General features: G+C 48.2%; 215 protein-coding genes, 1 tRNA gene, 2 rRNA genes and 2 riboswitches (2 of these 220 running past the window's edge). Of the genes, 98 read left to right on the top strand and 120 right to left on the bottom strand.

Translation table 11 applies throughout. The annotated features are described in order from the left end of the window. The 6 genes from KFF03_RS03130 to KFF03_RS03105 all read left to right on the top strand — a co-directional run. Window positions 1-488: the 3' end of a GlxA family transcriptional regulator gene (locus KFF03_RS03130; protein WP_255858841.1), read on the top strand. The gene continues 493 nt to the left of window position 1, outside the view; the window shows 488 of its 981 coding nt (coding positions 494-981); its start codon lies off the left edge, out of view; it ends in the stop codon at window positions 486-488. A 112-nt stretch (window positions 489-600) separates the two neighbouring features. Next, a complete protein-coding gene (locus tag KFF03_RS03125) occupies window positions 601-2,928 on the top strand; it encodes a CCXG family PEP-CTERM protein (RefSeq protein WP_255858839.1) in 2,328 nt (775 codons plus the stop codon). After that, window positions 2,925-3,389, top strand: a complete 465-nt coding sequence (locus KFF03_RS03120) for a YbaN family protein (RefSeq protein WP_255858838.1) — start codon at window positions 2,925-2,927, stop codon at window positions 3,387-3,389. The genes KFF03_RS03125 and KFF03_RS03120 overlap by 4 nt, the downstream gene beginning before the upstream one ends. A 14-nt stretch (window positions 3,390-3,403) precedes the next feature. Then, window positions 3,404-4,309 (top strand): alpha/beta fold hydrolase, encoded by a 906-nt coding sequence (locus tag KFF03_RS03115; protein ID WP_255858837.1) that lies wholly within the window; start codon window positions 3,404-3,406, stop codon window positions 4,307-4,309. A gap of 65 nt (window positions 4,310-4,374) precedes the next feature. Continuing rightward, entirely contained in the window at window positions 4,375-5,058 is a 684-nt protein-coding gene (locus tag KFF03_RS03110; protein WP_255858835.1) for a phosphatase PAP2 family protein, read from the top strand. An 80-nt stretch (window positions 5,059-5,138) separates the two neighbouring features. Further along, on the top strand, window positions 5,139-5,438 hold the full coding sequence (locus tag KFF03_RS03105) for a hypothetical protein (RefSeq protein ID WP_255858834.1): 300 nt from the start codon (window positions 5,139-5,141) through the stop codon (window positions 5,436-5,438). A 510-nt stretch (window positions 5,439-5,948) separates the two neighbouring features. Here the strand turns inward: KFF03_RS03105 and pnp are convergent. From pnp to rlmE, 14 genes are all read right to left on the bottom strand, one after another. Further along, window positions 5,949-8,051 (bottom strand): polyribonucleotide nucleotidyltransferase, encoded by a 2,103-nt coding sequence (gene pnp / locus KFF03_RS03100; RefSeq protein ID WP_255858833.1) that lies wholly within the window; start codon window positions 8,049-8,051, stop codon window positions 5,949-5,951. 372 nt (window positions 8,052-8,423) lie between these two features. Beyond that, entirely contained in the window at window positions 8,424-8,693 is a 270-nt protein-coding gene (gene rpsO, locus KFF03_RS03095; RefSeq protein ID WP_068653922.1) for a 30S ribosomal protein S15, read from the bottom strand. A gap of 111 nt (window positions 8,694-8,804) precedes the next feature. Further along, a complete protein-coding gene (gene truB / locus KFF03_RS03090) occupies window positions 8,805-9,761 on the bottom strand; it encodes a tRNA pseudouridine(55) synthase TruB (protein WP_255858830.1) in 957 nt (318 codons plus the stop codon). Window positions 9,762-9,783: 22 nt separating this feature from the next. Next, window positions 9,784-10,182 carry a 30S ribosome-binding factor RbfA gene (gene rbfA, locus KFF03_RS03085; protein ID WP_255858829.1) on the bottom strand — a complete coding sequence of 133 codons (399 nt, stop codon included), beginning with the start codon at window positions 10,180-10,182 and terminating at the stop codon, window positions 9,784-9,786. A 92-nt stretch (window positions 10,183-10,274) separates the two neighbouring features. Continuing rightward, complete coding sequence (gene infB, locus KFF03_RS03080; RefSeq protein WP_255858828.1) at window positions 10,275-13,019, bottom strand: translation initiation factor IF-2; 2,745 nt, start codon at window positions 13,017-13,019, stop codon at window positions 10,275-10,277. A 25-nt stretch (window positions 13,020-13,044) separates the two neighbouring features. Then, window positions 13,045-14,541, bottom strand: a complete 1,497-nt coding sequence (gene nusA, locus KFF03_RS03075) for a transcription termination factor NusA (protein ID WP_255858827.1) — start codon at window positions 14,539-14,541, stop codon at window positions 13,045-13,047. Between the two features lie 21 nt (window positions 14,542-14,562). Beyond that, window positions 14,563-15,021: a ribosome maturation factor RimP gene (gene rimP / locus KFF03_RS03070; protein WP_255858825.1), complete on the bottom strand. Its 459-nt coding sequence runs from the start codon at window positions 15,019-15,021 to the stop codon at window positions 14,563-14,565. A 325-nt stretch (window positions 15,022-15,346) separates the two neighbouring features. Continuing rightward, window positions 15,347-15,432: transfer RNA gene (locus KFF03_RS03065), tRNA-Leu, on the bottom strand. Window positions 15,433-15,449: 17 nt separating this feature from the next. Next, window positions 15,450-15,854 (bottom strand): preprotein translocase subunit SecG, encoded by a 405-nt coding sequence (secG, locus tag KFF03_RS03060; protein WP_255858823.1) that lies wholly within the window; start codon window positions 15,852-15,854, stop codon window positions 15,450-15,452. A gap of 7 nt (window positions 15,855-15,861) precedes the next feature. Next, entirely contained in the window at window positions 15,862-16,602 is a 741-nt protein-coding gene (gene tpiA, locus KFF03_RS03055) for a triose-phosphate isomerase (protein ID WP_255858821.1), read from the bottom strand. Window positions 16,603-16,713: 111 nt separating this feature from the next. Beyond that, complete coding sequence (glmM, locus tag KFF03_RS03050; RefSeq protein WP_255858820.1) at window positions 16,714-18,048, bottom strand: phosphoglucosamine mutase; 1,335 nt, start codon at window positions 18,046-18,048, stop codon at window positions 16,714-16,716. 35 nt (window positions 18,049-18,083) lie between these two features. After that, window positions 18,084-18,866: a dihydropteroate synthase gene (gene folP, locus KFF03_RS03045; RefSeq protein WP_370647472.1), complete on the bottom strand. Its 783-nt coding sequence runs from the start codon at window positions 18,864-18,866 to the stop codon at window positions 18,084-18,086. 248 nt (window positions 18,867-19,114) lie between these two features. Further along, entirely contained in the window at window positions 19,115-21,040 is a 1,926-nt protein-coding gene (gene ftsH, locus KFF03_RS03040) for an ATP-dependent zinc metalloprotease FtsH (RefSeq protein WP_304941519.1), read from the bottom strand. 105 nt (window positions 21,041-21,145) lie between these two features. Next, window positions 21,146-21,775, bottom strand: coding sequence for a 23S rRNA (uridine(2552)-2'-O)-methyltransferase RlmE (gene rlmE / locus KFF03_RS03035; RefSeq protein ID WP_255858817.1), 630 nt, complete (start codon window positions 21,773-21,775; stop codon window positions 21,146-21,148). A 98-nt stretch (window positions 21,776-21,873) separates the two neighbouring features. Between rlmE and yhbY the strand changes: the two genes are divergently transcribed. Next, on the top strand, window positions 21,874-22,179 hold the full coding sequence (yhbY, locus tag KFF03_RS03030) for a ribosome assembly RNA-binding protein YhbY (RefSeq protein WP_255858815.1): 306 nt from the start codon (window positions 21,874-21,876) through the stop codon (window positions 22,177-22,179). Between the two features lie 26 nt (window positions 22,180-22,205). Here yhbY and KFF03_RS03025 read toward each other — a convergent pair whose 3' ends face one another. Then, window positions 22,206-22,736, bottom strand: a complete 531-nt coding sequence (locus tag KFF03_RS03025; RefSeq protein WP_255858814.1) for a hypothetical protein — start codon at window positions 22,734-22,736, stop codon at window positions 22,206-22,208. 46 nt (window positions 22,737-22,782) lie between these two features. Here KFF03_RS03025 and KFF03_RS03020 point away from each other — a divergent pair, with 46 nt between their 5' ends. Together KFF03_RS03020 and fabA are read left to right on the top strand one after the other, a co-directional pair. Further along, complete coding sequence (locus KFF03_RS03020) at window positions 22,783-23,901, top strand: beta-ketoacyl-ACP synthase III (RefSeq protein WP_255858813.1); 1,119 nt, start codon at window positions 22,783-22,785, stop codon at window positions 23,899-23,901. Window positions 23,902-24,072: 171 nt separating this feature from the next. Beyond that, entirely contained in the window at window positions 24,073-24,588 is a 516-nt protein-coding gene (gene fabA / locus KFF03_RS03015; protein ID WP_255858811.1) for a 3-hydroxyacyl-[acyl-carrier-protein] dehydratase FabA, read from the top strand. A 147-nt stretch (window positions 24,589-24,735) separates the two neighbouring features. Here the strand turns inward: fabA and KFF03_RS03010 are convergent, their stop codons facing one another. Further along, window positions 24,736-25,479, bottom strand: coding sequence for a cysteine hydrolase (locus KFF03_RS03010; protein WP_255858810.1), 744 nt, complete (start codon window positions 25,477-25,479; stop codon window positions 24,736-24,738). Window positions 25,480-25,596: 117 nt separating this feature from the next. Between KFF03_RS03010 and KFF03_RS03005 the strand changes: the two genes are divergently transcribed. Both KFF03_RS03005 and KFF03_RS03000 read left to right on the top strand, forming a co-directional pair. After that, complete coding sequence (locus KFF03_RS03005; protein WP_255858809.1) at window positions 25,597-26,529, top strand: AraC family transcriptional regulator; 933 nt, start codon at window positions 25,597-25,599, stop codon at window positions 26,527-26,529. A 107-nt stretch (window positions 26,530-26,636) separates the two neighbouring features. Beyond that, complete coding sequence (locus KFF03_RS03000) at window positions 26,637-27,158, top strand: acyl-CoA thioesterase (RefSeq protein ID WP_255858808.1); 522 nt, start codon at window positions 26,637-26,639, stop codon at window positions 27,156-27,158. Window positions 27,159-27,197: 39 nt separating this feature from the next. On the opposite strand, the gene KFF03_RS02995 is transcribed toward KFF03_RS03000, so the two are convergent. The 4 genes from KFF03_RS02995 to carA all read right to left on the bottom strand — a co-directional run bounded on the left by KFF03_RS02995 (window position 27,198) and on the right by carA (window position 33,400). Then, entirely contained in the window at window positions 27,198-28,415 is a 1,218-nt protein-coding gene (locus KFF03_RS02995) for a Bcr/CflA family multidrug efflux MFS transporter (RefSeq protein WP_255858807.1), read from the bottom strand. Window positions 28,416-28,527: 112 nt separating this feature from the next. After that, complete coding sequence (gene greA / locus KFF03_RS02990) at window positions 28,528-29,004, bottom strand: transcription elongation factor GreA (RefSeq protein ID WP_255858805.1); 477 nt, start codon at window positions 29,002-29,004, stop codon at window positions 28,528-28,530. Between the two features lie 21 nt (window positions 29,005-29,025). Further along, window positions 29,026-32,244 (bottom strand): carbamoyl-phosphate synthase large subunit, encoded by a 3,219-nt coding sequence (carB, locus tag KFF03_RS02985; RefSeq protein ID WP_255858803.1) that lies wholly within the window; start codon window positions 32,242-32,244, stop codon window positions 29,026-29,028. A 13-nt stretch (window positions 32,245-32,257) separates the two neighbouring features. Further along, window positions 32,258-33,400, bottom strand: a complete 1,143-nt coding sequence (gene carA / locus KFF03_RS02980; RefSeq protein ID WP_255858802.1) for a glutamine-hydrolyzing carbamoyl-phosphate synthase small subunit — start codon at window positions 33,398-33,400, stop codon at window positions 32,258-32,260. A gap of 803 nt (window positions 33,401-34,203) precedes the next feature. Between carA and KFF03_RS02975 the strand changes: the two genes are divergently transcribed. Further along, a complete protein-coding gene (locus tag KFF03_RS02975; RefSeq protein WP_255858800.1) occupies window positions 34,204-34,812 on the top strand; it encodes a TetR/AcrR family transcriptional regulator in 609 nt (202 codons plus the stop codon). Between the two features lie 84 nt (window positions 34,813-34,896). Here KFF03_RS02975 and dapB read toward each other — a convergent pair whose 3' ends face one another. From dapB to grpE, 4 genes are all read right to left on the bottom strand, one after another. Then, a complete protein-coding gene (gene dapB, locus KFF03_RS02970) occupies window positions 34,897-35,700 on the bottom strand; it encodes a 4-hydroxy-tetrahydrodipicolinate reductase (RefSeq protein WP_255858799.1) in 804 nt (267 codons plus the stop codon). A gap of 187 nt (window positions 35,701-35,887) precedes the next feature. After that, on the bottom strand, window positions 35,888-37,027 hold the full coding sequence (gene dnaJ, locus KFF03_RS02965) for a molecular chaperone DnaJ (protein ID WP_255858797.1): 1,140 nt from the start codon (window positions 37,025-37,027) through the stop codon (window positions 35,888-35,890). A gap of 352 nt (window positions 37,028-37,379) precedes the next feature. Then, window positions 37,380-39,302, bottom strand: coding sequence for a molecular chaperone DnaK (dnaK, locus tag KFF03_RS02960; protein ID WP_255858795.1), 1,923 nt, complete (start codon window positions 39,300-39,302; stop codon window positions 37,380-37,382). Window positions 39,303-39,421: 119 nt separating this feature from the next. Then, window positions 39,422-40,024: a nucleotide exchange factor GrpE gene (gene grpE / locus KFF03_RS02955; protein ID WP_255858794.1), complete on the bottom strand. Its 603-nt coding sequence runs from the start codon at window positions 40,022-40,024 to the stop codon at window positions 39,422-39,424. Between the two features lie 177 nt (window positions 40,025-40,201). Between grpE and recN the strand changes: the two genes are divergently transcribed. Further along, on the top strand, window positions 40,202-41,878 hold the full coding sequence (gene recN / locus KFF03_RS02950; RefSeq protein ID WP_255858793.1) for a DNA repair protein RecN: 1,677 nt from the start codon (window positions 40,202-40,204) through the stop codon (window positions 41,876-41,878). Window positions 41,879-41,973: 95 nt separating this feature from the next. Here recN and KFF03_RS02945 read toward each other — a convergent pair whose 3' ends face one another. The 5 genes from KFF03_RS02945 to KFF03_RS02925 all read right to left on the bottom strand — a co-directional run bounded on the left by KFF03_RS02945 (window position 41,974) and on the right by KFF03_RS02925 (window position 46,793). Continuing rightward, complete coding sequence (locus KFF03_RS02945; RefSeq protein WP_255858792.1) at window positions 41,974-42,534, bottom strand: DUF4136 domain-containing protein; 561 nt, start codon at window positions 42,532-42,534, stop codon at window positions 41,974-41,976. A gap of 124 nt (window positions 42,535-42,658) precedes the next feature. Further along, entirely contained in the window at window positions 42,659-43,600 is a 942-nt protein-coding gene (locus KFF03_RS02940; protein ID WP_255858791.1) for an alpha-L-glutamate ligase-like protein, read from the bottom strand. After that, a complete protein-coding gene (locus tag KFF03_RS02935; protein ID WP_255858790.1) occupies window positions 43,600-45,180 on the bottom strand; it encodes an inactive transglutaminase family protein in 1,581 nt (526 codons plus the stop codon). Before KFF03_RS02935 ends, KFF03_RS02940 begins: the two co-directional genes overlap by 1 nt. 24 nt (window positions 45,181-45,204) lie before the next feature. Beyond that, a complete protein-coding gene (locus KFF03_RS02930; protein ID WP_255858789.1) occupies window positions 45,205-45,723 on the bottom strand; it encodes an ATP-dependent zinc protease in 519 nt (172 codons plus the stop codon). A gap of 80 nt (window positions 45,724-45,803) precedes the next feature. Beyond that, window positions 45,804-46,793: a DUF481 domain-containing protein gene (locus KFF03_RS02925; RefSeq protein ID WP_255858787.1), complete on the bottom strand. Its 990-nt coding sequence runs from the start codon at window positions 46,791-46,793 to the stop codon at window positions 45,804-45,806. A 352-nt stretch (window positions 46,794-47,145) separates the two neighbouring features. On the opposite strand from KFF03_RS02925, the gene KFF03_RS02920 reads away from it, so the two are divergent. Both KFF03_RS02920 and KFF03_RS02915 read left to right on the top strand, forming a co-directional pair. After that, complete coding sequence (locus KFF03_RS02920) at window positions 47,146-48,114, top strand: nitronate monooxygenase family protein (protein WP_255858785.1); 969 nt, start codon at window positions 47,146-47,148, stop codon at window positions 48,112-48,114. A 205-nt stretch (window positions 48,115-48,319) separates the two neighbouring features. Further along, window positions 48,320-49,246 carry an alpha/beta hydrolase gene (locus KFF03_RS02915; protein WP_255858784.1) on the top strand — a complete coding sequence of 309 codons (927 nt, stop codon included), beginning with the start codon at window positions 48,320-48,322 and terminating at the stop codon, window positions 49,244-49,246. A 149-nt stretch (window positions 49,247-49,395) separates the two neighbouring features. On the opposite strand, the gene KFF03_RS02910 is transcribed toward KFF03_RS02915, so the two are convergent. The 4 genes from KFF03_RS02910 to alr all read right to left on the bottom strand — a co-directional run bounded on the left by KFF03_RS02910 (window position 49,396) and on the right by alr (window position 52,999). Then, window positions 49,396-50,367 (bottom strand): nitronate monooxygenase family protein, encoded by a 972-nt coding sequence (locus tag KFF03_RS02910; RefSeq protein ID WP_255858782.1) that lies wholly within the window; start codon window positions 50,365-50,367, stop codon window positions 49,396-49,398. Between the two features lie 94 nt (window positions 50,368-50,461). Beyond that, the gene (locus tag KFF03_RS02905) at window positions 50,462-51,250 is read right to left on the bottom strand and encodes an enoyl-CoA hydratase/isomerase family protein (protein WP_255858780.1); all 789 of its coding nucleotides are present in this window, start codon (window positions 51,248-51,250) and stop codon (window positions 50,462-50,464) included. A 111-nt stretch (window positions 51,251-51,361) separates the two neighbouring features. Further along, window positions 51,362-51,769, bottom strand: coding sequence for an MmcQ/YjbR family DNA-binding protein (locus KFF03_RS02900; protein WP_255858779.1), 408 nt, complete (start codon window positions 51,767-51,769; stop codon window positions 51,362-51,364). A 147-nt stretch (window positions 51,770-51,916) separates the two neighbouring features. After that, complete coding sequence (alr, locus tag KFF03_RS02895) at window positions 51,917-52,999, bottom strand: alanine racemase (protein ID WP_255858778.1); 1,083 nt, start codon at window positions 52,997-52,999, stop codon at window positions 51,917-51,919. 93 nt (window positions 53,000-53,092) lie between these two features. Here alr and KFF03_RS02890 point away from each other — a divergent pair, with 93 nt between their 5' ends. Both KFF03_RS02890 and KFF03_RS02885 read left to right on the top strand, forming a co-directional pair. Beyond that, on the top strand, window positions 53,093-54,316 hold the full coding sequence (locus KFF03_RS02890; protein ID WP_255858777.1) for a DnaT-like ssDNA-binding domain-containing protein: 1,224 nt from the start codon (window positions 53,093-53,095) through the stop codon (window positions 54,314-54,316). Continuing rightward, window positions 54,228-54,887 carry a replication protein P gene (locus KFF03_RS02885; protein ID WP_255858776.1) on the top strand — a complete coding sequence of 220 codons (660 nt, stop codon included), beginning with the start codon at window positions 54,228-54,230 and terminating at the stop codon, window positions 54,885-54,887. The genes KFF03_RS02890 and KFF03_RS02885 overlap by 89 nt, the downstream gene beginning before the upstream one ends. A gap of 9 nt (window positions 54,888-54,896) precedes the next feature. Here the strand turns inward: KFF03_RS02885 and KFF03_RS02880 are convergent, their stop codons facing one another. Together KFF03_RS02880 and KFF03_RS02875 are read right to left on the bottom strand one after the other, a co-directional pair. Beyond that, the gene (locus tag KFF03_RS02880) at window positions 54,897-55,574 is read right to left on the bottom strand and encodes a response regulator (RefSeq protein WP_255858775.1); all 678 of its coding nucleotides are present in this window, start codon (window positions 55,572-55,574) and stop codon (window positions 54,897-54,899) included. After that, on the bottom strand, window positions 55,571-56,977 hold the full coding sequence (locus KFF03_RS02875) for an ATP-binding protein (protein ID WP_255858774.1): 1,407 nt from the start codon (window positions 56,975-56,977) through the stop codon (window positions 55,571-55,573). Before KFF03_RS02875 ends, KFF03_RS02880 begins: the two co-directional genes overlap by 4 nt. Window positions 56,978-57,141: 164 nt before the next feature. Here KFF03_RS02875 and KFF03_RS02870 point away from each other — a divergent pair, with 164 nt between their 5' ends. Further along, window positions 57,142-58,767 carry a cytochrome-c peroxidase gene (locus KFF03_RS02870; protein WP_255858773.1) on the top strand — a complete coding sequence of 542 codons (1,626 nt, stop codon included), beginning with the start codon at window positions 57,142-57,144 and terminating at the stop codon, window positions 58,765-58,767. A gap of 13 nt (window positions 58,768-58,780) precedes the next feature. On the opposite strand, the gene KFF03_RS02865 is transcribed toward KFF03_RS02870, so the two are convergent. Next, window positions 58,781-59,767: an ABC transporter substrate-binding protein gene (locus KFF03_RS02865; protein WP_255858772.1), complete on the bottom strand. Its 987-nt coding sequence runs from the start codon at window positions 59,765-59,767 to the stop codon at window positions 58,781-58,783. 456 nt (window positions 59,768-60,223) lie between these two features. Between KFF03_RS02865 and KFF03_RS02860 the strand changes: the two genes are divergently transcribed. Further along, window positions 60,224-60,967 carry a hypothetical protein gene (locus tag KFF03_RS02860; protein ID WP_255858771.1) on the top strand — a complete coding sequence of 248 codons (744 nt, stop codon included), beginning with the start codon at window positions 60,224-60,226 and terminating at the stop codon, window positions 60,965-60,967. A 104-nt stretch (window positions 60,968-61,071) separates the two neighbouring features. Continuing rightward, entirely contained in the window at window positions 61,072-61,551 is a 480-nt protein-coding gene (locus tag KFF03_RS02855) for a hypothetical protein (RefSeq protein WP_255858770.1), read from the top strand. Between the two features lie 94 nt (window positions 61,552-61,645). Here KFF03_RS02855 and KFF03_RS02850 read toward each other — a convergent pair whose 3' ends face one another. Then, window positions 61,646-62,239 (bottom strand): 2-hydroxychromene-2-carboxylate isomerase, encoded by a 594-nt coding sequence (locus KFF03_RS02850; protein ID WP_255858769.1) that lies wholly within the window; start codon window positions 62,237-62,239, stop codon window positions 61,646-61,648. 64 nt (window positions 62,240-62,303) lie between these two features. After that, a complete protein-coding gene (locus tag KFF03_RS02845) occupies window positions 62,304-63,035 on the bottom strand; it encodes an SDR family oxidoreductase (RefSeq protein WP_255858768.1) in 732 nt (243 codons plus the stop codon). A gap of 130 nt (window positions 63,036-63,165) precedes the next feature. On the opposite strand from KFF03_RS02845, the gene KFF03_RS02840 reads away from it, so the two are divergent. The 4 genes from KFF03_RS02840 (at window position 63,166) to KFF03_RS02825 (ending at window position 68,002) form a co-directional block, all read left to right on the top strand. Next, entirely contained in the window at window positions 63,166-64,083 is a 918-nt protein-coding gene (locus KFF03_RS02840; RefSeq protein ID WP_255858767.1) for a LysR substrate-binding domain-containing protein, read from the top strand. A gap of 178 nt (window positions 64,084-64,261) precedes the next feature. Next, window positions 64,262-66,496: a molybdopterin cofactor-binding domain-containing protein gene (locus KFF03_RS02835; protein WP_255858766.1), complete on the top strand. Its 2,235-nt coding sequence runs from the start codon at window positions 64,262-64,264 to the stop codon at window positions 66,494-66,496. Between the two features lie 2 nt (window positions 66,497-66,498). Further along, window positions 66,499-66,978 carry a (2Fe-2S)-binding protein gene (locus KFF03_RS02830; RefSeq protein WP_255858765.1) on the top strand — a complete coding sequence of 160 codons (480 nt, stop codon included), beginning with the start codon at window positions 66,499-66,501 and terminating at the stop codon, window positions 66,976-66,978. Window positions 66,979-67,072: 94 nt separating this feature from the next. Continuing rightward, window positions 67,073-68,002, top strand: coding sequence for a patatin family protein (locus KFF03_RS02825; RefSeq protein WP_255858764.1), 930 nt, complete (start codon window positions 67,073-67,075; stop codon window positions 68,000-68,002). On the opposite strand, the gene KFF03_RS02820 is transcribed toward KFF03_RS02825, so the two are convergent. After that, the gene (locus tag KFF03_RS02820) at window positions 67,994-68,947 is read right to left on the bottom strand and encodes a GlxA family transcriptional regulator (protein ID WP_255858763.1); all 954 of its coding nucleotides are present in this window, start codon (window positions 68,945-68,947) and stop codon (window positions 67,994-67,996) included. The two genes, KFF03_RS02825 and KFF03_RS02820, sit on opposite strands and share 9 nt — an antisense overlap. A 145-nt stretch (window positions 68,948-69,092) precedes the next feature. On the opposite strand from KFF03_RS02820, the gene KFF03_RS02815 reads away from it, so the two are divergent. Together KFF03_RS02815 and KFF03_RS02810 are read left to right on the top strand one after the other, a co-directional pair. Then, window positions 69,093-69,557 carry a nuclear transport factor 2 family protein gene (locus KFF03_RS02815; RefSeq protein WP_255858762.1) on the top strand — a complete coding sequence of 155 codons (465 nt, stop codon included), beginning with the start codon at window positions 69,093-69,095 and terminating at the stop codon, window positions 69,555-69,557. 211 nt (window positions 69,558-69,768) lie between these two features. Then, window positions 69,769-70,350, top strand: a complete 582-nt coding sequence (locus KFF03_RS02810; protein WP_255858761.1) for a hypothetical protein — start codon at window positions 69,769-69,771, stop codon at window positions 70,348-70,350. Window positions 70,351-70,406: 56 nt separating this feature from the next. Here KFF03_RS02810 and KFF03_RS02805 read toward each other — a convergent pair whose 3' ends face one another. From KFF03_RS02805 to rpsF, 10 genes are all read right to left on the bottom strand, one after another. After that, complete coding sequence (locus KFF03_RS02805) at window positions 70,407-70,865, bottom strand: NfeD family protein (RefSeq protein WP_255858760.1); 459 nt, start codon at window positions 70,863-70,865, stop codon at window positions 70,407-70,409. Window positions 70,866-70,888: 23 nt separating this feature from the next. After that, window positions 70,889-71,830, bottom strand: coding sequence for a slipin family protein (locus KFF03_RS02800; RefSeq protein ID WP_255858759.1), 942 nt, complete (start codon window positions 71,828-71,830; stop codon window positions 70,889-70,891). A 41-nt stretch (window positions 71,831-71,871) separates the two neighbouring features. Further along, entirely contained in the window at window positions 71,872-72,720 is an 849-nt protein-coding gene (locus KFF03_RS02795) for a hypothetical protein (protein ID WP_255858758.1), read from the bottom strand. 16 nt (window positions 72,721-72,736) lie between these two features. Beyond that, a complete protein-coding gene (locus KFF03_RS02790; protein WP_255858757.1) occupies window positions 72,737-73,273 on the bottom strand; it encodes a GNAT family N-acetyltransferase in 537 nt (178 codons plus the stop codon). Continuing rightward, entirely contained in the window at window positions 73,270-73,866 is a 597-nt protein-coding gene (locus KFF03_RS02785; RefSeq protein WP_255858756.1) for a hypothetical protein, read from the bottom strand. Before KFF03_RS02785 ends, KFF03_RS02790 begins: the two co-directional genes overlap by 4 nt. Window positions 73,867-74,127: 261 nt before the next feature. Beyond that, the gene (gene dnaB, locus KFF03_RS02780) at window positions 74,128-75,531 is read right to left on the bottom strand and encodes a replicative DNA helicase (RefSeq protein WP_370647471.1); all 1,404 of its coding nucleotides are present in this window, start codon (window positions 75,529-75,531) and stop codon (window positions 74,128-74,130) included. A gap of 146 nt (window positions 75,532-75,677) precedes the next feature. Beyond that, a complete protein-coding gene (gene rplI, locus KFF03_RS02775) occupies window positions 75,678-76,124 on the bottom strand; it encodes a 50S ribosomal protein L9 (RefSeq protein ID WP_255858754.1) in 447 nt (148 codons plus the stop codon). A 39-nt stretch (window positions 76,125-76,163) separates the two neighbouring features. Beyond that, window positions 76,164-77,021, bottom strand: a complete 858-nt coding sequence (locus tag KFF03_RS02770; protein WP_255858753.1) for a hypothetical protein — start codon at window positions 77,019-77,021, stop codon at window positions 76,164-76,166. Window positions 77,022-77,189: 168 nt separating this feature from the next. After that, window positions 77,190-77,420 carry a 30S ribosomal protein S18 gene (rpsR, locus tag KFF03_RS02765; RefSeq protein WP_068659206.1) on the bottom strand — a complete coding sequence of 77 codons (231 nt, stop codon included), beginning with the start codon at window positions 77,418-77,420 and terminating at the stop codon, window positions 77,190-77,192. A 14-nt stretch (window positions 77,421-77,434) separates the two neighbouring features. Further along, window positions 77,435-77,869 carry a 30S ribosomal protein S6 gene (rpsF, locus tag KFF03_RS02760; RefSeq protein WP_255858752.1) on the bottom strand — a complete coding sequence of 145 codons (435 nt, stop codon included), beginning with the start codon at window positions 77,867-77,869 and terminating at the stop codon, window positions 77,435-77,437. A gap of 301 nt (window positions 77,870-78,170) precedes the next feature. On the opposite strand from rpsF, the gene KFF03_RS02755 reads away from it, so the two are divergent. Continuing rightward, a complete protein-coding gene (locus KFF03_RS02755) occupies window positions 78,171-81,158 on the top strand; it encodes a Calx-beta domain-containing protein (RefSeq protein WP_255858751.1) in 2,988 nt (995 codons plus the stop codon). A gap of 191 nt (window positions 81,159-81,349) precedes the next feature. Here KFF03_RS02755 and KFF03_RS02750 read toward each other — a convergent pair whose 3' ends face one another. The 7 genes from KFF03_RS02750 to KFF03_RS02720 all read right to left on the bottom strand — a co-directional run bounded on the left by KFF03_RS02750 (window position 81,350) and on the right by KFF03_RS02720 (window position 90,876). Then, the gene (locus KFF03_RS02750; protein WP_255858750.1) at window positions 81,350-82,072 is read right to left on the bottom strand and encodes an MORN repeat-containing protein; all 723 of its coding nucleotides are present in this window, start codon (window positions 82,070-82,072) and stop codon (window positions 81,350-81,352) included. 674 nt (window positions 82,073-82,746) lie between these two features. Next, window positions 82,747-84,927, bottom strand: a complete 2,181-nt coding sequence (locus KFF03_RS02745; protein WP_255858749.1) for a TonB-dependent siderophore receptor — start codon at window positions 84,925-84,927, stop codon at window positions 82,747-82,749. Window positions 84,928-85,117: 190 nt separating this feature from the next. After that, window positions 85,118-87,163: a TonB-dependent receptor gene (locus tag KFF03_RS02740; RefSeq protein WP_255858748.1), complete on the bottom strand. Its 2,046-nt coding sequence runs from the start codon at window positions 87,161-87,163 to the stop codon at window positions 85,118-85,120. A 30-nt stretch (window positions 87,164-87,193) separates the two neighbouring features. Continuing rightward, window positions 87,194-87,505 carry a DUF2149 domain-containing protein gene (locus KFF03_RS02735; protein WP_255858747.1) on the bottom strand — a complete coding sequence of 104 codons (312 nt, stop codon included), beginning with the start codon at window positions 87,503-87,505 and terminating at the stop codon, window positions 87,194-87,196. Further along, on the bottom strand, window positions 87,498-87,947 hold the full coding sequence (locus KFF03_RS02730; RefSeq protein WP_255858746.1) for a MotA/TolQ/ExbB proton channel family protein: 450 nt from the start codon (window positions 87,945-87,947) through the stop codon (window positions 87,498-87,500). Before KFF03_RS02730 ends, KFF03_RS02735 begins: the two co-directional genes overlap by 8 nt. Window positions 87,948-88,053: 106 nt before the next feature. Further along, window positions 88,054-88,330: riboswitch (cobalamin riboswitch) on the bottom strand. A 190-nt stretch (window positions 88,331-88,520) separates the two neighbouring features. Further along, window positions 88,521-90,206 carry an alkaline phosphatase gene (locus tag KFF03_RS02725; protein ID WP_255858745.1) on the bottom strand — a complete coding sequence of 562 codons (1,686 nt, stop codon included), beginning with the start codon at window positions 90,204-90,206 and terminating at the stop codon, window positions 88,521-88,523. A 265-nt stretch (window positions 90,207-90,471) separates the two neighbouring features. After that, on the bottom strand, window positions 90,472-90,876 hold the full coding sequence (locus KFF03_RS02720) for an NUDIX domain-containing protein (protein ID WP_255858744.1): 405 nt from the start codon (window positions 90,874-90,876) through the stop codon (window positions 90,472-90,474). 127 nt (window positions 90,877-91,003) lie between these two features. Here KFF03_RS02720 and KFF03_RS02715 point away from each other — a divergent pair, with 127 nt between their 5' ends. The 9 genes from KFF03_RS02715 to KFF03_RS02675 all read left to right on the top strand — a co-directional run bounded on the left by KFF03_RS02715 (window position 91,004) and on the right by KFF03_RS02675 (window position 105,239). Beyond that, window positions 91,004-93,241, top strand: coding sequence for a TonB-dependent receptor (locus KFF03_RS02715; protein ID WP_255858743.1), 2,238 nt, complete (start codon window positions 91,004-91,006; stop codon window positions 93,239-93,241). Window positions 93,242-93,281: 40 nt separating this feature from the next. Next, a complete protein-coding gene (locus KFF03_RS02710) occupies window positions 93,282-94,751 on the top strand; it encodes a PepSY domain-containing protein (RefSeq protein ID WP_255858742.1) in 1,470 nt (489 codons plus the stop codon). A 32-nt stretch (window positions 94,752-94,783) separates the two neighbouring features. After that, window positions 94,784-94,927: riboswitch (cobalamin riboswitch) on the top strand. Between the two features lie 116 nt (window positions 94,928-95,043). Continuing rightward, complete coding sequence (locus tag KFF03_RS02705; RefSeq protein WP_255858741.1) at window positions 95,044-99,447, top strand: cobaltochelatase subunit CobN; 4,404 nt, start codon at window positions 95,044-95,046, stop codon at window positions 99,445-99,447. A gap of 354 nt (window positions 99,448-99,801) precedes the next feature. Next, window positions 99,802-100,101: a hypothetical protein gene (locus KFF03_RS02700; protein ID WP_255858740.1), complete on the top strand. Its 300-nt coding sequence runs from the start codon at window positions 99,802-99,804 to the stop codon at window positions 100,099-100,101. Window positions 100,102-100,195: 94 nt separating this feature from the next. Beyond that, the gene (locus tag KFF03_RS02695; protein ID WP_255858739.1) at window positions 100,196-100,525 is read left to right on the top strand and encodes a DUF2834 domain-containing protein; all 330 of its coding nucleotides are present in this window, start codon (window positions 100,196-100,198) and stop codon (window positions 100,523-100,525) included. Between the two features lie 149 nt (window positions 100,526-100,674). Beyond that, a complete protein-coding gene (locus KFF03_RS02690) occupies window positions 100,675-101,262 on the top strand; it encodes a chalcone isomerase family protein (RefSeq protein WP_255858738.1) in 588 nt (195 codons plus the stop codon). Beyond that, a complete protein-coding gene (locus tag KFF03_RS02685; RefSeq protein ID WP_255858737.1) occupies window positions 101,262-103,478 on the top strand; it encodes an adenosylcobinamide amidohydrolase in 2,217 nt (738 codons plus the stop codon). Before KFF03_RS02690 ends, KFF03_RS02685 begins: the two co-directional genes overlap by 1 nt. Before the next feature lie 93 nt (window positions 103,479-103,571). Next, window positions 103,572-103,973, top strand: a complete 402-nt coding sequence (locus KFF03_RS02680; protein WP_255858736.1) for a hypothetical protein — start codon at window positions 103,572-103,574, stop codon at window positions 103,971-103,973. Between the two features lie 156 nt (window positions 103,974-104,129). Continuing rightward, a complete protein-coding gene (locus tag KFF03_RS02675; RefSeq protein ID WP_255858735.1) occupies window positions 104,130-105,239 on the top strand; it encodes an acyltransferase in 1,110 nt (369 codons plus the stop codon). Window positions 105,240-105,314: 75 nt separating this feature from the next. Here KFF03_RS02675 and KFF03_RS02670 read toward each other — a convergent pair whose 3' ends face one another. After that, window positions 105,315-107,183 carry an MFS transporter gene (locus tag KFF03_RS02670; protein ID WP_255858734.1) on the bottom strand — a complete coding sequence of 623 codons (1,869 nt, stop codon included), beginning with the start codon at window positions 107,181-107,183 and terminating at the stop codon, window positions 105,315-105,317. A 35-nt stretch (window positions 107,184-107,218) separates the two neighbouring features. Next, window positions 107,219-107,812: a TetR/AcrR family transcriptional regulator gene (locus KFF03_RS02665; protein WP_255858733.1), complete on the bottom strand. Its 594-nt coding sequence runs from the start codon at window positions 107,810-107,812 to the stop codon at window positions 107,219-107,221. A gap of 413 nt (window positions 107,813-108,225) precedes the next feature. Here KFF03_RS02665 and KFF03_RS02660 point away from each other — a divergent pair, with 413 nt between their 5' ends. The 7 genes from KFF03_RS02660 to KFF03_RS02630 all read left to right on the top strand — a co-directional run bounded on the left by KFF03_RS02660 (window position 108,226) and on the right by KFF03_RS02630 (window position 112,991). Further along, a complete protein-coding gene (locus tag KFF03_RS02660; protein ID WP_255858732.1) occupies window positions 108,226-109,497 on the top strand; it encodes a hypothetical protein in 1,272 nt (423 codons plus the stop codon). Between the two features lie 123 nt (window positions 109,498-109,620). After that, window positions 109,621-109,974, top strand: coding sequence for a HopJ type III effector protein (locus KFF03_RS02655; RefSeq protein WP_255858731.1), 354 nt, complete (start codon window positions 109,621-109,623; stop codon window positions 109,972-109,974). Between the two features lie 5 nt (window positions 109,975-109,979). Further along, on the top strand, window positions 109,980-110,690 hold the full coding sequence (minC, locus tag KFF03_RS02650) for a septum site-determining protein MinC (protein WP_255858730.1): 711 nt from the start codon (window positions 109,980-109,982) through the stop codon (window positions 110,688-110,690). 186 nt (window positions 110,691-110,876) lie between these two features. Further along, complete coding sequence (minD, locus tag KFF03_RS02645) at window positions 110,877-111,683, top strand: septum site-determining protein MinD (protein ID WP_255858729.1); 807 nt, start codon at window positions 110,877-110,879, stop codon at window positions 111,681-111,683. A 10-nt stretch (window positions 111,684-111,693) separates the two neighbouring features. After that, window positions 111,694-111,948: a cell division topological specificity factor MinE gene (minE, locus tag KFF03_RS02640; protein ID WP_255858728.1), complete on the top strand. Its 255-nt coding sequence runs from the start codon at window positions 111,694-111,696 to the stop codon at window positions 111,946-111,948. A gap of 22 nt (window positions 111,949-111,970) precedes the next feature. Continuing rightward, a complete protein-coding gene (locus KFF03_RS02635) occupies window positions 111,971-112,495 on the top strand; it encodes a paraquat-inducible protein A (RefSeq protein WP_255858727.1) in 525 nt (174 codons plus the stop codon). 172 nt (window positions 112,496-112,667) lie between these two features. After that, a complete protein-coding gene (locus KFF03_RS02630; protein WP_255858726.1) occupies window positions 112,668-112,991 on the top strand; it encodes a peptidylprolyl isomerase in 324 nt (107 codons plus the stop codon). 32 nt (window positions 112,992-113,023) lie between these two features. Here the strand turns inward: KFF03_RS02630 and KFF03_RS02625 are convergent, their stop codons facing one another. Both KFF03_RS02625 and KFF03_RS02620 read right to left on the bottom strand, forming a co-directional pair. Beyond that, window positions 113,024-113,470 (bottom strand): hypothetical protein, encoded by a 447-nt coding sequence (locus KFF03_RS02625; protein ID WP_255858725.1) that lies wholly within the window; start codon window positions 113,468-113,470, stop codon window positions 113,024-113,026. 11 nt (window positions 113,471-113,481) lie between these two features. Next, window positions 113,482-114,432, bottom strand: a complete 951-nt coding sequence (locus KFF03_RS02620) for an AraC family transcriptional regulator (RefSeq protein WP_255858724.1) — start codon at window positions 114,430-114,432, stop codon at window positions 113,482-113,484. 123 nt (window positions 114,433-114,555) lie between these two features. On the opposite strand from KFF03_RS02620, the gene KFF03_RS02615 reads away from it, so the two are divergent. From KFF03_RS02615 to ybaK, 5 genes are all read left to right on the top strand, one after another. Beyond that, window positions 114,556-114,939, top strand: coding sequence for a hypothetical protein (locus tag KFF03_RS02615; protein WP_255858723.1), 384 nt, complete (start codon window positions 114,556-114,558; stop codon window positions 114,937-114,939). 123 nt (window positions 114,940-115,062) lie between these two features. Further along, the gene (locus tag KFF03_RS02610) at window positions 115,063-115,389 is read left to right on the top strand and encodes a DUF1244 domain-containing protein (RefSeq protein ID WP_255858722.1); all 327 of its coding nucleotides are present in this window, start codon (window positions 115,063-115,065) and stop codon (window positions 115,387-115,389) included. Window positions 115,390-115,413: 24 nt separating this feature from the next. Then, entirely contained in the window at window positions 115,414-116,109 is a 696-nt protein-coding gene (locus KFF03_RS02605; RefSeq protein WP_255858721.1) for an SIMPL domain-containing protein, read from the top strand. A 12-nt stretch (window positions 116,110-116,121) separates the two neighbouring features. After that, entirely contained in the window at window positions 116,122-116,364 is a 243-nt protein-coding gene (locus KFF03_RS02600) for a DUF1653 domain-containing protein (RefSeq protein WP_255858720.1), read from the top strand. Then, window positions 116,361-116,834: a Cys-tRNA(Pro) deacylase gene (gene ybaK, locus KFF03_RS02595; protein ID WP_255858719.1), complete on the top strand. Its 474-nt coding sequence runs from the start codon at window positions 116,361-116,363 to the stop codon at window positions 116,832-116,834. Before KFF03_RS02600 ends, ybaK begins: the two co-directional genes overlap by 4 nt. 22 nt (window positions 116,835-116,856) lie before the next feature. On the opposite strand, the gene KFF03_RS02590 is transcribed toward ybaK, so the two are convergent. After that, on the bottom strand, window positions 116,857-117,645 hold the full coding sequence (locus KFF03_RS02590; protein ID WP_255858718.1) for a TIGR01458 family HAD-type hydrolase: 789 nt from the start codon (window positions 117,643-117,645) through the stop codon (window positions 116,857-116,859). Window positions 117,646-117,768: 123 nt separating this feature from the next. Continuing rightward, entirely contained in the window at window positions 117,769-118,965 is a 1,197-nt protein-coding gene (locus tag KFF03_RS02585) for a cytochrome-c peroxidase (RefSeq protein WP_255858717.1), read from the bottom strand. A 309-nt stretch (window positions 118,966-119,274) separates the two neighbouring features. On the opposite strand from KFF03_RS02585, the gene KFF03_RS02580 reads away from it, so the two are divergent. The 4 genes from KFF03_RS02580 (at window position 119,275) to KFF03_RS02565 (ending at window position 124,568) form a co-directional block, all read left to right on the top strand. After that, a complete protein-coding gene (locus KFF03_RS02580; protein ID WP_255858716.1) occupies window positions 119,275-120,702 on the top strand; it encodes an imelysin family protein in 1,428 nt (475 codons plus the stop codon). A 117-nt stretch (window positions 120,703-120,819) separates the two neighbouring features. After that, complete coding sequence (locus KFF03_RS02575) at window positions 120,820-122,298, top strand: di-heme oxidoredictase family protein (RefSeq protein WP_255858715.1); 1,479 nt, start codon at window positions 120,820-120,822, stop codon at window positions 122,296-122,298. Further along, the gene (locus KFF03_RS02570; RefSeq protein WP_255858714.1) at window positions 122,295-123,449 is read left to right on the top strand and encodes a DUF1513 domain-containing protein; all 1,155 of its coding nucleotides are present in this window, start codon (window positions 122,295-122,297) and stop codon (window positions 123,447-123,449) included. Before KFF03_RS02575 ends, KFF03_RS02570 begins: the two co-directional genes overlap by 4 nt. Window positions 123,450-123,464: 15 nt before the next feature. Then, a complete protein-coding gene (locus KFF03_RS02565; protein ID WP_255858713.1) occupies window positions 123,465-124,568 on the top strand; it encodes an imelysin family protein in 1,104 nt (367 codons plus the stop codon). A gap of 68 nt (window positions 124,569-124,636) precedes the next feature. Here KFF03_RS02565 and KFF03_RS02560 read toward each other — a convergent pair whose 3' ends face one another. After that, window positions 124,637-127,048 (bottom strand): DNA polymerase II, encoded by a 2,412-nt coding sequence (locus KFF03_RS02560; RefSeq protein WP_255858712.1) that lies wholly within the window; start codon window positions 127,046-127,048, stop codon window positions 124,637-124,639. A gap of 58 nt (window positions 127,049-127,106) precedes the next feature. Here KFF03_RS02560 and KFF03_RS02555 point away from each other — a divergent pair, with 58 nt between their 5' ends. Next, entirely contained in the window at window positions 127,107-127,502 is a 396-nt protein-coding gene (locus tag KFF03_RS02555) for a pentapeptide repeat-containing protein (RefSeq protein WP_255858711.1), read from the top strand. 154 nt (window positions 127,503-127,656) lie between these two features. Further along, window positions 127,657-128,445 (top strand): cyclic nucleotide-binding domain-containing protein, encoded by a 789-nt coding sequence (locus tag KFF03_RS02550; protein ID WP_255858710.1) that lies wholly within the window; start codon window positions 127,657-127,659, stop codon window positions 128,443-128,445. Window positions 128,446-128,975: 530 nt separating this feature from the next. Here KFF03_RS02550 and KFF03_RS02545 read toward each other — a convergent pair. Both KFF03_RS02545 and KFF03_RS02540 read right to left on the bottom strand, forming a co-directional pair. Continuing rightward, a complete protein-coding gene (locus tag KFF03_RS02545; RefSeq protein ID WP_255858709.1) occupies window positions 128,976-129,737 on the bottom strand; it encodes an ATP-binding cassette domain-containing protein in 762 nt (253 codons plus the stop codon). Continuing rightward, window positions 129,734-130,729, bottom strand: a complete 996-nt coding sequence (locus KFF03_RS02540) for an iron ABC transporter permease (RefSeq protein ID WP_255858708.1) — start codon at window positions 130,727-130,729, stop codon at window positions 129,734-129,736. Before KFF03_RS02540 ends, KFF03_RS02545 begins: the two co-directional genes overlap by 4 nt. A 30-nt stretch (window positions 130,730-130,759) precedes the next feature. Between KFF03_RS02540 and KFF03_RS02535 the strand changes: the two genes are divergently transcribed. Beyond that, complete coding sequence (locus KFF03_RS02535) at window positions 130,760-131,098, top strand: Rieske (2Fe-2S) protein (RefSeq protein ID WP_255858707.1); 339 nt, start codon at window positions 130,760-130,762, stop codon at window positions 131,096-131,098. 11 nt (window positions 131,099-131,109) lie between these two features. On the opposite strand, the gene KFF03_RS02530 is transcribed toward KFF03_RS02535, so the two are convergent. The 3 genes from KFF03_RS02530 to KFF03_RS02520 all read right to left on the bottom strand — a co-directional run bounded on the left by KFF03_RS02530 (window position 131,110) and on the right by KFF03_RS02520 (window position 133,279). Next, window positions 131,110-131,310: a hypothetical protein gene (locus KFF03_RS02530; protein ID WP_255858706.1), complete on the bottom strand. Its 201-nt coding sequence runs from the start codon at window positions 131,308-131,310 to the stop codon at window positions 131,110-131,112. Window positions 131,311-131,381: 71 nt separating this feature from the next. Beyond that, complete coding sequence (gene sfsA / locus KFF03_RS02525) at window positions 131,382-132,098, bottom strand: DNA/RNA nuclease SfsA (protein ID WP_255858705.1); 717 nt, start codon at window positions 132,096-132,098, stop codon at window positions 131,382-131,384. Then, the gene (locus KFF03_RS02520) at window positions 132,098-133,279 is read right to left on the bottom strand and encodes a pyridoxal phosphate-dependent aminotransferase (protein WP_255858704.1); all 1,182 of its coding nucleotides are present in this window, start codon (window positions 133,277-133,279) and stop codon (window positions 132,098-132,100) included. Before KFF03_RS02520 ends, sfsA begins: the two co-directional genes overlap by 1 nt. A 249-nt stretch (window positions 133,280-133,528) precedes the next feature. Between KFF03_RS02520 and dksA the strand changes: the two genes are divergently transcribed. The 11 genes from dksA (at window position 133,529) to pgi (ending at window position 147,630) form a co-directional block, all read left to right on the top strand. Further along, entirely contained in the window at window positions 133,529-133,960 is a 432-nt protein-coding gene (gene dksA, locus KFF03_RS02515) for an RNA polymerase-binding protein DksA (protein WP_255858703.1), read from the top strand. A 29-nt stretch (window positions 133,961-133,989) separates the two neighbouring features. Continuing rightward, on the top strand, window positions 133,990-134,934 hold the full coding sequence (gene gluQRS / locus KFF03_RS02510) for a tRNA glutamyl-Q(34) synthetase GluQRS (protein ID WP_255858702.1): 945 nt from the start codon (window positions 133,990-133,992) through the stop codon (window positions 134,932-134,934). Window positions 134,935-135,038: 104 nt separating this feature from the next. Continuing rightward, the gene (locus KFF03_RS02505) at window positions 135,039-135,215 is read left to right on the top strand and encodes a hypothetical protein (protein WP_255858701.1); all 177 of its coding nucleotides are present in this window, start codon (window positions 135,039-135,041) and stop codon (window positions 135,213-135,215) included. Next, a complete protein-coding gene (locus KFF03_RS02500; protein WP_370647432.1) occupies window positions 135,202-138,132 on the top strand; it encodes an ATP-binding protein in 2,931 nt (976 codons plus the stop codon). The genes KFF03_RS02505 and KFF03_RS02500 overlap by 14 nt, the downstream gene beginning before the upstream one ends. Further along, window positions 138,129-139,532, top strand: coding sequence for a sigma-54 dependent transcriptional regulator (locus KFF03_RS02495; protein ID WP_255858699.1), 1,404 nt, complete (start codon window positions 138,129-138,131; stop codon window positions 139,530-139,532). Before KFF03_RS02500 ends, KFF03_RS02495 begins: the two co-directional genes overlap by 4 nt. Before the next feature lie 1,828 nt (window positions 139,533-141,360). Then, a complete protein-coding gene (gene pcnB, locus KFF03_RS02490; RefSeq protein WP_255858698.1) occupies window positions 141,361-142,779 on the top strand; it encodes a polynucleotide adenylyltransferase PcnB in 1,419 nt (472 codons plus the stop codon). Window positions 142,780-142,798: 19 nt separating this feature from the next. Further along, window positions 142,799-143,293, top strand: coding sequence for a 2-amino-4-hydroxy-6-hydroxymethyldihydropteridine diphosphokinase (gene folK / locus KFF03_RS02485; RefSeq protein WP_255858697.1), 495 nt, complete (start codon window positions 142,799-142,801; stop codon window positions 143,291-143,293). 105 nt (window positions 143,294-143,398) lie between these two features. Beyond that, entirely contained in the window at window positions 143,399-144,205 is an 807-nt protein-coding gene (panB, locus tag KFF03_RS02480; RefSeq protein WP_255858696.1) for a 3-methyl-2-oxobutanoate hydroxymethyltransferase, read from the top strand. Window positions 144,206-144,358: 153 nt separating this feature from the next. Beyond that, window positions 144,359-145,249 carry a pantoate--beta-alanine ligase gene (gene panC / locus KFF03_RS02475; protein WP_255858695.1) on the top strand — a complete coding sequence of 297 codons (891 nt, stop codon included), beginning with the start codon at window positions 144,359-144,361 and terminating at the stop codon, window positions 145,247-145,249. A gap of 140 nt (window positions 145,250-145,389) precedes the next feature. Further along, a complete protein-coding gene (gene panD, locus KFF03_RS02470; RefSeq protein ID WP_255858694.1) occupies window positions 145,390-145,770 on the top strand; it encodes an aspartate 1-decarboxylase in 381 nt (126 codons plus the stop codon). A gap of 204 nt (window positions 145,771-145,974) precedes the next feature. Continuing rightward, on the top strand, window positions 145,975-147,630 hold the full coding sequence (gene pgi / locus KFF03_RS02465) for a glucose-6-phosphate isomerase (protein ID WP_255858693.1): 1,656 nt from the start codon (window positions 145,975-145,977) through the stop codon (window positions 147,628-147,630). A 2-nt stretch (window positions 147,631-147,632) separates the two neighbouring features. Here pgi and bluB read toward each other — a convergent pair whose 3' ends face one another. Further along, window positions 147,633-148,304, bottom strand: coding sequence for a 5,6-dimethylbenzimidazole synthase (gene bluB / locus KFF03_RS02460; protein WP_255858692.1), 672 nt, complete (start codon window positions 148,302-148,304; stop codon window positions 147,633-147,635). Between the two features lie 177 nt (window positions 148,305-148,481). Between bluB and mtnA the strand changes: the two genes are divergently transcribed. From mtnA to KFF03_RS02425, 7 genes are all read left to right on the top strand, one after another. Then, complete coding sequence (mtnA, locus tag KFF03_RS02455) at window positions 148,482-149,483, top strand: S-methyl-5-thioribose-1-phosphate isomerase (protein WP_255858691.1); 1,002 nt, start codon at window positions 148,482-148,484, stop codon at window positions 149,481-149,483. A gap of 28 nt (window positions 149,484-149,511) precedes the next feature. Continuing rightward, window positions 149,512-150,195, top strand: coding sequence for a methylthioribulose 1-phosphate dehydratase (locus KFF03_RS02450; protein WP_255858690.1), 684 nt, complete (start codon window positions 149,512-149,514; stop codon window positions 150,193-150,195). A 10-nt stretch (window positions 150,196-150,205) separates the two neighbouring features. Further along, window positions 150,206-150,751 (top strand): acireductone dioxygenase, encoded by a 546-nt coding sequence (locus KFF03_RS02445; RefSeq protein ID WP_255858689.1) that lies wholly within the window; start codon window positions 150,206-150,208, stop codon window positions 150,749-150,751. A gap of 13 nt (window positions 150,752-150,764) precedes the next feature. Next, window positions 150,765-151,484: an acireductone synthase gene (mtnC, locus tag KFF03_RS02440; RefSeq protein ID WP_255858688.1), complete on the top strand. Its 720-nt coding sequence runs from the start codon at window positions 150,765-150,767 to the stop codon at window positions 151,482-151,484. A gap of 145 nt (window positions 151,485-151,629) precedes the next feature. Further along, entirely contained in the window at window positions 151,630-152,562 is a 933-nt protein-coding gene (puuE, locus tag KFF03_RS02435; protein WP_255858687.1) for an allantoinase PuuE, read from the top strand. A 212-nt stretch (window positions 152,563-152,774) separates the two neighbouring features. After that, a complete protein-coding gene (locus KFF03_RS02430; RefSeq protein WP_255858686.1) occupies window positions 152,775-153,707 on the top strand; it encodes a S9 family peptidase in 933 nt (310 codons plus the stop codon). Between the two features lie 11 nt (window positions 153,708-153,718). Beyond that, window positions 153,719-154,723, top strand: a complete 1,005-nt coding sequence (locus KFF03_RS02425) for an AraC family transcriptional regulator (RefSeq protein ID WP_255858685.1) — start codon at window positions 153,719-153,721, stop codon at window positions 154,721-154,723. On the opposite strand, the gene KFF03_RS02420 is transcribed toward KFF03_RS02425, so the two are convergent. The 3 genes from KFF03_RS02420 to KFF03_RS02410 all read right to left on the bottom strand — a co-directional run bounded on the left by KFF03_RS02420 (window position 154,720) and on the right by KFF03_RS02410 (window position 157,690). Further along, window positions 154,720-155,454, bottom strand: a complete 735-nt coding sequence (locus KFF03_RS02420) for an enoyl-CoA hydratase/isomerase family protein (RefSeq protein ID WP_255858684.1) — start codon at window positions 155,452-155,454, stop codon at window positions 154,720-154,722. The genes KFF03_RS02425 and KFF03_RS02420 overlap by 4 nt on opposite strands. A 6-nt stretch (window positions 155,455-155,460) precedes the next feature. After that, on the bottom strand, window positions 155,461-156,552 hold the full coding sequence (locus KFF03_RS02415) for a YheT family hydrolase (protein ID WP_255858683.1): 1,092 nt from the start codon (window positions 156,550-156,552) through the stop codon (window positions 155,461-155,463). Window positions 156,553-156,673: 121 nt separating this feature from the next. Further along, window positions 156,674-157,690, bottom strand: a complete 1,017-nt coding sequence (locus KFF03_RS02410) for an AraC family transcriptional regulator (RefSeq protein WP_255858682.1) — start codon at window positions 157,688-157,690, stop codon at window positions 156,674-156,676. A gap of 169 nt (window positions 157,691-157,859) precedes the next feature. On the opposite strand from KFF03_RS02410, the gene KFF03_RS02405 reads away from it, so the two are divergent. Continuing rightward, a complete protein-coding gene (locus KFF03_RS02405) occupies window positions 157,860-158,837 on the top strand; it encodes a nitronate monooxygenase family protein (RefSeq protein WP_255858681.1) in 978 nt (325 codons plus the stop codon). A gap of 166 nt (window positions 158,838-159,003) precedes the next feature. Further along, a complete protein-coding gene (locus KFF03_RS02400) occupies window positions 159,004-159,174 on the top strand; it encodes a DUF6435 family protein (protein ID WP_255858680.1) in 171 nt (56 codons plus the stop codon). Window positions 159,175-159,259: 85 nt separating this feature from the next. Here KFF03_RS02400 and KFF03_RS02395 read toward each other — a convergent pair whose 3' ends face one another. Next, window positions 159,260-159,637: a VOC family protein gene (locus KFF03_RS02395; protein ID WP_255858679.1), complete on the bottom strand. Its 378-nt coding sequence runs from the start codon at window positions 159,635-159,637 to the stop codon at window positions 159,260-159,262. Between the two features lie 174 nt (window positions 159,638-159,811). Here KFF03_RS02395 and KFF03_RS02390 point away from each other — a divergent pair, with 174 nt between their 5' ends. From KFF03_RS02390 to KFF03_RS02365, 6 genes are all read left to right on the top strand, one after another. Further along, window positions 159,812-160,510 carry a YafY family protein gene (locus KFF03_RS02390; RefSeq protein WP_255858678.1) on the top strand — a complete coding sequence of 233 codons (699 nt, stop codon included), beginning with the start codon at window positions 159,812-159,814 and terminating at the stop codon, window positions 160,508-160,510. Between the two features lie 288 nt (window positions 160,511-160,798). After that, on the top strand, window positions 160,799-161,041 hold the full coding sequence (locus tag KFF03_RS02385) for a hypothetical protein (RefSeq protein ID WP_255858677.1): 243 nt from the start codon (window positions 160,799-160,801) through the stop codon (window positions 161,039-161,041). Between the two features lie 86 nt (window positions 161,042-161,127). Then, window positions 161,128-161,451 carry a hypothetical protein gene (locus tag KFF03_RS02380; RefSeq protein ID WP_255858676.1) on the top strand — a complete coding sequence of 108 codons (324 nt, stop codon included), beginning with the start codon at window positions 161,128-161,130 and terminating at the stop codon, window positions 161,449-161,451. Window positions 161,452-161,524: 73 nt separating this feature from the next. Beyond that, the gene (locus KFF03_RS02375; protein WP_255858675.1) at window positions 161,525-162,385 is read left to right on the top strand and encodes a PhzF family phenazine biosynthesis protein; all 861 of its coding nucleotides are present in this window, start codon (window positions 161,525-161,527) and stop codon (window positions 162,383-162,385) included. A gap of 108 nt (window positions 162,386-162,493) precedes the next feature. Then, complete coding sequence (locus KFF03_RS02370) at window positions 162,494-163,477, top strand: hypothetical protein (RefSeq protein WP_255858674.1); 984 nt, start codon at window positions 162,494-162,496, stop codon at window positions 163,475-163,477. Beyond that, window positions 163,458-163,805 (top strand): hypothetical protein, encoded by a 348-nt coding sequence (locus tag KFF03_RS02365; RefSeq protein ID WP_255858673.1) that lies wholly within the window; start codon window positions 163,458-163,460, stop codon window positions 163,803-163,805. Before KFF03_RS02370 ends, KFF03_RS02365 begins: the two co-directional genes overlap by 20 nt. Window positions 163,806-164,013: 208 nt before the next feature. Here the strand turns inward: KFF03_RS02365 and KFF03_RS02360 are convergent, their stop codons facing one another. The 9 genes from KFF03_RS02360 to xdhA all read right to left on the bottom strand — a co-directional run bounded on the left by KFF03_RS02360 (window position 164,014) and on the right by xdhA (window position 174,401). Continuing rightward, window positions 164,014-165,189: a urate hydroxylase PuuD gene (locus tag KFF03_RS02360; RefSeq protein ID WP_255858672.1), complete on the bottom strand. Its 1,176-nt coding sequence runs from the start codon at window positions 165,187-165,189 to the stop codon at window positions 164,014-164,016. Continuing rightward, window positions 165,189-166,505 (bottom strand): guanine deaminase, encoded by a 1,317-nt coding sequence (gene guaD / locus KFF03_RS02355; RefSeq protein ID WP_255858671.1) that lies wholly within the window; start codon window positions 166,503-166,505, stop codon window positions 165,189-165,191. Before guaD ends, KFF03_RS02360 begins: the two co-directional genes overlap by 1 nt. 15 nt (window positions 166,506-166,520) lie before the next feature. Further along, window positions 166,521-167,066: an ureidoglycolate lyase gene (locus KFF03_RS02350; RefSeq protein ID WP_255858670.1), complete on the bottom strand. Its 546-nt coding sequence runs from the start codon at window positions 167,064-167,066 to the stop codon at window positions 166,521-166,523. 1 nt (window position 167,067) lies between these two features. Next, a complete protein-coding gene (gene uraH / locus KFF03_RS02345) occupies window positions 167,068-167,418 on the bottom strand; it encodes a hydroxyisourate hydrolase (protein WP_255858669.1) in 351 nt (116 codons plus the stop codon). A gap of 169 nt (window positions 167,419-167,587) precedes the next feature. Then, window positions 167,588-168,112 (bottom strand): 2-oxo-4-hydroxy-4-carboxy-5-ureidoimidazoline decarboxylase, encoded by a 525-nt coding sequence (gene uraD, locus KFF03_RS02340; RefSeq protein WP_255858668.1) that lies wholly within the window; start codon window positions 168,110-168,112, stop codon window positions 167,588-167,590. 1 nt (window position 168,113) lies between these two features. Then, window positions 168,114-169,226, bottom strand: a complete 1,113-nt coding sequence (gene alc, locus KFF03_RS02335; RefSeq protein ID WP_255858667.1) for an allantoicase — start codon at window positions 169,224-169,226, stop codon at window positions 168,114-168,116. Between the two features lie 50 nt (window positions 169,227-169,276). Next, a complete protein-coding gene (gene xdhC, locus KFF03_RS02330) occupies window positions 169,277-170,185 on the bottom strand; it encodes a xanthine dehydrogenase accessory protein XdhC (RefSeq protein WP_255858666.1) in 909 nt (302 codons plus the stop codon). A gap of 234 nt (window positions 170,186-170,419) precedes the next feature. Next, complete coding sequence (gene xdhB / locus KFF03_RS02325; RefSeq protein ID WP_255858665.1) at window positions 170,420-172,816, bottom strand: xanthine dehydrogenase molybdopterin binding subunit; 2,397 nt, start codon at window positions 172,814-172,816, stop codon at window positions 170,420-170,422. After that, the gene (xdhA, locus tag KFF03_RS02320) at window positions 172,809-174,401 is read right to left on the bottom strand and encodes a xanthine dehydrogenase small subunit (protein ID WP_255858664.1); all 1,593 of its coding nucleotides are present in this window, start codon (window positions 174,399-174,401) and stop codon (window positions 172,809-172,811) included. The genes xdhB and xdhA overlap by 8 nt, the downstream gene beginning before the upstream one ends. 468 nt (window positions 174,402-174,869) lie before the next feature. On the opposite strand from xdhA, the gene KFF03_RS02315 reads away from it, so the two are divergent. The 6 genes from KFF03_RS02315 to KFF03_RS02290 all read left to right on the top strand — a co-directional run bounded on the left by KFF03_RS02315 (window position 174,870) and on the right by KFF03_RS02290 (window position 181,229). Then, entirely contained in the window at window positions 174,870-176,390 is a 1,521-nt protein-coding gene (locus KFF03_RS02315; RefSeq protein ID WP_255858663.1) for an ABC transporter ATP-binding protein, read from the top strand. Between the two features lie 5 nt (window positions 176,391-176,395). Continuing rightward, window positions 176,396-177,472 (top strand): ABC transporter permease, encoded by a 1,077-nt coding sequence (locus KFF03_RS02310; RefSeq protein WP_255858662.1) that lies wholly within the window; start codon window positions 176,396-176,398, stop codon window positions 177,470-177,472. A gap of 17 nt (window positions 177,473-177,489) precedes the next feature. Continuing rightward, a complete protein-coding gene (locus tag KFF03_RS02305) occupies window positions 177,490-178,416 on the top strand; it encodes an ABC transporter permease (RefSeq protein ID WP_255858661.1) in 927 nt (308 codons plus the stop codon). 54 nt (window positions 178,417-178,470) lie between these two features. Further along, window positions 178,471-179,550, top strand: a complete 1,080-nt coding sequence (locus KFF03_RS02300; protein ID WP_255858660.1) for a BMP family ABC transporter substrate-binding protein — start codon at window positions 178,471-178,473, stop codon at window positions 179,548-179,550. Between the two features lie 106 nt (window positions 179,551-179,656). After that, entirely contained in the window at window positions 179,657-180,397 is a 741-nt protein-coding gene (locus KFF03_RS02295; protein ID WP_255858659.1) for a hypothetical protein, read from the top strand. Window positions 180,398-180,527: 130 nt separating this feature from the next. Then, window positions 180,528-181,229: a TetR/AcrR family transcriptional regulator gene (locus KFF03_RS02290; RefSeq protein WP_255858658.1), complete on the top strand. Its 702-nt coding sequence runs from the start codon at window positions 180,528-180,530 to the stop codon at window positions 181,227-181,229. A gap of 86 nt (window positions 181,230-181,315) precedes the next feature. Here KFF03_RS02290 and KFF03_RS02285 read toward each other — a convergent pair whose 3' ends face one another. The 14 genes from KFF03_RS02285 to KFF03_RS02220 form a co-directional block, all read right to left on the bottom strand. Beyond that, a complete protein-coding gene (locus KFF03_RS02285) occupies window positions 181,316-181,984 on the bottom strand; it encodes a DsbA family oxidoreductase (RefSeq protein ID WP_255858657.1) in 669 nt (222 codons plus the stop codon). Window positions 181,985-182,086: 102 nt separating this feature from the next. Then, window positions 182,087-183,703 (bottom strand): long-chain-fatty-acid--CoA ligase, encoded by a 1,617-nt coding sequence (locus KFF03_RS02280; protein WP_255858656.1) that lies wholly within the window; start codon window positions 183,701-183,703, stop codon window positions 182,087-182,089. Window positions 183,704-183,807: 104 nt separating this feature from the next. Continuing rightward, window positions 183,808-184,296, bottom strand: coding sequence for a MarR family winged helix-turn-helix transcriptional regulator (locus KFF03_RS02275; protein ID WP_255858655.1), 489 nt, complete (start codon window positions 184,294-184,296; stop codon window positions 183,808-183,810). Window positions 184,297-184,461: 165 nt separating this feature from the next. Beyond that, window positions 184,462-185,526, bottom strand: a complete 1,065-nt coding sequence (locus KFF03_RS02270; protein WP_255858654.1) for a porin — start codon at window positions 185,524-185,526, stop codon at window positions 184,462-184,464. A 33-nt stretch (window positions 185,527-185,559) separates the two neighbouring features. Beyond that, a complete protein-coding gene (gene choV / locus KFF03_RS02265; RefSeq protein WP_255858653.1) occupies window positions 185,560-186,726 on the bottom strand; it encodes a choline ABC transporter ATP-binding protein in 1,167 nt (388 codons plus the stop codon). Next, entirely contained in the window at window positions 186,723-187,571 is an 849-nt protein-coding gene (choW, locus tag KFF03_RS02260; RefSeq protein WP_255858652.1) for a choline ABC transporter permease subunit, read from the bottom strand. The genes choV and choW overlap by 4 nt, the downstream gene beginning before the upstream one ends. Before the next feature lie 91 nt (window positions 187,572-187,662). Then, on the bottom strand, window positions 187,663-188,607 hold the full coding sequence (locus KFF03_RS02255; protein WP_255858651.1) for a choline ABC transporter substrate-binding protein: 945 nt from the start codon (window positions 188,605-188,607) through the stop codon (window positions 187,663-187,665). Window positions 188,608-188,676: 69 nt separating this feature from the next. Beyond that, a complete protein-coding gene (gene betA / locus KFF03_RS02250) occupies window positions 188,677-190,410 on the bottom strand; it encodes a choline dehydrogenase (RefSeq protein ID WP_255858650.1) in 1,734 nt (577 codons plus the stop codon). Between the two features lie 12 nt (window positions 190,411-190,422). Further along, entirely contained in the window at window positions 190,423-191,877 is a 1,455-nt protein-coding gene (gene betB, locus KFF03_RS02245) for a betaine-aldehyde dehydrogenase (protein WP_255858649.1), read from the bottom strand. 15 nt (window positions 191,878-191,892) lie between these two features. Then, entirely contained in the window at window positions 191,893-192,483 is a 591-nt protein-coding gene (gene betI, locus KFF03_RS02240) for a transcriptional regulator BetI (RefSeq protein WP_255858648.1), read from the bottom strand. A 192-nt stretch (window positions 192,484-192,675) separates the two neighbouring features. Next, on the bottom strand, window positions 192,676-193,962 hold the full coding sequence (locus tag KFF03_RS02235; RefSeq protein ID WP_255858647.1) for an HD-GYP domain-containing protein: 1,287 nt from the start codon (window positions 193,960-193,962) through the stop codon (window positions 192,676-192,678). An 81-nt stretch (window positions 193,963-194,043) separates the two neighbouring features. Next, complete coding sequence (gene modF, locus KFF03_RS02230) at window positions 194,044-195,474, bottom strand: molybdate ABC transporter ATP-binding protein ModF (protein WP_255858646.1); 1,431 nt, start codon at window positions 195,472-195,474, stop codon at window positions 194,044-194,046. Between the two features lie 18 nt (window positions 195,475-195,492). After that, on the bottom strand, window positions 195,493-195,837 hold the full coding sequence (locus tag KFF03_RS02225) for a histidine triad nucleotide-binding protein (RefSeq protein WP_255858645.1): 345 nt from the start codon (window positions 195,835-195,837) through the stop codon (window positions 195,493-195,495). A gap of 74 nt (window positions 195,838-195,911) precedes the next feature. Further along, window positions 195,912-197,165 (bottom strand): diguanylate cyclase, encoded by a 1,254-nt coding sequence (locus KFF03_RS02220; protein ID WP_255858644.1) that lies wholly within the window; start codon window positions 197,163-197,165, stop codon window positions 195,912-195,914. 237 nt (window positions 197,166-197,402) lie between these two features. Between KFF03_RS02220 and coaD the strand changes: the two genes are divergently transcribed. The 3 genes from coaD to ggt all read left to right on the top strand — a co-directional run bounded on the left by coaD (window position 197,403) and on the right by ggt (window position 200,085). Then, window positions 197,403-197,885 (top strand): pantetheine-phosphate adenylyltransferase, encoded by a 483-nt coding sequence (gene coaD, locus KFF03_RS02215; RefSeq protein ID WP_255858643.1) that lies wholly within the window; start codon window positions 197,403-197,405, stop codon window positions 197,883-197,885. Between the two features lie 42 nt (window positions 197,886-197,927). Beyond that, on the top strand, window positions 197,928-198,185 hold the full coding sequence (locus KFF03_RS02210; protein WP_255858642.1) for a YfhL family 4Fe-4S dicluster ferredoxin: 258 nt from the start codon (window positions 197,928-197,930) through the stop codon (window positions 198,183-198,185). 190 nt (window positions 198,186-198,375) lie between these two features. Next, complete coding sequence (ggt, locus tag KFF03_RS02205) at window positions 198,376-200,085, top strand: gamma-glutamyltransferase (protein WP_255858641.1); 1,710 nt, start codon at window positions 198,376-198,378, stop codon at window positions 200,083-200,085. Window positions 200,086-200,215: 130 nt separating this feature from the next. On the opposite strand, the gene KFF03_RS02200 is transcribed toward ggt, so the two are convergent. The 5 genes from KFF03_RS02200 to radC form a co-directional block, all read right to left on the bottom strand. Then, window positions 200,216-201,034 carry an outer membrane beta-barrel protein gene (locus tag KFF03_RS02200; RefSeq protein ID WP_255858640.1) on the bottom strand — a complete coding sequence of 273 codons (819 nt, stop codon included), beginning with the start codon at window positions 201,032-201,034 and terminating at the stop codon, window positions 200,216-200,218. Between the two features lie 208 nt (window positions 201,035-201,242). Next, the gene (gene mutM / locus KFF03_RS02195) at window positions 201,243-202,055 is read right to left on the bottom strand and encodes a bifunctional DNA-formamidopyrimidine glycosylase/DNA-(apurinic or apyrimidinic site) lyase (protein ID WP_255858639.1); all 813 of its coding nucleotides are present in this window, start codon (window positions 202,053-202,055) and stop codon (window positions 201,243-201,245) included. A gap of 75 nt (window positions 202,056-202,130) precedes the next feature. Next, window positions 202,131-202,289 (bottom strand): 50S ribosomal protein L33, encoded by a 159-nt coding sequence (gene rpmG, locus KFF03_RS02190; protein WP_068658359.1) that lies wholly within the window; start codon window positions 202,287-202,289, stop codon window positions 202,131-202,133. Window positions 202,290-202,300: 11 nt separating this feature from the next. Next, window positions 202,301-202,537 carry a 50S ribosomal protein L28 gene (gene rpmB, locus KFF03_RS02185; RefSeq protein ID WP_068658357.1) on the bottom strand — a complete coding sequence of 79 codons (237 nt, stop codon included), beginning with the start codon at window positions 202,535-202,537 and terminating at the stop codon, window positions 202,301-202,303. Between the two features lie 201 nt (window positions 202,538-202,738). Then, window positions 202,739-203,413 (bottom strand): DNA repair protein RadC, encoded by a 675-nt coding sequence (gene radC / locus KFF03_RS02180; RefSeq protein WP_255858638.1) that lies wholly within the window; start codon window positions 203,411-203,413, stop codon window positions 202,739-202,741. Between the two features lie 67 nt (window positions 203,414-203,480). Here radC and coaBC point away from each other — a divergent pair, with 67 nt between their 5' ends. The 5 genes from coaBC to slmA all read left to right on the top strand — a co-directional run bounded on the left by coaBC (window position 203,481) and on the right by slmA (window position 209,448). Continuing rightward, window positions 203,481-204,707 (top strand): bifunctional phosphopantothenoylcysteine decarboxylase/phosphopantothenate--cysteine ligase CoaBC, encoded by a 1,227-nt coding sequence (gene coaBC / locus KFF03_RS02175; protein WP_255860820.1) that lies wholly within the window; start codon window positions 203,481-203,483, stop codon window positions 204,705-204,707. A gap of 49 nt (window positions 204,708-204,756) precedes the next feature. Further along, entirely contained in the window at window positions 204,757-205,212 is a 456-nt protein-coding gene (gene dut / locus KFF03_RS02170; protein ID WP_255858637.1) for a dUTP diphosphatase, read from the top strand. 68 nt (window positions 205,213-205,280) lie between these two features. Next, a complete protein-coding gene (locus KFF03_RS02165) occupies window positions 205,281-207,794 on the top strand; it encodes a phosphomannomutase/phosphoglucomutase (protein ID WP_255858636.1) in 2,514 nt (837 codons plus the stop codon). Between the two features lie 130 nt (window positions 207,795-207,924). Further along, the gene (gene argB, locus KFF03_RS02160) at window positions 207,925-208,827 is read left to right on the top strand and encodes an acetylglutamate kinase (RefSeq protein WP_255858635.1); all 903 of its coding nucleotides are present in this window, start codon (window positions 207,925-207,927) and stop codon (window positions 208,825-208,827) included. 15 nt (window positions 208,828-208,842) lie between these two features. Further along, a complete protein-coding gene (gene slmA, locus KFF03_RS02155; protein WP_255858634.1) occupies window positions 208,843-209,448 on the top strand; it encodes a nucleoid occlusion factor SlmA in 606 nt (201 codons plus the stop codon). Between the two features lie 96 nt (window positions 209,449-209,544). On the opposite strand, the gene KFF03_RS02150 is transcribed toward slmA, so the two are convergent. The 9 genes from KFF03_RS02150 to KFF03_RS02110 all read right to left on the bottom strand — a co-directional run bounded on the left by KFF03_RS02150 (window position 209,545) and on the right by KFF03_RS02110 (window position 216,654). Further along, complete coding sequence (locus KFF03_RS02150) at window positions 209,545-209,970, bottom strand: ClpXP protease specificity-enhancing factor (RefSeq protein WP_255858633.1); 426 nt, start codon at window positions 209,968-209,970, stop codon at window positions 209,545-209,547. 11 nt (window positions 209,971-209,981) lie between these two features. Then, complete coding sequence (gene sspA, locus KFF03_RS02145) at window positions 209,982-210,608, bottom strand: stringent starvation protein SspA (protein WP_255858632.1); 627 nt, start codon at window positions 210,606-210,608, stop codon at window positions 209,982-209,984. 103 nt (window positions 210,609-210,711) lie between these two features. Next, window positions 210,712-211,470 (bottom strand): cytochrome c1, encoded by a 759-nt coding sequence (locus KFF03_RS02140; protein WP_255858631.1) that lies wholly within the window; start codon window positions 211,468-211,470, stop codon window positions 210,712-210,714. 2 nt (window positions 211,471-211,472) lie between these two features. Beyond that, on the bottom strand, window positions 211,473-212,705 hold the full coding sequence (locus tag KFF03_RS02135; protein WP_255858630.1) for a cytochrome bc complex cytochrome b subunit: 1,233 nt from the start codon (window positions 212,703-212,705) through the stop codon (window positions 211,473-211,475). Next, window positions 212,705-213,301: a ubiquinol-cytochrome c reductase iron-sulfur subunit gene (gene petA, locus KFF03_RS02130; RefSeq protein ID WP_255858629.1), complete on the bottom strand. Its 597-nt coding sequence runs from the start codon at window positions 213,299-213,301 to the stop codon at window positions 212,705-212,707. The genes KFF03_RS02135 and petA overlap by 1 nt, the downstream gene beginning before the upstream one ends. Window positions 213,302-213,542: 241 nt before the next feature. Beyond that, window positions 213,543-213,935, bottom strand: a complete 393-nt coding sequence (gene rpsI, locus KFF03_RS02125) for a 30S ribosomal protein S9 (RefSeq protein ID WP_255860818.1) — start codon at window positions 213,933-213,935, stop codon at window positions 213,543-213,545. Window position 213,936: 1 nt separating this feature from the next. Continuing rightward, window positions 213,937-214,368, bottom strand: a complete 432-nt coding sequence (gene rplM, locus KFF03_RS02120) for a 50S ribosomal protein L13 (protein WP_255858628.1) — start codon at window positions 214,366-214,368, stop codon at window positions 213,937-213,939. Window positions 214,369-214,544: 176 nt separating this feature from the next. After that, window positions 214,545-214,856, bottom strand: a complete 312-nt coding sequence (locus KFF03_RS02115; protein ID WP_255858627.1) for a hypothetical protein — start codon at window positions 214,854-214,856, stop codon at window positions 214,545-214,547. A 208-nt stretch (window positions 214,857-215,064) separates the two neighbouring features. Beyond that, the gene (locus KFF03_RS02110) at window positions 215,065-216,654 is read right to left on the bottom strand and encodes a peptide chain release factor 3 (protein ID WP_255858626.1); all 1,590 of its coding nucleotides are present in this window, start codon (window positions 216,652-216,654) and stop codon (window positions 215,065-215,067) included. A gap of 327 nt (window positions 216,655-216,981) precedes the next feature. Here KFF03_RS02110 and KFF03_RS02105 point away from each other — a divergent pair, with 327 nt between their 5' ends. From KFF03_RS02105 to KFF03_RS02095, 3 genes are all read left to right on the top strand, one after another. Beyond that, window positions 216,982-218,397, top strand: a complete 1,416-nt coding sequence (locus KFF03_RS02105) for a sodium:alanine symporter family protein (protein WP_255858625.1) — start codon at window positions 216,982-216,984, stop codon at window positions 218,395-218,397. 86 nt (window positions 218,398-218,483) lie between these two features. Next, entirely contained in the window at window positions 218,484-219,743 is a 1,260-nt protein-coding gene (locus tag KFF03_RS02100; RefSeq protein WP_255858624.1) for an ATP-binding protein, read from the top strand. A 22-nt stretch (window positions 219,744-219,765) separates the two neighbouring features. Then, complete coding sequence (locus KFF03_RS02095) at window positions 219,766-220,296, top strand: response regulator transcription factor (RefSeq protein ID WP_255858623.1); 531 nt, start codon at window positions 219,766-219,768, stop codon at window positions 220,294-220,296. 12 nt (window positions 220,297-220,308) lie between these two features. Here KFF03_RS02095 and KFF03_RS02090 read toward each other — a convergent pair whose 3' ends face one another. From KFF03_RS02090 to KFF03_RS02045, 10 genes are all read right to left on the bottom strand, one after another. Further along, window positions 220,309-220,980, bottom strand: coding sequence for an energy-coupling factor ABC transporter permease (locus KFF03_RS02090; RefSeq protein ID WP_255858622.1), 672 nt, complete (start codon window positions 220,978-220,980; stop codon window positions 220,309-220,311). 29 nt (window positions 220,981-221,009) lie between these two features. Then, window positions 221,010-221,447, bottom strand: a complete 438-nt coding sequence (gene rimI, locus KFF03_RS02085) for a ribosomal protein S18-alanine N-acetyltransferase (RefSeq protein ID WP_255858621.1) — start codon at window positions 221,445-221,447, stop codon at window positions 221,010-221,012. Between the two features lie 47 nt (window positions 221,448-221,494). Then, complete coding sequence (locus KFF03_RS02080) at window positions 221,495-222,256, bottom strand: hypothetical protein (RefSeq protein WP_255858620.1); 762 nt, start codon at window positions 222,254-222,256, stop codon at window positions 221,495-221,497. Between the two features lie 8 nt (window positions 222,257-222,264). Then, entirely contained in the window at window positions 222,265-223,815 is a 1,551-nt protein-coding gene (locus tag KFF03_RS02075; RefSeq protein WP_255858619.1) for a 2-isopropylmalate synthase, read from the bottom strand. Window positions 223,816-223,912: 97 nt separating this feature from the next. After that, window positions 223,913-226,258, bottom strand: coding sequence for a DUF6160 family protein (locus KFF03_RS02070; protein WP_255858618.1), 2,346 nt, complete (start codon window positions 226,256-226,258; stop codon window positions 223,913-223,915). Then, entirely contained in the window at window positions 226,258-226,821 is a 564-nt protein-coding gene (locus KFF03_RS02065; protein WP_255858617.1) for a hypothetical protein, read from the bottom strand. The genes KFF03_RS02070 and KFF03_RS02065 overlap by 1 nt, the downstream gene beginning before the upstream one ends. Further along, on the bottom strand, window positions 226,821-227,891 hold the full coding sequence (locus KFF03_RS02060) for a hypothetical protein (RefSeq protein WP_255858616.1): 1,071 nt from the start codon (window positions 227,889-227,891) through the stop codon (window positions 226,821-226,823). Before KFF03_RS02060 ends, KFF03_RS02065 begins: the two co-directional genes overlap by 1 nt. After that, a complete protein-coding gene (locus KFF03_RS02055; RefSeq protein ID WP_255858615.1) occupies window positions 227,884-228,783 on the bottom strand; it encodes a hypothetical protein in 900 nt (299 codons plus the stop codon). Before KFF03_RS02055 ends, KFF03_RS02060 begins: the two co-directional genes overlap by 8 nt. Before the next feature lie 588 nt (window positions 228,784-229,371). Beyond that, window positions 229,372-229,487 (bottom strand): 5S ribosomal RNA (gene rrf, locus KFF03_RS02050). A 165-nt stretch (window positions 229,488-229,652) separates the two neighbouring features. After that, window positions 229,653-230,686 (bottom strand): 23S ribosomal RNA (locus KFF03_RS02045); it runs 1,854 nt beyond the window's last position.

Genomic DNA, 230,686 nt, shown 5'->3' with positions numbered 1-230,686 from the left:
GTGCCGGTGGTGGCCTGGCATGGTTCGATCTCGGATTACATATTATCGAGCGTCATATGGGTTTCGAAGCTGCGATTCAAACGGCCAAAGCGTTTGTGATCGATTATCGCCGTGATACCCAGCTGTCGTATTCTCTGATGCGTCTGGCGAAGCCTCACAAAGACGACCTGGTACGCGAAGCTCAGACCTGGCTGGAACAACATTATTCACAACAATTTACCGTCGAAGATCTGGCCGAACGTTTCAGCATTTCTAAACGCACCTTGATTCGCCGCTTTAATGCCGCCTTAGATATGCCACCCAATACCTATGTGCAAAGCCTGCGTATCGAAGCCGCACAGAAACTATTGGAAGAAACCGAACGTACCGTTGATGTCGTAATGAATGATGTAGGCTACGAAGATGCCAGCTCTTTTCGTCGCCTGTTCCGTAAAAAAACCGGCCTGACCCCTACCGAATATCGCCGGCGCTTTGCCAAACGTTTGTAAAATCTGATGAAAATCATCCGCCTGAGAGCTTTTTGATGATGCTCATAATAGGCCAGCTGAAGTGAATTAGGTAAACTAACACCGCTGTTGTAAACCTGTCTGGAAAGCTGTTATGCGCTGGTTGTTATTGTTGTTAATTATCTTGAGCCCATCGGCCTTTTCTTATTGGGATTGCCACTGGCCATTCCGAACCGAAGTCACCATTAACAACTCTAATGCCACTCCGACCGACTACCAGGTTTTGGTCGATATTCAGGGGGCGAATCTTCACCCGGGTTACAACTGGAGTAATGCAGGCGAGGATTTGCGGGTACTCGATGCCGACGACAACACCGAACTTAAATTCTGGATTGATAATTGGAACCAGGCAACACGCACTGCCAGTGTCTGGGTACGCTTTCCATCATTAAGTGCAGGAAGCCGTAATATCTATTTTTATTATGGCAATCAAAATGCCTCCCCTATCACTCAGGTTCCGCCGGTATTTACTTACCCAGGCATTCGTTTTCATACACGCAGAACACCGGCTCCGGCAAATTACTCTCAGGCTGTAACTAATTTTGATTCTGCTGCCGACAGCAGTGGTTATGGTTGTAAATTCATCGAAAACTTCACCGAGATTTCAAACCAGAGTGAGTTCTCCAGCTCCGGTCGTAACTTTATGGCCCGCTCCGAAAGTTTTTTTGAAGTAAAACCCGGAGAGTCTGGAAATTGGGAGTTTCGCTATGGTGCAGACTTTGGCGGCGGTGGTGCCCTATTGATTAACAACTCCCCCTTAGAAGAACAGTGGGGCGAAGATTTATGGTGGGCACGTGACTGGCGAAGAACGGGTCCGCCACTGAATCCCGGATTTCCTGATGATATCTTAATAGGCTCGGTGAACTTAACTGCGGGTTATCACAAACTGGAAGTCATTGGCTGGGAAGGTTGCTGTGATGGCGGCATTACTGTGCAATTCAAAAAGCCTGGTGGCAACTGGCAAACCTTTACCACCAGTAATATTGATATTCGCTCAGCTGCCTGTCCGATTCAGACCACAATTACCTTTGGTGCTCACGAAGTATGCGAGGCGGATCTGGAAGTAATAGGCTTTGGTTCTGCTAATACCAACAGCCAAGCGCCGGATTTATGGGTTCAGGGCAGCCCACGGGAGGTTATTATTCGCAGCCGTAATAATGGTGCAGATCCGAGCTTACCCAATACTAGGATGGACATTACCCTGGCCAGTAGCCTGAGCCTGGACAGCTACAATGGCAATGGCTGGAGCTGCAGTGGCTCTATAGGAACAATCAATTGTACTTACTCAACGGCTATCAGCTCTGGAAACAGCTTTCCGGAACTCTCACTACAGGTGGAGCCAAGATCATCGTCTCCCAATCCTGCATCCATCACAGCAGAAATTAAAGGTCAGCAGTACGACGCGACGGCAAATAATATTAGAAATATCAGTTTACCCATCCGCAGTTTATTATTTCCGGCGAACCTACCTTCCGGCTGTAGTGCAAAACCCGGTTTAGTGGCTGGATTCTTTAATACAACGGGCAGTAAAAACTTTGCGACCTCATCCTCGGATTTTCAATCATCCTTTGTAACGCCCTATGAAAACGGAAGCGCTTTATTCGGCTATACCGTTCGTCCTAATGTTTCATCAGCAAACGGATCAAATAACAATCCGTTTGGCAGTGGCGACAAATATTTAACGATATTTGAAGGTTATATCTATCTTGATCGGGACGGTGATTACCGCTTTGCCGTGGATGGTGATGATGCGGTTGAATTGTCGCTATTCGAATCGACCAGCACGCCACAGGTTGCGGCCTGGTATGGTGCCCACAGCGCGATAAATAATCCAAATACCAGCGCTGCAGCCAGCATAATCGATAGGGGCTTTGCCCGTGGTTATTACCGCTTCCGTTATTTACATCAGGAAAATTCAGGGGGAGACGGCTACCGTGCTTATTGGCAGAAACCAGGGGATACAACTTACAGCATTATTCCTGCCAGCCAATTTGTAAATTGTACGGTACAACAGAATATACAGTTGGAATCAACTTCAAGTGTTATCAGTGATCCGATAAACAGTGCTAACTTTAAGGCTATCCCGGGCGCTGAGGTTCAGTACACCGTCACCGCTAAAAACCTGGGGAACATCAATACTGACCAAAATACGACAATTCTCGAACAAACGATTAATACGGACAGTGAGTTCCTGGTCGGATCGCTGCAGTTTATCGATGGTTCCGGCAATCAATCCAGTGGCCTGAATATGGGTAATGTTACCGTCACCTATATGGATGCATCGGGGACAAGCATCACACCAGCCAATGGCTATACCACCACGGTGAGACGCATCCGGATGCAGTTTAATGGGACATTTAAGGCGAAGTTCGATACGCTGGAGCCTGAATTCAGCTATCAGTATCAGGTTCGTTTACAGTGAGTGAACAAAAACCAGAACACCATCCTGAAACACCAACATCAAAGAATATTAATCAGCCGCTGCTACGCGCTTTGGTATTTGCAGCAGGCTGGCTGAGCGTTGCGCTGGGCGTGATTGGTATTTTTCTACCGGTACTGCCCACTACCCCCTTTTTATTATTAGCCGCTGCCTGTTTCTTACGTACCTCCCCACGTTTTTATCACTGGCTGATTTCACATCCGAAGCTGGGAAAATATTTACTGTATTATCTGGATGGCAAAGGCATCCCTAAAAAAGCCAAAGTGTATACCTTATTGCTGATGTGGTTTTCGCTGATTTCTACCGCCTTTATTTTTGTGCCTCGTTTAACGGTACAAATTATTCTGCCGTTGGTTGGCATAGGTGTGAGTATTTATATCCTGCGTTTACCAACGTTGGAGCTGCCCCCAAAGCAAACTCTCCAAAAAAATAATCCAAAATAACAACGATAAAAATCATGATGAAAGCAATCCAACTGGAACAATGGAAAGATCTGTCCCAGGCGTTTCACTTTCAGGACGAAGCATTTTGTTACTGGGACTCTCGCGACTCTGATGACAGTAGTGAACCGAATGACGGTGATGCATCTGAAAAACCTGCGTTATTGCTGATTCATGGTTTCCCAAGTGCGTCCTGGGACTGGTCTCCGATGTGGCAATCACTGAGTGAACAGTACCGCCTTATTGCTGTTGATATGCTGGGCTTTGGTTTATCGTCTAAAAGCCCCAAAGCAAACTACAGCATCTTTTTTCAGGCCGACTTACAACAAGCCCTGCTTCAGCATCTGAATATTGGCGCATACAGTATTCTGGCTCACGACTACGGTGATACGGTGGCTCAGGAGTTATTGGCCCGGGATCTTGAATCACAACAGATTCAACAGGCTTTTTTACTCAATGGAGGTCTTTTTCCGGAAACACACCGGGCACTGCCGATTCAGAAACTGATGTTATCTCCTCTGGGATTTCTTTTACCCCATGTGATTAACCCTAAAGCGTTCGCTCGATCCTTTGAACGGATTTGTGCCAAACCGCTTGCTCAGCAAGAGCTCGATACCTTGTGGCAATTACTCAGCCATAACCATGGCCAAAAAGTGATGCCTAAGCTGATTCGCTATATCACCGAGCGCCGCCAGAATCGAAAACGCTGGGTCACCGCGTTACAGAATACACAGGCGCAACTGGCATTGATTAACGGCTCTCTGGATCCAATTTCTGGCAGCCATATGGTAGAGCGCTTTCGTGAGCTTGTGCAGGAACAGGATATCTTTGAACTGCCTCAGCTGGGCCATTATCCACAACTGGAAGATCCACAGCAGGTGTGTCAAGTTATCCTGAACGCCTCAACATCCATTAGCAGATGACTCAGGGGCAGCACCACGGTAAGCTGCCCACTTTCCTCAACGCTGAAATGCGGCACCAATATTTTATGAATGCGCTTCCATTGCTTAAACGTCACGCTGATTGGCTGAGCCTGATTATTCTGGCCGCTGTTTTTGTCCTCTGGCCACAAATTGATCTTACCGTCAGCGACTATTTTTACGATCATGCTTCGCAGAGCTGGACGTTCAAAGATCATCCGATTAACGCATCCATCTATGCTTTGTTCCGCTATATGCCACACTTCCTGCTTCCCCTGATGTTTATCATTATTGGTCTGAGCTTCTGGCGTAACGGCATCAGCAAACAACACCGTAAACCCTGGCTGTTTCTCTTGTTAGTATTACTGATGGGGCCAGGGCTGATTGTGCATGGTATTTTCAAAGAAGGATTTGAACGCCCTCGCCCACGCCAGGTACAGGAGTTTAATGGCAGCAGTGGCTTTACTCCGGCGTTTGTGGTGTCTGACAGCTGTGCCAAACGCTGTAAATCCTTTGTTAGTGGCCATGCCGCCATGGGATTCTTTTTTATGGCGCTGGGGTGGGTATTTCGATCCAGAAAATGGTTTTGGGTTGGTATTGGCGTAGGCATTATCAGCAGTGCCAGCCGTATTATTCAAGGTGGCCATTTCCTCAGTGATACTTTGTTTGCCGGATTTGTGGTGTATTTCACCTGCCGGATCATGGGGTATTGGTTATTAGGCCACAGCCGCGTACAACCACAATCAGAGTAATGAGATTGCACGAAGTTGCTGCATGAAAATGCGGCTAAAACTGCTATAGTTTTCAGACCTCACATTGCTTCTGTAATGCCATGAATATTCAGTCGTTTTCAAACAGCTTACTTAATCCACAGCGTGGCGACCCGGTTCGCGAGCTGCGCAATGATGCGCGTCCAGTTAATACGCAAAACGACAAGACAGAAGTTGTTCGTCAGGTGAGCGCGATTGAAGTGGTCCCGGCCGATGTATCAGACGCTGAGTTTCAGGCACAGCAATTAGCTGATGAGCGCCAGCAGCGACAAGGACAAACGACCGAATCTCAGCAATTTCTGAATACCCAGCAGTTAGATGGCGAGCAACGTTTGGGTCGTTTTATTAATATTGAGGTTTGACCTCAGCCGCAACCTGCATGACCTCCCTGGTGTCGGTACCTGACGAGATTTCCACTTCCGTTATTACTACTTCCGTAATGACCACATCCGGCACAGAAAAACGGACGCAATAAATCAAAGCAGCCACTGAAATACAAAATAACGTCAGAATAAATCGAAGCATAGTGGTGAATATTTTTTATTGTTGTTAGACAAAAGACTAACTCGGACAAATCAGACAAACAACGCCAGTGCGAAGTACAATCGTCCCAATAAAGAACATTGGCTCGATATCATGCATAAAAAAACGCCGCTGTTGTTAACAACAGCGGCGTTTTTTCTTCTAAAGCTTTGACTAAAAAACGTTAGCGAGGCCGACAATGCAAGGCAAAAACAGACGAAATAGCGCAGTTTATAACTAATAAATATTCGCGTTGCTCACCCTTCGGGCCGAACTAAAGTTCGTTCTGGCATAGCCAGTGAGCATATTGAGTCTGTTTTTAACGCTGCAGTGGCAACGCAGGTAGTTTTTTACTGTTCAACGCCTTTCATAGTCAGCTTAACACGACCTTTCGGATCAACGTCCATCACGTGAACTTTAACCATCTGGCCTTCAGTCAGGTGGTCAGCTACGTTTTCAACACGCTCTTCGCTGATCTGAGAGATGTGCAGCAGGCCATCTTTGCCTGGCAGTACGGTGATGAAAGCACCGAAGTCTACGATCTTGCTGACTTTACCTTCGTAAGTAACACCTACTTCGATTTCAGCAGTGATCTCTTCGATCATCTTCTGTGCTGCATCAGCACCGGCTTTATCAGCTGCGAAGATCTTGATGTTGCCGTTGTCGTCGATATCAACAGAAGCACCCGTCTTCTCGGTGATATCACGGATGGTTGCACCACCTTTACCGATTACGTCACGAATCTTGTCAGAATCGATCTTCATGCTGGTCATGGTTGGCGCGTTTTCAGACAGCTCAGTACGTGGCTCAGAGATAACCGCGTTCATTTGTTCAAGGATAGTGAAACGAGCTTTTTTAGCCTGAGTCAGAGCGATTTCCATGATCTCTTCGGTGATACCTTCGATCTTGATATCCATCTGCAGTGCAGTGATACCTTCGTCAGTACCGGCTACTTTAAAGTCCATGTCGCCCAGGTGATCTTCGTCGCCCAGGATGTCGGTCAGAACCGCGAATTTCTCGCCTTCTTTAACCAGACCCATAGCGATACCAGCCACTGGCGCTTTCAGTGGAACACCCGCATCCATCAGAGACAGAGACGCGCCACATACGGAAGCCATAGAAGAAGAACCATTCGATTCTGTGATCTCAGATACCACACGGATGGTGTATGGGAACTCTTCCTGATCCGGCATCATCGCCTGAACACCACGACGAGCCAGACGACCGTGACCAATTTCACGACGGCCAACACCGCCCATACGGCCAGCTTCACCAACAGAGTATGGAGGGAAGTTGTAGTGGAACAGGAATGGATCAGTGGTCATACCGTGCAGGAAATCAACCATCTGTGCGTCACGTGCGCTACCCAGAGTCGTTGCAACGATCGCCTGAGTTTCACCACGGGTGAAGATTGCAGAACCATGAGCGGTATTCAGACAACCGGTTTCAATGGTCAGAGGACGTACGGTTTCGTTGTCACGACCGTCGATACGAGGCTGACCGTCGATAACACGCTGACGTACCACTTCGTACTTCAGTTCGCCAACCATGCCGGCGATATCGTCGGCGCTGTAGCCTTCTTCGCCTTCTGCTGCGGCCAGTTTTTCAACGGCTGCGGCTTTAACTTCGTCGATACGACCGTAACGAGCCAGCTTATCAGAGATGGTGTACGCTTCGCTGATGCCAGCAGCCGCTTCTGCTTTAACGGCGTTGTACAGCTCTTCGTCACGCGCTTCAGCCTGCCAATCCCACTGTTCAACTTTCAGCTCTTCAGCCCATTCGCTGATCGCTGTGATCGCAGACTGGAAACCTTTGTGTGCGAACAGTACCGCACCCAACATTTCGTCTTCGGTCAGTTCGTCAGCTTCAGATTCAACCATCAGAACTGCGTCTTTGGTACCTGCTACAACCATGTCCAGCAGAGAATCTTCCAGCTGGCTGTAAGTTGGGTTCAGGGTGTAGCCGTTGTCATCAGTGAAAGCAACACGTGCTGCACCGATAGGACCGTTAAACGGAATACCAGAAATGCTCAATGCCGCAGACGTTGCGATCATGGCACAGATGTCCGGATCAACGTCTTTTTCTGCTGCAACAACAGTCTGGATAACCTGAACTTCGTTCATGAAGCCGTTCGGGAACAGCGGACGAATCGGACGGTCGATCAGACGAGAAGTCAGAGTTTCTTTTTCAGAAGGACGACCTTCACGCTTCAGGTAACCACCAGGGATACGGCCAGCGGCGTACATTTTTTCCTGATAGTGAACAGACAGCGGGAAGAAGTCCTGACCCGGCTTAGTGCTTTTAGCCGCTACAACAGTAGCCAGCACCTGAGTTTTACCGATAGTAGCCAGTACAGCGCCGTCAGCCTGACGAGCGATACGGCCGGTTTCTAACGTGACGGTTTCGCCGCCGAATTCGAAGGTTTTGGTTAAAGCAACTGGTTTAGTGCTCATTCAAAATTTCCTTTAATAAAAAATATTCACCAGTTCCGACTGCCGGTGCTTCTAAGCATTAACCCTTCGGTACTTCGTTCTTTGGAACAAAGCGGAAAGGTGAATGGTTAGAAGCACCACCACTGATCGCCAAAATGATCAAATGGGGTTGGCACCACAGTTTTTCTTGAAACTGAAATTAATCCATCGTGAGAAATATTGATGCTATTGGCAAAGGGGTAAATCACAAGGATGTGATTTATTAGCCTTCAGGGACGAACTTGTAGCGCCCCGGCTGCCAATATCTCAATGTTTCAGCATTGAATCATTCAATAAAACAACACTAGCTAAAACAACAAAAGCCCCGGAGGGCTTTTGTTGTAAAGCGAGATCTTAGCGACGCAGACCCAGACGCTTGATCAGCTCTAAGTAACGGTTTGCATCTTTACGCTTCAGGTAGTCCAGCAGCTTACGACGCTGGTTAACCATACGGATCAGACCACGACGAGAGTGGTGATCTTTAGCGTGTGCTTTGAAGTGACCTTGCAGATCGTTGATGTTGAAGGTCAGCAGAGCAACTTGTACTTCAGGAGAACCAGTGTCGCCTTCAGCAGTTTTGTACTCGTTTACAATCTCAGCTTTCTTTTCAGCAGATAATGCCATCTGTATATACTCCAATGAATGTGCATTTAAAGACATCACCACCGTGCACATTAACAGTGGGATGCTGCCACTTATGTGGCGTATCCGTCGACACCTTTTGAGTGCCTCAAATCAGTCAGCTAACAGGCTTACCTGCAACAAACGCTGTGGTCGAATACCACCTCGTTCAATGCGGCCAATACCGATCAACTGCTTTCGCCCGGATTCAGCGGCCCATAATTGTACAGAAGGTGCTTCGGTTAAGCCAGTACTGACAGCCTGCCCTTGCAGGATCTTTTCGGCTTCGACACGACTCAGCTCAATAACCGGCCAACTATCCGGTAAAGCGGTTTCAGGCGGCAGCAATAATTTATCTAACTCCTCGGTTCCGCCCTCTTCTGCCAGGGTTTCCAGCTCCTCCAGCGTGATCATCTGGCCAGAGTGATACGGCCCGGAATGAGTACGATGCAGCATAGAGACATAAGCACCCGAGCCAATCTCATTACCGATGTCTTCCACCAGAGTACGAATATAGGTGCCTTTCGAGCAACGTACCGACAGATCAAGCTCATCAGAGCGTTGATCGTTCAACGTCAACTCATGAATCTGAATGGTACGGCGTTTTTTCTCAGCAATGGCCTGAGCTTCTTCCGCCGTCATACCGTTACGGGCCAGTTCGTATAAAGGTTTACCATCAAGCTTCAATGCGGAAAACATCGGTGGCACCTGAACCACATCACCACGAAAGTTTTTCAGCACCGCTTCGACCTGCGCGCCTGATAACTCAGGCACATCCGCGGTTTTGATCACTTCGCCTTCAGCATCACCAGTCGAACGAATTTCGCCCAGCTTGGCCGTGGTGTCATAACCCTTATCGGAGTCCAGTAATAACTGAGAAAACTTGGTTGCTTCACCCAGGCAAATCGGCAGAACACCACTGGCTTGTGGATCTAACGCTCCGGTATGACCGGCTTTTTGCGCCTGGAACAACCACTTCACTTTTTGCAAAACCTGATTTGAACTTAACCCCAGCGGTTTGTTCAACACCAGAATGCCGCTGACTGGGCGGCCTTTTTTCTTACGTCCCACGCTACTTATGACCTGCTAGCAATTAGTCTTCAGAATCATCACTCTGATGAGCATCATCTTCCTGGCGAGCCTTTTTAATCAGGCCAGTCAGATGATGACCACGCTCTAACGTTTCGTCATAGTGAAAACGTAACTGCGGCGTCACGCGAGTCGTCATGTTACGCGCCAGCTCAGAACGCAGGTAACCGGCAGCATCATTCAGGATACTTTCGGTTTGTTCACGGATTTGCTCATCCGTTTCACCTTTAGCACCCATCACGGTGAAGTAGATATCGGCATAACCTAAATCTTTAGCCACCTTCACTTGGTTTAACGTCACCATACCCAAACGTGGGTCTTTCATTTCAAACTGAATCATTTGTGCCAGATCACGCTGGATTTGCTCGCCCAGTCGTGATGTACGGCTGTAATCTTTTGGCATGTTTATTCTCTTTCAAAAGCAGCAAAGCCCAGTCTGAAAACAGACCGGGCTTTGAGTCGTGCGATTAAGCACTGATAGGCTTGGAAGCCGGTTTACAGTGTACGTGCAATTTCACGCACATCGAACACTTCGATCTGATCGCCAGGGCGAACATCCTGATAGTTCTTAACACCGATACCACATTCCATCGCCTGGCGAACTTCCTGTACGTCATCTTTAAAGCGACGCAGAGATTCAAGTTCACCTTCGTAGATCACTACGTTCTCACGCAGTACACGGATCTTCTTGTTACGGTAGATAGTACCGTCAACCACCATACAACCAGCAATCTGGCCAAATTTCGGTGAGTTGAACACGTCACGCACTTCCGCGATACCAACGATTTCTTCGCGCAGCTCAGGTGCCAGCAGGCCACCCATCGCTTGCTTAACGTCATCCAGCAGATCGTAGATCACGCTGTAGTAACGCATATCGACTTCGTTAGCTTCGACAACCTTCTTCGCAGCGTTATCCGCACGAACGTTGAAGCCAAACATTACTGCACCAGAAGCAACAGCCAGGGTTGCGTCAGTTTCAGTAATACCACCAACACCAGAAGATACGATGGTTACTTTCACTTCATCAGTTGCCAGTTTCTCCAGAGAAGCGGCAATGGCTTCCAGAGAACCACGAACGTCGGTCTTCAGAATGATGTTCAGGTTCGCCTGCTCACCTTCCTGCATGCCTGCAAACAGCGCATCCAGTTTGGCTTTCTGTTGACGCTGCTGAATTTGTTCTTTCAGCTTGGCTTCACGGAATTCAGCCACTTCACGTGCCTTCTTCTCGCTTTCAACAACCATGAATACGTCACCAGCGTCAGGCGTACCACCCAGACCCAGAATTTCTACCGGGATAGACGGGCCAGCTTCGTCCGTTGGCTTACCGTTCTCATCCAGCAGTGCACGGGCACGACCGTAATAAGTACCTGCCAGTACGATATCGCCTTTCTTCAGGGTACCGTTCTGAACCAGCAGCGTAGCAACCGGACCACGACCTTTATCCAGGCGTGACTCAACCACAACACCCTGACCCGGGCCGTCGAAGTGAGCTTTCAGCTCCAGCAGTTCTGCTTGCAGGATAACGGCTTCTAACAGCTCATCGATGCCCTGACCTGTGTGTGCAGATACCGGTACAAACGGTACATCACCACCCCAGTCTTCAGGGATTACGTCGCGAGCCGCCAGTTCGTTTTTAGCACGATCCGGATCCGCCGCTTCTTTATCCATCTTGTTGATTGCAACAACAATTGGAACACCCGCCGCTTTAGCGTGTTGTACCGCTTCTTCGGTCTGTGGCATCACACCATCGTCTGCTGCAACCACCAGAATGACAACGTCAGTCGACTGAGCACCACGAGCACGCATCGAAGTAAACGCCGCGTGTCCAGGGGTATCCAGGAAGGACACCATACCGTGGTCGGTATCTACGTGGTAAGCACCAATGTGCTGGGTAATACCACCGGCTTCGCCTGATACAACGCGTGATTTACGGATGTAATCCAGCAGCGAGGTTTTACCGTGGTCAACGTGACCCATTACGGTCACAACCGGCGCACGAGTCGTTTGCTCACCTTCGTAAGAAACCGATTCTGTTACCGCTTCTTCCAACTCATTGTCAGAGATCAGCTTAGAAACTTTGTGGCCCATTTCTTCAACCACCAGAGTGGCCGTGTCCTGATCCAGCGTTTGGTTGATGGTCGCCATCACACCCAGCTTCATCAGCTCTTTGATCACTTCACCAGCTTTAACCGCCAGCTTCTGTGCCAGTTCACCAACAGAAATCGCTTCTGGTAATTCAACTTCTTTAATTACCGGAGCAGTTGGTTTGCTGAAGCCGTGTTCGTTATTCGCATTCGCCGCCTGGTTTTGTTGACGACGCGCAGCGCCTTTCAGCTTAACCTTACCGCGACCTTTACGGGCACCGTTGCGATTTTGTTCGGAACCATCAACAAAACGCTTATCACGATCACCATCATTACGACGATCACCGCCTTTACCACGCTTACGACCGCTATCATCCTGACGAGCCTGAACCGCTTCTGCCTCTGCACGCTTCTGAGCAGCTTCATCTTCAGTTGGCTTCTGACGAACTTTAGCAACTGGCTTGCTTGGCTTAGCACGACGTTCGTCGTTCTGAGTCACTTTAACTTTTGGCTTAGCGGTCGCTTTTGGCTTAGCTTCTGCCTTTGGCTTCAGAGTCGCCGTTGGCTTCTTCTCTTCTACCTTCTTCGCAACAACGCGAGCGGTTGGCTTAGCGGTAGCAGTCGCTTTAGGCATCTGAGGCGCTTTGGGCGCTTCTTTCTTAACCTTAGGCTCCGGCTTTTTAGCAGCTTTCACTTCAGCGGCGGCTTTCTCAGCCTGAGCTTTATCTGCAGCCGCTTGCTCCGCATCGGCAGCAGCTTTTGCCTGAGCCGCTTGCGCTGAACGCTCAGCATCTTCTGCCGCCGCTTTTTCCGCTTCCGCTTTTGCTTCTAAACGGGCTTTTTCGGCCGCCAGCTCAGACTCATCGCGTTTTACATAGGTGCGCTTTTTACGCACCTCAACATTCACCTGCTTTTTACCGCCCGCACCTGCGCTCAGTGTCGTGGTTGCTTTACGCTTCAGAGTGATCTTTTTCGGCGCTTCCGCGGATTCACCGTGACTGGTCTTTAAAAAGGCCAGCAGTGTTTGCTTTTGTTCATCAGACACTGCATCAGCCGAAGCGGTTTGTGGCAAACCGGCTTCTTTCATTTGAGACAGCAGTCGATCAACGTCGGTATTAACCACGTCGGCGAGTTCTTTAACTGTTACATCTGCCATACGTTTCTCCTGTGCCGAGCGTTAATTAATCGTTAGCCTCAAACCAGGGCTTACGGGCCGTCATAATGAGTTCGGCCGCTTTCTCTTCGGTCATGTCTTCGATGTCCAGCAGGTCATCAATGGATTGCTCGGCGAGATCCTCCATCGTACAAATACCTTTACTGGCCAGCACCAATGCCAGGTGCTTATCCATACCGTCCATTGCCAGCAGATCTTCCGCCGGCTGTGCTGCTTCCAGCTGTTCTTCAGAAGCAATGGCCTGAGTCAGCAGCACGTCTTTGGCGCGATTACGCAGCTCGTTAACGACTTCTTCGTCCAGACCTTCAATCGCCAGCATTTCTTCCATTGGCACGTAGGCGATTTCTTCCAGAGAGGTGAAGCCTTCTTCTACCAACAGCAGGGCGAAGTCTTCATCAATATCCAGAGAATCCATAAAGGTGGTGATGTAAGCAGAGGCTTCTTCGTCCTGCTTCTCAGCGGCTTCCTGCTCGGTCATCACGTTGATTTCCCAGCCGGTCAGCTCAGACGCTAAGCGAACATTCTGACCACCACGACCAATGGCTTGCGCCAGGTTATCTTCCAGTACGGCAACATCCATGGAGTTGGTTTCTTCATCCATAATGATGGAAGCCACTTCCGCTGGTGCCATGGCATTGATAACCAGCTGTGCTGGGTTGTCATCCCACAACACAATATCAATGCGCTCATTACCGCCCAGTTCATTGGTCACTGCCTGAACACGCGCGCCGCGCATGCCCACACAAGCACCAACCGGGTCGATACGCTTATCGTTGGTTTTTACCGCAATTTTTGCACGAGAACCCGGATCACGGGCAGCACCCTTGATCTCAATCACTTCTTCAGCAATTTCAGGTACCTCGATACGGAACAGCTCCACCATCATGTCGGAAGTGGTACGGCTCAGCATCAGCTGTGGACCACGGTTTTCCGGGCGGATATCAAACAGAATGGCACGTACACGATCACCCATACGCAGGATCTCACGACCAATCAGCTGATCTTTTGGCATCAGGCCTTCCGCGTTGTTACCCAGATCAACAATGACGTTGTCACGGGTCACTTTTTTCACGGTTCCGCTGATCAGTTCACCAACACGGTCTTCGTATTGTTCAACAATCTGAGCACGCTCAGCTTCGCGTACTTTCTGAACAATGATCTGTTTTGCCGCCTGAGCTGCAATGCGACCAAAATCCGGGTTTTCAACCTGAGTTTCGTAGGTGTCACCCGGTTGCAGATTGGTATCAATCTCGTGGGCTTCTTCCAGCGTCAGTTCGTCACCCAAACCAGGTACAACATCGTTGCTGACAACTAACCAGCTGCGGAAAGTTTCGTAATCGCCGGTTCTGCGGTCGATATCTACGCGAATGGTGGCTTCTTCGTCTTCGTAACGCTTTTTAGCAGCTGCTGCCAGCGCAGACTCGATGGCTTCAAAAATAATTTCTTTTGAAACGCCTTTTTCGTTGGATACCGCTTCCGCGACCAGGAGAATTTCTTTGCTCATCTTCTAGCCTCGCTCTGTACCTTAGTCCTTGAATTGTGGAACAACATTCGCCTTCTCAATCAGCTCAATCGGCAGTAGATATTCGTGGCCGTCGACAAACAGCACAATATCTTCCTGCTCAACACCAATCAGTTGGCCCTTAAATTTACGACGCCCGTCAAACGGCATGCGTAAGCGCAATTCAATAATATGATTGGCGTAACGCTGAAACTGTTCGAGGGTGAACAATGGTCGATCCATTCCCGGTGATGACACTTCTAGGGTGTAATCCTGAGAAATCGGATCTTCTACGTCCAGCACACTGCTGAGCTGGCGGCTGACCGCAGCACAGTGATCCACTGTGATGCCGTCATCATGATCAATAAAAATACGCAGCAGGGTATGTTTACCCTGAGCAGAGTATTCCAGCCCCCAGAAGATGAACCCCATGGATTCAACAATGGGTGCCAGCATTTCGGTTAACTGAGTGTCTTTAGCCAAACAATCACCTATGTAAACGTTATTCCGCCGCTTAATTGCCGGAATACAAACAAAAACTGGGCATCAATGCCCAGTCCATAAAAGCCAGGTCACAAACGTTTCGATCAACTGATCACGTTCGACCCGACGAGAACTTACCGTTTCACACTCGTATTTTGCCGCGATCTGGCGCCAAAAACCTGAGCATCAAGTACGAAAAAGCCCCTGACGTGAGGGGCTTTTAGGCAAGTATCTGTAAAAAGCACGCGCATTATAGGTGCTTCAAACAGAAAAAGCGAACTCTGTTCGCCTTTTCTCACTTCGCCTTAAATAAGGCAAATTAGGTTGGTGCGGATAGCGAGACTTGAACTCGCACGAGCATAGCTCACCACCCCCTCAAGATGGCGTGTCTACCAATTCCACCATATCCGCACTGCAATCATCGGAGCTTATTGATCAGCCTGATCAACAACGGGCTCGTCAGATACGGATGCATCTAATTCTGAACCATCCAGAACCGGCGCATCAGAAATCGGCGCGTATTCTTCCACAACCGGGGTATCATTCTCAAGCTTTTCGATCACTTCCTGGCTAGGAATACCCAAATCAGTGGCACCAACCGCTTTTTGCTTAGCAACAACGGCCAAACCCAGACTGGTGATAAAGAACAGGGTTGCCAGAATTGCCGTTGAACGACTCAGGAAGTTACCAGAACCCTGACTACCAAATACTGTTTGTGAGGCACCGCTACCAAACGATGCACCCGCATCCGCACCTTTACCCTGTTGCATCATCACAAAGCCAATAATGCCTAACGCAAACAGAATGTGAGCGATTAAAATAATTTGTTCCATATTCAACCTATGAACGACAGATTCCTAAAAACTCTTCAGCCGTCAGCGATGCACCGCCAATCAGACCACCATCAATATCCGCCTGAGCAAATAACTCCGCGGCATTTGCAGCTTTAACACTGCCACCGTATAAAACCCGGGTTTCATCCGCTACTTTCTGACTGACACCAGCCAGCAATGAACGAATAAAAGCATGCATCTGTTGAGCTTGCTCTGGTGTTGCCGTTTCACCAGTGCCAATCGCCCAAACGGGTTCGTAGGCGATTACAACCTGCGACCACTGCGGCTCAGTCAACTGGTGCAACAACGCCGAGAGTTGCTGCTTAACGATCAGTTCAGCATAACCAGACTGGCGCTGATCAAGCGTTTCACCGACACACACAACCGCCGTCATACCGGCAGCCAGTACACGCTCGGTTTTTGCCAATACAGCAGCATCAGTCTCATGGAACAAGCTGCGACGTTCTGAATGACCAATTAATACCATGCCACAGCCGATATCCTGCAGCATGCCAACTGAAACCTCGCCGGTATAGGCGCCTGCTTCAGCCGTTGAACAATTCTGTGCACCAAACTGAATAGCCGAATCCGCCAACGTATCGGCAGCTAATGACAGATACGGGAACGGAGGAAAGACGGCAACATCACAATGCTGTACATCAGCAGCCAAGATATCGGATAACAAAGCTTTCGCCATGTCAGTGGAAGCATTCATCTTCCAGTTTCCGGCGACTAACAATCGACGCATGAGACTTCTCAAAATTCAAAGAGCGCAGATACTATCTAAGAAGGGAGAATGAAACAAGAGAAGCGGCCGAAACAGCGACTCCTGATTCATTTATAGAAGCCTGACCGGCGACTAAGAGAGTGCTTTTTCTACTACATCCGCCAGTTGCTGCGTTAACTCCGCGACCAGTGATGCATTTTCACCTTCCACCATCACGCGAACAACCGGCTCCGTACCCGATGGACGCAACAATACACGACCACGACCAGCCAATGTTGCTTCCACATCCGACACAGCGGCTTGTACCGTTTCATCAGCATTCACATCAATGTCTTTATTACGGCGCACATTAATCATGGTTTGCGGACATTTCACCATACCACGCTTCAGCTCATGTAATGGCTGCCCGAAGTCCTGCAACGCCATCATCACCTGCAAAGCCGACACAATGCCATCACCAGTGGAGGTGGAGTCAAGACATAACAAATGCCCGGATGATTCACCACCAAAACGCCAACCATGCTCTTTCAATTGCTGCATCACATAGCGGTCGCCAACCTTCGCCCGTGAAAAACCAATGCCTTTTTCCTTCAAGGCCAATTCCAGCCCTAGGTTTGACATCAGCGTGCCGACAACGCCACCACCTAAACGACCACGCTGCTGAGCGTGAATGGCCATAATAAATAACAGCTCATCACCATCAACGACATCGCCGTTTTTATCCACCATGGCAACACGGTCACCATCGCCATCAAATGCGATACCCAGGTCAGCACGCGTCTCGATCACTTTTTTCTGCAGCGCTTTTGGTGACGTAGAGCCAACGTCTTTATTGATGTTTAAGCCATCCGGTTCAGCACCAATAACCACCACTTCAGCGCCCAACTCACGGAATACGGCAGGGGCAATCTGATAGGTAGCGCCATGGGCACAATCCAACACAATGCGCAGCCCTTTTAAGCGCAAGCGTCGCACGGTACTTTTACAGAACTCAATATAGCGGCCCGCCGCATCACCAATCCGGAATGCCTTACCCAACTGATCTGAAGATACCGTTGTCATTGGCAAGTCGAGGTGAGCTTCGATTGCCTGCTCAATTTCGTCATCCAGCTTGGTACCCTGACCAGAGAAAAACTTAATACCATTATCATGGTAAGGGTTATGCGACGCACTGATCACAATGCCAGCATCGGCATAAAAGGTACGGGTCAGATAAGCAATGCCCGGCGTTGGCATCGGGCCCAATAAACCACTGTCCACGCCTGCCGCTGACAAACCGGCCTCCAGCGCAGACTCAAACATATAACCTGAAATACGCGTGTCTTTACCAATCAGAATGGTTTTTTTGCCTTGCTCGGCAAACACTTTACCGGCTGCCCAACCAAGCTTCATCACAAATTCTGGGGTAATCGGGAACTGACCGACCTCACCACGAATACCATCGGTTCCGAAATATTTTCTCGACATCCGTCTTCCTTCTTTATTTTTTAAACCGCTATTTTTCAACCCGCTGCTAAACAGGCATTAACGACCGCCAATGCTTCAGCCGTTGCTTTTACATCATGTACACGCAAAATTCGCGCGCCTTTCATCGCACTGATCACCGCCCCGGAAACACTGCCGGATACACGCTGATCCGCTTGTTCACAACCGGTTGCGGTACCAATCATACGCTTTCGCGACAATCCCACCAGCAAAGGTAAACCCAGCGATTCGAGTGCATCCAGACGATTTAACAGCTGAAAATTATGCTCATAGGTTTTACCAAAGCCAAAACCCGGATCCAGCAAAATAGAGTTTCTCTGAATACCGGCGTTTTCGCACGCTTGGATACGATCAGCAAGGAAGCTTTTCACATCCTCAACCACATCATCATAATCTGGATCATTCTGCATGGTTTTCGGATCACCCTGCATATGCATCAGGCACACAGGCAATCCGGATTCAGCCGCTGCCTGCAATGCCCCGTCGCGTTGCAGCGCACGTACGTCATTAATTAAATGCGCTCCCGCCGTACTAGCCTGTCGAATGACTTCTGCGGTACTGGTGTCCACCGAGATCACGACATCCAGCTCAGTTGCGATGGCCTCCACCACCGGAATCACACGATCCAGCTCTTGTTGCAGAGTCACCGGTTCCGCACCCGGGCGAGTTGATTCACCACCAATATCAATAATGGCGGCACCGTCCCGCATCATTTGCTCAGCCTTCCTTAACGCCGCATCTAACGAATTAAAACGACCGCCATCCGAAAAGGAATCCGGAGTCACATTCAGAATGCCCATCACCTGGGCTTGAGATAAATCCAGCGAACGCTGGCCGCATTGTAAAATCAAGCTATTCACTTCCGCTTGTAAATTAACGATCTGACTATGATGTGCTTTTCGAAGCAGCGACAGGATGTCGCGGTAGCTCGGCAGGGCCATGGATGGCCCTTCGGAGCGGCGTGAGAAAAACACATCATAGTTGTGATCGTGTGCAACACATAACAAAAAAGGCGGCCAAGCCGCCTTTTTATAAGTGATGATGAGAATCAGGTATTTTGCTCACCTGCCGCATCACCAACAGAGTCATCACCATCGTCTTTTGCCATATCGTGGCTTTCTGCCGCCGGCGCCGCTGGCCCTGAACCATTATTATCCCAGGACTTAGGTGGGCGTGGCTTTTTCCCCGCCATAATGTCGTCGATCTGATCGGTATCAATGGTTTCATACTCCATCAATGCGTCTTTCATCAACTCCAGTTTATCGCGATTGTCTTCCAGAATCTGAGTGGCACGATCGTAACAACGATCCAAAAGATCTTTCACTTCGGCATCAATGGTACGGGCGGTTTCGTCCGACAGGTGGGACAACTGACCACCACCAGAACTGCCAAGGTAGCTTTGCTGCTCTTCTTCAGAATACAACTGCGCACCTAACTTATCGGATAAACCCCATTTAGTAACGTAGTTACGGGCGTATTTGGTGGCACGCTCGATATCGTTCGATGCCCCGGTTGTGACACCGTCTTTGCCCAACGTCATCTCTTCAGCGATACGACCGCCGTACAGCGAGCAAATATTACTTTCAATACCACGCTTACTAATGGAGTGACGATCTTCTTCCGGCAAGAACATAGTCACACCCAGTGCACGGCCACGCGGAATAATAGACACTTTATAAACCGGGTCGTGCTCTGGAACGATACGACCAACAATCGCATGACCAGCTTCGTGGTAAGCGGTGTTGGTTTTTTCTGCTTCCGACATCACCATGGTCTTACGTTCGGCACCCATCAGGATCTTATCCTTGGCTTTCTCGAACTCTTCCATGGTGACCAGATTGCGGTTGGCACGCGCTGCAAACAAAGAGGCTTCGTTCACCAGATTAGCCAGGTCGGCACCGGAGAAACCCGGTGTACCACGGGCGATCAGTGATGCATTCACATCATCTGCCAGTGGCACTTTTTTCATATGAACTTGCAGAATTTGCTCACGACCACGAATATCCGGCAGGCCTACCGTTACCTGACGGTCAAAACGACCCGGACGTAATAACGCAGGATCTAATACGTCTGGGCGGTTAGTTGCGGCAATCACAATAATGCCGTCATTACCTTCAAAGCCATCCATCTCGACCAGCAGCTGGTTCAAGGTTTGTTCACGTTCATCATTACCGCCACCAATGCCAACACCACGAGAACGACCAACGGCATCAATTTCGTCGATAAAAATAATACAAGGTGCTTGTTTTTTGGCTTGCTCGAACATGTCACGCACACGGGATGCACCAACACCCACAAACATTTCAACAAAGTCAGAACCGGAAATAGAGAAAAAAGGTACTCGTGCTTCACCGGCAATGGCTTTAGCTAACAGAGTTTTACCCGTACCCGGCTGACCCACCATCAGAACACCACGGGGGATATTGCCGCCCAGGCGCTGATATTTGCCCGGGTCACTCAGAAAGTCGACCAGCTCTTTTACGTCTTCTTTGGCTTCATCGCAGCCTGCAACGTCCTCAAAGGTCGTCTTAATCTGATCTTCACTCAGCAACTTGGCTTTACTTTTGCCAAATGCCATCGGGCCACCCTTACCGCCAGCGCCACCCTGCATTTGACGCATAAACAGCATGAAGACGGCGATAATGATCAGAATCGGCAAAGAAGCTAACAATAACTGCGCAAAGAACCCCTGCTTTTCAGGTTTCTCACCGACCACCTCAACACGATGATCCAGCAGTGTATCAATCAACTTTTCATCATAGGTTGGCAATACAGACTCAAAGGTTTCACCAGAGGTGGTGCGCCCTGTGATGCTCTGACCTGAGATCGTCACTTTCTCGACCTGACCATTCTGAACCGCGGTCATAAACTGAGAATAAGAATATTCCTGGCCACGACCCACGTTCTGAAAGTTGTTAAACACCATCATCAGAACAGCGGCGATAACGGCCCACAATACGAAATTTTTTGCCATGAGTGGCATACCTCTTAACTCAGCAGAACCACGTGTTCCTTACTTTCTGTACGCAGATCTGAGTGTGTTGAATTTTGATCCTGTTCCTAGCTTAGCAAGCAATTACTAAGCACGAAAACCTTTGCCAACGATATAAACTTCCCGGGAACGCGCCCGCGAGGCTTTAGGCTTGCGAATCAGCACCTTACTGAAGGACTGACGCACGTCGGCCAGGTATTCATCAAATCCTTCGCCCTGAAACACCTTGGCGACAAAGTTGCCATTAGCTTTCAGAGTCTGACGCGCCATATCCAGCGCCAGTTCAACCAGATACATGGCACCTGGCTGATCGATAGAAGACATACCAGACATATTGGGGGCCATATCTGAAATTACAAGGTCTACCGGACGACCATCAACCACGGCCATGATTTCTTCAAAAACAGAGTCTTCAGTGAAGTCCCCCTGAATAAAGGTGACATCAGCAATATTGTCCATCGGCAGGATATCGGAAGCGATCACCACACCGTTACCATTCAGCTTGTTTGCCACCACCTGCGACCAGCCACCCGGAGCTGAGCCCAGATCCAGCACCGTACTGCCCGGCTTTAATAACTGGTCTTTCTCATCCAGCTCCAGCAGTTTGTAACTGGCGCGGGTTCGATAGCCATCCTGCTGTGCCATCTGCACATACATATCGTCTACATGTTCTTTCAGCCAGTTAGCACTGGTTTTTGAACGCGTCGAACGTGACATAGGGGGTTTTACTCCAAGGTCAGGTATACTAAGCGTTAATCACGCCTTATTTTGGTTTAAATAAGGCGATTCTAACATCGCACTGAAACAGAAGCTTTATGGCATTATCAAACGAACAGAAAAAAGCATACCGCTCTATTGGTCATAACCTGAACCCGGTTGTCACCGTGGCTGGCAATGGCATCACCGAAGGCGTGATGGAAGAGCTGAACCGCGCTCTAGACGATCACGAGCTGATTAAAGTCAAAATCGCCGTGGCCGACCGCGAAGTGAAACACGCGGTGATTGCTGAACTGGTCAAGCTGAGTGGTGCTGAACTGGTGCAGCAAATTGGTAAGGTTGCGTTATTGCTGCGTAAGAATCCAAAGGCGAATCCTAAACTGTCTAATCTTCAGCGACCATAATGGCTCGCTGATCATCTAGCTCGCCTTTAACCTTGCTCATTTCTGGAACCTTGCTCATTTCTGGCTTCATGGTTAGTAAAAATCACCTTACCCGGAGCCAGCAATACCCAAATCAGCCCTAAGACGGCTAATGCATGCAATAACATCATTTGCAGTTTCCACCAAGGCATCAAGGCAAAATACATCAGCGACATCAATAGCATAATCAAGATCAACTGTTGCGGCAGTTGCCGCCAGTTAAATGCTTTTTGTACCAACACCATGAGCAGCATCAGAGCACCACAGACGGCTCCGATTCCAACACTTGCGTGCACAACATCTATTCCGTGATGTGGAAAATACCCCTTTTGCTCCAGCACAGGCCTCACAATATAGGCACAAGACCAGATAATTCCGAGCCATAGCGTTCTGAACAGCATTAAATATTGTCGTAACATAACCCATCCTGAAAATTGCAAGACAGAAACCCCAGCATATACCAATTCAGCGGTTGGAAGGCTGAGCCGTTCCGGTGATAATGGGTCAAAATTTGGCTTGCCACCATAGTTATATGACAATCATGTGGCGTTCATAATAAAAGTTTTAACAAAGGTTTCATCAGATATGTCGAATGTTGTTATCTCCGGCACCGGGCTGTTTGTCCCACCACACGTGATCACCAATGAAGAGCTGGTTAACGCTTTTAACCAATACGTCGACAACTTTAATGCACAAAATGCTGCATCGATCGAAGCTGGAGAAACAGAAGCCTTGTCTCACTCCAGTCCGGAATTTATTGAGAAGGCATCCGGTATTAAGTCGCGCTACGCCATGTATAAAGATGGCATCGTTGATCCAGAAATCATGCACCCGGTTTTTCCAATGACTCAGGAAGGCCAGACACCTGAAATTGTGAGCATGGGCATCGCTGCCGCCAAAGGCGCCATGGAACAAGCTGGCAAAACCGCCGCAGACATCGATATGGTCATTGTTTCAAGCACCTTCCGTCAGCGCGACTACCCGGGCATGTCGGTTGAAATTCAGCGCGACCTGGGCATCAAAGGCTTTGCTTACGATATGGGTATTGCTTGCTCATCCGCCACATTCGGCATGATCAACGCATTCACCGCTTTGAAAGCAGGCACAGCAAAGTGTGTGTTGTTTGTTAATCCGGAATTCACGACACCGGGCCTGGATTTTAAAGACCGCGACAGCCACTTTATCTTTGGTGATGTGGCCACGGCGGCCATCATGGAACTGGAAGAAAATGCAAACCCGGAACATGCTTTCCGGGTTCTTAATACCAAGCAATTTACCGAGTTCTCCGATAACATCCGTACCGATGCGTCGTATGCAGACTATTGTTTCGACAATCTACCAGCCAATCGATACGCATTTAAACAGCGCGGCCGAAAAGTCTTCAAAGAACTGTTACCACTGGTGACCAACTTCATTGGTGAGCAACTGGAAGAAAATCAGATTAATGCCGAAGATATGAAACGTATGTGGTTGCATCAGGCTAACATCAACATGAACAATTTTGCCGTGAAAAAACTGTTGGGACGTATGCCGACCGCAGACGAAGCACCGGTTGTACTGGATGAATTTGCCAATACTGCGTCTTCAGGTTCTGTCATTGCTTTCCACAAATACAAAGACGATTTCCAGAGTGGTGATCGTGGCCTGATCTGCTCATTTGGCGCAGGCTATTCGATTGGTTCACTACTGGTTGAAAAAGTCTGATTCTGACATCTCACTGGAATCACCCTGATGTTTGAATCAAGGTGATTCCTCGCCACACTCCTGCCGTCTGCTTTATTTGTTCCTTTTTTTCAAAAAACCTTCATTAGCTAATTTGATTCCTCTGTGTCAGTGTTGCTCTCAATCTGTTTTATCGATGATGAGGAACACCCGATGTCTCAACCTAACTCCTTCGAGCGCGACCAATTATTAGCTTGTGGCCATGGAGAAATGTTTGGCGAAGGCAATGCCCGCCTACCATTACCTAACATGTTAATGATGGATCGTATTGTTCATATCAGCTCTGAAGGTGGTGCTTATGGCAAAGGAGAAATTGTTGCCGAATTGGATATCGACCCATCCCTGTGGTTCTTCGACTGTCACTTCGAAGGTGATCCGGTAATGCCGGGCTGCCTAGGACTGGACGCTATGTGGCAACTGGTTGGTTTCTTCCTTGGCTGGCGCGGCAATCCGGGTCGTGGTCGTGCGCTGGGCTGTGGTGAAGTGAAATTTCGTGGTCAGGTACTGCCTACCGCTGAAAAAGTGACCTACCGTATCGACGTGAAGCGTGTAATGGAACAAAAACTGGTGATGGGTATTGCCGATGCCCGCATGGAAGTGGATGGCCGCGAGATTTACCAGGCAAAAGATTTGCGTGTTGGTTTATTTACCTCAACCGCGGATTTCTGAGCGACAATAAAAAAGCCGCAATAAAAAAGGCGCATTTCGATGAAATGCGCCAAACTCATATCAAAGCAGGTATCAGTTGAATACCGCCCTGACATCAGGGAAGGTAAGAAACCACCTGTTATGCAGCAACTCAAACTGCATCAGGTATTACAGATCCTTGATCTGTTTAACAGTGGTCTTGGTATCACGTACCGCATTAGCAATCATGCGGAAGTTCACCAGAGACGCTTCATACGCGTTCAGTCCTGGTAAAATAGCACCGGCCGTTGCATCGGAAACAACCTGCACTTCAAAACCCTGCTCCATCAGCTCACGCAGGTGAGATTCAGTACACAGGTTAGAAGACATACCCGCCAGAATCACCTTATCAATATTGCGCTTACGCAGCTGTAGCACCAGATCGTTAGTTTCTGGGCCATAAACCTTATGAGGGTTGGTTACGATGGTTTTGCCGTCGTTAATCAGTGGTTTATAACGCTCCAGCCAGTCAGCACCCGATTTGGTAAAACCCGCTAACGACAGTGGATCTTTACGATCAAACATCTTGATGCTGTGCATTAACACTTCCAGAGAACCTTCATGCTCCCATTCGTGATCATGTGGATAGTAATAGTGAGGTGAAACAAAGACTGGCACCCCCTCGGCTTTTGCCGCTTTCATCAGGCTTTCGATGTTTTCAACCGTGTTATTCTCGGTCACGCTTTTACCAACCACACCCCAAGTCACACCATCCGGACTCAGAAAGTCATTTTGTGGGTCAGTAATCACCACCGCCGTATTGCCCTTGCTGAACTCAACACCCGGATCTGGCAGACCATCCGCTACGGCATTACCGGCAACGGCAGCAACCATCCCCAGAGACAAGCATAATTTTTTGATAGAAAACTTCATGGGTTAAACCTCGCTATGAATAGTTCTGTACTACGAGGTTAATTATCGTCACCAGCATGAAACTTTCAGTGCTTAAAAGTCTCAAATAAATGCTTCAGAGTCTTTTATAGGAATAAAATGGATATCCTGAGTTCAATATTGCGTCACATTCACTTGCGTGGCAGCGTTTACTTTAACTCCTGCTTCTGCTCACCCTGGGGGCTGGATATTGATCGAGACCAGCGCGCTTCATTTCATATCATAGAGCGAGGGCAATGCTGGCTGCAGCTGAATGACGAGGATCCTGTTCCTTTGGTTACCGGGGATATTGTGATTCTTCCACACGGCAGCAAGCATCAGATCTTTGACCAACGCAGCAGTACGCTCATCCCTGGAGCCACAGCGGTAGAACAAATTATCAGCGGCAACAACCCGTTCTCTGGCGAGCATGAGCATTTTAATATTGTGTGTGGTTACTTTGAATACGATCGCAATATTCAAAACCAGTTTATTGATTCGCTGCCCGAAGTTATTCACATCACTCAGCAGCAACGACTGCAGTTTCGTTTTTTACACAGCGCACTGGAAATGATTGCCACTGAAAGCGCGTCACAAAAACCCGGCAGCGAACTGTTAAAAGACAAAATCACCGAGTTATTATTTATTCAGGTAATGCGCACCTTTATTCAGCTCAACCCGCAAAAAAATAACTTTATCGCGGCATTGAACGATCGGCACATATCCGTTGCGCTGGGATTAATGCACACACAACCAGAAACTCACTGGACGCTACATGAGTTGGCAAAACATTCTGGCATGTCACGCTCCCGGTTTGCCCAGCACTTTCATGACCTGGTCGGAACTACCGCTATGCGTTATCTGTTGTCTTGCCGTATGCAACGAGCGAAACAATACATTGAAGAAACCAGTACTCCGGTTAACAACCTGGCAGAACTGGTTGGGTATTCATCAGACAGCGCCTTTAAAAAAGCATTTAAACAATTTTTTGGCCACACACCGGCACACTTCAGGAAACAAACGGCATCAAAGCCCCCTGAACTCACCTCATAAGTGCAACAGACCATACAATGGCCACTTCGACTGAGCTTTTAGCTAAAACCATAGTCTTATTGCATCAGTCGGATTAAAATCGCCGCGCTCAATAAGCAGAGGCGAATATGGCACAAATCATTCAAACTGAAATGACCGAACTGGTTACTCCGGATCTGGCAAATTTTTCCGGAAAAATGCATGGCGGTGAACTGCTCAAACTGCTCGATAAAGTGGCTTACACCTGTGCTATGCGTTACGCCGGCCACTACGCCGTCACCCTGTCGGTTGATAACGTTTTCTTTAAAGAGCCAATTTATATTGGTGAACTGGTTACTTGCCTGGCAACCATTAATTACACCGGCCGCACGTCAATGGAAATTGGTATTAAAGTGATTTCCGAAAACATACAAGAAAAAACAGTGCGTCATACACATACCTGTTATTTCACCATGGTGGCGATGGGAGAAAACAACAGACCGACACCTGTACCGCAGCTGGAGCTAACCGATGAAGTTCAACAGCGCCGCTGGAATAAGGCATTAAAACGCCGCCAGGCACGCTTCAAGCTGCAGGAAATGATGAAACAAATTGAACAAGAAGACAGCGACGAAGATCTGCAGGACCTACCGGCTATTGCCTGCCCTTAGCAAAAACACAGGCCTACACAGATACACCCGGAGCAACCTTCAAGGCGCTCCGGTACGTTCTGGCTTACATACACATAATAATGCAACAGCAGAACAGCCAAGCATCACAACAGCGACCGGCCCAAGTGTTCCATCATGCAATATTGACCAAACAACTCCCACAGCAGCACCCATGGCGAACTCAGTGACACCAATGACAGCCGTCGCCGTGCCGGAACGGTGCGGAAAAAAATTCAGAGCCGCGGAGGTTCCGTTCGCTGCAATCAAGCCTAAAGCGCCAACAAACACCATATTCAGAAAAACGACCCAATACAGCTCTGCTGTCATTAAAGCCGCAACCAGTAGACCACAACCAGCCATAAACTGGATTAACAAACCAACCTGCAGAATACTCACAGCATGAAAGCGCTCTAACGCCAGGATGTTAATGCGATTCATCAACATCATCACGATAATATTGGCACCAAATAAAAATGGAAATTGCCTTTCCGTTGCACCATAAAGTTCCATATAGACAAACGGAGCAGCAGTAATAAAGGCAAACATACCGCTAAAAGCAAAAGCCACTGCACCGACAAATCCAAATGCCTGGCGGTGACTTAATACTTCCCAATAACCCAACAACACGCCACGTATTCCCGTCGATGTACGCTCCGTCGACTTTACACTATGGGTTTCCGGTAGCTTACGGATAACCAGAATCATCACCAGCACAGCATAGACAGCCAAAGCAGTGAAAATGCTTTGCCATCCGAAATAATAAACCACCTGGGAACCCAACAAAGGTGCCAGCAAAGGAGCACTCATCATTACCATGGCGACCATAGACATTACTTTGGCGGCTTCATCACCAGAGAATAAATCCCGGATCATGGCTGAAGAATTTACAATCGCTATACCGCCACCAATCGCTTGTACGACACGCATAACCAACAACCATTGCAGGCTGTCTGCGAAGCTGAGTAGCAAGCTCGTAAGTGCAAAAATGATTAATCCGGCAAAAATGACCGGCTTTCGCCCAAAGCGATCCGACATTGGCCCGCCAACCAATTGTCCGATCGCATAACCGATTAAAAATGCACTGATGCTCAGCTCAACCTGATGAATATCGACACGCAAATCCCCCGCCATGACTTTCATCGCCGGCAAGTACATATCAATGGCTAAAGGCGCAACAGCCGTCAGCATCGCAAGCAAAACAGCCAATAACTTTGCTGTAGGTTGTTTTGCTGTAGGTTGTTGAGTCGCTGACATCATTTTCCTATGCATTAAATTTAAGATTGAAATAACAACGGCTTTCGCCAGCCGAAAAAAATCCCGTTATACCTAAAGGCATAACGGGATTTTTATGTCGCGGGACAGGTATCAATTACAGATGTTTTACCTGATCGATCTCGTATTCAACGGCGCCGGCAGGAACCTGAACCACAGCCACATCACCTTCTTCTTTACCAATTAACGCACGCGCAATCGGTGAAGACACAGAGATTTTGTTCTGCTTAATATCCGCTTCATCATCACCCACAATCTGGTAGGTCACTTCTTCATCGGTATCCAGGTTGATCAGGCTCACAGTGGTACCAAACAATACTTTGCCCGAGTGCGGGATATTTTTAATGTCGATAACCTGTGAATTTGACAGCTTACCTTCAATATCCTGAATACGGCCTTCAATAAAACCCTGCTGTTCACGCGCAGCGTGATATTCAGCGTTTTCTTTCAGGTCACCATGCTCACGCGCCTCTGCGATATCCGCAATCACCTTAGGGCGAGCAACCGTTTTTAATTCGGTTAACTCTGCTTGCAAAGCCGCTTCACCTTCAACGGTCATCGGGTACTTTTGCATTGTTTTCTCCTTGCAACGCGACTATTTAATAGTCGCGTGTAACTCTTGTAAACGATGAACGTCTTTCAGACCTTCAGAGCGCAGACCTTCAACAACGGCTTCTGCACCCGCCAATGTGGTGGTGTAATAAACCTTATGCTGCAGCGCACTGCGACGAATATCAGCAGAATCCGCAATGGCCTGAGCACCTTCAGTAGTGTTCACGATCAACGCGATTTCATCGTTCTTAATCATATCAACGATATGTGGACGACCTTCAGTCACTTTGTTCACACGCTCAACTTCGATACCGGAGTCTTGCAGTAACTGACAGGTTCCCGAAGTTGAAACCAGCTTAAAGCCACATTCAACCAGACCTTTGGCCACTTCAACCACACCTTCTTTATCGGCATCACGCACCGAAACAAAAGCAGTGCCAGAATCCGGAATCTGCGCACTGGCACCCAGCTGAGCTTTAAAGAAAGCTTCGCCGAAGGTTTTACCTGCGCCCATCACTTCACCGGTAGACTTCATTTCAGGGCCTAAGATCGGATCAACACCCTGGAACTTGTTGAACGGGAAGACCGCTTCTTTCACCGAATAATACGGTGGAATAATTTCGGCGGTGAAGCCCAATTCAGCCAGTGTTTTACCGGACATTACCTTAGCCGCAATCGCCGCCAGAGAGGTACCGATACACTTAGATACGAATGGAACCGTACGGGATGCGCGAGGGTTCACCTCGATCACGTAAATTTCACCATCCTGCCATGCCAGCTGAGTATTCATTAAGCCAACAACGCCCAGTTCCAGCGCCATTTTCTTAACCTGCTCACGCATCTCGTTCTGAACATCTTCAGGCAAGCTGTACGGAGGCAGAGAACAGGCCGAGTCACCGGAATGAATACCGGCTTGTTCGATGTGCTGCATGATCGCGCCGATCACCACTTGTTCGCCGTCACAGACTGCGTCGATGTCCACTTCAACCGCACGGTTCAGGAAGTAGTCCAGCAGTACCGGAGAATCGTTAGAAACCTGTACCGCTTCACGCATGTAGCGACGCAGGGATTCTTCGTTGTTAACGATTTCCATCGCACGACCACCCAATACATAGGAAGGACGTACCACCAGCGGGTAACCAATTTCGTTGGCCTTGATGACGGCTTCTTCAGCCGAGGTTACGGTCGCGTTAACCGGCTGCTTCAGACCCAGACGCTGGATCATTTGTTGGAAGCGCTCACGGTCTTCCGCACGGTCGATGGCTTCTGGCGAGGTACCAATAATGGGGACACCAGCGGCTTCTAATTCATTCGCCAGCTTCAGTGGCGTTTGACCACCGTACTGAACGATCACACCTTTTGGCTGCTCTTTGTCACAAATCTCTAATACATCTTCCAGTGTCAGAGGCTCAAAGAACAGACGGTCGGAGGTATCGTAGTCGGTCGAAACGGTTTCAGGGTTACAGTTCACCATAATGGCTTCGTAACCTTCTTCTTTCGCCGCCAGTGCTGCGTGTACACAGCAGTAATCGAACTCAATACCCTGGCCAATACGGTTAGGACCACCACCCAGAACGATGATTTTTTCACGATCGGTTGGGTTCGCTTCACACTCTTCTTCGTACGTGGAGTACATGTACGCAGTGTCGGTGGCAAATTCGGCGGCACAGGTATCAACACGCTTGTAGACTGGACGAATATTCAGCTTCTGACGGTGCTTACGGAACGCTTTTTCAGACACACCCAGCAATTCAGCCAGACGCGCATCGGAGAAACCTTTACGCTTCAGACGGAAAATCGCGTCAGCATCCAGTGCACTCAGGCTGCTTTCAGCGACATTGGCTTCGTCTTTAATGATGTCTTCGATCTGTACCAGGAACCATGGATCAATACCGGAGTATTGGTAAATCTCGTCCACACTCAGGCCAATACGGAACGCATCACCCACGTACCAGATGCGATCCGCTCCTGGGGTGTTCAGTTCGGCAATGATCTTCTCACGCGAACCTTCGGCTTGCAGATCCACTTTCGGATCGAAACCCGTCGCGCCAACTTCTAAGCCACGCAGCGCTTTCTGCATGGATTCCTGTTGCGTACGACCAATGGCCATCACCTCACCCACAGACTTCATTTGTGTGGTCAGACGACCATCCGCTTGTGGGAATTTTTCGAAGGTGAAACGAGGAATCTTAGTAACAACATAATCGATGGATGGCTCGAAAGAAGCCGGAGTCGCACCACCGGTGATGTCGTTTTGCAATTCGTCCAGGGTGTAACCAATCGCCAGCTTGGCGGCTACTTTCGCAATCGGGAAACCGGTGGCTTTAGAAGCCAGTGCCGAAGAACGAGATACACGAGGGTTCATCTCGATCACAACCATACGGCCGGTTTTTGGATCCAGGCCAAACTGAACGTTAGAACCACCGGTTTCTACGCCGATTTCACGCAGTACAGCCAAAGAGGCATCACGCATGATTTGGTATTCTTTATCGGTCAGAGTCTGAGCTGGCGCCACTGTGATGGAGTCACCCGTGTGAACACCCATGGCGTCAAAGTTTTCGATCGAACAGATGATGATGCAGTTGTCGTTCTTATCACGAACCACTTCCATCTCGTATTCTTTCCAGCCGATCAGGGATTCGTCGATCAGCAGCTCGCTGGTTGGCGACAGGTCCAGGCCACGAGTACAGATTTCTTCGAACTCTTCTTTGTTATACGCAATGCCACCACCGGTACCACCCATGGTGAAAGAAGGACGAATAATACATGGGAAGCCTAAGTCCTTCTGAACTTCGCGCGCTTCTTCCATGCTGTGAGCGATACCCGCTTTCGGACATTCCAGGCCGATTTTTTTCATTGCCTGGTCGAAACGGTTACGGTCTTCGGCTTTATCGATGACGTCGGCTTTTGCACCAATCATTTCAACGTCGTACTTTTCCAGTACGCCAGCCGATTCAAGACCCAATGCACAGTTCAGTGCAGTCTGACCACCCATGGTCGGCAGCAGCGCATCCGGACGTTCTTTTTCGATGATTTTGGTAACCGCTTCTACCGTGATTGGCTCGATGTAAGTGGCATCTGCCATGGACGGGTCGGTCATAATGGTGGCTGGGTTAGAGTTCACCAGAATGACACGGTAACCCTCTTCACGCAGGGCTTTACAAGCCTGTGCGCCAGAGTAGTCAAATTCACAGGCCTGACCGATCACGATCGGACCAGCACCAATAATTAAGATACTTTTAAGGTCGGTACGTTTTGGCATGTCTCAGGCTCTCTTAAGCGTTGGCTTTTTCAATCAGTTCAATGAAGTGGTCGAACAGAGGCGCAACATCGCGCGGACCAGGACTTGCTTCAGGGTGACCCTGGAAGCTGAACGCAGGCTTGTCAGTACGAGCAATACCTTGCAGAGTGCCGTCGAACAGGGACTTGTGAGTCGCTTTTAAGTTGGCAGGCAGAGTGGCTTCATCAACGGCAAAACCATGGTTTTGGGAAGTGATCATCACAACCTTGCTATCCAGATCCTGTACCGGGTGGTTACCACCGTGATGACCGTGAGGCATTTTCACGGTTTGTGCGCCCGATGCCAGAGCCAGTAATTGGTGACCTAAACAGATACCAAACACAGGAATGTCGGTTTCTAAAATTTCTTTAATCGCTTCGATGGCGTAAGTACATGGCTCAGGGTCACCCGGGCCATTCGACAGGAAGATACCGTCTGGATTCATCGCCAACACTTCAGATGCAGGAGTCTGAGCCGGAACAACCGTCAGTTCACAACCACGTTCGGCTAACAGGCGCAGGATGTTGCGTTTCACACCGAAGTCATAAGCAACCACTTTGTACTTCGCATCTTTCAGCTCGCCGAAGCCTTTACCCAGCGTCCAGTCTTGCTGAGTCCAGCTGTAAGCTTCAGTAGTGGTTACTTCTTTCGCCAGATCCATGCCTTTCAGGCCAGGGAACCCTTTAGCCGCCTCAATGGCTTTGGCGATGCCTTCTTCTGATTTGGCGTCAGCGCCGGCCATGATACAGCCGTTCAGAGACCCTTTTTCTCGCAAGATACGCGTCAGACGACGAGTATCGATATCGGCAATACCCAGAATGTTGTGTTCTTTCAGGTACTCGTCCAGCGCTTTTTCACTGCGGAAGTTAGAAGCGATCAGAGGCAGATCGCGAATCACCAGTCCTTTGGCAAAAATACCGCGAGACTCTTCGTCTTCGCTATTCACACCGTAGTTGCCGATGTGTGGGTAAGTCAGTGTAACAATCTGGTTGGCATAGGATGGGTCAGTCAGGATCTCCTGATAACCGGTCATGGAGGTGTTAAATACCACCTCTCCCACAGACAGACCTTCGGCACCAATAGCGGTACCTTTGAAGATGCTGCCGTCCTCAAGAGCTAGAATGGCTGGCGTAGACAAGGCTCAAATCCCCGAAGTAAGAACAATCTGGCGACACGGGTAACGCAAAAACTGCAGGCTCAAGTCGCAAAAAAGCGGGATGGAACCCAGAAGGTTTCATCCCGCTTTTTTGACTAAATTCTGATCTGCACGGCTACTCTTTCAGTGGCTGTTGCGTTACATGCTTAAACTAACACTAAAGGATACTAAAAACAGATACTTATGTCCACATGCAAAGCCGGGCCAGTAGCTTAAGAAAGTTCTTCTCTACCCTACCTTAAAACATCACCTCAATACCGTATTCCGACATACAAGCAGGAATACAATCTGAGATTTTCCGATATATCAGAAAATCCTTTCAAACGTTATTCATAAGAGAGTAACCAATGCACCCTGCTCACTAATTGAATATATATTCAATATTTAAGCGGTTATCAGTGTCGCTATGGATAAACCATTAAATCATTTATATAGATAAATAATATATTGATATTCCATAAGAGGATATTTGGCCACACAGTCAATTAATATACTTAATGTTAACGATACAAATGTGCCAAAAAAGCCAGAAAAAATAAGCGTTTCCGGACATACCCGGTTTTTATGAAAAAAGGCCTAGTTACACCAATTTACATAATGTAACATACAATTTGATACCTGAAAGTGCTTCACTCGCACGGCTGTAACGTTTTTCATTACAGTGGTATTGAGAGGTTAAACAGTGTGTTCGTTAAATACAGTCAAATCTCTCAATAAAACGAGAATTTAAATAATAAACATTCCGTTTAAGAAATTAAAAATATAACCAAAACAGAGGTCTAATCATGCCAGTAGCCGTTGATGGTCGTCGTCGTCTGCAGCCAGAAGAACGTAGACGCTTGCTATTAACCTATGCCGTCGAAGTGTTCGCACGTCGTGGTATTGGCCGCGGTGGGCATACGGAAATTGCCGAAATGGGCGGAGTATCCGTCGCAACCGTTTTTAATTATTTCAAAACTCGCGAAGCATTAGTTGAAGCAGTATTGGAAGATGTCGAAAACTATTTAGTTTCATTAGCTGAGTCAGTTTACGCCGAAGAAACCGACCCGGTTCAGGCTATTCGCACTCATATCAAGGCATTCCTTAATGCCTGTGAGGAAAACCCTTCTTATATTAAAGTCTGGCTGGAGTGGAGTGCTTCAGTACGTGAAGAGACCTGGCCATCTTATCTGGAGTTCCAGAACCGATTACTGGACATGATCGCCAAGCAAGTCGATAAAGGCGTCAAACAAGGTTTAATGGAATCAGGCCTGGCTCCGAAAGAACGCGCACGTTGGGCATTAGGTAATGCTCAAATGCTGGTGTCGATGGTATTTGATCCAAACGGCAAACCACGCGGCATGGAAAAAATGGTTGAGCGTGGCTTTGATCACATGCTGGGCGTCAAAGGCTAAACCTTCTATTCCGCTTGTGATGAGAAATAAAAAAAACCGCTTCTTTGCAGAAGCGGTTTTTTTATTGTTTGATCAGACTCAGAGTTAAAAACCCAACACATCCTGCATATCGTACAAGCCATGTGTTTGTTCGCTAATCCATTTTGCACTGCGCACGGCGCCTTTTGCGAAAGTCATCCGACTTTGAGCTTTGTGAGTCACTTCAACACGTTCACCATCAGCAGCAAACATCACAGTATGATCACCCACTACGTCACCACCACGAATGGTTTCAAAGCCAATTTGTTTGTGCGGGCGAGCACCGGTCTGACCTTCACGGCCGTAACACGCTACTTCGTTTAAATCCCAGCCCATGGTTTCGGCAACGACTTCACCCATGCGCAGCGCCGTACCAGATGGTGCATCTACTTTATGCTTGTGGTGCATTTCAATCACTTCGATATCACTGTCATCGCCCATCACTTTGGCCGCCATGCGTAACAGGTTCAGACACAGGTTAACGCCTACGGAGTAGTTCGGAGCAAATACAATCCCCATGTCGTTCGACGCTTGCTGCAGACGTACTTTCTGCTCATCGGTCAAACCGGTAGTGCCAATCACGATGCTTTTGCCGTGGGTACGGCACAGCTCAACATTAGCCATGGTGGATTCAGGAGAAGTGAAATCGATCAGGACATCAAAGTCGTTAATCACCGCGTCCAGACTGGTTGCTGTTTTAACACCCATTTCCTTCCCAAGACCCGCCAGACTGCCTGCATCAATGCCCGCCATCGGATCATCAGCCAATACAACAGTGGCACCCAGTTGTGCGTTTTCATCGTTAGCAACCGCTTCAATTAAGACACGGCCCATACGGCCAGCAGCTCCGGTAATAGCAATGCGAGTCATGGTGTTTCCTGAGAGTTCGATAGAGAAAATTGAAAGGATTATATAGAGAAAACAGTGGCTGAACAGCCGGGATATTTTTAGCCGCCGCGCCGAAGGGCCATCCATGGCCCTCCCGCGCTAGCGCGACATCCTGTCGCTGCTATAAAAACATCCCGACTCTTCAGCGTTATACAGAAGAGAGAGGTAATTACATTTCTTCGAAGAAACGCTTCGCTCGCTCAAAGAAACTCTTATTTTGTGGTGAATGTTTTTCGCCCGCTTTTTCACCATTCAAAGATGCCTGGAATTGTTGTAACAATTCTTTCTGCTCTTTGGTCAGATTCACCGGCGTTTCTACCTGCACACGACACAGCAAGTCGCCCGGAGCACCACCGCGCACAGGAACTACACCTTTACCACGCAAGCGGAATAATTTACCGCTTTGTGTTTCGGCAGGAATCTTCAGCTTAACGCGGCCATCCAGCGTTGGCACTTCCAGTTCACCGCCTAAGGCTGCATCCACGATGCTGATAGGCACATCGCAATAGAGGTTACGGCCATCGCGATGGAATAACTCGTGCTCACGTACGCTCACCTGTACATACAAGTCGCCCGCTGGACCACCCATGGCACCCGCTTCACCTTCGCCGGATAAGCGAACGCGATCGCCGGTATCAACACCCGGTGGAATTTTCACCGACAGTGTTTTGGTTTCTTCTTTAACACCACGACCATGACAGCTGTTACATGGGTCATCAATGATAGTGCCCTGACCACGACACGTTGGGCAGGTTTGCTGAACAGAGAAAAAACCCTGCTGCATACGCACCTGGCCCTGACCATGACAGGTGCTACAGGTTTTAGGCTTAGAGCCATCTTTAGCGCCAGAACCATCACAAGTATCACAGGTCGTCAGAGTAGGAACGCGAATTTTCTTTTCGACACCGCGTACCGCTTCTTCAAGTGTCAGCTCCATGGTGTAACGTAAGTCGGAACCACGTTGTGGGCCACCACGACCGCCGCGACCACCACCGCCTCCGCCGCCAAAAATATCGCCGAAGACATCGCCGAAAATATCACTGAAGCCACCAGCACCGCCGCCACCAAAGCCGCCAGCCTGACCATCCACACCCGCATGACCATACTGGTCGTACGCAGCACGCTTCTGCTCATCGCCTAAGATTTCGTAAGCTTCTGTCGCTTCTTTGAACTTGGCTTCGGCATCAGCATCATCCGGGTTACGGTCCGGGTGATATTTCATCGCAATTTTACGATACGCTTTTTTCAGCTCTTTTTTATCGACGCCTTTGGCTACACCAAGTACTTCGTAATAATCTCGTTTCGACATGATTTTGCTCGTTTTAATGGCAAAAAAACGCGGGTAGTTTTCTAACCGCGTTTTGTTTGAAGATCAGTCACATTATTTTTCTGTCACACCCATCTCAAGGAGCGTCCCTGAATCCTGAGATGGGAACGCCCGAGTCCATCGGGCTGTTTTCGAAAAACAATCTGACTAATCTTCTTTATCCGAAACCGCTACTTTAACAAACAGCGATTGAGGAGTTATCAAGAAATGGTCGGAGGTGTTTTCATAAAGCAGTGACAGGATGTCACGGTAGCGCGGCAGGGCCAGGGATGGCCCTTCGGCGCGGCGGCTTGAAAACACCGCCGACTATTTCTCAGTATTAAGCGTTAAACGCTTACTTATCTTTTACTTCTTCAAACTCAGCGTCTACAACGTCGTCGTCCTGACCACCTTGCTGTGCACCGGCATCCGCAGCGCCTTCCGCACCTTGCTGTGCCTGAGCCTGCTCAGCGTACATCTTCTGTGCCAGAGAGCTGGATGCTTCGGTCAGCGCGTTAGTCTTCGCTTCGATGTCAGCTTTGTCGTCAGTTTTGATTGCTTCTTCTAAATCAGCAACAGCTTTTTCGATCGCAGTTTTCTCTTCTTCAGTCGCCTTATCACCGGCTTCTTCCAGAGTTTTCTTAGTCGCGTGGATCAGGCCATCGGCTGTGTTACGAACCTGAATCAGCTCTTCGAACTGCTTATCCGCTTCAGCATTCGCTTCTGCGTCAGCAACCATCTTCTCGATCTCGTCATCGCTCAGGCCAGAAGAGGCTTTAATCACGATGGACTGCTCTTTACCAGTCGCCTTGTCTTTCGCGCTTACGTTCAGAATACCGTTCGCATCGATGTCGAAGGTCACTTCAATCTGAGGTACACCACGTGGAGCCGGTGGAATATCAGACAGATCGAAGCGACCCAGAGATTTGTTTTGTGCCGCTTGCTTACGCTCACCCTGTACCACATGGATGGTTACTGCTGGCTGGTTGTCATCAGCGGTTGAGAACACCTGAGATTTCTTCGAAGGAATCGTGGTGTTTTTCTCGATAACCGCAGTTGCAACGCCACCCATGGTTTCGATACCCAGAGTCAGAGGCGTCACGTCCAGCAGCAGTACGTCTTTCACGTCACCAGCCAGTACCGCACCCTGAATCGATGCACCAACAGCAACCGCTTCATCCGGGTTAACGTCTTTACGAGGCTCTTTACCGAAGAACTCAGCGACTTTTTCCTGAACCATTGGCATACGGGTCTGACCGCCCACCAGGATCACTTCGTCAATTTCGCTGGAAGACAGGTCCGCGTCTTGCAGAGCAATACGACATGGCTCCAGAGAGCGAGCAACCAGATCTTCAACCAGAGATTCCAGCTTGGCACGAGTCACTTTTACGTTTAAGTGCTTAGGACCGGTCGCATCCGCCGTGATGTACGGCAGGTTCACGTCAGTTTGTTGTGCAGAAGAAAGCTCAACTTTTGCTTTCTCAGCCGCTTCTTTCAGACGCTGCAGAGCCAGTGGGTCATTGTGCAGATCGATGCCGCTTTCTTTCTTAAATTCGTCAGCCAGATATTCAATCATGGCCATATCGAAGTCTTCACCACCCAGGAAGGTATCACCATTGGTTGCCAGTACTTCGAACTGCTTCTCGCCATCAACGTCAGCAACTTCAATAATGGAGATATCGAACGTACCACCACCTAAGTCATATACCGCGATGGTGCGGTCGCCGCCTTCTTTATCGATGCCGTAAGCCAGTGCCGCAGCGGTTGGCTCGTTGATGATACGCTTAACTTCTAAACCCGCGATTTTACCGGCATCTTTGGTTGCCTGACGCTGAGAGTCATTGAAGTAAGCCGGAACAGTAATAACCGCTTCAGTCACTTCTTCACCCAGGAAATCTTCTGCGGTTTTCTTCATCTTTTTCAGAACTTCAGCAGAAACCTGTGGTGGTGCAAACTTGTCGTCTTTTACCGATACCCAAGCATCGCCATTGTCCGCTTCGATGATTTTGTACGGAACCATAGAGATGTCTTTCTGAACCACGTCATCTTTAAAACGACGACCAATCAGACGCTTAATCGCGAACAGGGTGTTGTCCGGGTTAGTTACTGCCTGACGCTTAGCTGGCTGGCCTACTAAGGTTTCGCCATCGGTGTAAGCAATGATGGAAGGGGTAGTACGATCGCCTTCTGCGTTCTCAACAACTTTTGACTTTTCGCCATCCAGAACGGCCACACAAGAGTTGGTGGTGCCCAGGTCGATACCAATAATTTTACCCATAATCGTGATCTCCAACGTTGGGCGGCGCTGGCCGCCTCAAAAAATTATTAACAATAGATTTTGTATTGATTTCTATATAAGTCCGCTCGCTCGCCTTTCAAGGCTGGGCGGATAAAAAATTATGCGTTTTCGTCGATTTGCGGAGCACCCTTGCTCACCATCACCATGGCGGGACGCAACAGACGACCTTGCAAGGTATAACCCTTCTGCATTACAGCAATCACGGTGTTAGGCGCTGCTTCTGCGCTCTCAATCATCGACATTGCCTGGTGCAATTCCGGGTTAAAGGTTTCACCCATCGGATCAACGGTTTCTACTTTGAATTTCGCAAGACCAGCCGCAAAACCCGTCAGTGTCATTTCCACACCTTCACGCAGAGGTTTGGTCGCTTCGTCATCACCGGCAGCGGCCAGTGCACGATCCAGGTTGTCTGCCACGCTTAACATTTCGTTAGCGAACTTTTCTACGCCAAACTTATGCGCTTTTTCGACATCCGCTTCGGCACGGCGACGTACGTTCTGCATCTCTGCCTGAACCCGTAACATCTGATCTTTCAGATCAGCGATTTCCTGTTGAGCGGCTTCCAGCAGAGAAGTCAGTGCTTCGTCACCGGTTTGCTCATTTGCGCCTTCAACTGCTTCTTCTGCAGTCGCTTCGGTTGCTTCAACCTGCTCTTCAGCTGGCTTCTGGATTTCGTCCTGAATGTTCTGCTCTTCAGACATCAACTTTTCCTCAATCAGGGATCGTTCAATTTGTTTCGATGAGAGGTATATGGGAGCGCCAGAACCGTTTTCAAGGGCTGAAACTCACACAACTTGACGGAAAGTCGATTAAATTCTTGACAGCCAGAGACACTGTACATATAAACACTGTATGCATGATCAGTATAGGAGCTGGGTATGTTGTTACATTTATCTATCCATCAGTTTGCGTTAGTGGATGAACTGGAGCTGGAATTTAAACCCGGCATGGCGGTGATTACCGGCGAAACCGGTGCAGGCAAGTCGATTCTGCTGGATGCTCTCGGCATCGCACTCGGACAAAGAGCGGAAGCCGATAGCGTGCGCTTTGGTGCCAATAAAGCCGAAGTCAGTGCCAGTTTCACCCCAAACGACAATGCCAGAAGCTGGTTAGAGCAACGTGACCTGCCCACGGACGATGATCAGATTATCCTGCGTCGGGTGGTTTCCAGCGAAGGCCGCTCCCGTGGTTATATCAATGGCCGCCCGGCCTCTGCCAATGATCTCAAAGATCTGGCTCAATGCCTGATTGATGTTCACTCGCAACATGCTCACCAACGCCTGCTGCAAAAAGATACACCACGACAACTGGTGGATGCTTTTGGCAATTTACAACAGGATGCTCGTGCGGTTTCACAAGCCTTTAAACACTGGCAGAAGAATGCCCAACGGTTAAAAACCCTTAGCGAAGAAAGCAGCGAAATACAGGCACAGCGTCAGCTACTCAGCTATCAGGTTGAAGAATTACGTGAGTTAAACCTGAGTGAAAACGAATTGGATGAGTTAGAAGCCGAACATAAACGGTTAGCCAACGCTGAAACCATGTTGCTCAGCGGCCAGCAAGCTCTGGCTTCCTGCCTGGGTAACGAGAGCGCTGAAATGGCCGCAACTCAACTGGCCTACCAGGCGATGAATCTACTGAATCAACTGGATGACAATCACCCAACTCTGCTGGAAGCCAAAGAGTTGTTACAGCAAGCGCATATCCAGCTGGAAGAAGCTGGCTTATCGCTGCAGCGCTATCTGGAACAAGTCGATATAAATCCGCATCGGTTACAGCAAGTAGAGAGTCGTTTAGGTGAAATCTTTTCGGTGGCCCGCAAGCATCAGATTCAACCACAGCGCCTATATCCATACTGGCAGGAACAGGAAGATCAGTTAGCTCAGTTAAATCTCAGCGACGATGATTTATTAGAACTGGAACAGGAAGTGGAACGTCTGCGCGAACACTTCCAACAGCTGGCACAAAAGCTATCAAAAAAACGTCAGAAAGCAGCCGCGAAACTTGATAAAGAAGTGGAAGCACACTTTGACTCACTGGCATTAGGTCGTGCGCGTTTTATGACTCAATTAGAGGCGCTCGAGTCTCAACAAGCCAATCAACACGGTATCGACAACATCAGCTTCCACGTACAAACCAACCCGGGTATGCCTTCCGGGCCGTTGGCCAAAGTGCTTTCTGGTGGTGAGCTCTCTCGTATCAGCTTGGCGATTCAGGTAGTGACTGCAGCTACCAGCCAGATTCCAAGTTTGATTTTTGATGAAGTGGATGTCGGCATTGGTGGCGGTACCGCCGAGCGCGTAGGTCGTTTAATGCGATCTTTAGGCAAAGAGGACGGCCAGGTTATGTGTGTGACCCACCAGCCACAGGTTGCTGCTCAGGCTCACCAACATTTTCAGGTGAGTAAAATCAGCGGCGATAATTCCACTCACACTCAGATTCGTGAACTCAACAACAAACAACGCTCGGAAGAGTTAGCACGCATGTTAGGTGGTGTGGATATTACTCAACAAACCCTGGCGCATGCTCAGGAGATGTTAGACCTGGTGCAATGATGTTGGCCTGATCTACTGCACCTTAGCAGAAACAAAAAAGCCGGATTCTGATGAATCCGGCTTTTTCAGTGATGCTGTACGATTTTATCAGGCGATTACTTCTTCTTGCCCGGAGGATAGGCTTCAAAGATGGTTTTTAAGGCTTCCTGAATCTGTTCAGTACGCTCGGCCGGAGTACGACCTTCTTTGATTGTGTCGGAGCCGGCACCACGCCACAGCAGATCTTTGCTTTTAGCATCAACGATATCAATGATCAGAGTCCCTTCTTTGTACTCATGCACGCGGGTGTCAGCCTGCAAACCTGCACCCAAACCACGATATGAATACGGGTAGTAACCAAAGCTGGTGTAGAAGGTATTCACATCCGTTTTGTTCTCTACCTTAGTCAGGTAATTCACCAGAATCTGAGCTTCTTCTGCTGGCACCTTGGTTAAACCTGCAGAGGTTAATTGCTGCTCTAACCCTTCACGGATACGGCGATCATTTAAACCATCCACATGATATTTATGAGAACCACTGTCTTTTGAGGTTTCCAGCCAGTTCCATTTTTTCAATTCAGCTAAGTTTACGTCTTCGTTGTAGTCGTAATCGGTACTGATTGAGCTACAGCCTGCCAGCAGCAAGATGCCAGCCCATGCCATGATTTGTTTTAACATAATACTGTCCTTTGTTGATTCATCTGAAGTCTTTCTGGCAAACACTTTATCAGGTTCTTATGACGGCGCAATTGAGATGTGTTAACAAACATCAAACTTCACAATTAAGCGCCGCTTTCACCTACTAGTGCTGCCATTGGTCAATAGACCACTGCACCCGCTCATCCACCGACAACTCAAAATGTTCGAGATTTTCAACCGCTTCCAGACGTTTCCCAAGGCCGACCTGATTAGCAATCTGAATCGCCAGCCCAGGACGAGCATTCACTTCCAGAATCAACGGCCCCAACTTTTCATCCAGTACAATATCGGCACCGAGGTAACCCAGATGAGTCATTTCAAAGCAGGCCGCCGATAACTGCAGGATGGTTTGCCAATGCGGAATATCAAGCTCATCGAAGCGTTTATCCGTATCCGGGTGGCGCTCTATTAACAAACCATTCTGAACCGCAAACAAACTTTTACCGGTTGCGATATCCAGACCAACCCCGACTGCCCCCTGGTGCAGATTAGCCTTGCCATCGGAGTCTTCGGTCGAGCAACGCATCATTGCCATCACCGGGAATCCTTTAAAGATAATCACCCGGATATCCGGCACCCCCTGATAGCTGTAATCGTTAAAGCGAGGATCAAAGCTCACCAGATTTTCCACCATGGCCACATCATTGCGACCACCCAAACTGTACAGGCCGCTGAGGGTATTGGAGATATGGCGCTGGATATCCATTAGTGTCACCACTTCGCCACTGGGTTTAAGAAAATGGTCGCCATCACGACCAACAATTACCAGGATTCCTTTACCACCACTGCCTTGTGCCGGCTTGATCACAAACTGATTCAGCAGCAGAAACTTATCCAAAGCAGGTTTGATTTCAAACTGATGTGAAATCACACCAATCAGTTCCGGCACTGATATACCGGCTTTAAGCGCGGCCTGTTTGGTTTTTAACTTGTCATCCACCAGCGGGTAATAACGACGGTTATTGTATCGGGCGATAAAATCGACGTTCCGTCGGTTCATGCCTAAGATACCCATGCGTTTTAACGTAAACGGATTGGCTAACATCAGTTGCCTCCCTGGCTCTCAGATTTCTGAGCCGGAATATTCCACTCATCTTCCGATTTACTGACCTGACCAAAGCGCACCAGTTCAGACAAGCGATAGCCATTGTATTGCCCCAGAATCAGAATCGCGCCTAACGTCGCCAGATGGATTTCAGGGAAGTTAAAAGCAATATAAATAATGGCCTCTGAGGTCATGACAAAATAACAGGCGATGGCAACCAGCAAACTACCTGAGCCCTGAACCAATACATCTTTAGGCCCTTCTTCTTCCCAGACAATCGACATACGTTCAATCGTCCAGGCCAGAATAATCATAGGGAAGAAGGTGACGGTCAGGCCTTGCTCAATACCCAGTTTATGACTGGTAATACTGATCAACCCCATCAACCCAACCACAATGGTGACAATCGCCGCCACCCGGGCGACCAATAATAAATTGATATTGCTGAGATAAGAGCGAATCAATAAACCGATCAGGATAATCGTCAGAAATACTGGTAAGCCGGTAATCAGAGTTGTCTCCAGAAATGCCAATGCAATTAATACCGGCATAAAAGTGCCCGACGTTTTAATCCCCACCAGCACCCGCAAAAACACCACGACCAGCGCGCCCAGCGGAATCAGTAAAATCAGTTTAAATACACTTTGCTGTTCAATCGGCAGTGCATAAATACTCAGATCTGCATCTTCACCATCCAGATACAGGTTATTCCACACGGCTACTTTTTGGCTGGATAAGAAGTTACTGATGATGGAGAAACGAACCTGAGAATCAACACCACCCTCAACATCCAACAAGGAGTTGCCACCAATCTGCCAGATTAAGAAATTCTCCAGTGAAGTGTCACGATCGGATTCAAAGTTATAAAGCTTCCACTCATTGTCGACATAAACAGATAACACTTCTGACGGCAATTTACGGCGTTGACCATCTTCCAGATAGACACCACGAACAATGGTAGAGTCGACGCCTTTTAGCGCCAACAGATTTTTGATCAGCTGTGGTTTGCTGCCAAGTTCCAGATTTTGCTGCAACAAAAAGCCCACTTCTGGCAGATCATTGGTCTGAATAATTTCAATCAGTTGTTTTACCAGAGTGTTGACGTCTGATGACTGATCAAAAGCTTTATCAACAATGGTCTGCGCCGCTGCCAATTCGTTTTTATTAAAATCGGCCTGAGGCTGTAAATTGGGCTCTGGCATTTGTTCAATCTGTTGTTTCCAATCGTACAGCAGCTGAGTTTTATAATATAAACGCTGTGGCCCGCTGGCCTGACGAATACTCCATTGGGCTTGGCGGATATTATTTTCTTCACGGGTTGTCAGGCCATAACCATTAGTGGTGTATTGTTCATCAAGAATCACAATACCACTTTGTTGATTGGGCAATGTCAGACTGACCTTCGCTTCTTTTGGGTCAGTCAGTGCTCTGAATGTCACCACAGCTTCAACAGTCCATACCTCTTTGCTTTCTCCTTTTACCAGAGGAAAGCCCATTTCATTCGACTTATAAAAGGTTATCCCCAGTCCCAGAGCAATCAGCACAAAGGCGATAAAATAAACCTGATAACGGCTCGACATGTGATTATTTCCTTATATTAAAAATTACTGAGCGGCTTTTTTAGCAACGTATTTTTTGCTCACATCAATAATGGCACGATCCATCATAAAATTACGGCCGATCAACACCGGATAAGTGAAGTCGCTGCGATCGGTCAGAGAAACTTCAACCCTATCGCTGACCGAGCCAATAGTCAGCTCCAACTCAACAACATAACGCTTTTGCTTTTCCGTACCATGACGCTTGATTTCAACAATACGAGAAACCGGCTTTTCAATCTCAAAGGTTTTGCCGTTATTACGGTCAAATAAATTAAAACGCACCCAGGATTGACCATCGCGCTCAAACGGCTTGATATCACGAGCATCAATTGAAGTAGTGGTCGCGCCAGAGTCAATCCGCGACTTCATACGCCAACCCGAAGGGTTAATCGTGGTGTACTCTAACTGACCAAATACCACTTTATCCTGCACATTATTTGTTTGTTCAACTTCCGGGCATGAAGGCTGGCTAACAGGCTCACTGGTGTCAGAGGCATTAGGGGTATTGGTATTAATTGTCATAAAACTTTCACAACCAGCTAATAATGCAGCGCAGGTTAAAATACTCAGAGGTTGTATTAGTTTTTTGGTTACGTTGCTTTTTACCATCGGTATGACACTCCAATTGTTAAATTACGATAAGCTTTTCCATTGCCTGCCTCAGGTGCATCGTTGTAATCCCATTCGTAATTGAGATTGATGCCGATATTATAAGGCAGACCATATTCCAGAGATGACAGGCTTTCAATCCGGCGGTTATCAAGACTGATGAATAACACCGAACTCTCATGCTGAAAGTAGAGCCCGTTTATCAGAGTTTCTTCTTTAAAATTCAGGCGAAACTCAATACCTTTTTCAACAATGTCCTGGCCCTGCTGATAACGCTCATCCAGGTGCACCAGGTCAACGCTGTAAATCAATTCGCGAAACGGATTTTTCCAGGCTTGGTGACCCAACCCCACACCCAGTACATAACGCCGGCTCAGGTTTTCAAATAAGTCTTCTTCGTAACGGAAACGCCCGGTAACAAAGACCTTTTCAGCAAACAAATAATCGCTGCTATTATCAAAAATGGTTTCACGGTTCACCGCACGGCCGTTGGTACTGTCTTTTTCATATTCCAGGCGCGTGTTATTACGAAAGCCAGCATAGCTGACCGTATTATCCAGGGCGACTTCCCACTCGATATGATTATTTCGGCTCTCGGTATTTTCAAAATCCACTTCGCCAATAATTGAGCCAGAAACGTCCACTTCCTGATTCAGGGGAGAGACATAATACAAAAAAGAAATATCGGCCAGAGAGTCAAGCCGCAGAGGAGTATCGTCGATTCGATTCACTTGGGTCACCCCGGTGCTGACACTTTGTAAGCTGCCTTGTACTTCCTGGCCGTTTTTCAGCTCAATATTGACGTTACGTTCAATCACCAAACTATGAATACGGCGACGTTGAACCATCACAGGGCCGGAATGTGAAGTAGAGAGCCTGAGTTTATTACCATCCATGTAACGAACCGTGCCGGTTAACATATCGCCATTTTCCATGATCAATCGATCCGCTGATGCAGTCAGCGATAACAGTCCAGCGGCCATAATAAGCAAGCAGCGATATAACATACGGCTAAAAAGCAGATTCCGGAAATGTCTGAAAACGAGCAAGGCCAACTCCCTTTTCGCCACGAACGGGCCCAGCGTCCTGTTGTTAATAACGAGGTGAATATACAGCACTGTTTGATTCACGTCTGCCACCAAGCGAAAGCAATGTGACCTTATTCAAAAGTAAGAGCTGCCAACACCCAACTCCCATTATGAATTACATAGTCATCAATATGTAATACTTGATCATTCCAACCTATCTAAACATTGCACATAATAAGCCCATCTTGTGTGAATGAATCTGAATACCACCGCGCACAGCGCCGTGACCTGAATCAGTGGAGATATTATGAAAACCCGCATTACTGAATTACTTGGCATCGAATACCCAATCGTTTGTGGTGGCATGATGCGTGTTGGTACCGCCGAATTAGCGGCAGCCGTCTCGAATGCTGGCGGCCTGGGTATTATGACCGCCCTGACCCTGCCAACCCCGGAGCTGCTGAAAGCAGAGATCGAAAAGTGCCAGTCTCTCACCGATAAACCGTTTGCCGTTAACCTGACTGTAGGCGTGGTTGCGTCACAAATTGACTACAACGAATACGTTGATGTGATCTGCGACAGTGGCGTTAAGATTGTTGAAACCGCAGGCCGTAGCCCAGAGCCATTTATGGAAAAATTCAACGCCCATGGCGTTAAAGTGATCCACAAGTGTGTTGCTGTTCGTCACGCCTTAAAAGCAGAAAAAATTGGTGTGGCAGCCGTCAGCATCGATGGTTTTGAATGTGCTGGCCACCCGGGTGAAGAAGATGTTCCTGGCCTGGTATTAATTCCGGCCGCTGCCGATGCACTGAGCATTCCGATTCTGGCATCCGGTGGTATCGCGGATGGCCGTGGTATGGCTGCGGCACTGGCATTAGGTGCCGATGGTATCAACATGGGCACCCGTTTCCTGGCGACTCAGGAAGCGCCGGTTCATGACGGTATTAAACAAGCCATTGTGAATATGAAAGAAACCGACACCTCGCTGATTTTCCGCTCTTACAAAAACACTGCGCGCGTGTTCAAAAATGATATTGCCCTGAAAGTACAGGAACTGGAAAAAGAAGGCGCTGAATTCTCTGAAGTCCACCCTTACGTCAGTGGTGCGAATCAGGAAAAAGCCTGGTCAACCGGTGAAGTTAACGCAGGCATGGTGACCTGGGGTATGTGCGGCGGTCTGATTAAAGAGATCCCAACCTGTGATGAGTTGGTTAAGACCATTGCCGACGATGCAGAGACCATCATAAAAGAGAAAATGGCTGCGATGTTCGGCTGATTCTCTTTACCGCGATACCTTGGGTCTGCACTGCAGGCTCTATCATAAAAGGAGGCTAACAGGCCTCCTTTTTTGTGTCTTTTGCAAAAGCACAGCCTTCGTCATTTTGTATCCACATCATGCAGTTTTGTGCACTGCTCTTCACTCCGGTAATGCCTATGATGATTTCGGTATCTTTTGAATCATGGCACTAAGGAGTGACAGTATGACTATCGAAAAAGTAACGTTTAAATCATTTGGCGTTGATTTGGTGGGTAATTTGTACCTGCCTGACGGTTTTGATGCGAATAAACAATACAAAGCCATTGTGGGTGCCAGCCCATTCCCACAGGTTAAAGAACAAGTACTGGGTACCTATGGCCCGGAAATGGCAAAACGAGGCTTTATCTTTCTGGCGTTCGATTACCTCGGCATGGGTGACTCACCCGCACTGCCCGGCGAACACAAAAAATCCCGTTATATGTTCCGCTTAATCGAAAACACCTGGGATGCCGTGTCTTATTTAGGCACTCTGCCTTACGTTGAAGAAATCCTGGGTCTGGGCGTGTGTCAGGGTGGTTCAATCATTTCTTCGGCGGCCGTTACGGATCACCGCATTAAAAAGATTGCCACAGTATCCGGCATGATGGCCGCTGATGCGTTCCAATGGTTAGGTCGTGAAGTGACCGATCCAATGATTGCTGCTGCCAACGCCTCTGCTCAAGCAATGTATGAAAGCGGCGAGCCTGACTATGTTGCCCCATTCGGCTTGAATGACGAGCAATCAGAAGAAGCATTTGTTGCCACAGCAGCCTTCCCGGATATGGCACGTGAGACATACAGTTACTACGGCCGTGATGGTGTTAAAGGGCCAAAAGCGGTGACGAATTTCAGCAACATGCATGTGGGTGACCAACCAATGCAATCGCTGTTCTCATTGTGTGAACACTATGCCGAGAAAATTGTGCAGCCTACTCTGGTGGTATACGGTCAGGATGCACCAACCGCGATTTGCTCAACAGCCTTCATTGAGAAGCTGACCAACAATCCGGAAGTGTTGGCTGTTGGTGGATTCAGCCACGTTGATTTCTACCACAAACCAGAAGCCGTCAAAGTATCGACCGATGCGGTTGCGGAGTTTTTCAACAAATAATTTTTGAGGTTATTTGTGGCTAACGAAAAAGGGCTTTTATTTTTCAATAAAAGCCCTTTTTAATAGGTTCAGCAACGCAATTCACGACAATCGATCCGACTTCACCACAACCGGCATGACACGATGAAATGAACGGCTTACCGGAAAAATTACAATAATGATTTCAGACGCTCAGCAATCAGTGCATTGGCGTCATTCATAATACCGGAGATCAGCTCTTCACACGTTGGTACGCTGTGAATCAAACCCGCGACCATGCCACAAGACCAGGCACCGGCATCCATATCACCGTCTTTCATCACGCGTGGGTAAACACCCACCACTTCATTGGCGATATCATCAAACGTCAGGTCTGCACCCAGCTCACGCTCTTTTTCCAATACTTTTTCAACCGCAGGATTGGTTAATACACGCTCGGTGTTACGCAGTGGACGCATCACCAGACGTGTGTCTTTTTCGGTGGCATTCACAATCGCCTGCTTCACATTATCGTGTACCGGTGCTTCCTGGGTCGCAACGAAGCGGGTACCCATGTTAATGCCCTCTGCACCCATGGCTAACGCCGCCACCAAAGAGCGGGCATCGGCCATGCCGCCCGATGCCAGGAATGGAATTTCCAGCTCGTCAGCTGCACGGGGCAATAAAATCATATTCGGAATATCATCTTCACCCGGGTGGCCACCACACTCAAAACCATCAACCGATACCGCATCACAACCAATCGACTGCGCTTTCAGTGCATGTTTGACCGAAGTACATTTGTGAACCACTTTAATGCCTGCATCTTTCAGCAGCGGCATGTATTTCTCAGGGCTGCGGCCTGCCGTTTCAACAACGGTGACACCACCTTTAATAATCGCATCAATATAGCCCGGATAGTCTGGTGAATTGACCGTTGGCAGAAACGTTAAATTCACTGCAAATGGTTTATCCGTCATATCATTACAGCGAGCAATTTCATTCGCCAGGTCAGCAGCTGAACGCTGGGTTAACCCGGTGATCGTGCCCAAACCACCGGCATTTGAAACCGCCGCGGCCAGCTCAGCAAAGCCAACATAATGCATACCACCCTGCATGATTGGGTGCTCAATGCCTAACATTTCAGTAATTTTGGTTTTCATAAGGTCAATTTCCTTAATTCAGAATCAAAGTTAACGGCATTGAATCCAATGTTATGCCATAAACCTTGATGAGTATTGAGTGGTTACAACAAAATTAATCGTGTTGAAATTCAGGTTTGCGGCCATCTAAAAATGCCTGAATTCCCTCTTTGCCGTTAGCCGACATCGCATTTTCAGCTAACGCCATGCCTTCAAGGTGCATTTGTGATTCCAGCGTTTCATTGTAGGTACGCGACAACAGCTGTTTCACTGCGGCGAAGGAGCCAACAGAACCCGCCGCTAATTGTTTGGCCAGAGCTTCGACGGTATCGTCGAGTTCATCATGGGCAACAACCTGATTAATCAGCCCCCAATCCAGCGCTTGCTCGGCAGAAATAATCTGATTTTGTAAGATAAAAGCTTTGGCGCGTTTAAAACCAATCGCACGTGGCAACAGATAGGTTAAACCGCCATCCGGGTTTAGCCCGACACCGGTATACGCCGCAGCAAACTTGGCTTTGTCAGAGGCAACCGTGATATCTCCCTGCATCGATAAACTTAAACCAATGCCTGCAGCGGTGCCCTGAACTTTCACAATAACCGGAGCGCTCATTCTGGCAAAAGCGGCATACGCTGAGTGCAGGCGATCGGCCAGCTTCTTGATGGCAATATCCAGGTGGTCAGCGTTTTCCTGCATAAAGGCCAGATCACCACCACCGGAAAATAACTTGCCTTCCGCCGCCAGAATCACAACACGAACCTGCTTGCTCATCAGACACTCGCGTGCGACATCATCCAGTTCATCAGCCAGAGCCTGATTAAACGCGTTGCCTTCGTGTGGGCGGTTTAGTGTAATGCGGGCAATGCCATGTTCAATAGAAAATTTCAGGTTTTGAAAAGACATCAGAATTCTGCCCATGTGGTAAAAAATCAGGCATGAATACTAACATTTTTGTTTGATTTTAAGAATGTTTGAGTTTTTTGGGGAGGTGCATGTTAAAAAAGGAATACCCGATTAATGCGGGTACAATTGCTCTTCAGAATAGGTGGTTTCCAGCGACCGTCGTTCCGCCTTGGTCATACTTTTCAGCACCAGTGCATAGGAGTTATCAATCATGCGCTCTAGTTCACCCATCGGCACTTCGCCATTGAGAATGATGGTGTTCCAGTGTTTTTTATTCATATGGTATCCGGCAAGCACAGACTCAAAGACATCACGTAATTGAATGGCTTCTTCAGGGTCACACTTCAGATTCATCCGGTAGCAATTACCGTGTTCTTCAATTTCTTTTGAGTTAGCCGGAGCCAAAGTCGCAAACATTTTATTTTTGACTTTCATTACCGCAACGTCCGGGTAAAACGGAAAGTCTTCCCAGGCTTCGGGCTTGGATAATAAATATTCGCGAATTTTTAAATAATCCATTTTTTAGATTCCTGAATAGTAGAGTTAAACGAATACATTATTTTTCAGCCGCCGGATCGGACGGCACATCCTTGTGCCGGCGATCCTACCGCCACATCCTGTGGCTGCTTTGAAAAACAATCTATCCATTCAACTCATTTTGAGGGCTTAGCCCTCAACAGCCACTCGCTTTACTCGCGGTGTTAACTGGCAAAACAATTCATAGGCGATGGTGTGACACAGGGCTGCAATTTCATCCACATCAATCTGCTCGCCCCATAACTCAACCGTATCACCCATTTGAATATCGTCAAATTCAGAAATATCCACAGTAATCATATCCATGGATACCCGCCCAACTAACGAACAACGATGGCCGTTAATCATCATCGGGGTGCCACAAGGGGCCTGGCGCGGATAACCATCACCATAACCAATCGCCACCACCGCAATACGGCTGTCTTTTTCAGCCGTCCAATTTCCGCCGTAACCCACTTTTTCACCGGCTTTGACGTCATGAGTGTGAATGACTTGCGAGCGTAACGACATCACGGTTTTTAACCCCAGCTCAGCCGCACTTTGATTCGCTAACGGCGACGAGCCATACAACATAATGCCAGGGCGACTGACGGAGTCGCTGGTTTCGATATCCGCTGCCAGTTGTGTCAGCGTTGCGGCACTGTTTGAAACACTCAGAGAAACCGGCCAGTCGCAGGATTGCATCGTTTCTAAGGCGGCCGATAACGCTTCAGGCTGGGCCAGATCCGCATCGGCAAAGTGGGTCATCACATGCTGTAGCTGCAGTTGCTCATCGGCAGCGATGTGAGCTAATAAAGATTCAGCTTCTTCAGCGCGAACCCCCAGGCGATTCATGCCAGAGTTCACCTTCAGCCAGATAGCTACCGGATTTTCCAGCAGTGCCTGTGCCCGCTGCTCAAGCTGTTGCGCATGGTGAACCACCAGCTGCAAATCGTGTGTGCTGGCCAGCTGCCATTCATTCGCGTCATACGCGCCCTGCAGTACCAGCACCGGGCGTTTAATACCCGCCTCGCGTAACAACAATGCCTCATCCACACAGGCCACCGCAAAACCATCGGCATCGCCCAGGGCTCGGGCACAGGCAACAATGCCATGACCATAACCATTGGCTTTAATCACGGCATACACGCGCCCGGCGGCCTTTTGTTTCGCCAGTTGGTAATTGTGGCGAAAATGAGACCAGTTGATAAAAGCTTGGGTCGGACGTGTCATAAACGGCTTAACTCACTGCAGAAGTAGTAGCTTGTGGCAAAACGGGTACAATAGCAGATTGTGAAACTGAACCACTAACACGGAACCCGATGAATGCCGAGCCATCCGCTGCTGACTGACAAAACCATCCCGCTGTCTGCCACACTGGCGGCCACCATTGGGTTGGAAGAAGCGGTATTGCTCACCGTCTTTAATGACGCCGCCAGCTTACAGGGGCAAGCTTGGGTGCGCCTGCATAACCAGGCACTGCGTAATCAGCTGCCTTTTTGGGATGACGTAACCATTCGCCGGGTGCTGCACAGCCTGATTGATAAAGGCCTGGTGCAATTGCAGGGAGACGTTTTTCCTGATGGTGAAGGGTTGATATTCGGTTTTGGCCAGCAATCCGCAATGCTGCCGCAGGCTCACCAGCCACAACAAAGTCAGCCTCATATGGCCTCACCACACCAGCCGCTGAATAATCAATGGCAGCCCAATGCCGATACTCTGACTCGCCTAGAGCAACATGGCATCAGCAGCGCGTTTGCCATGACGCAGCTGGATAGCTTTATTCTGAAAGGCCAGGAGCTGGGGGCTAATCGCCGCGACTGGAATCACCGCTTTTTCCAGCATGTTAAAAGCCAGTGGGCCTACACCCAAAATGATGCCGCGCGTCAGCAAAAGCAGATGCAGCAACAGAAGTTTGGCCAGCCAGCGTTTGCACAGGCTCAAACAAACCTTCAGGATACTTCGCGCGATCGCACCGCTTTTAATGTTCAGGCTGATGAGGCCAAAGCCATTCAGAGTGATTGGCTACCAAGTCAGGATGCCTGCCAGATTCTGCAGCGAGCGGGCATTGATCCGCAGTTTATTCAGGATGCGGTGCCGGAGTTTGTGCTGTACTGGGCCGAACGCGGTGACGCCTTTAAAACCTGGAACAGCAAATTTATTCAGCACGTACGCCAACAATGGGCGCGTTACAGTGCTTCGGTAGAACATTCCACAGTACCCACGCGTATTGCTGAGAACTGGCAACCCGACCCAGACTGCTTTGATATTTTATCCATGGGTCATATTGATCATCAGTTCGCACAAAGCCTGGTACCCGAATTTGTGTTGTATTGGCGCGATTCTAATCAGGTGCATACCAGCTGGAACAGTCGCTTTTTACAATATGTGAAACAACAATGGGCCAAGCGTTTAGCTCAAACCAGCAACCACTCAAACAATAACCCGGCGGGAGAACAACATGGACAACACACCCAGCACACAGCTGCTCAACCGGGTTACACAACAGCTGAAGCAAGCGTCCAGCGACTCAAAGACACCAGCTGGTAATCAAACGCCGGACGCCACGGTTGAACAAAAAGAAGCGATTAATCAGATTTTTGAATTATTCCGCTTTAATTATCACAACCAGTTTTTAAAGGCGTTTCCGGATTACGACACCATGATTATGGCCAAGCGCCTGTGGTCGCGTTTATTGGTGGAATACAGCGGCGAAGTGATTATGCGTGCGGCAGAAAAAGCGGTGAAAGAAAGTCGCTTTTTACCCAGCGTACACGAAGTATTAGAGCGCTGTGACACCGCCGAAGTATTGGGTTTACCCAACGCTTACGCCGCCTATATCGAAGCCTGCCGCGCACCGTCGCCTAAAAAAGAATATCGCTGGAGCCATCCGGCGGTGTATTTCGCCGGGCGTGCCAGCGATTGGTATTTCATCGCCAATACCCCTGAAGACAAAGCGTTTCCGGTGTATAAGCGAAACTATGAAATTCTGCTGAAACGTATTCAGAATGGTGAAGAGCTGGAAATGGAAATTGCCAAAGCGATTCCGCAAACCATCGAACACCCGCTGGAGAATAAAGAGCAGAAGCAACGGCTGGCGGCATTGAGAGAAAGCCTGTAAGGCTTTTTCTCAGCTCCCTTCATATTTATAACCAACCCCATACACCGAATAAATCCATTCTTGCTGCGGGGCGGCTTCGGACATTTTTTTGCGCAGTTTTTTAACGTGACTATCCACCGTGCGGTCACTGACAACCCGATGATCGCGATAGATATGATCCATTAACTGATCCCGCGAAAAAACCCGGCCCGGTTCCTGCGATAAGGTTTGTAATAACTGAAATTCGATGGCCGTTAAATCCAGTGGTTGCCCACACAAACTGGCTTGCAGTTTATCGTTAACCAGCTGCAACTCCGTTACGCTTTCAGCCGCCTCCGGTTGCTGCAGGCGTTGTACCCGGCGCAGAATCGCTTTAACACGGGCCACCACTTCTCGTGGACTGAATGGTTTGCAAATATAATCGTCAGCGCCCAGTTCCAGCCCTAATAAACGATCGATTTCTTCAACCTTGGCTGTAACCATCACCACAGGCACATCCGACTGCTGGCGTATTTCACGGCAAATAGTTAAGCCGTCTTTCCCGGGTAGCATCAGGTCAAGCAACACCAAGTCTGGTTGTTGCTGCTGAAATGCCTCCAGTGCTTCATTACCATCGTGCACCATCGCTACCTGATAATCGGCCTGGCGTAAATAATCAGCCAATAAGGTAGCGAGTTTTATTTCGTCTTCAATAATCAGAATGTTCATCGTGCTTGCTCCGCGAACAATGGCAAAATAATCTGAATGCCTAAGCCACCATGCTGGCTTTTAAAGGCATGAATATTGCCATCGTGTGCTTCGATAATTTTTTTACAAATCGCCAACCCTAAACCGGAGCCGCCGGTTTCACGATTACGTGATGCTTCGACCCGATATAAATGATCAAACAATTTATCCAATGCTTCATCCGGAACCCCATGACCAGAATCTTCAATCATTAACTGAATCTGATTCTGTTCAACCTGCAATGCGATATACAAATCATCTGCTGCGGCGTATTTCATGGTGTTGGATAAAATATTTTCCAGCACTTGCTGCAGCCGATTGCCATCGGCCCAAACTGGCGCACTGTGCTGTGCCTGCCAATGCAACTGCACACCGGCCTCGCGTAAAGCGGTTTGGTATAACGCCAGTGTATCGTCCAATAATATCGTTAAATCGAAAGGCTCTTTGCGGTAGCGCATGGCTCCCAGATCGGCATTGGTTAATTCGTATAAATCCTGAATCAATCGGGTCAGTTGTTCGGCTTCTTGCTGCAGAGATTTTAAACTGGTCATGTCCAATGGCCGAATGCCATCCATAATGGCTTCAATTTCGCCGCGTAAAATGGCCACCGGTGTCCGTAACTCATGTGACACACTGGCGACCCAATGTTTACGGGCATTTTCATTATCTTCCAGCGTTTGTGCCAGAGTGTTTACGTCGTTGGCCAGCTGCGCCAACTCATCACGACCATGAGGCGTTAATCGTTGCTGATAATCACCCTGAGTTAAGCGATGTGTGGTGTGGGCAATGGAGCGCAATGGTCGGGTCCAGTGACGTGCCAATGGAATTGCTACCAGCAGCGCCATGACGATCATCACCGCAGCCACCACGATCAGCGCGGCAAACTGATGATTACGAAAGGCCAAATCAGCGGCATCGGTCAGTTGTTTTGCTGGCGGCATGGTGACCCAGCCAACCCGTTGGTCATTCACCCGGATTTCAGACAGCGCAAAATCCTCCTCATAACGACCCAGCAATAGGGTTTTGTCCGCCGCTAATAAACCTGGCCGAAAGTTATTGCTACCACGGCGCGGCTTATGACCTAAAGGCGGTATATGAGATGACTTTTCCTTATTCTGCCGCTCTTGTCTGAGCCGTTTACGATCACGCTCAAGCACCTTGTCCATAATGGAGCGCCAGTGGACACGGATGTCATCCCAGCTGCCATAGCGTTGATAATAACGCTGTAGCTGTTGTACTAAACGTTCCTGTTGTTGTAACTGCTGGCGATTGACGTATTCCAGTAAGCCCTGATCAAAGCTCCACTGCACGGCCAGCACCATTGTTAATAACAACAAAGAGATGGTGCCTAAAAAAGCAGCAATTAATTTATTCTGAATCGTCAACGGGATGCCTGAATATAAACAATGGTGTAAAACGATAAATTAACGAAATTTGCAGCACACTTCACGCTTTTCCCGGCGCTTTCACATTGCTTGCACATTCATTCACGAATTCCTGCGCTTTTGCTTCCTACAGTGGTATTCAGCAGCCAAAAAGGAGCGCCAGAATGAGAACGTTACCGATAAATAGAAAAACCGTCGCCTCATTATTCACCAGCCTGTTATTAACAGCGTGTGGAAGTGGAGAAAGCAACACCAGTAGCACGACACACGATCCAACGGAAAACCCTGTTGAAGCTTCCGACCCACAAACACCTGACCCACAAACCCCAGCCGTTCTGACAGCACTGGATCAACAACTGCAACTGTTGATCAGCCAACAGGATTTATCGCGCTCACCCATTGCTAATCGCAGCATCCCGGATATTGAATCTGACATGGCGCAGTTGGGAAAAGCGCTGTTTTTTAGCAAAAGCCTGGGGGGCGATTTTGACAGCGCCTGTGTCACCTGCCATCACCCGATGCTGGGTGGAACCGATCAGTTAAGTCTGCCGGTTGGTGTTGGAGCCGTTTCTCCGGATGTTCTTGGGCCTGGCAGAGTCCACCACTCCGGCTTACCGGAAGTGCCACGCAATTCTCCCACGGTGTTTAATGTAGCCTTATGGGATAACAGCTTGTTCTGGGATTCCCGGGTTGAAAGCCTCGGCAAGGAAACCAATGCGAATGGCGCTGTGAGTGGCATTCGCACACCCGATAGCGCCTATTTACAGGCGGATGCTAACGCCGGAGGCAACCTGGCAGCGGCACAGGCACGATTCCCGGTTACGTCTGCTGAAGAAATGCGTGGAACTACCTTTGAGTCAGGCAATGATAATAATTCTGTACGCGATCATTTAGCCGCACGTATTGGCAATTATGGTGACGGCCAGGGTGAATTAGCCCGCAACGAATGGTTGGCACTCTTTCAACAGGCTTTTGCTCAAACCGCATCCGCAGAAAATTTAATCACCTTCGACAATATCGCTTTTGCCATTGGCGAATACGAACGCTCCATGGTGTTTATTAATTCACCATGGCGTAATTATCTGGATGGTGATACCAGTGCACTGTCTGATGCTGAAAAACGTGGCGCGTTGTTATTTTTTAATACACCACAACAAGGAGGGGCGGGTTGTTCCGCTTGCCACAACGGCCCACTGTTGAGTGATGAACAACATCACACCGTAGCGTTTCCACAGATTGGTCCGGGCAAAGGCGATGGAGCCAACAGTGTCAGCAACATAAACAACAGCGACGACTTTGGCCGCGAACGGGAAACCGGCAACACAGCCGATCGTTATCGTTTCCGCACACCTTCGCTGTTAAATATTGCGCAGACAGCTCCTTATGGTCACGCCGGGTCGTATGCAACGCTGGAACAGGTGGTGCGTCATTATGTGAATCCGCGTGCCGCCATTGACAGTTATTTCCGCAATAATCGCCAATGTGATCTGCAACAATTCCGCGATATTAACGACTGTCGTACTCTCTATCTGCAATCGTTAAACCACAGCCTGGCAGCCGCTGACAAACTCGATACTGAACGCCGCAACGGCACTTCACGTTTGCCAGGCATTCGCCTGGATAATCAGGATGTGAGTGATTTAGTCGCCTTTTTAGAAGCATTAACCGACCCTTGCATTGAAGACAGAGAGTGCATGGAGGATTGGATTGCCGACGATGCCAATAACATCGCTGATAATCCAGACGATCAGTTATTAATTGCGCGGGACGGCAATAATAATTTGTTGTGAATGATTCAGTGGGTTAATCAACCAACACTGACCCCGGCCGCAACGATTCGCTTACATCAATGTCCCAGCGTTTTAGCTGGGATTGACTGTAACGATACTGGCCACGTTCGGCCGTTTTTATTCCTGGTAAACTATCCGGCTGGCGACGTAAGATACGTTTAACCAAGGCTGCCGCTTCTTCTCCCTGCTGCTTACCCACCAGCACCACACCACCAATCGCTTTGTCGTATCCGACGGAGAAATCCCAAAACGAAAAGACTGGAATCGTGCTGTTTTTATTGATCCAGCGAATAATATCTTCTGAATCGACATGGCGGTTTTCGCCGTCAAACACGGTATGATACAAACCAATAATAATGGCATCGTAACCATGATGTTCAGCACTTATCACGGCGTTATGCCACTCATCCAGTCGATTCGATAAACGAAAATCCACCTGTAATTCAGCAAAGTCCATCGATGCCGCACCACCGGTAAATTCATTAATTGCGATACCGGAGGTATGGCTGTCATCAAATAAGATCAGAATTTTTTCCAACTGATAGTTAAACAGTCGGTTAGCCTCGGTAATGGAACGCCGGAACAAGGGGCGTTCGAGAATACCCGTCACATTATCAATATCAGCCAGCCCTGTTGCTCGCGGATTGGCATTAACCCCCAGAAAAACAACCGGCGTATTTGTGTGTTTCAATCGGGGCACCATATATTTTACGGCATTGTCATCCCCGAGAATCACCAAATCAGGGGCAATAGAAGAGTATAACTGCCAGGCTTTGTCAGCCTGTTGTTGGTAAGCTGAGGGAGACAGGCGTTTTGTGTCCATTTCAAAGGTCACCAGCTCATACTCTGACAGATTTTCCCGCAGAGCTTCGAGGTAACTGGCATCCCACGGGTGCTGTTGATGATAACTTTCAATCACCAGAATGGTTTTACGTTCGGCCAACCCCGGTAGTGACAAAGCCAACAATATCAGTACCAGAATAACCCGGGTGATGTTCATGGCCAGCCTCCTTGAATTGATATCAGAACCAATACTTCAGACTAGGCGATAACAGAAAAAGTAACACCCGACTTTAGCTATAGCGACACAAATGACAGCCGATACCAGAGCGGTATCAGCTGTCAGCAGATTCAGTGGTATTCGTTCACTCTTGCTGCAAAGTTTCTTCGGTAAGTCGAGCAGTCCATAAAGCTTGTCTGCATGCCTTGCTGGTGATATTTTAAACATTAATAAAGGTGTGCTTAGCGCATGCTTGAAAAGGATTACTTGCTATGACCGATTGCTATGGAAGGTTTCTGAATGAAGTCTGTTCTTGCCTATGGAATGTCGAAGAATCTGGCGATTCCTTGCAAAGTAGGGTTAGCTTGCAAGGTATGCGACCTTGTAAGGACGGATTATTAAAGTGTTAGATTTTAGCGATGAAATATTATATTCGAAAAGGAGTGATCAACTAGGGTGAAGAAAATTTCAATTCCTACTGTTTCCGTCGTTGCAATCGGGTTGATTGCTGATTTTGTTACTATTTCATCCGTAGTTATGTCTTCTAAAAAGAGTGAATTCGGGGTCAACTACCTATTTACGGACATACAAATATCTAGCTGGCATATGACCTTTATTTGGTCTGTGTCTCTACTTACGTATTTTGGTTTGCTGAGACATTATTGGGAATCGGTATTGTCGAATAACTGCGATCAATCTTTCTTGGATTACATTATTGATGACCTGATTTTAGGTTTTAAACATCCTTTTCTATTAATACCAGGGCTGATTGTTTTTGGGATGTTCTTTTTCATATGGGAGTATTGGAGTTTCCTATTCATATTTCTATCTTTATTTATTATTGTTCCTTGGCTTGCAATGCATTACGAAACTAAGAAAGACAATGAAAATTCGGCTAATTTGGCTTTTATGCAAGAAATAGTTGATAGCAAATGGATAGAATTGAGGCAGCTGATTACCAAGCAGCTAAAGGGTTATCAATTTATTGGCACAAGCACTTTAGCTGCTTGGGGGGATGTTCATGGTGTTTCCAAGCCAGGCTTACAATACGCGTTAAAGCGTTACGCTTCTGAATACCCTGGCAAAGTTAAATATGGAGCAGTGTTCAAAAGAAAAACTGGATTTTTTGAGGAATCTCTATATGCGAATAACGTTCTAATATCGATAGAAGGCTTAGATCAAGAAACATACAGCCACTGACTAGAAGGTAAAAAATCTAACAAACTAGGTCAGTAAGAAAAATTTAGCGCGGCTTCGCAGCTAAAAACAAATGTGCCTCTGCTTAGGGGCGTTAGGCATCAACTATGACAACTATTCTTGATATTGTAGATACTGCAGTAAAAATTGGACTTGGCGCTTCCATTGCTGGATTGACATCGTATTTTCTTTCTGATCGAAGCCATAAGAATGAACTAGAGAAAAGTGCAATTGAAGATAAAAAGAATTTGGTAAAAGAGCTAACTATTAAATTGGAAAATGTAGAGGCTTGTGTTAATGAAGCCGCACTACATTTTCATTCTGGAGACGTAATAAAAGCTAAAACTGCGTTGCTTCCAGCGACTAGCGATGCATATTCAGTTAGAGCTATATCTAATCTTGTTGGAAATAAAGAAATGGTTCATGCCATGAATGGAATTACTGACATAGTAGAAAATATTTACTTTGAGCTTAACAGCGCTCAACCATGTCAAGGCGCACTAGATAATCTAGACCGTAAATTGACTAAAGTAAAATTAGCAGTTTATCCGCATATCCGGAATACATATTTGGAGTCAAATGCCTAACAAGCGACGGTGATTCAACTGTGATTTTGCTCCGATAAAACAGACACCCAAATCTAAATAAGATTAAGGTGTCCGTAACATTCCAGCCTCACGTTCACCCTTGCTGCAGAATCTCTTCTACAAAATCTAAACGATCCTGGCCAAAGAACATTTCACCTTCGACAAACATGGTCGGCGCACCAAAACAGTTACGTTTAACTGCCGCTTCAGTGGCATCAATCAGCTGTTGTTTAACGGCTGGGTCCTGAGTGGCTGCCAGCAACTCGTCAGCAGGTAGGTCATTATCCAGCAGAACCTGTTTAATCACTTCCGGGTCGGCCATATTCAGTCCTTGATTCCACAAGGCATCAAACATCACATTGTTATATGCCTCTGCAACACCGAGCTTTTCAGCGGCAAAACAGCCGCGCATCAGTGGCAATGTATTCACCGGGAAGTGAGGGTTCATTTTAAACGGCACCTGATAACGCTTAACAAAACGCGGCACATCGTGCTTCAGTAAATACATGCCTTTTACCGGAATAGCTGCCGGTGGTTGGTTTTTAGTGGCTTTATGAACACCGCCTAATAACATTGGGCGGTATTCAATATTCACGTCGTATTTTTCACGTAAATAATCAAAACGCTTGTGGGCCAGGTACGCCATCGGGCTGCCAAAATCAAAATAAAATTCGATAGTTGTGCTCATGTTTTTTCTCTTTTAAGTCTTACTTATTTTCCTAAGAAGCGTAATCGAAGCAGGCAGCTTCGTCTCACCATTTTTCGGCCCATGGACGAACATCCAACTCAAACGTCCAGGCATTACGCGGCTGTTGATGCAACATCAGGTAGTTTTTTGCCAGATCATCGGGTTTTACAACACCGTCTTTTTCTGCCAATTCTGAATACTTCGGGTGATTATCCCGAATCCATTGAGTATCCACCGCCGCATCAATCACCACATGCGCCACATGAATATTCTGCGGCCCCAACTCGCGTGCCATGCTTTGTGCCAGTGCGCGTAAGCCATGCTTGGCGCTGGCAAATGCTCCAAAACCTGCACCACCCCGAACGCTGGCAGTTGCGCCGGTAAACAGGATGGTACCGCGCTTGCGCTTGGTCATCACTCGCGCGGCTTCTCGCCCGGTCAGGAAACCAGAAAAACAAGCCATCTCCCAGATCTTCATAAATTTACGACTGCTGGTCGACAGAATACTCATCGGCACATTCGCTCCGATGTTAAAAATCACCACTTCAAGCTCGCCAATATCCGCTTCGATTTGAGCAAATAACTGCTCCACTTGTTCTTCATTACGGGCATCGCAACTGAAACCACGGGCATCGTGACCTTCGGCCTTCAACTCTTCTACCAAAGGCTGTAACTGATCGCCGTTACGGCGTGCCATACAGGTAATAAATCCGGCTCGGGCAAACTGGCGGCTAATGGCAGCGCCAATGGCATCTCCGGCACCCATTACCAAAGCAACTTGTGGCTTATCAGACATGACTCAACTCCTGAAAGGAATGTACTTGTTATCGGTGATAACAAAGTTATTCGATACAAAATCCGTGTACAAACCATGATTTCTACGCTATAGAAAAGATATAGTTTCTCATACCATTACAAATCGAGTCATGACCTTGTCATCCCGTACCCCACCCATTCAGTTTATCCCGGTATTTGAAGCCGCCGCCCGTCACCTCAGTTTTAAACAGGCCGCGGCGGAGCTGAATGTCACGGCACCGGCGGTGGGCCAGCAAGTAAAAGCATTTGAACAGTGGCTGGGGGAAGACCTGTTTTTGCGCCACACCCGCAGCCTTAGCCTGACCGATGCCGGAGATTATTATTTTCAGATTGCACGTCAGATGATGCAGTTGCACCGTCAGGGTTATGTTGGTTTTCAGCGGCGTTTTCAAAGTCGTTCGTTGCACATCAGTGCACCATTGTTTATTGCTCAGGAACTACTGATGCCGAACTACCTGAGCTTTGCTGACTATGCGACCGATACCGAACTGCGTATCGAAGCGCGCAACCGCTATGTCGATTTTGAGACGGAGCAGATCGATGCCGCCATTCGTTTTGGTGATGGCCAGTGGCCGGAGCTTTACACACAACGTTTATGCTTTTCTGCCGTTACCCCGGTATGCAGCCCGGTTTACGCTGAAGCGCACAGTGTTGAAGAATTACAAGATTTAGTGTCCCACCGCCTGATCAGTGAATCGGAAGATATGGCAACCTGGCAGGCTTTTCTGGCATCGGACACCATCGCTCAAATCAAGAACCGCATTATTTGTGACTCACATTTCGCCGCTGTTAAAGCCGCTGCTGATGGCCTTGGCATCGCACTGGCCATTCTTCCCAGCGCCAACCGCTGGATTAACGATGGTCGTCTGGTGACACCTTACGGGAAACAATTTCAAACTGAGCGGGGATATTGGCTGGTAACTCCGAAGTCCAACCAGAACAAACCTGAGATCCAGGCCCTGCATCACTGGCTGACACAACTGTTTCGCGATATTCCGGTGCTGACTACACCTTTACCGGACGCCTGACAATACATGCATAACGGCACATGGCATCTCAATACATGGCATCGGCACGCCTAAGGATTTATCTGCTGCGACTGTATGCCATTTTTTAGTAAGGGATACTAAAAAATGTCACTACGACAGCCTGTCTCGGCTGATTAACATCATAGGCCAATATGCACACCGTAGAGCGCCGTTTGTTATGCCGCATACGTCCCTGTCACGACGCCAGTTTCTTAAAATATCCGTATTGTATTCGGGCGGTTTGTTAGCCTCATGTTCCTCAGCGATGCCGTTATCGGCTTCGACTTCCAGCGACGACACGCCTGATGTGACGCATACCTGGCTGCATATCGATGAACACGGCGTGATTACCTATCAGGTGCCCTCGGTTGAGATGGGCCAGGGGGTGGAAACGGGCCTGACGATGATTGTGGCCGAAGAGCTGGATGCCGACTGGAGCCAGGTTCGTACCGAGTTTGCCACTAATCATCCGGCCTTTAACAACCCGATGTTATACGCCCAGATGACCGCCGCCAGCCGCAGTGTATGGGCATTCTGGGAGCCTATGCGGGTGCTGGGTGCCGGCGTGCGTCAGATGCTGGTCGAGGCGGCTGCCGCCAAATGGCAAGTCAGTGTGGATTCGTGCCGTACCGAGCAAGGCTGGGTGATTCATAGTTCCGGCAAAAAACTCAGCTATGGTGAATTAGCACAGTACGCTGCGCACTTAACACCACCCCGCAATCCAACGCTGAAACAACCGCAAGACTTCAAGCTGATCGGTCAATCGATTCCACGTGTCGATATTCCGCTGAAAACTGCGGGCGATGCGGTGTATGGCGTCGACGTGAATATTCCGGATGCCCGCACCGCTTCGATTCGTCTGTGTCCGACGCTGGAAGGCGACTTAGCCTCCTACAATGCCGATAAAGCACTGGCTTTGCCCGGTGTTGAGGAAGTGATTGCCATCCCGAAAGATTTAACCAATCAGTTCCAGCCTGCGGGTATTGCAGTGGTCGCGGATTCTTACTTTACCGCGCAAAAAGCACTGGCCTTAATTGATATTGAGTGGTACGACGGCCAATACGCGAAGCTCAGCAGCGACAGCATTCGCAGCAGCATGGTTGATACTTTGAACGAGATGGAAAAAGGCGATACCCGCCCGTTCCAGAAAAAGCTGGAGGTGGAATACGAGACGCCATTCTTAACTCATGCGCCGCTTGAACCAATGAATGCCACAGCCCGCGTGAGCGATACACATTGTGAAATCTGGGCACCAACACAAAACACCTCAGGCGCTGAAAAATGTGCCACTATCCTCACCGGCTTGGATGCCGAAAACATCACCGTACACACCCCCTACCTGGGAGGTGCTTTTGGCCGCCGCTTAGAAATCGATTATGTGGTGTACGCCGTGTATGTGGCACAACAAAGCAAGGTACCGGTAAAGCTGATCTGGTCGCGCGAAGAAGACATGAAACACGGTTATTACCGCCCTGCCAGTGTCGCGCGTTTTCAGGTTGGATTAAACGATCAGGGATATCCACAACTGTGGCACAGCCAGATCACCGCACCGCATTATTTTGGCCGTTTTCAATCGTTGACCATGCCTGCCACGCGACACTTTCCCATCGATAAAATGACCAAAGGTGCCGTCGCTTCGGGCATGACCGACAGCCTGATTGCAACGGGGCCGTTTCCGTATGCCGTTGATGATTTTGATATGTCGGTTGAGCTGGCAGAGCTGCCAGTGCCCACCGGTAACCACCGTGCTGTCATGCACTCTTACACCGGCTTTTATGCCGAATCGGTGGTGGATGAAGCAGCACACCTGGCTGGTATTGATCCTTACCAATACCGCCGCCAGTTACTGCTGAATACCCTTGAGCAATCGAACTGGGTGGCCAATAAAAAAGGCCTGGATCACCGCCGTTTATTAACCGTATTAGATCGTGCCGCTGAAGAGGCTGGTTGGGGCAAACAAGCCAGTAACCATCATCAGGGGATTGCCGTATCGTTCTCCAATAAGAGTTTTGTCGCTCAGGTCGTTGAACTGTCGATAGATGAACAGAAAAAAGTCATCATTCATAAAGTGACTGCCGTGGTCGATTGTGGCGTAGCGGTTAACCCGGACAGTATCAGAGCACAATTTGAAGGCGGTATTTTCTGGGCCTTGTGTGGCACCTTTATGGAAGAATTAACCTTCCGCAACGGGCAGGTAGAACAGAATAATTTTTACGATTACCAGACCCTCTATACCCGCCATATGCCACAAGTCGATGTGCATATTATCGCCAGTGCAGAACCACCCAGCGGCGTTGGCGAACCAGCAATTCCAGCGCTGATTCCAGCCCTGACCAATGCGATTTATGCTGCCACCGGAGAGCGCATCCGGCGCTTACCGATTAAACATTACGGTTATTCGAACGGAGCCTGAGGATGAACACAATTACCATTAATGGCCAAACCATTGAACTAACCGACAGCGACAGCAATAACGACAGCGACAAACCGCTGCTGTGGTTTGTGCGTGAAAATCTGGAGTTAACCGGTACCAAGTTTGGTTGTGGTGTTGGTATGTGTGGTGCCTGTACCGTGCACGTGGATGGCTACCCAACGCGCTCGTGCATCACCCCGGTGAGCAGTGTGCTGGGCAAATCCATTACCACCATCGAAGGCCTGAGCGAAGACAACGACCACCCGTTGCAACAAGCCTGGGTTGAACATCAGGTGCCTCAGTGTGGCTACTGCCAATCCGGGCAGATTATGACGGCTGCCGCACTGCTGGAGAACAACCCAACGCCCTCTGATGAAGACATTAACAATGCCATGAACGTGATTTGCCGCTGTGGTACACACCAGCGCATTCGCAAAGGCATCAAAGCCGCGTCAGAAGCATTGATCGCCTCATCGGATTAATCGAAGCTATTAAGCAATAAGTGAAGATCAATTTAAATAATTGATAACACCACTCTATAGTCAGTGCAGATCCTTCAAACAGGGCTGCCTGACTATGCAATCACAGCAATCCATCTCATCCGCTAACTGCCACCCCTGCCGTGCTGAAATCTGCGGCCCTGAATTACCTCAACAGGGCCATGCTCTTGTTGCCGAAGGTGGTGGCCAACGTGGTGTGTTTACCGCGGGTATTCTCGATGCTTGGTTACATGCTGGATTTAACCCGTTTGAGATTTTAATCGGCACGTCTGCTGGCGCTCAAAACTTATCCAGTTACATGACCTGTCAACCGGGCTTTGGTTATCACGCCATTACCGAGTTATCGTCGCAGCCGCAATTTTTTAAGTGGCAGCGTTCTTTAATTGGTAAACACGCCGTTGATCTCGACTGGTACTTCGAGCAGGTTCATGGTCAGGCTTCAGGGCTGGATATCGAACGTGGTTATAAGCGTTTGCAGCAACGCCAACTGTATTTTTCGGCAACCCGCAGTGATAACCGCCGTGCCGAATTTTTTTCGCCGGATAAAAACAACTGGATGGATATGTTAAAAGCCTCCAGCGCGTTACCCGTGCTGTATAAAGGCGGCGTGAAAATTGGTGAGCATCATTATGTTGATGGTGGTCTGTCGGCGCCGCTCCCAGTGGAAGAAGCGTACAATCGCGGAGCCCGAAAAATCACGGTATTACGCACCGTAACGGAAGAAACCAGCTTAACCTCACCCTGGGTGCACAAAATTAAATCGATGATTTGTAATTCGCACTACTGTCCTAAAGTCATTGATTTAATTACCCATCATGAAGACAGCTATCAGCGTAATCTGGCGTTTATAAACAACCCACCGGCGGATGTTGAAATTGAGCAGATATTTCCTCAGCAAGCGTTGTCCAGCTCACTGGTAGGCAGCTCAAAACACGCTTTGCAGCAGGATTACCAAAGGGGAATTGAAAGTGGCAAACGTTTTTTAGTACAGCAAACCTTAGGATGAAAATTTCGTGCGATATTCGCTCGGCGCCAACCCGGTATTACGTTTAAATAATTCTCTGAAAAAACGCACATCCTCGTAGCCGCAATCACGGGCAATCACATCAATATGTTTCAGATTGGTTTCAAGTTCTTTTTTTGCGGCTTCAATCCTTAGCGCCTGAATATAAGACAGTGGTGTTTGTTGCAGCGCTTGTTTAAAGCGGCGCTTAAACTGGCGCTCACTCAGGTTAATTAATTCAGCCAGCTCCTGCTGAGTACATGGCTCACAAGCATGTTGTTCCAGCCAATCCTGAACCAGATGAATTAAATGATCCTGATGTTGCCGTTGTGGCATAAAGCTGGCGTATTGCAACTGGCTATGACGGTCGAGGTCAATCAGAACCGATCTGGCCACCTGGCGAGCAATGGCGTCACCAAAATACTGGCGCACCAATAATAAGCTCATATCCTGATAAGCACTGGCGCCCCCAGAACAACACACCTGACCATCCTGAGTCAGCATGGCACCCGGCTGCCAATCACATTCCGGGAACTGCTGTGCCAGCCAGTCGATCACAGCCCAATGACTGGTGACCCGCTTATGGGCTAACACACCGGCACAAGCCAGGACATACGCGCCGGTACAAATACTCACTAATTGGCTGCCCTGCTGCTGCAAGGCCTGAATCCACTGTAATGTTTTTGGAGCAATCTCCTCTGTACGCATTCTCGGATCACCAATAGCCCCCACAATCACCAAATCAGCTTGTTTCACATCCGCTATTGTCTGGTGCGCCTTCAGGCTAACACCACCATTACCGGCCACCTGGAGCTGACGCTCGGCAACGATCTCGATACGCCAGTCTTCTACCCCAGCTAGCCTGCAGGCCAACAGCAGGATTTCCATCGGCCCGGAGACCGATGACAAAGGACAGTTATCCAGTGCAAGAATCACGCAGCGTTTCATAGGTGTCTCGATAATTCAGAAAAGATACGTCCCGATTATCCACCCAAGGAGGCATAAATGCCACTAACGAGTGATAACTGACAGGCGCTACACTGGATACCAGTTGACTACTCCCCTGATAAATCAAAACCATTGAGAGCAACGTATGAGCGCCCATCAAGAGCTGATCAAAACCTTTTACACCGCCTTTCAGAATCTCGATTATGAGACGATGAAAGCCTGTTACCATCCGGATGCTTACTTCCGTGATGAAGCATTTGAGCTCAACGGTATTGAACCGGGAGCTATGTGGCACATGCTGTGTGAACGTGCTGATGGTATGACCATTGATTTTTCAGTCACCGAAAAAAACGGCCAAGTAACCGCCCACTGGGAGCCTAAATACAACTTCAGTCAGACCGGGCGTTTTGTTCACAACATTATTGATGCTGAATTTGAATTTAAAGACGGCAAAATTATTAAACATATCGACCGTTTTAACTTCTGGCGCTGGAGTCGCCAGGCGCTAGGCCTGCCGGGTTTATTACTGGGCTGGACGCCATTATTGCGTAAAAAAGTCAGCCAAATGGCGATGGGCAATCTGAAAGCATTTATGGCAAAGAATTACTGACAATAACGATTATTGCTGACAACAATTTTCGCTTCATTCTTACTCTAACTACATTACTCACCTTCACCACCCTCTGTTGTTCCCAATGCAGAGGGTGGTTTTTTCAGCTATGCGTTCAACGGACATTCTGTATTTTCATCGACAATATACTGCTACAGCTTTATATTTGGCACCTCTGAATCACTGGTTTTTCAGCAGTAGGAATCCAATAATGAAAACAATACTCTCCACTCTGGTTATTTGTTGCAGTGTGATACTCCCAGTTCAGGCCGACGAAGTTTATCAACAAACTGCCGTTGATATGTGCCAGAACCTGAAACAAAAAACCTATACCAAACAATGTTTATCCATGGTTAAAGAAGCTCGTTTTAACGAACCTGCGATGGACCACTGTCAGAAACTGGGCAGTTGGAACAAAACCAAATCGTGTCTGGAAATGATCAAAAACAACGACTATCAGGAAAATACGTTACTGCTATGTCAGACAGCCAGAGGATTTAATAAAAATTTCAAAGATTGCATGAAGGAAATTGCGAATAAAGCTTATGTTTCTGATATTGAGGTTAACTTATGCCAACAGGAAAAAGGTCTGAATAAGCAGATCAAATGTCTGGCAAACGCTAAAACACGGCCGATTGCAGAAGTTGAGCAGCAAGCACAGGAAAACAACTCCGTTGCGTTACAAGAGCTGCAGCTTAAAGTAAAAAAAGCGTATGAATTATTACGTGCAAACCAATCAGCTGATGCAACAATTCTGCTGCATGAGTTAGTCACTTCATTTGAAAAACAGTGATATACAAAAAAGCACAGCCAGGGCTGTGCTTTTTTACAGATTAAAGATCGGTGATATCAGGCTGCTTCAACCCACATCACACCCACTTCGGTTTTGATAACTTTAACCAAAGTACCTGCGGCAATTGGCTGCTGGCTTTTCAACTTCCACTGCACACCAGAATAGGCGCGAGTGGTATTCCCCTGAATATCAACATCCACTTCGAGAATAAATGTCTCTGCTGCAAAGTCGCTATTCACTTCCTTGCTCTCAACATTATTCTGCATCCGGCGCAGCGGCTTCCATAACCCCAGCGCCAGCACGGTAGTCAGTAGTGCATTACTCCAAAGCGCAGTAACCAAAGTGGTATCAAGCAAACCAACAGTCATCGCCAGGCCGGTAATCAGCAGCGAGGCTCCCAGAAACAACAACACAAAGGTAGCGAACCCAAGCACAGCCACTTCAATAATTAATGCAGCCAGGCCTGCTACCATCAGGATCTCGGCCATATTGTCACTGCTGAAAAATTCCATCATCTGGTCTCCCGATCTCTAACCAATCAGCTCTGTTGTTTATTCAGAGAGTTAATAATCGACATCGAAGAAGCGACCAGAGCGCTGGCATCGGTATTATTTTCTGGCAACAGAACAACAGAGGACTCACGTGCAATCGCTTCTTTGGCACCAATCGCTTTGGTCGCCAGATCCAGCTGAATGGCTTTTTGACCTTCAGCAGTGTTTGCTGCTTCACCGACTTTGCGTAACGCTTCTGCCTGTGCATCCGCTACCGCAATAATCGCCTGAGCTTCACCTTCTGCATTCAGGATTTGTTCGGCTTTGTCAGCTTCCGCTGCCAGAACCTGTGCCTGCTTTTTACCTTCAGCGACGTTAATGGCTGATTGACGATCCCCTTCAGACTCCAGAATCTGAGCACGTTTAACCCGCTCAGCTTTCATTTGTGCTTCCATGGCATCCATAACAGAACGTGGTGGCACAATGTCTTTAATTTCGTAACGCAGTACCTGAATACCCCATGGCTCAGACGCTTCGTTAATGGAATTGACGATCGATGCATTTAACTGGCTACGCTCTTCGAAGGTTTTATCCAGTTCCATTTTACCCAGTTCAGAACGCATGGTGGTTTGCGCCAGTTGTGTTACTGCAAATACATAATCATCAACACCGTAGCTGGCTTTGTAAGGGTCGAGTACACGAAAATACAGAACACCATCAACCGTCAGCGTGATGTTGTCACGGGTAATTGCAGATTGGCTTGGCACGTCTACCGCTTGCTCTTTCAAACTACGGTCAGCGGCAATCTGATCAATAAACGGGATAATGAAATTCAGACCCGCTTCTTTGGTAGATTGGTATTTACCAAAACGCTCAACCAGCCAGGCACGGTTTTGTGGTACAAATTTGATGCTGCTTTTCAGAACAATCAGCACCAGAATTAAAGCAAATGCTTCAACGGTAAAAAGAATATTAAAGATAAATTCCATACGTACGTCCTTATTTTAAACTTCTATAAATATTAGGGTTATTAATATAGCAAACCTACCCCAAAACCAAAGCCATCCAGCGATGAATTTTCGGCATTAAGGCGACGGTAGTAACTTCTGACAAACCAATGTCGCTTACCGTACACCAGAGCATATTCACTATCGGAAAGATCGAGTTCATCGCCCATTGTTGCAATACGGCTTGCGGTCAGCCAAACGTTATCGAACATGCGCAGTTTTAATGCCAGCCTGAGTGAGGCGGAAGAAGTATCATCATTTCCCTGCAGCCAATACTTTCCAAGGCCCGCATCAAACTCCACACGGGCGCCGTAATACAAACGATAGTTAACACTAAAGTTAGAAACCAGCATCTCATCGTCAATATCCGGCTCCAGATATTTTGAACGGCGGTAGAATAAACTGATTGGGCCGTAACCTGTTTCCAGGCGTAAATCGCGCCATTCAATATCATCGCCACTGCCATAGCTGATATCGGCTAATAAAAGAGGTACGCCATAATGCCCATCCGCATCTTCCGATAAATCCGGAATATCGATGGGCTCCTGCAAAGTACGCTCGGATTGTTTCAGGCTGCCTTGTGTTCCCGTCGTCAACACCTGGTCAGTAGCGTGTGCGGCTGCATATACCGTGGTTTTAACGACGACTTCAACAATGGGAAAGAGGATTGCTTCCACCATAGCACCAGCAAAACCAGATGTTTCTGAGCTGCGGCTCGATGATTGTGAGCTTTTACCCGATGATGGCGAATGTTTTTTAGAAGATTGTTTCTCTGATTGAGACGTCGTAGCCGACTGTTCAAAGTCATCCAGCTTACCAGCCATGGCTGGCAAGCTCAGAGATAGCAATAAAAGTGCTGGTAATAAACGCATCCTTGCTCCCTGAAATCTAACCGCGATCGTTCGCCAGGAAAGAATACAGCTTCAGGTCAACGGATTGCCCTTCAAACTCTTGCTGGGCTGGCAAACATCCTTCCAATTGAAAACCAAGCTGTTTGAGATAGTCTTCGTGCAATGGTGAATCTTTTACCAGGCGCATTTCCAGGCGGTTTAACTGCAGCTCATCAAAACAGAAATTCATCACCGCAGGAATGACTTCCGCCAGTACCGAAAAATCGACTTTATCGCTTAATTCCCACCAGAACTGAGCGCTTTCGGTCATCCAGTTAATCTTCTGAATGCCAACACGGGCAATTAATTGCTTATCAAAAGCACCTTCGACCATCCAGCAGGCACTTTCACGCACCTCAAAACGCATCGCCACACGGCGCAGTTCGTCGAGTGATTGTGCAGAAACCGACATGGAGGCTTTCGGGATATGCGCCATCACTCCGGGCTGGCTTAATAGCTCATACAATGCATCGCCGTCTTGGTCAGCTTGGGGTAAACGCAAGGAGAAGTTCGGAGTCGAAAAATTCCAGTTCATGATTCTTCTCCTTCTTTACGGCCGCTCTCTTTTATATCAAGAACTCGGTTCAGCTGAATGATATCAACGTAGGATTTTTCACCGCTATCGTTCACCAGTTTCCAGGCTTCGCGCATAGTCGCACTACGTTCGAAACCGATATTTTCCAGCGTGGTTAACAAGGCTTCGTCTTGTCCCTGAATCCACTGATAAGCGAAGTTACGCAGGTGGTATTTTTCGGCCATAAAATCCATACACACCGCCAGCGCGCTGGCGCGTTGCTGGTTAGTGAGTGCTGCTAAACCATCCACTCGCAAAGTGGCGCGTAACAGTGATGGCTGCCAGTCAAATACGCTGACCATACCCTGAAATTCATCGTTGATTTCCAGCGCCCACATGATGCCACGCTGGGTTGCGGCCATTTGTACGCTGAGTTCGATCATCCGTGCGATGTGATCCTGTGCCTGCTCGGATTCAGGATCTAATGGCCGTTGTCCCGGTAATTCCGGATGCTGGTAGAGATTTAACAGGTTGGCCTGATCGTCGTCGCTGAGGGAGCGAACGCGGCCGCGGAAGTCTGCACCTTCAAATTGCAGCTCGGGTGTAAAATTCATAATAATTCCGATACTAAACAGTACGGACTCGGATATTTTGCTTTCGGGGCGCTGTGAATACATCCCTGTACGCTAATCGATCACATCCTGTGATCGACCCCTTCAGCAAAACATCCGAGCCCGTACAACGTCGAGATTTATTAGGCGGTGAGTCGTATTGATTTTCAAAAGCAGCGACAGGATGTCGCGGTAGCGCGGCAGGGCCAGGGATGGCCCTTCCGCGCGGCGGCTGAAAACAATACGGCTTACCGCTCTTTCTCATCAATAATCGTCATCGCCCTCATAACCGTGGGCGAGGTTTTCAAAACGGGTGTGCTTGCCAATAAAGGCTAAGCGGTCGGTACCAATCGGGCCGTTCCGGTGCTTACCGGTAATCAATTCGGCCACACCTTTATCCGGTGAATCTTCGTTATACACTTCGTCGCGGTAAATAAACTGAATAATATCCGCGTCCTGCTCGATCGCACCCGATTCCCGCAGATCCGAGTTCACCGGGCGTTTGTTCGGGCGTTGCTCCAACGAGCGGTTCAGCTGCGACAGCGCGATCATCGGGCAGTTAAATTCTTTTGCCATGGCTTTTAACGAGCGCGAGATTTCAGAAATTTCCTGAGTCCGGCCTTCTGATGGGCCAGACACTCGCATCAACTGCAGGTAATCCACCATGATCATGGCCAGATCGTTGTTGTTCTCGCGATACACTTTGCGCGCGCGGTTACGCATCTCTTGCGGTGTTAAGGCTGCGGTATCGTCAATGTAGAGCGGCAGGTCTTTGAGCATATTCACAGCCGCCGACAGCTTCGGCCAGTCTTCATCCACCAGCTTGCCACTACGGATACGGGTCTGGTCGATTTTGCCAATCGACGACAACATCCGCATCACAATGGATTCCGATGGCATCTCCATCGAGAACACCAAACATGGGCGCTTGGTGGCTAATAACGCATTTTCCACCAGGTTCATGGCGTAGGTGGTTTTACCCATCGACGGACGCGCCGCAACAATCACCAGATCCGCTTTTTGCCAACCGGAAGTACGGTTATCAATCTCGTTAAAGCCGGTGGTTAAGCCTGATAGCCCATCCGGCTGGTTAAACATTTCATCCAGCTGATCGAGCGTGCTCTTCAGAATCGGGGCGACCACTTGTGGGCCACCGTCCTGGCGGTTGCCCTCGGCGATTTGAGCAATGGATTTTTCGGCATCCGATAACAAGTCCAATGCCGTGGCACCATCCGGCTCGTAGGCCTTATCCATAATGTCGGTGGCGGCTTCAATCAAACGACGCTGCTGAGAGCGCTCACGCACAATCTCAGCATAAGCACCACAGTTATCGATGGACGGTGTCATATCCACCAGGCGACTTAAGTAGGCTGCCCCACCGACTTTATCGAGTTGACCGCGCTCTTCGAGTTCTTCAGCAACGGTAACGACGTCAATCGGTTGCTCTGATTTCACCAGGTGGGTGATGGCACGAAAAATCTGGCGGTGATCCTGACGATAAAAATCGGAATCTTCGGTGGATTCCGATACCGACTCCCAGGCGCGCTCGTCCAGCATCAGCGAGCCTAACACCGATTGTTCCGCTTCTACCGAGTGTGGCGGTGTTTTGCTGGAGGCAACCGTAGCGCCATATTCGCCATCCGCTTCCGGGATGTAATCGTCGTTTATAAAGTCAGACATACGGAGTTGTTTTCAGAAAATCCAGAGACAATAAAAAAGGCACTATCAGAAAGAATCTAATAGTGCCTTTTTACAGCGGCGCTGTCATTAACAGCGCGCCATGGACTGATCAAACAGTCTCTTGTACACAGTTCTTATTCAGCAACTACGTGCAGTTTCAGAACAGCGTTTACTTCTGCGTGCAGGTGAATCGCAACGTCGAACTCACCAACAGAACGGATAGGACCGGTAGGCAGACGAACTTCAGCTTTGCTCAGTTCAACGCCAGCTTCGGTAGCCAGTTCCGCGATGTCACGGTTACCCAGAGAACCGAACAGCTTACCTTCGTCGCCTGCGCGTACTGCAACAGACAGCTCGATGCCTTCGATTTTCTCTTTACGGCCGTTTGCTTCAGCCAGTTTCTCAGCAGCTGCTTTTTCCAGCTCAGCACGACGAGCTTCGAATTGCTCAACGTTTGCTTTAGTCGCAGGTACTGCTTTGTTTTGTGGGAACAGGAAGTTACGAGCGTAACCAGGCTTAACGTTTACTTGTTCGCCCAGTTCACCCAGGTTTGCTACTTTTTCTAACAGGATAATTTGCATTTTTAATTCCTCATTACAGGGCTAAAACTGTTTCTGAAATCAGTCTGCCGTGTCTTTTGGTAGTCGCGCGCGGAAGTTCCAGGCACTATCCAGACACGCTACGAAAATTAGTAATGTGTACATGTATGGCCCTAACACGAATAAACCGATGTATACCACGGTCATCCACGCAGGGCTGGCTTTGGTCTGCGTGACCAGGCCATGGAACAGAGCCAGTCCGGCAAGCATCAGCGGTATGGTAAATACCGGCATCAATCCTGCCAGCTCCGGATCTAACTGGCTGGCGCTGAACATCACCAGAATCACCGGTAATGTAAATGCCAACGGCAGTCGAAGCTGTTTGAACTCAGTACCAAACCCGCCAGGGTTATAAAAGGTACTTTGCCAATAGCGTCCCAGTAACAGACACAACATAAATACCAGCGAATGAAGCGCAGCCAGTACGCCATTCATCATCGGGCCAACTAAAGGCTGTATTTGAGCGGCCATTTCCGGCTGCTCTTTTAACGCCTCAGCAATGGCTTGTTCACTGCTGGCAACCACCTGAGGTAACACATCAGGTAATACCGATGGCAGCAGAAAATACGCCACAATGCCCAATACTGCGGATGCCATCACCGTCCAATCAAGACGAATACTGGTACGCAGCATCACCGCCAGGGCGCTGGTGCCCAAAGCAGTTAATAACGGAGTCGGATCGCCCATGGCCAGCCAGGCAATACCCGGCAATAACGCCCATAACACAACCTGACCCGCTTGTTGCCAGCCATACCGCAAGATCACCAGTGCCAACAACGCAGCACCGATCCAGAACAATAACGGGAAAGCTAAACAACCACCGGCCGCGACAGCTGCCTGCCAGCGACCGGACATGGCCCATTGAGCCAATTTTTTCATCACATTCAACCTAATTTGAGATCCAATTCTACGTTCACCAAGCGTAAGCGAGGCCATGATAGCAAGGCAAAAATGACCAAGTTCGCGCAGTGTATGAAGATATACATGAGCACAACGAGGTCATTTTTAACAAAGCTAGCGCAACGCAGCTAGCTTGGATCAATCAACTTAGTTGTCGTGCTGATCAGTGTACGGCAGCAGTGCGATGTAGCGCGCGCGCTTGATCGCAGTAGACAGCTGACGCTGATATTTTGCACGAGTACCAGTGATACGGCTTGGTACGATTTTGCCAGTTTCAGTGATGTAGCCTTTCAGAGTATCCATATCTTTGTAATCGATTTCGGATACGCCTTCAGCAGTGAAACGGCAGAACTTACGACGACGGAAAAAACGTGCCATGATTAAATCTCCTATTACTCAGCGCTGTCTTCAGCTTGGGTCTCTTCAGCAGCTTCTTCAGCAGCTGGTGCTTCTTCTGTAGTCTCAGCAGTTTCCTGACGAGATTCAGAACGACGACGATCTTCGCGGCTTTCAGCAGCTTTGATCGGAGAAATTTCGGTAATAGCTTCATCACGACGGATTACCAGGTTACGCAGAACAGCGTCGTTGTAACGGAAGTTGGTAGTCAGTTCGTCCAGGGCTTCCTGAGAACACTCAACATTCATCAGAATGTAGTGTGCTTTATGAACGTCGTTGATTGGGTATGCCAGGTGGCGACGACCCCAGTCTTCGAAGCGGTGAATCTGGCCACCGTCAGCTTCGATTGTGTTGGTGTAACGCTCTACCATGGCTGGTACTTGTTCGCTCTGATCTGGGTGTACCAGAAAAACGATTTCGTAGTGACGCATTGTCAGCTCCCTATGGGTTTTAGCCTTCCGGCCCATCCGGTAAGGCAAGGAGTTTGTCCTCATGTCTAACAGGAGACATGAAATCAACCGATAAAAACCGACCGATCAAGGGACAAAATGGAGCGCGGATACTAACAAACCCGAGCGAACAGTTCAAATATCAGGCAAATTTTCCGGATTTAAGCTCTAAAACCGCTGACTTTGTATCGGTTTGTATATAAATGTAAAAAAATGCATTGAGCAGAAATTGAATAAAAAATATACTCATCCGCCACTAAAGAACGAACAAGCAGAGCCTGATATGCCTTCCTCAACACCGGTAGCCTTGCCTTTATTGATCACGACCCTGACATTAACCGCCTGCGGTGGTGGAGGCAGCAGCTCTTCCGATCCCACGCCAGAAACCAATACACCTGAAACGACCGAGCCAGCACCCGCCTCCCCCTCCGGTAATGCCTTGCTGCGCAGCACAAACCTGACAGCCGGAGAACAGTGCCCAACTGGCGGTACACGCGTCGATACCGGACTGGATAGTAATAACAATGGTGTATTAGACGACCAAGAAGTAACCGAGACTCAATATATCTGTAATGGTGCTGACGGTGCTGACGGTGCTGACGGTGCTGACGGTGCTGACGGTGCTGACGGTGCTGACGGTGCTGACGGTGCTGACGGTGCTGACGGTGCTGACGGTGCTGACGGCAAAAATACCCAGTTGCCCATCATTAGCAACTCCCAGGCAAATGAAGACAGTGGTCAGATAACCTTTACTCTGTCACTTCCTGAGCCAGCAACCGAAACGGTGACGGTGACCTGGGGCACGGTCGATGTCACCGCAGAGTCCGGTGAAGACTACCGCGCCAGTGCCGGCGAACTGGTATTTGCGGCAGGTGACCAAAACAAACAAATTCAGATTGAACTCATCGATGATGACCGCTATGAGTGCAGCGAATATTTTATGCTGCAGACGAGTAGCACTCTGGGTAGCTCTGCCGGTTTTGGCCGTATTGATTACGATGGCGATGCCGGTCCGCAACTGAGCTTCGCGCAGTCAGCAATGACTATTAATGAGAATGCTGGCAACGCTACGGTTCAGGTTGAACTGCAAGAAGCCAGCTGCATTGATAATCAAATAACGGTTTCTCACTCACAAGTTGCCGCCTTAGATCCTTACGCCGAACATGCTCAGGCAGGCAGCGACTTCACCCTAACCAGTAGCTTTATTATTCCAGCCGGGCAAACGTCTGCCAGTTTTGATGTCACCATTATCGATGACAATGATAAAGAACTGCGCGAAAGCCTGCTGATTAATTTATCGGGCGCTGGTCAGATTGAAATGCCGGCCAATCCTCTTCAGCTGGATATTTTACCGGTCACCGCCCGCATTTTTGGCGGTTATTACTCCAGCTGCGCCTTGTCTCAGGACAATCTTTTAAAATGCTGGGGCTATGGAGAGGACTATAACTTCGCCACTGGCGGAGAAAAAGAATATGGCACCGCATATGGAGAAGCCGACCTGCAATACAGTTGCAACGAAGGTAATGCAGAAGGCCTGATGGTTATCCAACAAATCGCTAACGATGACAACACCTGCAGCGACATGCTTGGTGGCATTAGTTATCGCCGTGGCCCAGACAATAATGGCAATGGCCTGTTGGATGATGATGAACAGAACAAAACCGGCAAATACTGTAATACCGCAACAAAAACCTACATTTACCGCGAGGAGCCTCTGAGCGCCGATAAGTTTGTTTGCGAACAAGGTGGTAAAGGCCTGTATGTTGGTGTCGATGACAACAACGATGGCAAACTCCAGATTTCAGACATGGGTTCCAACCTGCCCCCGGCACTGATTGGCGATGAACCATTATTAGACCTTACCCTGGGTGAAGACTTCAGCTGTGGCTTGTTCTCTGGTGGCGATCAACCCAGCGACAATATCGTTAAGTGCTGGGGTGACGATGATTACACCGGTCTTGAGCGTGACAATGGCAATAGCTCAGTTACCGGTGACGACCTAGCGGAATTAGGCAATGCACTGCCTGCCGTTCAATTAGGAACCGACCGTTACGCCACGGCCATCGCTGGCGGCGATGATCATACCTGCGTGTTATTGGATAACGGCCGGATTAAATGCTGGGGAGAGGCAGGCAGCGGTCAACTGGGTTATGGCGATACAACCGATCGTGGTGACAACACTGGTAGCATGGGCGACAACCTGCCTTATGTCGACTTAGGAACCGATAATGAAGGCCAGCCTCTGCTCGCTAAATCAATCAGTGCCGGATACACCAGCAGCTGTGCAGTACTGACCGATGGCCGCGCGAAGTGCTGGGGCCGGAATCGTTCCACCATATTAGGCCTCAATGATGACGAGAGTTATAAAGGCAGATCCACCTTCGATATGGGCAACAACCTGCCTTTTGTTGAGCTCAACAACGACCTGGCTGAACAGATTGAAATTGGCTACCGACATGCCTGTGCCATTCTCACCGATGGCCGCGTCCGATGCTGGGGTGATAATGGAGACGGCCAGATTGGCTTAGGCCTTAGCGATAGAACCATCGAGAGTACCGCCTTTGAACGCAGAGAGTCCCTGTGCGCAGATCAGAACTTGCTGGGCCGGGTTAATGTGATTGATCCAAGTGACCCGGCGACCAGTTGTGACCTGGGTGGACTTGAATATCAACAAGTGACCGACCTCAATGGCAATGGCGTAATCGATAACAATGAACCCAGCAGTACACGCGAATACTGCCATACCGACTCACAAACCTATATTAGCGAAACCCGCTCACTGCCAGTTGGCTCGGCATATTGCCCGGATGCCGGAGGCACACAAATCGATATTGGCTTTGATAACGGCGATGGCCGCCTCAGCTCCATCGTTCGCCGCGATGAAAATATCCTGCAAACTGGCCAGGGGCTGATGTTTGATCAGTTAATTGCTACCTATTACAACACCTGTGCACGCCTTTCTAACGGCGAGCATCGATGCTGGGGTGACGAAGATTACGCCATTAATGGCGACCCGAGTGGTAATGACTGGGGCGATGATGATGGTGAGCTAATTGCCACAGCACCGCAGCCAGATATGGGCAGCGGCCGAACAGTCGTTGAGTTTGCCGGTCGTGGGTACCAGATGTGTGCCTTATTGGACAACCATGACGTCAAATGCTGGGGCTACAGTGAATACGGCGAGTTGGGCCGTACACAATTTTATGATGAAGAAGTTGGTGATGATGAGGGTGAAATGGGCGATAACCTGCCCGCAGTAGAGGTCTATTAACTGCTCGTCTGTTAAAAGCACCTGCTATTAGCACCCCTGTTGAATAACACTGCGACATCCTGTCGCAGTGTATTTTCCCGCAAAAGTCTTAATATAATCCATGGGCTATGAGGGTGGCTCAGCAGTTTATAAGACGCCCCCAGATCCATCTTCGGCATCGGTCAATGTCGGGATTGATCTAGGGGCGTTTTTTATATAGCTGTAGATTCACAGTGTTCAGAAAAAGTACTGTCTTGATACTCGCCCTTTACCCACTTCCCTTTTAAGTGCGTACCATCCGAATACCTGACCTCTCCTTCTCCATGGAACATACCGTTAGCAAACTCTCCGACATAAATATCACCACTGACATATGTGAATGTTCCTAAACCATTCCAATAACCATCACGATATTGTCCCTCGTAAAGATCACCATTTGGCATAAGGGTCTGGCCAACACCGGACAACAATCCTTCTTTCCATTCCGCGTTAACTTTCGCTCCATCAGAATAACTGCAACGACCTTTACCATGCATCAAGCCATCTCGATATTCAGCCTTACATACGTCACCATTGCGGCCTGTAAAAACACCAACTCCATGATATACACCGTGCTTAAACTCGCCTTCATAACGATCTCCCGTTGGATCAATATAAATGCCATAACCATGCAAAGAGCCATCTTTAAATGACCCTTCATGAGTCCAGCCAACACCGGATGTAAAGATCCCTTGTCCTTCTATCAAACCACTGTTGAATTCTCCTTTATAAGAAGAACCATCGCGCCACTCCAATTTTCCCTGACCATGGAACAGCCCATCTTCACAGTTGCCAATGTAAACAGACGAGTCTGGAAGTTTTGCTTCACAGTGTTCGGCATCGATATCACAAGACACTACGAGACAAACAAAGCCTATCCATTGATAAAATTTCATAAATCCTCTCCCTGAACCCATAACTATCAACATTGAAGTATCAGAATGCCACCTAATAACAGCCACAACAAACTAGGTGATATTCACTACCTCTTTAAACACAAATATCTTTTCTTCAACATCAAACCCAAAAACTCGCTATACAGTGTCGAGTTGTGCACAAGTCAATATGCCCAACCCATTTTTCCACTCTTTTTTTGTTCTGGCCAGATTGTGCATAAAGCACGCCTGTCAATAGTGGAGTTGCTCACAGAATCTGTGAATAACTTTGTGAATAGTCTGAGCAAAACCGTCACAAACCCTATAAAACCGTACTTATAGCAAACTGGTCTATTTTTTAACCAGCTCATAAAAAAATAAAAAAACCTTATATTTCAAGGCCTCCAGAGGTTTCTGATACAAAGGTGCCAATTTTATAACAGCCAAACAAAGTCAAGCACTGCGGAGCACTTTTTATGACAAAGATGAAATACGGGTGGGGAAAATTACCGAAGACTTTCCACAGTTTCTGTGGATAATTCTGTGAATTTTTTGATTATAACAGCCGCTAACGGGCATTCGTTAAAGCACACTGTCAGTTTGGTTGTTTTTTAACCAGATAAGTTTAAAGAGTAAAAAAAACCGCATTCATCAATTGATGAATGCGGTTAAACAACTTCACAAATTCTTCTTGATCAGAATTTATAGCGAACGTCAGCCGATACGGTCCGCTCTTCCCCGGCAAAACAATCACCACGGGCCAGACAAGAGTTTAAGTGCTCTTTATTGGTAATATTGCGGCCATTCAAGCTGAAGAACCAGTTTTTCAGCTCATAACCAAGCATTGCATCGTAGAGCGTAAACGAATCGGTTTCTAACTCTCGGTTATCGCTGCCATCATATGTAGTACCAACGTAACGAGCCCCCAGACCAACACGGAAGCCAGTCAGCTGATTCGCAAAGCGGTGAGTAACCCAGGCAGAAGCCTGTTCTTCAGGGACGGCTTCCAGCTTAGTAGAAGACCCACCATCTTCAGGCTTGCGGGTTGCATCCAGTTTTGTATAACCCGCAATAAAATCAAATTGACCTAAGGTGCCTTGAACTTCAAGCTCATAACCGTCAATCTCAGACTCTACCTGGATTTGGCTTAGAACATTATTTGGGTCAGTCGTCAGGCGATTCTTTTCATCAATTTCATAATAAGCTGCGGTAATTAACAGCTTGGTTCCTGCAGGTTGATATTTAACACCTGCTTCTACTTGCTGACCAGTAGCTGGCTTATAACGCTTACCGGCGTCGTCAGTACCTGCAATCGGTTCAAACGACTCAGCATAACTGACATAGGGTGACAAGCCATTATTGAACTGGTGCATTACCCCTAACTGATGAGTCATTTCACTGTCTTTATCTGAGTCTGATTCACCTTGTGTACTATTTTTCACATGATCGTGTCGAAGGCCTGCTGATACGATCCAGTTTTCATAACGAATCTGATCCATCAAATAAACGCCTTGTTGCTCCAACGTCGATGACGGCCTGTTAGCCGGTCGCAATGCATCCAGAGCGGCCAGGCCTTCTGCTGATAATTGACCATATTGCGGGTTATATAAATCCAGTGATAAATCAACGGCAGCGCCTGGGTTAAAGGCAATTACCTGAGCAGTGTTGATCTCTGAGTAATTATTATCAGTAGTAATATCCTGCGCATCCAGACCGAATACCACTCGATGTTCAAGTGATCCGGTACGGAAATCAGCATTTAAACGAACATCCAATGTTTTTGCATCGGCAGACAATTTACTGGCACGAGCAGTACGGTTAGCGGTACGGCCATCGGCTTCAAAACGATGAACATCGCTTCCTGGGTAAAAAAGAGGCTGGAACGACTGCGGAAATACAACCGGCCACATGGAATCATATTTCACATCACTTTGTGAATCGCGGTAGTTAGCCGATAACGAGAACACCTCATTAAAAATATGATCAAAACTCAGAGTATAAGCCGTTTGCTCGGAGTCAAAGCGATCAAAGTCAGGCTCACTCACAAACAGAGATTGATCGATATCACCATTAGGGTTAGGCAGTACTGTACCAGCCAGTGGCAGGAACTGCGTAGATGATCCAGTCTGGTCTTTCTGCTTGTTCATCATCAACGTCATAGAGGTTTGAGCTGATGGGGCCCAAGTCAGAGACGGCATCAAAATCATGCTGTCATCGTCTACATAATCCGTTTGCGATTCCGAATCACGTTTCAAAGCCACCAAGCGGTACAAGAACTGCCCGTCCGCATCAATTGGGCCAGTCACGTCCACCGCTAACTGCTTTCTATCAAACGTGCCTACTTGTGCCCAGACTTCACCGCCAAACTCAGCTTGAGGGCGCTTGCTCACCATATTAACAATACCACCAGTACCGGATTGACCATAGCTGACGGATGACGGGCCTTTTAGTATTTCCAGGCGCTCCAGGGTAAACGGGTTCTGACGAGTATTGTTATAATTTCCGACCGACTTTCGCATGCCATCCAGATATAAAATAGGTCGAACGGCACGAATGGTTGAAGAATCTGTACGAGAGTCGATACCAAATGATGCGCCGTTGACACCAGCAGAATATTGCAATGCATCCTGAATGGTCTTAACACCAGTTGCGGTGAAGAAATCCTGCGTAATCACAGAAACCGAATAAGGTGTTTCTGTGATTTCTACATCCATTCTGCCAACACTGGTTGTGCGCCCTTCAAAGTTATCACCAACAACAACGACTTGATTTAACACAACCTCATCTTCTGTTGGCACAGTATCAGCGGTTTCTGCATTCACAGAAGCCGCCATCACAACGGCTAACGCCAGAGGCGCTTTAGCAAACAACTTCATAACCCTATCCTTAATAAGACTAATTACCATTCGTATAGGTCGCACACTATATAGTTAGAAGAGTCATTTGCAATATATTATCAGTTAGATTCTTATTAATATCTTTAGGGGAATATACGCATAAAAAAGCCACTGACACATAATGCGACAGTGGCTTTCGTATGGTTTAACCATCGATAAAAACGGCTTATCAGAACTCGTACGTCAGATTCGCGCGCACCATTCGTGGCTCAACCGGATGGAAGTGTTCATCTTCGATACCTTCAGCACCGGCTGGCACGTCTTCTCCAGGCAAACGCGATTCATATAAGTAGGTAATGTCATTACCTTCTTCATCCGTCAGGTTAATCAGCTCAAGGCCCAACTGTACCGATGGTGTCACCTGATAATTTGCCTGTGCGTTTAATAAGGTCACGGCGTCCGCTTTACGGCTGTTATCTTCATTTAAAGCAAACTTACCAAAGTGGCGAAGGCGTAAACCGGCATTCCAGTCCCCCAGACCATCAATGGTCATACCCAAGCTGAACACCTGCTCAACAGCACCAGGGATATATTGCTCCTTTTCACCTTCTGGCTTCAGACGAGCGCGACTGAAAGCCAGATCCGAATCCAGAATCAGCCAGGGTTGTGGCTGCCAGAAAACACTGGCTTCAACACCACGGCGTTCGGATTTATCCGATGCTTCGGTTGTGCCATCATCGCCAACAAAGATTAATTCAGAATCCAGCGTCAGCCACCAGAGCGATACAGCCAGCTGCAGGTCATTCGCCAGCTGCGTTTGCAGACCCAGGTCAGCCCCTTCACTCTGAACCAGCGGCGTAGCATCCTGCTCAGCAAAACCTCGTGCATCGTTTGAGTGAAAACCCTGGCCATAGTTAGCAAACACCTGAGTCTGCGCTGCCAGTTGATAAATCAAGCTGAATTTAGGGCTTACACGTGTATCACTCTCACCGCTGCTGTCGTTATTTTCCAACCGGTTTTTAACAATCGCTGAAATATAATCGAAGCGCGCGCCAATCTGAGTGCGTAATTTGCTGCTCCACTGGTGGTTGTTCTGTACAAATAACCCTAAACCAGTTTCTTCCACCCGGTGACGAACACGGCGCTCATAAATATCGCGATTTTGAGTACCCGCCAAACCCACATCGGAGATGCGATCATGGCGTAAATCTATCCCCGCCTGCCATTGGGTTTTTTCGCCGTTGTATAAATCCAGCAACGCAGAACCACCTAAGATTTTACGCTCGTCATGTTGGTGAAATTCGTCGCCATTATCCTGATCAATGGCATAAGTATGATTGGCATATAATTTCAGTCCATAATCAATCAGGTAAGCATTGGTTCTTAATTCACGTCCGCCAAAATCATTCCAACCTTCATAACTCAGGCTGCGACGATGCGTCTTACCACCGGCATCATCATCCAGCGAATCAAAACGATCACCACCATTATCAACGTAACGCTGAGGCAGCTGATCGGTTGCGGTCCAGTCATTCTGATATGCCATGGCAGTGATCGCACCACCGTTAATGCTGTCACCAAATGAATATTTGATCAGACCAGAATATTTTTCCTGTTCCTGTTCCACTTCCCATGGGCCGTCATAACGGCTGGTGTCTAATGCAGCAATCAGTTCATCACCGTTATTCAGTTCGCTGCTACCTGCTAATAAAATGCGTTGATAACCGTATTCACCGACACCAACTTTTAACAGGTTATTATTTAAACGCTGACGGGTATGAATACGCACGGCACCGGCGTTGGCAAAATCCCCTTCACTGGCGTAATACGGACCTTTTTTATAATCCAGTGATTCAACCAATTCTGGGATCAAAAAATTAATATCGGTATAACCCTGACCATGACCGTGTGTGCGCATATTCACTGGCATGCCATCAATAAAGGTCGCAAAGTCAGTGCCGTGATCTAGATTAAAACCGCGCAGGAAATACTGATTCGCTTTGCCTTCACCACTATGCTGGGTAACGATTAAACCCGGAACTGTTTCTAATACCTCGCCGGCACGGCTGATCGGGCGCTGCTCAATTTGTTCTGCTACAACGGTACCCATTGAGGCCGACACGGCTTCGCCAACCTGAGCCTGACCTGATACCGTTACATTGGATAATTGTGCGTCATCGGCACTGGCATTAATACCCGCCGCATAGCTGGATGAAGACCACAAAGAGGCCAGCGCCACTGCCATAAATAATGGGGCACGTTGATTGATTGTCATACACTTTCTCTGCTAAAAAAATTAACTGATTTATTGACCGATTAAGATCAGTTTTCCGGTTTTGGGGTCTTTATAAACCTGCCCCATTGATTGATAACCCTCAGCTTCACCACGTTCTAATTGCTGGCGTAACGATTCAGGAATATCGGTTAATTCCTGACTGCGCTCCAGCTTCACATCATTGTCTAATTTAAAATGTTGTTTTAATTCCGGACTCACTGCGACCAGCGCGGCAATTAACCCACAAGCAAAAACCAGCATAATATCGACCAGGTTAGCTAACGGGCCGAGCGGTTCGTCATCCTGTGCATCAAAAGAAGATGCGCGCCAACGATCACTCATACTTATCACCGCTGAATTGAGCCATGGCTTTGTCATACCAACGACGGCGGACACGCCCTAACACAAACCCCACAATCCCCGCCAATAAACCAATCACCGTGGTATCAAACGCAACGGTAATGGCGGTGGTTAATACGGTTAATTCGCCATCTCCCAAAGCTGCTAAGCCAGGGCCGAGCGGAATTAATGTACCCATCAGCCCCAACATGGGAGCAATGCGGGTAATAAAATCGGCACGTTCAATGCGGCGTTTTCCCATTTCCATCAATAACGCCTGGTCACCGCGCTGAACCAAGCGCTGAATGCCACCCAGGCGTTCTCCTAATGCCAGGCCAGATTCGTACAAGGCGAGTAATAAAAAAAATAATAACGCCCATACCACAGGCTCCAACAAAAAGCCGGTAATCTGATGCATGATGTTAAGAGAAACTGCAGAAAACACCTTAATCTCCTCAATGGGGAAATCAGGCAGGGGAATGCGAGGGCAAAGCCATCGGTCGCTGAAAAGCACTGAAAATACAGGACCATTCGCTCAGGGCACCCCGCCTGAAATCTGGTTTACTTCAGGCCGGTCTCCGGGCTCAGAATCAGGCTGTTAAATACCTGAGGCCAACCTTCCCGTCATTCAGTTGCATGATATGCATGCACAAGACAGTGGTTAAAGGCCAAACTGCAGTCACAGTTCTTCCATACCGTTGCGGGGGCAGCACAGGAATAGTGTCACTGTCTTCAGATAAGCAGCTTTACAACATAGCCATCTGCCGACAAGGCAAAACACCGTACCTGTTTCCCGATTATCCTTACGCCTGAAATCATTAACAAAATTTTAAGTCATTAATGACAACTAAAGTTATTCATAGCAGGGCAAGGCACCTGAAAGTGAGCAGCATGTTATCAGGTAATTTTTCTCATTAAAAGTTAGACAAAAGCGGAAAGGCATAATAAGCCCCTTGTGTGATTCATCACACAAGGGGCTTCAACAACAGACTTGCTCAGAAAATCGATCAATAACAAATTATTCAACAATCAAAGCCGACATCATCTTCTGACCGAGGTCAGTATGGTGTTGCATGGTTGAAAACTGTTTCGTGATTGCTTCCGGGCCAAAGGCATAAACTGGAACAGGTGCAGCGGTATGGGTGCCATTACCCCAGGTAACACTTTGTTTTTCTGCAACTTCACGGGCAATTAATGCACCTGTGTCTTCATCGGCGTAGACATAGAAATCAGAAAAGTCGTTAAACTTAGGAATATTGGTCGCACTCAGATATTTATGATCCGGATGAACATCTTCTGCAGGCACATCATAACGAGCGGCAATTTTTTCTCCGGAAGCATCGTCAATATGAAAGTCAGCATGCAAACTTTTGTTCACTTCTTCGACCCAGGCTGCCGCACTGCTGTTAGAAAAATCCCAGTCGCCATCAACGGCACTTAAAATATCGTAGAAAGAACGTTCCTGAGCGTAAATTTTATCCAACGTTGCCAGTGCACCAAAGTTATATTGCGGCTGATAATCACGTGGGCTGCCGTCAGCCTCCACCATGCCATCCCCCTGTAGTGTTTTTGCTTGCGGAATATCATGTTTATGGTAGGCAAAACCAAAGCCGCCGGTTTCGTGGTCTGCAGTCACAACAACCAGAGTATCATCACGCTCGGCCGCCCATTCGTAAACGGCCTGAACCGCTTCATCAAATTTCAACATTTCATGCAATAACCAACCAGTGTCATTAACATGGCCAGCCCAATCGATCTGCCCACCTTCGATCATCAGGAAAAAGCCGTCCGGATCTTTAGAAAGAATATCCAGTGCTTTTTTAGTCATATCTACCAGCGACGGTTCATCCGCACATTTGCTGCCAGACTCAGGAGACGCATTATTTTTACAGGCGGTGTATTCAATACCATCATTCATGGCAGAGTCATCGAATAAACCCAACAATTTACCGTCATTAACTGCGGCCATTTGTGCTTTATCAAAAGCGAGCTGATAACCAGCTGTTTTTGCTTCCGCAAACAAGTTACGCGCATCATCGGCACTGCGTTTAGATTTTTTAATCACGTGTGACGGAGCATTTAATTCCTCTGCCAGTACTGCAAAATCATCAACTTTAGGTGCCCAGTGGCGAGAACCACCACCTAACAGCACGTCCACACCAGCTGCTAATAAATCTTCGGCAATCTCATTTTCCATAGAACGATGCGGGCGGTGTGAGGCAAAACCCGCCGGCGTCGCATGGGTTAAACGTGTATCGGTAATCAGGCCGGTTGCTTTGCCCATTTTCTGAGCTTTTTCAAGAATGGTTTCGACTTTATTACCTTTATCGTCCAGACCCACCGCTTCAGAAATCGAACCTTTACCGGTTGCCAGCTGAGTGGCGGAACACGCCGAGTCAACAATCAGCCCTGCATTAGCGCCCATTGGAGCCGTCATCGATAAACCTAACGAGCCATTTTCAGCCAGGTTTTGCAGGCCTGTGGTTTTATTGATTCGAGCCGCATTCGCCGGAGAGCGACGAGCGTACTCTTCCAACAAACCAACTTGCTGTGCTCCCATACCATCGCCAATCATCAGAATCAGGTTTTTCACCTGCCCTTGATTATTCGAATTATCATCTGAATTGGAATCTGAATCGCTGCCGCAGGCAACAAGCAAAGTTGATGCGACAACAGCGGCCGACAGTTTGGTTAAGGCTTTCATAAATATCCCGATACCTGTAATTATCGATTATTTTTTTACCGGTATGTGTATACCGTTTCACAAGTTGCGGGATCCTAGGTGGGCTTTGTTACAGTTATATTGCTTTACTGCTTGAATACTCATTCAACATAAATTTTGTCGCAATATGGCAATTTATTGCTTAAAAACCAATCCGTTTGAAATGTTATCTCATAACAAATAAAGGTATTTAAAAAGCGTAATAAATGCATTCCACTATTTATACACTTTATACGCTCGTAATGATTTAACTATAAAGCCTTAACGCTTCGGCGATAGCAATGCGGTCGGGTTGAATATCCACAATCTCTAATTCTGATAATGGCTGCCAGAAAACGGATTCTGCTTCCAGCGCTTCAATGTCGCCTTGCCACTCAGACACCAGATAATAATGCAGCCGCTGAACTTCGGTTTCCGTCTCCGATTCTGCCGTATGAATAAGAGAACAAACATAACCAGCGGATTCGGCTTCAATCGTTAACTCTTCCATTAATTCACGCGCCAGCGTTTGCAGGTGATCTTCTCCAGCTTCCGCATGACCACCGGGAATCATGACCATCGACGGATCAAACTCTTTATCCGCACGACGCTTCTCCAGCAACACCTGATCATCACGAATCAAGATAAAAGACACACACTCAGCAAATTCCATATTAACGATCTCATCACTCTATAACTGATTACGATTTTAGCGATTCAGGGTGCGACAACCTGCCACATTTGACTCTCACCGTAACTCGATTAGGCTGCGCGCAAACATATTAGCAGAAGTCGTTGTTATGCCCCGCCTGAATCCTCTATTTATTGCTATTGCCTGCACCTATCCCTTCTGTGGCTATGCTGACACAGCCGACGCCGTTGAGCTGACGTCTGTTGCCGTGCAGGGTACCCATACTCCACTATCGCGCCAGGATATGGCCCCCAGCAGTGACATCAGTGCGGAGCAATTACAGGCACTGACCATCACAACCGTTGAAGATGCGCTGAAGTCGCAGCCCAATGTGATTGTGCGTAAGCGCTATGTTGGCGACCCCAATGCCACACTGGGTATTCGCGGTAGCAATATGTTTCAGTCAACCCGTTCACTGGTGTTTGCCGATGGCATGCCGCTGCATTATCACTTACAAACCCGCTGGTCAGGTGCGCCACGCTGGTCAGTTGTTGCCCCGAACGAGCTGGAAAAGCTGGAAGTTATTTATGGCCCTTATTCCGCAGAATACGCCGGTAACGCCATGGGTGGTGTGATTAATTTAACCACCAAAACACCACAAAAACGCGAGATCAGCGTTAACGGTGCATTATTCCAGCAGGACTACGATATTAATGGCCGCGATGAATCGTTAAAGGGTGGCCGCTTCTTTGCTTCTTACGCCGATAAAATTGGTAACTGGTCTTTATTTGGTTTTTATAACCACCTGGAAAACAAAGGTCAGCCACAAAGTTTATTCGCCAGCAGCGACAGCAGTGATGAAAATCCAACAGTGGTAAGCGGTGGCTTACGCCAAAAAGATGCATTTGGTGATGACGTTATTATTTACGGTGATTCCGGTGTCGTCGACACGTCTACCGATTTATACAAACTAAAAGCGGTTTATCAGAACGATGGATTTGAGTGGCGTAACACCATCGCTTATGAACAGCGTGAAAACGATACCACAGATACCCGCAGTTTCCTCAAAGATGCCAACGGCGACACTCAATATGGCGGCCATTATATTCAGAATGGCACACCGTTTTATGCTACGGACTCACGCTCACGTTTTGGTGACAGTCGTCAGGATCGCAACAGTTTATGGTTAGGCACCGGCATTACCGCCCCGGTAAGTGATCACTGGTACGCCAAAGTGGATATCAGCCAATTCAGTATTCTGACCGACGAGCGTATTCGTACCTCGCGCAAACCCAGCGACCCGGCATTTGATGGCTCAGAAAACATTCAGGAGTTTAAAGGTTCCGGCTGGCAAACACTGGATACCAAGTTGGCTACCGATCAATTATTTAATCGCGCTGATATGAGCCTGAGCGCGGGTTACCATTACGATTTATATAAACTGCAAATTAATACCGGCCGTTACAACCCGACTAATAATGAACCGCAAAGCAGCCAGCCGGATTCCGGTGGTGATACCGAAACCCAGGCATTATTCAGCCAATACCAGTGGCGCTTTGCCGATGACTGGGATGTCAATGTCGGTGTGCGTTATGAACAGTGGCGGGCGATGAATGGCTTCCGCAAGGAAGGTCAGCATCCGGATCGTAAAGAACATGCCTGGTCACCTAAGTTTGCCGTGGGTTGGCAGTTTGCTCCCGGCTGGAGCACTCGTTATTCCTTAGCCAAAGCAACACGCTTCCCGATTGTTGAAGAGTTATACAACAACGTAGATATCACCCTGACGCAAAATATTGCTAATGCCGAATTAAAACCGGAGCAAGGCATTCATCAGAACCTGAACCTGAGCAAACAGTTTGATCGTGCCGAGTTGAGCATCAATCTGTTTTACGACCGGGTGCAAGACACGATATTTAATCAGCGCATCGTGAATCGTCGCAGTACCTTCCTCAACGTTGAGCAGGTAAATACCAAAGGTGCCGAACTGACTTACGACATTCATGGTTTGTTCCATCCAAGCATTGATATGATCTTTAACACCAGTTATACCGACGCACGCATTGCCCGCAATTCATACACACCAGAGTCCGAGGGCAAACAATTCCCACGGATTCCCGAATGGCAAAATAATCTGATTGTGACCTGGCATGCCTTACCACAAGTGGATCTGAACAGCCATGTACGCCGGGTCAGCAACAGCTATAACACGCTGGATAACAGTGATACCGAAAGCAATGTCTTTGGTGCCATTGATGCGTACACCTTTGTTGATCTGAAAGCCAACTGGCAGGTCACCCATCAGGCAAAATTAGCGTTAGGAATTGATAACCTACTGGATGAAGAAGCCTACGTGCATCACCCCTATCCGGGACGCACCGTTATTCTGGAAGGCGGTTATCGCTTTTAATCTGGCATTTATTTAACACCCGATTGACGAACACGACGCTATGAAAAAACATCAACATCAAACGTTATGCCGCTGGCATTTTTTTGCCGGCTTGTACGTCTTACCTTTTATGTTGATGTTAACCATCACGGGTTTGGTGATGATGTTTTATCCTCAGATTGAGCAGTGGCAATATCCACATCTGGTTCAGGTTGACGCCAATGGATCAAGCTTACCCCTAAGCGCAACACAACAACTGGATATTATTAAAAAATCGTACCCGGGGTTCCGGGTGCGTCAATATCAACCACCTCAAAGCGCAGACCGCTCCGCCCGTTTTAAAATTGTCTCTCGCCAAACACCCACTCAGATTATTTTTCTTAATCCATATTCTGGAGAAATTCTTGGTCAGCTCAGCGCACGGGATACCTGGTATTCGATTGCCGATGATATTCACGGCACCTTGATGTTAAGCAACGTTAAGGTTGGTGATAATAATTTAGGCAAGCTCGGCGATGCGTTAATCGAACTATCTGCGGGTTTCTCGTTATTATTATTAATCAGTGGTATTTATCTTTACTGGCCAAAAAAACAAAAACAGCCAATAAAATATTCGTCCATCAAACATTGGCTGGGGTTTCGCTTTTCAAAAAATAAACACGGTAACCTAAGTCGCAGCAGCTGGAAATCCATTCACGCTTCGCTGGGTATCTGGCTCTCCATTATTCTGGTGTTTTTTGTATTAACCGGTATGGCTTGGACCGGTATCTGGGGACAACAATTAGTACAACCCTGGAGCAGTTTTCCTACCGAAAAACGTGCCAGCAGCTGGCAATCGGACCCGGCTTCAACACTCGCTGACCACGCTCAACTCAACACGGAAAATAACGAAGAAGTGGCGTGGAATCTGGAACTGGCTGCCGTGCCCCAGTCCCGACCACTAACAAAGCCTCAACTTCAATCCAAATCGCAGTACCAGCAAGAAAAGATAATCCCCTTGCCACTCGAACAGATTATGCAACAGGGCCAACAACTGGGCTTTGATTATTTTCGGGTTGCGTTACCGCAAACACCTAGCGGGGTGTATACCCTGATGTCAGTGACGACCAGTGGCGATGTCGTTGACCCTCGTAAAGATCGCACCGTACATATTGATCAATACACGGGTCAGGTATTAGCGGATATTGGCTGGCAGGATTACAACCCGGTGGCAAAATCCATGGCAGCAGGTATCGCCTTGCATAAAGGCCAGGTATTCAGCTGGAATTTATGGCTGAACACACTGGCGTGTGTATTACTGGCTTTTTCTTCATTCGCGGGTCTGGTGATGTGGTTTAAACGTCGTGCCGGTAAAAAAATAAACGCAAGAAAAAAACCATCGCTGACCGCGCCTGCAAAACCCAGCCAGCAGGGTATGCCAAAGACAGCCGCTTTCTGGTTTGTTCTGACCGGTGTTTTGTTCCCACCCACCGGAGTAGCCATGCTGCTGTTCTATGGCTATGAACAGTTTCAGCAACCAAAAAACGATTAACAGGCCTTAGTCAAATTGACATTTCAGCCAACTATCAGTAGAACAACGCTCGATGCTGAAGCTTAAATAAGCTCCAGGTGGAACACCGGTGCGAATCCGGGGCTGTACCCGCAACTGTAACGTCGGCTGTTTATTTGCCCGGCGAAGCCAGATACACAAGCGTCTATTTATTATTTTTTTATCATGCACCGGGCGGGAATACTCGGTACTGGCGATTCCTGTGTTTCTAGATAACTTAGGAATCTGTGCGGTACGTTTTCTCTCCCTCAAGCCCTGCTGACTTGAGGTTTCTATGCGGTATTTATCGATACTCGTTCTTTTCACCCTGCTCCTGCCCTGGCAGGCGCTGGCGGCCGATGACTACTTATTAGTCTTAACATCACAACGAAATGCTGAAACCGTGGCAGAAGCCGCGCGTTTATTAAAACAACAACATCCAGATCTGACGGTGAAAGCACGTACCGATGGTCAGATTTATGAAGCCGATACCGAACAGCGAGCGCAACTTATTCTGAATGCCAGCGCTATTGTCGGTGCTGGTTTATTTGGCCCGGCGGTTGCCGAACTCACGCCGCTGCTAAAAGCCTATCACCAGCAAAAAAAGCCATTATTTATTTTTAACAGTGATCACCGCCTGGTGGGCATGAGTGAAATACAGGGTCAGCGTTTTTTCAGCAGCCAGCAGCAGGTTCGAGAACTGGGAAAACAACGCGCCGAAGACAACTTTTCACAATGGCTCAGCCGCCTCAAACAAGAAAACCCCAAGCAGTCATTATGGCTACAGGCGCGTGCTTATTGGCAAGCCGGTGGTGCCGATAACAGCCAAGCATTATTTAACTGGGTATTTCAACAATTAGGTGAGCCGGTAGCAGCTGCGGCACCGTTACCTCAACCACGCCTGCGCTGGTTTGCTAACGGTGAAATCCAGACGCAGTTTCCTGCCATTAACAACCAGCCGCTGGTTGCCATTCTCGATCATGCTGGCGGTGGCCGCCCAGCCGATGCGGCGTTATTGCGTCACCTATGTCAGCAAATTGAAGCGCAAAAGCAACAATGTATTGGTTCCCTGGCGTATTGGGGCGAAGCCGGTGTAAAAGCGGTTGAGCAATTAATCCCTTATCAACAGCAACTCAGCGCCATTGTGATGCTGCAGGATTTTGTCATTGGTGGCGGTGAAGGCCGTGAGCAAGTGAATGCTCTGCTACAACAACTGAATGTACCGCTATTAAAAGCGATTAAATTACGCGACCGTAGCGCGGTGGAACATCAGTTATCGGCGGATGGCCTGGCCGCTGAGAAAGTCTATTATCAGGTGGCAATGCCAGAGCTTCAGGGCGCATCTCAGCCGCTGATTATTGCCACCGCCGGAGAGCCTCATAACGACGCCATCAGTGGTATTCGTATTCAGGCGATTGAAGCCAAGCAAGAAGGCTTAAATACCTTAACCGCTCGCCTGAATCGTTGGCATACCCTGCAACAAAAAAACAATGCCGAAAAACGCATTGCCATTGTGTATTACAACCACCCGCCGGGTCGCCATAACATTGGAGCCGATAACCTCGACGTACCCGCTTCGTTATGGCAAATCCTTAATCAGTTAAAAGCTCAGGGCTATGACGTTGGCGAATTGCCGGAGTCACAAGACGCGCTGCTTGATTTATTACAACAAAAAGGCGTTAACCTGCCACGCGATGCCAATGCACTGAAGCAAATGGCGGGGCGTATTCAGAAAATGGAACCGGAGAATTACCAGGGCTGGTTTAATACCTTGCCTGCCAGCGTTAAAAACGAAATGGTGAATGGTCCGTTTGGTTTATTACATGAACAATTAAAAGCCACCATTGTGGCGAAAAAACCTGAGCTGGCTGATGGCCTGCTGCATCATACCTTTGAAGAAATGCACCACCTACTGGAAGGTGTTGATCACAAAGGCCGTGAAAGAGCGTTGGCCTTAATTGAACAGTTAGAAGTGTGTTATTTACACACAGTTGAAACAGCACAAAAAATTAACAACGGCCAATACCCGGCTTGTCTGGATAAAGAAGCGCCACAACTGATTAAAGCGTTACAGAAAACCGGTATTGAAGGCTTAGGCGGCTGGGGTGAAGCGCCCGGTAAAGTTATGACCTTAAATGGTCAGTTATTATTGCCCGGCCTGCAATTTGGTAATGTCTTTCTTGGCCCACAACCGCCGCGTGGCTGGGAAATTAACGAAGAATTATTACACGCAAATTTGGCCTTCCCGCCACCACATCAGTACCTGGCGTTTTATCATTTTTTACGCAACGAATTTAAAGCCGATGCCTACGTGCATCTAGGCCGTCACTCCACTTATGAGTTTTTACCACGCCGTAGTGTGGGGTTAGGTGAAGACGATTATTCGCGCATTATTGGTGCCGATATTCCGGGTATTTATCCGTATATTGTGGATGGCGTGGGTGAAGGTATTCAGGCCAAGCGTCGTGGTTTGGCGGTGATGGTTGACCACCTGACGCCACCGCTGGAAAGCACACCACTGTACGATGAGTTATTACAACTGCGTCAGTTAATCGAAAGTTTTGAAGCCAGCCATGGCAGCGGTAACGAAGCCGTTGCCGAGCGTTTGGTGCAGCAGATTGTCGAAAAAGTTGACCAGCTCGAATTGCGCGATGAACTGGCACAAGCTATGTCGGCAGAGTTAGCGGTAATGGGCATCAGCTTTGAAGAAGTCGACGACGACATGCTGGTGCATGAAGTTGGTCATTACCTGACGGATCTGCAAGAGCGTTTTATGCCGCTAGGTTTGCATATCTTTGGTAAAAACTGGGATAACAATGCCGTCGAGATGATGCTGCAGTCTATGCTCGGTCGTCATAAAGGTTCCGATAGCTCACCGTTAAGCGCTGATGATAAAGAAAAACAAAGCGGCTGGAAGCAATTGCTGCAACAATCGCCGGATGCCGAGATGGCAGCATTAATCAATGGTTTGAATGGTCGCTATGTGGCGCCGGGTCAGGGCAATGACCCGATTCGCAGCCCTGACAGCTTACCTACCGGACGTAATTTTTATGCATTGGACTCCAGTTTAATTCCATCCAAAATTGCCTGGCAGTTAGGCAAAGAAATGGCTGCCGATGCGCGTAAAAATAATCCACAAAGTGCTGATAAAAATGAAGCGGTGATTTTATGGGCATCGGACGTGGTACGTGATGAAGGCGTGATGATCGCCTTTGGTCTGGATATGCTCGGCTTAGAACCAGTATGGAACAGCCGTGGCTTAGTAAAAGGCTTAAAACGCCAAACATTAGAATCAGGCCGTAGCCGCCGCGATGTGGTGTTCACCAGCTCGGGGTTATTCCGTGATTTATACAGCCAGCAAATGTCGTTATTAAATCGCGCTTCACTGATGGCGTTAGATGCCTCTGCTGATGTGATTCGTACCGATTATCCGGCGTTAACACTGGCGTTATCGGAAGCGCTGATTTTATTAGGAAAGGATGCCAAAGGTGGCAGCGAATCATTAGACTTTAATCAGGTCGCCAAACACTGGGTTGATCAGGCACGTGTGTTATTACGCGACGGCGTTGATGAAAAACAAGCTGGTGTGATTGCCAGTATGCGGGTATTTGGAGATGCACCGGGCAGTTATGGCGCGGGTATTAATCGTATGGTTGAACGCTCTGGCGCGTGGGAAAATCGCAACGAGCTGGCAGATGTTTATATTCGCAGGATTGGTCACAGCTATGGTTTAAAAGACTTTGGTGCTCCTGCTCAAAAAGCCTTTAAAACCTTATTAAAAGACGTTGAAAATACCTACTTCGGTCGCTCCAGTAACCTGTATGGCTTAATTGATAATAACGATGCCTTTGATTACCTCGGCGGATTAAGCCTGGCGGTTGAATCCGTTAGTGGTCAGGCACCCAATAACTTTGTGCTCGACCACAGCGACCCACAAAACTTTAAAGCCCGGCCATTAGGCTTAGCTTTGCGTCAGGAATTACGGGGGCGTTTCTTAAACCCGGAATGGTTAAAAGGCCTGATGGAGCATGGTTATGCCGGTGCCCGTACCATGGGTAATGAATTCCTCGAATATTTATGGGGCTGGCAGGTTACCAACCCGACATTGGTTGGCGACTGGGCCTGGGAAGAAGTAAAAGCGGTTTACATCGACGATAAACATCAGCTGCAATTGGATGAGTTTTTGGCGCAAGGCCATAACGGCCATGTTAAAGCCAATATGCTGGCGATTATGTTGGTCGCTATTCAGAAAGAGTTCTGGAATGCCGATGAGCAAACCATTCAGCAACTGGCCGCTGAATTTGCGGAATTAGTCGCTAAAAATGGCTTACCTGGCAGTGGTCATACCGACCCGGATAATCCAATGCTGAGTTGGCTGGAACAGCATGTCAGCGTTGAGCAGTGGCAGGCGTTAAAACAGCAGATTGATCTGGCGCGCCCTGTTGTGGATGAAACAGTCGAGCAGACTCCTGAATATAGCCGGATTGCCGAGCTGGAGTTAAAAGCAGAAACCGTTGAGAAATTAGAGCAGCTACAACAGCAAAATGCTTCAAGCGATTCGTCTTCGGAACAAACAGAATCTTCCTCAGAAGAATCTGACAATGAAACCAGCAGCGATTATATTATGCTGCAGGTCGCAGCGTTACTCTTTGCTCTACTGGCTGTGTTTATTGGCTTCCTGCGCAGTCGCCGACTGTAACACTGCAATTGATTGTTCAGCCCCTGTACTGCTCTTTTAGCAGTACAGGGGCTTTTTTGTGTAACGTCACCTGACATAAAAGAAGCTGGTTGGTTCAGTGCTTACTTGGATTACTATTGGTCGTAACGACAATATTATTTTCATCTATATACATCTTTGATCAAGACTGATTTTATACAACGCTATACAGTGACTATATGGGGTTAGGTTACTTAACAGATCACTGTCATCTTCGGATTTTTACTCGATATAACTTTTAACGGCGCTAAAATAGCCAGCCAAATAATAAATGGCATCGCTGGCTCAGTACTCTCGTTAATCTCGTGCTAAATGCACTGAATAATTGGGAAAAATATGATCGAATTTCGTAAAAACGCTATATTTTCAAGTATATTCATAGTTTCAATAACCATCGCGCTATCTGCTTTTTGTGACATTGCCTACATATACACACTATGCGGTTTATCAGCTTGGGCTGCGTTTGGCCATTTAATTACACTTGATGACGACATGCCAGGTGAATGGAGTAATCCGGAAGGAGATAAAGCATTATGGCGAAATTCACTAGTAGCAATGGCTATAAAGTTTATGATATTTATTACACTTGCTGTAACACTATTGTCTTTTCCATCGCTAGCCCAATATGGTGGCTAAAGTATTCTATCCACCATTCTCACTGCTAAAATTAGCAACTACGATCAAATGCTATATCATTTACCGAGATAACAGCGGCCTCGGGGAAATCACGATGAACGAAAAGACCTTCAAAGCTCTGCTCGCTTCAACCGCAACAATATTCACCCTTATTTTTTGCGTCATGGTGATGCCCGCCTTCTTCGAGAACCCGGATATCATCAGCGCATTCGCCGCAGGCTTTGTGAATCCATTCGCGTCAGGATATTCCGCTGACGTTATATTGTGTTGGCTGGTACTGCTGATATGGATTGTGTACGAAGCAACCCAGTTATCCGTCAGATATGGGTGGATTTGCCTGTTACTTGGAATAATACCCGGTGTGGCAGTTGGTTTTGCCCTGTACCTGATCATACGTCATCCGCAAGTCAACAGAGAGACATAAGTCAAAGTTCTTTGCCCATCAGGCCATTCTTTTCTGTAAGGTTCGCTTGCCCAGCTTAGAGCGTTGCATTTTCACATAAGCATCATTACCCTTTATCGAAATTGTTGATGTATCGCTGCTTACTCAAGCGAAAACTCTTTCAGGCGGAAATGATGAAGCAACTGCTGGTTTTTCTTACGGTTATCTTTATTGCCACACATACTCAGGCTTTGGTTCTGAATGATGTGGAAGTCCCGGAAACCGTCACGACTCTGGATAAGCAAACCACACTTTATCTCAAAGGCGCCGCCATTCGCCGGGCATACGGTATTGTGAAGTCTTATGTTGGGCAATTGTATGTTTCGGACACCAGCCTGAATGAAGAGGCGCTGGCTAACAGTGAAGGAAATGAGCCTCGCCGAATGGTGTTTCATGTTACATCGAACAGGGTTAGTTACCGTCGCTTTATTTCTTCGATTAACGATGGCTTACCACTGAATATCAGCGATGCTGAAATCGCAGAAATAACCCCTCGCATGGACCAGGCGAAGGCATTTCTTAATATTGATATTGGCGAAGGCACCATCATTTATATTGAGTGGGAACCACAAACCGGCATGAATCATTTTGTTGTGAACGGTCAGTTAAAAGGCAGTGTTCCGGGGATTGACCTGAATAACGCCATTCTGAAATTATGGATTGGTAAAAACCCGGTCGGTCGTGACTTCAAACAAGAAATTCTAGGCCTCAACTCTTAGTGAATCTATTAAAAACCTTCCTGCTGCTGTTCACAGCTCTGGCTTTGGGCTGCAGCACATTATCCAGACAACCAGACTCTTCTGAAAAACAGTCACCTTCGATTAAACAAGCCCCTTCTATCGAGCAGCCTGCTGTGCCAAACAAGTCTCCTTCAATGGGGGCAACAAACTGGACTAGCCTGCAAGACTCCGATCAGTTTAATGCTTATCGTTATGGCCGCTTTTTTCTGGTAGAACTAAAACAACCTCACCGGGTGATTTCCACCAGTGCTTATAATGGAGGCGAAAAAACCGATCTTAAGTACCTGATTAATCATCAAAGCATGGAAGCCCGTGCGGATATGCGCTGGGTTAACCGGGTACTGAGCAACTCGAAACAACAATATCAGCAGTTAATTGCAGACGAGTTAGCACTCAACCCAAATGAGCTGGCCTTAATGGGCACCGCGGCCAATATGCAATTACTGGCACATCAGCAAGCAGTGTTTCAAGCGGACGATGCTGGTGCGTTAATTGTGGATGTGTATGCCACCGCCGGAGTGCGCGGCAATGCCATGCGCGCAGGCGATCCAACCCGTTGGTACGAAACCCCCACAGGCAATAAAAAACACACACTGAACCAGACTGAAACGTCGCAGAAAAATGATATGAATGGCACCATCAATATTATGGTGCTGATTAACCAGCCCGTCTCTTCCGGGGCGATGAATAAGCTGCAGATTATTGCTACTGAAGCAAAGTCAGCTGCCTTGCATGAACTCGCCATCAGCAGCCGTTACAGCCGCCATTTAGCGACGGGCACAGGTACAGATCAGATGATTATTGCCAGCCCGTTAGCGCCAAAGAATGCCTTTATGCTGGAAAGTGGCAGCGGCCATTTAAAACTCGGCGAATTGGTGGGCACAGCGGTACGCCAGGCGGTGAAACAAGCGCTGGTTTGGCAAAATGGACTGCCGGCTGCAGAGCAAGCCAATATTTTCAACGCACTGGGCCGCTTCGGTCTGAATGAAAAGAATTTTATTGAGCGCTTATCAGCCTATCTGCCAGAGCCGGAACGACAGCAAGCCAGCAATAATCCGTATGCATTCAGTCATGAAAACCGTGTTGTCGCGGCTGCTTATGCGTTTGCCAGCGTGTTAGACCGATTCGAATATCAAACGCTGACGCCTCATATTCAGGCAGAAACGTTGCGTGACTTTGCCGCTCAGGCGGCGGTTGCCCTATCCGGCAGAAGTGATCGTTATAGTGAATATTGGCAACAGCTGCAGGCCCCTGCACCAGTCAACGTAACAAGCGAAGCAGCAGCAACCGAACTGTTTATTCAGGCTCTGGCGTTAGGCTGGCTGGATAAATGGCCGGATCATTTATTATCGCCAGCCATCTCTGAACATCAAAAGGCTACAGGTGATAAAAAGGCGAACGACCATAAAAAAACCATCGCCTTTTTACATCTTGATCCTCAGCTGGGGGATTTAGCCGGAAATACCGCGTTGTTAAAGCAAGCCATGATTCAGGCGGCACAGGCCGGAGCCGATTGGATCTTAACACCAGAGCTGGCACTCAGCGGCTATCGCTTTACCTTAGCCATAGGGGACGATTGGATTCAACCTGCTCCGGATCGCTGGACCGCAGAACTACAACAGCTTGCCGATGAGCTTGATGTTGTACTCTTCCTTAGTCATGTTGAACAGGTTAACAACGGCAACAAGTACAACACGTTATTTGTGATTAATCGTGACGGTCAGATTATTGGCAAACACCATAAAATTCAGACCATCCCGGTGTCTGAAGCCTGGTCGACTAAGGGGACAAAGCCACAATTAGTCACGGTGGATGAGCAACAAATCGGGTTATTAATTTGTGCTGATGCCTATCGCCCGCAACACGCTCAGGCATTAAAAGATGCCGGAGCTGAACTCATTATCTCCTCCGCCAACTGGGCACCCGGAGACTATGGCCCAGGTGATAGCTGGCGTAACCGTTCGAAAGAAACCGACCTCCCCGTCTTTGTGAATAACCGTACCGGACTAGAAGTCCGCCCAGAGGTTGATGGCAAAGTTTCACAATTCGACTTGCGCCAGGCCATCAGTGCCGTGGCCTATCAGGGAGAACACCGGGTTGAACATCAAAGCCGTCATAACAGTCTATTATTGGTTGAATGGGACTTTGCCCTGCAACAACTGATCAGCCAGAAGAGCGTTGAGCTTCAGCCATAGCGACTGAAGTCACCGGTTTGAACTTTTTGCCTTTTTTAAATCTAACGCTTTAATACTGTCAGATGTTTATCTTTCATTACCGGAGTGTTGTTTATGCGCGCGTTCGCTTTCTTGTTTTTCTCATTACTGTTTTTAGGTGGCTGCCAGGCCAGTCATCACGTCGACGATGGTTCACCACGTAATGGCGACCTTGACCAGACGAAACCAACATTAACGGTCTGGCACGCACAAACTCAACAATGGACAACGCCGGAGGCGTTTTTTGAATTAGAACTGACACGCTTAAATGGACCGACTTACGGTACCCGCACTGGTGACAGTTACCCTGATTATGATTCGGTTGAAGAGTGGCAAACGCTGATTGATCAACTCCCCGACGGTCGTGTCTGCCCAATGGTGTTCTTCCACAAACGCTGGCGCCGCCTGCCAGATGTATTGGCACTGGATGAAAGCCTGCGCAATTACGATGGCTGCCGGGATGTGTTTAAGTTTTGAACTTATTTCTTTTCAATTAATATCAAATAGTGACATTCCTGATTATATGCCTATATAATCAGGAATATTTCTGCAAGAAATACAACATAAGAAATCGCTGATTTTAACATTTAAAAACGCCCACTATTCAATCCCCAAAATTCAACACATAAAAACATGAAAAGCCAAAATACAAACTACCTTCCAGCAGTTGATCAAATAAGAGGAATTGCTGCTCTTTTAATATTGTTTTATCACGGCTTAACATTAATATCTTATCAACTCATACACGAAAAACCATTTACATTTAGCCACTGGTTGTCAGCTTCATCGCCCATATCGGCAATACTAGTCGAAGGCCACACCGCCGTTTCGCTTTTCATGGTGCTGAGTGGATTTATTTTTACTGCAGGAACATACAAATCAAAAATAAATTATAGAAAGTTCCTTTACAATAGATTCTTAAGAACATATCCCCTTTTCATGGTGGTACTATTTATTGGAATATCCACACACCCAAACAGCTTTAACGTTCTTGGTTTCCTCCAAACTATATTGTTTATGGCCAATTACCCCGGCGCAATTAATGCAGGAAATTTTACTCCGATGTTCTGGACTGTTGCAGTTGAGTGGCAGTTCTATCTTATTTTTCCGATAATTTTGTTATTTACAAACAGTTATGGTGGCAGGTATTTAACAGGCTTAATATTTCTTACCATCGCCTTAAGGTTCATTGCCATTGCTAACAATGGTGACATATACAATATTACTTACCTGACTTTATTAGGAAGGATCGACCAGTTTTTAATTGGAATATTACTAGGAATAATCTACATAAAAAAATTCAAAGAAGGAAAGATAGCCAATGGATTATTTATAACCTCAACATCTTTAATATTCTTATTCGCTTATGCCTTTAATCAACTGGGAGGCTGGCCATTAAATCATCCAGCAAGAGTTATCGCGCCAACCATTGAGGCAATTCTGTGGTCTTCCTTCATATACGGATACTTGTCGTTCAACAAGAAGCTACCAAGCATCATAACTTCCCCACTAGCATCCGTTGGATTAATAAGTTACTCCATATACTTATTACATTTTATATTCATTGGGTTATGTATCGACCACAACATCATTTTCGAAATTTTCGAAGACAGGCACATTATTAATTCAATCATTACAACTGCGATCGTTGTATTCCCAAGTACAATAATTTTTTCGGCATTAACTTATAACTATATCGAAAAGCCCTTCCTTGGGATACGGATCAAATACAAAGAAGAGTAGTTTTTAGCCACCACATCAGCTACATATAGCTGATGTGGCTAAGTGTTAAACTTGCTGCAACAGCCTTAAAAACAGTTACAGCAGCTTTAGCACTCTTTGGCGCAGGTCATTCGCACTGACCTGCTGAGGCTCAACAGCCACTCCGGCAGTCAGAGACACTTTTGACCAAAAGCGTTTAGGCTTAGTGGTTAACGCATGGCCACCTTTATGTGAGAAAAAGCTGCCCCACAAACCATCCAGCGCCATTGGAATCACAGGCACTGGCGTTTCTTCAATAATACGTTCGATGCCTTTTTTAAACTCATCCACTTCGCCGTCTTTGGTGAGTTTACCTTCCGGAAAAATACAAACTAACTCACCGTCATCCAGTTCAGCTTTAATGCGTTCAAACGCATTCTCATACATCTCTGCATCGGCTTTTGGGGAACAAATTGGAATGGTTTTCGCCAGTTTAAAGAAAGTTTTTAACCCTTTCATTTGAGCGATATTTTTATCCATCACAAACCGGATCGGACGTTGATAAGTACCGGCGATCAACAAGGCATCCACATAACTGACGTGATTACACACCAACACCGCCGGACCTTCTTCAGGGATATTTTCCAGGCCTTTATGGCTCACACGGTACATAGTGTGGCTGAGAATCCAGATGCCAAAACGCAAAACAAACTCAGGAACCTGCGCATATACATAACTCGCTACAACCAGGTTCATAATGGCTAACACCAGGAAATAATCACCTATCGACATTTCCAATACCGCCAATAACAGAATCCCAACACCTGCACTGACTACCATAAATAAAGCATTGAGTACGTTGTTTGCGGCAATAATTTGAGCACGGTTTTTATCATCACTACGCTGCTGAATCAGTGCCTGTAACGGAACCACAAACAAACCACCAAAAGCGCTGACCAAAGCAATATCCATCATCAGCCGCCAGTTCGCAGAATTTTCGATAAAAGCCATGGCTGTCATGCCTTCGACCACCTGGATCTGATCAATGGCAAACCACAAATCAACGCCAAACACACTCATCCCAAGCGAACCAATCGGCACAATGCCCAGCTCAACTTTATGACCCGACAGTTTTTCACACACTAATGAACCTGCGGCGACACCCAATGAAAACAGTGTCAGCAACACAGTCACCAATTGGGTAGAACCACCGAGGTATTCTTTGGAAAAATTCGGAAATTGAGTTAAATAGCTGGCGCCAATAAACCAGAACCAGCTAATGGCAACAATCGACAAATACACCGCGCGATTTTCCCGAGCCTGGCGAATGGTATTCAGCAGTTCAGTAAACGGATTCCAGTTGATATTCAGTGTTGGGTCATTCGCTGTTGCTTCAGGAATAAAACGACTGGTTAGTAATCCAAGAATGGCAAAACCAACAATACCGGCGGCAATCCACTGGGCACTGTTTTCAAAGTCGAATAATAAGCCCGCACAAATGGTACCGGCGAGAATGGCAATAAAGGTACCCATTTCCACCAGCGCGTTACCACCCACCAACTCATCCTGTGATAAATGTTGTGGTAATAACGCAAATTTTACCGGACCAAAAATGGCCGACTGCAATCCCATTAAAAACAATAAGGCCATCAATCCCCAGACGTTTCCGGCGAGGATCGACACCGCAGCCAACGACATAATCACCACCTCTAATGCCTTGGTCCAACGAATCAGTTGTGACTTTTCCATCTTATCGGCAATTTGCCCCGCAATCGGAGAAAACAGAAAAAACGGCAAAATAAAAATACCGGCTGCCAAGTTCGTTAGCAGCGCGCTGTCGTCGTTACTGGCAATGCCACCAAAAGCAATCATCAGCAACAAGGCGTTTTTATATAAATTATCGTTAAACGCACCCAATGCCTGGGTTAAAAAATACGGTAAAAAACGGCGTTTGGATAATAATGAAAACTGACCGTGCTCACTCATTGAGGACATCCTTTTATTATTCGTGAAATCAGGGCTCAGCGAGCCCAGGATATGACGTAATGATGAATTAACGACTCAATCATCGAATCGGCATTGCTAAGGCTGTCGGAAAACAATTTGTCCCCAAGCGACAGCGTACAGATTCCATGAACCGATGCCCAGACCGTTCGTGCCGCCTGGCGGACATTCTCAGCGTCGGAAGATAATTCCACCAGCGCCTGTTCAATCATGGCAAACAGCTGATCAATACGCTGTTGCTGCCAATCAGGAATCTCATCACCAGCGGGTAAACGGTGCTCAAACAGCAGTTGCCAGCAATAAGTATTCTGCTGAGCAAATTGCAGATACGTCTTACCGAAGAATTGCAGCCTCTGCATGGCAGTCAGTTCATGATCTGACTGATGTACTAACGATTCCGCCAAACGATCCAGCGTAATCGCGCTGACACTCAGCAATAAATGATCATAACTGCCAAACACGTTAACCAGAGTTGCCGGAGAATAACCGATGGCTTGCGCCAACTTACGCAAACTCATGGTATCGGCTGGTTGTTGCTGCAAATGCAACTGCAGCGCCTCAAGTGCCAGAGCACGGATTTCGTCGTGGGTATGATCTTTTCTGCGTGCCATGCTTAGCGCCTTAACCTTGAATACCAGCAGTATAATGAACAGCGTTTAAAATCCTAGCATTATTTTAAACGGTGTTTATAATCATGTTCAATTCAGGCAAATAAAGTGAACAAGACCTATGAAAACCAACAAAAAGCGAGTAATCACTTATCTCTTGGGAGTTAGTTCATTGAGCATTAGCATTGTGTTGGGCAGCCAGTTAGCAACCGCACTGCTCCTCAGCCTGTATGGCTTACGCCGTATCCGCGCGTTTCGCAGCATGATGAGCTGATCACGAATAATCACCATTGCTTAGCTTCCAGAGCAGTAAACACACATTCATATCGATCTTTCAACACTTCAGCAATTGACCTATGGTAGACAGACCGGCAGTCAACTTTCCCGGTTCTTAAAGGATAAGATGAGAGGATTCGATGATGAGAAAATTAATAATACCTGTTGCCATTTCTGCGATAGCCTCCGCCTGCGGCGGTGGCTCATCTTCAAGTAATGATTCACCCCCTGATTCAGAGATTCCAACACAATTAACCGGTACATTAGTTGATAGCCCAGTAATTAACATTGGATACCGGACGAATTCCTCTCAAGGTGTAACGAATAACCAAGGGCAATTTCAATACCAGAGCGGTGAAAATGTTACCTTTTTTATTGGAGACCTTGAGTTCCCCTCTGCACCTGCGGCTGCAACAGTAACGCCGTTAGACCTGGCAGGGGAAACCGATACCTCATCACCTGAGGTTGTTAATATGTTGCGTTTACTGCAAACACTGGATCAGGATGGTGATGCGGATAATGGCATTACCATTACTGAAGAGGCTAAGGCTGCGGCATCTGCAATTAACTTCGATGTACCAGTGAATGAATTTGAATCATCTCCGGCTGTTACCAATCTGGTATCAAATTCAGGCTCACCCAACACCTCGCTGATTTCAGTAACTGATGCCGTTAATCATTTTGAAGAAACACTTGAGGATATTACTGGCAATATCGAAGGCGTCTGGACAACAACTACGACCGATAACGACTTACTTGCTTTCGTTTTCTTTGATGATGGCACATACCTGCATCTGGAAGTCGATGAAGAGGCTCCGTTCGATGAAGAAAATGAAGAATCGGGCATGGAGTGGGGCAGTTATTCCAGAAACCCGGTTAGTGGCCAACTGACCGTTACCCAAACCTTTGATAATAATGGCGATACCGGCCTGACTGATTTTGTTGGTAAAGGCACCCTGTTTGCTCAGGTAGATGGTGATTCACTCACCATACAATTCGACGACAATAATAATGGCTCGATTGAAGCTGACGAGTCACTGACCTTCTCTCGTACGGCAGAGAATGGCTTGCAAGGCGCCTGGTTTACCACCGCCACTGATAACGACTTATTGGCATTTATCTTCTTTGCCGACGGTACTTATGTCCATGCCGAAGTTGATGAGCAGGCCCCCTTTGATGAACAAGGAGAGACATCTGGTATGGAGTGGGGCACCTATTCCAGAAACTCTGCCAATGGTCAGCTTACCGTTACTCAGACCTTTGATAACAATGGGGATACCGGGCTGACTGATTTCGTTGGTGAAAGCACCCTCTTCGCTCAGGTAAGTGGTAATTCTCTCACCCTACAATTCGATGACAATAATAATGGTTCAATTGATGGGGATGAGTCTCTCGAGTTTGAACGCCTATAGCCCCGCAACTCGCGTCCGCTCCTTTGAGTGGGCGCTTCCTCGCTCATGATTAATCAAACGATGACAGTCTCAGCGCGCAATGGTAGCCTTTCGGCTCGTTTTATCTGATTATTGAGCCTATTCATGAGCGATTTTCAACAAGCCAAAGCTACCTTCCTGCAACACCTGCAAAATGATGATCACCAATTTGCCAGCACGCTGGCTTTTATCGAGACATGGTTTGATTTCACCCCATCCGCTTTCCAGAACGGTTCGGTTGCCAATGCCGTTGATCAGAACCAGGGAAGCTGCAAAGTATTTGCGCTGGCACAACTGCTGGAGCTGACACAGGATCAGACGTTGCGTTGTTTTGGTGAGCATTACCGCGATGTGGTTGCCACCCCAGACGTAGATAACCACCACAACCTGCGTCGCCTGTTAAAAGAAGGCTTAACCGACATCACCTTTGGGCAGTTCCCACTGCAGCAAAAAGCCTAAGCCTTATGAGCAGCACGGACGTTAAAATCAAAGCGGGATTAGTCCCGCTGACAACGCTGACTTTCAGTGGCGATGACCTGGAACAGATTCAGCTGCAGTTATCACAGAAAAAAGCCGAAGCGCCGGCGTTATTTAATAACCTGCCCTGTGTGCTGGATCTGAATGGTCTGGATGCCATCGACCTGGCACAACTCAAAAGCATTTGCCGGAATTCCGGATTACAGGCCGTTGCCGTCAAAAACTGCCCGCCAGCGATTCAGCCACAGCTGAATGATTTGCAACTGGCGGACCTGGGTCGTGGCCAAACCAAGCAAGCCCCTGCCACTTCGCAAAATGCTGTAAAAGATCAGCCATCTGTTGAAGAAAAACACCAGCGTGCCGTTAAGATTCACAACTCAAATGTGCGCTCGGGTCAGCAGCTGTATTTTGATGGTGATCTGTTCATTATGGGCATGGTCAGTGCGGGGGCTGAAGTGATCGCTACAGGTGATGTACATATTTACGGCGCTTTACGCGGCCGAGCACTGGCGGGCGCCAAAGGTTGCGAAGCTGCCATCATCAGTGCGCAGCAATTTGAAGCCGAGCTGGTTGCGATTGCCGGGCAATATAAGTTGTTTGAAGATGAGCACGAGCAACACAAACAGCCAGTGGTGATTCAGCTCAATCAGAGTGACACTGACGATAGCGCTAACTTGAATATCATGGGTGTTTCATAAATACTGTTGAAAAACTACCTACGTTGCCATTACTGCGTTAAAAATAGGCTCGGAATGCTCATTTATTACTTATAAACTGCGCTTTCTCACCCATTTTTTGCCTTGTACTGGCGGCCTCGGAAACGTTATTCGACAAGCTGTCAGCCATTTTTACGACACAACACTAAAAATTAAGGGATTTACGCCTTGGCTAAAATCATCGTTGTTACCTCCGGTAAAGGCGGAGTGGGAAAAACCACCTCCAGTGCAGCCATCTCAGCCGCACTGGCGATGAAGGGAAACAAAACGGTTGTGATCGATTTTGACGTGGGCCTGCGTAACCTGGACCTGGTCATGGGCTGTGAGCGTCGCGTCGTTTATGACTTCGTCAACGTTGTTCAGGGTGAAGCTACTCTGAAACAAGCATTGATCAAAGACAAGCGCCTTGAAAACCTGTTTGTTTTGCCAGCCTCGCAAACCCGCGATAAAGATGCACTGAGCATTGAAGGCGTGGAAAAAGTTCTGAACGATTTATCCGAAGACTTTGATTACATCATCTGTGATTCTCCGGCAGGCATCGAACACGGCGCTCAGATGGCGCTGTATTTTGCCGAAGAAGCCATCATCGTCACCAACCCGGAAGTGTCTTCGGTACGCGACTCTGATCGCATTATTGGTATTCTGCAAAGCAAGTCGCGCATGGCCGAACAAGGCAAAAGTGTTAAAGAGCACTTATTGCTGACGCGCTACAACCCAGAGCGGGTTGATCGTGGTGAAATGTTGTCGGTTGAAGATGTCGAAGACATTCTCGCTATTCCTCTGCTGGGTGTGATTCCGGAATCCGAAGCGGTATTAAAAGCGTCCAACCAGGGCATCCCCGTAACTCACGATGAGAACAGCGATGCCGGACAGGCGTACGATGATGCCGTTGCCCGTTATTTAGGCGAAGACCGCCCACATCGTTTCTTAGAGAAGCAGAAAAAAGGCTTCCTGAAACGCGTCTTTGGTGGCTAAGGAGAGCAACATGAGTTTAATGGACATCTTCCGCAAGGAGCAAAAAAGCTCAGCCAGTGTCGCCAAAGAGCGTCTGCGTGTTCTGGTCGCCCACGATCGTCTGCGTAATAACGGCCCGGATTATCTGCCTCAGTTACAGCAGGAGATTCTGGCAGTGATTCGTAAGTACGTTCATATCGAAGACAACGATGTGAACGTACAGCTGGAACAACAAGGGCAAACCTCCGTGCTGGAACTGAATGTAACCCTGCCGGAAGATCAATAACTTCTCCTAGCGTTATTTCCCTATGCAAACACTTATCAACAGCTGGACTCAGAAATCCTGGGTGCAGCGCGTTGGCCTGCTGCTGGCCATCATCAGCTATGGCTTGTTATACCCCGGCGTGATGGAACCCATTATGACCCTGAGTGCATCAGTGAGCTTATTTGGCTTAAAAACTCAGATGTTTCATGAAACCCGCTCCATCTGGGAAACGGTCGAAACACTACATAACCTGGGCTACAGCGGGGTTGCCATCGCCATTGTCACCTTTAGTGTGGTGATTCCGGTAAGCAAAGCATTAATGATTATTTTCACCTGGCTAAACCCTTCTCCAGGGCGTTGGCGCTTTATCGCCGCGGTAAGCAAGTGGTCGATGGCGGATGTATTTGTGGTCGCCATTCTGGTGGCCTTCTTTACCGCTCAGGCTACCGCGGAGCTAGAGGCTGAGTTGCTGCAAGGTTTCTATTGGTTCAGCGCGTTCTGTTTATTATCGATTGCTTCAGGACAGCTACTGGCGCATCAACCTTCAACCGATAACCCAGGCTCCTAGCACTTTCTCTATACAATTACTTTTAGCCACCGCTCAGAAGGGCCATCCATGGCCCTACTGCGCTACCGAGGCATCCTGCCTCTGCTTTAAAAGTAATTGCACAGAGAAAGCGCAGATACAATCTTCTGCTAAACTTTTCACGACCTAACTTTGTTATTGAGTAGTGATAGTTATGACCACCGTAGCCCTGCACCATATTCTGTTAAAAAGCCCGCTGCTGGCCGAAGACATTGTTAAGGAACTGGAGCTGGGGGCGGATTTCGGTGACTTAGCAGAAGAATATTCCGCCTGTCAGTCGGCGACTCATCAGGGGTTTGCGGGCTACCACTCACTGGATACCTTGCCGACCCCACTGGTTAAGGCTCTGAGTGACTGGGATGGCGAAACACCTTATACCCCTGCGGTAAAAACTCATCTGGGTTTTCATATCCTCAAGCCCGTCGCTAAGTTAGAGCGTGAGGTGTTAACCGACGAACTGGCGGATAGCGATATTTAATGCATTAACAGGAAACCCTAACGCGTTAAATCCTAACTGGTTAAATAAAGCCCCAATGCTTCTCTCGCGCTGGCAGCAATCAGTGATTGTTTAAAGGTCACTGAATCAGCCAATAACTCAATTCGCTGCGCTGCCAGGCTGATCAGAATATGTTGTTCACTCGGCACCTCATGATCTTCAGCACCTTCGGCGTCCAACAACACATCTTCTTGTAATACAAAAAAACCTAGTTCCGACATACTGCCATCTTCGTGATAAGCGATTCCCTCATATTCATTGTCGGCGGCCAGTTCAATCGCGCCTGAGGTCGCCGATGTGATTTCCACAATGGCAAAACTGCGCGGCGCCGATAAAAAGTCGCGGATCACCTCATACACCAGAATATGTGGCGCGCAAGGGTCTCCGCTGCCTGCCATCAATACAAAGTCACTGTGTTCATCTGTGGCTGGAGCCGGGAAATGCATTAAGGGTTTGATCATCGTATTTTTGCTCACAGCTTGGCTGACTTACGAACAGCTCCGGGAGTGTCTCCCATGGTTTGTTTATAGGCTTTACGAAAAGCGGCTTCGGATTCATAACCACATTGCTCAGCAATATCGAGCATCGAGCGGTTGGTGTATTTCAGCAACTCCGTGGCTTCCCGCATACGCCATAACGTCAGATAACGCATGGCTGGCATCCCCACCAGCTTCTGAAACAAGGCAGCAAATGAAGAACGCCCCATACCAGATTCCTGAGCAAGCGTAACTAAGCTCCAGTTTTGTTGTGGCTGATTATGAATCGCCGCTAACGCTTTGCTGATTTTGGGATCAAACAAGGCCACTAACAAACCTTCTTTTAACCGGCCGCTTTCAATTTGTTGGCGAATCACCTGAACAAATAACAGATACACTAGCTGGTTCACCACTGCCAGAAAGCCGGGGTTACGTTGTTTAAGCTCAGCAACGATATAGTCAATAAAGGCTCGTAACACGGGTTGCAGGCTTTGCTGGCTTAAATCCAGCACGATCACATCATCCAGGCTTTCTAATAATGGCCAGGCCGCTTTATTGGTAAAATCAAAATAGCCACACACCATTTCTGTTGTCACTGGCTCACTCGGGTCAAACCCGGCATTCACCAATTCTTCTGCTGGCGGTTGTTCGCTATGGGAAATGGTATGCGACAGATCGCGTGGAAACAGTACCAGGTCCCCGGCATTTAATACCCGGGATGGCTGACCTTCGATATGCAGCCAGGCACGACCCGCACTCACCAGGTGAAAAGGAATGTGCCGCTTACCCGAAGTGTCCACGGCCCAGGCACCACAAAAACTGCCGCTGACATACACCTCACCATGCAGCTGCAGACCAATCAATAACGAGCTGAGCGCATCTGGCTGACCGATACCGATATCTGCGGCATTCGCATTAGAAACCCCACCACTTGGACTATCTGACATATTTAAAGCACCATTAATCATTATTAATCCATAAAAACACCACTATAGTGTCTACATCAGCTGGCAACAACCAGTGATTGTTTAACCCCATAGCATTACTGAACCGACTAAAGGAAACACATCATGAAAAACGTATTTCAGACTCTGCGCCAGACTTTCGCGGTACTGGTCTTAGCAACTTTAAGCCTGGGGGCTTTAGCAGGTACTCCTGTGACCCGCGACGACGGCGTTACCGTGATTAACCTGGATGAATACAATGGTTATTTTGCCGCCCATGAAACCGTAGCGGGTCTAAAAGCCGGTGAATATGAATTTGTGATTACCAATAAATCAGACAAGTTAGTTGGCTTCCAGATTCAGGATCTGGCAACTAAATCAAACCTGGATATGTTCCCACTGGAGCCAGGTGAGAAGCGTATTTCCCGCGTGACCATTGGTAAAGAAGGTGTCCGTTACCGTTGCCCAATCAACCCAACTCCATGGTACGACCTGGACGTGATTAAGTAATTTTCAAACCGTTTTCTATCCTTACCTCCTTAGGCGCTTTCGGGCGCCCTTTTTCCTTTCTTTACGGATTTATCGCCGTGTTTTTTATATAGTGATTGGGTGACTTAACACCGGATTATTATTATGTCGTCTCCTGAACAACTAACCCCAGAGCAACTAACCCCTGAACAACAACAACAAGCCATTGAAGCTGCCACCTTTCGTCGTTTATTGCAGCATCTGGATGACAACAAAGATGTACAGAACATCGAGCTGATGAACCTGGCAAATTTCTGCCGCAACTGTCTGGCTAAATGGTACAAAGCCGCAGCAGAAGCTGAGAACCTCGACGTGGATTATGACCAGGCTCGCGAAGCCGTGTATGGCATGCCTTATAGCGAGTGGAAAGAAAAATACCAAAAACCTGCGACGCCTGAGCAATTAGCTCAGTTTGAAGCAAAGCAAAAATAACAGGCTAACGAAAAGGATCTCCCGATGCACTCAATCATGATAAGCCTGGCCATATTTGCCAGCAGTGTGATGTTTTCCACCACAACCTTGGCCGATGACCGTTATATTCAGGTCTCTGGTGCCGGAATGATTCAGGCAATGCCGGATTATTTACAAGTTAATCTGAACGTCAGTGCAACCGCGGCTAACTTAAAACAAGCCAAGCAACAGGTTGACCGGGCGATGAAGTCTCTGTTGAAAACCACAGAAGCCTTGAACATTACTGAAACTGATATTGATGCCGCACAAATTCGTAATCACGCACAATACGATTGGGTTAACAACCGTCGTGAATATCGTGGGGAGCAAGTAACCCGAGATGTCAGCATCACGTTACGCGATAAAGAACAATACGCCGAACTGGCACATCAGCTGTTAATGATTGATGAAGTTCAGATCCATGGTAGCCAGTTAAAATTTAATGATCGTCAGAGTCTTAAAAATCAGGCATTCGCCAAGGCTGTTAAGGCGGCTTTTGCTAAAGCCTTATTAATGGCTGAAGCCAGTGATAACGAACTGGGTAAAGTATTAATGATTCAGGAAGAAAATGCCCACGCACCACAGCCCATGATGGCGATGGCAAAAGCGATGTCGGCTGATGAATCGGCAGCACCTGCGCCAATGTTAATTCAGAAACAAAACATTGAAGCCCGTGTTATTGTTCGTTACCGGTTAAAATAAGTCGTGGTTAATATGTCAGAAAATACAAGCTCACCAACCATTACTCCCGGCCGCTACCGTCATTATAAAGGCATGGAGTATCAGGTGATTGGAGTCGTTAAACACTCCGAAACCGAAGAAGCGCTGGTGCTGTACAAAATGTTATATGGCGATTTCAGTAGCTGGGTTCGTCCGTATGATATGTTTGTCGAAACCATCGATATTAATGGCGAAATAAAGCCACGCTTTGAACTCATCAAGGCCGATGCTGAATGACCCCAGCCATTAACAGCGCTAAAAAAGCCAAAATTGCCTTCACGGTTCATGAATACCAGCACGACCCGGGCAGTGAATCTTATGGCGAAGAAGCCGCAGCAGCTTTAGGGCTGGATCAGGCCCAGGTGTTTAAAACGCTGCTGGTCAGCCTGACAGGACATAAAAGCCAGTTAGGTGTTGCCGTGATTCCAGTGAGTCATCAGCTGAGTTTAAAGGCGATTGCCAAAGCCTTTGGTGCAAAAAAAGCGGAGATGGCAGATCCCAAAGTTGCTGAACGAACCACCGGCTACATTGTCGGAGGCATCAGCCCAATCGGACAAAAAAAAGCGCTACCTACTATGATCGACAGTAGCGCTGAATTACAGCCTCAAATTAATGTCAGTGCTGGCAAGCGAGGTCTGGAAATTGAGTTGTCACCACATGACCTGGCAAAACTGACACGTGCGTCATTTGCAGACATTGTGGCCTGACTTTTAAGCTTTTATTAGCGGCTCAGCTCACCTGAGCCAGCTGTCCTTCCATCCATAAGCCCGGCAAATCTTTGATTGAATCAATGACAAACTCGGGTTTTATTACACCCAACTCATCCTGATACTGGTATTTCCCGGTACGCACCAAGCAGCCATGAATACCGCAATTTTTAGCGGCCATGACATCCGACATCAAATCATCTCCAACCATTAATGTCTGTTCGGCTTTGACTCCCAGATGATTCAGTGCCTGCTGAAAAAAGGATGAGGCTGGTTTACCCATCACCAATGCCGATTTATTCGCGGCAAATTCCAGTGCTTTAATAAATGGTCCGGAATCCATCTGTAAACCTTGGCCGTCATTTTGATAACGCGACATGCCTAATCCCATCAGTAACATATCTGGTGATTTCATCAGAATTCTGAATGCATGATTCAGGGTAAAATAATTCCAGTTGGCACCCAGATCGCCCACAATAACGCCCTGAGCTTCATCGTCGTTAAAACTCACTACGTCATCAAATTCATGACGAATCGCATCCGGAACAAACACTGCCATTTTTTTACCCGGGTGTGCTGCAATCCAGTCTCTGGCAGCAACCGCTGGTGTTAATATTTGCTCAGATGAACAGGGAATGGCGGAAGAATTAAGACGAGCACTGATCTGATCACGGGATAAGGTCGTGGAGTTCGACACAAATAAGTAGGGAATCTGTTGCTGACGCAACCATTTCAGGGTTTCTGCAGCACCATCAATAATGGCACCCCGCTGATAAATAACGCCATCGATATCAAACAGAATTGCTTGCATAATCATACCCTCGGCTGCTGTTCTTATTACGCTAGCCCAGCTGATTACCTGAAGATACAAAAGCCTCAACGAAAAAAGGCTGTCAATTACGACAGCCTTTCAATGAGTTACAAACAGATAAGATTAAATACCACACTCTGTTACTTTTTGCGCATCCAGCAGTGATTCATAACGTTTATCGGTCAGCGTCATAAGGAAGCATTCAAACGCTTTGATTCGCTCCGGTGTCAGGTTAAGGTCGTTGCCGCCCAATAATTCATGCTCAATATTACGGTCAACCTCAGCAGCACGGAATGCCTGGTTGGTTTCCGGGTTCAGCGTGGTGTTTGCCAGTTGTGGATTGTTTTGCTGACGTGCGCGGATTTTTGCGTGTTCATAAAACGCCAGCACAGCTTCCAGCGTATCAAACACGCCGTTATGCATATAAGGCGCCGTTACCGCCACATTACGCATCGTAGGGACTTTAAATTTGCCTTCGTTTTCCGTTTTTTCCGAGTCCGGGATTGCAGGATTTAATGCCAGCCCAAGATCAACAAAGTCTTCAGCGACGCCATTAACTGCACGCAGGTCGGTATTTTCCGGCACACCAATATTGTGATATTCAAAGCTGGTAAATATTTCTCCACGATCTTTCAGATTATCTCTTAATAAATGACAAGCACCGCAAGTGAAATCTGACGAGAAGAATAATGTTTTCCCCAAAGCCGCAGGACTAGCCGGATCGTAAATATAATCCCCTGTCAGCGATTGGTCATATTTGGAATCAAACGGATAAAACACATCAGCGTTTTTTGATTCAAATTCACCAATGGCATCCGCAATCGCGTCATAAGCCGCGTCCGAGTCATCAAAGATAGTCTCGCCATACAAGGCTTTAAAGGAAGTAATATAACCTTCATTTTCCTGGATACGGGCAACAACAGACGCTTTATCCGGCATTCCCATTTCATCTGGGTTAGTTGGTGGCCCTCCGGCCTGAGCCGCCAGATCTTTCGCCCGGCCATCCCAGAATTGTCCTCCCAGGTAACCCGAATATTCTCCGACACCACTGGTTTGCTGACTCGGCGAACGCTCTCGAGTCCCTTTGGCAAAATCTTTACTGAATGCCATGTAGGCAGCCGTTGGCGCATTGCGATCACCAATCGACGTGCCGTTATCACCCAATGACGCCGGAGAAGCACGATCCCCATCACTGGCGTCATTACGGCGTGCATCAATAAACCCACGCTCCGGATCATGACAAGTCGCACATGACTGACTGCGGTTGAATGACAGATTCTTATCGGAAAACAGTTTTTCCCCCAATTCAGCTTTCGTCACAGTGTCCACTGTCGATTTGCTGCCAGACGACGATCCTCCGCAGCCCGATAAAGCTAAAGCCGCCAAGCCGGCCGCCAATGTCAGGTACTTCATAAACTTACAACCCGAAAAAATAAATCCCGATAATTTTACTCCCTGAATGGTAATGAAACCAGTTATCAAAATTGACCGAGATCTATTTTTATATGCTTTTATTATTGCCAATCATTCTCATTTGAATTATCTTAGCCAAAACCCCAATATGCCCACACCAGAATAAAGGTTATTGGTTTTGGCATATGTATTAACCCCAAAATCAGGATAGCGATTATGAAACTGACTAAGTTAGCCGCCTACTTCGCTGCAGCAACCATGCTGGTTGCTTGTGGTAGCGATGATGATGACGACAACGATGGTTACACCAACACACAGGTTCAGAATGTACTGAACACCAATGCCGACATCGCACTGGCGGCTTACGAAGATTCGGTTGAAACCGCTAAAGCACTGCAAAAAGCACTGGCGGATTTCAAAGCTGATAAAACAGAAGCCAATCTTGAAGCAGCAAAAAAAGCCTGGTTGGTTTCTCGTGAGCCTTATGGACAGACTGAAGTTTACCGCTTCCGTAACAGCCCGATTGATTCAACCAACTACAAAGATGAAGACGGCCCGGAAGGCGACATCAACGCATGGCCACTGGGTGAAGCGCTGATCGACTACGTAAAAGTGAACAGCACAGACTTTGGCGACGACCAGATTGGTGTTACAGCTCATGAAGCGGGTGATGACTTACCAGCAGAAATCGACGTGAACAACGCTGCTGGCAATAACATCATTGAAACCACCAGCATCACCATTAACGAAGCACTGATCAGCAACACTGCAACCGCTGATGACGAGCACGATGTGATTGCCGGTTACCACGCGATCGAATTCCTGCTGTGGGGTCAGGATCTGAACACCACAAATCAGGCAGCCACAGATGGTACCGACCGTGATGAAGCGGTGAACACCGGTGTTATGGGTGGTCAGCGCCCACTGTCTGACTTCACCACCGATGCTAACGCAGATCGTCGTCATCAATACCTGGAAGTTGCTGCCGCCAAACTGGTTGCTGATCTGGAACAGGTTCGTGACGGCTGGAAAGAAGGCGCAGATTACCGTAAAGCTTTCACCACGATTAACAGCGATGCCGATGCAAACCAGCGTCTGACTGAGATCCTGACGGGTATGGGTACTCTGTCTGAAGGTGAACTGGCGGGCGAGCGTATGCAAATCGCTTATGTGGGTAACTCTCAGGAAGATGAGCACTCGTGTTTCTCTGACAACACTCACCGTGATGTGGTTCTGAACGCACTGGGCGTTGCTAACAGCTACTATGGCGAATACAAAGGTTATGACAGCAACCTGGATGGTAACGTTGATAACACCACCCGCGCGGTTAATGGTTACGGTTTTGATGACTACCTGGCAGACACCAACCGTGACGCTCTGAACACGTCGGTTAAAGCTGCACTGAAAGTAACTGAAACTGGCTACAACAAAATTGACGATGAAGCACGTAACAATAATCGTCCGTTTGATGTGTTAATCATGGACGCCAACCGTAACAGTGCGAACCCGGTTTATCAGACCATTATCGCCCTGAACGCTCAGTCTGTTGAGATTCAGAAAGTGGCAACCGAGCTGGGTCTGGGTGAAGTTGTTGATGAGGAAGCATCTGAGTGTAATACCCAGGATCCTAACTCGGATTGTTAATGGGTAAGCAAATACCATTTGCTGATTAGAAAAGCCGGGCATTGCCCGGCTTTTCTGCTAATGACAGAACGAAATAACGATTATCATTTCCATTAAAATTTTCTCTTGAGAAGCATTATGAGAAGTTTGTTTATGATCACTCTGGGCATGGTGGCTCTCAGTGCTTGCAGTCCTAAGGAGAAATCAACCGCCCCAACCTTTGATCCGGCAGAGAATAACCCGGGAGGCGCAACAACCGTCTCAATGGAACCTTTTGCCAGCTTTGAACATCCGGCAGCCAATATGCCAAAAGAGCTGAAACCGGATTTTCATGCCGGTAAAGCGCTGGCGAATCAGCCCTGGGTAAAAGCCCCAACCGTCACCACCATGCGCGATGGCCTTGGACCGCTGTACAACTCCCGCACCTGCCTGATGTGTCATATCAAAGGTGGTAAAGGCTTTGTTCCGGATAACGGCGACATTCCCATGTTAAGTTCATTGGTACGTTTGAGTATTCCAGCAACTGACAGCCCTGATCATCAGGTTATGCTGCAACATCACGGTGTGATTCCGCACCCGGTTTATGGCGATCAAATTCAGGGGCAATCAACTTCGTTGGCACATCAACTGCGCCACTCTCAAAAAGATAATGATCAGCTGAAGCACGACATTCCACCAGAAGCGTATGTCTTTATTGATTGGCAGACATCAGAATTTACTTACCCCGACGGGCGCACAGTCACATTAAGAAAACCACAGTTACGCTTTGAAAATCTGGGTTATGGCGAACTGGGAGATAACACCTTAACCAGCCTGCGGGTAGCTCCGCCCATCCACGGCATGGGGCTTATTGAATTAATTCCTCAAATCGCTATCAATGCCTTAGCCGATGCAGAAGATGGTAATCATGACGGCATTTCCGGCCGGATTAATCACATCTGGAATAATGAAACCCAACAAACCGTGGCGGGCCGCTTCGGCTGGAAAGCCAATAAACCGTCCGTCAAGGTTCAGACCGCCGCCGCCTTTAATGGCGACGTGGGTATCAGCACCACCTTATTCCCGGGACAACCTTGCAGCCCACAACAAACTTCCTGCTTAGCCGCACCAACCGGTAATGACGTAAAGAATGTCGAATTGGCCGATGATTTATTGGAACTGGTGGTGAAATTTAACCGCAACCTGGCACCGGTTGAACGCAGAAATACAGACCAACCTGAGGTCATCGCAGGGCGTGAATATTTTTATCAGGCCGGTTGTCATCAATGCCATAACCCGGGTTTCACAACCGCAGAAAGTGATCGTGATCCGCACCTCGGTAACCAGAAAATCTGGCCTTACAGTGACTTTTTATTGCACGACATGGGGCCAGACTTGGCAGACAACCGTCCGGATTTTGAAGCCTCTGGTTCAGAATGGCGCACCGCGCCACTGTGGGGTATTGGTATTCAGGAACAGGTGAATGGCAGCAAAGCACTGCTACATGATGGTCGGGCACAAACCATTGAAGAAGCCATTTTATGGCACGGCGGTGAAGCGGCTGGGGTCAAAGCCACCTTTATCAGCTTTGAACAAGCCAAGCGTGATGCGCTGATTCAGTTTGTGGAGTCATTATGAAGAACGTGGATTTGTCCAAAAGGCAGGCATTAAAAACACTGGCCGTTGCGGGCGTTACCCTGCCTGCATTTTCCGCCGGGATTTTTCATGCCCATCAACAACAAAACGCACACCGCGAATATTGGCTCAGTGCTCAGGGAAAAAAGGCAGATAACTACGGGTTAGGCGCAATTACCGCGAAAAAGGAACAAGCCGTTAATATCCCTTCCGGCTTCCGTGGTCATGGTATTTGCCAACATCCGATCTATGCCGAAAAAGTGGTTATGTCGTCACGCCGTCCAGGCATAACCGGACTGGAAGTGAATCTGTTAAGCGGTGAAACCAGGTTGTTTAACAGCCCCGCCAATCATCATATGCAGGGACACTCAATTTACAGTCTTGATGGTAAGTGGTTATTCACCAGTGAGTCTGACTATACAACCGGCCAGGGAAAAATTGTTGTTCGTGACAGCACGTCTTTAAACGTGGTGAATATTTTTTCCAGTTATGGCATCGGCCCACACGAAATAAAAATGTTGCCGGATAGTCACATTCTGGTTGTCGCAAACGGCGGTTTACTGACGCACCCAGATTCAGGACGCAAAGTGCTGAACCTGGACTCGATGGATTCCAGCCTGACTTATATCGATAGTCGTAGCGGCGAATTAATCAGTCAACACCGTGTAGCAGAAACCAAAGCCAGCATCCGCCACTTTGATATTGCTGACGATGGTACCGTCGCCTTTGGTATGCAGATCCAGCGTCAGGCCATGGCCGATAATCATTTAGTTGCTCTGGCCGGAGTGCATAAACCGGGTGGAAAAGATATTCAGCTGCTGCATGCACCGGAAACCTTAACCGTCGCGTTAAACGATTACATGGGCAGTGTTGCCGTCGCGTCAGAACAACGATTGGCTGCCTTTACCAGCCCACGAGGCGACCTGGCCATGTTCTGGAATATGGATGATGGGACCTTACAGGGATATCACCACTTCCATGATGTCTGTGGTTTGACCATCAACCAGCAAAAGACGCACTTTGTGCTTTCCAACTCGATGGGAAAGCTGCGACAAATTCATACACAAACACTGCAGGAAGACCGAGCACTGCGGTTAGATTTTCCGTTGATGGCCTGGGACAACCATATGCTGGCCATTAATTTAGCAGGATAAATACAGGAATCAGAGATGAGTAAAATTCAGATTAAATTAGCAATCACGACAGCACTGAGCTCCATACTAATCGCTTGTGGTTCCAGCAGCGACACCACCACCAAGAACTATAAAGAAACAATCAGTACCGATCAGGCAGTCACTCAGATTATCAATCTGAGCGTCATACCAACGGTCGATAACTTCCAGCAACAGACGCAAAAGCTCGTTACGGATGTTGATACCTTGTGTGCAGATATCAACGAAAATAATCTGACAGCCGCTCAAAGTCAGTGGAAAAACACCGCTGAGGCCTGGTTTCAGTATCTGCCGTTTCATTTAGGACCGAGTAATAACAGTCCGGATCTGATCGAGCCGGAATTTATTTTTATTGATTCGTTACGTCTCAGAGGCATCAATTATACCGATACAGTGCGTAATGATCTGGCTGCAGAAATCAACAAATCTGACCCGGTTGACCCTGCAATCTTTGCCAGCAAAAACTTTCAACGTGTAGGCTTATTAGCCGCAGAAGTCGCGTTATTTGAACGCAGCAGTGATCAGAGCCAGGCTCTGGCCGATATTGTCGGTGATTACTCTGCGAATACCAATAAGTGTAATGCACTGAAAGGTTATGCCCAACAATTGGCAAAACGAGCGGATAATATCCAGCAATCCTGGAAAGTTGATTATAAAAACAGTGGCAGCAGCTTCCGTGATTTATTCCTTAACGGTACGCTGAGTACTGTTCCAAATGAAAAAGACACCGCGGCTGATGCCCAGCTGATTCTGTCCACTAACGAGTATATGGACTATGTCCACAAACGCACCATTATTAATGACGCTGGTGTGCTGGCCAATCATTCCTGGCAACTGGTTAATACCGCACTATTGTCGTTTGAGAAAATGGTAGAAGGAACAACCGGAACCACCGTCAGTTTTGCCGACCTGATGCAGGTGAATGCAGCCGGAGATCTGACCACATTGCGCAATAATATCAGCCGGGTAAAACAAACCATCGCTGACGAAAACGAAGTCGACTTTTATGCTGCGACTCTGACATTGGACGGTAATATTAAACGGGAATTAAAAAATGGCCTGGGAATTAGCGTAGGCCTGAACTTTTCTGATGGTGACTGATACACCGCAATACTAAATAGAATCACAATGCTGTCGACCCTGTCGGCAGCATTATCATTCCTACCTAATCAGAACAACGCCATTTGTTGTCCGGCCATTTCGCTGAAGCTTTCTCCGGTAAAATGGAAAATGGCATCGGCTACAGGCATCAACTGTTTTTCGACATAATGGCTGTAATCAATGGCCTGGGTTATTTCAAGTGGCTGAGCACCTGCCTGACCGATACGATATTCAATCCAACCACCACGATCAGCAAAGCGTGGTAACAGCCCTTGCAGCTTGCGCCATTGCTCCAACTTAGCGGCCGCCTGGGCATGGGGTGGAATATTTTTCTGATAAGCACTCAGCGGCCGACGCAAACGCTTACGATAAATTAACTGGTCATCCAGCTGGCCCAATAATAATGCCTGAACCTGCTGTTTCACCCAGTCACGATAGGGCTGATTCAGAAACACCCGACGATAGAGCTCTTTCTGAAAATTTCTCGCCAGGGGCGTCCAGTCAGTACGTACGGCTTCTAAGCCTTTAAACACCATTTCAGGCTCTGCGGTTTGTGTGTTTTTCACCAGCCCGGCATAACGCTTTTTACTGCCAGTTTCTTCCCCCCGGATGGATGGCATAAAAAAACGTCGATAATGCGTTTCATATTCCATTTCCAGATAACTTTCGATACCGAATTCCTGTTGCAGCCGGGTTTGCCACCATTGGTTTAAGCCGGTCACTAAGCGCTTACCAATATCATCGGCCTGCTGATCGCTAACGGATTGTTTCAACCAGACAAATACAGAATCAGTATCGCCATAAATCACATCGTAGCCTTGTTGCTCAATCCAGTCAGAACTTTGCTGAATAATCTGATGACCACGTTTGGTAATCGAACTGGATAAACGCGTGTCGTAAAAGCGGCATCCTTCCGACCCCAGAACACCGTAACAAGACGCCATAATCACTTTGATGGTTTGTGATAATGCCTGATTGTGTTGTTGCTTCGCTTGCTCACGCCATTCCCCGAGCTGACGAATTAAATCCGGCAATACATTTTTGCTTTTATGAAAGACGCCATCAAAAAAACCGGGCACCAGGTTATCTTGTTCTTCTTTTTCAGTGCGGACTTTCACCCCTTCTACCAGTCCCATTGGATCAATTTTAAAGGTGCGGATAATCGACGGATACAAACTTTTAAAATCCAACACCAACACATGTTCAAACAGCCCGGGGCGCGAATCCATGACATAACCGCCGGGGCTTTTTTGCGCGTGATAACCTTCTTCAATATTAGGCGCTACAAATCCCTGACGATGCAAACGGGGTAAATAGAGATTTTCAAACGCCGCCACCGAGCCGCCCATACGATCCATGGTCAACCCGGTCATATGGCTGCGTTCAATGGCAAAATTATATAAATCGGCTTTCAGAAAAATACGCCACACCAGCTCACAATCTTTCAGGTTGTAGTCGGCCAGAGCGGCTTTATCATGTAGAAATAAATGTTCAATATCACCGCCGCGATCGTCGCCGTGTAATAACTTGCGGTCACCAAGAAAATGCTCAGCCACTGCATCCAGAGCAAAACTTTCAAACTGGTAGGTTGCGTTTTTTAACAGGTCGATACCATCCAGCACAACGCGCCCGGCAATGTGCATAAAAACCCGCTCTTTATTCATTTTGCTTTGCCGCCACGACAACACACTGCTATCCCGGCCAAGGGTAAAAGGGATTTTATGTTGCAGAAATTTACGGCGCAAAAAAGCGAAATCAAATTGCACCACATTCCAACCGATCATGACGTCCGGGTCATAATCTTGGATAATGTCGAGAAAACGCTGTAACAGTGAGATTTCATCATCCACCAGCTCAACCCCGTCAATGGATTGCTGAGTGTCTCCCACCATCACCACGTGTTGATAATCTTCGGCATAAAAACCAATCGAAAACAGCTGATCGGGCTTACCTTGCTTGGGAAAGGACGTCTCGATATCGATTGATAACGCCTTCAGAGACGGACAATAGCGTGCTGGCCGTAAGCGAGCCGCCGTAACAGACTGATATCTGCACTCAGCCCCGTCTTCATCGGCAGACTGCAAGGAACCGTGAAGTTCCGCAGCGCCGTAGATAAAGCGCTCCATCAGATAACGATCCGTCGGACGAATATCCACTTCGCGACAAATAATATCCTGTTCGGCCAGCACATCACGCCAGCGGTAGACGTATTCGTGGGGCATATAACAGGCGCAGGCAGGTTCAAAGTCAAACGACTGTAACGCGACTTTTTCCACCCGAACAGGCCAGCCTAGTGTCACGGCAATACTCTGCGCCTTGTCGTAAAAACGCTGATCAATAAAACAAATGGCAGGTTGTGGAAATACAGTACGAACGGCCCCTTGTGCTGTTTTCCACCAGAAGGTCAGCTGTGTTCCACCGTCCGTCGGGTTCTCTTCCCAGGAAGAGGTTAATAAAAAGCCGGGAACCATCGGTTTCATGAATTTGTTTCTATACTGACCTATACGCGGATATGCAGTGTAAATAAGGAGCACTTCTATGACCACTTCTGAGACACCGTCTTCAGGGGCAACAGAATCAACGTCAACGACATCATCACCGGCAATCAGCCAGGACCCGATGTACCAGATGTTGCGTCACGACAATGTCAGCGGTTTCAACCAGGCCCGGGAGAACGGGCAGCAATGCGACTTACGCAACTGTGACTTGCGTGGATTGGACTTACGCAATATCAACCTCACGGGTATGGATCTGACCAACGCTTATTTTCGCGGAGCCGATTTACGTGGCATTGATTTCCGTGGCTGCTGTTTGGATGGTGCCAGCCTGGCAGACGCCAAAATCAGTGGTTGTTATTTTCCTCCCGAACTGGGAGCACAGGAGATTCAGCTATCGGTGGCCCAAGGAACCCGATTGCGCCATGCCTGCACGTAACAAAGCCATTGTTCCGCAACCTGTCACAAACTCGTTTAATAATAGTGGTTGTTACGTCATTAACATGACAATATCGGTTCAAGCAGTGCCTGTTTTACGCTACATTGTCGGGCACCGCTTTGTTTGATCATCTGTTCAATTACGAGGAAAAACCATGTACCTGCCGGGTAAACTATCCGATGAGACAGAACGCTTACTGCAACGCATTAACCAACTCACTCAGGCGCTGCTGGAAGGATTCGAGCTGGATCAGGAAGTCATCACCCTGGAAGGTGTAGAAAGCCTCTATGAACTGTTTGACCAACATCAGCTGTTTCTGGTGCAGGATGGCATGCTGCATTACAGCCGCAATGGCCAAACGCTGGCCAGCTTTGATGAAGGTGATATTGTTGGCATGATGGCATCGTTTGAAATGCCCACTCCGCGTTTACGTGCCGATGAATACGTTGAATTAATTCCGATCGATCGTGATCGCTTCTTACGCCATGTCTATTCCGACAAACGCCGCCAGCATTACTGGAGTCATTACCTGATGTGCCACAACGCCATGTTGCTGGATTATTTAGGCACCATGGTAAAAGAACAGGTACGCCCTGCTGCCGGATTCCAGAATCTGGAGCCCGGTGACGTTATTATTCGCCAGGGTGACACCGCCGACCTGGTGTACACCATCATCCACGGTGAGGCCGAGGTCTTTGTTGATGATGTAAAAGTTGGAGAAATCGGCGAAGAAGAAGTGTTTGGCGCCATGGCACTGTTCACCAAGGAACCTCGTTCAGCCACCGTTATTGCCAAAACGGCCTGTACCATTATGGCGGTTCCCCAAGAAGACTTTGCCACACTGATTGAAGCCCAGCCACAGGCAGCACTTAACCTGATCGAAAACCTGGCCCGACGCATTACCGCCATGAACCAGCAGCTGATTGACAAACAACAGGATTGATCAAAAAGCATACAGCCGTCAGTCAAAAGCACCTTTTTGAGAATTTTTCTCATTTAGTTGTTGCAAACCAAATGAGAATGGGTATTATTTACTTATCGGCGTCAGAGATGGCACCGGTGTTCAGCATCCAGACTCATCATCAGGATGGTGATCTCTCTCATCAAGCTAATCACGGTTATTTGCCCCTCTCTCTTCGGAGTTGAGGGGCGTTTTTTTATCCCCTTTTTTTATTGCCCTTGCGCAGCCGCCATTTTCCACAAACACATTTTCCGTAAAAAACATCCATTTGTGCCAACCCGGTTTTTTTGAGAATTTTTCGCATTAAGGTGTTGCAATGATAATGAGAATGTATATTATTTACTTATCGGCGTTAGAAATAACGTCGCTGTTCAACATCCAGACTCATCATCAGGATGGTGATCTCTCTCATCAAGCTAATCACGGTTGCTTAGCCCCTCTTCTGAGTTTTTATAAGCCAGAACTGAGGGGCGCTTTTTTATCTGCCCCCCACTTTTTACAGCCAGCCCTTGCTACAACCAATTCAACCCAGACTCATTTAATACCGTTTCCACCTGAAACACATCCGATACCCGTTCAGCCGTTAGCACCGTTGCCGCATCGCCATCGGCAATCAACTCTCCACAACACAACATCAATACCCGATCGGCATAACGTAACGCCAAATTAAGGTCATGCACCACCATAACTACCGCTTTGCCTTCTTGCTTGAGCTGCTGAACGCGTTGCAAACACTGACGTTGGTGCTTCAGATCTAATGCACTCAGCGGCTCATCTAACAGCCATAAGCCACTATCTGGCTGATGCACCTGAATCCAGCTTCGCGCCAGTTGCGTCCGCTGTTGCTCCCCTCCGGAAAGCAAACGCACTTCTTGCTCAGCAAGGTATTCGATATCCCAATCACGGATCGCTTTTTGAGTTGCGTCACGTAACGCCACGACTGATTGAGAATGAGCTAAACCGCCAAGCTCCACCACTTCCCGAACGGTAAGCGGAAACCCCATCTGGCTCAGCTGCGGAACCAGCGTAATATGCCGGGCCCACTGTTCACGAGGCCAATCATCCACCGCAGAGCCCTGAATCGTCAGACTGCCCGAAGACGGCGGACTCAATCCGGCAAGAATTGATAACAAAGTGGATTTACCTGCACCATTCGGGCCGACCAGCATCACCAGCTCTCCGGGCTGCAACACAAAGCTGATATCACTCAGAATCGCAGCCGGGCCTTTGTTTAAACCAACTCCGGATAGCTGCATAAAAGTTTGATGACTCACCACGATAAACGCCTCTTTTCACGCAGCAATAAGCTGATAAAAACCGGAGCGCCTAATAACGTTGTCACAATGCCAATGGGCAACTCAGCCGGTGCCACAACCGTGCGTGCCAGAGCATCCGCAGCGACTAATAAACAACCACCAATCATGACGGCCAGAGGCAATACCCGCTGATGCGCGGCACCGGTTAACAGGCGGGCAATGTGTGGGCTGATTAACCCAACAAAACCAATCACACCACTGGCAGTCACAGCGACAGCCACCATCGCAGCGACCCAGATCACCGCACGCCATTGCATGGATTTCACCGAGATCCCCAATGAACGCGCTTCCACTTCTCCTAACAGCAACGCATCCAGCTGACGCAGACGTTTTGGCCAATACATCAGTGCCGCCAGCAATACCGCCGCCAACCCGGCATTCCAGTACCAGTTGGCGCCAGACAAACTGCCCAGCGACCAGAAGGTAATCTGGCGCAACGCACTGTCGGTCGCCATATAAGACAACAAACCAATCAGCGCACTGGCCAGCACATTAATCGCAATACCGGCTAATACCAGAAAGCTCATCGCATGCATCGACGCACCACTCAGGCCCATGCGCATAACAATCAATAACGCCAGAAAACCACCGGCAAATGCCATCACCGGTTGCAGCCATAATGGCAACGGAAAGGACGAGGAAATCACCACAAATACCGCAGCGGCGACCGCGGCACCACCGGAAACACCAATTAAGCCAGGGTCAGCTAACGGGTTGCGTACCACTCCCTGAATCAATACCCCCGCCCAGGCCAGTGAGGCGCCTATCAGAAACGCCATGACCACCCGTGGCAAACGGATTTGCCATAAAATCGCCTGCCCGGCATCGGCTTCCAGCAACCAGCTGAAATTCTGAGAGCCGGTGAATATTCCCAACAACAGAAATAAAACCGGTAGTAGCAGGCATAACGGCAGGATATGCTGTGCACGGATTAATACAGATGATTTCAATTCAGAGACCAACCAGGTGACGCTAATTTTATGAGTAGTTGGCAACCATTGTGCCACATCAACGATATTGAGGAAGGACAGAGTAAAGGATTTGAACTCAACGCCCAGCCGCTATTCGTCGTACGTGGTCACCAGGAACAGCGCGAGCAGTTTTTTGTTTACCGCAACAGCTGCCCTCATCTGGGCATTAACCTCGAATGGCAGGACGATCAGTTTCTGGATGCCGATGGACAGTTGATCCAGTGTGCCATGCACGGTGCTTTGTTTTTAATCGATACCGGCTTGTGCATTGCCGGACCATGCCAGGGCCAACGCCTGAGCATGATTGAACACCGAATAAATAATGGAACACTGGAAATCAACCTGTAAAGGTGCTGGTATCAGTCTTTCAGATCTTCCAGGCCTTCTTTCAAACTATCGACCGAGTCTTCTAACAACTCCTCACCCTCATCTTTGATGTTATCCAGCAGCGAGTCTGACTCAAAAGGATTGGAGAAGGCATCGCGGTCATTCATCAGGTTATAAACCACAGCACCACCGAGTAGCGCTCCGATAATTAACACCAATAACGTACGTTTCATTTTATTTTATTTTCCTTAAGGTCTGTTAATACGATTACAGCGGTTATCAACGATGACGGGGAGCATCGCGCTCACAATACAACAGGAACCCGGCGCGCCAACACCATCTGCTGTTCACCAAACTCTACCCGGTAAGCCAGCACTTCAACGCCCTGAGCCACCACCTCACGCAACGCTGCACCGTATTTCGGATCAATATTATCCGCCGGTGCAACCTGCTCGATACCTTCGTGCGCCACACAAAACAGCAACACGGCACGATAACCTTGCTGATGTAACGCCAATAATCGCTTGAGGTGTTTTAAACCGCGCTCGGTGACGGCATCCGGAAAGGAACCTGCGCCGGGCTGCTCGCCCATCAGAGTTACGGACTTCACTTCCACATAGGTTTTGCTCGTCTCATTCAGGTCGTGCTCGTGATGCAGCAAAAAGTCCAACCGGCCATCTTCCACTTTGGGTTCTTTCTGGACATGGCTATGATCGCTCAGCTCGGCAATGGCCCCCTGCTCCAACGCTTCCGCCACCAGCTGGTTGGCCCGGGCGGTGTTGATACAGGCTTTGTATTGGCCCTGCACCGCGACCCATTCCCAGCTGAACTGATACTTACGCTTAGGATTCTGAGAATCCGATAACCAAACCGGCCAGCCGGGTTCGGCACAATTTTTCATGGAGCCGGTATTCGGACAATGTACAGTGATTTCACTGCCATCGGGCAAACGGATATCCGCCAAAAAGCGTTTATAACGTTTGATCAGCGTGCCCTGAATCAAAGGCTGTTGATAATTCATCAGGAGCGCTCCGCTAACCAATCAGCTAAACGCTCAACCGCTTGTTTTAATCGGGATAAGTTGGTTGTAAAAGCAAACCGCACGTGGGTATTGGCCTGATATTCACCAAAATCCACGCCAGGAGTAAACGCCACGCCGGTCGCTTTTAACGCCTCGGCACAAAACTCCAGGCTATTATCGGTAAAGCGGCTGGCATCGGCGTAGATATAGAAGGCCCCTTCGGGGATCACCGGGATGTTAAAACCGAGCTGTGGCAATGCCGTTAATAAATAGTCGCGACGTTGCTGTAATTCCTGGCGACGCTGTTCGTAAATGGCCATGGCGTCATCATCAAACGCGGCCAACGCGGCGTATTGAGCCGGTGTTGGTGGTGCCAGGAACAGGTTTTGCGCCAAGGTATCCATGGTTGGCACCCAGCTTTCCGGCACCACACACCAACCTAAACGCCAGCCCGTCATGCCAAAAAACTTGGAGAAGCTGTTGAGCACTACGGCATCATCAGCCACCGACAATACCGTTTGAGGCTCGCTGTTGTAATTCAGCCCCTGATAAATTTCGTCTACCCACAGTTCACCTTGCCCATGCTGGGCGCGCTGCTGTCGCACTTCATCGGCCAGAGCCTGCATTTCATCCAGAGATAACACGGTGCCAGTTGGATTCGCCGGGCTCGCCACCAGTGCCACCTTGGTATCCGCTTGCCAATGCTGACGAATTAACGACGGCGTTAACTGATAACGATCTTCTGGCCCGGCTGGCACCAGTTGACCATGGGCTTCAAACGTTCGGGCAAAATGGCGGTTACACGGGTAACCCGGATCGGCCAGCAATAATTTATCGTTAACATCCAGTCGGGCAGCACTGAGCAATAACAACGCACCGGAGGCGCCCGGAGTCAGCACAATGCGCTGAGGGTTGATGGAGACGCCAAAACGTTGCTGATAATAGTCGGCGATTCGTTCCCGTAACTGCGGCAGCCCCAGTGCCGGCGTGTATTTAGTATGACCCGCCTGCATGGCGCTGATGGCCGCATTCACCATCGGCTCAGCTGTTGTAAAGTCCGGTTCCCCAACCTCCAGATGAATCACATCATGCCCTTCAGCCTGCATGGCCTGAGCTTGTGCCAAAATGGCCATCACCTGAAATGGTTGGATTTCCTGGGAACGTTGCGCTGGTTTTTTCATACTAAAGAACTACAGTAAGTGATCGGTTCTGCAACACGATTGGCAGAATGTCGATGTAAAGTGGCGCATTGTGCCAGAAGAAATGAGAAGCGTAAGCAAATTCAGTGCATAAAAAGTTGGCGCTGGCGGTGTTATCTGCTAATTTGCCCCGCTTATTATTTGGAGCGTCCCTCACACGCAGCGCATGAGGCGCATGAGGCGCACGGACTTGAATACCGATTTCGGTTTACCAGGTGAGGCAGTAAAACTATGCCAGATACTAAAGAATTTGCTCTTACTAACTTTACGCCGTACGAACCGGCGAAAGATGAAGAGTATATGAGTGATGCTCAGTTGGCTCACTTCGCATCAATCTTGCGCAATTGGAAGCAAGAGTTGATGGAAGAAGTGGATCGTACCAAGGAGCATATGCAAACCGAGTTAAACAACTACGCAGATCCTAACGATCGTGCCAGCCAGGAAGAAGAGTTCAACCTGGAGTTACGCACCCGTGACCGCGAACGTAAGCTGATTAAGAAGATCGATAAAACACTCGATCTGATTGAAGCGGGTGATTACGGCTACTGCGAGTCTTGTGGCATTGAAATTGGCATTCGTCGTCTGGAAGCACGACCAACCGCTGATTTATGCATTGACTGTAAAACGCTGGCTGAAATCAAAGAGAAGCAGCTGGGCGTTTAACCTTTATTAACGGCAGTGGTGTTACTGCTTTGCAAACACCCCTGCCGCTAATCGCTCATCACTTTGCCTCAATCTCTTTACACACCATGACCGCTTATATCGGCCGTTTTGCTCCTTCCCCAACAGGCCCGCTACATTTCGGCTCTTTATTAGCCGCCCTTGCCAGTTATCTGGATGCCCGTTATCACCATGGCCAATGGCTGGTGCGCATTGAAGATCTCGACCCTCCGCGTGAAGACCCGCAGGCAGCCCACCAGATCCTGACCATTCTCGATGCTTATCAGCTGCACTGGGACGGCGAAGTCCGTTATCAAAGCCAGCGCAGTGAGGCTTATCAGCAAGTACTGGAGCAATTGATTCACCAGAATAAGGTGTTTCCCTGCGCCTGTTCGCGTAAGCAGTTAAACGGCACCTTACACAATGGCGTCTGCCAGTTAGCGGATCACTTCCGCCTTGATAATGACTACGCCTGGCGCTTTGCGATCGGCAGTGGCGAGTGTGGTTTTGACGATCAACTTCAGGGGCATTACTGCGAATCGCTGGAGCGGGACATCGGTGATTTTGTTGTTAAACGCCGTGATGGCCCCTGGTCATATCAACTGGCGGTGGTTGCCGATGATGCCGACCAGAACATTACTCATGTCGTCCGTGGAATCGACCTGATCGATTCCACACTGCGCCAACAACAGCTGCAACAGGCACTGGACTATCCGATTCCACAATATGCGCATATCCCGGTGGCACTGGAAAACAATGGTCAGAAACTCAGCAAACAGAATCTGGCAACGGCACTACAACCGGATGACAGCGGTAACACTTTGTGGGATGCATTGCTCTGGCTGAAACAGGCTCCACCACCTGAACTCAGAAATCAGGGCAATGCGACGGTGCTGCAATGGGCCATTCAACACTGGAACCTGGGTGCTTTGATGGGTATCCGTGACAATCCAGCGCCAGCACCGTTTTTGCGCTAGACCGTTTTTGCACTAGCCGCTTTTTTAACAAACCGCTCTTTTCACAGCGGTTGTGATACTCTGCCTGCCATCATCAGGACAACCAAATCAGGATTTGATAACCCATGTACGATTACCGCCTCGGCTTATTAATGCTGGTTGGCATTTATCTGTTTTCTCCCATCATGATGGACTGGTGGCTGGATGATAAAGGCGCCTGGTATCGCCCGTTTGCCGTCTGGTTATTATTGATTGGTTTGTATATCTGGATGAATCGCAAGCGAGGTGATGATGAGCTTTAGTCTTGGCCAGCTTGGCCTGATTATCCTTGGCTACCTTGGCGCGTTATTCACCACCGCTTATGCTGTCGAAAAAAACTGGGTACCCCGGCGCTGGGTTCGTCACCCTCTGGTTTATATCCTGTCATTAGGTGTGTATGCCAGCGCCTGGGCTTTTTATGGGTCCGTTGGCCTTGCCCATCAGTATGGCTACGGTTATCTGGCTTATTATCTCGGTATCTCTGGCGCCTTTGTGATGTCGCCTATTTTGCTGCGCCCACTGCTTAATATCAGCCGCATCTATCAGCTCAGTTCGCTGGCTGACTTATTGGCTTTCCGTTATCGCTCCCGCCTTGCCGGCACACTGGTTACGGTATTTATGCTGGCCGTGGTGGTTCCTATGCTGACCCTGCAACTGACCGCCATTGCCGATACCCTGCACATTCTTAACAACGACTGGAAGGCACCTCAACTGGCCTTTGGCTTCTGCCTGATCATGATTCTGTTTGCGGTGTTGTTTGGTGCCCGCCATGTCTCACCGCGGGAAAAACACGAAGGTTTAGTGTTTGCATTGGCGTTTGAATCGTTACTCAAACTGGCAGCGATTCTGACACTGGCTGGCGTGGCTTTGTTTGGCGTGTTCTCCGAAACCGGCGGCCTGGAACAGTGGCTTATCACCAATCAGGATCGCCTCAATCAACAGGCCACCCTGCAGGAGGGGCCATGGCGTACTCTGTTATTGCTGTTCTTTGCGGCCGCCGTGGTGATGCCACATATGTATCACGTCGTGTTTACTGAAAACGCCAACAGTCAGGCACTGCAACCCGCCAGCTGGGGGTTCCCGCTGTTTTTATTGGCCATGGCAATGGCTGTCCCGCCTATTCTCTGGGCCGGGGTGTATCTGGAATTAGATTTACCGGCCGAATATTTTGCCCTCGGCATTGGTATGGAACTGCAGTCATCTACATTGGTGGTGCTCACCTTCCTTGGCGGACTGGCAGCCGCCTCTGGCATCATTATCGTCATCACTATTGCTATGGCTGCCATGTTGCTGAACCACGTGGTATTACCTCTGCACAAACCCAGCCCAAGGGCCGATTTTTATCGCTGGCTGTTGTGGGTTCGTCGTAGTCTGATTGCGGCTATTTTATTACTGGCTTATGGCTTCTATGCACTGGTTGGTGCAGACCTCAATCTGAATCGCCTGGGGATTTTGGCGTTTGTTGCTGCAGTACAGTTTCTGCCCGGCGTATTGGGCCTTCTGTATTGGCCAAAATCCAATCGTAAAGGTTTTCTGGCCGGCTTGATTGCCGGTATTTTATGCTGGATGTACGCCATGTTACTGCCATTCTCAGAGCTCAGTCTGGGCTGGCATGTACCATTGCCATTGCCTGCAGTTGATGAATTTAACTGGCATTTAGCAGCATTGGCCTCCTTCAGCCTCAATATGGCGCTGTTTGTATTGGTCAGCCTGACAACCCGCCAGAAGCCCTCTGAAGTCTCAGCCGCCGAAGCCTGCTCAATCGATACCGTTTCTCGTCCTTCACGCCGCCCACTGATCGCCGGCAACTCCAATGACGTGATTGTTTCGCTGAGCAAACCGTTGGGACGTTATGTAGCGGAACGTGAGGTCTATCAGGCGCTGGCAGATTTGGATTTACCTTCCTACGAAGACCGACCTTACGCCCTGCGTCGCTTGCGCGCCCGGCTGGAAGCCAACCTGTCCGGCCTGATGGGGCCAACGGTCGCCCACGACATCATCAGCCGTTATCTGCCGTTTCAGGAAAACGCAGAACTCAGTGAAGATATTTATCAGATTGAGCAACGCCTGGAAGGATTTCACGATCGACTGAGTGGTCTTGCTGGCGAACTGGATAACCTGCGTCGTTATCACCGCCAGACACTGGAGCGCCTGCCTATTGGTGTTTGCTCGCTGGCGGATGACGGTGAAATTCTGATGTGGAACCAGGCGATGGTCGACCTCACGCACATCGAATCGCAACAAGTCAGTGGCTCACATCTGGATCGCCTGCCATCACCGTGGCACGAACTATTGAACGATTTTGTCGCCAGCCCACAAATGCACGAGCATAAAAAACGGGTGGATATCGACGCCCGGCCACGCTGGTACAGCTTGCACAAAGCCCTGATTCAGCCCAGTGGTGGCCAACCCGGTGGCATCGTGGTGCTGATGGAAGATCAGACCGAAACCCAGCTGCTTGAAGAAGAGCTGATGCACAGTGAACGCCTGGCATCCATTGGTCGTCTGGCGGCCGGGGTTGCTCATGAAATTGGTAATCCGATTACCGGCATCGACAGCCTGGCCCAGCTGATCCGTTATGAAACGGAGAACCCGGAGCTGCAGGAAATGGCTGATCAGATTCAGGAACAAACCAAACGGGTTACCCGAATCGTACAATCGTTGATGAACTTTGCTCATGCTGGCCATCACTCAACCGAGCATGAACCGGTTGTTGTGGCTCATTGTATTGATGAGGCCATGCAGCTGTTACGCCTGAGCAAACGTAGCCAGGACATTGAATTTATCAACGACTGTGATGAAGAGTTACTGTTGTTGGGTGACGCACAGCGGCTGGTGCAGGTGTTTGTTAACCTGCTGAGTAATGCCCGCGATGCCAGTCAGCGTGGTGACAGCATCCGGGTGACTGCGGAGTCCGATGAACATCAGGTCAGCCTGAAAGTGATCGACCAGGGGCATGGTATTCCGGCCGATAAAGTCGACCGGATTTTTGAACCGTTTTTCACCACCAAAGACGTTGGTTCAGGTACCGGGCTAGGCCTGGCACTGGTCTACAGCATCATTGAAGAACATTACGGTCACATCAGTATTCACAGCCCGGTATCTGATGGGCGTGGAACCTGTGTTAAAGTCAGCCTTCCCCGTTACAACCAAACAAAAGAAGTGGAACCTCAGGCATGAGCCAGATTTTAGTTGTCGAAGACGAATCCATTATCCGTCTGACCCTGCGTAAATTGTTACAACGTCATCATCATGAAGTCACAGACGTCGATAATCTGGATGACGCCAAAGCGCAGAATTTTGACAACTTTGATCTGATTATCAGCGATCTGCGCCTGCCCGGTGGTGACGGTACCGAATTGATTGAACTGGCCGGTGACACCCCGGTACTCATCATGACCAGTTACGCCAGCCTGCGCTCCGCCGTCGACGCTATGAAAATGGGCGCTGTTGATTACATTGCCAAACCCTTTGATCACGATGAGATGATTCGTGCGGTAGAGCGCATTCTGAAAGAATCACAAATCAGCCATCAGAGTGGCCAGCAAAGCGAAGCCATGCAGCAACAGGTCAGCAGTGAATACCCGGTTACCGGGATCATTGGCAGCTGCCCTCCCATGTTGTTGTTATTCAAAAAGATCAGCAAAGTCGCACGCACCGACGCCACGGTTCTGATTCAGGGTGAGTCCGGAACCGGTAAAGAGCTGGTTGCCAAGGCATTACATCAGCAAAGCCGCCGGGCCGATGCGCCGATGATTTCCGTTAACTGCGCCGCCATTCCAGAAACTCTGATTGAGTCGGAGTTGTTCGGCCATGAAAAAGGCGCCTTCACCGGAGCCACGGCACAACGCCAGGGTCTGGTCGAAGCCGCCGATGGCGGTACTTTATTCCTCGATGAAATTGGTGAGCTGCCACTGGAAGCACAAGCGCGCTTATTACGTGTTTTACAGGAAGGTGAAATTCGCCGGGTTGGCTCCGTACAAAGCCAGAAGGTGGACGTTCGGCTGGTAGCCGCCACACACCGCAACCTGAAAGAGTTATCGGGTAAAGGGGAATTTCGCGAAGACCTGTATTATCGCCTCAATGTGGTAGAGCTGCATTTACCGCCGTTGCGCGAACGTGGCGACGATGTGCTGGAGTTAGCTCAGGCCATGCTGAAACGCTCCTGCGATAAAATGGAACAACCCCCCATGAGTTTCAGCGCAGATGCGTTGGAAGCCATTCGTCAGTATCAATGGCCCGGTAACGTTCGTGAGTTGGAAAATGCGGTTGAACGGGCCGTCATTCTGGCTGATGAAGGCGAACCCATCGCGGCTGAATTTCTGGGTGTTGATATCAGTAGCGACCGCTATGTCAGCCAGGCATTACAGGAAAATCTGCTGCACAGTGAACCTTATGGGCCAAGTGACACCCAACAAGAGCAAGGTGATCTATCCTTGGATGATTACTTTGTGCACTTTGTATTGGAAAACGAAACCAATATGACAGAGACCGACCTGGCCCGAAAACTGGGAATTTCCCGGAAAAGCTTATGGGAAAGACGACAGCGTCTTGGCATCCCCCGCAAAAAAGCCAAATAAAGTAAGGGCTAAGGATACATAGGTAACACCCGGTTACACTAATCGGGTTTTTCTGTCTTTTCGCGCCATCATCAGTAACAACTCTCCCTCTCAAATCCTGCTCAAACCGCCTTATACTTAAGAATAAAAACTGCAACTTGTTGTTTTATAAGGATATTTTATATTTCCATAAAAACTGGCACGCGTTTAGCTTTATTCAGATCAGAAGTAAGCAAGACGGCCTGCACTGATAAAAATAAAAAAGCCGGCGCAGAATGCACTAACAATAATAAGCTCAAAATAAAAATAACTATGAGCGTGCGAGTTACAATAACAACAATAACAGTCCCGACTCACTGATAGCTGATTCCTTTGCTTGCTTACATAGCGGTCAAAGCAATCAGCTTTCTTATTTCTGGCTCCGGGCAAAATCGACCAGACAGCCCAAATACCTACCAGACCACTCTTCGTTTACCACCGACTCAAATACATCGTCGCACTGCCGCATTCTTTAGCGTATCTGCTGTTTCGTAACAGGCCAGGGCAAGCAAATGTCGCCTGCTGTCCAATACCGTTACACAGTGTTACCAATCCAGTAGCGTGTTGTTACCCACAGGAGCAATTACACGTAACACTTTGGTATTAATATCAAAAAAACAGCACCACAAAAATCATAAGCCTTTGTTTTCAAAGGAATTTCAATAGTTGGCACGCTAGGTGCTAAAGTTATTACAAGCGTATCGACGAACAATAAAAATAAAAAACAGCCGATACCACAAAGTGCAGGCATCAATAAAAATAATAAAGTCAGCACAGAAGGAAAGCCTCAACAATAAGAACAACAGAGGCAGAGTCATCGACTCATTTGTTATGAGTTCATTGTTTTGGATACACAGCGTCCACGCTGTCACAATAAGAATAACAAGGCATCAGGCCAGTTTGTTCAAAACAATGAACTCACCCACTCTTCTGCTTTTCATACCTACTTTCAGACGCTTCTTCCGCGCATTTTCTTCAACGCACGTTGATTCAGGACCTGCTTAACACCATTCAATCAGCTGTACTTCAACACCTGGCTCCGGGCATTGGTTAAGGAATACGTTTACTTACGCCAATATCCCTGCGAACAGTTGTTCATAATTCGTCCACCTCCGAGATCACACACTATCCACGACAATTAAGCGTCAAAAAGCCAAGCGCGACTGATCGTTTTGACTGATTTTTCTTAAGACAGCTCACTAGCATGGCAAGTACAGTCCATCGCCGTTACACAGCGTTACCAAAGTTACATTTTTGTTACCCCAGAATGTGCGATTAGTAACACTTTAGTCTAAGCAAAGATGTGAAAAGTTAGATAAAGAATCACAAGCCATTGATTTTAAATGACTTTTTAATTCTGGCACGCTGCCTGCTTTATCCTATTCAGATCAGACGCACACACAATAAAAATAACAAACCAACAATAACAAGCGTCATAAAGATCTGGCAGCAATCAATAAAAATAACAAACAGCTGCTGAGTAGGTTCCATCAATAACAATAACAAGGAGCCTGAGTTATGAATTCATTGTTTTAGGTAACCAGCCTTAAGTGCTGTTAAGAATAAGAAAAATAAAGGGCCTTGAGACCCTGATTATTTAAAACAATGAATTCGCCCCACTCACTGCTCTTAATGGGTCGTCCATCCTGGGACATAAAAATAACAAATCCGGGACATGTTAAAGCCGCTATTGCGGCTTTTTTGCTATCTGGCCTCAGGTTGAACAATTTTGCACACTGGTTTATTTGCCGCGGTCGAAGGGTTAAACTCAGCCGCTTGTTATTAACCTACAGCAAAGAACTGTCACGCCTTGAGTCGCTTAAATAAACTGATCAATCAGATTAATCATCACAAAGACCGCCTGTTGGGAAGTAATAAAAAACGCTCCGCCAACGAGGCTGATCTGTTAACTGTGATTCCCCGTGACGAACATTCCATCAGTCGCAGCAATATCAGCGAGAATGCCCTGAAGGTGCTGTATCGCCTGCATAAAGCTGGTTATCAGGCACTGCTGGTTGGCGGTGGTGTACGCGATAATTTGCTGGATCTGCACCCCAAAGACTTCGATGTAGCCACCAATGCTACGCCGGAGCAGGTGAATAAACTGTTTCGCAACTCGCGCCTGATCGGCCGCCGTTTTAAGCTGGTGCATGTGGTGTTTGGCCGCGATGTGATTGAGGTCGCGACCTTCCGTGCTCCGCCCAAAGAAGAACATTCCAACAAAGTAGCGGCTACCGGCGATCAGGGCATGATCCTGCGCGATAATGTGTATGGCAGCAAAGACGAAGACGCCATGCGCCGCGACTTCACCATTAACGCGCTGTATTACGATATTGCCGATTTTAGTGTGCATGCCTATGCCGGTGGTTGGCAGGACATGCAGCAACGCCAGGTTCGCTTAATTGGCGATCCGGAAACCCGTTACCGTGAAGATCCGGTACGTATGCTGCGGGCCATTCGTTTTGCGGTAAAACTCGACTTCTCCATCGAGGTACAAACAGCGGCGCCAATTCGTGATATGGCCCCCTTGCTGATGCAGATTCCGGCGGCTCGTATGTTTGAAGAAGTGCTGAAGCTATTCCTGCATGGCCGGGCGCTGGATACCTTTCGCATGTTACGCGAGTACAATCTTTTTGAACCGCTGTTTCCAGCAACAGAACAGTGCCTGCGCGATGATCCATTCGCCCTGGAAATGATCGAAAACACCATGCGTAACACCGATACACGCATTCGTTCGGGTAAGTCGGTAACACCGTATTTCTTCTTTGCTTCGTTGTTGTGGCCGGGAATGCGCCGGGTGCAACAGGAGTTTGAAGACCAGGGACTACCACCACACCCAGCGCTCCAGCAAGCCGCTGATCGAGTGATTCGCCAGCAGGTGCAGTGCACCGCCATTCCAAAGCGTTTTTCCATTCCGATGCGGGAAATCTGGGAAATGCAGCTACGCCTGCCCAAAACCCACTCTAAGCGGGTACACGAGCTGGCACAGCACCCCCGTTTCCGTGCCGCTTACGATTTTGTGCTGCTGCGTGAACAGTCTGGTGAAGACCTGAAAGGGTTAGGCGATTGGTGGACTCAGTATCAGGAAAAACACCCGATTCCGCAGAAAACACATCACCGTGGCCCACACAGTCGTGGCTCAGGCAATGAGCAGGATCATGAACAACAGGGTGAACAGCGCCGCCGTCGCCCGCGTCGAAAACCACGTTCTCAGCGTCCGCAATCCTGACAAGCGGTGATAACAACAGATGGTCACCTGTTATATTGGCCTGGGCGCCAACCTGAATAATCCAGAACAGCAGATTGTTACCGCCCTTCAGGCTCTGCAGCAGCTGCCGGATACCGAACTGACGGCAGTTTCTGCTCTGTATGGCAGTAAACCTCTCGGCCCTCAGGATCAGCCGGACTACCTGAATGCGGTCGCGCAATTACAGACATCCCTGGAACCACTGGCGTTGCTGGATGCGTTACAAGCGCAAGAACTGGCTCAGGGGCGGGAACGTAAGCGCCATTGGGGCGAACGCAATATCGACCTGGATATTATCCTTTATGGTGATCTGCAACTGCGCAGCGAACGACTGAACCTACCACACCACGAGATGCACAAACGCAGCTTTGTCCTGCTGCCACTGGCTGAGCTAACCCCGCAGCTGGTGCTGCCCGATGGCCAAGCGATTTCCGATATCACCCCCGAGTTTGATGGCCAGTTACAGCGCTTAAAAAGTCTGGTTAGCTCCCTCTGAGTTGTAGACGCCCGGCGTTTGAAGTTATTGACATCGCGCCCACAATCCGCACCATACGCCCTCACGAAAAAACCTGCACCGAGCAGGCAAGATTGGAGAGAAGTCATGAAGTCCATCAGTATTCCGGCCTTAAAACAAATGAAAGCCGAGCAGCAAAAGTTTGCCGTATTAACGGCTTATGATGCGACCTTTGCGCAGGTAGCTGCGGATGCAGGTGTTGAAGTGTTACTGGTGGGTGATTCACTGGGTATGGTATTGCAGGGCAAAGACAGTACCTTACCTGTGTCTGTCGAAGAAATGGCTTATCACACCGAAATGGTTGCACGCGGCAATGCCAAAGCACAGCGCCCGGCACTGGTGATGACCGATCTGCCCTTCATGAGTTATGGCACGCTTGAGCAAGGCCTGGAAAGCGCCCGCGCTGTCATGCAGGCCGGTGCTCACCTGATCAAAATTGAAGGCGATGAATGGTTGATTCCACTGATTGAATCACTGTCTAAACAAGGTGTTCCTGTTTGTGCACACCTGGGTTTAACCCCGCAGGCGGTGAATAAACTGGGTGGTTATAAAGTACAAGGACGCGATGAAGCCAAAGCCAGTGCCATGATTGACCATGCTCAAAAACTGGAAGCGGCTGGGGCTGATCTGATTCTGTTGGAATGTGTTCCCAGCGAGCTGGGTAAGCGCATTACCGACGCTGTAGACGTTCCGGTAATTGGCATTGGTGCTGGTGCCGACACCGATGCCCAGGTTCTGGTGGTGTACGACATGTTAGGTATGAACACCGGCTATGTGCCTAAGTTTGTGAAAAACTTTATGACCGATGGTCGTACCATCCCGCAAGCCATCAGCGCTTACGCCGAGCAGGTGAAAAGCGGCGAATTTCCATCGGACGAACATGGCTTCGGGTAAGGTATTAAAATCGCTCTGAATGCTGGCTTGGAAACGTGTCCGAGGCAGTCAGTACAAGGCAAAAATAAGCGAAAAAGCGGAGTTTATAAGCCATAAATGAGTATTTTGAGCTTATTTTTAACGCCGTAATGGCAACGTAGGTAGTTTCCAATAATGATCACCGTTCATACCATCAAAGAATTACGCCAGCACGTCAAGGCGGCTCGTATGGCCGGCCGTGAAATCGGCTTTGTGCCAACCATGGGCAATCTGCACCAAGGCCATATCAGCCTGATTGATCGCTCAACCGCCGATGGCTGCTACACCGTCAGCAGCATTTTTGTAAATCCGCTGCAGTTTAACGACAAAAGCGATTTAAGCCGTTACCCACGCACCCTGCCTGAAGACCAGCAAAAGCTGCAAGCGGCTAACTGCGATCTGCTGTTTGCCCCAAATGTCGAAGAAATGTACCCGGCAGGTCAGGAAGAACAAAGCATCGTGCACGTACCGGTGGTTTCCGAAGGTTTATGTGGTGGCAGCCGCCCCGGGCATTTTGATGGGGTATCGACGGTTGTCAGCAAGTTGTTTAATCAGGTATTACCCGACAAAGCCTACTTTGGCGAAAAAGATTTCCAGCAAGTTGCGGTGATTCGCAAAATGGTGGCCGACTTATGCATGCCAGTTGATATCATCCCGGTTCCCACCGCTCGTGCCGAAGATGGCTTAGCTCTGAGTTCCCGCAACGGCTACCTCAGCACCGAGGAGCGCCAGCAGGCTCCGGCGCTGTATAAAACACTGAATAACATTGCTGCGGCGTTACAAAATGCCGACGGGCAAAGTCTCGAAACCATTCTTGATCAGGCCAGAAAACACCTCGACACACAGGGTTTCAAAACGGATTATCTCGACATTCGTTACTCTGATGACTTACGTCCGCTCATGAATGATGAGTTACAGGCACAACAGCTACGCCATTCGTCTATAACAATTCTTGGCGCAGCATTCCTTGGTAGCGCACGCCTGATTGATAATATTCAGGTGACATTGAATCAGGCGTTTGAATGAGGCATACTTGCGCGCCTTGCGCCTGAGAGGCCAAGAAATGAACAATTCCGGAGTCTCAGAACCCGGTAATAAAGACTGGCCTGAGGCCGGAAATAACAGGTTCTGCGACAAAGAATCGATCAGCTAAGAAAGGGTTTACCATGCAAACCATCATGCTCAAAGCCAAGCTACATCAGGCCCGTGTGACTCACTCGGTGCTGAACTATGAAGGCTCTTGCGCCATTGACGGAAAATTGCTGGATCTCGCCGGCATGCGCGAATTTGAACAGATCCAGATTTACAACATTACGAATGGCAAACGCTTCACCACGTATATTATCCGTGGCGAAGATGACTCCGGTATTATCTCTGTGAACGGTGCTGCTGCTCATCTGGCCAGCGAAGGTGACCGTATCATCATCTGTGCTTACGGCAACTATGATGAAAAGGAGTTGGCCACCTTTAAGCCTAAGATGGTGTATATGAACGAAGATAACACCGTCAGCCATACCAGCTTTGATATTCCGGTACAGGTCGCCTGAGGGTTACCTGCCAAATAAAAAACGCCGCACTTGCGGCGTTTTTTATGCCTGACACCTTCACTCTGAGTGTGATTGGTCATTCAGACACAATACGACAAACACGTCTTTTGCTCCTGCCCGCCAGTCTCCTTATACTGCGCCCTTATTGTTAACGATTACTGTGCCTTGATGCACAAATAGACACTAAAACAGGACTTATGGACTATGACTGGAACCAGCCTGACCCAGACGGATATCTGGAACCTGCTTAACGCGCATCATAAAGACATTAAAGACCAGCATATGCGCGACTGGTTTGCACAGGATAATAATCGTTTTGAGCGCTTTCAGCTCGACGCTGCAGGTATTAACCTCGACTATTCAAAAAACCGTGTCACATCTGACACTATGGCGTTACTCCACAAGCTGGCACATGAACGCGGTTTACCGGAACAAATCGACAGCATGTTCCGTGGTGAAGTAATGAACCGCAGTGAAAAGCGCCCGGTATTACACACCGCGTTACGGAATTTCAGCGACCGTCAGATTATGGTCGATGGCACGGACGTGATGCCGGAAATCCGCCATACCATGCAGCGAATGGAAGAGTTCTGCTGGAAAATCCGCCGTAACCAATGGCGCGGTTTTAACAACCAGCCGTTTACCGATGTGGTTTCCATTGGTATTGGCGGTTCTTTTCTTGGTCCGAAACTGGCTTCCAGTTCGCTCAAACCCTATTGGGACAGTGGCCTGAGCATTCATTATCTGGCCAATATTGATGGCACCCATATCACCGAAATCCTCAAGCGCCTGAATCCGGCCACGACTCTGTTTATTATTCAATCGAAATCGTTTGGTACTCAGGAGACCTTAAAGAACGCTCTGGCCTGCCGTGAGTGGTTCTTGAATAACGGTGGTACCGAAGCCGATTTACCGAAACATTTCACCGCCGTTTCTTCCAATATTGAAAAAGCCACCGCGTTTGGCATTGCTGAAGAAAATATTTTCCCGATGTGGGACTGGGTGGGGGGTCGCTATTCTTTGTGGTCGGCCATTGGTCTGCCACTGGCACTGGCCATTGGCATCGATAATTTCCGCGATATGTTGCGCGGTGCCTACGATATGGACGAACATTTCCGCACCGCTCCGATTGAGCAGAATATGCCGATTACCATGGCCTTACTCAGCCTCTGGTACGTTAACTTCTTTGGTGTGAACAGCCAGGCCATTCTGCCTTACGACCATTATTTGCGAAGCTTACCGGCACACCTGCAACAGCTGGATATGGAGAGTAATGGCAAGTCCATCACCATTGATGGCCAGCAGGTGGATTATGATACCGGGCCCATAATCTGGGGTGGCGTCGGCACAAATGGCCAGCATGCTTTCCACCAGCTATTGCACCAGGGTACACACTTCTCGCCGTGTGATTTTATTATGCCGATGTGCAGCCATAACCCGATTGATAATTTCCACGCCATGTTGGTTTCCAACTGCCTGAGTCAGAGCCAGGCGTTGTTGCAGGGTAAGTCGGAGGAAGAGGCAGTGGCTGAACTGATGGCGGCAGGCATGAGTAAAGCCGAAGCCATTGTCACGGCACCACAAAAGGTGATTGCCGGTAATCGCCCAAGTAATACACTGTATTTCCCGAAATCCAAACCACATACGGTTGGTGCATTAATCGCACTTTATGAACATAAAGTGGCGGCTCAGGGCTTCTTATGGGGCATCAACTCCTTTGACCAATGGGGGGTGGAATTGGGTAAACAGTTGGGCAGTAAGGTTTTAAGTGCATTGGAAGGGGAAGGTATCCCCAACCATTTTGATGGCTCCACTAACGGCCTGGTGCGCGCCTTCCACGATATGCAGAACCTGTTATAACTTTATTCGGGATAATGCCCGCTCAGCACCACCTGACTGGTGGCTTTGCGGGCTTCCCAGCCTAAGGTTTCCAGTTCAGGCTGATCATAAAACTGATCGACCTTTCCCAAACATAAATAAGCGATTAACTCGCGATCGGCCGGCGCATTAACGATCGTTTTGACCTTTTCCGGGTCAAGAATACTCACCCAACCCATACCAATATTGAGCGAACGCGCCATCAGCCACATATTCTGTACCGCGCAGACCACGCTGTAACGCCCCATATCCGGCATACTGGTTTGCCCTAATACCGGCCCTTTTTTCGGGTTATAAAACACCGCAATATTGAGTGCCGATTCAGTGATACCTTCAAGTTTTAACGCCTGGTACTGCTCCAGTTTAGCGGCATCGTAATTCCCCGCCCGAAACTGCTCCAATGCTTTCTGGTTCTCAGCAAAGAAGCTGTCAGCCACCTGGCGACGCTGGACTTTATCCAGCACCAACACAAACTCCCAAGGCTGTGAAAAACCAACAGAAGGCGCATGTAATGCCGCTTTCAGGATCTGATCGATATCAGCCTGGTCGAGCTCATCCGCAAGAAAAAGGTTACCACGCACATCGCGCCGTGCGGCAAGCAGTTCCATCAACAGGTCGCTCTGGTCTGGTTGAAATTGCTGGTTACGGTCAGACATAAAGACAGCACATCATGAAATAAATCGCTATTGTCTCTGCTGCTCAGGCACTGCGCAATGCACCATTACGCCTAAACCCAAAGAAGGGGCATGCAAAGCGTTTGGGCGTTGCTGACTTTGCGCGTAAAATAGTGTCGTTTGCTTTTCACGACTTCCATCTTAATGACAAGGCACAGCATGTCTCATACGGCCTCTTTCCATGCCATCGAATGGCACAACCAGCAATTACACCTGCTGGATCAGCGCGTGTTACCTCATCAACATCAGGTTTTGAGTTACACCAGCGCTGCCGATGTCGCCGATGCCATCCGTGACATGGTGGTCCGTGGTGCACCGGCCATCGGCATTACCGCCGCTTACGGTTACGCGCTGGATGCATTAGCGGGTCGTGATCTGGAAGCCGCGTATAAAGTACTGGCCGAATCACGCCCAACCGCAGTGAATCTGTTCTGGGCGTTAGAGCGCATGGCGTCACTAAGCACAGTCGATCCCCATGCACTGGTGGCCGAAGCAAAAAAAATTCACCAGGAAGATATTGAAGCCAATCTGGCGATGGGACAATTTGGCGCGGCTCTTATTCCGGAAGGTGCCAGTGTTTATACCCATTGTAATACCGGAGCACTGGCCACCGGCGGCCACGGCACAGCACTGGGCATTATCCGCAGCGCCTTTGCCGATCAGCGTATTAAACAGGTATACGCCGGAGAAACCCGCCCTTGGTTACAGGGCGCACGATTAACCGCCTGGGAACTGATGCAGGATGATATTCCGGTAAAACTGGTGGCCGACGGTGCTGCCGCACAACTGTTTCGTCAGGGAAATATCAGCTGGGTGATTGTTGGTGCTGACCGCATCGCCGCCAATGGTGATACTGCCAATAAAATTGGCACCTATAGCCTGGCGGTATTAGCCAAGCATCATGGCGTTAAAGTGATGGTGGCCGCACCAACCACGACCTTCGATTTATCCATTGCCAGCGGTGCCGATATTCCGATTGAGCAACGACCGACTTCGGAAGTGACCAGCCTTAATGGCCAGGTCATTGCCCCTGAAGGTTGCGATGCTATTAATCCATCGTTTGATGTAACACCGTCGGATCTGATTGATGCCATCATTACTGAAAAAGGCATGATTCTGGAACCCAGCGCGGAAACCGTTGCGATGTTATTTGCACGCTGAACAATCAGGATCTGCGACGGAAACAGCCATGACAGACGTTTTATACAACATTAACGATTTTAATCAGGCGGCTGAAAGTTTATGCCGCTATGGCAAAATCCTGTATCAACGTGATTGGTCACCCGCCACCAGCTCGAATTATTCCATTCGCCTGAATGATCACTGTTGTGCCCTCACCAGCTCCGGCAAACACAAAGGTGAGCTCAGCAACGACGATATTCTGGTGGTAAATTTTCACGGCCAGCCGGTTGCTCACCCGCAACATAAAGTATCCGGGAAACCCTCGGCTGAGACTTTATTACATACCCAGTTGTATCAGCGTGATCCCACCATCGGCGCCGTACTTCACACCCACTCTCCGACTTGTGTGGTGTTATCTCAAATCTGGCAGAGTGATGTGCTCGCACTTACCGGCTGGGAATTACAAAAAGCGTTTGCCGGTGAAACCAGCCACGAAGGCACGGTGACGATTCCGCTGTTTGCCAATGATCAGAATATTCAGCGCTTGGCCGATCAGGTTGAACAGACAATGCAACAAACTCAGCAAGGCCATGCTTATTTAATTCGTGGCCATGGCGTTTATACCTGGGGGAAAAACATCGAAGAATGTTTCCGCCATCTGGAAGCGCTGGAACATTTATTGGGTTACCAATTACAGCTGCTTTCTTTAAATTCCAACCTCCTTATAACCCCTAATACAACCGTTTCGTGAGACAACAAGCATGAGTGAAATCCGCATTTACACCAATAATGATATGACCAACTTGTTGTTCGCCAGTGACAATAAAAAATCCATCACCCAAAAATTACAGGCACTGGGTGTGCGTTATGAACAGTGGCAAACGGATACCACGATTTCCGCCGGTGCAGAGCCGGAATTTGTGATGAATGCTTACCGCAAAGATATTGATCGTCTGGTAAACGAAGAAGGTTATCAAACCGTAGATGTGATCAGTTTATCGTCAGACAATCCACAAAAAGCCCAATTGCGTCAGAAGTTCTTAAACGAACACACCCACAGTGAAGACGAAGTGCGCTTTTTTGTTGCCGGAGAAGGATTATTCACCCTGCATATTGATGGCAAAGTGGCAGAAGTGTTATGCAAACAAGGCGATTTAATCAGCGTACCGGCTAATACCCCACACTGGTTTGACATGGGGCCGAATCCAAATTTTATTGCCATCCGCTTATTTAATAATCCGGAAGGCTGGGTTGCCAATTATACCGGCAGTGATATTGCGGATTATTACAATCGTCTTGAGAACTAAAAAATCGACTCCCATGCCTGAATTTAATCACGTAAAAATTATTTTAACGGATATCGAAGGCACCACCTCATCGATATCCTTTGTTAAAGATGTGCTGTTTCCTTACGCCGCAGAAAATTTGCCTGTTTTTTTGCGCCAGCATCATGAGAACGCATCAGTTCAGCAGCAAATACAAGCTACCGTCGAATTGGCAAAACAAGAAGGCAATGACCTGACAAGTGACAACCTTGATGCCATCATTGAATGTTTACAGCAGTGGATTCGCGACGATAAAAAAGCCACGCCACTAAAAGCATTACAAGGCATGATCTGGAAACAAGGGTATGAGCAAGGTGATTATCAAGCGCACATGTACCCAGACGCGACCGCTCAGTTAAAGCAATGGCACAACAATGGAATGCCGCTTTACGTGTATTCATCAGGATCGGTTCAGGCGCAAAAACTGTTTTATCAATACAGTCAGGACGGTGACTTATTACCTCTGTTCCGTGGTCATTTTGATACCACCTCCGGCGGTAAACGTAACGAGCAATCGTATCGCAATATTCTGGCTGATCTGCAGAAAAAACACGACATTGCAGCAGGCAACGTTTTGTTTCTGTCGGATATCGAAGAAGAGTTGGATGCCGCTTATGACGCAGGCCTGCAAACCTGCTGGCTGATTCGTGAGGGTGACTTCCCGGCAACCACCAATCACCCGGCCGTTAATTCATTCAACAGTATTCAGCTGTAACTCTTTTTCCTATTGAGAAGCACTGGCAATAGCTGCCAATGCTTCCAATTCAGCCAATCCTTGCACCCTTACAACACTTTTTAACCACTTAGTCAGCTTTCTGTTTTACACTGTCCACAAATATTCATAACTTTGTGGACTCCCCATGACTTACCCGCGCGATATGGTTGGCTATGGCCAGCACACTCCTGACCCTCAATGGCCCAACCCTTCTAACAGTAAGAATCCGGCCCGCATTGCCGTGCAGTTTGTGATTAATTATGAAGAAGGCGGTGAAAACTGCATTCTGCATGGCGATAAAGCCTCAGAAGCCTTCTTATCGGAGATTGTTGGCGCCCAGGCACTGGAAGGCGTGCGCCACATGAACATGGAGTCCATCTACGAATACGGCAGCCGCGCGGGTTTCTGGCGTCTGCACCGCATGTTTACCCAGCGTAATATGCCGGTGACCGTGTATGGCGTGGCAACGGCGCTGCAACGTAACCCGGAAATCGTACAAGCAATGAAAGATGCCGATTGGGAAATTGCCTCCCATGGCCTGAAGTGGATTGATTACCAATACATCGACAAAGAGGTGGAGCGCGAGCACATTGCCGAAGCCATTCGTATTCATACCGAAGTCACCGGCGAACGCCCACAAGGCTGGTACACCGGCCGTATGAGCCCGAACACACGCGACCTGGTGGTCGAAGCCGGAGGTTTTGCCTACGACAGCGATTCCTATGCTGATGACCTGCCATACTGGAGCTACGACTACGAGCAACCACATCTGGTCATCCCTTATACCCTCGACAGCAACGACATGCGTTTTGCCACCAATCAGGGGTTTAACTCGGGCGATCAGTTTTTTGCTTACTTAAAAGACTCGTTTGATGTGTTGTACGCCGAAGGCAAAGAAGATCCCGCCGCCGCGAAAATGCTGAACATCGGTTTGCACTGCCGCCTGGTCGGTCGTCCTGGCCGCGCCGCCGCACTGGCGCGCTTCTTAGATTATGTACAAAGCCATGAAGACGTGTGGGTTACCCGTCGTATCGACATCGCCAATCACTGGCGCAAGGTGCACCCGCCTAAGGCATAAGCCATCAAGACGGCTTCCAAAGCCGAAGAATTCCTTCCTTACCGCCAGTAGAGCAATCCCTGGCGGTTTTTTGTTTCAGTAACATACAAATCACACTGTCATCGTTTGCAGAACGCCTGTCATCGTTTGCTAGTGCTGTTCAATAATCGAGCAACTACAGTAATAGCCATCAACAGACACACATCAACCAGACAATCTCTTTTGAGGTAACTATGACTGACTCAGCATCAACCAAACCGACTCTTAGCGCCGAACAACTGGCAATGATTCAAGGCATTGCCCGGGGCATGAAATCACCCCTGCGTGCGCCGATTCTGAAAACCCCGGCAGACTATGGCCTCGACTTTGAAGACGTGTTTTTCCCGTCTTTTGATGGTGTGGCGCTGGAAGCCTGGTACATCCCGGCGGCGAATTCCGACAAGCTGATCATCTGTAACCACCCACTGACCATGAACCGTTACGGTTTCCCGGGCCATATGGAACCCTGGAGCCAGTTTGCCGATATACACGTTGAGTTCATCAACATCTATAAAGCTCTGAATAAAGCCGGTTATAACGTGCTGACCTACGATATGCGCAATCATGGTCGCAGTGCAGATGGTAACGGCGGCATCGTTGGTACCGGCCTGCTGGAATGGCGTGACGTAGTCGGCGCGATGCAATACGTACAATCCCACGCTCAGCTGAAAGACATGACCGTTGGTCTCTACAACCCCTGTGCTGGCGGTAATGCCGCCATGGTGGCAATAACCAAACAGCCGGAATTCTTCACCGATGTAAAAGCCTTTGTCTGCGCACAACCTTGTTCCATGGCTTGCTCACGTCAAACCGTGATGGACATGATGGGCATCGGCGACTTTATGGACGAAGTCGATATGGAACAAATCAAACTGGGCAGCTTTGCTAACCATGAGATGAGCCCACACCCTTATGCGCCAAACGTACACATGCCAACTTTTGTGATTCAGGTTCGTGAAGACATCTGGACCAAACCAAGTGATGTACAAACCACCTTTGACCTGCTGCCAAACAAAGACAAAAAACAGTTCTGGGTAGAAGGCACCACCAAGCGTTTTGATGGCTACAATTATTTTGGTAAAAACCCGGAACAGATGGTCGAATATTTTGATCGTTTTATGAAATAAGGTAAGCAGGCATGAGGCAGTATCAGGCAGATAGGATCAAGGTACACGACAGTTTCTGGAGCACCCTGGAACAGGTGGATGTTTCCATGCAACAAGTCGCCGAAGCAACCCGCCTTCCGGCTGCCATACTGCTGAATCAGGCCCCCGCTAATACCGGGCAATATTTTTCCCTGTGGGATTGCTTGCCCGCTATTTCCGGCCAGGACGATATTGGTATCCGCTTTATTCAGGCGTTTGATGTCACTCAGTTGCCGCCGTCATTTTTTGCCGCCCATATTGCCCGCAATTACCGCGATGCCTTACATCGGCTGTCGCGTTTTAAACGCATCTCAGCGCCGGAAAGCATTCTTATCGACGAACAGGCAGGCCTCTGTACCATTGATATTGAATGGGCAATCGGCCAGCAATTCATGCCTGATACTCTGGTGGACGCAACTTTCGCCTCTCTGTTTGAGTTGGGCCGAAAAAACAGCAAAGAACCCATCACCATCAAGTCCGCTCAGGTAACCCGCAACGACAGCGGCGAGCGTTATCTGGAACACTATCTGGGATGTGAGGTGCAATACAATGCACCGACAAATCGTCTGATATTGGATAGTAAAGTGCTCGACAGCCGTTTTATCAGCTACAACCAGGAATTGTTGAATATTGTTGTGCCACAGTTGGAAAATGAGCTGCACTCCGCAGGAAATAAATATTTATATTCCGATCAGGTGAAATGGGTGATCAGCCAGTGCTTAAGTTCCGGCTGTCCAAAAGTATCACTGGTGGCGGAGGAATTAGGCGTTGGCACACGCACCTTACAACGGCGCATTACCGCCGAAGGTTTTACCTTTAAAGACCTGCTGAATGAAGTGCGGCTGGATACCGCAAAGCACTATTTATCCGACCCGGATATGAGTTTGTTCGAGATTGCAGCTCTATTAGGTTACGAAGATCAAAACTCGTTTTACCGCGCGTTTAAAAGTTGGGAAGGCGATTCACCTTCCCATTGGCGCAATTCATTTAAAAATTAAGCTTTACCCATCATTTTGCCCATCATGGCACAGCTTTTTTCAATAAATGCCGGATCTTTATCGGCCATTACTGCCAGAGTTTCCTGATTTTTCTGCTTTTTATTTTCAGCATAAATCCAACGATTTTTCTTAAACTGCGCAGCAAATTCCATCACGCCTGCTTGCAGTGCTTCGTTGTCATCAAACACAGCTTCAACCACCTGGTTATCCAACAGCTCCTGTGCACCCACACGCTGCCCAGTCATCGCCAGGCGATTAAAGAACTGTGGTGACATCGCCTGGTGAATCAGCGGAATCATCGACGGCAGGAAAGGCACCAGCACATCCACTTCAGGGAAACAGAAATAACCACGATCACTTTTCATAAAGCGGAAATCACAGGCACACGCCAGCACTGAACCATTACCAAAAACATGGCCATTCATGGCTGCAATAATGGGTACCGGGAAGGTAAGCATGCGCTTAAAAATCGCATCCATGCCCTGCATAAATTCAACGCTGTCAGCAATCGACGTGGTTTTTTGCGACACCCAGGTCAGATCAACACCCAAAGACCAGTTTTTTTCTGAAGAAGATGTCAGCACCATAGAGCCAACTTTCTGATCTTTTTCAACGGCATCCAAACAGGCATTAAAAGCCGAGATAAATTCCAGGTTATGACGGTTTTCGTCAGTGTTCATGGTTACTACGGCTACAGAGCCTTGTTGTTCTAAAGAGATAATCTCGGTCATATCAGTTCACCGCTGTTTGTTGTCATAAAAATTAAGATATTCAGCAATCAGGCGATTCGCCCAGGACTTTGCTGTCAGTCCTTCAAAGTAAGCACAGTGGCTGCCGCGTTCCGTCATTACCAGCAGCATATTATCCATCTCTTTCATGCTTTCAATATATTCATAGGCATTATCAATATGGCAGACGGGGTCATCTTTAGCGTTCAGCATTAAAGTTGGAACGGCAATATTCCGAAACGGAACCATGGGATTGGTGTTTTCCAGATAACTGTCATAATCCGGATAACCACCCACCTCGTATAAATGATCGTGTAATTCTTCAAGGTTTTCTGACTGAATAGCCTTTTGGTAACTCGGTAAATGTTCAAACCATGACTGGTTAGTAGTCAGAAAATTACGCGTCAGTTTTTTTGCCATCATACGGCTGTAGAAGGATTGAGCACGACCAAACGCCACTTCCAGATTGTATCCAGGGCAATACCCTACCGCCGCCTTAATCGGAGTATCTTCTCCGGCCTCACCAAGATAACGCGCGAGCACACCGGAACCCGCCGAGATACCAACGGCATATAAGGCTGAGTCTGGGAAACAGTGGTGAATATGATCCAGCTGCTGACGAAAATCCTGGGTACATCCCATGGTGTTGTATTTGGCGGCCGTCATCGGCAATCCGGAATGACCACGGCGAACACACAAGGCAACCCGCCAGCCGCACTGCGTATGAATATAACGAACAAACTCTCGCATGCTGTGAGCGCTGCCGGAAATGGTATGCAGCAAAACCAACGTAGGCCGGTCTTCTGGCAGCTCCAGGCCCAGCCACTCCACCGCAATCGTGCCGTTATCATCAGCGACTAACGTGTCAGTACGGTCGTATTTCAGCGCAGGAGCAAAGGCCTTTTTTAATCCGAGGAACAACAACTGAAGATGGGTGTTAAACAACCATGGAGTCACCCAATAAGGCTTCGACAACATGTTACTGTGCCGCACATATTGCTGCTGCGATGAGTCTGCATGACATTCAACTTGCGGTACACGAACAACCACCAGACGATAATAAATCAGGAACAGTGTCAGGGCAGCGAATAACCAGAGCATGGCGGTTAACATTGATTAGCAGGAAGGTGACTCACAATACCCAACCGTACCTCTGACTGTCTACTCAGTTACCCACACATCGGATGATCAATCAAAACATTTTAATGACTTAACAGGGCTTTTAATGATGTTTTCGGTAGGCACTCGGCGGAACCCCCGTCCACTCTTTGAAGGTACGGGTAAATGGGCTGGTCTCAGAAAACCCCAGACGCTCGCTGATCTGCTCAATACTCAGCTTACTGTTAACCAACAATTCAATGGCACTGTCACGCTTAATCTGATTTTTAATCGCCAGATAAGAGCTGCCCTCTACCGCTAAGCGGCGTTGTAAGGTGTGAGGGGCTATCTGCAACTGCGCCGCTAATTGTGGCAGAGTCGGCAAATCATCGAGCTGTGACTGAACACAGCCAGCCACTTTCGACGTCCAGGTTTCCTGCGAAAAGTTAAGCATCAATAATTGGTTAAAAGGATCTTTAAGCAACGCAGGCAATGCTTCCCGGGATTGTATAATGTCGCGCTTCAACAAATCGGCGGAGAAGCTGATTCTGGCCGCCGAACCATTAAAGACCATGGGGGCGCCATAAAACATCAAACGATAGTCACGACTGTATGCCGGTGGAGAAAACGGAAACAACAGCTGTTTGATCGGAAAAATTTCTTTCATCAACCAACACAAAACGCGATGCACAAAAAAGAAACCGTATTCACAGATGTAAACCTGAGAGGCCTGATCGTGGCTGGCGTAACCAAAATTCAGATGAACGCCCTCTTCGTCTTCAACCCATTCAACCTCAACACCTTTTCCCAGAATACGATAAAAGTCACACAACCGTTGCAACACCTGCCGGGGGCTGCTTGCCGCCAATAACCAATGCATCAGTAATGACAGGCTACCCAATGGCACAGGTTGTTTGCCATAACCCAATAACTCATCACCGCTACGCAACGTTAATTGTGTAATCACCTGGCCAAACTGAGTCAGAGACAGGCGCGCCTGCGGGCTGTTTAACAACGATGGAGCAATTCGGCATTGAACTAATAAGGTATCAATTTCTGCCCGTTCCAGCGCCAGCTTTAATAAAGCCGAACGTACAAATTCTATGCTGATTGAAACATTATGCACCGATAGCTGCGCCATTGAAGAATATTAGCCCTGTAAATCACACTCTCTTCAGACTACACAAATTTGTTGTAAAACATCAATTTAAATGTGATCCATTGTCATTCAGAAACCCCTCGGCTCTGCTCATAATGATTTCATGTTAAGCAGTTTTAAACACTCACATTGATATAACAAAGGTCGTTTTATGGCACTTCCAGACATTCTCAAAGGTCGTTTATCGGTACCTGCCGTTGCCGCTCCACTGTTTATTATTTCGGGTCCGGAGCTGGTGATTGCCCAATGCAAAGCTGGCATCGTCGGCTCTTTTCCATCACTCAACGCCCGTGGCGAAGGTGAATTCGAGAAGTGGCTGATTCAGATTACCGAAGAACTGGACGCCTACAATCAGGCCAACCCGGACAAACCCGCCGCGCCTTTTGCCGTCAACCAGATTGTGCATCGCTCCAACAATCGTCTGGAAGAAGACCTGGCTCTGTGCGTGAAATACAAGGTACCCATCATCATTACTTCATTAGGTGCCAGGGTTGAAGTTAACGAAGCCATCCATTCCTACGGCGGCATCGTACTGCACGATATCATCAACAACACCTTCGCTAAAAAGGCGGTTGAAAAAGGCGCTGATGGCCTGATCGCCGTAGCTGCCGGTGCCGGTGGCCATGCTGGTACCCAGTCACCTCTGGCACTGATTCAGGAAATTCGCGAATGGTTTGATGGCCCGCTGCTGTTGTCCGGCTCCATAACCACCGGTGATTCTATTCTGGCAGCACAAGCGATGGGCGCCGACCTGGGTTATATCGGTTCAGCCTTTATCGCTACCAAAGAAGCGCGTGCGGAAGAAGACTATAAACAATGCCTGGTCGACTCAACCGCCGAGGATATTGTGTACAGCAACCTGTTCACCGGCGTGCATGGCAACTACCTGAAACCATCAATTATTAACGCTGGTATGGACCCGGATAACCTGCCGGAAAGTGACCCGTCCAAAATGAACTTTGGCTCGGGTGGTAATACCGATAAAAAAGCCTGGAAAGATATCTGGGGCTGCGGCCAGGGTATTGGTGCGATCAAAGACGTACAAACGGCGGGCCAATTAATTGAGCGACTGGGCAACGAATACAATAATGCTTTTGACCGTGTCGCCACAAACTTCAAAGTACGCTAGCCTTAAAAACATTAATTAAAAACAGCACCCACCTGTTTAAAGCCTCTGACTCGTCAGGGGCTTTTTTATTCCGCCATTTCCACACACGTTATACACCTACAAAATTTGTCGTCGTTTCAGGCAATTAAAATGCTTAAGATAAAGAAATCCACGACGAGGCAGACCTATGTTCTCCTTCCTTAAGCCAAACCCGATCAAAAAGCTGCAAAAACAATACGATGCCAAACTGGAACAAGCCATGAAGGCTCAGCGTAATGGCGATATTCGGGGTTATTCTGAGATCACCGCTGAAGCGGAAAAGTTGTATCAAGAGATTCAGAACCTGCAGAAAGCCTGACGGGGTTGTATTCATGTGCAGGAAGTCTACGCGTCCGCAAACTTCCTGCTTATCAAGCGCAATCAGAGCCTGTTACCACCATTGATTACTTCATAGAGTGCAGGCCAAACACATTACCTTCGGTGTCTTTGGCCATCACAATAAAACCGTGCTCACCAATAGAGAATTTAGAGCGCTCCACCTGCCCACCGGCAGCAACCACCCGTGATTCCTGCTGAGCACAGTCGTCACAAGAAAAATACACCAGCACACTGTTCTGCCCTACCGGCGCATCGGTCATTTTCACCAACGCACCCGCAGCCCCATAACTTTCCATATCCGATGGAAACAACTTCAACTCCATTGTTGGGTCATCAGCCCCCTGCATACCTTCCAAGGTGCAACCCAATACGGTTTCATAAAACTGCTGAGCTCGGGCCATATCGGCCACATTAATTTCAAACCAGCCAACTGGATTCATCATTGTCATACTCCTGTATTTAATCCCTCTTGATTGAGGCTTTAATTAAAAAATCACACCAGTAGCGATACGCTCGCCCCGGTGCTGTTTTTTAAGTTAGCAACACCCTGCTGACAGCATGGTGTCAGTAGTGTTGCGATAGGCTATATTTTTGTTTCCAACATCAGGGGAAGGCAGATGCGCCGCGCGGACCGATTAATCAAAATGGTGAACTTTCTCAGAAGCCGTCGCCGGGCCGTGACTGCCAGCCGGATCGCCGATGAGTTTGGCATTTGCACCCGTACCGTATACCGCGATATTCAGGATCTGATGGATGCGGGCACGCCGATATCCGGCGAAGCAGGCGTGGGGTATATGATCAACCCGGATTATTACCTGCCACCCATTACATTTGATCAGGATGAGTTGGAAGCCCTTACTCTGGGCATCAGCATGGTGCGCCAGTGGACCGATGATCGTTTTGCTGAGAAAGCGCTGAACGCGTTGGAAAAAATACAGACTGCCTTACCGTCTCAGATACGCAGCGAGCTGGAGCAAGTCACCACCTATGCTCTGCCCAGCGATAACCGGCCACCCTGGACAGTAAGCTTTTCTGACGTGCGAGAATGCATTCGTAAGCAACAGAAAATACAGATTGAATATTCGGATGGCGAACGGCAATTCAGCGAGCGGGTTATTCGCCCGTTAGCCCTGATGTTTTTCAGCCCGGTGTGGATATTGGCCGCCTGGTGTGAAAAACGTGAGGATTTCCGTCATTTCCGCATGGATCGTATTCACAATATGCAGGTATTGGAGCAAGCGTTTTCTGATGACGATGGTAAGGGGTTAAGCGCTTATTTAATTCGTGAAGAGGAGTGTTATCGGCATCGGGGTTAGTGGGTGGCTTACTACATGGACGTGTAGATTATTTTCGTCCTTGCCCACCCTCCCTATTGGTGATAATTTAAACATCAGTAAAATCAACAGGTTACGTATATGGTTTACAAGATAGTAGGCATACCGTGGCCGAAATAGTGTGCGTGCACGCTTTTCTGGAAGGGAGTTATCTTGCTAAGGAAGGTTTCAACGTGAAATCAGTTAGTTACAGCCATAAGCTCAAAAAGCTCTCTCTAAGATATCAGGCACGCACACGAATAAACTATTATGTGTTCATGGAGAGAAATCGTGAGTTCTGAAATTATAGAAAATCTTAGGTTTCTTATGTCCTCTGCTAAAGAAAGGAATATTGAGCAAGGCGTCAATACATTCAGTTCCTACATAGAGAAATTAAGTAGCACCAATAGTGGGCAGTTAGTCTACGAAGATTTATATAGGGAGCTTTCTGGAATTCAGCGCTTTGCAGACTTCAACAACAAAGAGTGGCAGGCAGTTCAGGCTATATTCAATGCTATCGAATCTAACCGCTAACCACATAACAAGCAAAGGCAGCATCGCCCTGCGGGCTGGACGCGCTAACGCCCGCCGCTGCTTTGGGCGTTATATGTAATATGAGTATGAAGAAGATAATTTTCTTTTGGTTACTAACCGTAAGCTACTCAGTGCTTTCAGAGACAAAAGTGGTGTCATGTAAAGAGCACTCCAATGTTCTTAAGATAGAAAGTTTTGGGCATGAACATATTAATCATCGCCCAGTATTGAATGGCAAAAATTTAGTGTCAGAACTTATGGACGCCATGTGGTTTATCGAAAAAACCTCCTGTACTAAGAATGGTTTTAAAGTTTACGCTTCTCATAGGCAATACGGTGATATGACAACCAAAGTTTTCGAAATTGAGGTCAGACCAGATGGCGCTTACCAAATCAATGAAAATATATAACAAAAGGCTCAAGGCATTGGACGGCGCAAAGCGCTGCCCCTTAGCCTAGGCGTTATACGGGAAGAAGGTCTTGGTGAATATCGAAGTAAATTTGGTTAACTCATTTACAGTTAATGGAAAGGGCGGAAACCCTGCTGGAGTTGTTTTAAATGCAAATCAGCTTTCGAATAGTCAAAAATTAAAAATCGCGCAATCTGTGGGCTACTCCGAAACTGCTTTTGTCTCCAGTGATGAAGAAGCTGATTATGAAGTCTCTTTCTTTACTACAACAGGAGAAGTTGACTTTTGTGGTCACGCTACGTTAGCTACTTTTTCCACAATGTACCAAAAAGGTATTCTTACAGCTGGTTCTTATGTTCAACGCACAAAAGCTGGAATGCTGCCAGTGATCATTGAACCAAGTGGTAAGGTCGTTATGGAACAGCAATTACCTCAAAAAGTAAATTGTTTTTCATATCAAGAAATCTCAAATATTCTAGGCCTAGAAAGTAATATACTAGCAAGCACAAAATTACCTATCGAAGTTATTTCAACAGGGCTGCCTGACGCCATTATTCCTGTTCCTAACGGGTATTTAGATGTAATAGAGCCTAATGATGAACTTATCGCAGATTTCTGCAAAAAACATAAAGTTGTTGGTTTTCATGCTTTTGAGCTTTGTGAGTTGGAAAGTAAGCTTACAGCAAGTTGCCGTAATTTCGCACCACTTTTTGGTATTTCAGAAGAATCGGCTACTGGTAGCTCTAGTGGTGCTTTAGCATGTTATCTAACAGAGCATTTAGCTTTAGGTCGTGATTTTGTTTTTGAACAAGGTAGGGCTATGAATTGTACTTCAATAATTACAGCATCTGTTGAGTCAGAGAATTCAAAGATAATCAGTGTAAAAGTTGGTGGCTTTGCAAGTAATATTGGTACGGTGGTAATCCCCGTATAACAAGAAAATTAAATCGGACTAAAAACGCTTGGTTTGGTTCGCTGCGCTCACAAGTATAGCCAAGCATTTTTAGCCGTTTATTTAAGCGTTATATTTTTCGGAGGTAAAGTGAGTATATCGCTAGAAGAATTGAAAAAAGTGTCATACCTCAAGATAGATAAGGTGGATGACAGAGCCATTCCGATGCAGTTTTGTCATCACCCAAATGGTGAATGGGAATCGTGGATTGATGCAAATGGCACTTTAATTAAAATGCAAATGGTTGACGTAATGGACGGTTGTTATTTTGCAAAGTCCCCGGCTAAGTCGACAGATGTTCATCTCAAATTTGTCTCACTCCTACTGAAAAAAGCGTATTTCAAAGATCTTGTTCACCTTGAAAGAGGGATTGCAGAAGATATTAATAACCTATGCACAAGCATTGAAAAAATTGAGCTATTTCATGAAGTTTGGTTTAGTAACCCTGAAAGAATTAACTGGCGCTTTGTGACAACTGAAATTGAGTATGTTTTTAAGGTATGCCGTAGTATTTTTGATTTGCTACAAGAAATTGTGTATCGGATTTGGGAAAGGTTTGAATATCTAGATAAGAGCACCACCAAAAAGAAACTAAGAAAAAGTTTCAGAGAAATGCTCTACAAGTCTGGTGAAATAAGTACTTCTAAAGAAATAGCTGAAAGGTTCAATATCCCTGAGTCGCTAGCTCAGTTTTATACCCAGCAATCTGAGTTTTTTGTTTGGCTTAGAGATTATAGAGACAAAATAGTACATGGCGGAAAGAACGTAGAACATATACTTACCTTAGACGAAGGCTTTGCTGTTGCTATTGACCAGCCTGCCTTTGAAGGTTTACACATTTGGGATATAACCGAGATTAAGAATAATAGACTTGGTTCATTGCGTGCTTTGTTAGCTTATGCGACTTTAAATACGATTAGTGCAGTAGAACAATGTTCAACAATCTTACAGCAAATTATTCAATTCCCTCCTGATATCGCGCCTGAATATGAGGTCTTTATTAGAGGTGGCAATCTTTCAGTGTTGCATAATTTGTATACATACGCTGAAGGTAATGAGTGGAAAAAAATATAACAAAGCATTTAAGAGTGATTCGCAACGCTTGGCAGTTTCGCTTCGCTCAAGTATAGCCAAGCGCCACTCACACCTTAATGCGGCGTTATGTGTCTCTGAAAGTATGAGAATAGAAAACACCAAAGATCGCAGAAAGGTGAAGGCCATTGAAGAATGGTCGCTAGCCCTTGTGAAGGAAGACAAGACCCGGGAAATCATGAATTGGGATGAAACATCTACATGGCACAATTCTAAATTCATTGATCTAGAATCAGGCCAAGAATGGGTCATCTATATATCAGACCGCGCTTACCCTGGAGAGGTCAAATTAATTGAGAACTGCGCGTAAAACACATAACAAGGCGCTCAAGCGGGAGCAATGATCTTTCCCCAATAAAACGGACACCGAAATCTAATTAAGATTGAGGTGTCAAATGCCGAAGTACAACTATAGATTTCGCCATTAAAAATACCGCTATTCAGAGCCATTGATCATCATACAAAAAGCCACCGAATCTTTCGATTCGGCGGCTTTCATCAACCGCTAAAACAGCGCTTTACTTAGCCAACCACACCAGCAAAGCCTGACGCTCCTCATCGGTCATACCTGTCAGGTTGCCCAATGGCATATAGCCGGTTTGCAGCGCCGGAATGGTTTTATCCTTTACCGCTAAAACCTGCTCTGCACTTTCCATCACAATCCCCGCCGGTGCGGAGGCAAATCCCGGATTGGTCGGTTGTTGTGCGTGGCAGGATGAACAACGTTGCTCAACAATAACCATGGCTTGCGCATCCGTCAGCACCGCTTCTCCTGCTTTGGCTTCGATCTTGGCCGGGGCCATCACCGCCGCCAATGCTGCCAGCATAATCGCTGCTAATACCAGAATCATTGGTTTCACTTCACCACGGTGGCGCAGGTTGAAGAAGTGACGAGCAAAGGCACTGATAAAGCCAATCGCTGCCAGTACCAGCCAACCGTATTCATGGCTGTAGGTCATCGGGTAGTGGTTACTGATCATGATAAAGATCAGTGGCAGGGTGAAGTAGTTATTGTGAGTAGAGCGTAGTTTGGCAAACGCACCGTATTTAGGATCAGGGGCTTCACCACGCTGCACCGCCTCTACCAGCGCACGCTGCGACGGCATAATACCGAAGAATACATTGCCCGCCATAATGGTGCCGATAATCGCACCCACGTGAATATAGGCACCACGCGCCGAGAAAATCTGATTCGCTGCCCAGGAAGCGAACACTAAAATAGAGAATAAAATCAGGCCAAACACTTTGCCGTTATGGCGCAGTGGCGAGCGCACCATGAGTTCATAAATACCGACACCAGCTGCAATAAAACCAAGGCCTGCAGCAATGGCTTCGCCTTGGGTAAAGTCCATGCGGCTGCTATCAATTAAGAAGCTTTCAGCGCCGACATAATAAACCACCCATAACATCACCATGCCGGTCAGCCAGGTGGTGTAGGCTTCCCATTTGAACCAGTGCAGGTTGGCAGGCATGGCCTCTGGCCCTAATTTGTATTTGGCGACTTCATAAAAACCACCACCGTGGATGGCCCATAAATCACCACCAATGCCTTTGTCTTTTTTCCACTGCGGTGGTTCTTCCAGGCTGTTATCCAGCCAGACAAAATAAAACGATGCACCAATCCAGGCGACACCGGCAATCACGTGAAACCAGCGGAAGAACAGGTTTAACCACTCGTAAAAATACGCTTCCATTATTTGCTCCCATCGCGGCTATGTAATTTCTGGCCCGCCACGTAAGTAGACTTCACCGTGCGGTCATCACCCAGAATAATCATGGCAAATAATTTTTCTGCCAGTGTTTTGCATTTGCTTTGTTTTAACGCCATTAATGGCGTGGAATTAAAGTCCATCACAATAAAGTCGGCTTCGTTACCGGCGTTAAAGGAGCCAATTTTATCGTCCAGCTGTAAAGTACGGGCGTTGCCCAAAGTCGCCAGATACAGGCTCTTTAACGCCGATAGCTTATTACCGCGCAACTGACAAACCTTATAGGCTTCGTTCAGGGTTTGCAGCATGGAGAAGCTGGTGCCGCCGCCCACATCGGTTGCCACACTGTACGCAACCTGCTCTTTTTCCAGTTCTGCAATATCCAACAAGCCGGAACCTAAGAACAGGTTAGAGGTTGGACAGAAAGACACACTGGAGCCGGTATCGCGGAAGCGTTCGTGTTCGCGTGGAGTCAGGTGAATACCATGAGCAAATACGCTGCGTTTCCCCAGCAGGTTGTACTGATCGTAAACGTCTAGATAATCTTTCGATTCCGGGAACAACTCCTGAACAAAGGCCACTTCGTCTTTGTTTTCCGAGATGTGGGTTTGCATATACACATCCGGATGCTCTTCTAACAGCTGTCCGGCTTTTTCCAGTTGTTCCGGCGTTGAGGTAATGGCAAAGCGTGGCGTTACGGCATACAGCTGGCGGCCATTACCATGCCAGCGTTCAATCAGCTCTTTACTGTCGTTGTAGCTGCTTTCCACATCGTCGCACAGGAATTCCGGCGCGTTACGATTCATCATCACTTTGCCGCAAATCATGCGGGTATTGCGTTGTTCAGACGCTTCGAAGAAGGCATCCACACTTTGTTTGTGAACCGTGCCAAATACCAGCGCCGTTGTGGTGCCACATTTAACCAATTCATCCAGGAAGAGGTTAGCAATACGGCTGGCGTATTCTTTATCTTCAAACTGGCGCTCTGCCGGGAAGGTGTAATTATTTAACCAGTCGAGCAGTTGCTCACCGTATGAGGCAATCACTTCCACCTGAGGGAAATGAATATGGGTGTCGATCATGCCCGGCATAATTAAATGGCCGCTGTAATCAACCATCTCAACGTGCTCAGGCAGATCTTTTTGAATATCGGTAAATGGCCCGGTTTTAATTACCTTGCCGTCTTCGACCACCAGTGCGCCGTCTTCGAAAAACTCATAGGCCTGCTCCCCTGCTTTATCCGGATCATCCAGAAAGTGAAGGATGCTGGCTCGATAAACAGTCGTGCTCTCTGTCTTCATAATCACTCTTATTTGTTATAGCTGAATTTCAATCAGCTCATCCTGATTAAAATAAAATTCTTCGCAGTTATTGCCTTCGCCTTTACGGTCAACCACCAGGAAATCACACACTTTATTTAACCCTAGTACCGGGTGGTGCCAGGTATTCATGCGATAATTGATGCCCTGATTCGGCTGAGCCAGAAACAGGTGTAAATTTTCAGGCGTTAATTCTTCTACCGCATCCGCCACCAGCACCAGATAAGGTTCGCCTGACAGCGGATGAAATGATTGGCTGCCACGCGGGTGGCGTTCCATCATTTCGATACGCATGCTGCGCTTGTCGCCTTCTCGTTGACCCGGGCGGTTTAGCAAAGGCTGAGTCATACGTGGTTGTGCGCGGAAAATATTAATAACGGCGGTGTCTTCCGGGCGTTCGGTTTGCACTTTTACCAGAGAATCATAACGCTCGGTGTTGCCGTCATTGATCATGATGGGTGCGCTTGTTCCGGCTTCGACCACTTCGCCGAAGGGTGCGAAGGCTTCAGCGGTTAATGGCTGAGGTTTTAAAATAAAAGTCATATTAACTACCGCGATAAGTCGACATACCATGCGCTGAAATCAGCAGCGGCACATGATAATGCTCGTCTGGGTTTTCAATACGGAATTCAAACGACACGCTTGGATAAAAACAGGTTAAGCCTTGTTTTTCGAAGTATGGATCGGTGGCAAAGGAGATTTTATAAATCCCGGCTTCACGCTGCTGGCCCGCCAGCCAATCTAAAATACGGCCATCGCTGTTGGTTTCGCCGCTGGCAATTTCGCCCCAGTTACCGTCGCTATCGCGTTTTTCCAGTACAACTGCCATACCGGCAGCCGGTTTGCCTAAATGTGTGTCTAACACGTGTGTGGTGATCGGAGATGGTGCTGACATTGGTGATTCCTCATCCCATATTCTAAAAAATATTCTTAATATTTATAACAACTCATAGATAGATCTTTGAGAGTCGCTGTTAATACATCCCTGTACGCTCGTTCGCGCCATCCATGGCGCCAAGGCTCTCATCAATCTATCTATAAATTGTCATTTAATTTCTTCTTAATTAAGCATCCGGTAATAGCTTATTAATTCGGATGGCGGTGATTTTTGCTTGCTCAGCCGCCGCATTCAGCAACTCTTGCTCGCGCGAATTTGGCAAACGCTGCTCCAGTAATTCCAGCATTTCAGCCGCGGATTTTCCGGTCGCGCAGACGATAAAAATAAAGCCATTTTTATCGTGATACTCATTATTGCCTTGGGCTAAGCGTTCTATCACGTCATCACTGGCTTCGTTAACAGAGCTTTGTTCACCAGAGGCCAGTTTTTTGGTGTGCGCGTATTTGGCTTTTAAGCTCGACACATCACCAATTTTTGGGTGGCCTTCAAAAGCCTGCAGAAAATCACTCTCGCCCAGTTTGCTCCATACGGTTTCAGCAACACTCAGGCATTGCTCAACACTCGCATACGGGCGCGCTGCGACCATACCCTCAATCCAGTTTTTTGAGGTGCAGCAGTTTTCAAACGCAAACGCGGCATCCTGTTCATTTAACTGGTTAAGTTGCTCTACGGTATAGGTTAAGTCTGCCATGTTATTTGCCCGTCACTTTTGCCAGTGATTCAGATGGATAACCCCACAGACGAACACGGCTGATACCACCATCCGGGTACATTTTTACCCGTACATGGGTAAAGGCCTGATCGTTATTTTGCACTTCTTTTTTGAAGGTATGCTCACGGTCATCATACAAACGAGTACGATCCATAATTGGCTGCCAGTTAACAGCAGACGGCTGAGCACGACCCGCCATTAATGCATCCTGATGGGAGTCGGCTTCTAATGCCGCAACGTCCGCTGCCTGCTCATCAGTTAGAACAGCCGCTTCAATGGCGAAGCTATGCGGGTAGTTACCTTTAAAGTGTGCGGTATCCACCAGCACTTTTTCAATGCTGCCTTTGGCGGCTAATTTCAGAATCAACCAATCATTAAAGCGATCTTTTTCAGCATCACCAATGGTACGACGGCGCTTGGTTTCCCAACCATCACCCATGTTCACGCCACGGCCCGGCATGATCATGTTTTCCATATGGGAGAAGAACATATCAGAACACACAACCGGGCGAGCGCCGTTTTTAATATAAGCCAGGTCAATGAGTTCACCCGGCAGGAATAAATCCGCATCCGGAATCACTTCACCGTACACTTTTAAACGAGCGATGCCGCCATCCGGGTACATATTCAGACGAACATGAGTCCAGACCTGCTCAGACTCGACGGTAAAATAGTGCGGCGCACCCGGGCCAACTTCGGAGCGAACTACAATTTCAGTCCACTCAGTGTTGTCATCCGGGTTGCCTTCGCTGACACAAGCCTCTAACGACACGCTTTGTGGCGCATTTCCCAGGAAGTGCGCGGTATCGACGTTAACACCACGAATAATGCCCTGCGCACCCAGCTTGATCACACACCAGTCGTATTCCAGACCATCGTCGGTGGTACCGTCTGGCAGGAAACGGCGACGACGGCTTTCCCAGCCATCCATCAACTGCCCACGCTCGGTAAATACGCCCTTCTGGAACACCGGCTCTTCCAGCTTCAGCAGATTTTCCATTTCAGCAAAAAAGTCGTTGCTGCAGGCAATCGCCTGACCGCCTAACTTACGGCTGGCCAGATCGGTGTATAAGGTTTCAAACGGGTTTTTCACAGAATCTTCAGTGTTCATAGTGCTTTAAATAGTTTCGTTTAAATAAAAAATTAATCTGACAGCTTTAATGATGCACCGGTACCCGTGGTATCCACGCTACGCTGATCATTGGTTAATTCTTGCTTGATATTTTTCCAGCTCAGACCGCGCTGCTTTTTATCAATTTGCTTATTATCAAGCTGATCCTCATTTTGATGCTGCAGTGCAATTAACTCACCAGCGATAGACACGGCCACTTCCATCGGCAATTTACCCGGCACGGCACTGAGTCCTACAGGACAAATAACCCGTTGAATATCGCCCTGGGAAAATTCACGCGCTTCTAAACGACGAATAAAACGCTGCGCTTTGGTATCGGAACCAATTAAGCCAATATGATTTAATCCCGGGTGCTTTAACGCCGCTTCGGTTAATTCATAATCCAGCTGATGGTTATGCGTCAGAATTAATACGTTGGCACCAGCTGGCAGATTTTCCATTTCATAGGTCGGATCATCACTGACGATGGCATTAATATTGGCTGCGGTTTCAGCCGGAAATAATTCTGCACGGCTATCCACCCAACTCACCTTACACGGCAAGCCTGACAGAATATTCATCAGTGCTTTGGCAACATGACCTGCACCAAATACGGCAACCTGAAAATCACACGCAGCAAAGGTTTCAATCAGTACAGTTGCACTACCACCACAACATTGGCCTAACGAAGCGCCCAGAGGGAAGTGATCAATTTGTTGAGAATCGGTATTAGCCACCAACAACTCACGTGCTTTATTGGTGACAACAAATTCAAGATGACCACCACCAATGGTGTCGTAGGTTTTTTCGCCGGTAATCACCATTTTGCTGCTTTGATCGCGTGGTGTAGAACCAGTGCAACCCAATACCGTCACCAGAGCATAGGCTTCGCCTTTATGCTGGCATTTTTGTACAGCATCAAACCAGTGTTGAGAGCGCATCACCCTTCCCCCTCTGAATGTGAAGTGGATTGCCGGAGATGTTTCTGACAGATATTAATGTGCGAGGCCGTCTGCGACATGGATGTCGCAGCCGAGCGTACAGGGACAAAACCGCAGGAGCAGGTTTTGCACAGCGCAGCTGCCCAACGGGCAAAGTACATGGATGTACTTTGTAAATATTTACCGCGTGCCTGCGAACAAAAATGACCAACTGAGTTGTGCGTTTTCATAAAATCAGCCTTTTGCCTGCACATCCTGAACGGCAAATAACACACGCTCAGGCGTCGCCGGGGTATCCAAACGCGGATTCAACTTGTAATCACCAACGCTGGCAATCGCATCACGAATAGCACTCCACACCGAAATACCGTGCATAAACGGCGGCTCGCCCACCGCTTTAGAACGGTACACGGTTGCCTCGCCATTCGGGCGGTCTTCCATCAGCTTCACATTAAATTCAAACGGAGTATCACCCACTGCCGGAATTTTATAGGTCGCCGGGCCATTACTGGTTAAGCGGCCGTCATTATTCCAAACCAGCTCTTCAGTAGTTAACCAACCCATGCCCTGAATAAAGGCACCTTCGATCTGACCAACATCAATATCCGGGTTTAATGAACGACCAACATCGTGAAGAATATCAACCCGCTGTAAACGATATTCACCGGTTAAGGTATCCACAATGACTTCGCTTACCGCCGCACCATTCGCGTAATAATAGAACGGGCGACCTTTACCGGTTTCGCGGTCGTAGTGGATTTTTGGCGTTTTATAAAAACCGGTCGATGACAGCGGTACACGCCCCATATACGCCTGCTGGACAAAATCAGCAAATGGAACACGTTGTTCTTCACCGTCTTTCTGATACACCAGATGGCTATCGAATAATTTAACGCTGTCAGCATCCGCCTGATAATGCTCATAAGCGAAGGCGAATAACCCTTCTTTAATACGCAAACAGGCATCACGTGCAGCCATACCATTTAAATCGGTACCAGAAGACGCTGCGGTTGGCGAAGTGTTCGGCACTTTATCGGTACGGGTGGCGGATACCTGAATGGTATCCAGGTCTACCTGAAATTCTTCGGCAACGACTTGAGCCACTTTCAGGTATAACCCCTGACCCATTTCCGTACCACCGTGGTTCAGATGAATACTGCCATCGGTGTAAATATGAACCAGTGCGCCAGCCTGATTTAAAAACTGAACGGTAAAAGAAATACCAAATTTAACCGGCGTTAACGCCAGGCCTTTTTTCAGAATCGGGCTGGTTTGATTAAACTCATTAATCGCTTCACGACGAGCCCAATAATCGGAGCTGGTTTCTAAATCAGAAATTAATTCTGATAATAAATTGTGCTCAACTTTCTGGCCGTAGTGGGTTTCATCACGTGGATCGATGTCACCATCCGCCGTACGAATATGATCGTGCGTCACACCGTATAAATTACGCTTACGAATGGTCAGCGGATCTTCCCCTAAATGACGGGCAATATCGTCCATCATTAATTCCGCCAGAATCACACCCTGCGGGCCACCAAAACCACGATACGCGGTGTTCGATACTTTATGCGTTTTTGCCCGATGGCCAGTCACCGTAGCGTTATTCAGATAATAGGCGTTATCGGAATGGAACATGGCGCGGTCAACAATCGCGTCACTTAAATCCGGCGAGTTACCACAATCACCGGTAACCATTAAATCTGCGCCCTGAATAATGCCCTGCTCGTCAAAACCAATATCGTACTGGTTATAGAATGGGTGACGTTTACCCGTCATCACCATATCGTCGTTACGGGTCATGCGGTATTTCACCGGTTTACCGGTTTTGTGCGCCATGATGGCGGCAATACAAGCTAATGGTGCGGCCTGGGTTTCTTTACCACCAAAACCACCGCCCATACGGCGTACTTCAACCTGCACTTTATTAATACTGACATCCAACACTTCCGCGACCAGTTTCTGGACTTCCGTCGGGTGCTGGCTGGAGGTATACACATGCATACCGCCGTCTTCGGTTGGGTGAACAGAGCACACCTGACCTTCCAGATAAAAGTGCTCCTGACCATTCACATGCATTGCACCCTGAATACGGTGAGCAGCATTGTTCAGTGCCGTTTCAGAATCACCGCGTTTATGCTGATGCGTCGGACGAACGAAGAATTCCTGTTCCAGCGCTTTTTCAACGTCCAGCACTGGCTCCAGTATTTCGTATTCAATTTTAGCTTTTTTAACCGCTGCACGGGCAATCTCAATACTGGTGGCTGCTACCGCAAAAATTGGTTGGCCAACGTATTCGCAGGTTTCTTCTACCAACACAGGGTCGCCAGAAAAAACGGGGCCAATGTCGACGTGTCCTGGTACATCTTCTACCGTGATCACATCGACGACCCCCAAGGTTTCTCTAACTGCAAAGAGATCGATCGACTTAATTTTCGCGTGGGGGTAAGCACTGCCACCCACTGCGATGTGCAACTGGTTTGGAAACTCCGGCATGTCATCGACATACACTGCTTTTCCGGAAACGTGTTTCTCAGCACTTTCGTGCTTCATGCTTTGGCCAGTGTGACCCTTTAACTTTTTTGTTTTTGCCGGGCGTTCACGCTCAGGAGCATCAATTAACTTACGCATTGTGATTCTCCATCAGGTTAATAGCATCGCTGGCAGCCAGCTGGCTGGAGTGGATATTTTCGATACGGGAAATACTGTCTGGCTGGAGCAATTCCAAAGCACATTTCTGCACCAGATTTTTCGCCACTAATAAGCGGTATTCATCGGTCGCACGTACATCGGACATTGGCGTAAAGTCTTCTGCCAGTTTCTCGGCTGCCTGGCGGAACTGAGTGCCGTTGACCGGTGAACCCGTCAATGCCGCTTCCAGCTCAGCGGCCGCTTTCGGAATGGCTGCCATACCACCAAAGCCGGTACTGATCGCTGCGACCTTGCTACCGCCTGAAGCTGAGTTATCGCCTGACATGGTTACTTTGAACGCTGCCAACACCGCGGAGATGTCATCTTCCAGACGCTTGGAGATCTTATAGACCTTCAGCTGTTCATCCGCTTTTAATTTTGGAATCTTAATGGTGCGAATGTATTCGCCCGCTTCCAGCGTGGTTTTCTTGTAATCCACAAAGAAGTCTTTCAGCTTGATCCAACGCGAACCAACACCACTCACCAGGCCGGGAGCAGATGCCAGTTCAATACAAGCACCCAGTGCCAATAACACCGGCGGTGTATCACCAATCGGGGAGGCATTCGCAATATTTCCACCGAGAGTACCGTTGTTACGCACCTGTCTGGAGCCCAGACGGGTCAACAGTTGTGCAAACTCAGGGAAGTACTTGGCTAACAACGGCTCAGCTTCGCTGTAGGTAACACCTGCGCCAATTAACAATGCGTGGTCTTCATCACGAATGGTTCGCAGCGAATCAATGCCACCCAGAGCAATCAGCTTGTTGATCGGCTTCAGGAACTGAGTGACTTCTAATGCCAGGTCCGTTGCACCCGCTACAACACGTGCATCCGGATGTTCTTTTAATAAGCTTTGCAGCTGCTCTTCAGTCTCTGGTGCCCAGGCTTGCTGACCGTTAGTCGAGAAGCTCGCAGCAGTTGCAACACCTTCACCCTGATCAACAGACGCTGAGGCATCTGGCTGCCATACCTGCACCGCTTGAGGACGGTTATCCGGGTAATCATTCAGATGGGAAGCGGCTTCGATAATCGGGCGGTAACCAGTACAACGACATAAGTTGCCCGATAGTGCTTCGATAATCTGATGTTGTGTGGCTTGTTGCTGTGCATCTTCGCCATTATTAATAGATTCATGCAGCGCCGCCAGCGACATCACAATGCCCGGGGTACAAAAGCCACACTGAGAACCATGGTAATCCACCATTGCTTGCTGGGCTGGGTGGAGTTGAGGTTCATCACTCCCGCCAGTAAGCGTACCGCGCCCCGTCGCCAAAGCATCGACCGTTACAACACTCTTGCCATTCAGCTGGGCAACAAAAGTAATGCAACCATTGATCGCTTTGTAGTACCACTGTCCATCCTGCTGCTCACCCAGCAACACCGAACAGGCACCACAATCACCTGAACCACACCCTTCTTTTGTACCTGATAGGGATTCATGGGTACGTAAATAGCGTAATAACGTCGTATCACTGTCTATATTTCGTACAACTGTCAGATTCCCATTCAAAAAAAATCGAACCACGTCTGCGCTTGCCTCTTTGTTATCCGGTCGGTGACCCTGGTTATATAAAGCACGTTGCAATATTCTGACCAATTAGACAAGTTTATCAAACTATTACCGCATAGTGGACACATAGAAGATTTCAGCCTGAATAGACATGCCTGCTATATCGCGGGTTATTAACCAGTGTACCTTTATGTAAACAATCAACTGTTACCTGGCTACCCAAACACCCATAAATTAACCATTCAGTCAGCTTTGCACCAAAACGATTCAGAGGTACTTTTGAATCGCACCAGATATGCGCAATTTTTTCTGACCAGGTTGAATAATATTCCGGATTTACTCGTAGCAGGGTATTAAATAAACCTGTATATAAGCTGACCTGATGAACAATTTTTTATTAAAATGCGGCTTTTCTTCCTATACCAAAGAAAAGCTGGCAGGCCATTTGCTTTGACTTTTCGACCAAATGGTCAAAAACAACTTATGAAAAGAATTGAATTAAAAAATATCACCAAACGTTACCCCGGTTGCGTCGCTAATGATCAGGTTAACCTGACCGTGCACGCCGGTGAGACACATGCGTTATTAGGTGAAAACGGCGCGGGCAAAAGCACTCTGATGAAAATCATTTACGGTGTGGTAGCACCGGATGAAGGTCAGATGTTATGGCAGGGGGAAAATGTTCGTATCAGTGGTCCGGCACATGCGCGTGAGCTGGGCATTGGTATGGTGTTCCAGCATTTCTCATTATTTGAGACCTTAACGGTTGCTGAAAATATTGCGCTGAGTATGGCAGCCGACGATGTGACATCTATGGATGAATTAAAACATCGTATTGAAACCGTGTCTGAGCGTTATGGCATGAAGCTCGACCCCAATCGTTATGTGAATACACTGTCGATTGGTGAGCAGCAGCGTGTTGAAATTGTGCGCTGTTTATTACAGGACGTTAAATTATTAATTCTGGATGAACCGACATCCGTATTAACGCCGCAGGAAGTGGATGTGTTATTCCACACCCTGCGCCAGCTGGCCGAAGAAGGCTGCAGCATTTTATTTATTTCCCACAAGCTCGATGAAGTCCGTGCTTTGTGTGATAACGCTACCATTTTACGTGGCGGCAAAGTCACGGGGGATTGTGACCCACGCACCACATCAACCGAAGAGATTGCTCGGTTAATGGTAGGTGATGACACACCATTAAGTGAAAACTACGAACGTGCTCAGGGCGCAGATGCTTTCCTGAATATTCGTGAACTGGATTTTAAATCCGACGACCCATTTGCCACGTCATTAAAAAACATCAACCTGGAAGTTAAAGCCGGAGAGATTCTCGGTATTGCCGGTGTTGCCGGTAACGGTCAGGAAGAATTATTAAACCTGATCAGTGGTGAAGAAACCTGTAACGCCAACCAGGTCTTTTTTGCTGACCAGGCGGTTGGCAACCTGGGGCCGGAAAAACGTCGCTTAGCCGGATTAGGATTTGTCCCGGAAGAACGCCTGGGTCGTGGCGCCGTGCCAGATATGTCACTGGAAGATAACGGTTTATTAACCGGTTATCAGGGCGAGCTGACTCATAAAGGTTGGATTAATAAAAGCAAAGTTAAAGCCTTCGCTGAAAAGATTATTGATCAGTTTAATGTAAAAACCGCAGGTAGCCATGCCCAGGCTAAATCGTTATCGGGTGGTAATTTACAGAAGTTTATTATCGGCCGTGAAATGCTGCAAAACCCTAAGTTATTAGTGTGCTCTCACCCGACCTGGGGGGTGGATATCGGTGCAGCCATTCTGATTCGTCACGCATTGATTGATTTGCGTGATAAAGGTGCAGCGATTCTGGTGGTTTCCGAAGATATTGATGAGCTGTATTCCATCAGTGATCGTATTTGCGCCATCTGTGATGGTCGTTTATCTCCGGTAGCCAATACTGACGATGTATCCATTAATCAACTGGGGCTATGGATGGCCGGTGATTTTGAACACCAGTCTGCGAAGTCGAATTAAGAATTATGTTAACACTAGAAAAACGCCCATCAGACAGCCAAACCATGTCGTATTTATCGCCACTGCTGGCGATTGTACTGACATTGGTCAGTGGTGCTGTGTTATTTACCGCCATGGGTAAAGACCCATTGGCTTCACTGTATACTTTTTTTGTTTCACCCCTGAGTGATTTATACGGCTGGACCGAGCTGGGAACCAAAGCCGGGCCATTATTATTATGTGCCATGGGATTGATGTTGTGCTTTAAAGCCAAGATCTGGAATATCGGTGCCGAAGGTCAGTTTATTTTAGGCGGCTTAGGCGGCGGTTATATCGCACTGGAGTTAATGGAAGCCGAAGGCATCTGGGTATTACCGGCGGTACTTATTTTTGGTGCTTTGTGTGGTATGGCCTGGGCGGCGTTGGCCGCACTGTTAAAAACCCGTTTTAACGCCAATGAAATTCTGACCACCATCATGCTCAATTACATTGCCTTAAACTGGTTATTGTATGGCGTGCATGGCCCTCTCAAAGATCCGAGTGGTTTTAACTTTCCGGAATCAGCCATCTTCTCCGAAGCGGCAACACTGCCACTGATTTTTGAAGATTACCGGTTAAATATCAGCATCTTCTTTGCGTTATTCGCTATGGCGGCCATCTGGACACTGATGTCACGCACCATGATGGGCTTTCAGATTTCAGTGTTAGGTGAAGACCAATCTGCAGCAAACTTCGCGGGCTTTAAAGGCAAACGCCTGACCTGGCTGGTGTTATTGCTGTGTGGCGCACTGGCGGGTCTGGCTGGCGTGAGTGAAGTCACCGGCACCGTTGGCCAGCTGACGCCTTATATCTCACCGGGTTACGGTTACGCTGCCATTATTGTTGCTTTCCTTGGGCGTATGCACCCGCTGGGCATTTTATTTGCCAGCATGTTGTTAGCCCTGACCTACATGGGTGGTGAAATGGCACAGATGGATTTAGGCCTGCCTAAATCACTGACCGGATTATTCCAGGGCATGTTGTTGTTTTATTTATTAGCCTGCGACCTGTTGATCAGTTATCGCATTGTAAAAGTTAAGAAAAGCCCAGCAGTTGCAGGCTAAAGGCGAAGGTTTTAAAGATGGATTTCGATCTGATAGTTAATATTTTATTTGCCACCATTCGTACCGGCACGCCATTAATTTTAATTGCACTGGGTGAAATGGTTGCGGAAAAGTCTGGCGTATTAAACCTGGGTCAGGAAGGCATGGTACTGATGGGCGCAGTCTGTGGCTTTATGGCTGCGGTTGTGACCGGCAATGCGGGCCTGGGTGTGATTGCTGCCATTATTGCGGGCATGGTCGCTTCGCTGCTGTTTGGTTTTCTGGCGATTTCCCTGGTTACCAACCAGGTCGCTACCGGTCTGGCCTTAACCATTTTTGGTATTGGTTTAAGTGCCTTTATTGGTGCCGGTTACGTGGGTATGGCCATTGAAGGTATTACTCCATGGGAAATTCCGTTGTTAAGTGATTTACCCGTGATTGGCAAAATTTTATTCAGCCACGATCCACTGGTGTATTTATCCTGGGTTTTATTTGGTCTGATTTTCTGGTGCTTCCGCAGCACTCGCATTGGCCTGACGGTTCGTGCCGTGGGTGAAAACCCGGAAGCGGCCAATGCCATTGGTATTCCTGTGATGAAGGTTCGTTACGGCGCGGTGTTATTTGGTGGCGCAATGGCTGGCCTGGCGGGCGGTTATTTATCGCTGGCCTACACCCCGATGTGGAATGAAGGTATGTCGGCTGGTCGTGGCTGGATTGCTCTGGCTCTGGTGGTATTTGCCAGCTGGAAAGCCGAACGTATTTTGTTAGGTGCTTATTTATTTGGCGCGGCCAGCATCATGCACCTGGTATTGCAGGGCCTGGGCTTTGAAGCCTCACCAAACCTGCTGGCTATGCTGCCGTATATCGCCACCATCATTGTATTAGTGGTGATTGCCAACGATTCAATTAAAGCAAAACTCAGTACGCCACTGGCACTGGGACAGCCGTATCGACCTCAGGTTTAACGGCTGATAAAAATTAAAACCAAAGAAGTACAAACTACCAAGAGAAAGGAGACCATGATGGGTCGTAATAAAATCGCAACGCTGATTTCAGCTGCAACACTGGCTCTGGGAGCAAGTTTTGTTAATGCTGAAGATCCACTGAAAGTAGGCTTCGTTTATGTTGGCCCAACCGGTGATGCTGGCTGGACTTACGCACACGATGAAGCGCGTAAATACATGGAAGAGCAACTGGGTGACAAAGTTGAAACCAGCTATGTTGAAAGTGTTGCTGAAGGCCCGGACGCTGAGCGTGTGATCCGTCGTCTGGCGAAAGATCATGGCCTGATTTTCACCACGTCATTTGGTTACATGAACCCGACGTTAAAAGTGGCGAAAAAATTCCCGAAAGTGAAATTCGAACATGCCACCGGTTATAAGCAATCGAAAAACATGGGTACCTATTTTACCCGTGCTTATCAGGGTCGTTACCTGACCGGTTTAGTGGCAGGCAAAATGACCAAGTCTAACGTACTGGGTTACGTGGCTTCTTTCCCGATTCCTGAAGTCATTCGTGGTATTAACGCATTCACCAAAGGCGCGAAAGAAGTTAACCCGGATGTGAAAGTTAAAGTGGTATGGGCAAGCACCTGGTACGACCCGGCTAAAGAGCGTGAAGCGGCTGAAACTCTGATGCTGCAAGGCGCTGACATCCTGACTCAACACACTGACTCTGCAGCGGTTATTCAAGCCGCAGAATCTAAAGGTAAATTCGCCATTGGTTACCACTCTGATATGAGTGCTTATGGTGAAAAAGCACATCTGACCTCAACCGTTCATAACTGGGGCGATCTGTACACTCAGAAAGCTCAGGCTGTTATCGACGGCAGCTGGAAAGCTGAAGACGTATGGACAGGTATTGCACAAGGTTCTACTGACTTAGCACCATTCAACGATGCCGTACCTGCGGATGTTCGCGAACTGGTTGAAGCGAAAAAAGCGGCTATTAAAGCCGGTGAAGCACGCGTATTTGATGGCCCGGTTACCGCACAAGACGGTTCTGTAAAAGCGAAAGATGGCGAATCTCTGTCTGATGGCGATCTGCAGGGCATGAACTGGTACATCGATGGTGTTGAAGGCAAGCTGCCTCAGTCTTAATCGTTATTCATTATTGTTTAAATTGATTTAAAAACATCCCGGTAATCTGGAAAAACCATGAAGGTGAATCCGGTTACCGGGGCTTTAAAACCTCTGGAGAGAGACTATGAAAAAGCAATTATTAACCGCCGCTATTGCTGCTGCCGCGTCTATGGGCGTTTCTGCTGAACAGTTCTGGGCTGATAACAGCGTTTCTGTACTGTACGGTTCTGACTACACTTTAACCCCAAACCAGGATGAAACCAACACACTGACTACCATGACTCTGGAGCACGTTTCCGGTCATAGCTGGGGTGGCCTGTTTTATTTCATTGATCGTCATGTTGGCGAAAGCAACTTTGAAGAAACTTACGGTGAATTTTCTCCAAAATTCACTTTGGCTTCATTTGAAGACAGCGTAATCAAAAGTGTTAATGCTGCTTTCACTTACGAATTCAGCTCTAACAGCGGTGGCTTCAGCCAGGATAACTACCTGTACGGTGTTGGTGCCGATCTGGCGATCCCTGGTATGAACTTCGCCAGCGTGACTTATTATTACTCTCAGCGTAATAATACCTTCGATAACGGTGACAACGATCACCAGATCACTCTGACTTACGGCTGGTCTGAAGGCAACTTCAACATCGATGGTTTCCTGGATTATTCAACCGGCACAGAAGATCACGATGCTGAGTTCAACTTCACTCCACAGCTGACCTACAACCTGGGTCCAGCACTGGGCACAGATAACAAGGTGAAAGTAGGTATCGAATACAGCTACTGGAACAACAAGTTTGGCCAGAAGTTTGTTGAAGATGATGACCGCGACCAGAACGCCGTTAGCCTGCTGCTGAAAGTTCACCTGTAAGCGATTCGCTTATCACAGGTAAATTAAAAAAGGGGCGCATTGTTGCCCCTTTTTTATCTCACCAGGGCCGGTGTGTGTTAAACTGGTCTGACCTTTTTGTCTGTCACTACGCTTTTGGCGGGAAACAGGAATGACGAAGCAAAAGTATAAGCCGGGTAAAATCCGCGAACGTAACAACGAAAATATTCTGGCAGCCGCGGAACAAGAGTTTGTTCTGCACGGTTTTAAAGGTACCAGCATGCAATCCATTGCTGACCGTGCCGGTGTACCAAAAGCCAATATCCATTATTATTTTAAAAACAAAGCCAACCTGTACCGCGCTTTGTTAGAAAACATTATGCAGGTGTGGAATGAAGTTTTATCTGACATCACACCTGACAGTGATCCGGCGGATGTATTAACCCGCTTTATCCGATCTAAAGTTCATTTGTCGTATACCAACCCAAACGCTTCTAAAATTTTCGCTATGGAAATTATTCAGGGTGCGCCGCATTTACGCGAACACCTGAGCCAGAACATGCGTACCTGGGTTAAAGAAAAAACCAACGTGATTCAAAGTTGGGTGGATCAGGAAAAAATTCGTCCGATTGATCCAACGCACCTGATCTTTATGATCTGGTCGACCACTCAGCATTACGCTGACTTCGAAACTCAGATTCTCGAAGTATTAAATAAGCGTCAGTATGAGCCGGATGATATTGATCAGATTACCGATTTCCTGATTGATATGATTTTCACTCGCTTAGGCCTTGAAAAACCAGATCTGGAACCTTTTCAGGTTGAAAGCCATGACGAGTCAGACAGCCTCGACAACGAAGCAGTCACGTCATAACCTTGACTAAAACAAGGCCACACAAACCTTGTGTGGCCTTGTTTTTATCAGGCATATGCTTGTCCGGCATTGCTTAATTAATACAACTATGCCGTCTGTTCGTCTAATACCTGTTGAATAGCCTGTTTAAAGACCTCAACCGGCTGGCCACCACTCACCAGATATTTATTCGCCAGAATCACTCCGGGTACGGAGTTAATGCCCATCTGCTGGAATTGTTGTTGCTCAGCACGCACGGCACCCGCATAAGTCTGCTGCTCAAGTAACTGCTGCGCTTCTTGTGCCGATAAACCCACACTCACGGCAATAGCCACCAGATTTTCACCAACGCTGACATCCACACCATCGCGGAAATACGCGGTAAACAGCGCCATTTTTAATTGTGTTTGCAGGTCGTCAGCGTAGTCTGGACTTTCCTGCAGTTCACCGGCCCAGGTTAAAAGCTGATGGGCGTTAAAGGTGTTCACAATGCGTTGAGTGTCTGAAAAGTTAAACTCAAACCCCAATTCATTGCCTAGCTTTGTCATATGAATGCGGTTCTGTTCACTTTCTTCTTCGGTGCTGCCGTATTTTTCAGCCAGATGTTCTCTGAGGTTCTGGCCTTCAGCGGGCATATTCGGATTCAGTTCGAATGGATGCCAGCGGATTTGTATTCCAGCCTCTGGAAAAGACTGTGCCGCCTGTTTCAGTGCGGAATAACCAATCGCACACCAGGGGCACATAACATCAGAGATGATATCGATTTGCAGAGCCATAAAAAAACGCCTGTGTCTTATTAACTGAAACCAGTATGACACAGGCGTTTGCTGACAAGTTCCACATTCGGTGGAACGCTGTTTATCAGTTGGTATATGGCATCACATTAACAGATCATGATATTGCTCACGCAGCGGCACTTTATGCAGTTTGCCGGTTGCGGTATGGGGTAATTCCTCGACAAATAAAACCTTGTCTGGCATCCACCATTTCACAATTTTATCGTCCAGATACGCCTTCACATCATCTTCACTGAGTGATGATCCGGGCTGTTTAATCGCTAACAATACCGGGCGTTCATCCCATTTCGGATGAGGAACACCAATCACACAACACTCGGTAAGCTCCGGATGACCAACCGCAATATTTTCCATATCAATGGAGCTGATCCATTCTCCGCCGGATTTGATCACGTCCTTAGAACGATCAACAATGGTGAGGTAGTTATGCTCGTCAATGGTGGCCACATCACCGGTATCAAACCAGCCATCAATAAAGCTGTCTGACGCCTCATTTTTGTAGTAACCATTCACAATCCAGGGGCCACGAACTAATAAACGCCCAGAGGCCACACCGTCACGCGGAAGTGGCTGAAGGTTGTCATCCACAATCTTCATTTCTACCCCATAAACCGGCCGCCCTTGTTTCGCTTGCAGCTGATAACGTTCTTCCAGTGGCAAGGCTTCCATATGTTTATTGTGTGAGTTCAGGGTCCCCACCGGGCTCATTTCGGTCATGCCCCAGGCGTGAATTAAAAACGCATCGTGTTTTTCCTGAAACGCACGAATCATCGAGATTGGTGCCGCAGAGCCCCCCACGATCACATTCTCAACCGAATCGAGTTTTTTACCGATGCTGTCCATATGATTCAGCAACATCAGCCAGACTGTTGGTACCCCTAATAATAAATCAGGCTTTTCTGCCTCAATTAATTCCCACAACGAAGCACCGTCCATTCCCGGCCCCGGGAAAACCTGTTTCGCACCGGTTATAGCCGCGGAATAAGGCGTTCCCCAGGCATTCACATGGAACATAGGAACCACAGGCAAGAAACAGGTTGAAGAGGCCATGCCCATTACTTCTTCCCCCACCGACGCCAGTGCGTGCAACACCGTCGAACGATGACTGTATAACACACCTTTCGGATTGCCCGTGGTGCCAGAGGTGTAACACATAGAGCAGGCGCTGCGTTCGTCAAACTCGGGCCACTGGAACTGATCTGATTCAGCGGCCAGAAGGGTTTCGTAACAATGCGCATTCGCCAGGCTGGTGTCTGGCATTTTGTCTTCGTCGCATAAAATAATGAATTTTTCGACACCAGAAATCTGACCCTGAATCGCCTCCAATAACGGCACAAACGTCAGATCAACAAACACCAACCGGTCTTCAGCATGGTTGATAATATAAACCAGCTGCTCGGCAAATAAGCGCGGGTTAATGGTATGTAACACGGCACCGGTTCCGGAAATGCCGTAATAGAGCTCAAAGTGACGGTAGTTATTCCACGCCAGTGTGGCCACCCGATCACCCTGCTGAATGTCGTAACGCGCCAGCAGGTTGGCAATACGTCGCGCACGGCCTGCGGCATCTTTCATGGTGTAACGGTGAATGTCGCCTTCACAGCGGCGGCTGACAATTTCTGTCGACCCGTGTGTAGACTCTGCGTGTTCGAGCAAGGTGGACACCAGCAGTGGGCTGTCCATCATCAGACCTAACATAACAATCTCCTGTTACTGATATTTATCTTTATTTTCAGGAGTATTGACAGTAATAGCGGCTTGCCGGAAAAACAAGCCACCGAAATGTAACAATTCGTGAAGCGTTATTTTTTGATGGTTTCGTTGCGATCCAGTGCACCAATATCCAGAACCGGTGCAGCATCAATATGTTGGGCGTCCATCATATAAGCGACTCGCTCCAGCGATGATAAAATCATCGTTTGCTCCCAATCGTGTAAGTCCTGGTATTGGCGCACAAAGTCATCCTGCAACGGCTTCGGTGCATCGACCAGAGTTTCAAACGCCTTATCGGTTAAATACACGTACACTTTGCGCTTATCGGCTGTACCACGTTCACGATAGACATAACCACCACGCTCAAGGCGATCCACAATCGTGGTGACCGTCGCCTGCGATAATGATACCTGCTTGGCAACCTGCCCCACGGTCAGATCGCTGTTCTCCCGCAAGGTTTGAAGAATTAATAATTGGGGCGAGGTAAGCCCGGAGGTTTTACTGAGTTTTTTAGAGTGGAGGTCGGTTGCACGAATAATACGGCGTAAGGCGACCAGCACCTGATCATATCTGTCCATTTTTTTGCCTGTTGCTGAAGCTTTTAAGCAAGCATCTTTAAATACAGTATAACGGCCAGATAACGGTGAAAAAAGAAGCGGTAGCAGAATAAGGGATAGCCAGAAACAGAAAAGCCGCGCTGGAATCAGCACGGCTTTCGGGATTAGAATGATTTCTTCCGAAAATCAGAAGTAATAATCCATGGTGAAGTACCAGTAATCTTCATCAGCGTTGTTCAGCTCACCATTTTGGCCAATGGTACCATCATTGGTTACGTACTCTACGTAGAACCAACCCGGGCCGTAATCATAGCTCATACCTGGTGCAAAGCTATCTGCAGAGCCGACGACGTCTTCATTGCCTTTAGTGTTGCTTTCAGCATTGGTATAGTCAACGTAGAAGTTGAAATCATCCATCGCATAACTAACAGTTAAGCCCTTACGATCGTTTTTGATTTCGGCTTGTGGAACATCCGTAGATTCAGCTACGCCACGCAAATCACGATAAGTTGTCATATATTGCGCTTTCACACCAACAGGGCCAAATTCACCGCTGTAGTACACGATGGCGGCATTGTGATTACCATCATAAGGCCGTGCATCATTTGCATCGGATAAATCACGCAAACGACCATTCTGGTAAGAGGCACCCACTTGCTGGCCTTGGCTGAATTCGTACGCTACGTTACCAACAAAAGTCTGGCTTTTTTGGTAAGTCGCCGTTGAGCCCCAATGACCGCCATCATCCATGGTTTCTGTAGAGTTTCCGAAATCATCTACGTGGAAGTAAGCCACATCGTAAGTTAATGCACCTTCAGTCGCAGTCCACTTAACACCCACATCCATCTGGTCGCCATAACCGCCTAATAATTCGTCGCCAGGCCAGAAATTCATCGTGCCATAACCAAATGGAACTGCAGATTTACCAATTTTAACCTGGCCATTGCCAAACTCTTTGCCAACCCAGGCTTTATGGAAACCAAAGTGACTGCCAGTGTTATTGTTATCTGGATCAGTAAATGCACCTTTGCCATAACGCATTTCAGAAGAGAATGTCCAACCGCTGGCTTCATCTGTTTTATCAATATATAAAACTAAGGCTTCAAAGTTAGTATCACCATATGTTGCTTCATCGACGTCACCGTCATAAATAGCATGGTTCAACCAAAAGCCACCGGAAATAGCATCGGAAGCAACAGCTGGGAACGCTGTTGCTGCTGCCATAGCGGTTACTAAAAGTGTTTTTTTCATTATCCTTACCTTCCTTTTTTATGTACCGAGCGATTAATCATTGTTGAGCATTTTGCCCAATAATGAATGAAACAATTCTCTGTCGCCTATAAACCCGACGATCTCATTATTTTCTTCAATAAATACAGCATGATCGGTTTCATAACGAATTTCCAGTACTTCACGCATAGAAGTTTTTGCATTTACAATCGTACCGGTAGCAGCAAATAAAAAATCATCCGCTTGATCAGGTTTTCTTTGTAATGGTGTCTTTTGATCACGATATAAAATAGAAGATTTATCCGTTGTTAACCAATAATCATGTCGTTTACTCAGACGGAAGCCCTTATCACATTGCTCAAGTTGCGATAACGGACGCATTAAGTCTTTTGCTAACAATACGTTCATCGGATTCGTATGCGCGACAAAATCACGCACGTAATCATCAGCCGGGTTCATCACAATATCCTGCGGATTTCCATGCTGAACAATTTCACCATCCTTCATAATGGCAATATGATTACCAATTTTTAATGCTTCATCTAAATCATGCGAGACAAATATGATGGTTTTATTGAGCTTTTCCTGCAGTTGTAATAATTCATCCTGAAGTTGACTGCGGATTAAAGGATCTAATGCTGAGAAAGGTTCATCCATCAACAGAATGTCAGACTCGGTAACCAATGCACGCGCCAGGCCAACCCGTTGTTGCATTCCACCGGATAATTGCCCGGGTTTATGGTCAGCCCATTCTGTTAAGCCAACAATATCCAATTGTTGCTGAACCCGTGTTTGGATCTCTTTTTTATCCGTCCCTTGTAACTCCAGTGGCATTGCCACATTTTGAGCCACCGTCAGCCAGGGCATCAAAGCAAACTTCTGAAACACCATTGAGATAGTTTTCATCCGTAGCTCTCGCTGTGTTGCAGCATCGGCTTCAGCAAAGTTGATCATTTCTCCCTGGTATTCAACATTCACTTCACCACGAGAAATAGGATTAAGACCATTCACACACCGCAATAAGCTAGACTTTCCTGAGCCGGATAACCCCATCAGTACGCATATTTCACCGCGTTTAACCGATAATGACGCTCCTTTAACACCAAGTACCTGGCCAGTTTCTTCTAATATCTGTTCGCGTTTTTTACCTTCGTCCAGTAATGCCAATGCAGCAGAAGGGTTATCACCAAAAATGACATCCAGGTTTTTAATTTCGATCATGCGCTCACCTGCTCTTTCTGTTTAAACAGGCGATCTAATAAAATAGCCAATAAAACAATTGCTAACCCAGCTTCAAAACCACTGGCAATATCAACGGTATTCAGTGCTCTAACAACAGGTTTTCCCAGACCATCGGCACCCACCAGTGCAGCGATCACCACCATGGATAACGACAACATAATGCATTGCGTGATACCCGCGGCAATATTGCTGGCCGCAGCGGGCAATTCAATACGTAATAACAATTGCATCTTTGTCGCACCAAATGACTGCCCGGCCTCAATCAGTTCTTTTGGTACTTCAGAAATACCGAGGTACGTCAGACGTATTGGAGCGGCAATGGCAAAAATAATGGTAGAAATTAATCCAGGTACCACTCCCAAACCGAATAAAGTAAGCGTAGGAATCAAATAAACAAAGGTGGGTACGGTTTGCATTAAATCCAACACAGGGTGCAAGGCGCGAAATAACCAGGGGTGATGTGCAGCATAAATACCCAGTGGCAAACCAATGAGCATACAAAAGAGAGTGGCGTAAAGAACCAGAGACAGGGTTTCCATGGTTTCCTGCCAATAACCCAGATTCCAGATTAATAACAAAGAAGCTACAGAAAAAATCACCAAAGAAACCGAGCGATGTAACTTAAACGCAATGACTGCGACCAGAACAATAAAAGCAGCCGGATGCAGCCATAATAACCCGGAAGTTAATAAATCAATCAGCCACTCCAATGAGTCCGAAATAACATCAAAAAAGCCTGCGGCATTATCCACCAGCCAGTCAAAAAATATCTCGGTATAATCCCCTAATGGGATTTTATAATCTTCCACGTATTTACCTGCCATAGCCGCACAGGTTACCCGTACAGCGATTCTTTAAATCATTAGCAAAGAGGCAGGATGAGCAGGTGCCCACCCTGATTGCAAATCACATTACTTATTTAGTTAATGCCATTGCAGATTTCAGCGCTTCAGCACCATCTTTTGTAGTAACGCCCTTTAACCAGGCATTTAATGCTTCTGGGTTTTTCTTGATCCAGGCTTTTGCAGCTGCTTCTGGCTTCTTACCATCATCCAGAATCGCCGCCATAATTTCGTTTTCAGCCTGCAGTGTAAACGTCAGGTTTTTCAGGAACTGCCCCACATTTGGACACGCTTGTGCATAACCTTTACGCACATTGGTTTCAACAACGGCACCACCCAGGTTCGGGCCAAAGAAATCATCACCACCTTCCAGGTAGGCCAGGTCAAAGTTCGCATTCATTGGGTGTGGCTCCCAACCCAGGAAAACAATCCAGTTGTCACGACGGGTTTTACGCTTCACCTGCGATAACATGCCGGCCTCACTGGATTCAACCACTTCGAAATCTTTTAGACCAAAAGCATTCTGATCAATCATGCTTTGAATTAAGCGGTTACCGTCGTTGCCGGGTTCGATGCCATAAATTTTACTGTCGAATTTATCGGCATATTTGGCAATATCAGCAAAACTTTTTACGCCCGCATCATAAACATATTGTGGTACTGCTAAGGTATATTTTGCACCTTCAAGATTCGTCACCAGTGTTTCAACAGTGCCACGTTCACGGTAAGGCTTAATATCGGCTTCCATGGTTGGCATCCAGTTACCCAGGAACACGTCGATATCATTATTTTCTAATGACTTATAAGTAACCGGTACAGAAAGAACCTGAGTTTTGGTGTTATAGCCAATGCTTTCTAATACAACCGAAGCAACAGCCGTTGTTGCGGTGATATCTGTCCAGCCAACATCCGAGAAACGTACCGTGTCACACTGGTTATCTGCCGCTTGTGCGATGACCGGTGTGAGTAACGTTGAGCCAGCCAGTAACGCTGAACTTAATATCTGTTTGATTTTCATGCCTTCTTCTCCGTGGTTTTACCTTTAGCCGTTGCTTTTATTAATACTGATTCATATCAGTTTTATTATTTAACTGTCGGTTTTGCTATTTAAAAGAGCTACTTCACGCTGTGCGACACCACTTCTCTGGCGCTCTTGCCATTGGTGATCCATGCCAACGACTGCCTTGCTTGCTGGTAACAGTGAATAAGCAGGATCATGGTGTTTTTTAATCAGATCGGCGGCACGCTCTGCCGTCATAATAGTGGGCGCGTTTAAATTGCCATTCGGAATGGTTGGAAAAATCGAAGAATCCACCACTCGCAGCCCTTGCACGCCATGCACCTGAGTATTGGAGTTCACTACCGCCATATCATCTTCCCCCATTCGACAGGAGCAGGATGGGTGGTAAGCACTTTCAACATTTGCACGAACAAATTGGTCGATTTCGTTATCCGTCTGAATATGTTCACCCGGTTGAATTTCGCCGTCGCGGTAATCATCAAATGCCGCCTGACCAATAATTTCACGGGTACGTTTAACGCAATCACGAAAACCTTCGATATCGTCTTCATGCTGTAAATAATTAAATAAAATATCGGGGTGCTGCTGGGGGTCAGCACTTTTAATATGCACATGACCCCGACTTTTTGGTTTGTTATGGCCAATATGTACCTGAAAACCATGGCCATCAAACGCGGCCTGACCGTCGTAACGCATCGCTGCAGGCAAAAAGTGATATTGCAAATCTGGCCATTCAACGCCCGCTTTAGAGCGAATAAAGCCACAGGATTCAAAATGATTGGTTGCTCCTAAGCCAGTCTTAGTAAAAAACCAGCGAGAGCCAATTAAAAATTTACTCCACAGCCCAAGCTTACTGTTCAGGGTAATGGGTTGTTTGCATTTAAATTGGAAATAAAACTCCAGGTGATCCTGCAAGTTTTTACCAACCCCCGGCAACTCATGCTGTACTTCAACACCGGCTTTTGTCAGCACCTCAACATCACCAATACCAGATAACTGTAAAATATGAGGTGAGCCAATGGAGCCTGCGCTTAGAATAACTTCTTTATTGGCTTTTACCTGCAAGACCGTATTTTTATGCCGATATTCCACTCCAACGGCTTTTGGACCTTGTTCGGTTTTTTCCAGAACAACTTTATTTACTTGAGCTTTTGTAATGACCGTCAGGTTTGGACGTTTCATAGCTGGGCGTAAATAAGCATTCGCTGTCGACCAGCGCAGTCCATTTTTTACCGTCATATGCATGGCACCAAAGCCTTCTTGCTGCTTGCCATTATAATCGTCGGTAAAGTCGTAACCGGCTTGTTGCCCCGCTTCAATAAAGGCTTTATAAAGCGGGTTTTTCATCTGGTTACCGTTATTGACACCTAACGGCCCGCCTTGGCTGCGATATTCGTCTGCACCATAGGCCCAGTCATCCGCCTTCTTAAAATAGGGTAAACAATGGGAGTAATCCCAGTTTTCTGCACCGTGCTGCGCCCACTCATCAAAATCACGGGCGTGACCACGCACATACACCATGCCGTTAATGGATGATGAACCACCCAACACCTTGCCACGAGGGCAATGCATAACACGATTATCCAGATATGGCTCTTCCACCGTATGATATTGCCAGGCGTATTTTTCGGTATTCATTGGAATGGACAATGCGGTTGGCATCTGGATAAAAATGCTTTTATCGCTGCCACCGGTTTCGATCAGCAATATCGAATGCTGTGGATTTTCCGATAAACGATTGGCCAGTACACAACCCGCAGAACCCGCACCAACAATAATAAAGTCATAGGTTTCTTTCATAGCAGCGTACACCTAAAAAGGGCTTTCCAGCGGGTTCATGCCAACATACACCGCTTTTAGTTGGGTGTAATGATTTAACGTTGCTAATCCATTTTCGCGACCAATGCCCGATTGCTTATAACCACCGACAGGCATTTCTGCCGGAGAAGCACCGTAAGCATTAATCCAACAAATGCCCGCCTGAATCTGATGAATCACCCGGTGCGCACGGCGAATATCATTGCTGAAAACACCGGCTGCTAATCCCAATTGGGTATTATTCGCGCGCTGAATCACTTCTTCTTCGGTTTCAAATTCCAATACCGACATCACCGGGCCAAAAATTTCTTCTTTAACAATGGTCATATCGTCGTGACAATCCACAAACACCGTTGGCGCCACAAAATAACCGTTAGGGGCAGAATCAGGCTGCAATGCTTTGCCTCCACATAACAAGGTGGCGCCTTCCGCCTTCGCGGTTTCGATATAATCCAAAACACGCTGGTAATGATTTTCTGAAATCAGAGCGCCCAGATTCACCGCTGGGTCTAACGGGTCTCCGGCAACAATATTTTGCTCAGTTCGCTGCTTCAGTTTTTCAAGAAACTGGTCTTTGATACCCGCTTGCAAAAACACCCGGGTACCGTTGGTGCAGATTTCGCCCTGGGTATAAAAATTACCTAACATGGCAGCGCTGACGGCTTCATCAATATCGGCATCATCAAAAACAATTAACGGCGATTTACCACCCAACTCCATCGTGACGTCTTTTAACGTGGTCGCTGCGGCGGCCATCACCCGTTTGCCGGTTCCGACTTCCCCGGTGAATGACACCTTTTCAATATGCGGGTTATGCGTTAACCATTCCCCCACCTCACGTGCGCCATGCACCACATTAAAGACACCGGCAGGAACCCCAGCTTCGATAAAAATCTCTGCCAGCTTACAGGCGCCCATCGGGGTTTCTTCGGAGGGTTTAAAAATCATAGCATTACCACACGCCAGAGCCGGAGCCGACTTCCAACATGCAATTTGCAACGGGTAATTCCATGCACCAATACCCGCGCACACGCCCAGAGGCTCGCGACGGGTGTAATAAAAATCACCGCCGAGGTCTTGCTGATTACCTTCAATTGAGGGGGCTAACCCAGCAAAAAATTCAATGGCATCTGCACCTGTAACAACATCCACCACACTGGCTTCCTGCCAAGGCTTTCCGGTGTCGAGCACTTCCAGCTTGGCCAGTTCATCGTTACGCTCACGCAGTAATGATACGGCGTTATTCAAAATTCGGCTGCGTTCAATCCCCGTCATGGATGACCATTGTTGAAAACCGCGTTGAGCACTCTCAATGGCTTGCTGTTGAACATAGTGGTCAGCGACTTCAACCTGATACATCACCTCAGCCGTTGCCGGGTTGATCACGTCAAAAGTTTCCCCACTTTGATTGCTGAGGTAGCAACCGTCGATGAAGTTTTTCAGGATCATGCTTAATTCCTAACGCTACTGGCGATCCAGCAGCTCATCTATAAACGCTTTGCAGTGTTGCTCAGCAGCGACAAAAGCCTGCTCAGGGGTGCTACTTAACGTACTTCGTAACCAAAAACCATCAATCATGGAAGCCGTTCTTTCAGCAGCAACTAAGGCGTCTTCGCGCGGCATCAACGCAACAAAGGAATACAGCAAATTGCTGTATAAGCGGCGACTGTTGATTTGTTGCAAGCGTGACAGTTCTGCGCAATGTGCCGCTTCTGCCCAAAAACATAACCAGGTTCGGGAGGCCGAAGGCGATTGCTGAAAGCTGGTGAAATTCGTTTCGACGATACGATACAGACGTTCTTTTGGTGGGATTGCGCCATCGGATTGCAAACGCTGTTGAAGACCCAAGCGTAACTGTTCCAGCAAAAAGCGGACGGCCGACTCCAGCAGTTTCTGCTTGGAGCCAAAGTGGTGGTTGATCAAACCAACGGAAATATCAGCGATACCACTGATGGTTTTGATGGTAGTGCCTGAAAGACCATACAACTCTATGGATTTCAGCGTGGCCTGAACAATATCATCCCGACGCTGACTCTGCTGTTTTGAGCGGCTCATAACTTTGATTGAATGTTCATTTAGATTTAAGACTAAACAATTGATGTCTAAACATCAAGCCAATGACTGGTATTAAAACTGACCCGAATGGGTAAAAATACGGGCATTTCACGCCAAAATCAGCCGCATCCCTGCTGAATTGCCCTACCATTTTCCTTTAGACAACAAAGAGTTTTTTTGAGAAATGCTTTTCTAATCCTGCATACAGAATTCAAATCCTTTAATTCGTAAACCTTTAGAAATGTAATCATTTACATGAACACCAAAGGTACCACTACGAAAAACACCTGCTGCTTTATAAAACTCTCCGCGATCATCTTGCGGCGCATTCGCCAGATTAATGATTCGTTCGGGCTGTGGCTCTTTATCCGGGCCTAACACCATGATGGCCTTGGGTTTGAGCGAGAATCCAGGGTCAGACGACAAAATAATCCCGACTTCACCATTGGTCATTTCTATCAGATAACCCGGCGGGTATAAGCCAATCATGGCAATAAACTGGCGGGCAATGTCAGTATCAAATTGACTGCCAGCATGACGATTGAGAATTTTCAGGGCATCTATCGATGACATGCCTTTCTGATAACACCGGTCGCTGGTCATGGCATCGTACGCATCAGCAACCGTCACTATCCGGGTAAACAACGAGATCTTGCTGGCATCCAGGCCTCGTGGATAACCCTTACCATCCAGGCGTTCATGGTGGGTATAAGCCACATCGACGGCACCCGGATAGATATCGGAACGCCCCATCAACAGTTGCTTAGCATAGGTAGTATGACGCGCCATCTCCTCAAATTCCTGAGGGTCCAGCGGCCCGGGTTTATTGAGGATTTCAGGCGGGACTTTCATTTTGCCGATGTCGTGCATCAAACCACAAATGCCAATATTTTCCAGCTCGTAGGGAGCCAGGTCCATTTCACGACCCAGCGCAATAGAAAGCAGACAGACATTCACCGAGTGTTCAGCCGTATATTCGTCCTGATGCTTGAGGCGGGTTAGCCAGAGAATCGCATTAGGGTTATGAATAACCCGATCAACACACTCCTTAACTGCAACTTTGGCACCTTCCATATTCATGGCCTGACCCAGATAAGCACTGTTCAGCAGAGTTTTTACCTGCTGCTTAGTCGCCTGATAGGTTCGGTTCGCCTGAGTCAGCTGCTGCGCCATCTCTTGCTTCTCAACGAAGCGCTGGCGTGTCTGTGGTTTTCCGGCAGTCGCTCCATGGTGCTCTTGCCACTCTTCTTCCAGGACATCCACATAAACCCAGGAGCACACGTCCTGAACCATACGAATATCATCCGGACTTTCGAGTAAAAAGCCCTGAAACAAAAATGGAGATTCAATCCATGGCCGGTCAAGTTCAACAATGTGCATCCCTAACGTTAACTCAGACACATCCAGACGCTTCCGCGTGTGTCGTTTGTTGATCTGAAATTGCCGGCCATTACGCGTTTTGGTAATGGAGCCAATCACAATATTGGGTCGCCTTTGTTGGTTTAGTGGTGTGAATTATCGTTATTTTCAGTCTAGCGACGAGCCGCGAAAGTGCTGCACTCAGTCGGTAGAAATGCGTATCTGGCTGTAACCGTTATTCGCTTCAAAGTGTAAGCGCTGCTCAATCGCCGCCGGAATTTCATTGGCAAGATGTGTCACATACAACAAGGTCACCTGCCGTTGCTGAGCCAAACGATTGATGAACGCCAGCACCAGCTGTCGGCTCGGATCATCAAGCCCCTGACATGGCTCATCCAGAATCAATAACGGTGGCTGTTTAATCAGCGCCCGGGCAATCAGCACCAAGCGCTGTTCACCATAGGATAAGTGCTGCAAGCTTTGGTTGGCCTTATCACGCAGACCAATGAGCTCAAGCCATTGCAGCGCCAGCTCTTTATCATCATCGCCAGTGGCCTGATACAAACCGATACTGTCGTATAAACCGGAAATCACGGTGCTCAATACATTGGTGGTAGCGCGGTATTCCCACTGCAACGAAGCCGATACGATGCCAATGTGTTTTTTGATATCCCAAATGGTTTCGCCCGTGCCACGCTGCATACCAAACAGCCACAGGTCATTGCGGTAACATTGTGGGTTATCACCAGTAATCAGCTGCAACAAGCTGGTTTTACCACAGCCGTTAGGCCCCTGAATGGCCCAGTGCTGGCCTGGCTCAACCTGCCAGCTCAGCTGATCAAATAAGGTACGTTCGCCATAACGAATACTGACATCCGTCAGCCGCAACAATGGCTCATCAGCCGCCAAGTCATAGTGACGAACAGACTCAGGGAACTCGGCTAACTCACGATCAAAGTGCATTAGCCCGGACACTTCGGGTTGCGCCAGCACTTCTGCTTTTGCACCGGAATACAGCATCTGCCCTTGGTGCATAAACACAACATGGGTAATCCAGTCAGGCAGCTCATCGAGACGATTAGCTACCCAAACAATCGCCTGACCTTGCTGCTGAATACGTTCCAGCTCGGCGTTGAGTGCAACACGGCTGTTCTGATCCAGCCCTTCTAATGGTTCATCCAACACCAACAAATCAGGCTGCTGGCGCAAGCTGTTAATCCATAACACCTTGCGGCTTTCTCCCGTGGATAAGGAACGAAAACCCTGATCAAGCAGATGGCCGATATTCAGCACATCAATCCAATGGCGAACCTGATCATCCAGTGGTGTTAATAAGTCGCGTACCAGCGTGCCGGAATCGGGGCAATCATTCAGATCACTTTCATCCTGCTTACGCTCAAGCTCTATCTGCGCTGCCTGCGCTTCAAGAGAGACATAAGCTACGGCATCCGGCAAATCCGCCGCAACACCATGACTCAGACGTAATTCATCGGCAAACAAGCAGGAAAGTGCTGTTTTACCACTGCCATTCGTACCGGTAATGGCCCAATACTCACCGGGCTGGATTTGCCAGTCATCAAAACGAAGTTGGCGACCATCGTGTAATCGGGCTTGTATATCTGTAAATTGCATAGGATGGATCGAAGAAACTCAGCCCGGAGGCCACTTTAACGAGCGGCCACCAATAACGTGTAAATGCAGGTGAAACACACTCTGGCCCGCATCCGCGCCGTTGTTAACCACTAAACGGAATTTATCACCCAAGCCTTCCTGTTCAGCCACTTTATTGGCGGCCAGCATCAGATGACCCAATAGCGCTTTATCTTCTTCCTGTGCATCACACAAGCGTGGAATCGGCTTACGCGGGATCACCAGAATATGCATGGGTGCGGCTGGGTAGAGATCACGAAAAGCGAGGCACATATCGTCTTCGTAGACGATATTGGCGTCCATTTCGCCGCGGGCAATTTTGCCAAAAATAGTATCTTCAGACATTGACTAAACCTTTGTTAACTAAGACTACGATAGAAAAAAGAGACTCAGGTTACAATCTTTCTCAGCATCAATCATTATTCATCCCCCATAATCAGGTTTCTTCCCGCTTCCTTCGCACGATACAAGTGCTCATCGGCGCGGGTAAACAATTGCTCAAGGGATAATGGTGTATCCGTCAGGGTTGATACACCCGCCGATACGGTAATACGAACAAAGTCTTCCGGAATTTCAAAAATCCGCTCCTGAACCCCCTGGCGAAATCCATTCATCAGACTCACCGCTTTTTCATTATCCAACCCGGACAACAACACAGAGAACTCTTCGCCGCCGGTGCGAGCCACCAGGAAACGCCCCAGCCCATCGTCGAAATATTGCGCCATCTGCTGCAACACCTGATCACCAGCAAGGTGGCCGTATTCATCATTAATGCTTTTGAAAAAGTCGATATCCAGCACCACCAGACTCACCGGCGTCCCTTCGCGCTGGCATTTGTGTAATTGCTGTTCAGCTTCTTCGGTAAAATAGCGGCGATTGTACAAACCGGTCAGATAATCACGCGTCGCCTGATGATGAAGCTTCTCCATATTCTCCAGTGATTCAATATTGTTCGTAACACGGCAAAAGAACTCTTCTTGCTGGAAAGGCTTGGTCAAAAAGTCATTGGCGCCGTTTTTAATAAACTTCACCGACAATGACGCATCTTCCTGACCGGATAAGCCAATAACGGCGATGTTGCGCTTTTCAAACTGATGCCGAATCGCCTGCACCAGCTCAAAACCATCCATATTGGGCATATGATAATCCGAGATCACCAATTGAATACCCGGTTTCTGATGCAATATCTGCAACGCCTGCACACCATCCTCCGCCTGATGCACCCGATAACGATGTAAACCGAGCAACCCTACCAGGTAATTGCGATACGTCCGTGAGTCTTCCACCACCAGCACATCGACCTGACGGTTTTTATCCAGCCGATGCAGCATCTGAATGGCGTACTGATAAGAGAAGCGGGTTTCTTTGATGACATAATCGGCAACGCCTTTCTGCAATAGAGACTGACGAGTCTGCTCGTCACTGGTGCCGGTCAATACCACCACCGGCAACCCCTGCTCCAACAGGTAATCCACCAGCTGTCCATCTGGTGCATCCGGCAATGCCAGATCAATCAACCCAGCCACCAGCTCATGCCGATGAGTCTCATACAACTCCAGCGCTTCCGCCATATTCATGGCATAAATCACCTCAAAAGGGAGTTCCTGGCGAGCAATGTGTTTCAGTATTTTCAGAATAACGCTGCTGTCTTCAACAATCAGAAACTTCGGCATACTTTCTCCTGCACTCAGTTGTCACCCATCAGTGATGATGGATAAAGCCTTTCTCCCAGTTTAGAAGCTTTAACCAAAGCCGCCGGAATTTTCCGTGCCAGCCCCAGCTCACGGCTCACAACGAAACCAACACATCAATAATTAAGCTGATCTGCATCGGGTTGGTATGACACCTTTATTGAGCAGCAAGCAGAATTTGTTTACTATGCGCCGGATTTCTGATGAGAAGGCTCAGCTATGAATATCGTTGTTTACCCAGGCACATTCGATCCCATCACTAACGGTCATACCGATTTGGTGGAGCGCGCTGCCCGGATGTTTGACCACATTATTCTTGCTGTTGCCGACAACCCTAAGAAAAAACCCATGCTGGATCTCGCGACCCGTGTTGACCTGGCCGAAGAGGTTTTAGGGCATTTGCACAACGTTGAAGTGACCGGCTTCAGCAACTTATTGGCTGAGTTTGTGCAGGAAAAACGAGCCAACATTATCTTACGCGGCCTGCGGGCAGTGTCGGATTTTGAATACGAATTTCAGTTAGCCAATATGAACCGTGTATTGGCACCGAATGTTGAGAGCATGTTCCTGACCCCGGCAGAGAAACACTCTTATATTTCTTCTACGCTTGTGAGAGAGATCGCTTCTTTAGGCGGAGACGTCAGCAACTTCGTTCACCCGGCAGTTGCCAAAGCTTTGCAGAAGAGCGTTCCTAACAAATAAGTCTGCATCATAAGCAGACAACCTTTTGATGAGAGGTGTGTTATGGCCCTGATTATTACCGATGAATGCATCAACTGTGATGTATGTGAACCTGAGTGCCCGAACGAAGCAATTTCTGCGGGCGAAGAGATTTATGAAATTGAGCCATCCAAATGTACCGAATGTGTCGGTCACTACGATGAGCCGCAATGCCAGCTGGTATGCCCGGTTGATTGTATCCCTCAGGATGACAATAACATGGAAACCCAGGAAGAGCTGGAAGCTAAATACGAGAAGTTGACGGGCAAAAAAGTCGCTTAATCGCTGCTAGCCTGGTTCTTGGCATCAATACTGAAAAAACCTCTGCTTCGCAGGAAACAGAGGTTTTTTTATGTCTGTCTTATGATCAATTCACTGTTCCAGACACAAAAAGCATGGCCACTTGCACCCTGCACTCCGGTTAAGCACACTGACACCCTTCCTTTAAATAGCCGCCGATGGAATCCGGTTTATGTTAAAACGCTCCTTGCTGTTACTCAGTTCCACTCTGATCATTGCCTGCAGTCAGGCTCCGACTGAATTATCAACTACCGGGCCAAAGGCGTCAGCGACACCATCAAAAGCCGCGATTGCCAGCGCTCACCCACTCTCAACTCAAGCTGGTATGGATATCCTGGCACAAGGCGGTAATGCCTTTGATGCTGCCATTGCTGTCGCGGCCAGCCTCGGGGTGGTTGAACCCTACAGCGCCGGTATTGGTGGTGGTGGATTCTGGCTGATTTACGAAGCACAAAAAGATAAATACACCTTTATTGATGCACGCGAAAAAGCTCCGGCGGCGGCACATCGGGATTATTACCTGGACGAGAGCGGTACGGTAAATCGCGACAAAGCGGTGAATGGGCCAACCGCTGCTGGCATTCCCGGCCAAGCTGCGGCCTTTGTGCACCTGGCAGAAAACTACGGCAAGCTGCCACTGTCTGACTCACTGACAGCCTCTATTCAACAAGCACAGGAGGGGTTTCCTGTGTATGAGCATTACCAGAAGCTAATGGGCTTTCGTCTGAAAAACGTGCGTCGCTACACCGATAGTCGTGAAATTTTGCTGGATAACGGTGAGATTCCTGAGGTGGGTTACGTTATCAAACAACCCGACTTAGCCAATACCCTGCAAGCATTGTCTGACCGGGGTTTTGACGGCTTTTATAAAGGCGAGGTGGCCACAAAACTGGTCAACGCCGTACAACAGGATGGCGGCGACTGGACGCTGGATGACCTGGCCAACTATAACGTGGTCGAACGTGAGCCAATCCGCATACAGCTCGGCGAGTACGATATTGTCAGTGCCCCACCGCCGTCCTCCGGTGGTATCGCCATTGCACAAATGCTGAAGATGCTGGCACAGCAGACGGTACCCGACTGGAAATCACTGGATAAAGTGCAGCAAACGCATTTATTGGCTGAAGTGATGCGCCGCGCTTATAAAGACCGGGCAGAATATCTGGGTGATCCGGATTATGTGAACGTACCTGTCACCGAGCTGTTATCCGATCAACGTGCAGCAAACTGGGCGGCCAGTATCGATATGCAACAAGCTACCCCAAGCCTGAGCCTGAACGGTGTTAAAAATTTGCAGGAAGGGTTTCACACTACCCATCTGTCGGTCATCGACCAGCAGGGCAATATGGTGTCAGCCACACTGAGCATCAACTTACCGTTTGGCTCCGCTTATACCGCTCCGGGCACCGGCATTTTGCTTAACAATGAGATGGATGACTTTTCGGCCAAACCGGGTGAGTCCAACGCTTATGGCCTGGTAGGCAACGAAGCCAACGCCATTGCACCGGGTAAACGCCCGCTATCGAGCATGTCACCCAGTATTGTGAACACCAGACACAGCTCCGCCATAATTGGCACCCCGGGCGGCAGCCGGATTATTACCATGGTATTCCTCGGCATGCTGGAACATCTGCAAGGTAAACCGGTAGAGGATTGGGTGTCACGCCCACGCTTCCATCACCAATATCTGCCCGATGTGATTCAGTATGAGCCGGATACCTTTACTGAATCTGAGCAGGCCGCGCTGTTACAACAAGGCCACCAACTGAAACCGGTTGGTCGCCAGTATGGCAATATGCAGGCTATTTTGTGGGACAAAAAATCAGGGGAAGTTACTGCCGCATCCGATCCGCGCGGCCTGGGTGAATCGCAGGTCCACTGAACACGGTTGTTTTTTACTCAGGCATAACTACCACGCAGAGCGTGGGAGCCAGATGCCGTGCACTTTCCCTTCAAAACAAAAAAGGCCGCTGAAGTGTGATACTTCCGCGGCCTTTTTTAAACAGTCAGAATCAGAACATATAGCTGATATTCAGATCTGTAGTGTTAATTTTCGCCTCGAAGTCATCTTCTTCAAGAGAGTAGCGCGTGTGCTCAACACCAACACGAATATCGTCAGTAATAAACTTTTCCAGAGCAATACCATAGAAGAAGTCGTACCCGGAGAAATCCAGCTTTGAACCATCACTTTTGGCTTTTAAATCAGATTCCCAAGAGTGGAGACCCAGCTTACCCATCAGCTCAATATCCCAGAAAATCTGCTTACCAAAGCGGCTGGCAATCTGAATAGAGCTGGTTTTTGCCTCATATTCATTAGCTTCACCTTCTTCAACATCCAGTGACCCCAAAGAGCGGTAACCCAGCAACACATCAAAACGACTGGTGTCCGAAAGGCTGAAGTGCGTTCCGAGATACGCACCACCAGAAATTCCATCACCCGTATTGCCGTCCTGATCAAAGTTGGTTTGACCAGCACTGATCATGGCAAAATGACGAATGGTTTTGCCCTTACCTTCTTCAAGAGCAGCCACTTCATTATCGATATCACCACAACCTAAGCAGCGTACAAACGCACCTTGCAGCGGTGTAACAACCAGGGTTTCTGCCGCATCCGTCGCATTCTCTCCCAACAAGGTAAATGGCAGTGTCGCGCCATACACCAATGAGCCAGCCTGAGACAGAATAAAGTACAGAGGGCGAACAAAAACAGCATCAACGACCATGGCACCGGCGCTGGGCTTCTCATCAACCACCTCTGCTGTGACCATTCCACTGGTTAATAACGAAGCCGCTGCAACCGAGGCCAATAATGGCTTTTTCATTGCGGTCATGAATCGCATCTTTCATCCTCTTATTTTTGATAGGCAATATTGCTCGACTATAGCAGCCTGTTCAGCGTGCGTCACGACTCCGGCTTAGAGATGCTGATCGTTCCACAAAAAATACGGCCGCTCGGTAACCAGTAAGCAAAATTGCTTAGCGTTGGCGCTTAGGTCGTCAACGCTGACACTTAGGTCGTCAACGCTGACACTTAGGTCGTCAGCGTTGGCACTTAGAGCAATAAACCGTTGCACGTTGTCCCTGGCGAATTTCTTTCAGTGCCGAACCACAATGCAAACAGGGTTCACCGCCACGGCCATAGACCAATAACTCCTGAGCAAAGTAGCCCGGCTTACCATCGCCACCAACAAAATCTTTCAGCGTGGTGCCACCCTGAGCAATCGCCTGCTCCAGAACCAGCTTGATACAAGCCACCAGCTTGTCATAACGGGCTTTGCTCACCTTACCTGCCGCCAGCGTGGGGCGAATACCTGCCATAAACAGGCTTTCATTGGCGTAGATATTCCCCACGCCTACAACCACTTTACCGTCCATAATAAACTGCTTAATGGCCTGAGTTTTTTTGCGACTGCGTTGAAACAAATAATCCACATCAAACGCATCCGACAAGGGCTCTGGCCCGAGGTGATCCAGATGCTCACTTTCGGTGGCATCCGGTGCCTGCCATAACAAGGCACCAAAACGTCGCGGGTCGTGATAGCGCAGGATTTTGCCATTCGATAGCAACCAATCGATGTGATCATGCTTTGCGACCGGTTCATCATCGTCAACCAGGCGCAAAGAACCCGACATCCCCAAGTGCCAGATCGCAGTACCAACATCGGTTTCCACCAGAATATACTTTGCCCGGCGGCTAAGCTTACGAATTGGCTGCCCTTGCAACAACTGAACAGACTTCTCTACCGGCCAGCGCAATTTAGGCTGACGGACGATAACCTGCTCAATGACGGTGTTTTCTAACCAGGGTTCAATCCCCCGCAGTGTTGTTTCAACCTCTGGTAACTCAGGCATAACCCACCCTAATCAAAAATCTCAGACATAAAAAAACCCGACCAAGGCCGGGTTTTTTGCGCAGTATAAAGAAACTTACTTAATTTTAGCTTCTTTGTACATTACGTGCTTGCGAATGGTTGGATCAAATTTTTTGATCTCCATTTTCTCAGGCATAGTGCGCTTGTTTTTGTCTGTAGTGTAGAAGTGGCCAGTACCGGCACTTGAAACCAGACGAATCTTATCACGTGGCATAACAGGCCTCCTTAAACTTTCTCACCGCGAGCGCGGATTTCGGCCAGAACAGCATCGATACCTTTCTTATCGATGATGCGCATGCCTTTAGTGGTTACACGCAGACGTACGAAACGCTTTTCGCTCTCTACCCAGAAGCGGTGGTACTGCAAGTTAGGCAGAAAACGGCGCTTAGTTTTGATGTTTGAGTGGGAAACGTTGTTCCCTGTTACAGGACGCTTACCTGTAACCTGACAAACCTTAGACATTGATTTAGCCCCGATTTAACTGTATCGAACAAATGAAAAATTCGTTACAACCGTGGGCGAGTCGGCCAAAATTTGGCTTCAGACAAATGCCCTGGCTGAAAAGAGTTGCGCTTTATACCAAAAGGATCCTCACCAGGCAAGTGAAAGCGTTATTTTGGATGCTTTTTCGACGTTTTGGCCGAATTCCACTCGGCTTTATGACTAAATCCAACCACGTTCGGCAAACGACACACAATAGCCATCACCAACAACCAGATGATCCAACACCCGAATATCCATCAATCCTAACGCTTGCTGTAAACGCTCGGTAATGGCTTTATCAGACTGACTCGGCTCAGCAATACCAGACGGATGGTTGTGCGCCAGAATCACCGCTGCGGCATTTAGTGCTAACGCCTGCTTAACCACTTCTCTGGGATAAACCGCCGCACCGTCCAATGTACCGTAAAACAACTCCTGATAACGAATCACCCGATGCTGGTTGTCCAAAAACAAACAAGCGAAAACCTCATGACTACGATCACGTAACTGAGATAACAAATAACGCTGGGTTAACTGAGGACTGGTCAGGGCATCACTGCGCTCAAGCTCCTGGGCCAAATGGCGCTTAGCCATTTCCAACACGGCCTGGAGTTGAGCAAACTTCGCGCTGCCAAGGCCAGGACGACGACAAAACGTTGCCTGATCCGCCGTCAATAACGCCCGTAAGCTGCCGAAATCGGCTAATAATTCACGCGACAGGTCCACGGCACTTTTACCAGTGACACCGGTACGCAGAAAGATGGCCAACAGCTCAGCATCGGATAACACCCGTGGTCCTTGTGCCAGCAGTTTCTCTCTGGGCCGCTCCATAGCTGGCCATTCACTAATCGACATCCCCACCTCCCTGTAGGTCGCTGACTGATATATACTCAACACCATTCTTAACAGCACCCGAATGACTATGCAACAACTGACCAATAAGCGCATTTTACTGGGCATCACTGGCGGCATTGCTGCCTACAAATCGGCCGAACTGGTTCGCCACCTGAAAAAAGCCGGAGCCGATGTTCGTGTCGTGATGACCAAGGGCGCCATGGAGTTCATTACTCCATTAACGCTGCAGGCGTTATCCGGCAACCCGGTACATCACGCGCTACTGGATCCGGAAGCAGAAGCCGGCATGGGCCATATTGAGCTCGCCAAATGGGCTGATCTGTTATTGGTTGCCCCCGCCTCCGCTAACTTTCTTGCCCGTTTATCGCAAGGCCTGGGGGATGACTTATTAACCACCATTTGTCTTGCAACGGAAGCACCTCTGGCGATTGCACCGGCAATGAATCAGGCCATGTGGAAGGACGGCACAACGCAGCAGAATTTACAGCGACTGATTGATATCAAAGGCAAGAACTTCCATGTTTTCGGGCCTGATGCCGGCGAACAAGCCTGTGGTGATGTCGGCCCGGGACGCATGCTCGACCCGGAGGTGATTGCAGCCAGCTGTGCCGATTTGTTTGAAACGGGTTTGCTGGCGGGCATTAATCTGGTGGTCACCGCCGGACCAACCCGTGAAGCAATCGACCCGGTGCGCTATATCAGCAATCACAGTTCCGGCAAAATGGGTTACGCCATTGCTGAAGCGGCCCGCGACGCCGGAGCCAGAGTGACCTTAATCTCCGGTCCAGTAAATTTGCCCGCTCCCGAACGCATTACCCTGAAACAAATCAACAGCGCTCGAGACATGCTGGATGAAGCCCTTGCCCAAATGGGAGAATGCCAGGTCTTTATCGCCGCTGCAGCCGTAGCCGATTATCGTCCATTAACGGTTGCTAATCAGAAAATTAAAAAATCCGGTGATCAGATAGACATCACCATGATTAAAAATCCGGATGTCGTTGCCACCGTGGCGCATCACGAGCAACGCCCTTTCACAGTGGGCTTTGCCGCAGAGACTCAAGCGGTTGAAGACTATGCCAGAGGCAAGCTGACGAATAAGAACCTGGATATGATTGTGGCCAATGATGTTTCTCGTGAAGACATTGGTTTCAATAGTGACAATAATGCGGCAACGGCTATCTGGCAGGAAGGGCAACAGTCGTTTGACTCGATGAGCAAACACACAATGGCACGCCAGCTGATTGAGCTGATCGCAATGCGTTATCAGGAAAGCCAACAACATCCGGCCGGATAATTTTTCCTACAACCCGATATTTATAACAGCCATACATAAGATTAATTCTATGCAAACATTACAAGTCAGAATTCTCGACGACCGAATTGGCAACGAAATTCCAATGCCAGAATACGCGACCAGCGGCTCCGCAGGACTGGATCTGCGTGCCTGTCTGGATGCACCACTGACGCTGCATCCTGGTGAAACTCAGCTGATCCGTACGGGTTTATCGATTTTTATTGAAGACCCGTCATTAGCTGCGATGATTTTGCCACGCTCAGGTCTGGGCCATAAACATGGCATTGTGCTGGGTAATCTGGTGGGCTTAATCGACTCCGATTACCAGGGTGAACTCATGGTCAGCTGCTGGAATCGTGGCAAAGACAGCTTCACGATTGAAATAGGTGAACGTCTGGCTCAGTTAGTGTTGGTTCCTGTTGTACAAGCAGAGTTTGATATTGTCACCGAGTTCACAGAAACTGAACGTGGCAGCGGTGGCTTTGGTCATTCCGGACGCCAATAATATAAGTCAGATCAGGTGCCATGCGCCTGATCGCCATCGATAAAAAATAATGATCAGAAGGGATGCCCATGACGACCGAAGTTCGCCGCCCCAAAGGCACCATTGTAATGTACAGCCGTATTACTATTTGGTTGGCATTATTGTTTATATCCGGCGGACTGGCCTTTCAAAGCCTTCAGGTTAACCTTTTTACTCAATCCGAAGTCGACCATGCGTTTGCCAAAGCCATGGCCGGGCAAATGTCCCACTCACTGAAAACTCAGCTCAACGACACTCAACGCCTGCAAAATGCCGCGAGTCGCCACCCAAAAACTCTGGCGGCCCTGGAATCCGGAGACCCGTCCTGGAAAGCAACATTAAAGCAATTTATGCCCGGCGCTACGCGCATTCATCTGTTAAAGCGTAATGATGCGATGGGGCTGCAAGCGTCTATGGGATTCGCCGTTCAACAGGTCGTTACCCGCACCTTACGTGGCAATAAAATGAATCTGGAAGCGGTGATGCGCAACCAGAAACAGCAGTTCTTCTGGGCCTCCGCTATTCATAACAGTCAGGGCAAGATCGCTGGGGTGTTATTAGTAGAGTATGGCGTTGACTGGCTGAAACAATTTCAATCCGGGACCAGCAGTTTGCTGGGTGAAGTGGTCGTTAACCAATACATTGATGAAGACAAAAGCAAAGGCTTTGAGATTTTCCGCCTGGGTCGGGCCAGTGAGAAAACCGGCGCTGCCGTGACTGAGTCCATTAATGACTTCTGGTACCTGACCTACATCCCTGCTAATGAGCGCCCACAACTTGAGTTGCTGCCACTGGCAACTTCATGGATTGTTGTGCTGGTCCTGACTCTGACGGGCTTATTCATTATCGTTTTTCTCCAGAAAAAAATGGTTCAGCAAAACCAACTCAAGTTACTGACTTATGTCCGTACACTCAGCCGCAAGGGAGAAAACCAGTTTCCTCAATTTTCGCTACAACTGTTTCACGATATTGCCCAACATATGGAGCACCTGTTAAAAACCGCTCACACTGCCAGTTCCTCAGATGAATCACAGAGCTCCACACGAGAAAAACAGGACATTTCCCTCGAACAACCCAGAGTCAAAACAGGCAACAAACGAGCCGTTAACTCTCTCACTGAAAACTCAAACGCCCAGACCATACCCGGCATGGAAGTCGAAGAAGTCAGTGACAATCATGGCCAGAAGCCAGAAATATCTCAGACGATTTTCCGTGCCTATGATATCCGCGGCATTGTTGGCCAGGACCTGACTGTCGATGTGGTGTACTGGATTGGTCGCTCACTCGGAACAGAAGTGCAAAAACGAGGCTTTAACAAGATCAGTATTGCCTGGGATGGTCGCCCATCCAGCCCTGAACTGGCAGAAACACTACAACGCGGCATCAATCAAAGTGGCTGTGACACCATCCTGTTAGGCGCGCAACCAACCGGGCTGTTGTACTTTGCCACACATGAACTGGACACATCCTGCGGTGTTGTGATCACCGGTAGCCATAACCCATCTGAATTTAACGGCCTGAAGATAGTGATTGATCGACAAACACTGGCTCAGGACGAATTAATGGTGCTGTACCACCGCATCGCTCGTAATGACCTGGCATCAGGTGAAGGCAGCAATGAAAGCCGCAACCTGGAACAGGATTATCTGGACCGGATTGAAGGCGATGTGCAAATCAACCGTGATCTGAAGGTCGTGATTGATGCGGGCAACGGCATTGCTGGCCCGGCGGCAAAACAACTTATGGAAATGCTGAATATTGATTGCACCGCGCTGTACTGTGACGTCGATGGCAATTTTCCGAATCACCACCCAGACCCCAGTCAGCCGCACAACCTGGCCGATCTTCAAAAAGCCGTTGTCGAACAACAAGCCGACCTTGGGCTGGCGTTTGATGGAGATGGCGATCGTGTCGCATTGGTCGACAATCAGGGAAAAATCATCTGGCCAGATCGGTTATTAATGCTATTAATTGAAGATATTCTGCCGCGTAACCCCGGGCGGGATGTTATTTATGATGTGAAGTCATCGCGCCACTTAGCGCCGTTGATCAGTCGCCATGGTGGCCGACCAACTATGTGGAAAACCGGCCACTCTCTGATGAAAAAACGCATGAAAGACAGCAATGCGATTGTCGGCGGCGAATTCAGTGGCCACTTCTACATTCAGGACCGCTGGTATGGTTTTGATGATGGTTTGTACACCGCCGCGCGTTTATTGGAACTGATCAGCTTCCGTAACACCTCTGCAGCAGAACAATTCGCAGCATTACCTGAAGATGTCAGCACACCGGAAATTACCATTGCCACAACCGACACCCGCAAGTTCGAGATCCTTAAAACCCTGTCGACGGATCAGCAACTGACGGATGGCGCACGGGTATTCACCACCGACGGCTTACGTATTGAGTTCAGTGACGGTTGGGGGTTGATACGCCCTTCCAACACCACCCCAAAACTAACCCTACGCTTTGCTGGTAATGATCAACAGGCAATCATCAAAATTCAACAACGTATGAAGCAGGCACTTACCCTGCATGCGCCGGAATTACAGGTTCCTTTCTGAATCAAAAGGCCTCTATTCTGGAATTCAAGCGTCTGATTACGCTATAATCGCCACCATCAGAAACCGGCTATAAGCCGGTTTTATTTATTCTTAATATTTATTCTGTTGTCACTTCAGGCCGGAGCCAGCCATGCCGTTACCACGTAAAGCCGCCATGCATACTGCACAAATTCTGAGTGAAGCGCTGCCTTACCTGCAGCGCTTTGTTGGCAAAACCATCGTGGTGAAATACGGCGGCAACGCCATGATCGATGACGAGCTGAAGAACAGCTTTGCCCGCGACATGGTGATGTTGAAGCTGATTGGCATTAATCCGATTGTGGTGCATGGCGGCGGTCCTCAGATTGGTGAGTTGCTGGATAAACTGAGTATCGAAAGCCGTTTCGTCAATGGCATGCGTGTCACCACGTCAGAAACCATGGATGTGGTTGAAATGGTACTGGGCGGCCTGGTCAACAAAGACATCGTTAACCTGATTAATCAGAATGGTGGTAAAGCCCTGGGGTTAACCGGTAAAGACGGCCAGTTGTTGCACGCCAAAAAGCTCAAGGTCACACACACCTCACCCGAAATGCAGAAGCCAGAAATCATCGATATCGGTCATGTGGGTGAAGTTGCACACATCAACACCCAAGTACTGGATATGCTCACCCAGAGTGATTTTATCCCGGTAATTGCGCCGATTGGTGTTGGTGAAGATGGCGCTTCTTACAACATCAACGCCGACCTGGTAGCCGGTAAAGTGGCTGAAGTATTACAAGCTGAAAAGTTAATTCTGCTGACCAATATCGCCGGACTGATGGATAAAGAAGGTGAAATCCTCACCGGGCTAACCACCGAACAGGTTGATGGGCTGATTGCTGATGGCACCATTTATGGCGGCATGCTGCCAAAAATCCAATGTGCTCTGGATGCGGTTCATGCAGGTGTTACCAGCGCTCATATTATTGATGGCCGCGTTTCTCACTCCACTCTGTTGGAATTATTTACCGACGAAGGCGTTGGCACCTTGATTACCAATGCGCGCGGTTAATCCGAAGGACAGATAATGACAGACAACAGTGAAAAGATTTCCCGCCGCGATCAGATTCTGCAGGCACTAGCCCATATGCTGGAAACTAATCCGGGAGCACGCATCACCACAGCTAACCTGGCAAAAGCGGTTGGCGTCTCAGAGGCGGCCCTGTATCGCCACTTTCCCAGCAAGGCAAAGATGTTTGAAGGTCTGATCAGTTTTATTGAAGACACCATCTTCAGCCGCATCAACCTGATTCTTCAGGAAATCAACAGCGCCGATCAGCGTTGTGAGAAAACTCTGATGCTGGTGCTAACGTTTGCGGAAAAGAATCCGGGAATGTGTCGTTTATTATCGGGCGATGCACTGGCCGGGGAAACCGACCGCTTACGTCAGCGTATTCAGCAGTTCTTTGAGCGCATTGAAACCCAGCTGAAACAGATTCTGCGTGAAGCTGAGATGCGTGAAGGTCTGGTACCGACACAAACCGTCAGCGCTGAAGCCAATTTATTAACCGCGTTATTAGAAGGCCGGATTCGCCAGTATGTACGCACCGAGTTTTCCGCCAAACCAACCCAATACTGGGATGAGCAATGGCCTCTGGTAAAAGCGAATTTACTGCGCGAAAAAAATCTCTGACAAATACCCTGCAGCAGACATAAAAAAACGCCAGCTGTTAATACATCTGGCGTTTTTTACGTTTGGCGCTTTGCAAGAGCTATTTCATTTAGCCCGCTACTTCACCACGCTTAACGACGGACGGCCACCGCCTTTTTTCGGGTTAGAACCATTCTTAGGCGATTGGTTATCCGGTACTGGCGGCTCAGGTGGCTGATCCGGATCCGGAGCACCCGCCTCAGAACCAAACACCATACCTTGACCATTCTCCCGGGCGTAAATCGCCAGGATAGCAACAATAGGCACATACACATCCATCGGCACACCACCAAAGCGTGCACTGAATGACAGGCCATCCTGATTGATCAGCAGGTTCTGAACCGCACTCGGGCTGATGTTCAGCACAATCTGCCCGTTGTTTACATAATCCTGAGGCACCTGTACGCCCTGAATCCCCGCATCGACCAGCACATACGGCGTGCAATGGTTATCCAGAATCCACTCATTCAGCGCCCGCATTAAATACGGGCGGCTCGGCGTCATGCTGTGTTCCATCAGTCGCGCATCTCACGCTCAGCTTCGGATAAGCTGGCCTGGAACGATTCACGCTCGAACAAGCGCTCCATGTAGCTCAGCAATGGCTTGCACTGTTTCTCAGGTAATTCGATACCCAGTGCCGGTAAACGCCACAGAATCGGAGCCACACAGCAATCAACCAGCGAGAAGTCTTCGCTCATGAAATACGGCATTTCAGTGAAGATTGGCGTAATCGACATCAGACTTTCGGTCAGCTCTTTGCGAGCAGCTTCTGCGTCTTTATCAGAACCCCATTGAATGGTCTTGATCAGGTCAGCCCAGTCTTTCTCAATGCGGTTTACCCACAGACGGCTTTGTGCACGTGCAACCGGATAAACAGGCAGCAGAGGTGGATGAGGGAAACGCTCATCCAGATATTCCATCATCACGTTGGCGTCGTACAACACCAGATCACGGTCTACCAGAGTTGGTAAAGAGTTATACGGGTTCAGGCTTGCCAGGTCTTCCGGCTTATTGTCCGGATCCACATCGTGAATTTCTACGGCTACCCCTTTTTCCGCCAGTACGATACGTACGCGGTGACTGTAATGATCAGACGCATCTGAATAAAACGTCATGGAAGAGCGCTTGGCTACAACTCCCATATTTTCCTCACTTTTCTCAGTAAACCTAAAAACTTGGGTGTTTTAAAAACAACAATAGCCCGACCGCAAAAACGGCCGGGCTTTGGTACGTAACTGGGGCGTATTACTTAATATCGCGCCAGAATTCTTTGTTCAGCATGTACACAGGAACAAAGAAAATTGCCAGGAATAACAGTACCCACCAACCCAGACGCTGACGCTCAACCGCAATGGGTTCAGCAACATAAGTCAGGAAGTTCACCAGGTCGAACACCAAACGGTCGTATTCTTTTGGTGACAAAGTACCTTCTTCTGCCAGATACAGAACACCGTCCTGCTCTTCAGTGATTTCCTGGCCTGTCAGAGTGTCATAACCCACAGCAACCTGAGCAGTGCCCATTACCTGACGACCTTGCAGATCAGCCAGAACGTGCGGCATACCTACATCTTTAAAGACCGAGTTATTCACACCCCAAGGGCGGCTTGGATCTTCGTAGAAGCTACGCAGGTAAGTGTAGAGCCAGTCTGGACGACGAACACGAGCAACCAGAGTCAGATCCGGAGGTGTCGCACCAAACCAGGTCTTACCATCTTCCGGACGCATCGCGTTAGACATCAGAGAGCCGATTTTAGTATCCGGGAACACCAGGTTCTCCATCATCAGCTCTTCCGGGATATCCAGGTCACGGGCAACACGGTTATAACGTGCATGCTCCAGTGAGTGACAGCCCATACAGTAGTTCATATAAACCTGAGCACCACGCTGCAGAGACGCTTTGTCGTGCAGGTCAGTCTTATGTTCATCCAGGTGGATGTTAGCGCCACCGCCAGCAACAGCCAGTGCCGGAACGATAGCAGCCAATAAACCTAATAATTTTTTCATGCTTAGTGACCTCCGGTTACACGCTCTGGCACAGGTTTGGTTTTCTCGATCTTGGTGTAAATCGGCATTAACAGGAAGAAGCCGAAATAGATAACCGAAGAAATACGCGCCATCAGAGTGTTGATGTCAGTCGCAGGCTGAGTACCCAGCCAGGTCAGCAATACGAAGGCAATCGCAAAGACAACAATGAATACTTTGCTGATCCAGCCTTTGTAGCGCCAGCTACGAACCGGGCTACGATCCAGCCAAGGCAGAACAAACAGAATGGCAATCGCACCGCCCATGGCTACAACACCCAGTAACTTGTCTGGAATTGCACGCAGGATGGCGTAGAACGCACCGAAGTACCATACCGGAGCAATGTGCTCAGGGGTCTTCAGACCATTCGCTGGTTCAAAGTTGGCGTATTCCAGCATGAAACCGCCACCTTCTGGCATAAAGAACATAACGCTACAGAACACCATCAGGAAGACCACAATACCCACCATATCGTGCACGGTGTAGTAAGGGTGGAAAGGTACGCCGTCTAATGGCTTACCGTTTTCATCTTTGTGTTTCTTAATATCAACGCCATCTGGGTTGTTAGAGCCCACTTCGTGCAATGCTAATAAGTGCATAACAACCAGCGCCACAATCACCAGTGGCAGAGCAATCACGTGCAGTGCGAAGAAACGGTTCAGAGTCGCGCCGGAGATCAGGAAGTCACCACGCACCCATTCAACCAGTGCATCACCAATACCAAAAGGAATTACGCCAAACAGAGAGATAATTACCTGCGCACCCCAGTAAGACATCTGACCCCAAGGCAGTACGTAACCCATGAAGGCTTCAGCCATCAGCAGCAAGTAGATCAGCATACCGAAGATCCAGATCAGCTCACGTGGCTTCTGGTAGGATCCGTACAGCAGAGCACGCATCATGTGCAGGTAAACGGCAACAAAGAAGAAGGTCGCACCGGTTGAATGCATATAACGAATCAACCAACCCCATTCAACATCACGCATGATGTATTCAACAGAAGCAAAAGCCGCTTCCGCGCTTGGCGTGAAGTTCATGGTCAGCCAGATACCAGACAGAATCTGGTTCACCAGCATTAACATGGAGATTACGCCGAAGAAGTACCAGAAGTTAAAGTTCTTCGGAGCATAGTACTTAGACATATGCTTTTCGTAGGTCTGAGTTACTGGCAGGCGGTCATCAATCCAACCCATCAGAGTATTTTGCTGCTTGCTCATTAAGCGTTCTCCTCATCAACACCGATGATCACAATGCCGTCGCTTTCGAAAGAATAGGGAGGAACTACCAGGTTTGCAGATGCCGGAGAACCGTTAAATACACGGCCTGACAGGTCAAACTTAGAACCGTGACATGGGCAGAACCAACCACCCTGCCAGTTGGCATCGAATGGTTCAGGCTTCACCTCAGCGTGATATTTCGGAGCGCAACCCAGGTGAGTACATACACCCAACAGAACAATCAGGTCAGGCTGACGGGAACGGTTGATATTGTCCGCGTACGCTGGTTGCTGATCTTTGTTGCTGTTTTCCGGATCTTTCAGGTTACCGTTCAGCGTTGGCAGAGTTGCCAGAGCCTCTTCCGTACGACGGGCAATATAAACAGGCTTGCCACGCCATTCGGCGGTAATCATCGCGCCAGGTTCAATTTTACTTACGTCAACTTTAGCCGGGGCACCCGCCGCCTTCGCTTTTTCACTTGGATTCCAAGATTTCACGAAGGGTACTGCGACAAAACCCGCACCGACAGCACCGACAGCAGCAGTCGCGCCTACGAGCAGAGTACGTCGACTCTTATTCACGCCGTCTTGACTCATTACCATCCTCTCCCATCAAAAAAAATCTAATGTTGCCAGTCGGAAGCTGCAATATTGTGCACTTGTTATACAGACCAAACATAGCAAACAGAGCGGCGCACATACTAAAGAAAAGCGGCCGCAGAGACAACTATAAAACCCAATAACCATGGGGTTTTGAGGCATAAAAAAAGCGTCCATTGACATAAGCCAAGGGACGCTTCTTTTCTTCCGAATTCCAGTGATGGAATTGGAGGCAAGCTTAACGCTTGGAGAATTGTGGCTTCTTACGTGCTTTACGCAGACCCACTTTCTTACGCTCAACTTCACGAGCATCACGAGTAACATAACCCGCAGCACGCAGAGATGGACGCAGAGTCTCATCGTATTGCATCAGAGCACGAGTGATACCGTGACGGATAGCACCCGCCTGACCGTTACCACCACCGCCGTTAACATTAACGATGATATCGAATTTCTCTAAGCTTTCGGTCAGCTCCAGAGGCTGGCGAACTACCATGCGAGCAGTTTCACGACCGAAGTAAACATCCAGAGGACGTTTGTTAACAACGATGTTGCCAGTACCTGGACGTAAGAAAACACGTGCAGTAGAAGTCTTACGACGACCAGTACCGTAGTATTGTTCTGCCATGATCTTATCCTACTTTCAGTTCTTGTGGCTGTTGCGCAGCATGTGGATGCTCGCTACCAGCGTAAACTTTCATTTTCTTGAACATAGCACGACCCAGAGGGTTCTTAGGCAGCATGCCTTTAACGGCCAGTTCAATTACTTGTTCAGGCTTGTAGTCGATCAGCTTGTCAAAAGAGATCGATTTCAGACCACCTGGGTAACCAGTGTGACGGTGATACATTTTATCACTGCCTTTGTTGCCGGTTACTTTAACTTTGTCTGCGTTGATAACTACGATGTAATCGCCAGTGTCTACGTGTGGCGTGTACTCAGGCTTGTGCTTGCCTCTCAAATGGCGAGCAACCTCAGTAGCCAGACGACCCAGCGTTTGCTCAGCTGCATCAACTACAAACCATTCACGTTTTACGGTTTCGGGTTTTGCGCTGTAAGTTTTCATCAATTTCTCGCCTTCAAGGGCAGGTTGATTCAAAAGAGGGCGGCATTCTATAGGAAGGGTTTGTCATACGCAAGCAATATTCGCTCATAAATTCAGCAGTGCTGAATTACCCTCCTGCAGCCCAGAGATGATGGGGAAAATAGACGCATAAAGCAGACCTCTATGCGTCACGTCCTTCAGTAATGTTCAGGTTCTCGGAACTTTACCAAGCCATAAATCAGCACCAGTAAGGTCACCATAATATCCAGCAATATCGCCAACGCCATCATGGTCGAGGTACCTTCCTGCTGATCGTAGCCAGCGGTCTGGCCGACATAAAAGCCACCCGCACTGATTAAAAAGCCAATCAGAATACAGGCAATCAGAAAGTAACCCTTGCCGTCGTCCAGCGTCAGCGTTTCTTCCAGTACTTTGCGTTGCAGCAGAAAATACGCAACAAAACACACAACACCGGCAATCCCCATGCTTACCAAGAAAAATGCAATCATAACCTTTGATCCGATAATTATTTTCCTAGAGCAAGCCTAGTTCAAAGGATCGGAGTCGCAAGTAAGGGAATTGGATCTTCGACAGAAGACCTAACAGGCATCAGATATTTTTTCTCGCAGCGCCGAAGGGCCATCCCGGGCCCTGCAGCGCTACCGCAACATCCTGTTGCTGCTACAAAAATAGCTCACACCAATTAGTCTTGTTAAATCAATGCTCACGGGTGGCACGAAATTCAATTTCCGGCCAACGCTCTTCCGTCAGGCTTAGGTTCACCCGAGACGTTGCGATATAGGTTAAATGGCCGCCACCGTCGATCGCCAGATTCTCAGAAGCTTTCTTGCGGAATTCTTCCAGCTTGCGCTCATCGTCGCATTGCAACCAACGCGCGGTGTTCACATTCACAGGCTCGTAAATACATTCCACTTTATATTCATCGCGCAGACGCTGCTGAACCACATCAAACTGCAGCACACCCACGGCACCCAGAATCAGGTCGTTGTTATTCAGCGGTTGGAATAACTGAGTCGCGCCCTCTTCCGATAACTGCTGCAAACCTTTCTGTAGCTGTTTCATCTTCAGCGGGTCTTTTAAGCGGACCCGACGGAACAGTTCCGGGGCGAAATGTGGAATGCCGGTGAACTGTAATTCTTCCCCCTGAGTAAAGGTGTCACCAATCTGAATCGTGCCGTGGTTGTGCAAACCAATGATTTCACCAGAGATGGCTTCTTCCACATTCGAGCGGTCACCAGCCAGGAAGGTCACCGCATCCGCCACCTTCACGTCTTTACCGAGACGGGTATGCTTCATCTTCATACCCTTGGAATAGGTACCGGAGCAGATGCGCATAAAGGCAATACGGTCACGGTGTTTTGGGTCCATATTGGCCTGAATTTTAAAGATAAAGCCGGAGAACTTAGCTTCGTCAGGTTTAACCACACGCTGCTTGGTTTCACGCTCAATCGGTGCTGGCGCCCAGTCAACGAAATAATCCAGCATTTCACGAATACCAAAATTCGCCAGTGCCGTACCAAAAAAGACGGGAGTCATCTCGCCAGCCAAATATTGCTCTAGATCGAACTCGTAACTGGCACCACGCACCAGCTCCACTTCGTCCATCAACTCATCCACCAGCTCATCGCCTAGCTCTGCACGAGCTTCGGCGGAATCAATGCCTTTAATCTGAACATCATCCGGTACCACGGACGCCTGTCCTGGCTGGAATAAATGCACGGTATCCGTGTACAGGTTGTAAACGCCTCGGAACGCCTTCCCCATGCCAATTGGCCAGGTCACCGGGGCACACTTAATTTTCAGAACCGTTTCGATTTCATCCAGTACTTCGATGTGATCACGAACTTCACGGTCCATCTTATTAATAAAGGTAAAAATCGGCGTATCACGCAGACGACAAACATCCATCAGTTTAATGGTTCGGTCTTCCACACCTTTAGCGCCGTCGATCACCATCAATACCGAATCTACCGCTGTCAGCGTGCGGTAGGTATCTTCCGAGAAGTCTTCGTGTCCAGGGGTATCGAGCAGATTGACCATGCGCTCTTTATACGGGAACTGCATCACCGAGGTGGTAATCGAGATGCCCCGATCTTGTTCCATCTGCATCCAGTCAGACGTTGCCATACGGCCGGTTTTTTTACCTTTTACCGTCCCGGCTAGCTGAATGGCATTACCTAACAGCAACAACTTTTCAGTGATGGTGGTCTTACCCGCATCCGGGTGGGAAATAATGCCAAAGGTACGGCGTTGGCCAACCTCGGTCTGAAAGGCAGAAGACGACATAGCAGAGTCTCAGAAATAATAAGCAGTATGAAATGGCGGGCATTGTCGTCGAATCTGTGACAAAGCTCAAACGATGCCGGGATAAAAACCATTATGAAACCGTTCATAACCTCAGGTTATAAAACTCACATCAGAAATTACTTTAATCAGAGATAAGTCCGCACTATTGCTTACGTACGAATACTTCAAACCCGCAATTACTGATATTAATCAAATGACGGCCCCCATTATTTTTTTGGCTTGTGATAGCCTCTCGCGCCTTCTGAAAAGCGCCGATATCGACGAGTGGTGTTTTTTCCTATTTCTTTTTATCGATGTGAGGTCTGTATGGAATCAATCATCAGTGCAATTAATTCCCTGGTTTGGGGGCAATTAATGGTTCCCCTGCTGCTAGGGGTTGGCATTATGTTTTCGCTGCGCCTGCGCTTTATTCAACTGCGCCGCTTTAAGCATATGTTTTCGATTTTATTCAGCGGCAAAGGAAAAGATAACTTTGGAATTTCGCCGTTTCAGGCATTGTGTACGTCCTTAGCGTCCCGGGTCGGAACCGGTAACTTAGCCGGTGTAGCTGTTGCCCTGTACGTAGGTGGTGCAGGTGCCATTTTCTGGATGTGGATGACCGCTTTATTAGGCATGGCAACCGGTTACGCAGAAAGTGCATTAGCACAGTTATATAAAACCCAGGACGATCAGGGCACCTATCGCGGCGGCCCGGCTTATTATATTGAGCGCGGTCTGGGCCAACGCTGGATGGGCATGCTGTTCGCCGTCCTGCTGATTATTTCATTCGGCTTTGTGTTTAACGCGGTACAAGCTAACTCCATCGCCGTTGCCATGAACAGCGCTTTTGGTATTGATACTCTGACCACAGGTCTGGTGATTGCTGCGTTATCAGCCATCGTTATTTTTGGCGGCATTCATTCAATAGCCCGTGCTGCCGAAACACTGGTCCCCCTGATGGCATTGGTCTATCTGATGGTTGCTCTGTCTGTGGTAGCAATGAACTACGACAAAGTACCGGCGATGTTTGCTCAGATTTTCAGCAGCGCATTTGGCTTAGAACAAGCCGCTGGCGGTATCATGGGAGGCCTGATGGTGGCCTTATTAAATGGTGTTAAGCGAGGTTTGTATTCTAACGAAGCCGGTATGGGCAGCGCCCCGAACGCAGCTGCCAGTGCAGCTCCGAACCCACATCACCCAGCCTCTCAGGGCTTTGTACAGTCACTTGGAGTCTTTATCGACACCATTATTATCTGTACCTGTACCGCACTGGTGATCCTGCTGTCGGGCGTAATGGAACCTGGTAACGGCGTAAGTGGTGTTGAGCTGACTCAGGCCGCACTGGATGCCACCTTAGGTGGTGGCGGTAAAGCACTGGTTGCCATCGCTATTCTGTTTTTTGCCTTTACGTCGATCATCGGTAACTACATGTATGCGGAAAGCAATCTGATTTACCTGATGGGCAACCGTTACGTGAAACCATTATTGATGATCGTGCGCGCTCTTGTGATTGGTATGGTCATCTGGGGCGCAGTAGAAAAAGTTGGCATCGTTTGGGATGCTGCAGATGCGTCCATGGGGCTGATGGCCATGGTCAACTTAGTCGCTCTGATCTTACTGTCGGGCGTAGTGATTAAACTGACCCGTGATTACGAACAGCAGTTGAATCAGAAACAGGTGCCACACTTCAACAGCAGTGATGACTACCCGGGCACCATCGACCACAACATCTGGACCCGATAACATCACCAGGGTCCGACAACAACATCCGGATCCGAAAGAGTGCGTTATATCAGGTAAAGCGTGATTCATGCCGTTATACTGGCGGCATGAATCATGACCTTAATCTTGTTCTGCAACGCCTGTCCTGGCTGCGCTTATCCATCGCCTCTGTTTGGCTGATATTTCTTGGCTACCTGCAATATCAGGGGTTTGGCCAACTGTCTGTCGCATGGTTGTTACTGGCCCTGTATATGCCATTGTTATTAATCAGTGGCTGGCAAGGGCAACGCAGTCAATTCGGCAAGCATCAGCCTATCAAAGACTGGCATCTGTTATTACACCTGGCATTTGAAACACAATTACTGGCCGGACTGCTGTTTTTTACCGGCGGAGCCACCAACCCGTTTATTTCCTATTTTCTGGTATTGCTGGTATTCGCCGCCTACAGCCTGAACACCGGCATGGCATTATGGGTCGCGCTGTTATGTATTATTGACTACAGCGCACTGACACAGTGGTATCAGCCATTAATGGCTGCCAACCACAACCATGCTTTAGGAGGTCACTCTTTATTCGACTGGCACCTAGCGGGTATGTGGCTGACGTTTGTCATCAGTGCCTTAATTGTCATCACTTTTATTCCCATGCTGCTGAAAGCGCGACAAAAGCAGCAGAAAGAAATCCAACAATTGCGCGAACAACAGCTCAAAAACGAACAACTGATCGGCATTGCCACTTTGGCCGCGGGTACAGCCCATGAAATGGGCACACCATTGATGACCATGCATATGATTCTTGATGACATCGCCATGCAACCTGATCACCTGTTGACCAAGCAGGATCTGCATTTATTACGCGAGCAAGTTGCCAGCTGCAGACAATCGCTGCAACACTTAGCCAATGCTGGCCGACACGCTCATCATATTGGCCAACAAACGTCATATCACTGGTTATGCACATTGCTGCATCGCTGGCGCCTTAGTCACCCAAATGCCCTCTGGGTTGATAATGGCATTGATGCTGAGGCAACTGTCACCGCTTCACCTCTGCTGGATCAGGCATTGTTGAACCTGTTAGATAACGCTGCCGAAGCCGGTAATCAGCCAATCGAGCTGAAAGTGACACTAGAAAAGCACCTCTGGACACTCGATATTGTTCAGCCTGACCCGGAAGCAGCCTCACACATTAACAAACAGGCACTGTTCAGCAGCAACAAAGAACATGGCATGGGGATTGGTTTATATCTGAGTAATGCCAGTGTTGAACAATTCGGCGGGCAAGTACTGTTAAAAGCGCTGGATAACGGCGGCAGCTTATGTCAGATTCAGCTGCCTCGGGTAAAACCGAATCGCGCGAAAGCACAGTAATACAGCGGCAAAAAGACGGTATATGAATAAACCTGATATTCTGGTGATTGATGACGACCTGCATTTTACTCAGGTGTTATGCCGCAGCTTAGAGCGCCACGGGCACACATGCTGGCATGCAGAAACTGCGGAACAGGCGTTAACGCTTGCACAGCAGCATCAACCACAATGGGTCACATTAGATTTACGCTTAGAAAAAGACTCAGGGTTACAACTTATTGAACCGCTGAAACACATACTGCCCGATGCCCGAATTGTGATGCTCACTGGTTACGCCAGCATTCCCACAGCCGTTGAAGCCGTTAAATTAGGCGCTTATAACTACCTGCATAAACCCGCCACGTTACTGGAATTATTAAATGCCTTTTCGGATGAGCCACAAACATCCGATGTCGAAGAAGCGCCGGAAGTGATGTCGGTGGAGCGGATGGAATGGGAGCATATTCAGCGCATTCTGAATGAAAACGATGGCAATATTTCCGCGACCGCACGAGCCTTGAACATGCACCGCCGAACCCTGCAACGCAAGCTGCAGAAATACGCGCCGCGCTAGAGACAGTATCGATTAACGAAAGTAAGAGTCTTCGTCGAAGGTGCTTAACCAGCGCGGATGGAACACCACCATACCTGTGATAAACATGCCATTCACCACCCCTTCCGGAAACATCATCAAGGGCAAATAGCGTAAATAATCACGCCAGAGAATATCGGGAGTGTATAACTCCATCACCAGCAATAACGCACTGCGGATAATATCGGTAAACGCATGGGTAAAACCGGCGTTAAAAAATCCAGCCACCAGAATATAAACAAACGGGTTATGGGTCATGCGCCGGTATACCAGCAGATAGAAGCCATAGCTGAACATCACAGGTAACGCACTGAAAAATACGTACTGATATGCCAGCTCTTGCCAGATAAATTTACCCGCCAGCAACATCAGCAACTGAACAAAAAACGCGGCTAATAAAGCCAGCTGCCAGCCCATCATCAGGGTGAGCGCGGTATAGCCCAGAATATGAAATTCAATACCCGGCTGAATACCCGCCCGTAAATACCAGAACACTGATACCACCAGCACACTGCCCCAGAACATATGCTGAGCAGCACGGTGAGCCTGAATCGCGGACCAGTTCACCTGCCGAATGGCGGCCAGCAAAATCAATACAGCAATAACCGCGCTGAAAATCAGTAATTCATTGGGAATCATTAATGCGCGATCGACAGTTTCGGTCATAGCATAATGCCTGGTCAGATCAGGAAAGCTTAGAGTAATGGCAAGGCGAATAATAACGCATCTTCGCGCCCACCAGAGGTTGGGTAATAATTACGCCGACGACCGGTTTCACAGAAACCCAACAGCTCATACAAGGCAATGGCAGAGGCATTACTCTCACGGACTTCAAGAAACAGCTGCTCAGCTGACGCTGCATTGGCTACTGCAATCACCTGTTGCGCCATTTGTTTACCAAACCCTTGTCCCTGGTAATCCGGATGCACTGCAATGGTTAATAATTCGGCCTGATCGGCAATCACGGACACCACAGCATGGGCAACAACACGCTGCTGATATTCCAACACCCAACAGACATCGGGCTTTTCCAGATAACGCTGCATGATACTGGCGGCCCAAGGGTGTGAATGCGCCGCTTGCTCCACCTGCATGATGGCTTCTAAATCGGATTGTTGAGCCGCACGAATCACAATACGTTTCTCACCTGATACCTTATTCGTTCGATGCTTGACTGGTGCTACAGCACGGAACCTTGCTGGAGCAGCATATGCCACAGACGCCGTTTTTCTGCCGGAGTTTCTAACACCTGATTCAGGTTGGCCGCCCAAAAGCTGTTTTTTTCATGCATTTCAGCGCCGGCTAATGGCAACCATTGTTGGCAGTCGTCCCCAAAAGCGACGATATATTGCGATCCTTGTGTCGCAAAATGCTGCCACTGAGCGGTCAGTGCCTGAACGGCCACAGACTGACTCTGATCATGATGGCTGGATTCAATAAATGGCCAGCGGAAGGTCAGCGGTGCCTGCATCATATCCAGCGGTTGCTGCATCCCAGCCATCACCCGATAAGCAAAGCGCATCATGGCATCCAGTGTCTGAGCATCCTGACACACCCAAACACCGTGCTGACCCACGCGTAAGAAATGTAATTCAAACCGAGGTGGAGTCAGATCCACCGCCTCTGCAGCAGTGACTTCAGCGGTTGCAACAGGACTAGGGACAGCGGTGTTATTTTCGGCCGACTTACTGATCGGTGGTAGCGCTGCATTCTGAGCACCGCGAGACTGTTGCGCAGCATCACCTACGGCCAATAATTCGGCCGCCATCACCGGTGGAATATGATGGCTTTGCGCCAGTTGCTCCACTTCTTGATGGGAATGATGATTGGCCGCTTCGGTGGGCAACCAACGAGGCTCAGGAGCATTTTCCAGTGCACTACGGGGCATCCACTGTGTGATGCCCATGGCCTGTAAATAATCGAGCCGCGTTTGCTCCAGCATAGCGGTAATTAAACGCCGTCAGCTTGAGGGTGCTGACGCTCAGCGTCCCCTTCCAGCAGGTTTAGTGCGTGGATATAGGCTTTGGCTGACGCAATCACGATATCAGTATCAGCACCGTTACCGTTCACAATACGGCCGCCTTTCTCCAAACGTACAGTGACTTCACCCTGAGAGTCGGTTCCCTCAGTAATGGCATTCACCGAGTACAACAGCAGGTTAGCGCCAGACTGAGCGACGGCTTCAATGGCTTTAAATGAAGCATCAACCGGGCCGCTGCCATCGGATTTGTTTTTAAACTCTTCGCCGTTACGGCTAACCACGACTTCGGCTACCGGAGTTTCGCCGGTGGCGGAGTGGCTTTCCAGCGACACTAACTTATAGAGATCTTCTACCGCAGCGGCTTTGGCTTCAGACACCAGCGCCTGTAAATCTTCATCGAAGATTTCATGCTTTTTGTCAGCCAGATCTTTAAAACGGGCAAAAGCTTCGTTTAATGCCGCATCTGTATCAAAGGTTACACCCAGCTCTTCCAGGCGACTACGGAATGCCGCACGACCAGAGTGCTTACCCATCACCATTTTGTTGGCGCCCCAGCCAACGTCTTCGGCTTTCATGATCTCGTAAGTTTCACGATGCTTCAGTACGCCGTCCTGGTGAATACCCGATTCGTGAGCAAAGGCATTCGCACCAACAATGGCTTTGTTAGGCTGCACCGGGAAGCCGGTAATGGAAGACACCAAACGTGAAGTCGGAACGATGTGAGTCGTATCAATGCCGGTTTCGATATTAAACAGGTCATGACGGGTACGGGTTGCCATCACCAGCTCTTCCAGTGACGCGTTACCGGCACGTTCGCCCAGACCATTGATAGTACATTCCACCTGACGTGCACCATTGGCAACCGCAGCCAGCGAGTTAGCGACTGCCAGACCTAAGTCGTTATGGCAATGCACGGAGAAGATGGCTTTATCAGAGTTCGGAATACGCTCAAGCAGGGTTTTGATTTTATGGCCGAATTCTTCCGGAATGGCATAACCCACGGTATCCGGAATATTAATGGTGGAGGCACCGGCATCGATGGCCGCTTCAATAATGCGACATAAGAAATCGTCTTCAGAACGACCGGCATCTTCACAGGAGAATTCAACGTCTTCGACAAAACCACGGGCTTTCTTAACCGCGTATACCGCCTGCTCTATGACCTGATCCGGCTCCATCCGCAGCTTGTATTGCATGTGAATCGGCGAGGTAGCAATAAAGGTATGAATACGAGCACGCTCGGCTTGCTTCAGAGCGGCAGCAGCGTGCTCAAGATCACGATCAACCGCACGAGCCAGTGAACAGATTGTGCTTTCACGAACGTTAGCGGCAACCGCCTGGATCGCTTCAAAGTCACCCGGGCTGGCAGCAGCAAAACCAGCCTCAATCACATCAACACGCATTTTTTCCAATGCTTTACCGATGCGGATCTTTTCGTCTTTGGTCATTGACGCACCAGGGCTTTGCTCCCCATCGCGCATCGTAGTATCAAAAATGACCAAACGATCTTGCTGACTCATGTGCTACTCCACTGCTAATCACGAATAAAATATCGCGCCATTATACGCGCGATACCGTGATTCTGCAGCAGAGAGAAAGGAGATTAGACGTTAAATATCAACGAATCGGGGTGGCTGTCAGATTCGTTGTCATATTCAGGTTTTGCATCACAATGCCGGTAAAAACAGTTTGCGGGGCAACCACATCCGGGTGTTTCAGCTGAACCTGGTCAATCTGGAAGTCTTTAAACGAAACATTACCCTGAACCGCAAAGCCCAATGGACGTAACGCTTTTTGTGCTTCTGTAGGGTTCTCAACATAGGTGAACGTGGTGCGCGTATCATCATCATAAATGAGCTCGCGACCAACTTCCGGATCCAGCGTAGGATTACCTTTTTTCAGTACCTTGGTTTCAAACACATCGATGTTCAGGTTAGCCCGGAAGCCGTAGTCATTTGTATCAGAAGTACCCAGACCATCATTGGTACTATAACCATCAAAGATAATCTGGGTACCACTACCATTAATGGAGTTTCCGGAAGCATCTGTACGACGATTATTTTCCCAGGTTAAACGATTTCGAGCGGTTGTTCCTGCACTCGTTAATCCCTCAGGCTCAAATGCCGCTTTTAACGCAACCGTCAGACCTTCATTACCACGGTCTTCCCAGCGACCACCAGCGGTACCACAGGATGATGCATCGGCGGCATTAGCACCCACACAAACGGCACCGGCACCGCCCGGGTTAATTGTTAACGATGAGCCTTTCTCAAATCGCTCCAAGACGATTCGCCCCAAGCTGCGGCCGGTGTTTCTATCACCCCAGCGCATATCATTAACATCCATCGTGCTCCACTGTTCAGTCCGATTAATACTCAGACCCGAATCACTGACATCCACCTGAAATCCACGTAAGTGGATCTCGTAGTCAACTCCTGTTGCCCAAACACCCTGGCCATTTTCGTCAACAGATAAACCGATGTTGCTGTCAGAAAACAAATAATCGCCATCCACCTGAATGCCACCGCCACTGACACCACCTGCAGTGATGAGAGTGTAGCCATCCAGATTAAAGTCCATCGCCTGAAAAACCTCGAGAGACAACAACAGCTCTGCGCCACCTTGAATCGGCGCGTTTTTATTACCAACTTTTAAACCATCAATGCTGTAACTACCCTGAAAACGATTTAAGCCTAAAGCAATGGCCGATTTGTTCAGCGTTCCAGGGTTATTGTCGTGATCAAACTGTCGTAAATCCAACGTTACATCACCGCGACCATAACTTTCGATACCACTGAAAATAACCGTTCTGGTGTTGTCGATATAAGCAACATTCGCTTGCTCAAGATTCCACTCAACCGCTGCCGACAAGCCTTCACTATTAACCGACAAGCCGGTGTAAAAATTTTGCGCGTAAGGACGAATAGCAACCGGTAAATCTGTCAAAACAGGCTGACGAATACCCGGATATAAACGAGTACGATTGCTGTAACCATTGCCATCAACAAATAAGAAATCCAACTGGATAGCTCCCACCGGATTCACCGCATCACCAATCATAATGCGGTCGGCATTAAAGGTGCCATCAAGGCGGTCATAACCAAGCAATAAGTGGTCAGACTCAACATCAAGCGTCAGGTTTGACACACTCAGAGAGCCATTAAAATCTCCCATAAATAAATCATTACCATCGTCGGTGAAACGAACAAAGTTATCCGGGTCTTGCAGAATATTAATATTCGCATCCAGACTGATACCTTCAGAACCTGAACGCCCACCGGCATACAACTGAGCATCCCCAGACAGAGCCAATTCACCGGATAATGTTCCCAGCGAGACATCCCCCAGTTTCAGGCCACCAGAAGAAAAGGAATAGGCAAACTGCTCTAAGTCGAAATTAAGACCGGTTTGATTACCTCTGACCGCTTCACCAATTCCCAAGCGCGTGACATTAGCGTTATAACCAATATCGTCAAAACTTAACGAGCTACCATTCGTGGTCCACACCAACTCGGCATCTGAGATGGATGTCTGGAATGAGCCTTCCAGATAATTGTCACCACTCTGAGAAGCACCAACGCGTATCAGGCTGGTACCGCTATAATCAAGCTGAAACTGACCAACACTACCAGCTGAGTCGTTAATACGAACAGCACCAACCGTTACTCGGGTAGGGTCAACCTCAGTAGCAATTCTCAGAGTACCGTCCGCTTCGATATCGACAATTTGTGTCGTTAAAGATGCCTGGCTGATATCCCCTTGCTGACCACGCTGAATATCCTGAATCTGTAGCTGATTGCCATCCTGAATATAGGCTAATTCATCAATGGACAATGCACTGCTGGTTTCAAGCGTGATACCAGCCTGACCAGTAACGGCTTCAAGCTCATGGTCACTGATGGGCTTTAATGCTGCGCTATAATCAGTCGATAAAAGAAGAACGGCGGGGATAAGTCTTTTCATTATGGCGTCCCCGTTGGAAAGATTAATAAGTTCCCCTGCAGATTTGCAGTGCCATTCACTTCGATGGTGACAACATCAGTTTGCTGAAAACCACTGTCCGTTGGCCGAGCACTATTACTGTTGGCAATGGTGAAGGAAGCGTTGTCATAATCGAGTTGGTTTGGCAAACCAATCTCAAACACATCACCATTGAAACTGGCCCCATCGTTACCAAAACCACTATTAATCGTTCGGGTTCGCAGTGTTAGTCCTTCAAACGAAAAACGTCCACGAATATTATCCAGGACAAACCAGCCACGACCATTACCGGTATTAATCGCCAGCCTTGCGCCGCAACGTCTGTCCAGCGTTCCTGAACTACAAACTGCTTGCCAGTTATAACCATTACCCGATGGCCCATCCGCATTCAGAGGACCACCAGACTCATTAATTACCAGATCACCGGTAAGGTATACGCCCCCCTGGCCAGTAACATTATCCATTTCAGCAGAAGATAAAGGTTCCAGAGCCGCGACATGAAAAGCAACAGAAGCAGAGAGCGTTAACAATATCTTTTTCATCATCACAAATCCCTGCTCGTTGCTCGCAGATATTGAATCTGTAAGTTAGAAATTGTTGAGCTACCAAAATTTGCATTGCCCACAGAGACATTGCCAATATGAATATCGGTTCGAGGGCCGTTCTGATAGAAGCTGTCGTAATAGGCTCGCCCCGCTGCATCAGCACAACCGCCGGTCGAATTTACAGAACCACAATTACCTGAAATATCGCCGATCTCTACCGTAAAGTTACCGGTTGAATCGACTTCAAACGTAACGGGTTGTTCCTGCCCCCAGCCAAGTTCACTTTCTAAAACAAAATCACTAAAAGTAACGTTGGCACCACAGTTATTTCCATCCGCGTCACATGCAAAAACGGTTAATGTATCTGCAAAAGCGCTGATGCCAACATTGCCGATCATTTCATTATTTTCGCCCCACAAACGTAAATAACTTCCATCGGTAACAAAACCGGTTGCATGAGCTTCAAGGGATTGCGAACGCGAGTTCGCAACTTCAAGGTCAAAACGAATGCCGAAGTCTGCCTGCTCTGATTCACGGCTTGTTAAAACAGAATAATCGATACCGGTAACACGATCGACTCGCTGACCATCCGACTGAGGGCGCCCGGGAAAGCGACTTTCATTTCGTGTTTCAGATGCTGTCACTAACATGCTTTTAGAGCCTGACGCACTACCAACAAGACGCTCAGGCGCGGCATATTCAAAAACCGCTTTATCTGCAATACCGATCGTATCGCCATCAACAAGCTCAATATTGTAGGGATATAACAGTCGGCCTAAATTGACGGGGTTACCAATAACGTTTGCCCCCTGATTACTTCCTGAGCCGGCAATATAAAGCTGTGAAACACTCAATACCACATCCTGACCACTGCTGTTCTGGATACCGCTGATATCAAGCCGGTTACCGGACGCAACATCGGTTCCTGCCTCAAAGGCAAAGTCTTCGAAGATAAACCCGAGTCCTTCTCCATCGATATTACCCAGCTGCTCGTCATCCAAACCAACCAGATCAGCATGCACATTGAAGGCTAGCAATAGCGAGCCAAGAGTAGTCGCGTACTTAGTCATAATATGGATCCAGCAGTTTAGTCCGAACACGTTCAATACCATTCAGAGACTGTTCGAAGTCAACGGTGATACCGCCATTAGGAATATTCATGAATGCACCAAATGGTGTCGTGGTGCCGGAGCCATTGTCATACCAGGTGACCTGTTTAGTCTGGAAGGATAAAAACAGTCCTGACGCTGGATTATTGTTCTGCCCAATATCCAACGTTCTAAAATTACTCAAATCAAAGCAGGTAGCAATCCCAAGTACAGCACAGTTGTTCGAGCGAAACAGGCCCAATAAAGCGCCAGTGATTGCACCGCAGTTCCCGCCGGGCAAGCAATCAAGCGTATCACCATTCACAACACCTACTTGCTGAGCCCTAATCTGATCTTCATCGCCATTGCTATTGACCAGCCGCGCCGCTGCCTCAAGTTCAGTACTATCCCCCACTCCAGCGATACTCAATAGGAAACGCTGAAAGCCACTTGCAGAAGCACGTATTGGCGCTGCTGTGCCAGCAACTCTCACTTCAATATTGCCTGTAAGATATTCAATATTACCGCTCAGTTTTCCAAGCGCTTCGCTAAAACCAACACGAAGTCCAACCAGCTCTTCTGTACCGTTGTTATCTTCAAATGCAAGTTCAAAAAATGGATCTTTGATATTAAATGGGTTCAGAGAACCATCGCTGTTAACACTCCCCAAAGCAAAGTCATTGATGCGAATATCACTACTCCCTGAAGCTTCCCCAGATCGCTCGTAACGACCCAATTCAACTAAATCAGCATTTAAAGAGACATCGACATCCATACCAAAGGTGAATTTGGTGAAGTCCGTATTACCCTGAGAAGTTCGGTCAATTTGCAGAAACGCCTGACCTGTCGCATCGGATAATTGACTATCCGACATAGGGGTTAAGTCCGCTAAAGCGGTTGGCACCCCTAACATAAGGAGCACGCTTAGCATCAGTTTTATCAAGGTGGAAACCTCGCAGTGAGAACAATCCACCTAAAACAATTGATCGTTACAACATGAAGATCGAAGGTGGTTGTTTATTTTTTATATTTATACAGGCCACCAGAATAAGAAATAACCAGATTCATTCAAGAGAAAAGGAAGGTACTATAGTACAGCTTTAAGAACTGTCTTTATTGGTTAACCCAATAAAAAGCTCTACTAGGTAAATTAAAGTTTCATCGGTAAATTTAAGTGGGATTTTGCGAGGGATTCGTAATCAAAAGAGGCAATTACAAGATAACTTTACCTTAAATCCGAAGAGGAAGAATTGTTTCAACCATTCAACAATCTGAAGCTATTTTTCTAAAAAATACCTCTATTAAGTTCAGTAATAACTCGTCTTCAACAAAGGCTAAACGGCAGGATGTTGCTCGTCAGAGCGAAGCTGCCCGCAGGGTATCGCCAGGAATGATTACCAGGCTTTTCTTACAGGCAAGAAAAAACCCCGATCGCATGAGCGACCGGGGTTTTAGGATAAGAGCTTGACGATGACCTACTCTCACATGGGGAAGCCCCACACTACCATCGGCGATACTGCGTTTCACTTCTGAGTTCGGAATGGATTCAGGTGGTTCCACAGCTCTATTGTCGTCAAGCAAAGCTTGTTGCATCGTGATTGTCTTACGCGCTCTGCAATCAGTCAGCTAATAGGTTGGATACATGAGTATGTAATTAAGATTCTCTCGCGAACCGGCGGTGCCGATTATTTTTTACTCTATTTAAGAGTTTGGCTTGTTAACACCACCAAGTTTGGGTGTTATATGGTCAAGCCTCACGGGCAATTAGTACAAGTTAGCTCAACGCCTCACAACGCTTACACACCTTGCCTATCAACCAGGTAGTCTTCCTGGGCCCTACAGGGAACTCGAAGTTCCAGTGAGATCTCATCTTGAAGGGGGCTTCCCGCTTAGATGCTTTCAGCGGTTATCCTGTCCGAACGTAGCTACCGGGCAATGCCATTGGCATGACAACCCGAACACCAGAGGTTCGTCCACTCCGGTCCTCTCGTACTAGGAGCAGCTCTTCTCAAATCTCAAACGCCCACGGCAGATAGGGACCGAACTGTCTCACGACGTTCTAAACCCAGCTCGCGTACCACTTTAAATGGCGAACAGCCATACCCTTGGGACCGGCTTCAGCCCCAGGATGTGATGAGCCGACATCGAGGTGCCAAACACCGCCGTCGATGTGAACTCTTGGGCGGTATCAGCCTGTTATCCCCGGAGTACCTTTTATCCGTTGAGCGATGGCCCTTCCATACAGAACCACCGGATCACTATGACCTACTTTCGTACCTGCTCGACGTGTCTGTCTCGCAGTTAAGCCGGCTTATGCCATTGCACTAACCTCCTGATGTCCGACCAGGATTAGCCGACCTTCGTGCTCCTCCGTTACTCTTTGGGAGGAGACCGCCCCAGTCAAACTACCCACCACACAGTGTCCTCGATCCAGATAATGGACCTGAGTTAGAACCCCAAATTGACCAGGCTGGTATTTCAAGATTGGCTCCACGCTAACTGGCGTTAACGCTTCAAAGCCTCCCAGCTATCCTACACAAGACAATTCAAAGTTCACTGTGAAGCTATAGTAAAGGTTCACGGGGTCTTTCCGTCTAGCCGCGGGAACGCAGCATCTTAACTGCGAATTCAATTTCACTGAGTCTCGGGTGGAGACAGTGTGGCCGTCGTTACGCCATTCGTGCAGGTCGGAACTTACCCGACAAGGAATTTCGCTACCTTAGGACCGTTATAGTTACGGCCGCCGTTTACCGGGGCTTCGATCAAGAGCTTCGCCG

Source organism: Bacterioplanoides sp. SCSIO 12839 (genome assembly GCF_024397975.1).
Classification (GTDB): domain Bacteria; phylum Pseudomonadota; class Gammaproteobacteria; order Pseudomonadales; family Oceanobacteraceae; genus Bacterioplanoides.
Note: the sequence above shows the minus strand (reverse complement) of the source record. Positions and strands in the feature narration are given on the sequence as shown.

Coding starts and splice junctions, on each gene's coding strand:
- mutM (WP_255858639.1), bottom strand. CDS start 202,055: ATGCCTGAGTTACCAGAGGTTGAAACAACACTGCGGGGGATTGAACCC.
- recN (WP_255858793.1), top strand. CDS start 40,202: ATGTTGTTACATTTATCTATCCATCAGTTTGCGTTAGTGGATGAACTG.
- KFF03_RS02430 (WP_255858686.1), top strand. CDS start 152,775: ATGACTGACTCAGCATCAACCAAACCGACTCTTAGCGCCGAACAACTG.
- rplM (WP_255858628.1), bottom strand. CDS start 214,368: ATGAAAACTTACAGCGCAAAACCCGAAACCGTAAAACGTGAATGGTTT.
- KFF03_RS02865 (WP_255858772.1), bottom strand. CDS start 59,767: ATGAACATCACCCGGGTTATTCTGGTACTGATATTGTTGGCTTTGTCA.
- KFF03_RS02500 (WP_370647432.1), top strand. CDS start 135,202: ATGATGAGCTTTAGTCTTGGCCAGCTTGGCCTGATTATCCTTGGCTAC.
- KFF03_RS02795 (WP_255858758.1), bottom strand. CDS start 72,720: ATGCGTTTATTACCAGCACTTTTATTGCTATCTCTGAGCTTGCCAGCC.
- KFF03_RS02210 (WP_255858642.1), top strand. CDS start 197,928: ATGGCCCTGATTATTACCGATGAATGCATCAACTGTGATGTATGTGAA.
- KFF03_RS02790 (WP_255858757.1), bottom strand. CDS start 73,273: ATGAACTGGAATTTTTCGACTCCGAACTTCTCCTTGCGTTTACCCCAA.
- KFF03_RS02390 (WP_255858678.1), top strand. CDS start 159,812: ATGCGCCGCGCGGACCGATTAATCAAAATGGTGAACTTTCTCAGAAGC.
- betA (WP_255858650.1), bottom strand. CDS start 190,410: ATGAAAGAAACCTATGACTTTATTATTGTTGGTGCGGGTTCTGCGGGT.
- KFF03_RS02830 (WP_255858765.1), top strand. CDS start 66,499: ATGAACACAATTACCATTAATGGCCAAACCATTGAACTAACCGACAGC.
- KFF03_RS03005 (WP_255858809.1), top strand. CDS start 25,597: ATGGATATCCTGAGTTCAATATTGCGTCACATTCACTTGCGTGGCAGC.
- KFF03_RS02300 (WP_255858660.1), top strand. CDS start 178,471: ATGATGGGTCGTAATAAAATCGCAACGCTGATTTCAGCTGCAACACTG.
- KFF03_RS02670 (WP_255858734.1), bottom strand. CDS start 107,183: ATGAGTGAGCACGGTCAGTTTTCATTATTATCCAAACGCCGTTTTTTA.
- panD (WP_255858694.1), top strand. CDS start 145,390: ATGCAAACCATCATGCTCAAAGCCAAGCTACATCAGGCCCGTGTGACT.
- KFF03_RS02550 (WP_255858710.1), top strand. CDS start 127,657: ATGTACCTGCCGGGTAAACTATCCGATGAGACAGAACGCTTACTGCAA.
- KFF03_RS02695 (WP_255858739.1), top strand. CDS start 100,196: ATGAACGAAAAGACCTTCAAAGCTCTGCTCGCTTCAACCGCAACAATA.
- KFF03_RS02605 (WP_255858721.1), top strand. CDS start 115,414: ATGCACTCAATCATGATAAGCCTGGCCATATTTGCCAGCAGTGTGATG.
- KFF03_RS02100 (WP_255858624.1), top strand. CDS start 218,484: ATGAATCATGACCTTAATCTTGTTCTGCAACGCCTGTCCTGGCTGCGC.
- KFF03_RS02055 (WP_255858615.1), bottom strand. CDS start 228,783: ATGTCGGATAGTCAATTATCCGATGCGACAGGTCAGGCGTTTCTGCAA.
- KFF03_RS02565 (WP_255858713.1), top strand. CDS start 123,465: ATGAGTAAAATTCAGATTAAATTAGCAATCACGACAGCACTGAGCTCC.
- grpE (WP_255858794.1), bottom strand. CDS start 40,024: ATGTCTGAAGAGCAGAACATTCAGGACGAAATCCAGAAGCCAGCTGAA.
- KFF03_RS02855 (WP_255858770.1), top strand. CDS start 61,072: ATGACAACTATTCTTGATATTGTAGATACTGCAGTAAAAATTGGACTT.
- KFF03_RS02630 (WP_255858726.1), top strand. CDS start 112,668: ATGACCACCGTAGCCCTGCACCATATTCTGTTAAAAAGCCCGCTGCTG.
- KFF03_RS02690 (WP_255858738.1), top strand. CDS start 100,675: ATGATGAAGCAACTGCTGGTTTTTCTTACGGTTATCTTTATTGCCACA.
- xdhB (WP_255858665.1), bottom strand. CDS start 172,816: ATGCGTAAGTTAATTGATGCTCCTGAGCGTGAACGCCCGGCAAAAACA.
- KFF03_RS02625 (WP_255858725.1), bottom strand. CDS start 113,470: ATGATCAAACCCTTAATGCATTTCCCGGCTCCAGCCACAGATGAACAC.
- minE (WP_255858728.1), top strand. CDS start 111,694: ATGAGTTTAATGGACATCTTCCGCAAGGAGCAAAAAAGCTCAGCCAGT.
- mtnA (WP_255858691.1), top strand. CDS start 148,482: ATGTCTCATACGGCCTCTTTCCATGCCATCGAATGGCACAACCAGCAA.
- KFF03_RS02755 (WP_255858751.1), top strand. CDS start 78,171: ATGCCTTCCTCAACACCGGTAGCCTTGCCTTTATTGATCACGACCCTG.
- KFF03_RS02935 (WP_255858790.1), bottom strand. CDS start 45,180: ATGTCGAGCCGTTATCAGGTTTATTTTATCGCCTTTGTGCTGATTGCT.
- KFF03_RS02925 (WP_255858787.1), bottom strand. CDS start 46,793: ATGGCCGCTGGACTGTTATCGCTGACTGCATCAGCGGATCGATTGATC.
- KFF03_RS02580 (WP_255858716.1), top strand. CDS start 119,275: ATGAAACTGACTAAGTTAGCCGCCTACTTCGCTGCAGCAACCATGCTG.
- KFF03_RS02900 (WP_255858779.1), bottom strand. CDS start 51,769: ATGGATTATTTAAAAATTCGCGAATATTTATTATCCAAGCCCGAAGCC.
- KFF03_RS02660 (WP_255858732.1), top strand. CDS start 108,226: ATGATGAGAAAATTAATAATACCTGTTGCCATTTCTGCGATAGCCTCC.
- KFF03_RS02840 (WP_255858767.1), top strand. CDS start 63,166: ATGACCTTGTCATCCCGTACCCCACCCATTCAGTTTATCCCGGTATTT.
- KFF03_RS03105 (WP_255858834.1), top strand. CDS start 5,139: ATGAATATTCAGTCGTTTTCAAACAGCTTACTTAATCCACAGCGTGGC.
- mtnC (WP_255858688.1), top strand. CDS start 150,765: ATGCCTGAATTTAATCACGTAAAAATTATTTTAACGGATATCGAAGGC.
- KFF03_RS02805 (WP_255858760.1), bottom strand. CDS start 70,865: ATGATGGAATTTTTCAGCAGTGACAATATGGCCGAGATCCTGATGGTA.
- uraH (WP_255858669.1), bottom strand. CDS start 167,418: ATGTCAGCACCATCTCCGATCACCACACACGTGTTAGACACACATTTA.
- rbfA (WP_255858829.1), bottom strand. CDS start 10,182: ATGCCAAAAGATTACAGCCGTACATCACGACTGGGCGAGCAAATCCAG.
- rpsR (WP_068659206.1), bottom strand. CDS start 77,420: ATGGCACGTTTTTTCCGTCGTCGTAAGTTCTGCCGTTTCACTGCTGAA.
- rpmG (WP_068658359.1), bottom strand. CDS start 202,289: ATGCCACGTGATAAGATTCGTCTGGTTTCAAGTGCCGGTACTGGCCAC.
- KFF03_RS02655 (WP_255858731.1), top strand. CDS start 109,621: ATGAGCGATTTTCAACAAGCCAAAGCTACCTTCCTGCAACACCTGCAA.
- KFF03_RS02570 (WP_255858714.1), top strand. CDS start 122,295: ATGAAGAACGTGGATTTGTCCAAAAGGCAGGCATTAAAAACACTGGCC.
- KFF03_RS02400 (WP_255858680.1), top strand. CDS start 159,004: ATGTTCTCCTTCCTTAAGCCAAACCCGATCAAAAAGCTGCAAAAACAA.
- folP (WP_370647472.1), bottom strand. CDS start 18,866: ATGGGCATTCTGAATGTGACTCCGGATTCCTTTTCGGATGGCGGTCGT.
- dapB (WP_255858799.1), bottom strand. CDS start 35,700: ATGACTCGCATTGCTATTACCGGAGCTGCTGGCCGTATGGGCCGTGTC.
- KFF03_RS02305 (WP_255858661.1), top strand. CDS start 177,490: ATGGATTTCGATCTGATAGTTAATATTTTATTTGCCACCATTCGTACC.
- dnaJ (WP_255858797.1), bottom strand. CDS start 37,027: ATGTCGAAACGAGATTATTACGAAGTACTTGGTGTAGCCAAAGGCGTC.
- KFF03_RS02945 (WP_255858792.1), bottom strand. CDS start 42,534: ATGTTAAAACAAATCATGGCATGGGCTGGCATCTTGCTGCTGGCAGGC.
- guaD (WP_255858671.1), bottom strand. CDS start 166,505: ATGAAGACAGAGAGCACGACTGTTTATCGAGCCAGCATCCTTCACTTT.
- KFF03_RS02060 (WP_255858616.1), bottom strand. CDS start 227,891: ATGACTAAGTACGCGACTACTCTTGGCTCGCTATTGCTAGCCTTCAAT.
- ybaK (WP_255858719.1), top strand. CDS start 116,361: ATGACCCCAGCCATTAACAGCGCTAAAAAAGCCAAAATTGCCTTCACG.
- KFF03_RS02225 (WP_255858645.1), bottom strand. CDS start 195,837: ATGTCTGAAGATACTATTTTTGGCAAAATTGCCCGCGGCGAAATGGAC.
- KFF03_RS02530 (WP_255858706.1), bottom strand. CDS start 131,310: ATGAAACGTACGTTATTGGTGTTAATTATCGGAGCGCTACTCGGTGGT.
- KFF03_RS02675 (WP_255858735.1), top strand. CDS start 104,130: ATGAAAAGCCAAAATACAAACTACCTTCCAGCAGTTGATCAAATAAGA.
- KFF03_RS02975 (WP_255858800.1), top strand. CDS start 34,204: ATGCCAGTAGCCGTTGATGGTCGTCGTCGTCTGCAGCCAGAAGAACGT.
- KFF03_RS02505 (WP_255858701.1), top strand. CDS start 135,039: ATGTACGATTACCGCCTCGGCTTATTAATGCTGGTTGGCATTTATCTG.
- KFF03_RS02785 (WP_255858756.1), bottom strand. CDS start 73,866: ATGAATTTTACACCCGAGCTGCAATTTGAAGGTGCAGACTTCCGCGGC.
- uraD (WP_255858668.1), bottom strand. CDS start 168,112: ATGGCAGACTTAACCTATACCGTAGAGCAACTTAACCAGTTAAATGAA.
- KFF03_RS03110 (WP_255858835.1), top strand. CDS start 4,375: ATGAATGCGCTTCCATTGCTTAAACGTCACGCTGATTGGCTGAGCCTG.
- KFF03_RS02560 (WP_255858712.1), bottom strand. CDS start 127,048: ATGAAACCGATGGTTCCCGGCTTTTTATTAACCTCTTCCTGGGAAGAG.
- KFF03_RS02720 (WP_255858744.1), bottom strand. CDS start 90,876: ATGGAATTTGCTGAGTGTGTGTCTTTTATCTTGATTCGTGATGATCAG.
- KFF03_RS02575 (WP_255858715.1), top strand. CDS start 120,820: ATGAGAAGTTTGTTTATGATCACTCTGGGCATGGTGGCTCTCAGTGCT.
- yhbY (WP_255858815.1), top strand. CDS start 21,874: ATGGCATTATCAAACGAACAGAAAAAAGCATACCGCTCTATTGGTCAT.
- KFF03_RS02365 (WP_255858673.1), top strand. CDS start 163,458: ATGAGTGGAAAAAAATATAACAAAGCATTTAAGAGTGATTCGCAACGC.
- KFF03_RS02850 (WP_255858769.1), bottom strand. CDS start 62,239: ATGAGCACAACTATCGAATTTTATTTTGATTTTGGCAGCCCGATGGCG.
- KFF03_RS02520 (WP_255858704.1), bottom strand. CDS start 133,279: ATGAAAAAACCAGCGCAACGTTCCCAGGAAATCCAACCATTTCAGGTG.
- folK (WP_255858697.1), top strand. CDS start 142,799: ATGGTCACCTGTTATATTGGCCTGGGCGCCAACCTGAATAATCCAGAA.
- xdhC (WP_255858666.1), bottom strand. CDS start 170,185: ATGCGCTCTCAACACTGGTTTGATGCTGTACAAAAATGCCAGCATAAA.
- coaBC (WP_255860820.1), top strand. CDS start 203,481: ATGCAACAACTGACCAATAAGCGCATTTTACTGGGCATCACTGGCGGC.
- KFF03_RS02090 (WP_255858622.1), bottom strand. CDS start 220,980: ATGACCGAAACTGTCGATCGCGCATTAATGATTCCCAATGAATTACTG.
- KFF03_RS03115 (WP_255858837.1), top strand. CDS start 3,404: ATGATGAAAGCAATCCAACTGGAACAATGGAAAGATCTGTCCCAGGCG.
- KFF03_RS02410 (WP_255858682.1), bottom strand. CDS start 157,690: ATGGCGCAGCTATCGGTGCATAATGTTTCAATCAGCATAGAATTTGTA.
- modF (WP_255858646.1), bottom strand. CDS start 195,474: ATGCAATTTACAGATATACAAGCCCGATTACACGATGGTCGCCAACTT.
- KFF03_RS02745 (WP_255858749.1), bottom strand. CDS start 84,927: ATGAAGTTGTTTGCTAAAGCGCCTCTGGCGTTAGCCGTTGTGATGGCG.
- dut (WP_255858637.1), top strand. CDS start 204,757: ATGCAAACATTACAAGTCAGAATTCTCGACGACCGAATTGGCAACGAA.
- KFF03_RS02885 (WP_255858776.1), top strand. CDS start 54,228: ATGGACAACACACCCAGCACACAGCTGCTCAACCGGGTTACACAACAG.
- KFF03_RS02680 (WP_255858736.1), top strand. CDS start 103,572: ATGCGCGCGTTCGCTTTCTTGTTTTTCTCATTACTGTTTTTAGGTGGC.
- carB (WP_255858803.1), bottom strand. CDS start 32,244: ATGCCAAAACGTACCGACCTTAAAAGTATCTTAATTATTGGTGCTGGT.
- KFF03_RS02380 (WP_255858676.1), top strand. CDS start 161,128: ATGAAGAAGATAATTTTCTTTTGGTTACTAACCGTAAGCTACTCAGTG.
- panC (WP_255858695.1), top strand. CDS start 144,359: ATGATCACCGTTCATACCATCAAAGAATTACGCCAGCACGTCAAGGCG.
- KFF03_RS02535 (WP_255858707.1), top strand. CDS start 130,760: ATGAGTAGTTGGCAACCATTGTGCCACATCAACGATATTGAGGAAGGA.
- KFF03_RS02845 (WP_255858768.1), bottom strand. CDS start 63,035: ATGTCTGATAAGCCACAAGTTGCTTTGGTAATGGGTGCCGGAGATGCC.
- rpsF (WP_255858752.1), bottom strand. CDS start 77,869: ATGCGTCACTACGAAATCGTTTTTCTGGTACACCCAGATCAGAGCGAA.
- KFF03_RS02295 (WP_255858659.1), top strand. CDS start 179,657: ATGAAAAAGCAATTATTAACCGCCGCTATTGCTGCTGCCGCGTCTATG.
- KFF03_RS02095 (WP_255858623.1), top strand. CDS start 219,766: ATGAATAAACCTGATATTCTGGTGATTGATGACGACCTGCATTTTACT.
- ftsH (WP_304941519.1), bottom strand. CDS start 21,040: ATGGCAAAAAATTTCGTATTGTGGGCCGTTATCGCCGCTGTTCTGATG.
- KFF03_RS02610 (WP_255858722.1), top strand. CDS start 115,063: ATGTCGTCTCCTGAACAACTAACCCCAGAGCAACTAACCCCTGAACAA.
- KFF03_RS02420 (WP_255858684.1), bottom strand. CDS start 155,454: ATGACCGAGATTATCTCTTTAGAACAACAAGGCTCTGTAGCCGTAGTA.
- slmA (WP_255858634.1), top strand. CDS start 208,843: ATGACAGACAACAGTGAAAAGATTTCCCGCCGCGATCAGATTCTGCAG.
- KFF03_RS02770 (WP_255858753.1), bottom strand. CDS start 77,021: ATGAAAAAATTGGCTCAATGGGCCATGTCCGGTCGCTGGCAGGCAGCT.
- KFF03_RS02290 (WP_255858658.1), top strand. CDS start 180,528: ATGACGAAGCAAAAGTATAAGCCGGGTAAAATCCGCGAACGTAACAAC.
- KFF03_RS02725 (WP_255858745.1), bottom strand. CDS start 90,206: ATGAAAGCCTTAACCAAACTGTCGGCCGCTGTTGTCGCATCAACTTTG.
- radC (WP_255858638.1), bottom strand. CDS start 203,413: ATGTCGATTAGTGAATGGCCAGCTATGGAGCGGCCCAGAGAGAAACTG.
- KFF03_RS02105 (WP_255858625.1), top strand. CDS start 216,982: ATGGAATCAATCATCAGTGCAATTAATTCCCTGGTTTGGGGGCAATTA.
- alr (WP_255858778.1), bottom strand. CDS start 52,999: ATGACACGTCCGACCCAAGCTTTTATCAACTGGTCTCATTTTCGCCAC.
- glmM (WP_255858820.1), bottom strand. CDS start 18,048: ATGTCGAGAAAATATTTCGGAACCGATGGTATTCGTGGTGAGGTCGGT.
- KFF03_RS02815 (WP_255858762.1), top strand. CDS start 69,093: ATGAGCGCCCATCAAGAGCTGATCAAAACCTTTTACACCGCCTTTCAG.
- tpiA (WP_255858821.1), bottom strand. CDS start 16,602: ATGCGTCGATTGTTAGTCGCCGGAAACTGGAAGATGAATGCTTCCACT.
- KFF03_RS02285 (WP_255858657.1), bottom strand. CDS start 181,984: ATGGCTCTGCAAATCGATATCATCTCTGATGTTATGTGCCCCTGGTGT.
- KFF03_RS02835 (WP_255858766.1), top strand. CDS start 64,262: ATGCCGCATACGTCCCTGTCACGACGCCAGTTTCTTAAAATATCCGTA.
- KFF03_RS03125 (WP_255858839.1), top strand. CDS start 601: ATGCGCTGGTTGTTATTGTTGTTAATTATCTTGAGCCCATCGGCCTTT.
- KFF03_RS02405 (WP_255858681.1), top strand. CDS start 157,860: ATGGCACTTCCAGACATTCTCAAAGGTCGTTTATCGGTACCTGCCGTT.
- dnaK (WP_255858795.1), bottom strand. CDS start 39,302: ATGGGTAAAATTATTGGTATCGACCTGGGCACCACCAACTCTTGTGTG.
- choV (WP_255858653.1), bottom strand. CDS start 186,726: ATGATCGAAATTAAAAACCTGGATGTCATTTTTGGTGATAACCCTTCT.
- KFF03_RS02870 (WP_255858773.1), top strand. CDS start 57,142: ATGAGAACGTTACCGATAAATAGAAAAACCGTCGCCTCATTATTCACC.
- greA (WP_255858805.1), bottom strand. CDS start 29,004: ATGCAAAAGTACCCGATGACCGTTGAAGGTGAAGCGGCTTTGCAAGCA.
- argB (WP_255858635.1), top strand. CDS start 207,925: ATGCCGTTACCACGTAAAGCCGCCATGCATACTGCACAAATTCTGAGT.
- dksA (WP_255858703.1), top strand. CDS start 133,529: ATGCCAGATACTAAAGAATTTGCTCTTACTAACTTTACGCCGTACGAA.
- KFF03_RS02880 (WP_255858775.1), bottom strand. CDS start 55,574: ATGAACATTCTGATTATTGAAGACGAAATAAAACTCGCTACCTTATTG.
- ggt (WP_255858641.1), top strand. CDS start 198,376: ATGTTAAAACGCTCCTTGCTGTTACTCAGTTCCACTCTGATCATTGCC.
- KFF03_RS02915 (WP_255858784.1), top strand. CDS start 48,320: ATGACTATCGAAAAAGTAACGTTTAAATCATTTGGCGTTGATTTGGTG.
- KFF03_RS02740 (WP_255858748.1), bottom strand. CDS start 87,163: ATGACAATCAATCAACGTGCCCCATTATTTATGGCAGTGGCGCTGGCC.
- secG (WP_255858823.1), bottom strand. CDS start 15,854: ATGGAACAAATTATTTTAATCGCTCACATTCTGTTTGCGTTAGGCATT.
- coaD (WP_255858643.1), top strand. CDS start 197,403: ATGAATATCGTTGTTTACCCAGGCACATTCGATCCCATCACTAACGGT.
- choW (WP_255858652.1), bottom strand. CDS start 187,571: ATGGCAGGTAAATACGTGGAAGATTATAAAATCCCATTAGGGGATTAT.
- KFF03_RS02700 (WP_255858740.1), top strand. CDS start 99,802: ATGATCGAATTTCGTAAAAACGCTATATTTTCAAGTATATTCATAGTT.
- KFF03_RS02395 (WP_255858679.1), bottom strand. CDS start 159,637: ATGATGAATCCAGTTGGCTGGTTTGAAATTAATGTGGCCGATATGGCC.
- petA (WP_255858629.1), bottom strand. CDS start 213,301: ATGAGTCAAGACGGCGTGAATAAGAGTCGACGTACTCTGCTCGTAGGC.
- minC (WP_255858730.1), top strand. CDS start 109,980: ATGAGCAGCACGGACGTTAAAATCAAAGCGGGATTAGTCCCGCTGACA.
- KFF03_RS02165 (WP_255858636.1), top strand. CDS start 205,281: ATGACGACCGAAGTTCGCCGCCCCAAAGGCACCATTGTAATGTACAGC.
- KFF03_RS02150 (WP_255858633.1), bottom strand. CDS start 209,970: ATGACGCCGAGCCGCCCGTATTTAATGCGGGCGCTGAATGAGTGGATT.
- rlmE (WP_255858817.1), bottom strand. CDS start 21,775: ATGTCACGTTCGACGCGTTCAAAAACCAGTGCTAACTGGCTGAAAGAA.
- KFF03_RS02280 (WP_255858656.1), bottom strand. CDS start 183,703: ATGTTAGGTCTGATGATGGACAGCCCACTGCTGGTGTCCACCTTGCTC.
- KFF03_RS02075 (WP_255858619.1), bottom strand. CDS start 223,815: ATGAGTCAGCAAGATCGTTTGGTCATTTTTGATACTACGATGCGCGAT.
- KFF03_RS02715 (WP_255858743.1), top strand. CDS start 91,004: ATGCCCCGCCTGAATCCTCTATTTATTGCTATTGCCTGCACCTATCCC.
- pnp (WP_255858833.1), bottom strand. CDS start 8,051: ATGAGCACTAAACCAGTTGCTTTAACCAAAACCTTCGAATTCGGCGGC.
- KFF03_RS02920 (WP_255858785.1), top strand. CDS start 47,146: ATGAAAACCCGCATTACTGAATTACTTGGCATCGAATACCCAATCGTT.
- betI (WP_255858648.1), bottom strand. CDS start 192,483: ATGAGCCGCTCAAAACAGCAGAGTCAGCGTCGGGATGATATTGTTCAG.
- KFF03_RS02940 (WP_255858791.1), bottom strand. CDS start 43,600: ATGTTAGCCAATCCGTTTACGTTAAAACGCATGGGTATCTTAGGCATG.
- KFF03_RS02800 (WP_255858759.1), bottom strand. CDS start 71,830: ATGGAATTTATCTTTAATATTCTTTTTACCGTTGAAGCATTTGCTTTA.
- KFF03_RS02070 (WP_255858618.1), bottom strand. CDS start 226,258: ATGAAAAGACTTATCCCCGCCGTTCTTCTTTTATCGACTGATTATAGC.
- KFF03_RS03010 (WP_255858810.1), bottom strand. CDS start 25,479: ATGAAGTTTTCTATCAAAAAATTATGCTTGTCTCTGGGGATGGTTGCT.
- KFF03_RS02350 (WP_255858670.1), bottom strand. CDS start 167,066: ATGACTTTTATTTTAAAACCTCAGCCATTAACCGCTGAAGCCTTCGCA.
- KFF03_RS03000 (WP_255858808.1), top strand. CDS start 26,637: ATGGCACAAATCATTCAAACTGAAATGACCGAACTGGTTACTCCGGAT.
- KFF03_RS02080 (WP_255858620.1), bottom strand. CDS start 222,256: ATGCTGGAGCAAACGCGGCTCGATTATTTACAGGCCATGGGCATCACA.
- rpmB (WP_068658357.1), bottom strand. CDS start 202,537: ATGTCTAAGGTTTGTCAGGTTACAGGTAAGCGTCCTGTAACAGGGAAC.
- KFF03_RS02275 (WP_255858655.1), bottom strand. CDS start 184,296: ATGGACAGATATGATCAGGTGCTGGTCGCCTTACGCCGTATTATTCGT.
- KFF03_RS02890 (WP_255858777.1), top strand. CDS start 53,093: ATGCCGAGCCATCCGCTGCTGACTGACAAAACCATCCCGCTGTCTGCC.
- KFF03_RS02810 (WP_255858761.1), top strand. CDS start 69,769: ATGAAAACAATACTCTCCACTCTGGTTATTTGTTGCAGTGTGATACTC.
- KFF03_RS02415 (WP_255858683.1), bottom strand. CDS start 156,552: ATGCTCTGGTTATTCGCTGCCCTGACACTGTTCCTGATTTATTATCGT.
- sfsA (WP_255858705.1), bottom strand. CDS start 132,098: ATGAATTATCAACAGCCTTTGATTCAGGGCACGCTGATCAAACGTTAT.
- KFF03_RS02995 (WP_255858807.1), bottom strand. CDS start 28,415: ATGATGTCAGCGACTCAACAACCTACAGCAAAACAACCTACAGCAAAG.
- KFF03_RS02910 (WP_255858782.1), bottom strand. CDS start 50,367: ATGAAAACCAAAATTACTGAAATGTTAGGCATTGAGCACCCAATCATG.
- KFF03_RS02710 (WP_255858742.1), top strand. CDS start 93,282: ATGAAAAAACATCAACATCAAACGTTATGCCGCTGGCATTTTTTTGCC.
- KFF03_RS02315 (WP_255858663.1), top strand. CDS start 174,870: ATGAAAAGAATTGAATTAAAAAATATCACCAAACGTTACCCCGGTTGC.
- KFF03_RS02600 (WP_255858720.1), top strand. CDS start 116,122: ATGTCAGAAAATACAAGCTCACCAACCATTACTCCCGGCCGCTACCGT.
- nusA (WP_255858827.1), bottom strand. CDS start 14,541: ATGAGCAAAGAAATTCTCCTGGTCGCGGAAGCGGTATCCAACGAAAAA.
- KFF03_RS02220 (WP_255858644.1), bottom strand. CDS start 197,165: ATGCCGAAGTTTCTGATTGTTGAAGACAGCAGCGTTATTCTGAAAATA.
- KFF03_RS02495 (WP_255858699.1), top strand. CDS start 138,129: ATGAGCCAGATTTTAGTTGTCGAAGACGAATCCATTATCCGTCTGACC.
- fabA (WP_255858811.1), top strand. CDS start 24,073: ATGTCTCAACCTAACTCCTTCGAGCGCGACCAATTATTAGCTTGTGGC.
- KFF03_RS02665 (WP_255858733.1), bottom strand. CDS start 107,812: ATGGCACGCAGAAAAGATCATACCCACGACGAAATCCGTGCTCTGGCA.
- KFF03_RS02930 (WP_255858789.1), bottom strand. CDS start 45,723: ATGACAATTAATACCAATACCCCTAATGCCTCTGACACCAGTGAGCCT.
- KFF03_RS02820 (WP_255858763.1), bottom strand. CDS start 68,947: ATGAAACGCTGCGTGATTCTTGCACTGGATAACTGTCCTTTGTCATCG.
- KFF03_RS02140 (WP_255858631.1), bottom strand. CDS start 211,470: ATGAAAAAATTATTAGGTTTATTGGCTGCTATCGTTCCGGCACTGGCT.
- pgi (WP_255858693.1), top strand. CDS start 145,975: ATGACTGGAACCAGCCTGACCCAGACGGATATCTGGAACCTGCTTAAC.
- KFF03_RS02255 (WP_255858651.1), bottom strand. CDS start 188,607: ATGAAAATCAAACAGATATTAAGTTCAGCGTTACTGGCTGGCTCAACG.
- rplI (WP_255858754.1), bottom strand. CDS start 76,124: ATGCAAATTATCCTGTTAGAAAAAGTAGCAAACCTGGGTGAACTGGGC.
- KFF03_RS02200 (WP_255858640.1), bottom strand. CDS start 201,034: ATGACCGCAATGAAAAAGCCATTATTGGCCTCGGTTGCAGCGGCTTCG.
- betB (WP_255858649.1), bottom strand. CDS start 191,877: ATGATCCTGAAAAACTTCATCGACGGTTGCTACCTCAGCAATCAAAGT.
- KFF03_RS02825 (WP_255858764.1), top strand. CDS start 67,073: ATGCAATCACAGCAATCCATCTCATCCGCTAACTGCCACCCCTGCCGT.
- KFF03_RS02425 (WP_255858685.1), top strand. CDS start 153,719: ATGAGGCAGTATCAGGCAGATAGGATCAAGGTACACGACAGTTTCTGG.
- KFF03_RS02135 (WP_255858630.1), bottom strand. CDS start 212,705: ATGAGCAAGCAGCAAAATACTCTGATGGGTTGGATTGATGACCGCCTG.
- KFF03_RS03020 (WP_255858813.1), top strand. CDS start 22,783: ATGTCGAATGTTGTTATCTCCGGCACCGGGCTGTTTGTCCCACCACAC.
- KFF03_RS02705 (WP_255858741.1), top strand. CDS start 95,044: ATGCGGTATTTATCGATACTCGTTCTTTTCACCCTGCTCCTGCCCTGG.
- KFF03_RS02310 (WP_255858662.1), top strand. CDS start 176,396: ATGTTAACACTAGAAAAACGCCCATCAGACAGCCAAACCATGTCGTAT.
- KFF03_RS02750 (WP_255858750.1), bottom strand. CDS start 82,072: ATGAAATTTTATCAATGGATAGGCTTTGTTTGTCTCGTAGTGTCTTGT.
- KFF03_RS02615 (WP_255858723.1), top strand. CDS start 114,556: ATGAAAAACGTATTTCAGACTCTGCGCCAGACTTTCGCGGTACTGGTC.
- KFF03_RS02360 (WP_255858672.1), bottom strand. CDS start 165,189: ATGGAAGCGTATTTTTACGAGTGGTTAAACCTGTTCTTCCGCTGGTTT.
- KFF03_RS02635 (WP_255858727.1), top strand. CDS start 111,971: ATGCAAACACTTATCAACAGCTGGACTCAGAAATCCTGGGTGCAGCGC.
- sspA (WP_255858632.1), bottom strand. CDS start 210,608: ATGGGAGTTGTAGCCAAGCGCTCTTCCATGACGTTTTATTCAGATGCG.
- KFF03_RS02445 (WP_255858689.1), top strand. CDS start 150,206: ATGAGTGAAATCCGCATTTACACCAATAATGATATGACCAACTTGTTG.
- KFF03_RS02110 (WP_255858626.1), bottom strand. CDS start 216,654: ATGTCGTCTTCTGCCTTTCAGACCGAGGTTGGCCAACGCCGTACCTTT.
- infB (WP_255858828.1), bottom strand. CDS start 13,019: ATGGCAGATGTAACAGTTAAAGAACTCGCCGACGTGGTTAATACCGAC.
- puuE (WP_255858687.1), top strand. CDS start 151,630: ATGACTTACCCGCGCGATATGGTTGGCTATGGCCAGCACACTCCTGAC.
- panB (WP_255858696.1), top strand. CDS start 143,399: ATGAAGTCCATCAGTATTCCGGCCTTAAAACAAATGAAAGCCGAGCAG.
- rpsO (WP_068653922.1), bottom strand. CDS start 8,693: ATGGCATTATCTGCTGAAAAGAAAGCTGAGATTGTAAACGAGTACAAA.
- KFF03_RS02115 (WP_255858627.1), bottom strand. CDS start 214,856: ATGATTGCATTTTTCTTGGTAAGCATGGGGATTGCCGGTGTTGTGTGT.
- KFF03_RS02555 (WP_255858711.1), top strand. CDS start 127,107: ATGACCACTTCTGAGACACCGTCTTCAGGGGCAACAGAATCAACGTCA.
- KFF03_RS02620 (WP_255858724.1), bottom strand. CDS start 114,432: ATGTCAGATAGTCCAAGTGGTGGGGTTTCTAATGCGAATGCCGCAGAT.
- KFF03_RS02905 (WP_255858780.1), bottom strand. CDS start 51,250: ATGTCTTTTCAAAACCTGAAATTTTCTATTGAACATGGCATTGCCCGC.
- KFF03_RS02065 (WP_255858617.1), bottom strand. CDS start 226,821: ATGATGAAAAAGATATTGTTAACGCTCTCTGCTTCTGTTGCTTTTCAT.
- KFF03_RS02450 (WP_255858690.1), top strand. CDS start 149,512: ATGACAGACGTTTTATACAACATTAACGATTTTAATCAGGCGGCTGAA.
- KFF03_RS02590 (WP_255858718.1), bottom strand. CDS start 117,645: ATGCAAGCAATTCTGTTTGATATCGATGGCGTTATTTATCAGCGGGGT.
- KFF03_RS02735 (WP_255858747.1), bottom strand. CDS start 87,505: ATGAGTGATCGTTGGCGCGCATCTTCTTTTGATGCACAGGATGACGAA.
- KFF03_RS02270 (WP_255858654.1), bottom strand. CDS start 185,526: ATGAAAAAAACACTTTTAGTAACCGCTATGGCAGCAGCAACAGCGTTC.
- bluB (WP_255858692.1), bottom strand. CDS start 148,304: ATGTCTGACCGTAACCAGCAATTTCAACCAGACCAGAGCGACCTGTTG.